General features: G+C 62.6%; 180 protein-coding genes and 1 pseudogene (2 of these 181 only partly in view). 94 read left to right on the forward strand and 87 right to left on the reverse strand.

The window, feature by feature from the left end; genetic code table 11:
• Positions 1 to 480 carry the 5' portion of an APC family permease gene (locus KYT97_RS12930; RefSeq protein WP_095886962.1) on the reverse strand. 1,020 nt of this gene lie to the left of the window's left edge, so 480 of the gene's 1,500 nt are visible here — the first part of the coding sequence; it begins with the start codon at positions 478 to 480; the stop codon falls past the left edge of the window.
• Positions 481 to 638: 158 nt separating this feature from the next.
• Here KYT97_RS12930 and KYT97_RS12935 point away from each other — a divergent pair, with 158 nt between their 5' ends.
• Complete coding sequence (locus KYT97_RS12935; protein WP_095886963.1) at positions 639 to 1,286, forward strand: TetR/AcrR family transcriptional regulator; 648 nt, start codon at positions 639 to 641, stop codon at positions 1,284 to 1,286.
• Between the two features lie 42 nt (positions 1,287 to 1,328).
• Here KYT97_RS12935 and KYT97_RS12940 read toward each other — a convergent pair whose 3' ends face one another.
• Positions 1,329 to 2,942, reverse strand: coding sequence for an amidohydrolase (locus KYT97_RS12940; RefSeq protein WP_095886964.1), 1,614 nt, complete (start codon positions 2,940 to 2,942; stop codon positions 1,329 to 1,331).
• A gap of 119 nt (positions 2,943 to 3,061) precedes the next feature.
• Between KYT97_RS12940 and KYT97_RS12945 the strand changes: the two genes are divergently transcribed.
• Entirely contained in the window at positions 3,062 to 3,388 is a 327-nt protein-coding gene (locus KYT97_RS12945) for a gas vesicle protein K (protein WP_219112461.1), read from the forward strand.
• A 4-nt stretch (positions 3,389 to 3,392) separates the two neighbouring features.
• Here KYT97_RS12945 and KYT97_RS12950 read toward each other — a convergent pair whose 3' ends face one another.
• Together KYT97_RS12950 and KYT97_RS12955 are read right to left on the reverse strand one after the other, a co-directional pair.
• A complete protein-coding gene (locus KYT97_RS12950) occupies positions 3,393 to 4,166 on the reverse strand; it encodes a class I SAM-dependent methyltransferase (protein ID WP_219112463.1) in 774 nt (257 codons plus the stop codon).
• A gap of 278 nt (positions 4,167 to 4,444) precedes the next feature.
• Entirely contained in the window at positions 4,445 to 5,119 is a 675-nt protein-coding gene (locus KYT97_RS12955) for a TetR/AcrR family transcriptional regulator (RefSeq protein WP_219112465.1), read from the reverse strand.
• Between the two features lie 160 nt (positions 5,120 to 5,279).
• On the opposite strand from KYT97_RS12955, the gene KYT97_RS12960 reads away from it, so the two are divergent.
• The 8 genes from KYT97_RS12960 (at position 5,280) to KYT97_RS12995 (ending at position 15,833) form a co-directional block, all read left to right on the forward strand.
• A complete protein-coding gene (locus tag KYT97_RS12960) occupies positions 5,280 to 6,740 on the forward strand; it encodes an MFS transporter (protein WP_172936538.1) in 1,461 nt (486 codons plus the stop codon).
• A 321-nt stretch (positions 6,741 to 7,061) separates the two neighbouring features.
• Positions 7,062 to 7,958, forward strand: coding sequence for a glycoside hydrolase family 16 protein (locus KYT97_RS12965; protein ID WP_219112467.1), 897 nt, complete (start codon positions 7,062 to 7,064; stop codon positions 7,956 to 7,958).
• A 126-nt stretch (positions 7,959 to 8,084) separates the two neighbouring features.
• The gene (locus KYT97_RS12970) at positions 8,085 to 9,095 is read left to right on the forward strand and encodes an NAD-dependent epimerase/dehydratase family protein (RefSeq protein WP_172936539.1); all 1,011 of its coding nucleotides are present in this window, start codon (positions 8,085 to 8,087) and stop codon (positions 9,093 to 9,095) included.
• A 48-nt stretch (positions 9,096 to 9,143) separates the two neighbouring features.
• Positions 9,144 to 10,340: a hypothetical protein gene (locus tag KYT97_RS12975; RefSeq protein WP_219112469.1), complete on the forward strand. Its 1,197-nt coding sequence runs from the start codon at positions 9,144 to 9,146 to the stop codon at positions 10,338 to 10,340.
• A 99-nt stretch (positions 10,341 to 10,439) separates the two neighbouring features.
• Positions 10,440 to 12,455 carry a glycosyltransferase family 2 protein gene (locus KYT97_RS12980; protein WP_245006105.1) on the forward strand — a complete coding sequence of 672 codons (2,016 nt, stop codon included), beginning with the start codon at positions 10,440 to 10,442 and terminating at the stop codon, positions 12,453 to 12,455.
• Positions 12,452 to 14,737 (forward strand): hypothetical protein, encoded by a 2,286-nt coding sequence (locus KYT97_RS12985; RefSeq protein ID WP_245006106.1) that lies wholly within the window; start codon positions 12,452 to 12,454, stop codon positions 14,735 to 14,737. Before KYT97_RS12980 ends, KYT97_RS12985 begins: the two co-directional genes overlap by 4 nt.
• On the forward strand, positions 14,734 to 14,931 hold the full coding sequence (locus KYT97_RS12990) for a hypothetical protein (protein ID WP_033231638.1): 198 nt from the start codon (positions 14,734 to 14,736) through the stop codon (positions 14,929 to 14,931). The genes KYT97_RS12985 and KYT97_RS12990 overlap by 4 nt, the downstream gene beginning before the upstream one ends.
• A complete protein-coding gene (locus tag KYT97_RS12995; RefSeq protein ID WP_219112471.1) occupies positions 14,928 to 15,833 on the forward strand; it encodes a glycoside hydrolase family 16 protein in 906 nt (301 codons plus the stop codon). Before KYT97_RS12990 ends, KYT97_RS12995 begins: the two co-directional genes overlap by 4 nt.
• On the opposite strand, the gene KYT97_RS13000 is transcribed toward KYT97_RS12995, so the two are convergent.
• Positions 15,818 to 17,161, reverse strand: a complete 1,344-nt coding sequence (locus KYT97_RS13000) for a lipopolysaccharide biosynthesis protein (protein WP_245006107.1) — start codon at positions 17,159 to 17,161, stop codon at positions 15,818 to 15,820. The two genes, KYT97_RS12995 and KYT97_RS13000, sit on opposite strands and share 16 nt — an antisense overlap.
• Positions 17,158 to 17,964, reverse strand: coding sequence for a glycosyltransferase family 2 protein (locus KYT97_RS13005; protein WP_230590013.1), 807 nt, complete (start codon positions 17,962 to 17,964; stop codon positions 17,158 to 17,160). The genes KYT97_RS13000 and KYT97_RS13005 overlap by 4 nt, the downstream gene beginning before the upstream one ends.
• 309 nt (positions 17,965 to 18,273) lie before the next feature.
• Here KYT97_RS13005 and KYT97_RS13010 point away from each other — a divergent pair, with 309 nt between their 5' ends.
• The gene (locus KYT97_RS13010) at positions 18,274 to 19,461 is read left to right on the forward strand and encodes a 4-hydroxybenzoate 3-monooxygenase (protein WP_033231640.1); all 1,188 of its coding nucleotides are present in this window, start codon (positions 18,274 to 18,276) and stop codon (positions 19,459 to 19,461) included.
• A 41-nt stretch (positions 19,462 to 19,502) separates the two neighbouring features.
• On the opposite strand, the gene KYT97_RS13015 is transcribed toward KYT97_RS13010, so the two are convergent.
• Positions 19,503 to 20,345 (reverse strand): arylamine N-acetyltransferase family protein, encoded by an 843-nt coding sequence (locus KYT97_RS13015; protein ID WP_141485015.1) that lies wholly within the window; start codon positions 20,343 to 20,345, stop codon positions 19,503 to 19,505.
• A 77-nt stretch (positions 20,346 to 20,422) separates the two neighbouring features.
• Here KYT97_RS13015 and KYT97_RS13020 point away from each other — a divergent pair, with 77 nt between their 5' ends.
• The 6 genes from KYT97_RS13020 (at position 20,423) to KYT97_RS13045 (ending at position 28,403) form a co-directional block, all read left to right on the forward strand.
• The gene (locus KYT97_RS13020; RefSeq protein ID WP_033231827.1) at positions 20,423 to 21,259 is read left to right on the forward strand and encodes a 2-amino-3,7-dideoxy-D-threo-hept-6-ulosonate synthase; all 837 of its coding nucleotides are present in this window, start codon (positions 20,423 to 20,425) and stop codon (positions 21,257 to 21,259) included.
• A gap of 66 nt (positions 21,260 to 21,325) precedes the next feature.
• Entirely contained in the window at positions 21,326 to 22,510 is a 1,185-nt protein-coding gene (locus KYT97_RS13025) for a 3-dehydroquinate synthase II family protein (RefSeq protein ID WP_219112472.1), read from the forward strand.
• A 5-nt stretch (positions 22,511 to 22,515) separates the two neighbouring features.
• Complete coding sequence (locus KYT97_RS13030; protein WP_092803006.1) at positions 22,516 to 23,658, forward strand: LLM class flavin-dependent oxidoreductase; 1,143 nt, start codon at positions 22,516 to 22,518, stop codon at positions 23,656 to 23,658.
• The gene (locus KYT97_RS13035; protein ID WP_219112474.1) at positions 23,651 to 26,179 is read left to right on the forward strand and encodes a non-ribosomal peptide synthetase; all 2,529 of its coding nucleotides are present in this window, start codon (positions 23,651 to 23,653) and stop codon (positions 26,177 to 26,179) included. The genes KYT97_RS13030 and KYT97_RS13035 overlap by 8 nt, the downstream gene beginning before the upstream one ends.
• The gene (locus KYT97_RS13040) at positions 26,176 to 27,066 is read left to right on the forward strand and encodes a beta-1,6-N-acetylglucosaminyltransferase (RefSeq protein ID WP_219112476.1); all 891 of its coding nucleotides are present in this window, start codon (positions 26,176 to 26,178) and stop codon (positions 27,064 to 27,066) included. The genes KYT97_RS13035 and KYT97_RS13040 overlap by 4 nt, the downstream gene beginning before the upstream one ends.
• Positions 27,063 to 28,403 carry a lipopolysaccharide biosynthesis protein gene (locus KYT97_RS13045; protein WP_045064520.1) on the forward strand — a complete coding sequence of 447 codons (1,341 nt, stop codon included), beginning with the start codon at positions 27,063 to 27,065 and terminating at the stop codon, positions 28,401 to 28,403. Before KYT97_RS13040 ends, KYT97_RS13045 begins: the two co-directional genes overlap by 4 nt.
• On the opposite strand, the gene KYT97_RS13050 is transcribed toward KYT97_RS13045, so the two are convergent.
• The 8 genes from KYT97_RS13050 to KYT97_RS13085 all read right to left on the reverse strand — a co-directional run bounded on the left by KYT97_RS13050 (position 28,400) and on the right by KYT97_RS13085 (position 56,753).
• Positions 28,400 to 29,296, reverse strand: coding sequence for a glycosyltransferase family 2 protein (locus tag KYT97_RS13050; protein WP_219112478.1), 897 nt, complete (start codon positions 29,294 to 29,296; stop codon positions 28,400 to 28,402). The genes KYT97_RS13045 and KYT97_RS13050 overlap by 4 nt on opposite strands.
• 8 nt (positions 29,297 to 29,304) lie before the next feature.
• The gene (locus KYT97_RS13055) at positions 29,305 to 30,279 is read right to left on the reverse strand and encodes a glycosyltransferase family 2 protein (RefSeq protein ID WP_245006108.1); all 975 of its coding nucleotides are present in this window, start codon (positions 30,277 to 30,279) and stop codon (positions 29,305 to 29,307) included.
• A gap of 71 nt (positions 30,280 to 30,350) precedes the next feature.
• The gene (locus tag KYT97_RS13060) at positions 30,351 to 31,373 is read right to left on the reverse strand and encodes an endonuclease/exonuclease/phosphatase family protein (RefSeq protein ID WP_245006109.1); all 1,023 of its coding nucleotides are present in this window, start codon (positions 31,371 to 31,373) and stop codon (positions 30,351 to 30,353) included.
• A complete protein-coding gene (locus tag KYT97_RS13065) occupies positions 31,363 to 31,593 on the reverse strand; it encodes a phosphopantetheine-binding protein (protein WP_095886977.1) in 231 nt (76 codons plus the stop codon). Before KYT97_RS13065 ends, KYT97_RS13060 begins: the two co-directional genes overlap by 11 nt.
• Positions 31,590 to 32,873: an enterobactin transporter EntS gene (gene entS, locus KYT97_RS13070; RefSeq protein ID WP_219112482.1), complete on the reverse strand. Its 1,284-nt coding sequence runs from the start codon at positions 32,871 to 32,873 to the stop codon at positions 31,590 to 31,592. Before entS ends, KYT97_RS13065 begins: the two co-directional genes overlap by 4 nt.
• A gap of 2 nt (positions 32,874 to 32,875) precedes the next feature.
• Positions 32,876 to 33,928 carry an ABC transporter substrate-binding protein gene (locus KYT97_RS13075; protein ID WP_045064530.1) on the reverse strand — a complete coding sequence of 351 codons (1,053 nt, stop codon included), beginning with the start codon at positions 33,926 to 33,928 and terminating at the stop codon, positions 32,876 to 32,878.
• Complete coding sequence (locus tag KYT97_RS13080; RefSeq protein ID WP_219112484.1) at positions 33,925 to 46,014, reverse strand: non-ribosomal peptide synthetase; 12,090 nt, start codon at positions 46,012 to 46,014, stop codon at positions 33,925 to 33,927. The genes KYT97_RS13075 and KYT97_RS13080 overlap by 4 nt, the downstream gene beginning before the upstream one ends.
• Before the next feature lie 74 nt (positions 46,015 to 46,088).
• Positions 46,089 to 56,753, reverse strand: coding sequence for a non-ribosomal peptide synthetase (locus KYT97_RS13085; protein ID WP_219112486.1), 10,665 nt, complete (start codon positions 56,751 to 56,753; stop codon positions 46,089 to 46,091).
• 144 nt (positions 56,754 to 56,897) lie between these two features.
• Between KYT97_RS13085 and KYT97_RS13090 the strand changes: the two genes are divergently transcribed.
• On the forward strand, positions 56,898 to 57,773 hold the full coding sequence (locus tag KYT97_RS13090) for a siderophore-interacting protein (protein ID WP_045064534.1): 876 nt from the start codon (positions 56,898 to 56,900) through the stop codon (positions 57,771 to 57,773).
• 13 nt (positions 57,774 to 57,786) lie between these two features.
• On the opposite strand, the gene panD is transcribed toward KYT97_RS13090, so the two are convergent.
• From panD to KYT97_RS13105, 3 genes are read right to left on the reverse strand one after another with little or no spacing between them, the layout of a single operon-like run.
• Positions 57,787 to 58,194, reverse strand: a complete 408-nt coding sequence (gene panD, locus KYT97_RS13095; protein ID WP_033231649.1) for an aspartate 1-decarboxylase — start codon at positions 58,192 to 58,194, stop codon at positions 57,787 to 57,789.
• A 4-nt stretch (positions 58,195 to 58,198) separates the two neighbouring features.
• Positions 58,199 to 58,864, reverse strand: coding sequence for an isochorismatase family protein (locus KYT97_RS13100; RefSeq protein WP_092803024.1), 666 nt, complete (start codon positions 58,862 to 58,864; stop codon positions 58,199 to 58,201).
• Between the two features lie 41 nt (positions 58,865 to 58,905).
• Positions 58,906 to 59,661 carry an SDR family oxidoreductase gene (locus KYT97_RS13105; protein WP_095886982.1) on the reverse strand — a complete coding sequence of 252 codons (756 nt, stop codon included), beginning with the start codon at positions 59,659 to 59,661 and terminating at the stop codon, positions 58,906 to 58,908.
• A gap of 62 nt (positions 59,662 to 59,723) precedes the next feature.
• Here KYT97_RS13105 and KYT97_RS13110 point away from each other — a divergent pair, with 62 nt between their 5' ends.
• On the forward strand, positions 59,724 to 61,367 hold the full coding sequence (locus tag KYT97_RS13110) for a (2,3-dihydroxybenzoyl)adenylate synthase (protein ID WP_219112488.1): 1,644 nt from the start codon (positions 59,724 to 59,726) through the stop codon (positions 61,365 to 61,367).
• Positions 61,368 to 61,373: 6 nt separating this feature from the next.
• On the opposite strand, the gene KYT97_RS13115 is transcribed toward KYT97_RS13110, so the two are convergent.
• Positions 61,374 to 61,844 (reverse strand): sigma factor-like helix-turn-helix DNA-binding protein, encoded by a 471-nt coding sequence (locus tag KYT97_RS13115; RefSeq protein ID WP_219112490.1) that lies wholly within the window; start codon positions 61,842 to 61,844, stop codon positions 61,374 to 61,376.
• A gap of 202 nt (positions 61,845 to 62,046) precedes the next feature.
• Here KYT97_RS13115 and KYT97_RS13120 point away from each other — a divergent pair, with 202 nt between their 5' ends.
• Complete coding sequence (locus KYT97_RS13120) at positions 62,047 to 62,943, forward strand: class I SAM-dependent methyltransferase (RefSeq protein ID WP_033231652.1); 897 nt, start codon at positions 62,047 to 62,049, stop codon at positions 62,941 to 62,943.
• A gap of 7 nt (positions 62,944 to 62,950) precedes the next feature.
• On the opposite strand, the gene KYT97_RS13125 is transcribed toward KYT97_RS13120, so the two are convergent.
• Positions 62,951 to 63,733: an SDR family NAD(P)-dependent oxidoreductase gene (locus tag KYT97_RS13125; RefSeq protein WP_033231653.1), complete on the reverse strand. Its 783-nt coding sequence runs from the start codon at positions 63,731 to 63,733 to the stop codon at positions 62,951 to 62,953.
• Between the two features lie 350 nt (positions 63,734 to 64,083).
• On the reverse strand, positions 64,084 to 64,239 hold the full coding sequence (locus tag KYT97_RS13130; protein ID WP_092803415.1) for a DUF6131 family protein: 156 nt from the start codon (positions 64,237 to 64,239) through the stop codon (positions 64,084 to 64,086).
• Positions 64,240 to 64,388: 149 nt separating this feature from the next.
• Here KYT97_RS13130 and KYT97_RS13135 point away from each other — a divergent pair, with 149 nt between their 5' ends.
• Positions 64,389 to 64,592 (forward strand): hypothetical protein, encoded by a 204-nt coding sequence (locus tag KYT97_RS13135; RefSeq protein ID WP_033231655.1) that lies wholly within the window; start codon positions 64,389 to 64,391, stop codon positions 64,590 to 64,592.
• Positions 64,593 to 64,766: 174 nt separating this feature from the next.
• Here the strand turns inward: KYT97_RS13135 and KYT97_RS13140 are convergent, their stop codons facing one another.
• Positions 64,767 to 65,108, reverse strand: a complete 342-nt coding sequence (locus KYT97_RS13140) for a hypothetical protein (RefSeq protein ID WP_052683353.1) — start codon at positions 65,106 to 65,108, stop codon at positions 64,767 to 64,769.
• 147 nt (positions 65,109 to 65,255) lie between these two features.
• Between KYT97_RS13140 and KYT97_RS13145 the strand changes: the two genes are divergently transcribed.
• A complete protein-coding gene (locus KYT97_RS13145; protein WP_033231657.1) occupies positions 65,256 to 66,290 on the forward strand; it encodes a baeRF2 domain-containing protein in 1,035 nt (344 codons plus the stop codon).
• Positions 66,291 to 66,299: 9 nt separating this feature from the next.
• On the opposite strand, the gene KYT97_RS13150 is transcribed toward KYT97_RS13145, so the two are convergent.
• The gene (locus KYT97_RS13150; protein ID WP_033231658.1) at positions 66,300 to 67,481 is read right to left on the reverse strand and encodes a MinD/ParA family ATP-binding protein; all 1,182 of its coding nucleotides are present in this window, start codon (positions 67,479 to 67,481) and stop codon (positions 66,300 to 66,302) included.
• Positions 67,482 to 67,803: 322 nt separating this feature from the next.
• Here KYT97_RS13150 and KYT97_RS13155 point away from each other — a divergent pair, with 322 nt between their 5' ends.
• From KYT97_RS13155 to KYT97_RS13170, 4 genes are all read left to right on the forward strand, one after another.
• Positions 67,804 to 68,334, forward strand: coding sequence for a hypothetical protein (locus tag KYT97_RS13155; protein ID WP_033231659.1), 531 nt, complete (start codon positions 67,804 to 67,806; stop codon positions 68,332 to 68,334).
• A gap of 115 nt (positions 68,335 to 68,449) precedes the next feature.
• Positions 68,450 to 69,880, forward strand: coding sequence for a PepSY-associated TM helix domain-containing protein (locus KYT97_RS13160; RefSeq protein ID WP_219112492.1), 1,431 nt, complete (start codon positions 68,450 to 68,452; stop codon positions 69,878 to 69,880).
• Between the two features lie 22 nt (positions 69,881 to 69,902).
• A complete protein-coding gene (locus KYT97_RS13165) occupies positions 69,903 to 70,403 on the forward strand; it encodes a copper chaperone PCu(A)C (protein WP_033231661.1) in 501 nt (166 codons plus the stop codon).
• A complete protein-coding gene (locus KYT97_RS13170) occupies positions 70,396 to 71,598 on the forward strand; it encodes a Dyp-type peroxidase (protein WP_045064553.1) in 1,203 nt (400 codons plus the stop codon). Before KYT97_RS13165 ends, KYT97_RS13170 begins: the two co-directional genes overlap by 8 nt.
• Positions 71,599 to 71,656: 58 nt before the next feature.
• On the opposite strand, the gene KYT97_RS13175 is transcribed toward KYT97_RS13170, so the two are convergent.
• The gene (locus tag KYT97_RS13175) at positions 71,657 to 72,784 is read right to left on the reverse strand and encodes a GIY-YIG nuclease family protein (protein WP_095886984.1); all 1,128 of its coding nucleotides are present in this window, start codon (positions 72,782 to 72,784) and stop codon (positions 71,657 to 71,659) included.
• A 115-nt stretch (positions 72,785 to 72,899) separates the two neighbouring features.
• Between KYT97_RS13175 and KYT97_RS13180 the strand changes: the two genes are divergently transcribed.
• Both KYT97_RS13180 and KYT97_RS13185 read left to right on the forward strand, forming a co-directional pair.
• On the forward strand, positions 72,900 to 73,664 hold the full coding sequence (locus tag KYT97_RS13180) for an SDR family NAD(P)-dependent oxidoreductase (protein ID WP_219112494.1): 765 nt from the start codon (positions 72,900 to 72,902) through the stop codon (positions 73,662 to 73,664).
• Positions 73,665 to 73,735: 71 nt separating this feature from the next.
• Positions 73,736 to 74,659 (forward strand): DUF2797 domain-containing protein, encoded by a 924-nt coding sequence (locus KYT97_RS13185; protein ID WP_092803060.1) that lies wholly within the window; start codon positions 73,736 to 73,738, stop codon positions 74,657 to 74,659.
• Positions 74,660 to 74,679: 20 nt separating this feature from the next.
• Here the strand turns inward: KYT97_RS13185 and KYT97_RS13190 are convergent, their stop codons facing one another.
• Entirely contained in the window at positions 74,680 to 75,069 is a 390-nt protein-coding gene (locus KYT97_RS13190) for a hypothetical protein (RefSeq protein ID WP_141485027.1), read from the reverse strand.
• A gap of 636 nt (positions 75,070 to 75,705) precedes the next feature.
• On the opposite strand from KYT97_RS13190, the gene KYT97_RS30905 reads away from it, so the two are divergent.
• Positions 75,706 to 76,074, forward strand: a complete 369-nt coding sequence (locus KYT97_RS30905) for a hypothetical protein (protein WP_204368951.1) — start codon at positions 75,706 to 75,708, stop codon at positions 76,072 to 76,074.
• 229 nt (positions 76,075 to 76,303) lie between these two features.
• Entirely contained in the window at positions 76,304 to 77,254 is a 951-nt protein-coding gene (locus tag KYT97_RS13200) for a GmrSD restriction endonuclease domain-containing protein (RefSeq protein ID WP_033231668.1), read from the forward strand.
• Positions 77,255 to 77,274: 20 nt separating this feature from the next.
• Here KYT97_RS13200 and KYT97_RS13205 read toward each other — a convergent pair whose 3' ends face one another.
• Positions 77,275 to 77,571, reverse strand: coding sequence for a hypothetical protein (locus KYT97_RS13205; protein ID WP_045064566.1), 297 nt, complete (start codon positions 77,569 to 77,571; stop codon positions 77,275 to 77,277).
• A gap of 100 nt (positions 77,572 to 77,671) precedes the next feature.
• Here KYT97_RS13205 and KYT97_RS13210 point away from each other — a divergent pair, with 100 nt between their 5' ends.
• From KYT97_RS13210 to KYT97_RS13225, 4 genes are read left to right on the forward strand one after another with little or no spacing between them, the layout of a single operon-like run.
• The gene (locus KYT97_RS13210) at positions 77,672 to 79,174 is read left to right on the forward strand and encodes a SulP family inorganic anion transporter (protein WP_219112496.1); all 1,503 of its coding nucleotides are present in this window, start codon (positions 77,672 to 77,674) and stop codon (positions 79,172 to 79,174) included.
• Between the two features lie 16 nt (positions 79,175 to 79,190).
• Entirely contained in the window at positions 79,191 to 79,589 is a 399-nt protein-coding gene (locus tag KYT97_RS13215) for a MerR family transcriptional regulator (RefSeq protein ID WP_033231837.1), read from the forward strand.
• A gap of 14 nt (positions 79,590 to 79,603) precedes the next feature.
• Entirely contained in the window at positions 79,604 to 80,224 is a 621-nt protein-coding gene (locus tag KYT97_RS13220) for an L-threonylcarbamoyladenylate synthase (protein ID WP_033231670.1), read from the forward strand.
• Positions 80,225 to 80,237: 13 nt separating this feature from the next.
• Positions 80,238 to 80,618, forward strand: coding sequence for an SdpI family protein (locus KYT97_RS13225; RefSeq protein WP_033231671.1), 381 nt, complete (start codon positions 80,238 to 80,240; stop codon positions 80,616 to 80,618).
• A 10-nt stretch (positions 80,619 to 80,628) separates the two neighbouring features.
• Here KYT97_RS13225 and KYT97_RS13230 read toward each other — a convergent pair whose 3' ends face one another.
• Entirely contained in the window at positions 80,629 to 81,177 is a 549-nt protein-coding gene (locus KYT97_RS13230; protein ID WP_219112497.1) for a TetR/AcrR family transcriptional regulator, read from the reverse strand.
• Positions 81,174 to 82,406: a cytochrome P450 gene (locus KYT97_RS13235; protein ID WP_219112499.1), complete on the reverse strand. Its 1,233-nt coding sequence runs from the start codon at positions 82,404 to 82,406 to the stop codon at positions 81,174 to 81,176. Before KYT97_RS13235 ends, KYT97_RS13230 begins: the two co-directional genes overlap by 4 nt.
• 93 nt (positions 82,407 to 82,499) lie before the next feature.
• On the opposite strand from KYT97_RS13235, the gene KYT97_RS13240 reads away from it, so the two are divergent.
• Complete coding sequence (locus KYT97_RS13240) at positions 82,500 to 83,321, forward strand: glycosyltransferase family 92 protein (RefSeq protein ID WP_219112500.1); 822 nt, start codon at positions 82,500 to 82,502, stop codon at positions 83,319 to 83,321.
• A 95-nt stretch (positions 83,322 to 83,416) separates the two neighbouring features.
• Here the strand turns inward: KYT97_RS13240 and KYT97_RS13245 are convergent, their stop codons facing one another.
• The gene (locus tag KYT97_RS13245) at positions 83,417 to 83,563 is read right to left on the reverse strand and encodes a hypothetical protein (protein WP_181933067.1); all 147 of its coding nucleotides are present in this window, start codon (positions 83,561 to 83,563) and stop codon (positions 83,417 to 83,419) included.
• Between the two features lie 205 nt (positions 83,564 to 83,768).
• On the opposite strand from KYT97_RS13245, the gene KYT97_RS13250 reads away from it, so the two are divergent.
• Both KYT97_RS13250 and KYT97_RS13255 read left to right on the forward strand, forming a co-directional pair.
• Entirely contained in the window at positions 83,769 to 84,530 is a 762-nt protein-coding gene (locus KYT97_RS13250) for an SDR family NAD(P)-dependent oxidoreductase (protein WP_033231674.1), read from the forward strand.
• Positions 84,531 to 84,895: 365 nt separating this feature from the next.
• On the forward strand, positions 84,896 to 85,840 hold the full coding sequence (locus tag KYT97_RS13255; RefSeq protein ID WP_219112501.1) for an alpha/beta fold hydrolase: 945 nt from the start codon (positions 84,896 to 84,898) through the stop codon (positions 85,838 to 85,840).
• Here the strand turns inward: KYT97_RS13255 and KYT97_RS13260 are convergent.
• The gene (locus tag KYT97_RS13260; protein ID WP_219112503.1) at positions 85,830 to 86,840 is read right to left on the reverse strand and encodes an Lrp/AsnC family transcriptional regulator; all 1,011 of its coding nucleotides are present in this window, start codon (positions 86,838 to 86,840) and stop codon (positions 85,830 to 85,832) included. The two genes, KYT97_RS13255 and KYT97_RS13260, sit on opposite strands and share 11 nt — an antisense overlap.
• A gap of 70 nt (positions 86,841 to 86,910) precedes the next feature.
• Between KYT97_RS13260 and KYT97_RS13265 the strand changes: the two genes are divergently transcribed.
• From KYT97_RS13265 to KYT97_RS13275, 3 genes are all read left to right on the forward strand, one after another.
• Complete coding sequence (locus KYT97_RS13265) at positions 86,911 to 88,065, forward strand: M20 family metallopeptidase (protein WP_219112505.1); 1,155 nt, start codon at positions 86,911 to 86,913, stop codon at positions 88,063 to 88,065.
• Between the two features lie 47 nt (positions 88,066 to 88,112).
• Entirely contained in the window at positions 88,113 to 88,871 is a 759-nt protein-coding gene (locus KYT97_RS13270; protein WP_219112938.1) for a VOC family protein, read from the forward strand.
• 129 nt (positions 88,872 to 89,000) lie between these two features.
• On the forward strand, positions 89,001 to 90,155 hold the full coding sequence (locus KYT97_RS13275; protein ID WP_141485033.1) for an alkaline phosphatase family protein: 1,155 nt from the start codon (positions 89,001 to 89,003) through the stop codon (positions 90,153 to 90,155).
• A 66-nt stretch (positions 90,156 to 90,221) separates the two neighbouring features.
• On the opposite strand, the gene KYT97_RS13280 is transcribed toward KYT97_RS13275, so the two are convergent.
• The 3 genes from KYT97_RS13280 to KYT97_RS13290 all read right to left on the reverse strand — a co-directional run bounded on the left by KYT97_RS13280 (position 90,222) and on the right by KYT97_RS13290 (position 93,267).
• Positions 90,222 to 91,250, reverse strand: coding sequence for a beta-ketoacyl-ACP synthase III (locus KYT97_RS13280; RefSeq protein ID WP_033231678.1), 1,029 nt, complete (start codon positions 91,248 to 91,250; stop codon positions 90,222 to 90,224).
• Between the two features lie 161 nt (positions 91,251 to 91,411).
• Entirely contained in the window at positions 91,412 to 92,053 is a 642-nt protein-coding gene (locus KYT97_RS13285; RefSeq protein ID WP_141485034.1) for a response regulator transcription factor, read from the reverse strand.
• Complete coding sequence (locus KYT97_RS13290) at positions 92,041 to 93,267, reverse strand: sensor histidine kinase (protein ID WP_219112507.1); 1,227 nt, start codon at positions 93,265 to 93,267, stop codon at positions 92,041 to 92,043. The genes KYT97_RS13285 and KYT97_RS13290 overlap by 13 nt, the downstream gene beginning before the upstream one ends.
• A gap of 109 nt (positions 93,268 to 93,376) precedes the next feature.
• On the opposite strand from KYT97_RS13290, the gene KYT97_RS13295 reads away from it, so the two are divergent.
• The 9 genes from KYT97_RS13295 (at position 93,377) to KYT97_RS13335 (ending at position 103,879) form a co-directional block, all read left to right on the forward strand.
• Positions 93,377 to 94,147 (forward strand): ABC transporter ATP-binding protein, encoded by a 771-nt coding sequence (locus KYT97_RS13295; RefSeq protein WP_219112509.1) that lies wholly within the window; start codon positions 93,377 to 93,379, stop codon positions 94,145 to 94,147.
• 2 nt (positions 94,148 to 94,149) lie between these two features.
• A complete protein-coding gene (locus KYT97_RS13300; RefSeq protein WP_245006111.1) occupies positions 94,150 to 96,606 on the forward strand; it encodes an FtsX-like permease family protein in 2,457 nt (818 codons plus the stop codon).
• A 21-nt stretch (positions 96,607 to 96,627) separates the two neighbouring features.
• Positions 96,628 to 97,236, forward strand: a complete 609-nt coding sequence (locus KYT97_RS13305) for a class I SAM-dependent methyltransferase (RefSeq protein WP_033231683.1) — start codon at positions 96,628 to 96,630, stop codon at positions 97,234 to 97,236.
• 98 nt (positions 97,237 to 97,334) lie between these two features.
• Positions 97,335 to 99,170: an acyl-CoA dehydrogenase gene (locus KYT97_RS13310; RefSeq protein WP_219112513.1), complete on the forward strand. Its 1,836-nt coding sequence runs from the start codon at positions 97,335 to 97,337 to the stop codon at positions 99,168 to 99,170.
• Between the two features lie 187 nt (positions 99,171 to 99,357).
• Positions 99,358 to 100,089, forward strand: a complete 732-nt coding sequence (locus KYT97_RS13315; RefSeq protein ID WP_033231685.1) for an ATP-binding cassette domain-containing protein — start codon at positions 99,358 to 99,360, stop codon at positions 100,087 to 100,089.
• 5 nt (positions 100,090 to 100,094) lie between these two features.
• On the forward strand, positions 100,095 to 102,107 hold the full coding sequence (locus KYT97_RS13320) for a YhgE/Pip domain-containing protein (RefSeq protein WP_219112515.1): 2,013 nt from the start codon (positions 100,095 to 100,097) through the stop codon (positions 102,105 to 102,107).
• A 52-nt stretch (positions 102,108 to 102,159) separates the two neighbouring features.
• Positions 102,160 to 102,387: a helix-turn-helix transcriptional regulator gene (locus KYT97_RS13325; RefSeq protein ID WP_045064590.1), complete on the forward strand. Its 228-nt coding sequence runs from the start codon at positions 102,160 to 102,162 to the stop codon at positions 102,385 to 102,387.
• A complete protein-coding gene (locus KYT97_RS13330) occupies positions 102,384 to 102,872 on the forward strand; it encodes a hypothetical protein (RefSeq protein ID WP_219112517.1) in 489 nt (162 codons plus the stop codon). Before KYT97_RS13325 ends, KYT97_RS13330 begins: the two co-directional genes overlap by 4 nt.
• Before the next feature lie 116 nt (positions 102,873 to 102,988).
• Positions 102,989 to 103,879, forward strand: a complete 891-nt coding sequence (locus KYT97_RS13335) for a glycosyltransferase family 2 protein (RefSeq protein ID WP_219112519.1) — start codon at positions 102,989 to 102,991, stop codon at positions 103,877 to 103,879.
• Between the two features lie 3 nt (positions 103,880 to 103,882).
• On the opposite strand, the gene KYT97_RS13340 is transcribed toward KYT97_RS13335, so the two are convergent.
• A complete protein-coding gene (locus tag KYT97_RS13340) occupies positions 103,883 to 104,794 on the reverse strand; it encodes a glycosyltransferase family 2 protein (protein WP_172936567.1) in 912 nt (303 codons plus the stop codon).
• A complete protein-coding gene (locus KYT97_RS13345) occupies positions 104,791 to 122,058 on the reverse strand; it encodes a non-ribosomal peptide synthetase (protein ID WP_219112521.1) in 17,268 nt (5,755 codons plus the stop codon). The genes KYT97_RS13340 and KYT97_RS13345 overlap by 4 nt, the downstream gene beginning before the upstream one ends.
• A 259-nt stretch (positions 122,059 to 122,317) precedes the next feature.
• Here KYT97_RS13345 and KYT97_RS13350 point away from each other — a divergent pair, with 259 nt between their 5' ends.
• Genes KYT97_RS13350 through KYT97_RS13360 form a run of 3 tightly spaced genes read left to right on the forward strand, consistent with a single transcriptional unit; the run spans position 122,318 to position 124,963 of the window.
• Positions 122,318 to 123,283, forward strand: a complete 966-nt coding sequence (locus tag KYT97_RS13350; RefSeq protein WP_033231690.1) for a daunorubicin resistance protein DrrA family ABC transporter ATP-binding protein — start codon at positions 122,318 to 122,320, stop codon at positions 123,281 to 123,283.
• The gene (locus KYT97_RS13355; protein ID WP_425332403.1) at positions 123,276 to 124,091 is read left to right on the forward strand and encodes an ABC transporter permease; all 816 of its coding nucleotides are present in this window, start codon (positions 123,276 to 123,278) and stop codon (positions 124,089 to 124,091) included. The genes KYT97_RS13350 and KYT97_RS13355 overlap by 8 nt, the downstream gene beginning before the upstream one ends.
• The gene (locus KYT97_RS13360; RefSeq protein ID WP_141485039.1) at positions 124,088 to 124,963 is read left to right on the forward strand and encodes an ABC transporter permease; all 876 of its coding nucleotides are present in this window, start codon (positions 124,088 to 124,090) and stop codon (positions 124,961 to 124,963) included. The genes KYT97_RS13355 and KYT97_RS13360 overlap by 4 nt, the downstream gene beginning before the upstream one ends.
• A gap of 1 nt (position 124,964) precedes the next feature.
• Here KYT97_RS13360 and KYT97_RS30910 read toward each other — a convergent pair whose 3' ends face one another.
• The 3 genes from KYT97_RS30910 to KYT97_RS13370 are packed head-to-tail and all read right to left on the reverse strand — an operon-like array spanning position 124,965 to position 129,357.
• Positions 124,965 to 125,858: a glycosyltransferase family 2 protein gene (locus KYT97_RS30910; RefSeq protein WP_245006112.1), complete on the reverse strand. Its 894-nt coding sequence runs from the start codon at positions 125,856 to 125,858 to the stop codon at positions 124,965 to 124,967.
• Positions 125,855 to 126,787 (reverse strand): glycosyltransferase, encoded by a 933-nt coding sequence (locus tag KYT97_RS30915; RefSeq protein ID WP_245006113.1) that lies wholly within the window; start codon positions 126,785 to 126,787, stop codon positions 125,855 to 125,857. Before KYT97_RS30915 ends, KYT97_RS30910 begins: the two co-directional genes overlap by 4 nt.
• A complete protein-coding gene (locus KYT97_RS13370; protein WP_219112523.1) occupies positions 126,784 to 129,357 on the reverse strand; it encodes an AMP-binding protein in 2,574 nt (857 codons plus the stop codon). Before KYT97_RS13370 ends, KYT97_RS30915 begins: the two co-directional genes overlap by 4 nt.
• Before the next feature lie 78 nt (positions 129,358 to 129,435).
• On the opposite strand from KYT97_RS13370, the gene KYT97_RS13375 reads away from it, so the two are divergent.
• Positions 129,436 to 130,419 (forward strand): LLM class F420-dependent oxidoreductase, encoded by a 984-nt coding sequence (locus KYT97_RS13375; RefSeq protein ID WP_033231695.1) that lies wholly within the window; start codon positions 129,436 to 129,438, stop codon positions 130,417 to 130,419.
• A 7-nt stretch (positions 130,420 to 130,426) separates the two neighbouring features.
• On the opposite strand, the gene KYT97_RS13380 is transcribed toward KYT97_RS13375, so the two are convergent.
• Together KYT97_RS13380 and KYT97_RS13385 are read right to left on the reverse strand one after the other, a co-directional pair.
• Positions 130,427 to 132,502, reverse strand: a complete 2,076-nt coding sequence (locus KYT97_RS13380; protein ID WP_245006114.1) for a VanW family protein — start codon at positions 132,500 to 132,502, stop codon at positions 130,427 to 130,429.
• Between the two features lie 284 nt (positions 132,503 to 132,786).
• The gene (locus KYT97_RS13385) at positions 132,787 to 134,130 is read right to left on the reverse strand and encodes an acetyl-CoA C-acetyltransferase (protein WP_219112526.1); all 1,344 of its coding nucleotides are present in this window, start codon (positions 134,128 to 134,130) and stop codon (positions 132,787 to 132,789) included.
• 131 nt (positions 134,131 to 134,261) lie between these two features.
• Between KYT97_RS13385 and KYT97_RS13390 the strand changes: the two genes are divergently transcribed.
• Together KYT97_RS13390 and KYT97_RS13395 are read left to right on the forward strand one after the other, a co-directional pair.
• A complete protein-coding gene (locus KYT97_RS13390) occupies positions 134,262 to 135,608 on the forward strand; it encodes a 3-oxoacyl-ACP reductase (RefSeq protein ID WP_033231697.1) in 1,347 nt (448 codons plus the stop codon).
• Entirely contained in the window at positions 135,608 to 136,471 is an 864-nt protein-coding gene (locus KYT97_RS13395; protein WP_219112528.1) for a MaoC/PaaZ C-terminal domain-containing protein, read from the forward strand. The genes KYT97_RS13390 and KYT97_RS13395 overlap by 1 nt, the downstream gene beginning before the upstream one ends.
• A gap of 89 nt (positions 136,472 to 136,560) precedes the next feature.
• Here KYT97_RS13395 and KYT97_RS13400 read toward each other — a convergent pair whose 3' ends face one another.
• Positions 136,561 to 137,160 (reverse strand): TetR/AcrR family transcriptional regulator, encoded by a 600-nt coding sequence (locus tag KYT97_RS13400; protein WP_033231699.1) that lies wholly within the window; start codon positions 137,158 to 137,160, stop codon positions 136,561 to 136,563.
• 71 nt (positions 137,161 to 137,231) lie between these two features.
• Entirely contained in the window at positions 137,232 to 138,413 is a 1,182-nt protein-coding gene (locus tag KYT97_RS13405) for a glycoside hydrolase family 3 N-terminal domain-containing protein (RefSeq protein WP_219112530.1), read from the reverse strand.
• 102 nt (positions 138,414 to 138,515) lie between these two features.
• Between KYT97_RS13405 and KYT97_RS13410 the strand changes: the two genes are divergently transcribed.
• From KYT97_RS13410 to KYT97_RS31175, 4 genes are all read left to right on the forward strand, one after another.
• Positions 138,516 to 138,983: a universal stress protein gene (locus KYT97_RS13410; protein ID WP_033231847.1), complete on the forward strand. Its 468-nt coding sequence runs from the start codon at positions 138,516 to 138,518 to the stop codon at positions 138,981 to 138,983.
• 34 nt (positions 138,984 to 139,017) lie between these two features.
• Positions 139,018 to 140,106 carry an isochorismate synthase gene (locus KYT97_RS13415; RefSeq protein WP_219112532.1) on the forward strand — a complete coding sequence of 363 codons (1,089 nt, stop codon included), beginning with the start codon at positions 139,018 to 139,020 and terminating at the stop codon, positions 140,104 to 140,106.
• A 118-nt stretch (positions 140,107 to 140,224) separates the two neighbouring features.
• The gene (locus KYT97_RS13420) at positions 140,225 to 140,398 is read left to right on the forward strand and encodes a DUF2613 domain-containing protein (protein ID WP_072782243.1); all 174 of its coding nucleotides are present in this window, start codon (positions 140,225 to 140,227) and stop codon (positions 140,396 to 140,398) included.
• Between the two features lie 46 nt (positions 140,399 to 140,444).
• Positions 140,445 to 144,743, forward strand: coding sequence for an alpha-(1->3)-arabinofuranosyltransferase (locus KYT97_RS31175; RefSeq protein WP_342393913.1), 4,299 nt, complete (start codon positions 140,445 to 140,447; stop codon positions 144,741 to 144,743).
• A gap of 23 nt (positions 144,744 to 144,766) precedes the next feature.
• On the opposite strand, the pseudogene KYT97_RS13430 reads toward KYT97_RS31175, so the two are convergent.
• Positions 144,767 to 145,816 (reverse strand): annotated as a pseudogene (locus tag KYT97_RS13430) (acyltransferase family protein); the annotation flags it as partial.
• A 216-nt stretch (positions 145,817 to 146,032) separates the two neighbouring features.
• On the opposite strand from KYT97_RS13430, the gene pgfA reads away from it, so the two are divergent.
• The gene (pgfA, locus tag KYT97_RS13435) at positions 146,033 to 147,157 is read left to right on the forward strand and encodes a cell envelope lipid trafficking protein PgfA (RefSeq protein WP_095887008.1); all 1,125 of its coding nucleotides are present in this window, start codon (positions 146,033 to 146,035) and stop codon (positions 147,155 to 147,157) included.
• A gap of 88 nt (positions 147,158 to 147,245) precedes the next feature.
• On the opposite strand, the gene KYT97_RS13440 is transcribed toward pgfA, so the two are convergent.
• Positions 147,246 to 148,442 (reverse strand): polysaccharide biosynthesis protein, encoded by a 1,197-nt coding sequence (locus KYT97_RS13440; protein WP_219112536.1) that lies wholly within the window; start codon positions 148,440 to 148,442, stop codon positions 147,246 to 147,248.
• 33 nt (positions 148,443 to 148,475) lie between these two features.
• Between KYT97_RS13440 and KYT97_RS13445 the strand changes: the two genes are divergently transcribed.
• On the forward strand, positions 148,476 to 150,209 hold the full coding sequence (locus KYT97_RS13445; RefSeq protein WP_219112537.1) for an MmpA family trehalose lipid delivery protein: 1,734 nt from the start codon (positions 148,476 to 148,478) through the stop codon (positions 150,207 to 150,209).
• On the opposite strand, the gene KYT97_RS13450 is transcribed toward KYT97_RS13445, so the two are convergent.
• A complete protein-coding gene (locus tag KYT97_RS13450) occupies positions 150,150 to 151,370 on the reverse strand; it encodes a glycosyltransferase family 4 protein (protein WP_219112539.1) in 1,221 nt (406 codons plus the stop codon). The two genes, KYT97_RS13445 and KYT97_RS13450, sit on opposite strands and share 60 nt — an antisense overlap.
• Positions 151,371 to 151,523: 153 nt before the next feature.
• Between KYT97_RS13450 and KYT97_RS13455 the strand changes: the two genes are divergently transcribed.
• The 7 genes from KYT97_RS13455 to KYT97_RS13485 all read left to right on the forward strand — a co-directional run bounded on the left by KYT97_RS13455 (position 151,524) and on the right by KYT97_RS13485 (position 158,519).
• The gene (locus KYT97_RS13455; protein ID WP_219112942.1) at positions 151,524 to 152,330 is read left to right on the forward strand and encodes a class I SAM-dependent methyltransferase; all 807 of its coding nucleotides are present in this window, start codon (positions 151,524 to 151,526) and stop codon (positions 152,328 to 152,330) included.
• A 1-nt stretch (position 152,331) separates the two neighbouring features.
• The gene (locus KYT97_RS13460; protein WP_219112541.1) at positions 152,332 to 153,222 is read left to right on the forward strand and encodes an ROK family protein; all 891 of its coding nucleotides are present in this window, start codon (positions 152,332 to 152,334) and stop codon (positions 153,220 to 153,222) included.
• 133 nt (positions 153,223 to 153,355) lie between these two features.
• Positions 153,356 to 154,519, forward strand: a complete 1,164-nt coding sequence (locus KYT97_RS13465) for a phosphotransferase family protein (RefSeq protein ID WP_219112543.1) — start codon at positions 153,356 to 153,358, stop codon at positions 154,517 to 154,519.
• A 2-nt stretch (positions 154,520 to 154,521) separates the two neighbouring features.
• Complete coding sequence (locus tag KYT97_RS13470) at positions 154,522 to 155,679, forward strand: Rv3169 family protein (RefSeq protein ID WP_092803163.1); 1,158 nt, start codon at positions 154,522 to 154,524, stop codon at positions 155,677 to 155,679.
• The gene (locus KYT97_RS13475) at positions 155,679 to 157,127 is read left to right on the forward strand and encodes an aldehyde dehydrogenase (RefSeq protein WP_219112544.1); all 1,449 of its coding nucleotides are present in this window, start codon (positions 155,679 to 155,681) and stop codon (positions 157,125 to 157,127) included. The genes KYT97_RS13470 and KYT97_RS13475 overlap by 1 nt, the downstream gene beginning before the upstream one ends.
• 119 nt (positions 157,128 to 157,246) lie before the next feature.
• Entirely contained in the window at positions 157,247 to 158,194 is a 948-nt protein-coding gene (locus KYT97_RS13480; RefSeq protein ID WP_219112546.1) for a cation diffusion facilitator family transporter, read from the forward strand.
• Positions 158,195 to 158,210: 16 nt separating this feature from the next.
• On the forward strand, positions 158,211 to 158,519 hold the full coding sequence (locus tag KYT97_RS13485; protein WP_219112548.1) for a hypothetical protein: 309 nt from the start codon (positions 158,211 to 158,213) through the stop codon (positions 158,517 to 158,519).
• 58 nt (positions 158,520 to 158,577) lie between these two features.
• On the opposite strand, the gene epsC is transcribed toward KYT97_RS13485, so the two are convergent.
• The 6 genes from epsC to KYT97_RS13515 form a co-directional block, all read right to left on the reverse strand.
• Positions 158,578 to 159,156, reverse strand: a complete 579-nt coding sequence (epsC, locus tag KYT97_RS13490) for a serine O-acetyltransferase EpsC (protein WP_095887015.1) — start codon at positions 159,154 to 159,156, stop codon at positions 158,578 to 158,580.
• A 5-nt stretch (positions 159,157 to 159,161) separates the two neighbouring features.
• On the reverse strand, positions 159,162 to 160,097 hold the full coding sequence (cysK, locus tag KYT97_RS13495) for a cysteine synthase A (RefSeq protein ID WP_033231713.1): 936 nt from the start codon (positions 160,095 to 160,097) through the stop codon (positions 159,162 to 159,164).
• Positions 160,098 to 160,295: 198 nt separating this feature from the next.
• A complete protein-coding gene (locus KYT97_RS13500; RefSeq protein WP_033231714.1) occupies positions 160,296 to 162,125 on the reverse strand; it encodes a phosphoenolpyruvate carboxykinase (GTP) in 1,830 nt (609 codons plus the stop codon).
• A 352-nt stretch (positions 162,126 to 162,477) separates the two neighbouring features.
• A complete protein-coding gene (locus tag KYT97_RS13505) occupies positions 162,478 to 162,843 on the reverse strand; it encodes a DUF6802 family protein (RefSeq protein ID WP_051730283.1) in 366 nt (121 codons plus the stop codon).
• 122 nt (positions 162,844 to 162,965) lie between these two features.
• Positions 162,966 to 164,153 carry a GTPase Era family protein gene (locus KYT97_RS13510; protein WP_219112550.1) on the reverse strand — a complete coding sequence of 396 codons (1,188 nt, stop codon included), beginning with the start codon at positions 164,151 to 164,153 and terminating at the stop codon, positions 162,966 to 162,968.
• A gap of 164 nt (positions 164,154 to 164,317) precedes the next feature.
• Positions 164,318 to 165,262, reverse strand: a complete 945-nt coding sequence (locus tag KYT97_RS13515; protein WP_245006115.1) for a hypothetical protein — start codon at positions 165,260 to 165,262, stop codon at positions 164,318 to 164,320.
• A gap of 172 nt (positions 165,263 to 165,434) precedes the next feature.
• Between KYT97_RS13515 and trmB the strand changes: the two genes are divergently transcribed.
• From trmB to KYT97_RS13530, 3 genes are read left to right on the forward strand one after another with little or no spacing between them, the layout of a single operon-like run.
• Positions 165,435 to 166,193: a tRNA (guanosine(46)-N7)-methyltransferase TrmB gene (trmB, locus tag KYT97_RS13520; RefSeq protein ID WP_033231716.1), complete on the forward strand. Its 759-nt coding sequence runs from the start codon at positions 165,435 to 165,437 to the stop codon at positions 166,191 to 166,193.
• Positions 166,190 to 166,897 carry an NYN domain-containing protein gene (locus tag KYT97_RS13525; RefSeq protein WP_033231717.1) on the forward strand — a complete coding sequence of 236 codons (708 nt, stop codon included), beginning with the start codon at positions 166,190 to 166,192 and terminating at the stop codon, positions 166,895 to 166,897. Before trmB ends, KYT97_RS13525 begins: the two co-directional genes overlap by 4 nt.
• 10 nt (positions 166,898 to 166,907) lie before the next feature.
• Complete coding sequence (locus KYT97_RS13530) at positions 166,908 to 169,829, forward strand: MMPL family transporter (RefSeq protein ID WP_219112552.1); 2,922 nt, start codon at positions 166,908 to 166,910, stop codon at positions 169,827 to 169,829.
• Here KYT97_RS13530 and KYT97_RS13535 read toward each other — a convergent pair.
• The 5 genes from KYT97_RS13535 to KYT97_RS13555 form a co-directional block, all read right to left on the reverse strand.
• Positions 169,804 to 171,666 carry a DUF2339 domain-containing protein gene (locus tag KYT97_RS13535; RefSeq protein WP_219112554.1) on the reverse strand — a complete coding sequence of 621 codons (1,863 nt, stop codon included), beginning with the start codon at positions 171,664 to 171,666 and terminating at the stop codon, positions 169,804 to 169,806. The genes KYT97_RS13530 and KYT97_RS13535 overlap by 26 nt on opposite strands.
• A gap of 87 nt (positions 171,667 to 171,753) precedes the next feature.
• Complete coding sequence (locus KYT97_RS13540; RefSeq protein ID WP_045064658.1) at positions 171,754 to 172,479, reverse strand: DUF1707 SHOCT-like domain-containing protein; 726 nt, start codon at positions 172,477 to 172,479, stop codon at positions 171,754 to 171,756.
• A gap of 39 nt (positions 172,480 to 172,518) precedes the next feature.
• Positions 172,519 to 173,151: a response regulator gene (locus KYT97_RS13545; protein ID WP_045066679.1), complete on the reverse strand. Its 633-nt coding sequence runs from the start codon at positions 173,149 to 173,151 to the stop codon at positions 172,519 to 172,521.
• Positions 173,152 to 173,179: 28 nt separating this feature from the next.
• The gene (gene macS / locus KYT97_RS13550; RefSeq protein ID WP_045064659.1) at positions 173,180 to 174,385 is read right to left on the reverse strand and encodes a MacS family sensor histidine kinase; all 1,206 of its coding nucleotides are present in this window, start codon (positions 174,383 to 174,385) and stop codon (positions 173,180 to 173,182) included.
• The gene (locus KYT97_RS13555) at positions 174,378 to 175,571 is read right to left on the reverse strand and encodes an AI-2E family transporter (RefSeq protein ID WP_033231723.1); all 1,194 of its coding nucleotides are present in this window, start codon (positions 175,569 to 175,571) and stop codon (positions 174,378 to 174,380) included. Before KYT97_RS13555 ends, macS begins: the two co-directional genes overlap by 8 nt.
• A gap of 224 nt (positions 175,572 to 175,795) precedes the next feature.
• Between KYT97_RS13555 and KYT97_RS13560 the strand changes: the two genes are divergently transcribed.
• Positions 175,796 to 177,274 carry an adenylate/guanylate cyclase domain-containing protein gene (locus KYT97_RS13560; protein WP_033231724.1) on the forward strand — a complete coding sequence of 493 codons (1,479 nt, stop codon included), beginning with the start codon at positions 175,796 to 175,798 and terminating at the stop codon, positions 177,272 to 177,274.
• A gap of 9 nt (positions 177,275 to 177,283) precedes the next feature.
• Complete coding sequence (locus KYT97_RS13565; protein ID WP_051730285.1) at positions 177,284 to 178,390, forward strand: lysylphosphatidylglycerol synthase transmembrane domain-containing protein; 1,107 nt, start codon at positions 177,284 to 177,286, stop codon at positions 178,388 to 178,390.
• Here the strand turns inward: KYT97_RS13565 and KYT97_RS13570 are convergent.
• Positions 178,387 to 179,067, reverse strand: a complete 681-nt coding sequence (locus KYT97_RS13570) for a FadR/GntR family transcriptional regulator (RefSeq protein ID WP_172936586.1) — start codon at positions 179,065 to 179,067, stop codon at positions 178,387 to 178,389. The two genes, KYT97_RS13565 and KYT97_RS13570, sit on opposite strands and share 4 nt — an antisense overlap.
• A 165-nt stretch (positions 179,068 to 179,232) precedes the next feature.
• Between KYT97_RS13570 and KYT97_RS13575 the strand changes: the two genes are divergently transcribed.
• The 4 genes from KYT97_RS13575 to KYT97_RS13590 all read left to right on the forward strand — a co-directional run bounded on the left by KYT97_RS13575 (position 179,233) and on the right by KYT97_RS13590 (position 183,570).
• A complete protein-coding gene (locus tag KYT97_RS13575) occupies positions 179,233 to 181,008 on the forward strand; it encodes a 2-isopropylmalate synthase (RefSeq protein WP_219112556.1) in 1,776 nt (591 codons plus the stop codon).
• Positions 181,009 to 181,036: 28 nt separating this feature from the next.
• Positions 181,037 to 181,591, forward strand: a complete 555-nt coding sequence (locus tag KYT97_RS13580; RefSeq protein ID WP_033231726.1) for a YceI family protein — start codon at positions 181,037 to 181,039, stop codon at positions 181,589 to 181,591.
• A 71-nt stretch (positions 181,592 to 181,662) separates the two neighbouring features.
• On the forward strand, positions 181,663 to 182,040 hold the full coding sequence (locus tag KYT97_RS13585; RefSeq protein WP_033231727.1) for a DUF3054 domain-containing protein: 378 nt from the start codon (positions 181,663 to 181,665) through the stop codon (positions 182,038 to 182,040).
• Between the two features lie 57 nt (positions 182,041 to 182,097).
• Positions 182,098 to 183,570 carry a peptide MFS transporter gene (locus KYT97_RS13590; RefSeq protein WP_033231728.1) on the forward strand — a complete coding sequence of 491 codons (1,473 nt, stop codon included), beginning with the start codon at positions 182,098 to 182,100 and terminating at the stop codon, positions 183,568 to 183,570.
• 20 nt (positions 183,571 to 183,590) lie between these two features.
• Here the strand turns inward: KYT97_RS13590 and KYT97_RS13595 are convergent, their stop codons facing one another.
• The 5 genes from KYT97_RS13595 to KYT97_RS13615 form a co-directional block, all read right to left on the reverse strand.
• Positions 183,591 to 184,328, reverse strand: a complete 738-nt coding sequence (locus KYT97_RS13595) for a sulfite exporter TauE/SafE family protein (protein WP_033231729.1) — start codon at positions 184,326 to 184,328, stop codon at positions 183,591 to 183,593.
• A 45-nt stretch (positions 184,329 to 184,373) separates the two neighbouring features.
• Positions 184,374 to 185,234, reverse strand: coding sequence for an SDR family NAD(P)-dependent oxidoreductase (locus KYT97_RS13600; RefSeq protein WP_092803202.1), 861 nt, complete (start codon positions 185,232 to 185,234; stop codon positions 184,374 to 184,376).
• Positions 185,231 to 186,133, reverse strand: a complete 903-nt coding sequence (locus tag KYT97_RS13605; protein ID WP_116103609.1) for an LLM class F420-dependent oxidoreductase — start codon at positions 186,131 to 186,133, stop codon at positions 185,231 to 185,233. The genes KYT97_RS13600 and KYT97_RS13605 overlap by 4 nt, the downstream gene beginning before the upstream one ends.
• 81 nt (positions 186,134 to 186,214) lie before the next feature.
• Entirely contained in the window at positions 186,215 to 187,894 is a 1,680-nt protein-coding gene (locus tag KYT97_RS13610; protein WP_095887022.1) for an NTF2-like N-terminal transpeptidase domain-containing protein, read from the reverse strand.
• A gap of 107 nt (positions 187,895 to 188,001) precedes the next feature.
• Positions 188,002 to 189,807: a penicillin-binding transpeptidase domain-containing protein gene (locus KYT97_RS13615; protein WP_219112558.1), complete on the reverse strand. Its 1,806-nt coding sequence runs from the start codon at positions 189,805 to 189,807 to the stop codon at positions 188,002 to 188,004.
• An 86-nt stretch (positions 189,808 to 189,893) separates the two neighbouring features.
• Here KYT97_RS13615 and KYT97_RS13620 point away from each other — a divergent pair, with 86 nt between their 5' ends.
• The 3 genes from KYT97_RS13620 (at position 189,894) to KYT97_RS13630 (ending at position 193,059) form a co-directional block, all read left to right on the forward strand.
• On the forward strand, positions 189,894 to 190,448 hold the full coding sequence (locus tag KYT97_RS13620) for a hypothetical protein (protein ID WP_033231734.1): 555 nt from the start codon (positions 189,894 to 189,896) through the stop codon (positions 190,446 to 190,448).
• Positions 190,449 to 190,629: 181 nt separating this feature from the next.
• Positions 190,630 to 192,237 (forward strand): ABC-F family ATP-binding cassette domain-containing protein, encoded by a 1,608-nt coding sequence (locus KYT97_RS13625; RefSeq protein WP_219112560.1) that lies wholly within the window; start codon positions 190,630 to 190,632, stop codon positions 192,235 to 192,237.
• A gap of 30 nt (positions 192,238 to 192,267) precedes the next feature.
• Complete coding sequence (locus KYT97_RS13630) at positions 192,268 to 193,059, forward strand: alpha/beta fold hydrolase (RefSeq protein WP_172936591.1); 792 nt, start codon at positions 192,268 to 192,270, stop codon at positions 193,057 to 193,059.
• Here KYT97_RS13630 and KYT97_RS13635 read toward each other — a convergent pair.
• Positions 193,056 to 194,285 carry an acyl-CoA dehydrogenase family protein gene (locus KYT97_RS13635; protein WP_219112562.1) on the reverse strand — a complete coding sequence of 410 codons (1,230 nt, stop codon included), beginning with the start codon at positions 194,283 to 194,285 and terminating at the stop codon, positions 193,056 to 193,058. The two genes, KYT97_RS13630 and KYT97_RS13635, sit on opposite strands and share 4 nt — an antisense overlap.
• A gap of 103 nt (positions 194,286 to 194,388) precedes the next feature.
• Positions 194,389 to 195,690, reverse strand: coding sequence for an alpha/beta hydrolase (locus KYT97_RS13640; RefSeq protein WP_116103614.1), 1,302 nt, complete (start codon positions 195,688 to 195,690; stop codon positions 194,389 to 194,391).
• Between the two features lie 109 nt (positions 195,691 to 195,799).
• Between KYT97_RS13640 and KYT97_RS13645 the strand changes: the two genes are divergently transcribed.
• Complete coding sequence (locus tag KYT97_RS13645; protein WP_219112564.1) at positions 195,800 to 196,396, forward strand: phosphoribosylanthranilate isomerase; 597 nt, start codon at positions 195,800 to 195,802, stop codon at positions 196,394 to 196,396.
• Here the strand turns inward: KYT97_RS13645 and KYT97_RS13650 are convergent.
• Positions 196,393 to 197,295, reverse strand: a complete 903-nt coding sequence (locus KYT97_RS13650) for an alpha/beta hydrolase (protein ID WP_219112566.1) — start codon at positions 197,293 to 197,295, stop codon at positions 196,393 to 196,395. The two genes, KYT97_RS13645 and KYT97_RS13650, sit on opposite strands and share 4 nt — an antisense overlap.
• Positions 197,296 to 197,407: 112 nt before the next feature.
• Here KYT97_RS13650 and KYT97_RS13655 point away from each other — a divergent pair, with 112 nt between their 5' ends.
• A complete protein-coding gene (locus tag KYT97_RS13655; RefSeq protein WP_095887028.1) occupies positions 197,408 to 198,406 on the forward strand; it encodes an NADP-dependent oxidoreductase in 999 nt (332 codons plus the stop codon).
• On the opposite strand, the gene KYT97_RS13660 is transcribed toward KYT97_RS13655, so the two are convergent.
• Positions 198,375 to 199,523: a CaiB/BaiF CoA transferase family protein gene (locus tag KYT97_RS13660; RefSeq protein WP_219112568.1), complete on the reverse strand. Its 1,149-nt coding sequence runs from the start codon at positions 199,521 to 199,523 to the stop codon at positions 198,375 to 198,377. The two genes, KYT97_RS13655 and KYT97_RS13660, sit on opposite strands and share 32 nt — an antisense overlap.
• On the reverse strand, positions 199,520 to 200,692 hold the full coding sequence (locus KYT97_RS13665) for an acyl-CoA dehydrogenase family protein (protein ID WP_219112570.1): 1,173 nt from the start codon (positions 200,690 to 200,692) through the stop codon (positions 199,520 to 199,522). The genes KYT97_RS13660 and KYT97_RS13665 overlap by 4 nt, the downstream gene beginning before the upstream one ends.
• Positions 200,693 to 200,827: 135 nt before the next feature.
• Between KYT97_RS13665 and KYT97_RS13670 the strand changes: the two genes are divergently transcribed.
• Entirely contained in the window at positions 200,828 to 201,925 is a 1,098-nt protein-coding gene (locus tag KYT97_RS13670) for a LacI family DNA-binding transcriptional regulator (RefSeq protein ID WP_219112572.1), read from the forward strand.
• Here the strand turns inward: KYT97_RS13670 and KYT97_RS13675 are convergent.
• From KYT97_RS13675 to KYT97_RS13730, 12 genes are all read right to left on the reverse strand, one after another.
• Positions 201,855 to 202,586: an aspartate/glutamate racemase family protein gene (locus KYT97_RS13675; RefSeq protein ID WP_219112574.1), complete on the reverse strand. Its 732-nt coding sequence runs from the start codon at positions 202,584 to 202,586 to the stop codon at positions 201,855 to 201,857. The two genes, KYT97_RS13670 and KYT97_RS13675, sit on opposite strands and share 71 nt — an antisense overlap.
• Positions 202,574 to 203,035: a 2-oxo-4-hydroxy-4-carboxy-5-ureidoimidazoline decarboxylase gene (locus KYT97_RS13680; protein ID WP_219112576.1), complete on the reverse strand. Its 462-nt coding sequence runs from the start codon at positions 203,033 to 203,035 to the stop codon at positions 202,574 to 202,576. Before KYT97_RS13680 ends, KYT97_RS13675 begins: the two co-directional genes overlap by 13 nt.
• Before the next feature lie 31 nt (positions 203,036 to 203,066).
• Positions 203,067 to 204,311 (reverse strand): 2-isopropylmalate synthase, encoded by a 1,245-nt coding sequence (locus tag KYT97_RS13685; RefSeq protein WP_245006116.1) that lies wholly within the window; start codon positions 204,309 to 204,311, stop codon positions 203,067 to 203,069.
• Positions 204,312 to 204,382: 71 nt separating this feature from the next.
• Positions 204,383 to 205,858: a chlorohydrolase family protein gene (locus KYT97_RS13690; protein ID WP_245006117.1), complete on the reverse strand. Its 1,476-nt coding sequence runs from the start codon at positions 205,856 to 205,858 to the stop codon at positions 204,383 to 204,385.
• Entirely contained in the window at positions 205,855 to 207,285 is a 1,431-nt protein-coding gene (locus KYT97_RS13695) for an amidohydrolase family protein (protein ID WP_245006118.1), read from the reverse strand. The genes KYT97_RS13690 and KYT97_RS13695 overlap by 4 nt, the downstream gene beginning before the upstream one ends.
• A gap of 29 nt (positions 207,286 to 207,314) precedes the next feature.
• Positions 207,315 to 208,259, reverse strand: a complete 945-nt coding sequence (locus tag KYT97_RS13700; RefSeq protein ID WP_219112582.1) for a sugar phosphate isomerase/epimerase family protein — start codon at positions 208,257 to 208,259, stop codon at positions 207,315 to 207,317.
• 11 nt (positions 208,260 to 208,270) lie between these two features.
• A complete protein-coding gene (locus tag KYT97_RS13705; RefSeq protein WP_219112584.1) occupies positions 208,271 to 209,368 on the reverse strand; it encodes a sugar phosphate isomerase/epimerase family protein in 1,098 nt (365 codons plus the stop codon).
• Positions 209,369 to 209,421: 53 nt separating this feature from the next.
• Positions 209,422 to 210,249, reverse strand: coding sequence for an ATP-binding cassette domain-containing protein (locus tag KYT97_RS13710; protein WP_219112586.1), 828 nt, complete (start codon positions 210,247 to 210,249; stop codon positions 209,422 to 209,424).
• Positions 210,246 to 211,250 (reverse strand): ABC transporter ATP-binding protein, encoded by a 1,005-nt coding sequence (locus KYT97_RS13715; protein ID WP_219112588.1) that lies wholly within the window; start codon positions 211,248 to 211,250, stop codon positions 210,246 to 210,248. The genes KYT97_RS13710 and KYT97_RS13715 overlap by 4 nt, the downstream gene beginning before the upstream one ends.
• A gap of 5 nt (positions 211,251 to 211,255) precedes the next feature.
• Positions 211,256 to 212,149, reverse strand: a complete 894-nt coding sequence (locus KYT97_RS13720) for an ABC transporter permease (RefSeq protein ID WP_219112590.1) — start codon at positions 212,147 to 212,149, stop codon at positions 211,256 to 211,258.
• 6 nt (positions 212,150 to 212,155) lie between these two features.
• On the reverse strand, positions 212,156 to 213,217 hold the full coding sequence (locus tag KYT97_RS13725) for an ABC transporter permease (RefSeq protein ID WP_219112591.1): 1,062 nt from the start codon (positions 213,215 to 213,217) through the stop codon (positions 212,156 to 212,158).
• Between the two features lie 11 nt (positions 213,218 to 213,228).
• Entirely contained in the window at positions 213,229 to 214,593 is a 1,365-nt protein-coding gene (locus KYT97_RS13730; RefSeq protein WP_245006119.1) for an ABC transporter substrate-binding protein, read from the reverse strand.
• A 429-nt stretch (positions 214,594 to 215,022) separates the two neighbouring features.
• Between KYT97_RS13730 and KYT97_RS13735 the strand changes: the two genes are divergently transcribed.
• A complete protein-coding gene (locus KYT97_RS13735; RefSeq protein WP_219112595.1) occupies positions 215,023 to 215,742 on the forward strand; it encodes a GntR family transcriptional regulator in 720 nt (239 codons plus the stop codon).
• Positions 215,743 to 215,850: 108 nt separating this feature from the next.
• Here the strand turns inward: KYT97_RS13735 and KYT97_RS13740 are convergent, their stop codons facing one another.
• The 4 genes from KYT97_RS13740 to KYT97_RS13755 are packed head-to-tail and all read right to left on the reverse strand — an operon-like array spanning position 215,851 to position 218,815.
• Entirely contained in the window at positions 215,851 to 216,402 is a 552-nt protein-coding gene (locus KYT97_RS13740) for an SRPBCC family protein (RefSeq protein WP_033231745.1), read from the reverse strand.
• A 41-nt stretch (positions 216,403 to 216,443) separates the two neighbouring features.
• Positions 216,444 to 217,100: an alpha/beta hydrolase family protein gene (locus KYT97_RS13745; protein WP_172936598.1), complete on the reverse strand. Its 657-nt coding sequence runs from the start codon at positions 217,098 to 217,100 to the stop codon at positions 216,444 to 216,446.
• On the reverse strand, positions 217,097 to 217,861 hold the full coding sequence (locus KYT97_RS13750; RefSeq protein WP_219112597.1) for an MBL fold metallo-hydrolase: 765 nt from the start codon (positions 217,859 to 217,861) through the stop codon (positions 217,097 to 217,099). Before KYT97_RS13750 ends, KYT97_RS13745 begins: the two co-directional genes overlap by 4 nt.
• Before the next feature lie 33 nt (positions 217,862 to 217,894).
• A complete protein-coding gene (locus tag KYT97_RS13755; RefSeq protein ID WP_051730286.1) occupies positions 217,895 to 218,815 on the reverse strand; it encodes a tyrosine-protein phosphatase in 921 nt (306 codons plus the stop codon).
• A gap of 127 nt (positions 218,816 to 218,942) precedes the next feature.
• Between KYT97_RS13755 and KYT97_RS13760 the strand changes: the two genes are divergently transcribed.
• Complete coding sequence (locus KYT97_RS13760) at positions 218,943 to 220,010, forward strand: alpha/beta hydrolase (protein WP_245006120.1); 1,068 nt, start codon at positions 218,943 to 218,945, stop codon at positions 220,008 to 220,010.
• Positions 220,011 to 220,015: 5 nt separating this feature from the next.
• Here KYT97_RS13760 and KYT97_RS13765 read toward each other — a convergent pair whose 3' ends face one another.
• Positions 220,016 to 220,396, reverse strand: a complete 381-nt coding sequence (locus KYT97_RS13765; protein ID WP_033231749.1) for a DUF1801 domain-containing protein — start codon at positions 220,394 to 220,396, stop codon at positions 220,016 to 220,018.
• A 110-nt stretch (positions 220,397 to 220,506) separates the two neighbouring features.
• Between KYT97_RS13765 and KYT97_RS13770 the strand changes: the two genes are divergently transcribed.
• The 3 genes from KYT97_RS13770 to KYT97_RS13780 all read left to right on the forward strand — a co-directional run bounded on the left by KYT97_RS13770 (position 220,507) and on the right by KYT97_RS13780 (position 222,718).
• Positions 220,507 to 221,118, forward strand: a complete 612-nt coding sequence (locus KYT97_RS13770; RefSeq protein ID WP_143547521.1) for a hypothetical protein — start codon at positions 220,507 to 220,509, stop codon at positions 221,116 to 221,118.
• Between the two features lie 2 nt (positions 221,119 to 221,120).
• A complete protein-coding gene (locus KYT97_RS13775) occupies positions 221,121 to 222,092 on the forward strand; it encodes a hypothetical protein (RefSeq protein ID WP_219112601.1) in 972 nt (323 codons plus the stop codon).
• 107 nt (positions 222,093 to 222,199) lie between these two features.
• The gene (locus tag KYT97_RS13780) at positions 222,200 to 222,718 is read left to right on the forward strand and encodes a GNAT family N-acetyltransferase (RefSeq protein ID WP_219112603.1); all 519 of its coding nucleotides are present in this window, start codon (positions 222,200 to 222,202) and stop codon (positions 222,716 to 222,718) included.
• Positions 222,719 to 222,721: 3 nt separating this feature from the next.
• On the opposite strand, the gene KYT97_RS13785 is transcribed toward KYT97_RS13780, so the two are convergent.
• A complete protein-coding gene (locus KYT97_RS13785) occupies positions 222,722 to 222,949 on the reverse strand; it encodes a hypothetical protein (protein WP_033231855.1) in 228 nt (75 codons plus the stop codon).
• A gap of 212 nt (positions 222,950 to 223,161) precedes the next feature.
• On the opposite strand from KYT97_RS13785, the gene KYT97_RS13790 reads away from it, so the two are divergent.
• The 3 genes from KYT97_RS13790 to KYT97_RS13800 all read left to right on the forward strand — a co-directional run bounded on the left by KYT97_RS13790 (position 223,162) and on the right by KYT97_RS13800 (position 225,291).
• Positions 223,162 to 224,007: an LLM class F420-dependent oxidoreductase gene (locus KYT97_RS13790; RefSeq protein WP_219112605.1), complete on the forward strand. Its 846-nt coding sequence runs from the start codon at positions 223,162 to 223,164 to the stop codon at positions 224,005 to 224,007.
• A 109-nt stretch (positions 224,008 to 224,116) separates the two neighbouring features.
• On the forward strand, positions 224,117 to 224,674 hold the full coding sequence (locus tag KYT97_RS13795) for a flavin reductase family protein (protein WP_219112607.1): 558 nt from the start codon (positions 224,117 to 224,119) through the stop codon (positions 224,672 to 224,674).
• On the forward strand, positions 224,671 to 225,291 hold the full coding sequence (locus KYT97_RS13800) for a superoxide dismutase (protein ID WP_033231754.1): 621 nt from the start codon (positions 224,671 to 224,673) through the stop codon (positions 225,289 to 225,291). The genes KYT97_RS13795 and KYT97_RS13800 overlap by 4 nt, the downstream gene beginning before the upstream one ends.
• 7 nt (positions 225,292 to 225,298) lie before the next feature.
• Here the strand turns inward: KYT97_RS13800 and KYT97_RS13805 are convergent, their stop codons facing one another.
• Both KYT97_RS13805 and KYT97_RS13810 read right to left on the reverse strand, forming a co-directional pair.
• A complete protein-coding gene (locus KYT97_RS13805) occupies positions 225,299 to 226,933 on the reverse strand; it encodes an FAD-dependent oxidoreductase (protein ID WP_219112609.1) in 1,635 nt (544 codons plus the stop codon).
• 62 nt (positions 226,934 to 226,995) lie between these two features.
• Entirely contained in the window at positions 226,996 to 227,760 is a 765-nt protein-coding gene (locus KYT97_RS13810) for an enoyl-CoA hydratase/isomerase family protein (protein WP_045064706.1), read from the reverse strand.
• A 90-nt stretch (positions 227,761 to 227,850) separates the two neighbouring features.
• On the opposite strand from KYT97_RS13810, the gene KYT97_RS13815 reads away from it, so the two are divergent.
• The 3 genes in view from KYT97_RS13815 to KYT97_RS13825 are tightly spaced (at most 41 nt apart) and all read left to right on the forward strand, a layout consistent with a single transcriptional unit that may run on beyond the window.
• Positions 227,851 to 229,383, forward strand: a complete 1,533-nt coding sequence (locus KYT97_RS13815; RefSeq protein WP_219112611.1) for an AMP-binding protein — start codon at positions 227,851 to 227,853, stop codon at positions 229,381 to 229,383.
• 41 nt (positions 229,384 to 229,424) lie between these two features.
• Positions 229,425 to 230,606 (forward strand): amidohydrolase family protein, encoded by a 1,182-nt coding sequence (locus KYT97_RS13820; RefSeq protein WP_033231757.1) that lies wholly within the window; start codon positions 229,425 to 229,427, stop codon positions 230,604 to 230,606.
• Positions 230,603 to 230,686 carry the 5' end (the start) of a FadD3 family acyl-CoA ligase gene (locus KYT97_RS13825; protein WP_280639078.1) on the forward strand. The gene runs 1,344 nt beyond the window's last position, so only the first 84 of its 1,428 coding nucleotides appear in the window; it begins with the start codon at positions 230,603 to 230,605; its stop codon lies off the right edge, out of view. Before KYT97_RS13820 ends, KYT97_RS13825 begins: the two co-directional genes overlap by 4 nt.

Here is a 230,686-nt window from a genome sequence, read left to right on the forward strand (position 1 = left end):
GAACCGAGCGCCGAGATGTACCGATCGAGATCCGAGGAACCAGACCAAGGCAACCCCGAGTAACGACCACACTCCCCACGGCAGATCCAGCCCAACCAAGTCCGCCATGGTTGACTGCGCGAAATAGCCTAGGGCCCCGAAGATTCCGATCTCGAGCGCGTTGTAGGACACCAGCGCAAGCACCGCTGCGGCCAGGCCCCACCGAGGGCCGAGCCCGACTGAGATATAGGCGTAGAAGGCGCCCGCATTGTGGATGTACTTGCTCATCGCAGTGAAGCCGATTGCGAACACTCCTAGCGCGAGCCCGGCCAAAATGTATCCGCCGGGGGCCCCGATGCCGGCAATGTTCAAGGCCAGAGGCGCAACCCCTGCCATCACCAGTAATGGCGCCGCCGCCGCCACGACAAAGAAGACGATGCCGGCGGTGCCGAGGACGCCTCCTTCCAGCTTCAGAGCGGGTTCGGGTGCAGTTTTCTTCATGAGCAACTTCTCCAGTCGGGGCAAGAGGGCGACTATCCGGAACAGGCAGATATAGGTGCAGCCAGAATTAATCGAATCAGTTTCGATTATGGTAGATCGTTGTGACCGGCGCCACAAGGGCATAATCGAATGAACTTCGATTTGAGAGGTGGGGGACGATGGGAAGACCGCGTATCGCACGTCTGGACCGCGACCGAATTGCGGAGGCGGCGCTCGCGCTCGTCGATCGTGACGGCGACTTCAAAATGCCTGATCTTGCAAAACACCTGAATGTGCAGGTGTCATCCATCTATCACCATGCAAAGGGTCGCGCGGCCGTGGTGGAACTCGTTCGAAACCGCGTCGTACGGGAAATCGACGGGTCGGCGTTCGAGCGCCTAACCTGGGACGACGCGTTTACTGCATGGGCTCGATCGTATCGATCCGCGTTCAGTAGACACCCCACCTCGATCCGCCTCCTCGCTACGGAGACGGTGCGTGATCCCACGTCGCTATCGGTCTACTACGCTCCCGCAGAAGGCCTCAGGAAAGCCGGATTCCCGGACGACCACATCTTGGCGGTCATCACCGCTGCCGAGAACTTTCTCCTCGGCGCCGCACTGGATGCAGCGGCACCGGAAGTCATGATCGAAGCGGACTCGACAACACCCGACGACGCTCTGACTCTGGCGCTTGCTGCGGCGCCGCGGGGTCCAGCCAGAGCCGAGCAAGCCTTCGAACTCGGTTGGATGGCTCTGCTGTCAGGCTTTCGACGTCTCCTCGAGGAAGTGCACGAGACATCGGCGCGCCCAGCGTCCTACTCGTGAGCAGCTGTGGCAGATCCAGGCATGCGCCATGACAAGCAGCGCTCAGTGAACTTGCCTACCTCCCAACCACGTTCGGGAGACAACCAAGTCGCTGAGCTCCTTGGCGGAGCCAAGTTGGCCGGGATCGACGGGAAGCTGGATCATGTCGGCTCGCATTCCCGGCCGAAGGCAACCCCACATGTCCTCTTCGAATCCCTGATAGGCGACGCCCGCCGAGTATGTTGCCAGGGCCCAATCGAGGCCGACGCGTTCGCGAGGTAGCCATCCTTCACTCGGGATACCAGCCGGCGTCTGGCGGTGAATCGCAGTGGCAATTCCCTTGATCGGTTCGAAGGCGGTGATGGGCCAATCGCTGCCGAATGCCACCCGCGCGCCGCGCTCAGCGAGGGTTCCGATGCGATATTGGCGGTCACCACGGTCGGCGCCGATCCGCGGAATGGTCAGCTCCGTCATCAGCGGGTCGAGCTGGGCCCATAGCGGCTGAAAGTTGGCGATCACTCCCAATGACGTGAATCGGTCCAGGTCGTTGCCATCAACCAATTGGAGATGCGCGATAGTGGCGCGTCGATCACGCGGGCCATTACATCGATCGACGTATTCGATTGCATCGAGGGCCATGCGTACACCTGCATCGCCGATGGCATGGATATGAATCTGAAAACCCAACCGGTCCACTTCAGCGGCAGCTCGACCGAGTTCATCGGTTGTCCAATTGCTGATTCCGTGGGAATGCGGGCAATCCGTGTACGGCGCGAGGAGCGCTGCCGTTCCGGCCTCGATGACACCGTCGGCAAAGAACTTCACCGTTCCTGCCTTGACTGCGTCGCCACCCCGTTCTGCGACCTTCTGCCGGGCTTCGACAAACGCCGGCAGGTCGCCCTGCCAACTCTCAGGTGTCGCTCGGAATGCAAGATTTACCCGGGTGGACAGGCGCCCACTTTCAGCGGTGGCCAGCCAGATCTCGACATCGCCTGGTTCGGTCCACGCGTCCTGCACCCAGGTGATACCTGCTGCGGCAAGCATTTTCGATGCTGCCGCAAGCGAATCAACTCCCGCATCGAGGGTTACGGCGGGCAATAATGCCAGTACCGGGTTGATCGCTCCCCATTCACGTAGGGTCCCGAGCAACTCACCGTCCGACGTTCGCACGATCTCTCCGCCGACCGGATCCGGCGTATCGCGCGTCAACCCGGCGCTTCGCAGTGCAGCGCTGTTGACCCACGCGGTGTGATAGTCCATCGTGCGCAGGACGACGGGTCTGTCCTCGACCACGCTGTCGAGCCAGCGAGCATCGAACCGACCGCCCGGAGCGAGGGTAGGCGACACGCCCTCACCGAAGATGCACTCGGCGTCGGGGTTCTCATCCGCCCAGCGACGCACCTCCTGCAAGACCTCATCGATGCTGTTGCAGTCGCGAATCTTGGCACCACGCATTTCCAGGCCACCCATCAACGGGTGAACATGGCCGTCGCCGAACGAGGGCAGTAGTGCCCCACCCTCCAAATCGATGACTTCGGTTCGCGTCGACTTCAATGCACGAGCCTGCTCCCCCAGTCCAACCACGCGACCGCCGACCACAGCGAGCGCGTCGCTGACCGTCTGGGCCGAATCACCCGTGCGTATCGTGCCTCCGACAAAAAGTAGTTCGGCCTCCACCTACCGCACCTCCATGCATTAATCGAATTTGATTCGATTAATTTAGACGGCAGATTCATCGACGTCAATAGCAGTTTCCACGTTGCGATTTGAGTGCTTTACGGCGATTTCTTCTGTAGATGGGTGTGGGTCAAACGCGAGGCAATGCGTCAACGCCACTCAGACAACCGTCCGGTACGGCCTTCCTTGCCGTGATCTACCGGCGCCGCAAATTCACACCACACCCCGACCGCCCCTACGACGCGGTGCGGTCGGATTTGCTTGCAACACAAGCAGTGTCACCGGAAGATGTCGGCGGCCTGTCCGACGCGCAGGTCGAACGCATCGGTACCACACTGATGTTGCTCGAGGAGAAGATGGGAGAGTTGCGCGAGCATTTTGATCCGACGCCCGAAGACCTCAACATCGATCTCGGCCCCCTCGGACCATTTCTTGCCGACGAATAAGTTTTCAGGGATGTTCTGCTGTCGCCAGCCACGCCGGAGCCAGAAGCCGGTCGCGGGAATCGAAGCCCAGCCCTTCGACGATAGCAGCCAAGGGCGAGTTAGCTTGGCGCGCAAACTCTCCGCGGGTGAACGCCGTGGTGTAAGTGGTACGTTCGAGGTGCCGGACGATCCAACCAGCGTCGGCCAGCGTTCGACGCAGATTGTCCTCACTGATTCGATAAGGACCAGGAAATTCCTCTGGAACCTCGTCCGAGAAGCACACCAGGTGAAGCCGGGCTTGGGGTCGGCAGGCTCGTAGTACTGCCTCGACATACGGTTGGCGCTGATCTTCCGGGAAGCAGTGGTACAGCGCGCTGTCGAGAACAGTGGTGAACCGATTCTCGTACCCATCAAGCGTCATGGCGTCGGCAACATCAAAATCCACTGCCTTCTCGAGTCCCCGCAGACCGGCGCGTTCGCGTGCGATCCCAATCGCCGTAGGTGAGGCGTCGAGTGCACACACCTGGTAGCCACGGTCGGCAAGAAACAGAGCGTTTTCACCCAGACCACAACCAATATCAAGGACTTCACTCGCTAACTGGCCGTCGGCTTCGAGTTTCCGAACCACCGGTTGTGCTTCACCGATATCCCATGGCACTCGGTCGAAGTCGAGTTCGTTGCGCTGTGCAGCGTCAGGCAACTCCGTATTGCGCGCAAAGGCATCGAAGTCGCCGCGATACAGCGCATCAAAATCGGCTGAACTCGGTTGGCGAGGCGGTTGGGATCCGTCGGCGGTCACAAACTCCTCCTACGCGTAGGGCATCCTGAGCTTTAGGGGTAGCCATGCTCATACAGCCCTAAACTCGTGAGTGGATTCTTGGCACATACGTGGGGGCTTCGCATCGTCTTGACTGGTGATGCGAAGCTTAGGCGCGGTATTTAGTTCCGGCGCAGCCGGATTCAGTCTCGGCGGACTGCCGCCCCACGCGCAGACAGGAACGATCACAACGTTCCCCCTCTGACGAAAGAGATTGCCAACCAGGGACATTGATCAATCAGATCCAGGAGAAACACATTTCAGCGCGACACCGGCGCACTCCAGAGCCCGACGAGCGCGTCGACGATATCTGTCGTGAAGTCATCCCAGTTCGAGACCTCTACCGATTCGTCGCCGGCAAGGAGCCTTTCGCGTTCGGCACACATGTGCAGCATCACATACCGCGCCATTTCACCGCGGGCGCGCCGAACGTCGTCCGGCATGTCGGGCAGACAAGCGGCGAGCGCGCCGAGCATCTTTTGCAAGAGCTCCGATGACGAAACATCTTCGTAGACAACGGCCCGCAGCGTGGGATCGGCCATCAGCTGAACACTGAACCGCGCATACCACGCGGGTCCGGTCAATTCGTTGTAATGATCAGTGGACGCTCGAACCAGACATGTGATCCAGTCACGGAGATCTGTCGAACCTTTGACGTCGGCCAGCAACTCCTTGCGCTTCTGCTCGATCGGCGCGGCATGTTTGTTCACGATTGCACGGAGTAGATCGATTTTTGTACCGAAGTGATATCCGACGGCGGCGTTGTTGCCCTGCCCAGCGGCCTCGCTCACCTGACGATTCGAGACGGCAAAGATCCCGTGCTCGGCAAACAACCGCTCCGCGACTTCGAGTATCCGCTCACGGGTTGCAACGGAACGAAGAGAGCCCGCCGAGGTACCCGAATCGCTGATCGCATCTTCAGTTCTTGCTGCCACATCTACCGCCACAGTCAGGTGCTCGGCACTATGTGCGCACCGAGACGTTGATCACCATCGACCTCGCAGCGCTTGCGCGAAGTCAGTCAGCTGCTTTAACTTTATTCAATCAGTTGACTTAATTCAAGACTTCTTTACTTTTCTCTGATGGAGCTTTCCAATGTCGATATCCACTTCTGAACCCAGTAAAGCCGCACCGCCGTCAACTACTGCCGTAGTAGCAATTCTGGCGTTTGCCGGCATCGTGGTCTCGCTGATGCAAACGCTGGTCATCCCGATCATTCCGCACCTTCCGGAATACCTGAACGCGTCCGCCTCGGACACAGCCTGGGTAGTGACCGCCACCCTCCTCGCTTCAGCCGTTGCCGTCCCGACGATGGGCCGGTTGGGCGACATGTTCGGCAAACGCCGCCTACTCCTGATCAGCTTGGCACTTCTGGTGGTCGGCTCGATTGTGGGTGCCATGAGTTCGAGCGTTGTCCCACTCGTCTTTGGGCGCGTCCTCCAGGGACTCGCCGCCGGTGTCATCCCTCTAGGTATCAGCATCATGCGTGACGTGCTTCCGCCCAAGAAACTGGCCGGCGCCGTCGCGATGATGAGCGCAGCCATGGGAGTCGGTGGCGCACTGGGACTTCCGATCGCAGCTATGATCGCCGAATACGCCAACTGGCACGTTCTGTTCTGGGCATCGGCAGTCCTCGGCGCCATCGTGACGGGTCTGATCCTGGTCATCGTGCCTGAATCGACGGTCCGCACCGGCGGCAAATTCGACTTCGTCGGAGCCCTCACACTCTCGGTCGCACTCATCACCCTGCTTCTGGCGATTTCCAAGGGCAATTCCTGGGGATGGGCGAGCGGACTCACAGTCTCGATGCTCGCTGCCGCCGTCATCGCATTCGCCATCTTCGCCTGGTGGGAACTGCGCAACCCGAAGCCACTGGTCAACCTTCGCGTGTCAGCGCGTCGCCAAGTACTACTGACCAATCTCGCTTCCGTCGTCTTCGGATTCGCGATGTTCGCCTCCAGCATGGTGTTCCCCCAGGTTGTCCAACTGCCGGAAGCCACCGGCTTCGGACTCGGCGGGTCGATGCTCATCGCCGGTCTGGTCATGGCCCCATCCGGCATCATCATGATGCTCATCGCGCCGGTCTCCTCCAAGATCACCAACACCCACGGCCCCAAGATCACACTCATGATCGGTGCAGTCGTCGTTGCGATCGGATATCTCATCGGCATCTTCGCGCTGCACTCCATCTGGCAACTCGTCATGATCGCCCTCATCATCGGCGCAGGAACGGGCATGGCTTACGGCGCGATGCCAGCCCTCATCATGGGTGCGGTTCCCGCCTCGGAAACCGGAGCGGCCAACAGCTTGAACACCCTGATGCGCGCACTCGGCACATCGTTTGCCAGCGCAATCGCCGGCGTCGTCCTGGCTCAGATGACAATGACTCTCGGCGACACCACGCTGCCGACCGAGAACGCGTTCCGCGTCATCATGGCCCTGGCCGCGGGATCGGCCCTCATCGCGCTTTTCCTGGCAGCATTCCTGCCGAAGTTCCGTAACCCGGCCCGCGACGTTCCCGACTACGTACCCGCGGAACCCGCAGCGGCTCACTGAACCGACACCGGCACAGTGCGAAAGCCGCCGCTACCCATGAGGTAGCGGCGGCTTTCGTATTCTTTCGCTGCGAGATATCCGCAGCATCCGTCACGTCAACATCCCAGAGGCGTCAACGAGCCGAAACCCAACCTACGCAACGTTTCTGAGAGTCTTCTGAGTGCAGCCGGGGCTGTCTCGGTATTTCCCAGAACATGCAGGCGCTCGAGGTAGGTGCCCATTCCTGACCAAGAGTAAGTAAAGTACCCACGGTCTGCGATCGGCAAACTGGTCGTTCGACCCGTGCGTCGTGCCGCTCATTCAACCCTTTGGAGAAGTCAGATGCGTTTGCCCACCCAGCGGTCTCGCCGCCGCAGCACTGCCGCAGCGGCGCTCGTCGCCGCGACTGTGCTCGGGATCTTCTTGCCCTCGACCGCTCAAGCGCAACTCACCGGATCGGCCGGCTCGTCCGGTGGTGGCGTCAGCGGGACGCAGGCAGCGCCCCGAGCAGCGTTGCCCGGTTGGCGTGAGATCTTTGTCGACGACTTCACTACCGATGCTCCGATCGGCACCTTCGCAAACGACGAGTGCAACAACCCCGGCAAGATCGTCTACACCGGAACCGAGAACACGCGCTGGCGGACGTACCCCGAGTGCTACCTCGATACGTACAACAAGAACCCTTACCGCGCAGACGAAGTAGTGAGCGCACACGACGGCGTACTCGACTACTACCTCCACGACGTCGACGGCCGCCGTGCCGGAGCCAACATGTCCCCCGTCATCAACGGCAGCAGCCAGGCCCAGGTGTACGGGCGCTACTCGGCGCGCATCAAGGTCAGTCATCCGGCGATCACCGGTTACCGGTTGGCGATGCTGCTGTGGCCGGACTCCGAAGGATGGCCGGAAGAAGGCGAGATCAACTTCCCGGAGGGCCCACTGACGGGACCCATCTACGGCTTCCACCACTACGCCGAGGACGGCGCGGACGCGAACTCCCAGGCGCTCTCCGATGTCGACACTTCCACCTACGCGGATTGGCGTGTTGTCACGATCGAATGGACTCCGTCTGTTGTTCGATTCATGCTCGACGACAAGGTCTTGCTCGAGTCCACGCGGGGAATCCCCGATACCGCGATGCGTTGGCAGCTCCAGCTCGAGTCCAGCCTCTACCCGGCTCTTGGCGGCGGCAATTTCCTCGTCGACTGGGTGACAGTGCACGCGTGGGACGGCGCGTAACAATTTCCTGACAGCTGGTCGAGGCACAAAGCTGTGCCTCGACCAGCCCAATGGGCGTAGATTCCCGTTTTCGGACCCGATTGCCTAGACTCCCAAAAGTCATCGAAAGTAAGGGAAGGCAAACCTGTGCGCACCGCGGTTACCGGAGGAGCCGGATTCATCGGCTCGACGCTTGTGGATCGCCTGCGCAAGGACGGTCACCAAGTGCTCGTCATAGACGACTTGAGCCGCGGTCGGGTAGACAACCTCGACGCGGCGCTCGCGACCGCAGATGTCGACCTCGAAGTTCTCGACATTCGGGACGACAAGATCGGTCCGCTGTTCGAGACGTTCGCTCCCGAAGTGGTTTTCCATCTCGCAGCGCAAATCGACGTGCGGCACAGCGTCGCCGACCCGATCAACGACGCCGACGCCAATATCCTCGGCACTGTGAAAATCGGATCTGCGGCGATCGCGGCACAAGCTCGCAAGATCGTGTTCATGTCTTCCGGCGGTTCCATCTACGGATCACCGGAACACCTGCCCGTCTCCGAGCACGCTCCGGTCAACCCGCTCTCGCCCTACGCATGCAGCAAGATCAGCGCCGAGAACTACCTCAACTGCTTCCGGCAACTCCACGGTCTGGATTGCTCACACATCGCCCCGGCCAACGTGTACGGACCCCGCCAGGATCCACACGGCGAGGCTGGCGTCGTCGCAATCTTCGCGCGCGAAATGCTTTCCGGCGGAAACACTTTCCTGTTCGGCGACGGTGGAAATACGCGGGACTACGTCTTCGTCGAGGACGTGGTGACGGCGCTGATCGCAGCATCGGGCACCGCGGGCTCGGGACAACGCTTCAATATCGGAACCGGAGTCGAGACGTCCGACCGCGAACTACACGCATTGCTTGCGCACGCCACCGGCGTCGCGGCAGAACCCACGTGGATGCCGGCGCGACTCGGGGATGTTCGCCGGTCCGCGCTCGACGCCGCACTGGCACGCACGGAATTGGGATGGACCCCGTTGACGTCACTGTCGGAGGGGATCGCCCGCACCGTCGACTTCTTCCGGAAACTTGATACAGCGTCGTCCGATACAGCACCGTCGTCCGATACAGCACCGTCTTCCGATACAGCACCGTCGACGCTCGTCTGAAAAATGCCGCCATCCCCCAAAGCATCTCTTCGCGTCAGCCATCTGGACGTGATGCACAGCCGTACGCGGATCACGTCCGTCATCGGCCCCGTACATCTCCCTGACGACGCCACCATTGCCGCTCGACTTCGCACGATGGCCGAAGCAGGGCCACACACACGCCTCGGACTCAGACCGTCAGCGCACGGCAATCGGTGGACATTCGATCCCGAATCGTGTGCCCCCGAAGTAGTTCGGCTCGATCCGCCGACCTCCCCGATGGACCTGCTCGATACGGCGTCGAACGTCTCACGAGAGGATCACCCCACAACCGTCACAGTGGCCGGGAACTATCTCCGCACCGACCACAACCACGGTCTCGGCGAAGTCGCTCTGACGCTCATGATGAACGAAGTCATCCTCGGCATGATCGACCCCGCCGATCCTCAGGTGTGGCAACCGTCGCGTGCCTCGCGCTCGGGGATCACCACTGCCGCGCTACGCACCTACGGTTCGGATCCACGGCGCGGCTGGGCGCTGCGTCGGTCACTCGATCGGACGCCGCGTCCCACACAGTCCGGGCCGGTGGAACCGTGGACGCCCGCCCGCACTGCTGCCGTGGTCACCACTGATCCCGACACCGTTCGGTCGTTGCGCATGTGGCGGGACCAGAATCTTCCGTCGGTGTCGATGTACGCCCTGACCGCCTCGGTGCTGCACCGCGCGCTGGCCGACGCCGGACTCGCCATCAATCCCGTTGCAACGGTAACCCTCGATGCGCGTCGTTACCTTCCGGCTGGTCGAGTACCGTTGGGAAACTTCGTCTCCGGACTCGAATTCGATCTGGGGGCGAACCCGACGCCCGACCGCATCCACGAGGCCACGTCCGAGGCGGTGGCAACGGGCCGGCCCGTTGCGAACCTCGCCCTGAACATGATGCGGACCCGAATCGGCTTGCGAATCAACAATTCCGGCGCATATCCGATCAGTCGCCCTCGAGATCCCCAGGCCCAGCTGCTGTTTTCGAGCATCGGCCCGGTGCCGCGACAAGGTCAGGTTCCGTGGCTCACCGACGCGTCACCGTTCTACTCGGCGCACAACGACCCTGTCGGCCCAGAGGGCATAACGCTCACGTGGGCAATCGTGGAAGGTGCGCTCGCGACGACGGCGTCGTTCCACGGAAACGTGTTTGCGCAGGCGGTGGTGACGTCGGCCCTGGAATGCGCTGCCACCGATCCGATTGCCTATTTGTCTTCTGTTAACTGACCCGATGTGCCCCGATACCATGGGCGTCCGATAACATAGGTAAGGCTGCCCTTCCAGGGGTGGTGTTGCCACCCCGCCTAGACCCCGTCGGAGTACGTCTTGACAGCGCAGACCCACCTGGTCCCCGGGATCACCGTATTGATCTGCTGCTACACCCACGACCGTCTGGATCAGCTGTCCACCGGCATCCGCAGCGCCCAGACGCAGCTTCGCCCGGACTCGGACGAACTGATTGTGATCGTGGACCACAACGACGCACTCCGCGCAGATCTGATTTCCGCCTTCCCGAGCGGCATCACCGTGATTCCGAACGCGGCGACCCGCGGCCTGTCCGGCGCCCGCAACACCGGTGTCGCGGCAGCGCGGACTGAGTTGGTCGCGTTCGTCGACGACGACGCGGTGCTCCGACCTGGAGCCCTGGACAGCGTTCGCAGCGCCTTCGCGGACGCTTCGGTTATCGCTGTCGGCGGTGCGGTACACGCCAAGTGGGAAGCAGGAGCCCCGCCATCGTGGTTCCCGGACGAGTTCGGCTGGGTCGTGGGCTGCGACTACCGCGGGCTTGCCGCCGACGGCGCCGAGATCCGCAACCCGATCGGCGCCGCCATGGCTGTCCGCCGTGCCGAATTGCAGAAGATCGGCGGTTTCTCCGACCGCCTGGGCCGCGTCGGAACAGTGCCGGCCGGCTGCGAGGAAACCCTCATGGGAATTGAACTACGACAGCAATTCCCGGGATCCAAGGTTGTGCGGATCGAGGAGTTTGCCGTCGACCACTTTGTTCCCCGCACCCGTAGTACCCTGCGCTACTTCATCAGTCGCTGCCGCCACGAGGGCCGCTCCAAGGCTGTGCTGTCCGACATGGTGGGCGGCAAGGCCGGGCTCGCAGCCGAACGAAGTTTTGTCATTCGCACTCTGACCACCGGGGTGCTGCGCTATCTCCGCGGCGCGGTAACGGGCAACGGCATCAGCGCGGTGTCCCGGATTCTTGTCATGATCCTCGGATTGTTTGTCACCGCATCAGCCACTGCGGCCGCGGCCATTCGCCAAGGCCGTCGCACCACTAGTTCGGAAGTACAAGCGCCAGTGGAAAAACCGGCCGAAGCACCCGTCGCCGCCGACGAGTTGATCACCGTTGTGATTCCCACTGTCGGTCGCGATTCGTTGCTCAACACCGTGCGCACAGTGCTGGCGCAGGACCACCGCAATATCGAACTGCTGGTAGTCGACAACCGTCCCCACCGAAGTGAGGCCGCGCGGATTCTGGCCGACATCGACGACCCCCGCCTGTCGATACTGGAACAGCCCATACCCGGTGTCTCGGCGGCCCGAAACAAAGGACATCAGAGCGCCAGGGGCCGCATCGTCGCCTTCACCGACGACGACGCAGTCCCAGATCCCGGGTGGATCTCGGGCATTGTCACCAGCTTCCACGCCGACAACACCAGTTCAGTCGGAGTCGTGACCGGCCGGGTGCTCGGTACAGAATCCAACACCAGGGAGCAAGCCTGGTTCGAGGAAGCAAAGGTCTTCGACAAGGGTGAGGTAGCAACGCTCTGGGCGATGAACTCTCGCGAAGAGACTGCGCTCGGCACAGACGACACCCTCGGCGAGTACGGTCCGCACGGTCCGTTCTTCCCCTACACCGCGGGCGAGTGCGGATCGGGCAACAATATGGCCTTCCGCTCGACTGCCCTGCACTCGATCGGCGGATTCGACGAGCGTCTCGGCACCGGCACCCCCACCCACGGCGGTGAGGACCTCGACGCTTTCCGCGCCGCACTCCTCGACGGTTGGTCTATTGCCTACAATCCGAACGCCGTTGTGCGGCACTACCACCGTGACAACATGCCGGAACTTCGGGTGCAAAGTTACGGCTACGGCACCGGTATGGCCGCGTCGTTGACCAAGTTCGTCCTGTCCGGATCACCGCGGCCGATCCTCACGCGTATCCCACGGGGTATCCACATGCTGATCTCGCCGACGTCGACGAAGAACATCGACTTCCCGTCCGACTGGCCGCTGCACCTGCGAATCCTCGAAGCCCTGGGTTACCTTGCAGGACCGGTCCTCTTCGTTCGTAGCCACCTGAACGCGCGCCGGGTCGGTGCCGGGCGGTGAGCACCGAAATAGACACCGACACAGACATCATCGATCTCCGGCCGGGTAAGTCCGTGGCATCGCTCCCCCACTACGGGTGGAATCCCCGTATCTGCCTGAGAATCGGCGTGGCAGTTGCGGTTGCCATTTTCGTGCTCAACCTCGCCGTGGCAACCGACATCGCCGACTTCGTGCCCGCGCCGATCCGCCTGCTGATCGCGCTTGCCGGTATGACCCTGGTTCCCGGACTGCCCGTCGTTGTTGCGCTGCGCATTCCAGGCCGCGCGCTCTCGGCTGCCCTGATCGTGTCGGTGTCGTTGGCCGTCACCATCCTGGCCAGTCAGCTGACGATGGTGGCGTCGTGGTGGAGTCCGCTGCGCACTCAGTTCATCTTGGCGCTCCTCGCACTCGCACTCTGCGCCGGCGCCTCGCGCACTGTGCCGTCCGACTTCCGACTGCCGAACGGCGAACGCCAGCGCCTGCGCTATGTCGACCGGAGCCGAGCCTACGGTTTCGGTGCGCTGCTGATCGCCCTGATCCTGTTCGTGGTCGCGGCCGCAAGGTTGGATGTCGCGGCGGCGGGCCACTTCGGCATCGTCACCGAAATCGGGCCGATCTACGTGCTCGGACTGGTAACGCTCTGCGGCACAATCGCGTACACGCTGCGTCGACGCGTGATCGACCACGTGTTGATGGCCGCAAACACCGTCATGCTGATCCTCTACACCACGATGCTCGTTCCGGTAGCCACCGGCGAGACCACCGTGCCGGTCGCGTTTGTGCATCGCGGATTCATCAACATTCTTGCCCAGAGCGGCACCCTTCCCAACTCGATCGACGCGCGATTCAGTTGGGCCGGATTCTTCTCCGCCGGGGCACATCTGATCACGGTCGCCGATGTTCCCGACGCGACCGTGCTACTTCTGTGGGCGCCGCTGTACATGGGCGCGCTACTGGCGTTTCCGCTGTACGCCATCGCGATTGCCATCACCGGCCGCGTTCGGCTCGCCTGGCTGGCTGTGGTCATCTACCAACTCTTCAACTGGTACCAGCAGGATTACTTCGCCCCGCAGGCCGTCGCGACGATCTTCTACACCACCATCCTCGCGACGCTGTTGTGGCAGCTTCGACGCTCACCGCTTCCGGTAATCGGTTCCGGGATCGGTCGATTCATCGTCTCGGCGCCTCGGCGCACCCCCGGGTTCGTTCCCGGTTTCGATTCACTCCGCACACTCGCGGTGGGCGCGGTTCTGCTACTCCTCATCGTCGCCACCACCGTCAGCCACCAGATCACCCCGATCCTCGTCATCGTGGTCCTCGCATCATTCTCGCTGTTCGGCGCAACGCGCTACCGGACCATGTGGCTGGCAGCAGGTCTGGTGTTCGCGGCGTGGTTCAGCTACGGCGCCACCGACTTCTGGATCGGCCACCTCCAGTCGATCTTCAGCGAGATCGGGCAGGTCGGCAATTCGGTGGGCCGCGGTGTGGGCGAGCGCATTACCGGAGATCCGACGTACCAGCAGATGCAGTACTTGCGTATGGGTGCGTCGGGGATACTCGCCGTGGTTGGCTTTGCAGGTTGGGTGCTCTCACGCCACCGACGAACCTGGCTCGTGGCAGGAGCCGTTGCCGCAGCGCCGTTCTCGCTTATCCTGCTGCAAAGCTACGGCGGCGAGATGATCATCCGTTGCTTCGTTCTCGCCTCCCCGGTCCTGGCTCCCTTTGCCGCCGTCGCCCTCGCACATGCGGGCAACCAGATCCGCAAGGCACTCAACCCGGTCTCGTCGGCAAATCACACGCGGCCGCGCAAGACACGACCGTCCCGCTGGGTTCGGGCCGCCGCCGTAACCTTGGCGTTGGTCTCGCTGGGATTGCTCTTGACCACAAACCGCGGACTGAACACCGCATTCGAAGCGTCGACAACCGATCAGGTCACGGTATCGGATCAGTTTATCGCCGCGGTTCCGCCGTCGACCACGATCATGACGTGGAGCCATGCGTCTCACACGAACGGTGTGCGACGGACGCTGGACCCGCTCGGGCCGCGAATGATGTTCGTCGACAGCTACGACTGCGCCAACGACCTCAGCGGTTGCGCTCTGGCACGTAACCCCATGTACGTGTACGTCACGAGCCAGGGCATCGGAATGGCGTTGCTGCAGCAGGGAATGACACAGGAGTACCTCGACGCCGAACTGGCCGCTATCATCGACAGCGGCCTCTACGTCCCGATGATCGAAAAGCCGAGCATCACGATCCTGCGCCGTGTCGACGCACCCGCTATCGAATTCGAGTCCCCATGAGTGTTGCGATCTTCTTCTTCCTGGCCGCCGGCGTTCTCCTGGTCGCCGGCGTGATCCTGCGTGAACGTGAGGTTCCTGCCACCGGCAGCATCGGCCGCGGACACGCGGCCCAACTGATCAGCCTTGCGCTTGCCGTCTGTGTGATCACCGCTGCGACTCTGACTTTCGTGCGACTGATCGCAATGGCTGTATGAGCCGTCGACGGCGGCGCGCTGCCGGAACTATCGCGGCGCTCGCCCTCATCGCATCGTGTACCTCGTGCACGATCGCGACCGATTCGCCGGCCGAAAACCCGTGCGCGCCGGAATCCTCACCTGGTGGCGTGTCACTTCCTCGCGGTGACCTGCAGGGTTGGAAGCAGATCTTCAGCGATGATTTCGACGATTGTGATCTCGGTTCCGACTGGGGTACCTACAGCGGCCAGCCAGGCGGCAATCCGAACAGCACGTGGGATGCGTCGATGGTTCAGGTCGACGGCGGTCTGCTCAACCTGAATTCGCATCGAACCGATTCGGGATGGATCACCGGAGGGGTGTCGAATTATCCGGTCACCCAGCAGTACGGGCGCTGGGAGATCCGCATGCGCGCCGACAACAGCGACGACATCTCGTACCACATGCTGCTCTGGCCACAGAACGAGAAGTGGCCACCGGAGATCGATTTCGCAGAAAGCGTCAGCGGCACGCGCGACGAGATGTCCGCCTTCCTGCACTGGGTCGACGACAAAGGCACCAACGACAAAAAGGGTGTATCCACGGGGGGAGATTTCTCCGAGTGGCACACCGTCGGGGTCGAGTGGGGACCTGGCATCGTCCGCTACCTGCTCGACGGCAAAGTCTGGGCCGAAGCACATTCGGAGACAATGGTTCCGGACGTCCCCATGTGGCTCGGCCTGCAAGCCGAGGCCGGAGCGTGTGAACGTCGTGAGGACTGGGGCATGACACCGTGCTCCGACTTCTCGGAGCAGCGCCCGGACAACGTTGCCGTACAGGTGGACTGGGTCACTGTGTATGCGGCAGACTTCGACGAGTTGGAGAAGATGCAGAAATCCGGTTACTACGATCCGTCACCGGATGCCATTCAGTTCACAGACTGAGATTCACTCCGCATAACAAGAACAGCACGGGTAAGTGGCACAACAAGGATCACGGCAGACACAGACTCAGCCACGATGTACGCCCAGCCCAACGCGACAAGTCCGTGCTCGTCGATCAATGCCAGACTGAGTCCGAGAATCAGTGCCGCATTGCAGATCTGCACTACCACCGCCAGGCGTAAGCGGCGACGCACACGGGCAACCGCGGTGTACGCGGCCACTATTGTCGCGGGAACCAGCGCAATCGCAGCCAGGCGGAGCAGCGGAGTTCCCTGCTCCGCGTACGGCTTACCGACGATGTCCAACATCACGGGCGCGATCACTGCAAACAGCAGCACACCACTCAACGCGACAGCACCGAGTATCGCAAAGAATCGAAGGGTCAGACCGTACAGGCGCGTCGGATCACTACTTGCCGACGCGGCAACGTACGGCCCCAGCAGCATGGTCATCAAGACCAGTACGGCGGTGACCAGGGACCAGGAGATTGCAAAGTACGCGTTGGCGTCGGCACCCATTCGCGATACGACGATCAGCGGGAGCAGCAGTGGCGCAAGCGCACTGACCACGTAGATGCCGTAGGAACCGGCCAGGTAGTTACCGATCTCCCGCCGAGGCGGCAACTGCGACGCCGCGCTCTGGTAGTCGGGCGTGCGTAGCCGCCGGGCAACCATCACGCCCAGAACAAGTGCGGCGATCAGCGCCGGGACCGTCCACGTCCAGATGATGGCGAGGTGTGAAGCGGTAAACGCCAATGCTGCGGCAAGCACCAGCTTCACAATCGCGTGCGCGACGTTCTTCCCTGCGGCCCAACCGGCTTCGCGGAACGCCACCGCGGTGTGGTCGAGCATGGCAAACGTGGAGAACACAACCACAACCACTGGGAAAAGCCAGTACTCGAACGGATGGAGGAACATCTCCGACGTCGGGCCAAGCAGCAGGAATCCGCCGCCCAGGAGAAGACCGCCCACCGCACCGACGGCAAATCCCGCCCCGACAAGCGACTTGGAGCGCTGCCCGGCAAGCGGAAGAAAACGTTCGAAGAGTCCACCGATACCGAAGTTGCCAAAAGCGGAGAGCATGGTTGCCGTGGTGATCACCGCCGCGGCAGCACCGACCTCACGCGCCGGGTAGAGGCGTCCGAGAATCGCCCAGTAGACAAGACCCACAACACCGGTCAAGAGCGCTGAAACGGTGAGCGCCAGACTGTTTCGTTCGAGGCTGTGGCCTTCAGCACTGGGACCTTCCGTGCTGAGACCCTCCGTGCTGGGGTCACCTGCGATTGCCGCCTCCGGCGATACGACGGTGTCGCCGGAGGGGGCGGTCACAGCGTCAGTTCGCGGACGTCAGCCTGTGCGGTCTTCTTCTGGATGGTCTTGGTCTCGCGCCAGTGCTGCCATTCCTGACCGATGGTGCGCAGCACTCGCATGCCGTCGCTGTAGGCGTTGAGGTTGCTGCGTCCGTGGATCCGGGGACCCTCGAAGCTGCCGACCTCGACGATGTTGAGGCCGCTCGTCGCAAGACGGACGTTGATGACGGTTTCGATCTCGAAACCGTCGCCCCACTGCGCGCGCTGGTACTCGACCGGTGCCAGTTCGAGCAGCGGGATGTGCTTGCGCCAGAAGGCGTTGTAGCCGTAGCAGAGATCGGAGAACTTTGTTCGGAAGATGAGGTTGACCAAGCCGTTGAGGCCCTTGTTACCGACGTTGCGCAATCCGGTGATGTCGGAACTTCCACCGCGGCCGACAAATCGGCTTCCCTTGGCGAGGTCGGCCCCGCCGACCAGTGCCTCGACGAAGAAGGGAATCTCAGCGGGGTCGGTCGAACCGTCGGCGTCGATGGTGACGATGATATCGCCGGTCGATGCCTCGAATCCACAGGCCAGGGCGTTGCCCTTACCAGAACGGGTCTGCACGACAAATGTTGCATCCGGCCACAATTCACGGGCCACAGCTACGGTGTCGTCAGTGGAATGTCCGTCGACGAAGACGATCTGATCGATATCCGTAGGCATCCGCGACGCAACGAAGGGCAAATTTTTTGCCTCGTTCATGGCCGGGACGATGACGGAGACGGTCGGACGGTTCCCGCCCTTACCGGATGCCGGTTCGGACGGTGTCGCTCCGGTGATGTCAGCAGCCGGGCCACCTGTCGGTATCGAAGTACTCACGACGATCGTCTCCACTCATATTGACAGTCCGATGCCTGGAGAATGTGTTGGCCACTGGCTCACACCCAGACAATGTCCCTCTCCAAGAACTGGATTCGGGAGGTCATGCAGTTCGTCGAACTGCATGCCTTAGAGTAGAAGATAGGCAAGCCTTAGCAAAGCCCTAGAGGGCTTGTGTGTCGACAGTCACATAATATCCAGTGGCCGAGGTGCGGGTGATCCGGTATTGCAACAACGAATACGCTCGAAGACAAACAAAGGAACTTACACGTGCACACTCAGGTTGCGATCATCGGTGCCGGACCCGCCGGACTGACTCTCGCCGCTCTGCTTCACCGACAGGGTATTTCCTCCATCGTCCTCGAACGTCACGACCGCACATACATCGAGACACGAACCCGAGCGGGAATCCTCGAGCAACCCACCGTCGATCTCATGCACGAAATCGGCGTGGGTGACGGAATCACTCGCGAAGGCATGGTGCACAACGGGTTCTATGTTCGGTTCGACCGAACCACACATCATCTCGACTTCACCAGGCTCGTCGGCGGCCACGCCACCGTCTATCCGCAGCAGAAGCTGGTTGCCGACCTCGTTGCGGACCGGGTCGGGGGCGGCGAGCCTCTACTCTTCGAGGCCTCGGTACGTTCGATCGACACCACCACCGACGGCGCCCGCCTGCAGGTCCAGACACCAGAGGGACTGCTCGAGATCACCGCGGACTTCGTCGCCGGCTGCGACGGATTCCACGGGGTGAGCCGCGCACACCTTCCCGCAGACTCGGTCCGAGAGTTCGAGAGGACCTATCCCGTTGCGTGGCTGGGCATCCTGGCGCACACCACCCCCACCACCCCCGAGGGCATGTACTGCGCGCATGAGAACGGCATCTCGGTGCACAGCATGCGCGGGCCGAACATCACCCGCCAGTACCTGCAGGTTCCCGCGGACACCGACCTGGGCGACTGGTCTGACGAACGCATCTGGGACGAGCTGACACTCCGCAGCGCCAGTGACGATTTCCCGGTACTCGAGCGCGGCGAGATCTTCGACAAATCACTGGCCCCGTTGCGCTCGTACGTGTGCGAAACCATGCAACACGGAAGGCTTTTCCTACTCGGCGACGCCGCCCACATTGTTCCTCCCACCGGCGCAAAGGGTCTCAATCTTGCAGTGTCCGACGCAGTCACGCTGTCCTATGCACTCGGTGCGTTTTACCTGACCGGCGGCAGTGAGCACCTCGACGCATACTCGAGCACCTGCCTTCCACGTATCTGGAAGGCACAGCACTTCTCCGCAATGCTTACCGAAACACTGCACTCGCTGTCCGCAGATCCATTGGATTGGCAGCTGCGACGCGCTCGCCTGACCAGGTGGGTGGAGTCGGAGCACGAGCAGTCCGCACTGGGCGAGGTCTACCTGGGCCTGCCATTCCCCAGTCCCTGGCAGTATCCGGCATAACAGCAGTATCCGGCATAACGGCAGTTACCGGATCAGGTATTTCAGAATCGAGCCGGTCGCGGAAGTTCGGGCAACCGGATGCCGAACTCCGCGGCCAGTACGGCAAGTGCTTCGTCGCCGTCCAGGTCGCGGGCGCTGCGTAGCGCCCCGTCCGTAACGGCTAGCTGGTACTGCTCGTCAGGCCTGCAGGAGAGTGTCTTTCGCACACTGCCCTCGGTCAGGGAGCACACGATTCCGCTGGTGAAGCGGGCCAGCGGGGAGGTGCTGTGCCACCACGCCATTGCCGCGAAATCTGCGAGTGGCCTCGTGGTCGCGTCCGTCAGGTACGACGCGCCGGAAGGAAAGCGCACGTCCCATCCGGCGACTGCGCCGGCGTCGACCTGGTGCACTATCGCGTCGCCGCCGAACCCGACGTCGACTAGCCACGTCTCGCCTGCGAAGCCGACAACGATTGCGACGTGGCCTAGTGGAAGCCCCGGCCCGTTCGGAGTGACGACGGCTGCGCCGACCAACTGTGCGTCGAATCCGACGGTGCGGAGAGCGCGGGCGAGCAGGCCGTTGAGTTCGTAGCAGATTCCACCTCGCTCACGCCGGAGCAGCTTCTCCTCGATCGCAGCTACCGAGACCTCGACCGGGCGTTTGCGGTGAATGTCGAGATTCTCGAACGGGATTCGGGACAACTGAGCGTCGGCGATGCGTCGCAACAAGGACGCGTCGACGGGACTCGTCAGGCTATCGTCGGGCAATGCGACCCTGCGGAGATACGAGTGCATTTCCGCACTCGACATCACGTCGGCGTCGCGGCGCATATGACGCATTTGCGGTGCTACCGACGGTGTTTGTGGTGTAGATCGCAGTACTGCCTCTACCCCGATGAAATCCATTTGTGTAGCCTACCCTAATATTGCGGAGGCACTCGAGAACGTCAGCCGCACGTTCGATGCCCGATTGGAGAACCTCGGTGTTCACATCACCCAACTATGCGAAGTCGCAGTCCTCGGGCGGTAAGTCCATCCGACTCTCCCGGATCAGCGACTACGCTACCGGGCGCACTCTCGTCGTCCCGCTGGATCATTCGGTCACCGTCGGTCCACTCGGCATGGCCGACCACGCGAACTCGTTGGTCCACACTCTTGCGCAGGCCGGAACCAATGCCGTAGTTCTCCATCGCGGCCGCGCCAAACACGTCGACCCTGCCCACTTCGCGCGCATGGGATTGATAGTCCATCTCTCAGCGGGAACGACCCGAAGCATGGACCTCGACTCGAAGGTTCTTGTCGGCGGCGTCGAGGACGCGCTACGCATCGGTGCCGACGCGGTCAGCGTGCACGTCAATATCGGATCGTCCACCGAACGCGAGCAACTCCAGGATTTCGGCAAGGTCTCCCACGAATGCGAAACACTCGGAGTTCCCTTGCTGGCCATGATGTATGCGCGCGGTCCCCTACGTGGTGATCTCCCGTCGGACGCGGCGGAACTGAAGCACCTGGCGGCTATCGCTACCGATCTCGGTGCAGACCTGGTCAAGCTCGACTACAGCGGCACCCCCGAATCCATGCGTGAGGTTGCCGAGTCCTGCCCGCTGCCCATCTGCGTCGCGGGCGGCCCGCCCCTCGAAGACGTCGACGCGCACGCACTCGCGCTCGGCGCCGAAATACTGAGCTCAGGTGTTGCCGGGTTGAGCTTCGGCCGTAATGTATTCGAGGCACGCAATCCGTACGCGGTGGCCTCTGCACTGGCCCGGATGATGCACTCCCCACAGGAATCGGCATCCCGGTCCGAACTCGAGATTGCCTGATCTTCAGTTTTCACCACCTCGCACGCACGCGCGCTTGTTCAACCAACGAAGGGAACGTGTCCAACTATGGACAGCACTATCGTCACCGACCAGATCCTCCCGGCGACGGGGGCCGGCACGGACAGTCGACGGACACCGATCAGCCGCGAAGGCCACTTCGCCTGGCTCGACGTCCGTTCGGTCGAGCAGAGCTTGCTGCCGGCAATTGTGCAAGCCGCATTGCACCATCGCATCGACGGCATCCTCTCGGACAAGATCGAGACCTTCGACGGCCTTCCCCCCACCGTGCGCCGCATCCTGAGCGTCGACGCTCCACTGGCAGAGGACTTCCCGTACGACGGAGTTGACCTCGTCGTGGTCGCCGACCGCGCGGACGCGTTGTCCCCCAACATCGGCCACACCCCTGACTGCGGCGTCCACGTTGTCGTTTCCGACGCACCGACCCTGCAGCTGGCGTGCGAGGTTGTCCGTGAGGTGCCGTGGACGCTCCTCACGTTCACCGACCCGACCAAGATCCCCCTCGAGATCGTCATCGCCGCAGCCGAGAACTCCGGCGGACGCACGGTCACCACGGTTACCGACGTCGAAGACGCCGAAATCGTGAAGCTGGTCCTCGAACACGGCTCCGACGGACTCCTGCTCGCACCTCGTAGCGCCGACGACGTCGTCCGCATCGCGCGCATCGTCGATCACCAGATCGAGTCGATGGAGCTCTCCGAGCTTGTCGTCACGAAGGTCGAGCACATCGGCATGGGCGATCGTGCCTGCATCGACACCTGCTCGTTGCTCGAGAAGGACGAGGGCTGCCTGATCGGTTCGTTCTCCACCGGAATGTTCCTCTCCTGCAGCGAGACCCACCCGCTGCCGTACATGCCGACGCGTCCCTTCCGCTGGAACGCCGGCGCGGTGCACTCCTACGTCCTCGCTCCGGACAACCGCACGCGCTACGTGAGCGAACTTCAGGCCGGCCAGCCGATCCTCGCAGTCCGCTCCGACGGCAGTGTTCGCGAAGTACGCATCGGCCGCGTCAAGATCGAGAAGCGCCCGCTGATCTCGATCACCGCAGTTGCCCCGAACGGCAAGAACGTCAACGTCATTGCGCAGGACGATTGGCACGTGCGCCTGCTCGGACCCGGTGGCAGCGTCAACAACGTCACCGAACTGGAACCGGGCGACAAGCTGCTCGGCTACGTTCCCACCGAGGCGCGCCACGTCGGCCTGCCGATCACCGAATTCTGCGACGAGCGCTAGGAAAGATGTCCGTTCCCGAGATCCTCTGGTACATCGGAGCTAACGACGGAGAGGTCCCGTGGGATCCGCGGCACCGGTTCGAGCCGTCGTTTTCCGCTCTGCGTGAGCAGGCGCGCACTCTCGACCGACTCGGCTACTACGGCGCGTTGACAACGGCCCGCGAGCCGATTTCGCTTGTCGCAGATACCGAACGGCTGCGCTTTGTCGTACCCGAGTATCCCGGAGTCAAACCGCCGGCGCTGCTTGCCGAGGAGGCACAGGTCTTCGATCAGTACTCCGGCGGCCGGTTGATCTACAACCAGGTCAACGGAGCCGATCCGGTGTTGGCGCGGTACGGACGATTTCACTCCAAGGACGAACGCTACGGCGTGTCCGAGGAGTACTGGCCGCTGTTCAAGCGGCTCTATCTCGATGAGGCGCAGGCGTTCTCGGGTGAGCACTTCGAGCTCGGTCCGCGATACAAGCCGGCCATCGCCGGACCCCGTCAGCCTGACGGGGTTCCGGTCTGGGGTACCGGGGCCTCCCCTGCCGGAATCTCGCACGCGGCAGAGGTTCTCGACGCCTACCTCATGTTCATGAGCCCGGCTGAAGCGATGTCGACGCTGTTCACGAAGGTCAGGGCAGCAGCATCCGACAAGGGCCGCGAACTGAAGTTCGGAGTATTGGCCAGCGTCATCGTCCGGGAAACGGAAGAGGAGGCCTGGGAGCGGTTCGAATGGCAGCTGTCCCAGACCTCACCGGAATCGGTGCTCAGCACCGCAGACCGCAATCTGACCAGCTTCGGGTTCCCGCCGTTGGCGGAACTCACCTCCGACAACGCACAGGTGCAGGCCCGGATCGACGCTCTGCGAGCCGGCCGCCTGCCCACCCGATCGGAACTTGAGTTTGCCCCGAACATGGCTGCCGGACTGACCACGTGGTCCGGCGCCGAACCACCATTCGACGTCGCGGGTAAGGGAACCGGCAATTACCTCGTGGGCAGTGCCGACAACGTGGCCGCGCGCATGCTCGAGATGAGCGAGAGTGTGGGCATCGACATCTGGATCCTGTCCGGGTGGCCACTGATCCGCGAGGCCGAAATCACGGCCGAACTGCTTTTCCCCAGGCTCGGCGTGACAGCTGCGTTCGGAGCAACTGCCGGTGTCTGAGATTTCGACATTCGAGTCTTTCCGCGCTCCTCGTGGACACGAACCGTTCCCGGTGCCGTGGTCCTCGGTGCGGGAACGGTTCGAATCCGTTGCGACTGCACTGCCCGACAACATCGCGGTGGTCTGCCGCGGTAGCAGTCTGAGCTATCGGGAGCTCAACTCGCTCGCAGATGCCCACGCTCGGGCCTTGGTGGGTCATCTCGGTAGCGATCGACGCCCCGTTGCGCTCGACACCACCTGCAGCCTCGACTGCGTCGTCGCGCTTGTCTCCGTGCTTCTCTCGGGACATCCGCTGGTGCTGCTCGACTCGCAACTGCCCGAGGATCGGCGCCACAACATTCTCACGCGCTCGGGTGCTGCTCGCATTTCCCCGGCCGAGTTGGCTGCATTGCCCCGACATCCCGAAGAGCCACTGCCCGCTGTCAGCGAGAGCGACTGCGCAGTACTACTTTTCACATCCGGTTCCACCGGTACACCGAAGGCAGTCCGCCAGGGCCACCGACTGTGGCTCAACCAGGCGGCGGATTTTCACGCCACGCTCGGCATCGGTTCGGGCGATCGGCTGGGAATGGCGTTGCCGATCAGCTTCGGCGGCGGACTCGACGTCGTGTTCAGCGCACTACTCAACGGTGGCGAACTGCATTTTCTCGATCCCCGCGAAGTAGGTATCGAGGAAGTCCCGCAGTGGATTTCGAGCCACATGCTGACCACGCTGCACGCCACCCCCTCACTGCTGCGCGCAGTCATGAAGGTGTGCGCCGGCACCGCCACACTGACCGGTCTCCGCTTGGTCACCACGTGCGGTGAGGCAGTGCACGGCGACGACGTGACCAGGCTCCGCACCTTGCTCAGTCCGACTGCGTCGTACTGCAATCTGTCGGGTTCCTCCGAGACCGGCAATCTCGCGTTCAACGAATTCCCCCCTGGCCGCGACGTTCCCGACCGGGTACTTCCTGTCGGCGTAGTGGCCGCCAACAAAGTGGTGCGGCTGCTCGGCCCAGACGGCGCCGATGTGGCGCCGGGTGAGGTCGGCGAAATCGTCGTCGAATCGCCCTATCTTTCCGAAGGTTATTTTGTCGAGCAAGACGGCACCGCTACGGCAGAGATCACGAAGTTCGGCCGGGCAGCAGATGGCACACGATCATTCCGGATGGGCGATCTGGGCCGATTCGACCAGCACGGACTGCTGCACTTGGTCGGCCGGAGCGACGACGCTGTCAAGGTGCGCGGCTACCTGGTTGAGCCGTCGGAAGTGGAGTCGGCGCTGCGACGCCTACCTTCTGTCGAAGATGCCGTTGTGCTGGCTCGGCAAACAGCCTCAGGCGCCGTGCTGGTCGGATACGTTGCCGTAGATCCCGCTACACGCGCGCCGTCTGCGGCAGACTTGCGACGAGATCTTCGAAAGACTCTGCCTGACTGGATGATTCCTGCCAATCTGATGCTGCTTCCGGCGCTACCGCGCAACGAACGCGGCAAGGTGGACCGCGGCGCTCTTCCAGCGCCCTCCCCCAGGCCCGCCGTAATTCCCCCCGCCGTGGGTGTCGAGTCCGAACTGGCAGCACTGTGGTCCGAGATCCTCGGGATCGAGCAGATCGGCCGTGACGACGACTTCGTCTCTCTCGGGGGCGATTCCCTGCAGACTCAGCAGATGCTCACCCGTGCCGGCCAGAAGTTCGGCGCCGAACTGTCGTCGGCAACGTTGGCCAACTTCCCCACCCTGCACCAGTTTTCCGCACATCTCGAGCAGGCCGCTACAGGTACGACGCTGCGCACCCGTGTGCTGGTGCCGTTGCAGACCGGCGGCACCGGGGACCCGTTATTCGCCTTTGCCGGAGCAGGTTCCACCGCGCTGGCGTTGCTGCCACTGGCAAGGGAACTCGGACCTCAATGGACGGTGCACGGTCTCCAGGCCCACGGACTCGAAGGCCGCGGATTCCCCGATTGGACGGTGCGCTCAGCAGCGAAGCGCTACCTGCGCGAGATCCGCCAGGTACAACCGCACGGCCCGTACACCTTTGTCGGTCACTCACTCGGTGGTGTGATCGCAATGGATGTCGCGCGTCTACTCGAAGCCGAGGGCGAAACCGTCAACGCGGTGATCTGCCTCGACACGATCCTGAGTGGACCACTGGGTTCGGGAATTCTCGATCTGTCTCGCAGTGAGCCGGATTCGGGTGAACAGTCGATCCCTTTGTCCGAACCTGCTCCCACCGATCGTCGCACGCTGTGGAAGACTCGCGCCATGTTACTCACGGCGGGACTGTGGCAGTACCCGGCGCAGACGCAGTGGGATCTATTCCACGATCTGGGTCGACGCGTCGCGCTCATGCACCGATTGCAGCCGTGGGAAGGCGCAGTATCGGTTGTCATGGCAGAAGACAACCCGGATGACCCCGCGTGGTGGACTCGAGTTGCACCCCACGTTGTTTCGGTGGAGCGTGTGTCCGGCGATCATGTCGGCATGCTCCGGCCGCCGTATGTCGCGCACACTGCCGCACTCGTGCGCGAGGCGCTGAAGTGAGCTTCCGGGCCGCAGTTCTGGTCATCGCGCATCACCAGCCAGAAGTCTTTGCCGCACTCGTTGATTCACTGCGCCACCCGTCTATCGACGTCTATGTCCACATCGACGCCAAAGCCGATCTCGCATCGTTCGAGGCCGTGGTGCCGGAAAGTGACGGGGTGACCTATCTGCGCGACCGTCGCTCCGTGAACTGGGGCGGGCTGAGCGTCGTGCACGTGATTCTTCGATTGATCGAGCACGCGCGATCCTCCCGCAACGAGTATCAGCGGTACGCCTTGCTATCGGGTTCCGATCTGATGATCGCGCCGATCGAGGAAGTGCTGGCGGCCTGGCAGAGTTCCACCGAGTTCATCCGAGTTGACTGGCGACTGACCGGCCCCGGTGCGCAGCGCGCCCATCTGGTGGACCGTCGACACTTTCCGGACGACAGGTCCCCGCTTCGCGCGCGACTGTCCGGGCGCATTCCGCGGAAGGTGGATCCGACTATCGAGCTGTACCAGGGATCAACGTGGTGGGCACTGACCGCCGGCGCAGTGGATCAGGTCACCGGATTCATCGCGGAACATCCGCGATGGCTCGACTTCCATCGGCACACACTGTGTTCCGACGAGATAGTTTTCCATTCGATCCTCAAAGCCGCGCCGCACGCGCGTCGGATCGTTCAGGACGTGGAGCAGTGCGCCGACGTCGACAAGTTCATCGCCGACCCGGTTCATGCGCTTCATCACATCGACTGGTCTGATCGAACTGCGCTGAGCCCGCGGGTACTCGGAATCGACGACGAACCGACACTGCGTGCGTCACGGGCACTGTTCGCCCGCAAGGTCGACACGACCTCGATGGCACTGATCGACGCTTTTGCCGTGAACTCGGATTATCTCCCATGAGCCGCTTGCCGACCCGTCGCCTGAGCGCTGGACTCGAGTCCAATGCCGCGGCGCTGATGCTCTCGTCCGTGGCAACAGGTGCACTCGGCCTCGTGTATTGGGCAGTGGCAGAACGCTTCTTCAGCACGGCAGAAGTCGGTCGCGCGTCGGCGGTCATCAGCACGGCAACCATGCTCGCATCGGTGTCCTGCCTGTCGCTCGGCGGTGCATACCAACGTTTCCTTCCCGTCGCCGGACGCGCCTCGACGCGTCTGGTCCTGGGCGGGCTGGCACTGACAGCCACCGTGGCCGTTCTTCTCGGTTGCGGTTTCCTGCTGGTCAATCCGACCAACGAACGCCTCTTCACCAACACGACCGAGCGCGTCGCCTTCCCGATGTTGGTGATGACACTGGCGATCTACGCTCTGACCGACCCGATCCTGACGGGTCTGCGGCTGGCGAAGAGTGTTGCGGCCAAGAACATTGCACTGTCGGTACTCAAGATCGTTCCGATCGTTGCACTGGCGGGCACGGGATCTACTCTGGCCCTCACCGGGTCTTGGGGTGTGCTGGCGTTTGGCGTCACCGCGGTTGCGCTGGTTCACATTCTGCGTACCGGTGTGCGTGGCCGGAAGGCAATCGCGCCAGACCTGCCACCGGTGCGAGAACTGTGGGCATTCCAGGGCGTCTTCTTCACGATGACGCTTGTGCTCACGGTGACGCCCCTTGTGCTGCCACTGATCGTGGTGTCGCAGTTGGGCGCCGAACAGAACGCCTATTTCAACGTGGCCTGGACCATGTGCTCGGCAGTGGGATTACTCCGTAGCGGAGTCGGTTCGTCGTTCATCGTCGAAGCCTCGTCGCCCGATGCCGACCGTAAAGCCCTGCTGAGGCGGTTGTTGCGAATGCTCGCGGTGGTGACCGCGGTATCTGCTGCGGGGCTGGCGATCGGTGGACCACTGGTTTTGTACGTGATCAGTCCCGACTACTTCCACGCGGCAACAACACTCGTCCTCGTGATGGCGCTCGATTCGATAGCCGGAGCTGTTGTCGTGGTCTATTTCCTTCTCTCCCAGATCTTGCGACGACTCCGGCTCATGTTGGCGGTCCAGTGCGTCATCGTCGTCACCACGGTGTCGCTGGCACTGGTCTTGATTCCCCGGCTGGGCCTGATCGGGGCCGGACTGGCAACGCTGAGTGCTCAGTTGGTCGCCATAGCAGTGATCGCGGTGCCACTGCGCCGTGCGGTCGTCGACTTCTCGGCCACCCCGGTGGTCGCGAAATCCGACCCCCGTCACCTCAACATTCAGGACCTCGATATTCCGGAACCTGACGTGCTGGATTCTGCAAGAACCTAGTGCGCTGCTCGCACTTTCGCGAGCGTCTCGACTATTTTTCGTCCGGTGAACCGGATGGTCTCGACGCCCGGGCGTCGTATCACCACAGAGGCAGCCGGGCGCGCGATGTCCGCCAACGCCCGCACCGCCGCCACGGGCAACGGCCCCGCCGGTACCTGCGGCCACAGCAGCGCAGTCAGCGCCTCGTCCGAAAGCGGCCGGACGCCAATCGACTCCGCGTACTCGCGAGCGATCCGCTGGTGCGCAATCCGCTGCTGCGACCCGTGCACGGCACTGACCTGGTGGGGGTAGATCCGGTACTCGTATCCGATCATCGCCACGTTAGCGAGACGACCGAACTCCGAGAGTTCCGCGAACATCCGGTAGTCCTCCGCGTGAGCGAACTCCGTCCGGAACTCGAGACCACTGCGGTCCAGGATGGGCTTGCGGATCATGACCGATGCGCCGCAGTGACAACTGCCGAGCAACAACCTCTGCCGGCAGGCCGCATCCGAACGCGGCATCCGAACCCTGCCCGACATTGCCCCGAACAGTTCGTAATCGGTACCGCACGACACTATCGACGGATCAGCCGTCAACACTGCCAATTGGGCGGACAACCGGCCGACACCCATCCTGTCGTCGGCGTCCATCCGCGCCAGGAACTGCCCCCGCGCTTCCGCGAGACCTCGGTTCAGAGCACCGACCAGTCCGGTGTTGTCTTGGCGCACCACTCGCAGTCGCGGATCGGACACCGACGCGAGCACCGCGCCAGTGTTGTCGGTGGACCCGTCGTCGATCACGAGTAGTTCGAAGTCACGGAAATCCTGTGTAAGAACCGAATCCAGCGCCTCGCGCAGGTAGGGCCCGGCATTGTAGGCGGGGATCAGGACGGTGACCAGCGGTGCGCTCATCGGTGCCCTCATCGGTGCCTCAGAATCGCGGAGTACAGGCCTGGGGTGTACTTCACCATCACCGCGAACACAGCCTCGCGGCGGTGACCGGTGCGTACCAACGGAATCACGTCGTCCGTCGAAATCGACCGACGCACACGGGTAATCGCTTCGTCGTAGAGTTCGGGCCGCGTCGGCGACGCGTGGCGGGCGCGCATGGCCACGTGAGCCACGGACGTCAGCACCTCGCGGTAGCGGAAGGCACGTATTTCGTTGCCCCACTGTGTGCTCAGAGAATGGTCGCCCAGTGCACTGTCGATGTCGCGTTCGACTTTGAACAAGTCAAGCGTACGCGGGGTGAGTGAGGTACTGATCGAGCCCTCACGGTAGAGATACCGGTACAACGGCTCCTCAACCAGGGCAACTCGCTCGGCAGCCAACGACATTCGCAACACGGGCGCCATGTCCTCGTACCCCTGCCCCTCGTCCCATGGGCGCTCCCCCAGTAACTCGCGGCGGAAGAGTTTGGTGCATGCGTAGGCTTTTGCGTCCCCGAGAATGAGGCGTCGCGCAAACTCTCTGCCAGACACCACCATCGCGTCGAACGGCGCCTCGTCGATCTGGATTGCCGTACCGGATTCGTCGACGCGAGTTGTTCTGGTGCAGGCGAAGTCGGCCGATGCAGTGATCAATGCCGACTCGAGTCGTTCGACAAAATCGGGTGCCGCCTCGTCGTCGCTGTCGAGAAACCAGACGAGATCTTCGGTCACAGCACCCAGTCCGGAATTGCGAGCGCGCCCCAATCCCTCGTTGCGCTCGTGAACCACGGAGGTGAAATCGACTCCGCGCGAACGTAGATAGGACTCCGCGCGTGCCATGGACTCGTCCCCACCGCGATCGTCCACCAGAACGATCTGCGTAATCGGACGAGTCTGCTCGAGCACCGAACGAAGGCAATTCTCCACGTACGGCAAGCACCGATACACCGGCACAACCACACTCACACCGGCAGGGTTACGGTTCACCGATCACTCAGGTCTCTCGATAGAAAACACCAACAGAAAGTTAGGATAACCTAGGTTCCGTCAAAATGGGGTGTCACCGTCGCCACCAGACCATGGTGATCCGAACCCTCGATCTCGATCCGCTCGAAGTGCGTCACTGTCGCCCTGTTCGTCACGATGTGGTCGATCCCGATCAACGCCGGATACCACGTGTCGGCGGGGAAAGTCATCACAAACCCCGCGCCCGTCTGCTCTGCGGCATCGGTAAAACCGTCCGTCAGGATCGCACGAAAACGGCTGTGCGAGTATGTCGAATTGAAGTCGCCGCCAACAATCATCGGCTTGCCGTCGGCCGCCTGCTCGTGCAGCAATCCGTTCAACTTGCCCATCTCCGACGCCCACATCCAGGCAGGGGACGGATAAGGCGGCATCGGGTGCACCGAGGCCACCGTCACGCTGCGGCCGTCACCGATATCCGCTGTTGCCACGAGATTGGACATCGCGAAGCGGCCCAACGACTCCTGCTCCGTGAGCGGGAACCGACTGTAGATTCCGGTACCACCGCCGCCGTCCTTCGGCTCGACGAACCGGTACGGCAGCAATGCAGCCAGACCATGCGTGTCCAACTGCTGCACCGCTGAGTCCGTCAGTTCCTGAATGGTGAGTACGTCGATCGAGTGCGAGCGAACCTGATCCACCAACGCATCCGGATCGGCCTCGCCCAGGCGGATATTTGCCTGCATCACCCGGATTCCCTCTCCGGCAACCGTGTCCGGCGTGTTCGAGACAAACAGCGGCGCCTGGGTGAACGCCCCCGCCAACACAACTGCAACCCCAACGGCGAGAGTCCGCCAGGATCGTGTTGCTGCCAGTACGAACAGACCCAACAGACCGACACCGAGCATCAGCGGAACAAACGACGACGCGATGATCAGCGTGTTGGACTCAGGCCCGACATAGAACACAATCACGCCCAGCGCTGCCACACCGACGGCGGCCGCTCCGGCGAGATATACCGCCCGCCGAACTATCCGGCGGCCGCCGGTCACGGAACTCGTGGTGGACGCTGGGTCGACCTCGCCGCTATTCGGCACCCATTACCTCGAGCCAGGCACCCACCTGCGGGTCCGATGCCAGATCCACGAAATCGATTGCCGCTCCCTCGAATCGCCAGCGCTCGACCAACGACATCAACCGCACCGAATCCAGGCCAAGGTCGATCAGGCTCACGTCTTCGGTCAGCTCGTCAACGGGGAGATCGAGGACCTCGGCAAGATCGGAGATGATGCGATCGCGGGTGAATGCAGTGGTCATCGGTGTTCCTTTTCGAGTTCTGTTTCAAGGTCTGGTGTTTGCAGATCTGGGGTCCCGCCGGTTACTCGCCGTAGTGACCCGAGCACCACCGTCGACAGTAAAGCGACGCCGCCGAGGGTCAGGCTGTAAACGACAACAGCCGTCGACGGCAGGAAGGCTGCTCCGAATGCGCCGGCAATCAATGCACCGACCGAGAGTCCGGCAACTTCCTGTGCCGCCCACAATCCGTTGACTCGCCCCAGCAGTGCTGTCGGCGTGTGGGTCTGGATGATCGAATACCGGAGCACTTCCTGAACGGAGGTGACGGCACCCACCACGACCAGCAGGAGAACAGCCACTACCAGTCCTGTGGCCAAGCCGACCAGGGCTTGCACGGCAAAGGCCGCAACCAGTGCCGTCATCAGCACTCGGCCCGGATGTGCAAGGCGGCCAAGCCAACCGCTGGTGACGGTGGCCAGCACCGCACCGATGGCGCCGGCCGCGTACAACATGCCCACCGCGCGCGAGTCACCCGTGAATCGTTCGTCGACGAACCCGGGAACCAGAACCAGGACACCGCTGCCGAGCATCGCGATCACACCAACTGCCATGACACCGCCTACCACGCGGTGCCCGAAGATGAAGCCCGTCACGGACATCGGCGGTTCGCCGTGCTCGGACCCGTGCTCGTGCTCGGGTGGCATCATGGACGGCAATCCCGAGAGCAGCACGATCGTGATCACGGTTCCGGCGGCCGCAACCCAGTAGTTCCAGGCCACCGACGTTGCCGCGATCAACAATCCGCCGAGTGCGGGGGAAATCACGGCGCCCGCCCGCGCACTGAGCACGTTGAGCGCGCCGACACCCACCAATTGGTCCTTGGGGATAAGACTGGGGATGACGGCAAAGAGCGCTGCGATACTGATCGAACCGATCAGCCCGTTGACAACGGCAAGCACAAAGATTGCCACCGTCGACGGATTCTCGAGCATCGCGTTGAGAGCCAACCCGACAAACGTCAATCCGGATACTGTGCGCGCAAACAGAATCAGGGTCTTCCGGTCGTATTTGTCGGCAAGTATTCCGCCGACCACCATGCCGCCGATGGACGCACCGCCTTCGACGGCTGCCACGAGACCGACCATGAAGGACGATTCCGTGAGCGCATACATCTGGATCGGCACACCGACCATCAGCATCCCGATACCGAAGATCGAGATGGTACGTGCAATGAAAACTCTCCGGAACGGCGCGCTTTCGCGCAACGGCCGTAGGTCGAGTAGCACTCCGCGTTCGCTCATCGCTAGCCCGCTGCGCCCTTCGCGACCGCGTCGGAGATGAGCGGCATGACCTGGTCGGTAGCCCAGCCGAGCGAGAGCGCTGACGGGAATCCGACGGCGTTGGGTAGACCGGTGTTGCGGGCCAGCGACACCACGGCGCCGTCCTGCACGGCAGGCAACGCGTTCCAGCCCTCGAACTTGGTGAGGTAACCCAGGTCTCCGGTGGGTGAGACGACAAACAGCACGTCCGCGTTCATGTCTCCGACATTCTCGTAGGACAGGATGCCGCGACCGTCCGCGTCGACGGGCAGCGTCGTGGCATACGGGCTCAGGACCAATCCGAGCGAGGTGAGGAACTGGCCGATACCGCGTTCGTCGGAGGCCAGCACCGACAACTGGCCGCCGGTGTCGCCGATGATCGCGTTGTACGTCTTGCCCGCGATCGTCGGGTTATCTGCGCGTGCCTTGGCCAGATCCGCTTCGGCAGCCGCGATCACCTCTTCAGCCTTGGCCGGGATACCGAGTGCGGCAGCAACTTTACGAGTCGAGTCCTGCCACGGCTCGCCGTTGGCCTTGGTGTCGAAGTGGACCACCGGGAACTGCTTGCTCAGCTGGTCGTACGCAGCCTGGTCGAGTCCCCAGAAACCGGTGGAGACAATGATGTCGGGCTCGAGCACAGCCAGCCGCTCGGTGATCGATCCGGCACCCGTTTCCATGTCGAGGGTTTCGGGTGTCTTTCCGCCGAATGCCTCTACCTGCCACGGCCACACTCCGGAGCCGCCGGTCGCGGCACGGTTCTGTGCATCCACCGGAATCGCGATCGGCGTGACGCCGAGCGAGAGCAGAATGTCTGCGTCCTGAGGGGAAAGCGGCATCGCGCGGGTCGGGGCGGACTCGATGGTCGCCTCACCGAACTTGCCGGACACCGTCACCGGGTACTGGCCGGCGTCGGCGCTCGCCGAGGTGGGCTTGTCGGCGTCGGTGGTACCTGAATCGGACCCGCACGCCGTAACACCGAGCAGAACGGTTGCCGCGGCCAGCGCTGCACCGATCCTGCGATTCCATCGAGAATTCATACCGCTTCCTTCGTAGTTGGGGCTAGTACTTCTGCCAGTTCGCCCAACGAACCGGCGGCAAAGACCTGGGCGGCCTCCACCTCGCAGCCCGCCTCACGCAGCCTGCTCATCACAGCCATCACGCCGATGCTGTCACAGCCGAGCGCAAAAATGTCGTCGCCGAGTCCCACCTGATCGAGCCCGACATGCTCCGCCACCACCCGGCACAGGATCTTCTCGATCTCAGTCACCGGTTCGCGATACTCCCCGATGGGCGCGATCTCCGGACGCGGCAGGGCCGCTCGATCGATCTTGCCGTTCGGCAACGTCGGTATCTCGTCGAGAACCACAAATGCAGACGGGATCATGTAGTCCGGCAACACCGCGCTCAAGGACCGCCGCAAGCCCGCGTTGTCGGGTTCGATCCCGTCCGCCACGACGTATGCCACGAGTGCCCGGGCACCGATATCATCGCGGACCAATACCAGTGCGGCACCGATTCCTTCGGTAGCGAGCAGCGAGGCCTCGATCTCCGCGGGTTCGATGCGGTAACCACGAACCTTCACCTGGTCGTCGGTGCGACCGCGATACTGGATGTGCCCCGACGCCGTCCACTTGGCTCGGTCGCCCGTGCGATACATCCGGGTTCCGTCGGCGGCAAATGGGTCTGCCACAAACCTTTCCGCGGTTCGTGCGCGTGCGCCGAGGTACCCGCGCACCACACCGTCGCCCGACAGGTACAACTCGCCTTCGACTCCCACCGGTACGGGGCGCAACCACTCGTCGAGAATACGAGCATGCGTGTTGCCGACGGGCCGACCCGCGACGGGCGACGTGCTGTCCGACACCCGCGCAACCAGCGCGTCGACGGTACTCTCACTCGGTCCGTACAGGTTGTACGCCTCAACTCCGTCTTTCTCGCGCAACAGATTCCACAGCGGCTGCGAGACGGCCTCGCCGCCGAAGCCCAGTGATGCGGGCACGCGGGTCCCGTCCAGCAGACCGTTGTCGATCAGCTGAGCCAGGTGCGACGGCGTCACTTCGACGAAGTCCCACTCCTGCTCTCGCGCTTGCAGGGCCATGCGACGCGGATCCCGCTGTGTCGTCTCGTCGACAACGCACAGGGCGTGGCCGTCGAGCAGCCACAGCTGAGGCTGCCACGACGCGTCGAACGCAAACGACCACGCGTGTCCTACTCGCAGTCGATCTCGCTGCGCCCGTTCCTGCGTCGGAACATACAGGTCCGCGCGATGACTGTGGAACAGCGTCACCAGGCCACGATGCGGCGCGACAACGGCTTTCGGTACACCGGTCGATCCGGAGGTGAACACGATGTATGCCGGATGATCCGCGTGCAGTGGTGCGAGTCGATCCGCGTTGGTGACCGGCGTTGAGGGCAGCTCATCGAACTCCAGGCTGTCCATCGCCAGCACCAGCGAGGCAGGAATCCGGTCGACAAAGGCTCCCACCGTCAGAGTCACTGCAGGCGAGACGGTTTCGAAGATCGTGTCCAACCGCCCTGCCGGAGCGTCGGGATCACACGCGACATAGGCGCCACCGGCCGCGAGTACCGCAAGGATCGCTACGACGCTCTCCGCCGAGCGCGGCAGCATCAGCGCCACCACCGTCTCGGGGCCGACGCCATGCCCGATCAGCACGCGCGCCAACCGGTTGACCCGCGCACCGAGTTCTCCGAAGGTCCAGGACACGTCACCGACAAGCAATGCGGTCTCGTCGGTGTAGCGAGCCACCGCCGTGTCGAACAGATCCGCCGCCGTAAGAGTCGGCACCACAATCGGATTGACACCCCACGCAGCCTCGATCAGTTCCTGATCCGCAGCCGGAACAGCTACGATCTCGGACAACCTGCGCTCGGCGGACAGCGCCGTGAACTCCTTCAGCACCTGCGCCAGCCCGTCAGCCAACCGCTGGACTGTGCTGCGGTCGAAGAGTTCCGAGCTGTACTCGATCATGCCGACCACGGTGTCGGTACCCGCGTACTCGACAAAGTCGAACGACAGGTCGAACTTGGCTGTCGCTACCTCGATCGGCTCCGGCGTCATTGCCGCGCCCAGGCTTTCGGCCGGGTTGGGCTCCGTCAGGTAGACGATCATGGTCTGGAACAGCGGATGCATCGATCGAGACCGTTCGCCGCCGCCCAGCACTGAGTCGACTACCTGCTCGAACGGCAAGTCCTGATGCTCGAAAGCACCAAGATCGCTGTCGCGGATTCGATTCAACAGTTCTGCGAGCGTCGGATTGCCCGACAGGTCGGTGCGCAGCACCACCGTGTTGAGGAAGAACCCGACCAGATCCTCGAGTTGCGCATCCCCGCGGCCGGAAACCGGGGTTCCCAGCGGAATATCCACGCCCGCACCGGACTTGTGCAGAAGTACGGCCACTGCTGCCTGCGCCAGCATGAACATGCTCACGTTGTGCTCACGGGCCAACGCTCGCAGTCCCACAACCACTTCAGGTTCCCAGGCCAGGTACACAGCGCCGCCGGTGTAGCTCGTCCGGGCAGGCCGCGTCCGGTCGAAGGGCAGCGACAATTCTTCCGGCAAGCCCGCAAGGTTCTTCCGCCAGTAGATCTCCTGTGCTGCGGCAAGACTCTCCGGATCTTCGCGATCTCCGAGAATCTCCCGCTGCCACAGTGTGTAGTCGGCGTACTGAACCGGTAACGGCGCCCAGTCCGGGCTCTGGCCGAGCTGGCGCAACGCGTAGGCCGACATCAGGTCACCCAGCAACGCGCGGGTCGACCATTCGTCCGTCGCGATGTGATGGATCAGCAAGAGAACGACGGTGTGTGTCTCCCCCGCGTTGTCGAACTCGAACACCGACACTCGCACGGGAATCTCATGTTCGAGGCCGAAGGTGTACCGCGAGGCGTGCGCAACTTCTTCGGTGACGTCGTCGGCCGACACCATGTGCCGGTGCACCTGCACGTCAACGGCATTCTCCGGCACAACCACCTGGTACGGCTCGCCGTGCTCAGAGTGGAACACCGTGCGGAGCGCTTCGTGTCGAAGAACGACGTCCTGGACTGCCGCCGCCAGCGCGGCAACATCCACCGATGCCGGCACCCGCCACGAGATCGGCACGTTGTACGCGCCGCCGTCGACGCCCAACTGGTCGAGGATCCACATCCGCCGCTGGGCAAACGAGACCGGCACACGTTCCGGACGCTCCCGCCGTCCCAGTGTCGATCGAATGCCGCTTGCGGCGTCAGCAGCCAGCACGGCCAACTGCGCGACCGTCGGTGCTTCGAAGACACTGCGCACGGCAAGCTCGACACCCAGTTCACTGCGCAACGCATTGACCAGGCGAATGGCCGTCAACGAGTGGCCGCCGAGCGAGAAGAAATCGTCGTCGATTCCCACCGTTTCCAGGCCGAGCGCCGACGCGAACACCTCGCACACCTGGCGTTCGAAGTCCGTGCGCGGTTCCCGCACGGACACAGCGCTCTCGAAACTGGGGCGCGGCAGTGCCTTTCGATCCAGCTTTCCGTTGAAGCTGACCGGAAATTCGTCGACCGGAATCACGATTGCCGGGATCAGGTAATCGGGAACCGAGCCGCTCAGAGCATTACGCAACGTCGTCGCGTCAACCACCGCACCGGCCGCCGTCATGACGTAGCCGACCAGTACGGCTTCGCCCTCGGGGTTTCGGTGCACCACGGCGACCGCCCGAGTCACGTCGGGATGTCCCTCGAGGATCGTCTCGACCTCACCGAGTTCGATGCGCAAACCGCGGATCTTGACCTGATCGTCCAAGCGGCCGAGGAATTCGATGGTTCCGTTCTCGGTCCAACGAACCAAGTCACCGGTCCGGTACAGCCGTGAACCAGCATCGCCGTACGGATCGGCCACAAAACGATCCGCGGTGAGCGCGGACCGGCCCAGGTAGCCGTACGCCACCTGCACTCCGCCGATGTACAGCTCGCCTGCCACACCGGCAGGAGTCGGCTGCAGGCTCGAATCCAGAACGTAGAGTTCCACGTTCGATCCCGGGCCACCGATCGAGGAGGATCCGGCAGGGTCGACTTCCAAATCACGAGCAAGGTCTGCTGCCAGGGTGACCTCGACGGCGGCCTCTGTCGGCCCGTACAGATTGTCGAGTCGCACGCCCGGTAGCGCCGCAGCAAATCGTGCGACGGTTCGATTCTGCAGCGCCTCACCGCTGCACACGACACGTCGCAACGACCTCACGGCGGATATCTGCTCGGTGAGTGCCTCTTCGAGCATGGCCGGAACGAAGTGCGCGATGGTCACGTCATTCTCGCGCAGCAACTGCACCAGCGCCACCGGATCCCGGTGGGTATCCGGTCCCGCGATCACGGTGGTTGCACCGTTCACACTGGGCCAGAACAACTCCCAGACGGAGACGTCGAAGGTGGTCGGCGTCTTGAGGACCACGCGGTCCGTTTGCAGCACCGGCGACTCCGCCTGCACCCAGGCCAAGCGGTTGACCACGGACTGGTGGGACACCAACACGCCCTTGGGGTTTCCGGTGGAGCCGGACGTGTAGATGAGATACACCGGGTGAGCCGCGGTCAGGGCGCTACGACGCTCGGTCACCGCGTCACCACTGAGCGCCTGCAACCGGGCCTGCACTGCCGGTGCGTCGACATCGGTCCGGGCAACACCACCTGGCAGGGTTACGGCACTGGTTGCGAGGACGCGCACCGGCCGAGCGTCACCGAGCATGTACTCGATCCGCGACGGCGGCAACCCCGTGTCGATCGGCAGGTACGCCGCACCGGATTTCACAACCGCGTGGATTGCCACGATCAGATCTGCCGAACGCGGTACCGCAACGGCCACCACGTCACCGGGACCGGCACCATCTTCGATCAGTAGGCGGGCCAAGCGGTTCGAGCGTGCCTCGAGCTGGGCGTAGTCGATCTGATCGCCGAAGGCCGACAGAGCCGTGGCTGTCGGCGACAGCGCCGCCTGCCGCGAGAGAAGGTCACCGATCGTCACGGATTCGACCGCGGCGCGTGGTCCGACGCCCACCGCGAGTCGGTGCGCCCGCTCACCGGCGTCCACCAATTCGACAGCCCCGACTCGTGCGGACGGCGCGGCCGCAACCTGATCGACAAATCGCGACAGGACGGCCAGGATCATCGCCACCCGCTCACGATCGAAAAGGTCTTCGGCATACTCGGCGATGACGGTCACTTCACCGGTATCCGGCGCGTCGACAAAGGTGACGTTGAGATCGAACTTCGCACGCACGTTGGTCAATTGCTCCCAACGAGTGGGCACACCGAGGAAGTCCGGAAGGACTCCGGCGCGTTGGAGATAGCTCACCATCACCTGGAACAGCGGATTACGGCCTTCGACGCGTGGCGGTGCCAACTCCTCGACCACCCGCTGGAACGGGATGTCCTGGTGGTCCATCGCGCTGAGGTCGGCGTCGCGCGTGCGGTCCACCAGCTCGCCGAACGTCGGATCTCCCGACAGGTCGGTGCGCAGCACAACGGTGTTGACAAAGAACCCGACCAGGTTGTCGAGCGCGCTGTCGGAGCGACCGGATACCGGGCTACCAACCGCAATATCGTTGCCACCGCCCAGTCGCGAGAGCACCGCTGCTGTAGCCGCGTGCAGGACCATGAACATCGTGCCGCGGTGGTCATCGGCAATGCCGCGCAGTTTCTGCACTACGTCCAAGCCCAGGGTGATCTGGACGTTGCCTGCGGTGCCGGTGGGCTGAGCGGGGCGCAGACGGTTGGTCGGCAGGACTATCTCGTCCGGCAGTCCGGCAAGGCTCTCACGCCAGAATCCGAGCTGGCGATCCGACAGATCGCCCGACAGTAGATCGTGTTGCCACAGTGAGTAATCCGCGTACTGCACCGGCAGCGGCTCCCACTCCGGAGCCTGCCCCTGTGTCCGGGACAGGTAGGCGCGGGTGAGGTCACCGAGCAACGGCGCGTCCGACCATTCGTCGGTCGCGATATGATGGAGCACCAACACGATGATGTATTCGGTGGGCCTGATCCGGACCAGCGTGACACGCAGCGGTACGTCGGTGCGGAGATCGAAGTTGGCCGTCAGCCGCTCGATCACCAAGCCCTGCGCCGTCTCCGCATCGGCGCCGACAATCTCGAGACGGGTCGCATCCGAGACATCCACGATCTGCTGGAACGGATTTCCGTCGACGATTCCGATGACGGTGCGCAAACTTTCGTGACGCCCCACCACGTCCTGCAGAGCCGCTGCCAACGCGGCCTCGTCCAGCGCGCCGTCCAACCGGGCCACGTGCGCGTAGTGGTAACTGAGGCTGTCGTCCTGAAGCTGCGCGAGCATCCAGAGTCGTTCCTGCGCTGCAGACAGCGGCACGAACTCGGGCCGGTTGCCCACGACGATCGACGGTTGTGCACTTGCCGCGCTCGGCAGCAGTTCGGCAATCAGCGCCGGCGTGCGGGCCTCGAATAGATCCCGAATCGTCAACTGCACGTCGAACTCCGCACGCACCCGCGAAACCACCCGCATCGCGATCATCGAATGCCCACCAAGTTCGAAGAAGTCGTCCTCGGCACCAACCGAATCGAGTTCCAACAGGTCTGCGAAGACGTCGCACAGCGCCTGCTCTGTTGCGTTCTTCGGCGGCCGCGACGACGCCCCGGTGCGAATCTCCGGCATCGGGAGCGCCTTGGCGTCGAGTTTGCCGTTCACCGTCATGGGGATTGCGTCGATGATCTGCAGAGTGCTTGGCACCATGTAGTCGGGCAGCTTTGCTCGCAGGTACGCGAGCACGGTGGCGGCGATGTCCGGGTCCGAATCATCCGTCACAACCATGTATCCGGCAAGACGTTTCATACCGGGGACCAACGGGTCTTCCACCGCAACAACCGCTACGGACGCCGCCAGAGGATGTGATTCGACGGCCGATTCGATCTCGTGCAGTTCGACGCGGTAACCACGAATCTTGACCTGGTCGTCGATGCGACCGAGGTAGTCGAGGTTTCCGTCGCGCCGCAACCGGACGAAGTCGCCGGTGCGGTACATGCGGTCGCCGCCGAACGGATCGGCAACGAAGCGGTCGGCGGTGAGATCGGTGCGCCCCAGGTAGCCGCGCGCCAATCCGACACCGGCGATGTACAACTCGCCGGCAACTCCGTCGACGACGGGACGCAGCCACGCGTCGAGAATGTAGCCCCTGGTCGCACGAATCGGAGTTCCGACGGTGGGTGTGACGCTGTCGTCAGTGCCGGCGCCGAGGGTGTTGATCGTGTACTCGGTCGGCCCGTACAGGTTGTACCCGAGCGTTCCCTCGCTCTCGCGCAAGCGGTTCCAGACCGAGTCCGGGACCGCTTCGCCGCCGAGCAGCACCAGCGGCGGACGATGCCCGGTGCGGTTGCCGTCGATGGGTTCGCGGTCGAGCAGGCCCTCTGCCAGCAGAGCCGTTGCGTAGGTTGGTGTCACGTTGACGACGTCGATCTGCTGCCGGTCGCAGTAGTCGACCAGCGCATTGGCATCGCGGCGCAGGTCCTCGTCGCAGATGTGCACCTCGTGGCCCTCAACGAGCCAGAGCAGCTCCTCCCACGACATGTCGAAGGCGAAGGAGACGGTGTGCGCCACCCGAAGTCGACGCCCACCCTCGGCAGCCACAACCGGCTCGAAGATCTTTTCCTGATGGTTGCGCTGCATGTTGGTCAGGCCGCGGTACGGTGTGAGAACGCCCTTGGGCTTACCGGTCGAACCGGAGGTGTAGATGACGTAGGCGGGGTGATCGAGACGCCCGACGCGACCCGGCGCAAACGCACCGAGCTCCGCCGCAGTCAGCGGGCTGGTATCCCAATCATTGCTTCCACCAAGGAGAATCGACCGATCAGCGGGGAGGTCCAATCGCGCCGCCGCAGCTGCATTGGTCACGAACAGGACCGGCTCGGCGTCTTCGATCACCGTCGCGAGGCGGTCGTCCGGCTGGTCGAGTTCGAGCGGCAGGTACGCCGCACCGGCGCGGAGCACCGCAAACAGTGCAACCACCATGTCGACGGTGCGCGGGAGGCCAAGCGCTACTACCGATTCCGGACCGCCGCCGCGAATGATCAGTTGGCGGGCAAGCGCTTCGACTCGGCCGGCCAGTTCCTGATAAGTGACCCGCTCGTCACCGAATACCAGTGCAACCTCGTCCGGAATGGTTGCGGCCCGCTCGATGAGCATCTCGGCGATCGTGACGTCTTCGACAGCGGGTAGCGGCGCGTCCCAGGACAACGCCGCACGCCCCAATTCGGTCGGGGTGAGGGCAGGAACGGCTGCGACCAACCGATCACCATCGTGTGCAACAGTTTCCAGCAGTGTAATGAACCGATCGTGCAAGGCGTGAGCGCGCACGGCATCCACAATGTCGTGACGGTAGTCGATCTTGACGTGCAGTTGCTCACCGGGCGAGACCACCACGGCCAGCGGGTAGTGCGTGTGGTCGAGGCTGTCCTCGGCAACGATGTCGTGCCGTGCCGACTGCGCCGCCATCTCGGTCGCGTTCTTGAAGTTCTGCAACACGAACAAGGTGTCGAACAGTTCGGTATGCCCGGTGGCACGCTGAATTTCGCCGAGCCCGAGGTACTCGCATTCCATCCGCTCGACGTACTCGTCCTGCATCCGCCGCAGCAGCTGCGACACGGTTTCCCCTGGAACCAACGTCACTCGCACGGGCACCGTGTTGAGGAACATGCCGAGCACACTCTCGAGGCCGGCAATCTCGGTCGGCCTACCCGCCACCGTCGAACCGAACACCACGTCGGTGCGGCCCGATTCCGCAGACAGAAGTAGTCCCATGACCGCATTCATCAACGCGTTCAGCGTCACTCCGCTGCGCCTGGCCTGCTCACGCAGTGCCGCAGTCAGTTCCGCGTCCACGTAGGACTCGATACGGGTGGGCACCACCGGGGCGCCGCCCTTGGCGCCGGCTGCGATCAGCGTCGGATTCTCGAAACCCTCGAAGTTCCGTCGCCACGCCTGCGCTGCAACGCCTGGGTCACGGGAGTCGAGCCACGTCAGATAGTCGGTGAACTGAGCGCCGGCGGCTGGTACGGCATCACCGGCGTAACGGGCCAGCAATTGGTCGACAAACAGTGCGCCCGACCAGCCATCCCACAAGATGAACTCACGGTTGATCACCAGACGGTCGATGCCGTCGCCGAGGTGGATAAGCAACATGCGCCACAACGGTGGTGCGGTGAGGTCGAACGGGCGTGCGCGGTCGGCGGCTGCCAACTCCTCGGCACCGGTCTTCTGCTCGGCGGGCGAGAGCATCGACAGGTCGGCTTCGACAAAAGGAACTTCGAGTCCGGTTCCGATGAACTGGACCGGGTCTCCCAGACCGTCGTTAATGAATCCAGCTCGGACCGTGGGGTTCTCGTCCAGAAGCGCGGCTGCAGCGCCGCGCATCCTGGCCACGTCGATGCGATGGCCGAAGTCCAGTGAGAACTGTGCCGTGTAGATGTCCTGGCCGGAATCGAACACCGACTGGAAGAACAATCCCCGCTGCAACGGCGAGAGCGGCCAGATGTCCTCGATCACCACGTCGCTGACGGATTCGACGAGTTCGATCTCGCTCTGGGTGAGTGCTATGTGACGCAGATCGGACGGGGTGAGCCCGGACGTCGCACCACCTTCCGCCAGCGCCACCAACTCGCGCAGCGCATCTCGCCACAAGCCCACCAGGGTTGCCAATTCCGCGTCGTCGACACCGAAGTCGGATGCAAACTCAACCGTGGCACCACCGGACTTGTCGGCATGCACAGCGATGTCGAGGGCGTATCGACCGATACGGTCGCCGCCCGTACGCACCAGTACCTGAGGCGTCGGCAAGGCCGCCAATGCAGGGCCGGCCTGAACGTTGGCGTAGCGCAGTAGCGGCCAACCGGAACCTCCTGCGGCCCTTGCTCGTTCCTTGGCCGACCGTAGAGCGCTGTGCGCATCGTCGGTCAGCACCAACCGAATCGGAGACGTGTAACCGAGCGGCCCGACAGTACGGCTCAGGTCGACATCGTCGCCGGGTCCCCACGGTTGACGACCGTCGCGCCACACGTCGACGGTGAGTTCGCCGGCACCGGCGACGCGCTTCGTCCAACGGGACACTGCGAGCGCTGTGGCCGCAGCCCATACATCAGCCGGTTCGCCCTTGACCAGGCTCGGCACTCGCGTTGTTGCAGTGTCATATTCAGCCGGCGTCAGCAGCTCCGTCCGGGCTGCCGGTGCACCCGCAGTGTCGGTTGCCATCACAAGATTTGCACCCGGCGCCAGCACCGACGTCCAGGTGACCAACTCGGCCAGACGGCTCGGCGATGTCGCTTCCTCGGCAAACCGTCGGGCGTGCGCCTTCAGTGACGTGGGCACGGGCGGCAGCACAACCTTGCGCCCCCTGGACACCGCCCGGAGCGCGGTGGCAAAGTCCTCCGTGACGACCTTCCAGGACACGTCGTCGATCAAACCTGCTGCGGCAGTGAGGATCAGGTCGCCATCGGCCGAGCAGGAGACACACAGCCCTCGACCGGTTGCGGGGTCCGGAACAACATCATCACCAATCAGCGAATCCGCCTTCACCGCATCGGGTTCGGCTATCGCAAGCATCCACAACACCGGCACGGGCGCAGTAAGAGTCGCTCGCAACCCGTGGTGATGAGTGACAATCGCCTCGACCGTGTCGACCAACTGCTCCCGGGTCAGATTCGCAGGAGCGGTAATACGGTGCTCACGCAAGGTGCTGGCAACCGGCTCTCCGTTGTCACGGCGGGCAGCGAGGCTCGGCAGCAACGTCAGTGGTCCTGCGCCGTCCTCGTCGTGAGGACGATCCGCAGCCGCGACGTCCAGCCCGTCGACGTCGTACGACCACACGGACTCGTCGACTGCCTCGAGGAACGAGTCGATGAAATCTCCGAGACTGTCGGCAATCTCGTTGCAGCGCTGCGCATTGTCCGGGTGACTGCGAAGCCCGATCTCGATCGGTTGGCCCGACTTGTGCAGCAACACGATGAACTCGAGTTCACCGACCGGCCCGGACGCAAGCATCTCCACGTTGGACTCTCGACCGATGGTGAAACGGGAGGTCGAGTTGGGCATGATGTTGATGCCGATGCCCGGCGGCCGCCAATCCGGGTTCCTGGCAGCCAACTCGCGGCCGATCGCCTCACCCCGGTAACGACCGTGCTTGAGCAGTTTCCACATCTTCTGCTCGGCGCTCGTTGCGATATCCGCGAGTCGGGCCTGCTCTCCGACGTCGATGCGCATCGGAAGCACGCTGGCCACCATGCCGGGCACAGAACGCAATTCGCGCGTTCCGCGAGCCGTGGTCGGCAGGCTCAACACAACGTCGGTCGTTCCGGTTGCTCGCGCGACATAACCGCCGAGCAGCGCAATCACCAACCAGGACAAGCGCAGTCCGTGTGCTTTGCCGTACTCCTCGAGCCTCTGACGGCGGTCGAGGTCGAGCGTGAGAGTCACACTCGTGACGCCGGGCGCCGGCGGATGGTCGACGGTGATCAACCGTGGCGACGTCGGAAGATCGCCCAACTCGGCAATCCAGTAGTCGCGATCGTCGTCGATCGTGGTGCCGGAGGTGTACTCGACATCGGTCTCGACGAACCTGGCCAGAGCCCATTCGGCGCTCAAATCCGGTGCGGTGCCCTCGACGTATGCACGCATGATCTTGTTCAGAACCAGCGCGATGCCGTAGCCGTCGTTGATGATGTGGTGGTACTGCTGGTACAGCCGCATCGTGTCACCGTCGATGAGGTGCACGGCAAAGGTGAACAGCAGGTCGGTCGCCAGGTCCACCGGCGATTCCATCCGCTCGCGCATCCACCGCAGTGATGCCTCTCGCGGGTCGGCCTCGGCGCGGAAGTCGATGACGGGCAAGTCCCAGTCGCGGCTCTCGCGCGCAATCTGCACCAGAGCGCCGCGAGCATCCACGTCGAAGTTCACATGCAGTGTCTCGGCTTGATCCAGCACAGAGCGGCAGGCCTCGACCACTCGATCGATATCGACCTCACCAAGTGTCTCGGTGTAGATACCGGTGTTGTAGAGGTGACCCACCGAGTCCAACTGGTGCCCGAAATAGATGCTGCGTTGGGCCGCTGTCACCGGGAATTCCGACTGCACTGTATTTTTCTCCAAGACTTCAAGATCCACTGTTGGCTCACCAGCGTGGACAACTGCTGGTTAGCCTATCCAAACTATGGAACGGCACTCAATTCGACCTGCCCGAACGCTGCGGCAACCGCTAGCGCATCGTCTTCACCGAAGAGAGTCGCGTCGAAGTCGAACCGGATTTCCACGAGTCGCCCGTCGCCGGTGACGTAAGCCGTCACATCGAGAACGCGCGGGTCGACGCGGCGCTCGTCGCCGAAATTTCCCACACCCGGACTTTCGACATCTCGGATCACCCTGACACTCACTTCCGGCCGTCCCCACATCGCAAAGACGGGCGCGGTTTGCGCATTGAGATACCGCAACTTGCCGTAGCCCGTGCCTATACCGCCTGGTACGACGCTCAGAGCGGCCGCCGCTGCCGCCAACGCATCTTCTGAGGTGACCGAGACGGGCAATGCCGGTAGCCGAACCGGCACCCCGACAGCAAAGGGACCCACCGTCGCCAACGGGTCTGGTTCGTCCGAACCGGCAATGCGGACGTCACGCTCGAGTTCGACGGTCAACTCGGCCGGCGCGGCTCGCCACCTCGCCAACCCGTAGGTGAGGGCGGCCAGCGCAGCCGTTTCCATATCGCCTTCGAGTCGCGCCTCCAGCGTCGCCCGATATGTCCCCCTCGGGCCACCCGTGAGAATCGCGGGCGCTCCCGGGCGCAACTCGGCTCCCGGTGCCAGAACCTGCGACCAGTGCGTCAGTTCACCCATCAACGCCGGATCCTGCGCCAACTCGTTGAATCGCTCCGCGAACCCGTGCGCGGTCGCGGCGGGACGACGAAGCGACATCACGCCGCCGCCCTCACGCCATATCGTTTCGAGATCCGCTCGCAGCTTCGCCACCGACGCCGGATCTGCCGCCAACGCATGCACGGCAACAACCAGGGTTCCACTGCGGGATTCGCCGGCATCGAGCCAGCGCGCCGTCACGGTCCGGCCGTTTTCCAGGTCGAGTTCGGCAATCAACGCCGTGGCCTCCGCCGCGGCACGCACGGCAAGATCGGCATCGCCGAGGTCACTGCAATCGACATGCTGCACGACTGCATCCACATCAGCGCCCGTCTCGAGGGACCACAAAACCGACGCAACCCGCGTCAGTCGTAACCGCAACGCATCGTGCGCTTGCAGTAGTGCCGACATGGCTTGCTCGACGTCGCCGACGGTAGTTCCTGCGGGAGTCGAGACAGACAGCGCGATACCAAGACCTGCGGGCGAGATTCCGGATTCGCGGGCGCGATGCACCAACGGTGTCAATGCCAACGAACCCGTCACGTCGCTCGGGTCCACCGGCCCGCTGTGGGCGGTCTCAGCGTCGCCTGGCGCGCCGAAATCCACGACCTTGGCCAGCGCCGCGGGCGTGCGCCATTGGAATATCTCCTTGGGCCCGAACGTAATTCCGCGCCGACCGGCAGCGTTCACGACCTGAATCGAGATGATGCTGTCGCCGCCGAGCATGAAGAAATCGTCATCGGCACCCACTGCGTCGACGCGCAGAGCCTCGGCGAACAATTCGCACATCGCGGTCTCTTCAGGACCCTCCGGCGCTCGCCGCTGCGACTCGTCGGGAGCAACCGGCTCCGGGAGAGCCCGACGATCCAGCTTCCCGTTCGGCGTCAGCGGCAGCGTGTCGAGCACAACCATGGCCGTCGGAACCATGTAGTCCGGCAGCAGCGTCGACGCAAAAGCGGCAAGTTCGGCCGGGACAATCGTCGCATCCGGAACCGGGACGACATACGCGTGGATCTGACCGCCTCGCGCAACAACAGCGCATTGAGCCAGCGTCGGATGCGACGTGAGCACGTTCTCGATTTCGCCCAGTTCGACACGAAGTCCACGCAGCTTGACCTGACCGTCCGTACGGCCGAGGTATTCGAGGGCGAGGCCCGCGTCGCCGTACTCGCGCCACCGCACCAGATCGCCGGTGCGGTACAGCCTTTCGCCGAACTCTCCGAACGGATCGGCAACAAATCGCTCCGACGTCAATGACGCCCGGTCGTGGTAGCCACGCGCCAACTGCGCACCGCCGAGGTACAACTCCCCCGCAACTCCCGGTGCAACGCGCCGCAACCGGGCGTCCAGAACAAGTACGCGGGTATTCCACAGTGGGCGCCCGATTGTCACCCAGTTCGTGTAGACAGCGGGAACGATGTGCGACGCCGTCACGTCCACCGCTGCCTCGGTGGGTCCGTACAAGTTGTGCAATTCCGCATCGACCAACGCGTGGAACCGATCCCGATGATCAGGCGTGAGCGCTTCGCCGCTGCACAGCACCCGAGACAACTTCGGGCGAGGATCCGTTTCCGCAGCCACGTGATCGAGGAAAGCAGCCAGCATCGACGGCACGAAGTGTGCTGTGGTGACAGAACGTCGCTTGACGACGTCGCGCAGGTAGCGCGGATCGCGATGCCCGTCCGGCGCAGCCACCACCAATGTTGCTCCGGTGATCAAGGGCCAGAAGAACTCCCACACGGACACGTCGAACCCGGCCGGCGTCTTCTGCAACACACGGTCGTCGCTGCCGAGGTGGTACTCGTCTTGCATCCACGACAGCCGGTTGACCACGGCACGATGGCTGACCAGAACACCCTTCGGCCGCCCGGTTGATCCGGACGTGTAGAGCAGGTACGCGGCGCTGTCGGGATGTACAACCGTGTCCACGGCCGTAGCCGTGTCCGATTGTGTTGTTGCAGTGCCGCCCTCGTCTACCTCCAGCATCGGAGCGGGGCAGTCCAGCGGTTCGCTACCCGGGCCCACCACCAACAACGACGGCCGTGCGTCCGCGAGCATGTACTCGAGTCGATCCACGGGGTAGCTGTCGTCGAGCGGAAGATAGGCGGCACCGGCGCGGTGGATGGCCAGCAGCGTGACTACCAGTGCGGCACTGCGTCGTACCGCCACGGCGACAACGCCACCGACCGGCACCACACCACGAAGCGTCGCGGCGAGACGCTCGGTTCGCCGATCCAATTCGGTGTAGGTCAGCGACTCCCCGCTCTCGTCGACGATCATGGCGACGGCGCCCGGTGTGAGCGCGACCTGGCGAGCGAACATGCCCGGCAAGGTCAGCGAACTGTCAAGCGGCACAATACGGCCTGACTCGGCAGAATCGATCGCCGCCCGGTCTGTCCGAGTCATCGAATCGAGCTGGGACAACCGCAGTTCCGGGTTTGCCGCACACTGCCGCAGCACCTGGACCAATCGCCCGGCAAATGCGTCAACCGTGCCCCGATCGAAGAGATCAGTGGCGTACTCGATACGACCACGGATCCCGCCGTCGGCGGTTTCCGCGAGGTCGAACGTCAAGTCGAATTTGGCCGTTCCGGTTTCGAGGAATACCGGACTCGCGTCGAGGCCCGCCATCTCGATCCGGTCCACGGCATCGCGGTACTGCACCAGGATCTGGAACAGCGGCTGGCGGGACAGGGAACGGGCCGGGGCCATCGCCTCGACCAACTGCTCGAACGGAACATCCTGATGCGCATAGGCATCGAGGTCCGTAGCGCGAACACGCTCCAGGAACTGCACGAAGGTCGGGTCTCCCGACAGATCGGTGCGCAGCACCAGGGTGTTGACAAAAAAGCCCACCACCCGTTCGAGCGCGGCATCGGAGCGCCCGGCAACCGGTGAACCGACGACGATGTCGTCCCCGGCACCGAGTTCGGCCAACAGGACTGCAACTGCGGCGTGGGTGAGCATGAACATCGTTGCCCCACCGGCAGCGGCGATTGCCGCCAAAGAAGCCCGCACTTGCGGCTCGAGATCGAACGCAACCGCTGATCCCCGGTACGTCGACACCGCGGGGCGCGCCCGATCACGGGGTAGCGCAAGCTCTTCGGGTTGCCCGGCAAGCGCACCCGTCCAATACTCGAGCTGACCGGCCAGCACGGATTCGGGATCGCTTGCCTCACCGAGGACTTCGGGTTGCCACGCGCTGAAGTCGCGGTACTGCACCGGTAGTGGTTCGGGCATCGCCGCTGTGCCGGACACGAGGTGTGAGTACGCCCGGGTCAGATCGGACACCAATGGACGCGCAGACCATTCGTCGGCCGCGATGTGATGCACCAGCACCATCAGGTGCGCGTCGTCGGTGCCGGTGCGCAACAGAACAGCGCGCACAGGCAGTTCGTGCGCGATGTCGAAGGTGTAGGCGGCTTCCCGCGCGAGTGTCGACTCCAGTTGGGCTGGAAGCACGTCGAGAACGTCCAACGGCAGTTCGCACTCGCTGATCGGACGAACCACCTGGTAGCCGATGTGCCCAGCCTCGCCGTCACCGGACTCGGCGGTGAATACCGTGCGCAGTGTTTCGTGTTGGCTCAGAACGTGCGCCAGCGCACCGCGCAACGCATCCAGATCCACTGAACCCTGCAGATGCATGGTGTACGGGATGTTGTAGGTGGAGCTGGGGCCCTCGAGCTGGAACAGGAACCACAGGCGTCCCTGCGCGGCAGACATCGGCACGATTGCCCCGTGATCCCGGCGAACCAGTTCAGGCCGCCTGACCTTCCCGATCTGTGCTGCCCGAGCCAGTTCGGCGGGGGTACGGAGGTCGAACACCTCGCGGATCGTCACGTCGTGACCGGTGCGGGCGCGGATCGCCGACGCCAATCGGGTGGCGAGCAACGAGTTGCCGCCCAGAGCAAAGAAGTCCTCGTCGGGGCCGACGGTGGTGATGCCGAGGAGTTCGGCAAGGAGCTCGCAGTAGATCCGCTCCAGTTCGGTTGCCGCCTCACGCCGTCCCTCGCTGCGTACCGGCGCGGGGAGCGCGTCGCGGTCTACCTTGCCGTTGGGTAGCACGGGAAGGCCGTCGAGAACGACGAATACCGCGGGAATCATGTAGTCGGGCAGCAGGTCCCGAAGATGCGCCCGCAACTGGGAATCGTCCGGCACGGCGGCGCCTGGTGCCCGAACCGCGTACCCGACAAGCTGATCCGACCCAGCTGCGCTCGCGCGCACCACAACCAGTGCTCGTTCGACGGATGGATGGGAAGCCAACGCCGCCTCCACCTCGCCGGGTTCGATCCGGAATCCGTGCAGACTCATCTGAGCGTCGGCGCGAGAAACGAAGTCGAGTTCGCCGGACCGAGTGCGACGCACCAGATCTCCGGTGCGGAACAACCGTCCACCGCTGCCCATCGGATCCGCGACAAACCGAGTTGCGGTCAACTCCGGTCGGCCGAGGTAACCGCGGGCAACCTGGATGCCCTCGACATACAGTTCACCCGTCACCCCGTCCGGCACCGGGCGCAGGTATGCGTCGAGTATCCGCGCACCCACTCCGGGAACGGGAGCGCCGATCAGCACTCGGTTGGCGGAAGATGTTGCCGTCCAGAAGGTCACATCACCGGCAACCTCCGAGGATCCGTACGAGTTGATCACCCGTGTGTTCTTCTCGTCGAACAAGTCGATCACTGCGCGAGTGAGCGGTTCACCACTGAGGAACCAACTCGAGACCCGGTGTGCCGATTCTTCTCGGAACTGTGCCAGCGCCGCAGCCAGGCTCGGCACCGCGGTGAGCTGACGCACGCCGTGCCGGTCGATGAGATCTGCGAGTGCGCCGGCATCACGAGACTCCGCGTCATCTGCGAGAACCAACCGGGCACCGGCCAGGAGCCCCGCCAGCAGTTCGGTGGAGCCGTCGATGAAGCTCATCGAACTCTTTGCCAACCGAACGTCCGCCCACCCGTCGGCGCGCACGAGATCACGCTGCCAGACCAGACGATTAGCCAGTGCGCCTGCAGTTCCCATCACACCCTTGGGCTGACCGGTGGAGCCGGAGGTGTAGACGACGTACGCCGCGGCGGCGGGCGACACGACTCTGCCCACCCGGTCGCCGCGCAGCGCAGCAGCGGCGGTCTCGAGTTCTGCGACGGTCGCATCCTCCGAGTCCGGCCGAATCCACTGCGCGGTATCGGCGTCGACGATCACGAGCGCCGGATCGGCGTCGGCGAGCATGTACTCGATGCGCGCACGCGGATACGACGGATCGATCGGCAGGTACGCCGCGCCGGCGGCAATCACGGCGCGGAGCGCAACTACACACTCGATGCTCCGCCCGACGGCGATGCCCACCACCACGTCGGTGCCGATACCACGCTGGATCAGTAACCGCGCCAACCTGTTCGAGCGATCAGCCAGCTCCCGGTACGTGTACTCGTCCGGTCCACAGATCAAGGCCACGCGATCGGCGAACTCATGTTCAGCGTCGTCCAGCAGTTCGGGCAACAGACGGGTTGTGTGACCTTCGACCGACTGTGCATTTCGTTCGGCCGGCAACAACACGTCCACGCTCTGCAGGCCGGCGCCCGTATCCGTGGCAAAATGCTCGAGGACCGTGCGCAAGCGAACCGCAATGGTCTCTGCCGTCGCCCGATCGAAAAGATCCTCCGCGTACTCGATCCGCACGTCGAGTCCGTCGGCAAGTTCCACGAACTCGAAGGTCAGGTCGAACTTCGCGGTGCCCGTGGAAACGTACGACGGGCTGACCGACAGCCCGGTGAAGCTGGGTACGGAGTGCGGTGTGCGATGCTGAACCATCGTCTGGAACAGGGGATGCCGGGCGAGAGATCGCGTCACGCCCACCGCGTCGACGACCTGCTCGAACGCGACGTCCTGGTGCGCAAACCCGTCCAGGGCGCCGCGTCGCACGCGTGAGAGCACCTCGGCCAGCGAAGGGCGCCCGGTCAGATCGACCCGCTGCGCCACCGTAGTGACAAAAAATCCGACGGTATCTTCGAGGCTGCCGTCCACCCGGCCTGCAATCGGGGCACCGAGCGTGATGTCCTCACCGGCACCGAGTTTCGACAGCAGAACTGCGACCGCCGCTTGCGCCAGCATGAACATCGTGGAGCCCGACTTCTCGGTCACCGATCGCAGTCCGTGCACCACGCCTGCGCCGGTGTGGGTCCAGACCTCGCCGCCGCGCCACGTCGGAACTGCTGGGCGAGCACGGTCGTACGGCAGTTGCAATTCTTCGGGGGCACCGGAGAAAAGGTCTCGCCAGTACCCGAGTTGCCGGTCGGTGGACGCGCTCAGGTTAGGATCTGCGGCGCACTCGCCCTGCCAGATCGCGAAGTCCGAGTATTGAATTCGAGGCTGCTCGGCCGGCAGCTGCTCCCCGTTGTAGACCGCTGCAAGATCGGTGAGCATCGGTCCGGCCGACCACTCGTCACCCGCGATGTGGTGAATGACCAACAGCAGGACTGCGGTGTCGGTGCCGGACCGCACCAGGTGAGCCCGTACCGGAATGTCGTGTTCGAGATCGAACGGCACACAGGCCGCGGTCAGCAGCGCGGACTGCACGTCCGCCTCGGAGACCTCTCTGTCGGTGAACTCCGGCTCCGCATCGAGTACCCGACCGAACCCCACACCGTCGATGTCGACGACAACCGTGCGCAGTACCCGATGCCGGGCGACAACTGCCGCAACCGCATTTTTCAGCGCTGTCGCGTCCACTGCGCCGTTCAGGTGCAGCGCAAACGGAATGTTGTAGGTAGAGGATGGACCCTGGGTCTGGTGAACGAACCACAACGACTGCTGCGCCGACGACAGCGGCACAATGTCGGTCCGCTCGTGCGCCACAATGGCGGGACGAGCCGGCGCAGCGGATTCCACCCGTAGCGCCAGTCCGGCCACCGTCGGCGTATCGAAGACGTCACGCAGCGACAGTTCCACTCCGAGTGCGGATTTGAGACGGGCCACGAGTCTTGTCGCGGAGAGCGACGTGCCGCCGAGTGTGAAGAAGTCTGCATCGACGCCCACCACGGTGAGCCCCAGCAGGTCGGCAAACATGCCGGACAGTGCGATCTCCGCAGCCGTCTCGGCTGAACGCCCCGTGTCCGCATCCCCGAAGTCCGGCGCCGGCAATGCCTTCCGGTCGATCTTGAGGTTGGGGGTAAGCGGGAACTCGTCCATGACGACAATCGCCGACGGCACCATGTACGCGGGTAGACGATCGGCTATGAATGCTCGCAGTGCCGGAAGATCGACGTGAGCGCTCTCCACGGCCGTGACGTAGGCGACCAGATGAACGGTGCCACTGCCGTCGCTTCGAGCGACCGCGACGCAGGCACCGACTGTGTCGAACTCCCCTGCCACGGTCTCGATCTCGCCGAGTTCGATACGGTGCCCACGCACCTTCACCTGATCGTCGCCTCGGCCGAGGTATTCGAGCTGACCGGATTCGGTCCACCGCACCAGGTCGCCGGTTCGGTACATCCGGCCGCGTCCGAACGGGTCGGCCACAAATCGGGTTGCCGTCAGGTCAGGTCGACCGCGGTAGCCGCGCGCGAGTTGTGTTCCCGCAACGTACAGTTCGCCGATCGCGCCAACATTGACTGGTTGCAGGTAGCGATCCAGCACCACTGCGGCGGTGCCCGCGAACGGCCGGCCGATCGAGCCTGTCCATTCGATGTTCGGCAAAACCGGGGTACTGGTGCACCACACCGTGGCCTCGGTGGGTCCGTACATGTTCTGCACCGAACGCGCCAGCTCACTCAACTGCTGCGCCGTCCGGGTGGGCAAGGCTTCACCGCCCACCAGGACGTCGACTCCAGCCAGATCGGTTACGCCGTGTTCGAGCACCGTCCCCCACTGCGAGGGAGTCGCCTGCACCGCCGTGACGGACTCCGAACTCACCAGTGCCGCAATGGCTGCCGGTTCCTTGGCCTGATTCTCGTCGGCGAGGATCACCGATCCGCCCGCGGTGAGCGGGACAAACAGTTCGAGGACCGCAATGTCGAAGGACAGAGTAGTCAGGGCGAGCAACCGCGTGTGCGCGCCGATACTCGTGAGATCCGTGGCCGAGCGGACAAACCGTGCCAGGGCGCGGCGGTCCAGCATCACTCCCTTGGGGTTTCCCGTGGAACCGGAGGTGTAGATGACGTAGGCGGTGTTGGCCGGCGCGACACGGGCCCCGCTCGCCCCGCTGGATGCTGCTGCCGACCAACTGATCTCGCCACCGGCGATTGTTGCGACGGCAGTACCTTGTGGGACCGAAATCCGATCGGTGAAGCCCGCGGTGGTCAGCAGGATCGCCGGCTGAGCGTCGTCAAGCATGTACTCGAGTCGCGACGAGGGGAACTGCGGGTCGAGCGGAATGTACGCACCGCCGCAGCGCAGCACCGCGAGGAGCGCAACCACGGCCGACGCGGATCGTGGCAGAGCCAGCGCGACCAGCGACTCCGGGCCGGCGCCGCGAGAGGACAGTTCGGCTGCCAAAGCGTCAACGCGCGCAGCCAATTCGGCATAGCTCAGCCGTTCAGCGCCGGCAACCAGAGCAAGATCGTCACCGCGCTCGTCTACCTGGGCATCGAACAGGTCCAGGACGTCAGGGCAATAGTCATCGAAAGCCGCTGCCCTCCCACCCCATTCGGCGAGGACCTTCAGGGCTTCCGGTTCGAGGAGCGACACCTGAGCAATCGCGGCGCCAGTCCCCTCGGCGGTGACGGATTCGAGCAATCTGGTGAGAGCCGAAGCATGGCGCGCGAGCTCCGCACCCGTGTAGCGGTCAGCGTCGGCGTCGATCTGGATTTCGAGCTCGCCGCTCTCGTCGAGACGACGCACGATGAAGGCGATGTCATGGACAGGACCACGGGCCAATGAGTGGACTGTCGCGCCGGCCCCGTCGAAACGCAGGGTGTCGCCGAACGGCTTGATGTTGACCGTCGGGCCGACGGGGCCAGCGCTGCTCGCGGGCAGTCGCAGGTCCCGGTGGATTGCCTCGGAGCGATACGCGGCATGCGGGGCCGTGCGCTTGACCGCAGCGCGGACACCCGCAGCGAGGTCGATGAGACTCGAATTCGGGTCGACCGCAACGCGCAGCGGCAGGACGTTGACCGCGGTGGTCAGAACTTTGGCGGCAACGGTGCCCATACGATTCATCGACGGGAATCCGAGCGTCACGTCGAGGCTGCCATTCGAGCGTGCCAGGTACGCCGCCACTGCGGCCGTGACGACGTCGGCCCAACTGCCCTCGACAACGCGTCCGGCCGCAGTGATGCGCTCTGCCGATGCTGCGGAGATCAGTGTGGTGTGGGACAGAAGCGTCTGTGCGACCGACGACGCGGGCGGGCCCCCGATCCGGGACAGGCTTACCGATTCCTTGGCTCCGAGCAGCTCGGAAGACCAGAATTCCCGATCGAGGCTCTGAACATCGGAATCGGCGCGAGCGGCGTCCTGGTCGAGGATCAACTCGAGTGGGTCGAAGCGACTGGTCGGCGGTTCCTTGCCCCGAACCACGGCATTGTGAACGGCGGCGATCCTGCGGCCGAGCAAGCTGTACCCGTAGACGTCGATCAACGTGTGGTGGACGCGGAAGAACAACGCGTGGTGCGACGGTCCGAGCGTAAAAATAGTGACCGCGCATCCCGGACCGGCGCTCGGATCGAGGGGTATCCGGAGCTGTTCACGCATCTCTGTGAGCGCGACCTCAAAGCTCTCACGTGCGACAACATCCGTCCCGGGGTACTCCCAGGCGCCGAGTTCCTGATACACCTCGCCGGAGTCCACGGCGAACCTCGCCATGAGCGACGGGGTTTCCGCGACCACACGATCCACTGCGCGCGCGAGGACGGACGGGTCGAGCGGGCCGACGATCTCGATGCATTGACCGGTGACAAAAGTGGGGTTCTGCGGGTCTAGTTGTTGCGCGAACCACATCCCTGCCTGCGCAGCCGTCAACGCCAGACGCTTCCTCGACACCACTGGATCTCCTCGCAGTCCTGCAAGCCCTGATCGCTCTCTCGAACGCACCAGGGGTTAGGGTTACCTACCCTACTGGAGAGCGAGTTGGCGCCGTCTGACACCCTGGGTATAGATAGGTCCATTCGCGAGAGGAATTCGCTCATGCCGGTTACCACCCCGTCCCGACGGCTCGACCTGCCGATCGTCCTGCGAGAGCTGACGGTCCTCCGAACTGTCGAGGTCACACCGCGCATGCGCCGAATCACGGTCGGAGGCGAGCAACTGGGAACCTTCCAGTCCGGTGAATTCTCCGTCGCCGAGTTCCGCACCGAGGGTGCCGACGACTACGTGAAGATCTTCCTCCCTGAAGAGGGATCCGCAGCTCCGGTGCTGCCCGAGCAGCATGACGGTCATCTGCACTGGCCGAAGCGCCCGGCACCGGTTGCCCGCTCCTACACGGTGCGCCGCTTCGACGCCGAGGCCGGCGAACTGGATCTCGACTTCGTGCTGCACGGCCACGGAATTGCCGGCAACTGGGCGCGCAACGCACAGCCCGGCGACACCCTGCACCTGGCCGGCCCGAAGGTGTCGACCATTCCGCCCGTCGGCGCCGACTGGTGGCTGCTTGCCGGTGACGAGACTGCGCTACCGGCGATCGCACGTTACGTCGAGGAACACGACGGTTCGGTGCCGCTGTACGTTGCCGTGCTCGTCGACGGTCCCGCCGAGGAACAACGCGAACTCCCCGGCGTCACGTGGGTGCACCGCCGCGAGGGTGTCTCGGACGCCCGCCTGTTGGCGGATGCTGCCCGCACTCTCGGTCCGAGCACGGGCGCCGGCTGGATGTGGATCGCGGGTGAGGCATCCATCGTGCGCGAATTGCGCGCGACGGCAAAACAACTCGGCGTGACGAAGGATCTCCTCGACGCATCGGGCTACTGGCGGGTGCAGGTCGGCGACGGTCCCCTCGCCCGAGTTCGGACGCTGCGCGACAAAGCTGTGGAGTCGCTCGAAAACCGCAGGCGCGAGCACGCCTGACCCGCTACCGGGGTCAGCGTGAGGCGAGCTGGTCCCGGGCTCCGGGCACCGGCTGCGCCGGGTCCGAGCCCAGTTCCACAATCATGTTCTTCGTATCGACATGGACGACCCGCGGTACCAGCGACTTCGCCTCACGGTCGTCGACGTGGCGGTACGACATGATGATCACCAAGTGCCCGGGCGAGATCAGATGTGCCGCAGCGCCGTTGATGCCGATCACCCCGGAACCTCGTTCGCCGGTGATGGCGTAGGTCTCGAGCCGTGCCCCGTTGTCGATGTCGACGATGTGCACCTGCTCACCTTCGAGCAGATCGGCAGCTTCCATCAGGTCCTGGTCGATGGTCACGGATCCGACGTAGTGCAGGTCCGCCTGAGTGACGGTGGCACGGTGAATCTTCCCGGAGAGCATGATGCGGTTCACGGTCTTACACTCCGCTGAGCTCTGCGACGGATTCGTCCACGCTGATCGCGCCCAGTACGTCGGCCGCGGTGAACACCCGGCCACAACGCTTGGCGACGTATTCCAATCCCATCAGGTGCTCGTCGCGCGAGAAGTCTGCTGTGGCATCCGAGACCATGAACGGCTCGACGTCACTCATGAACGCCTCGGCCGCGCTGAGCATGCAGCCCATGTGCGCGTACACGCCGGTCACGATCAACTGATCGCGGCCGACACGGGCGAGGAGCTGACGCAAATCCGTGCGCTGGAATGCCGAGTATCGCCACTTCGTCACCTCGATGTCGGACTCTCCGGGCGTGAGCGCGTCGATCACCTCCGTATCGCGGCCGGTTGTCATACCTTCGCCCCAGAAATCGGCCAGGATGCCTCGCCTGGACGGATGCTGATCACCCGGCTGCATCGTGTAGACAACCGGAATCCCGGCCCGAACACACGCGTCACGAATCGCCACCATGTTTGCGGTCGCGGTGGAGATGGGCTCCTCACCGGCGTTGTAGGCGTCGATGAAGTAACGCTGCATGTCGTGGATCAAGAGCGCGCAGCGCGACGGGTCGAGTTGCCAGTCGACGCGGTCCGCGGATACCTCGTCGCGACGGGGCAGAACGTAGCCGGCAATGGGGGGGATGGCCATCGGGCGCTCCTATTCGGTTCGATCGGTTGTGTATGAGGACTTCACATGTCGAGCGTGGCGCCGCCGTCGACGCGGAGGTCGTGCATCGTGATGTGCCTGGCCGCGTCCGAGCTGAGGAACAACGCCGTGGCGGCGATGTCACCCGGTTGCGCGAGTCGGCCGAGCGGAATCCCGAGGCGATAGGCGTCGGCGTCACCGGCGATCACCCCGGCGGATTGGTCTGTACCGTCCCACATTCCGCGAAGCATGGGAGTGTCCGTCGATCCCGGAGAAATAATGTTGCAGCGGATTCCGTGCGGAGCGATCTCGAGACCCAGGCTCCGCATGTAGGCGGTTGCCGCAGCCTTCGACGCACCGTAGGCAGCCATGTTCGTGCGCGGTGTCGATGCCGCGTTCGACCCCACTGCCGTGATCACGCCGGCACCGGCAGCGACAAAGCGGCGAGCCGCTTCGCGGGCGACGTTCATGGTTCCCGTCGCGTTGACGGCCATGCACGCATCCCAGTCGTTGTTGTCCTCGGTCAGCGCAGAACCCGCCCGCAACACGCCCGCAGTGTGCACCAGCACCGACACCGTTCCGATTGCATCGGTTGTCGCGGCAAACGCCTGCTCGACGGACTGACGATCCGTCACGTCGACCGCGAGCGCGAATCCGCCAACGGGTACCGTCGGAGCTGCAAGGTCCCACCGAGCGACCGTGGCTCCGGCCTCTTCGAACAGTGCCGCCGTTGCCGCGCCGATACCGCCGCCGGCACCGGTAATCACGACAGATCGCCCAGTCACACCCTTCACGTCCATGAGCCTAGGCTATCCTTATCGAAATTGTTCACGCCGACGGGCCACCACCAGTGAAGGAAGACATGCTTTCCGAAGTGTCACCACCTCAGCTCTCCTTCACCCCGTGGCCTGCAGACGACGCCGCCCGATACCGCAGTGAAGGAATCTGGGCCGGAAAGACTTTCGACCAGATTCTGCGCGAGAGCGTGGCCGCCCATGCCCACTCCGTCGCAGTCGTCGACGCCGAGCAGACATGGACGTACGCCGAGCTCGACGCCCGCGTGGACGCCCTCGCTGCCGGACTCGCCGATCTCGGCATCACTGCCCAGCATCCGGTGATGGTCCAACTGCCCAACCAGGCCGAGTTCGTCGCCGTGGTCTTCGCGCTTTTCCGGATCGGCGCAGTACCCGTGTTCTGCCTCCCCGCGCATCGTTCCTCGGAATTGACTGCACTGGCCGCCGCCTCACGCGCCGTCGCCGTCATCACCTCGCACCACATCGACGGGTTCGACCACGGCGCTCTGGCACTCGAGGTCGCTTCATCGACCCCGAGCTTGAATACCGTTGTGTGCCTGCCAGATCCCGGATCGGACGCCCCGGCCGGCACCGTGAACTTCGACGCGGTGAGCGCCGTACCGCGCGAATTTGCCGCCGCAGACCCGGGATCCGTGGCGTTTCTGCAGCTGTCCGGCGGCAGCACCGGCATCCCCAAACTGATCCCCCGCACCCACGACGACTACCTCTACAGCGTGCTGCGCAGCAATGAAATCTGTGGTGTCACAACATCGACGGTCTATCTGGCGACATTGCCGGTAGCCCATAACTTCCCGATGAGCTCGCCGGGAATCCTGGGAGCTCTCGCCGCCGGTGGAACAGTGGCGTTGACCCCGTCCCCAAGTCCCACCACGGCCTTCGCGATGATCGAGCGCGCCGGAGTGACCATGACGGGACTCGTTCCGCCGCTCGCCCGGTTGTGGACCGAAACAGCCGAACGTGGCCACTCACACGACCTCTCGACACTGACATCCGTACTGGTCGGCGGCGCTCGCTGCCCCGACGAGTTGGCAGCCCGCATCGGCCCCGCATTGGGCGCACGACTCCAGCAAGTGTTCGGGATGGCCGAGGGTCTGGTGTGTTACACCCGCGACGAAGATCCTCTCGACGTAGTCCTCACCACGCAGGGCCGCCCCATGTCCCCCTTCGACCAGATCCGGGTGGTCGACGACAACGACAACGACGTACCCGCGGGCACCGAAGGTCAGCTGCTCACCAAGGGCCCGTACACAATTCGCGGCTACTTCGACAATCCCGCAGCCAATGCCCGTTCCTTCACCGACGACGGGTGGTACCGCACCGGCGACGTGGTTCGAGTTGATGCGAACGGCAACATCACCGTCTGCGGGCGTGCGGTCGACCGAATCAACCGCGGCGGCGAGAAGGTATCTGCCGAAGAACTGGAAGAACACCTCCTGGCGCATCCCGCGGTACGCGACGCGATCGTTGTTGCCATTCCCGACGAATACCTCGGCGAACGCACGTGTGCCTTCCTCCTTGCCGCCGACCCGTCGAGTCCGCCGAAAACAGCCCAGATACGAGCCTTTGTTCGCGAGCGCGGCCTGGCGAGTTGGAAGATCCCCGACCGGGTGCAGGTACTTGAAGAATTCCCGGAGACCGGCGTCGGCAAAACCAGCCGTAAGGATCTGCGTCGAATGCTCGCGGCTCGCTGATCCAACTCAACTCGCTGCGGCCGCGGCAACGGCGCTCAGCGTCGCCAGCGCCCGATGTTGTTCCACCAGAACCTGAGCGTGTGTTCGCCCGAGCACAACTGCGGTGTCGTCGACATCGAGGCCAACGATCAACCTCATGATCAACACCTCCCGCAGCCGCTCTGGGAGAGCCTCGATATCGGCGGGCAGTCCTATCCTGGATTTCGAGTCCGTTCGGTCGATCAATCGACGAGTTGTCGAGTACACCAGACGCAAGAGCGAACCATCTGACGCTGCCCGGCCCGGCACCGAATTCACGACGGAACGGCACACGGCGTCGGCTACTAATTCTGCTGCGTGAGGCTCGAGTTCGACGCGAGCACGTCGCACCGCCAACGGCCGGACAGCGCAATACAGCCTCGCCTTCGACGCGGCGCCACCGTGTCGTGCGGCAACCTCCAGACCATCGAGTGCATCAGGGCGTTGCAACTTCGTCATCGCCTTCCTTGCTGATTGTTGTGCGCTAGGCCTACGTCTACTGCGCCCGGACCACACTCCCTAGTCAAAGCGCGAACCCTGACGGCCGCCTCCACTGAGTCTGCCAATCACCTGGCAATCTCAAAGCAGACCGAACCCCTTGAACTGCAACAGAAATACCGACACTCGAATTGGGAACCACCACGAGCGTAGGATCAAAAACGTGCGCAGCGACGGCGATACCTGGGACATTGTCAGCAGTGTCGGCCTGACTGCGCTGGGAGTGGCCGCATTTCGCGCCATAGAATCACGTCGCCCCCACGCCCTGATCGAAGATTCCTACGCGCCGTGGTTTGTCGCGGCCGCGGGCGAACCACACTTCACCGCGCTACTGGACAACCCGTCATCGCTGGAAGACCTCCCACTGTCCGGATTCATGGGCATTGGCATGGGCATCAGAAGTAAATTCTTCGACGAATTCTTTCTCGACGCCGCCAGATCAGGAGTCGCCCAATCAGTCATCCTGGCAGCAGGATTGGATGCACGGGCCTATCGACTGAACTGGCCCACCGGCACTGCGGTTTTCGAAGTCGATCAGCCGCGGGTACTGGAATTCAAAGATCAGGTGCTCACCGAACACAGAGCGGAACCGAAAGCGGACCGTCACACGGTGGCTGTCGATCTGCGAGAAAACTGGCCCGCCGCTCTCGAAGCGTCAGGATTCGATCGCGCCAAGCCATCGGCATGGTCGGCAGAGGGACTTTTGGCCTATCTTCCCGGCAGCGCACATGACGCACTGTTCGAAAGAATCGACGAACTCTCCTCGCCCGGAAGTCGACTTGCCTTGAACTACTTCCCATCCGGAATGGACGGCAAACGATTCGCCGACATCAGAGCAAAGTACTTCAAGAAAGACCCATTCGGCGGCTTGGACTTGTCCGCATTGTTCTACGACGACCAGCGTGCCGACCCCAAACAGTGGTTGACCGACCGCGGTTGGTCGGTTCAGTGCCGCGACACCCTTGAATTGGCAAACGAGTACGGCCAACCGATCCCGGAACTTCCACCGGAACTTGCCGATTTGTCGAAACGCTCAGGCTATCTGACGGCCACGAAGTAGCGCCGACTCAGAGCGTCTTGATCAAGCCGCCGTCTATGACAAAATCCGCGCCTGTGATGTTTGCGGCGCGGCCTCCGGCAAGAAACACCACCAGGTCCGCGACTTCCTCCGGGTACGTGAATCTGCCCGTCTCCGAGCCTGCGGCTGCACTGTCCACAATGTCTTGGGCGCTGAGTCCGGAGACCCCGGCGAGCGTCGACGCTACCCCGCCCGACCCGAGCCACAACGCCGTCCGCACAGGTCCTGGGCTCACGGTGTTCACCCGAATACCTTGTGGAGCCAACTCTTTCGACAACGATTTGCACAGGTTACTCAAAGCGGCTTTTGCCGCGCTGTAGTCGATCACCGCTGGGTCCGGAAGGAACGCATTCACCGAACTGACCGTCACGATGCTCCCACCGCCGACCGCCATCGACGGCAGGGCAGCCCGGATCATCCTCACCGCGGACATGAACGTCACGCGCAGCGACGCATCCCAGTCGCCGTCCGTGACGCTGAGAAATCCCTCTGTCCGCGGCGTCACGGCGCCCACGTTGTTGATCAGGATGTCGATACTGCCGCGCTCTGCGGCTGCGGCAGCCAATGCCGGCGGACCGTCCGCACTCGCCAAGTCGACGGCAAGGAACGTGACACCGTCGCCGGTCTCGAGTTTCTCGATTTCTGCCGTGCGAGTTCGTGAACCCGCGATCACATGGGCTCCTTCTTCGACCAATGCCTGGGTGATCGCGAGACCGATGCCCTTGCCGGCACCGGTGACAATCGCGGTCTTCCCTTTGAGCAGTAGATCCATCGAACCGGCTCCCGTCCGACCGGTCGAAATCCGGCTTCGGCCGTAGAGTCTCCACTGCGATCGGGGGATAAACCTTGCGCCCGTAAGGTGCAATCCTCACTTTAGGGACCAAAATCCCAAAGTATGAACTCAGAAATATTTTCTCCGTAAATCGTTGGCAAACACGTCCGATGCGCCGTATTGTTTTCGACGCATGCTCCGGCGTGCTGGGACTCGTTGACGCTCATGGAGATGTTGGCAAGACCAATCGGAGGCAGGTCCTGCACTCCCACAGGGTGTGGGGCCTGTCCTCGATCTGGCGAATATCCCAGCTAAGATCGATCAGGTCGCGCAAATCAGATCAAATCAGCTCAGTACCAGTGCCGTCGGCCACCGACCGCGCGCCCCGTCGAGCCCAGCACGAACAAGATCAGCCCGATCACCAAGAGGACAACACCGATCGTCCACAAGATCGGAATATTCAAGAGAAATCCGATCAGCAGCAGGATAATTCCGAGAATAATCATGGCAGTCTCTTTCGACGACAAGCCCGCCACATACACGCGAAGTGACGGCACTCTACCTTCGAATACCCCGCTCACTTGCGTTTCATACCCCTCCTGACCGGGTATTTCGATAGTCCCCGCGCCACACAGCTGAGGAATCGAGCGGTTCCATGCGACGGATCGTGACTTTGATCGTGTTGATCTGGCTTGTTGTCGGTGCCATCGCGGCCGGCCAGCGAGGCTACTACAGCAACTCTCCATCCAACTGCGCCGGCGTGGGCACCATCGCCGTGACCGTAGTGGCGGGGCCCCTGAACTACTTCGGCGTCAACCCCAAGGTTACGGATTGCACTCTGCCGCAACCTAGTTCCTGACGAGTGCCGCACCCGCCCAAAGCCAGCCAACCCAAAGGCGGTGCCTGACACTGAAGGCAGTCAGCGCCAGGCACCGGGTTCTGGCGTGGGGGTGATGCAGGCTTCCCACTGCACCATCCCCACGGGGAGCAACACTAGCAAGAATCGAACAAATGTGCGAGTCCAATGGGGCGTTTATTGCGGCGGGCCATAAGCACCCGCACCGAAACCGGAACTGATCAGCATCAACACCATCAGGCCCCACCCTGCCCCCTGCCAAATGGGCCACACTCCACCCCGTTTCCACACCCGATACGTCTGGACAAAGGCAATCAGCCCACCGATCAGGAAGACAGCGGCCGGCGCGAAGGCCAGGGTGCCGAGCCCTGACGACCGGTCGAACAGCAGCAGCGAACACAGGACCGCAAGCGCGAGCCCGATCACCACACCTGTGAAGGTCGCCGCCCTGCGGAACTCCTCCGGATCCGACCACCGTTTCTCGGTATCCATCGCTGCGTTACGGCGCCGGGCCGACATGACCTGCTCCCTTCACTGGAATCTCTCGTGTGAATCTGCGGCCAATCGCATTGGATACCCAGCTCTCGTGTCGAATCAACCTGGAGCGGGTACGCGTGCGAAGAGACGAGCAACAAGATTCGACGACTACTACAGAGAGGAGTCGCCATGCATGCTGCGCGACTGAAGAAGGTCGGTTCGAGCGAAGGACCGTTTGCCTCGGTGTACTTCGAGGACGTACGCAATCGTGAAAACTCACGTGAGCGCTTCGAGTTGGAGTGGCGTTCGATGCACAATCAATTGTCGAAACAGGGAGCACCAGATGCATTGATCGAACAGTTCGACAGCGTGAAGGACAATCATCACGGAATTTCCGGCCGGGCCGGACGCGCACTGGTGATCACGCCCGATGCCGTTCTGGTCGACGACATCATGCTCGAACCCACGGCGTCGACCGTCGTGACGGTTGGTTCATTGCCCTACCTGATTCCGCTCGTTGCACACGGACACGACACCGAGCCGTTTGTCCTCGCCAAGGTCGATCACACCGGCGCGGATCTGTGTGTGCGCGATGCGCGCGGGCGAGATGTCTACGGCGAATCCGTGGACGGAGACGGGTTCCCGGTACACAAAGCTCGAGTGGGTGGCCCCGACCGCTATATCGACACTCAATCCCTGGCACAAGAGAACGTGCGAAAGAACTTGACCCAAGCCGCAACTCGCACCGCCGAACTGGCCCGCGAACACAAGGTGCAATTGGTGCTGATCATCGGCGAAGTTCAGTCGCGCACAGCATTCGCGCAGTATCTTCCGGCGTCACTGCGCACTGTCGAGATCGAACGCGGATCACGTGCAGCAGGTTCTTCTCCGACCGAAGTAGCCAAGGCGATACGCGAGCTCATCGATACCGAGCGGTTGAGGCGTATGGACACCGAAACCGAGCGCTTCATGGCCGGTCAGGGCCGCGACACCGAACTGTCGGTCGACGGCACTGCCCGTGTGCTCGATGCGCTGGAACAGGGCAAGGTCGAGACTCTGCTCTTCACCGATCCCGATGACAAGGAAGTATCCAGTAATTCACACTTTGCACCCGCGAATCGACTACTACCCTATCTAGCGATCCGAACCGGGGCCGAACTGATTCAGGTAGACGAACGCCTTACTCTCGCAGACGGATACGGAGCGATATTGAGGCATCCGTGAAGTTCTCCGTCACCGTGACGCGTGGCGCCCCTGCGAATCCGGGAAGCCGTCGGCGATAGCGGCGACCAACTCGAGATAGGCACGCGCAGTGCGTTTGTTCAACAACTTCAGATCTATGGGCCCGCCCTCCCCGAGATGGTCGTCGTACGGGAGGGTGCAGACCGCCCGAACTCCGCGCTGGGAAAACACTTCCTCGAGCTGGTCCAGATCGAGCGACGACGATCCAGGCCGCGTTGCGTTGATCGCAACCACCGACCGGCTCACGAGGTCGCCGTAACCGTGTTTGGTCAGCCAGCTCAACGTGGCGGCTGCGCTGCGCGCTCCGTCCTGAGCCGTCGGACTGACTACCACCAAGGCGTCAGCCTCGTCGAGGATTCCGTACATCGCCGAGTGCATGATACCGGTGCCACAGTCGGTGATGAGAATGTTGTAGTGCACTTCGAGGATGCGTAGCGTGTCGAGGTAGTCCTGCTCGTTGAACGACTCCGATGTTTCCGGATCCGCTTCGCTGGCAAGGATTTCCAACCGGCTGTCACCTTGCGACGTGTAGTACCGCACATCACTGTACGTACGAATATTACTGTCTGCCAACAGATCACGAACCGTCAAGTGATGCTCGCGATGTTCTCGATCGGCGAGGGTACCGAGATCAGGATTGGCGTCGATCGCAACAATCCGATCACCACGGATCGACGCAAACGTGGAGCCGACGGTCTTTGCCGCCGTCGTCTTCCCAACCCCACCCTTGAGCGAGATGAAGGCGATCTTGTACACGCCGCGCACCGTCCGATTAGCACGACGGACCAGCGCCTGATGTTCGAGTTCCACCGCCGACTGCCCGGTGTTGATCCGCCCACCCGAAAGCTTGAACAGCAGAGCACCGAAACCGTGTTCGGGCGGACGTTTGGCGCGCTTGATGATGTCCAGGTCGTCGACGGAGGTCATCGCTTGTGGCGTCGAGGTTCGGAAATCGGCCGGCTCGTCGCGTCGCACTTGCCGCATCCGTTGACTCGGAAGCGGTTTGACCGGAACCTCGTCGCTCTGCGGTAGATCGAACTGCGGCGTAAAGGTAACGGTTCGAACCGAATTCGCGTAGGTATCGTCAGAGCCGCTCAGCAGATCATCCGTGTCGGCTGTTCCGGAACCGTTCTGTTTGAATCCACCATTCGAACCGTTGTTATCGCTGTGCACCGTTTTCCTAGGTCAAGGTCGAATCAATTCGGACATCACATGTCGGGACGCTATCACTGCGGGGCCGCATCGGCCCGTCGGTGATACCGCAAATGCGGGCCGATTTGTTACACAACACAGTTCGATGACTTTGGTCCTCGAAACTCCCGATCCGCCAGCAAATCAACCGGCATACCAGTTGTCCGGTACGTATTGCGCCAGAACGCATCCGAAATCGCCTGCCGCAATGTGTGGGCAAAGAAAACGGGCACTCAACCGAACAAATGTCCAACTTCGGCGCACCTACTAACCGTGGTAGTAGGTGCCTGTATCCTTTGCACCTATGACCTCCCGCCTCGCTGATGTCGCGCAGTTGCGCGGCGGATTTGTCGGCGGCACGTCCGGAGCGGTATCCCTCGCCGCCCACGCACTCGGCGGCGGAGGCATGGCGCCGTCGCAAAGTGCGGTGGTCTTGTTGCTCCTCGCCTGCGCGAGCGTCGGCGCCGTCGTTGCGTCCATCGATACTCGTCGCTCGCCCACCGCGGCCTTGGCTCTCATGCTTGCTGCCGGGCAGGCAATCGGCCACACAACACTGACCATTGCCTCAGACCACCAGCACGGCGTTGTTCCGTCGCTCCCGATGCTCGCGGCTCATATCGCTGCGGTCGGAGTCTGCGCGGCGGCGATCCGCGGCGCCGAACGCGGCTACGTCGTTGCGGCGTCCACGGTGGCAACAATCGTTGCAGTCCTGCTGCGGCCCTGGGCGCCGCAGCACTCACCCCTCACCGTCCGCACTCGCTACCGCGCCAAAGTTGTTCTCCGGCAACTTCTCACCTCCGGTCTGGGCACGCGCGGCCCGCCGGCATTCGTGTAACTCCCTTTCCCTTTCCCTTTCCTTTCTGCGCACGAAATCCCGTGCGCCCCATTGCTGTGCGCCTTTACCAACCGCCGACGGTTAAGAAAGGCGCACAGCGGGATCGAGTACACGCATGTCCGCACCCGAAATGGAGCGCGCGCAGCCGCACGCTTCCAACGACAGTTCCCCTCCGAAGAAGAAGGCCGGCGGCGCCAGACCCCTGATCCTGCGCCTGCATTTCTACGCCGGAATTCTCATCGGACCGTTCATCCTCATCGCGGCGTTGAGCGGTGGCCTCTACGCGGTGGCACCCACCATCGAGAAATTTGTCTACAGCGACTACCTACAAACCGACAGCACCGGACAGCTCGCATCACTGAACGATCAGATCCGCTCCGCTCAGCAGTACCGCCCGGACTTGACGGTCTCAGCGGTCCGCCCGTCTCCTGCCGCCGGAGAAACCACCCGAGTTCTGTTCACCGATCCGTCTCTCGGCGAGTCCGAGAGACTCGCGGTATTCGTCGACCCGGTGCTCGCTCAACCGGTCGGCGAGTTGACCGTGTACGGCAGTAGCGGCTCGCTGCCGGTCCGAACCTGGATTTCCCAGCTCCACCGCAACCTTCATCTCGGCGAACCGGGACGCCTGTACAGCGAGCTGGCCGCGTCGTGGATGTGGGTGGTTGCCCTCGGCGGTGTCTACCTGTGGTTCCGCCGGTACCGAACCTCTCGCAACGCCCGTCTGCTCACCCTGGATCGAACGTCCGCCGGGCGTAACCGAACCCTGAACTGGCACGGAGTTGTCGGCATCTGGATCGCAGTAGCACTGGTGTTTCTCTCGGCAACCGGGCTCACGTGGTCGACATACGCCGGTGAGAACGTCAGCAACATGAGAACCGCACTGAGTTGGACCACCCCTTCGGTGGTCAAGACACTTGGCGGCGCTCCCGCGCAGCCGTCCGGCGGACACGACGGTCACGACATGGCCCCGATCGCCACCGGCACTCTGACGGACACGAACGCCGGACGGGTCGACGCGGTCCTCGGCATCGCCAGGTATCGCGGCATCACCGGCCCCGTCGAGGTGTCGATCCCAGCTGATGCACACACCGCTTTCACCGTCGCCCAGACGCGTCAGCCCTGGGTTATGAGCAACAACACCATTGCAATCGACGGAGCAACACAGAAGGTCACCGACGAGCTGTGGTTCGCGGATTGGCCTATCGCGGCAAAACTCTCGGCCTGGGGAATCCAGCTGCACATGGGACTTCTCTTCGGTCTCGCCAATCAGATCGCGCTCGCCGCACTCGCCGTTGCGTTGGCGAGCATCGTCATTCGCGGCTACATCATGTGGTGGCGTCGACGACCCATCCGAGGATCCGAGTGGGCTGTAGGCCGAGCACCCACACGCGGTGGCATCCGAAAACTCGCTCCGATCAGCGTTGTTGCACTGATCGCCTGCACCGCCCTGATCGGCTGGTTAGTTCCGCTGCTCGGCCTCAGCCTGATCGCATTCCTCCTGATCGACCTTTCTGTCGCGGCACTCCGACGCCGCGCAACCACCTGATACTCGAACTACGGAGATACACATGTCTGTTCGCACCACACTGTTCACCGCCGCCGCGTTGGCAGCAGCCCTGACGCTGACCGGTTGTTCATCGGAGTCCGGCAAGGAAACCGAAGCGGCACAATCCATCACGATCGAGGATCAATGGGTCAAGGCCGCGCCGGGCGGCATGAGCGCGGCCTTTGCCGAGCTCGTTAATTCCAGCGACAAAGACGTACGCGTCGTCTCGGCCACCAGTCCGGCGTCCGCTCGCGTCGAGCTGCACGAAGTTGTGACCGGAGACGCCGGGACAATGACCATGCGCCCCAAGGACGGTGGTTTTCGGGTTCCCGCGAACAGTTCCGCCAGCCTTGCGCCAGGCGGCGATCATCTGATGTTCATGGAACTCGCCGGCCCGCTCCTCCCCGGCGCCGAAACCGACGTCACCCTGATCTACGACGACGGTTCCAGTTCCACCTTCACAGCCCAGATCCGCGACTTCTCCGGTAACCAGGAGAACTACGACCCCAATCACGGTGGCTGAGAACAGCAACCTGCGACTGAGCCGGCGGCGTCTCCTCGGAGGTGGCGCCGCCGCGCTTGCGGTCGCGGGAACAACGTGGGGTGCGGCGACTCTGGCGCAGGCCGATGAACCGTCTCCGGGTAAAGCCGTCGTTCCGTTCCATGGCGTTCATCAGGGAGGCGTCAGCACCCCGCCGCAAGCACACGCCACCTTTGTCGGCTTCGATCTGCGACCAGGAGTCGACCGGGCCGCCGTCATCGGAATCATGAAGATGTGGACAGCCGACGCTGCTCGCCTCACTGCGGGAATGCCCGCTCTGGCCGATACCGAGAAGGAACTGGCGGTTGATCCGTCGAGGCTGACGATCACCGTCGGCTACGGGCCCGGACTGTTCACCGCTCTGGGGTTACAGGATCGGGCACCAGCGTGGTGCGCTCCGCTACCGAGCTACCCGATCGACCGACTCGAAGATCGCTGGGGCGCAACGGATCTTCTCCTTCAGATCTGCAGCGACGATCCCGTCACCGTCGCGCATGCGGTACGGGTACTGACCAAGAACGCTCGCTCACTGACCTCAATTCGGTGGACGCAGAAAGGGTTTCGCAGCGCACGGGGAACCGCGCCCGAGGGAACAACTATGCGTAACCTCATGGGCCAGGTCGACGGTACCGTCAACCCGGCGCCGGGAACCACGGATTTCGACTCCCTCGTATGGAGCGACGGCGCCGATCAGCCGTGGTTAGCCGGGGGAACGTCGTTGGTGCTTCGGAGAATTCGCATGGAAATGGATACGTGGGACGAACTGGATCGACCGGCGCGTGAACTCACGATGGGTCGCACGTTGTCGAACGGCGCTCCGTTGACCGGCACCGACGAGTTCGACGAGGCTGATTTCACCGCTACCGACAGGTTCGGTATCCCGGTCATTCCGCCGGGATCACACATCGCACGCTCGCATCGAATGCACGAGGGAGAGCAGTTCTTCCGTCGTGCCTACAACTACGACGACCCACCGGAAGGCGAGGAAACGTCCAACTCCGGGCTGATCTTCGCGGCGTTCCAGCGGGACATCGCGGCGCAGTATCTGCCCGTTCAGCAGCGACTGAGTGACTTCGACGCACTCAACGAGTGGACAACGCCGATCGGTTCGGCCGTCTATCTCATTCCGCCCGGATGCGAGGAAAACGACTACCTCGGCAGTGGACTACTGAAATAGACGAAGTTGGGCTCCGAAAACTCCGGAGCCCAACCTCGTCTTACTTCTTACGCGGACCTTACTTCTTACGCGGACCCGGCATCGCCGCACCGGGGCGAGCGGTGGTCAGTCGGGTAACCCAACCGCTGACCGGCCACTTCTTGAGTCCGACGTTGTGCGGTGTGATTTCGGTGCCGACGTACTTGGCCGCCAGCTCCTCGTCGACGTCGCCGGTGAAGCGCCACAGCATGCTGCCGTCGGCGTTACGAGTGGACACCTCCCACGACTGCGCGCGGAAAGCGCCACGAATGATGCTGTCCGCGAAGACGAGTACAGGAATCCCGGCTTCGGCACGCACTGCGGCGCCGGCCGCCCATTCCTGGCGGGCGAGTTCGTAGATCTCTTCTGCGGTGGCGCCGGCGCGAGCAGAACCCGGAACATGCAGCACCACACTGGGTGTCGGCAATTCCGGTGCCGGATCTGCGGAATAGCGGAGGGCGATTTCCTCGACGCGGGTTGCCCGCAGATCCTTGTCAGTGACCTCACCCGCAAGGTTGGTCAGGTTCTCACCCGCCTCACTGATCCGCAGCGTCTCCACGATGCCGCTGACCACGGCGTCTGCCGTGCCGCTTGCATCCGCACCGGATACGCTGCGGATGAGAACGTAGTGCTCGACTGCCGAACCGGCGTCGTAGATCTCACGAATGCGTGAGATTTTTGCAGCGGTCACTCCGGGTGTATCCGCTGCCCCGGAGGCTCCTTCGAGGTTGTCGAGTTCACCGAGTGCCTCGAAAACCGAAGCGAATACCTGGTTTCCGGTGCCGTGGCCGACATGGAACACCTGGTTGTTACGCGGGTCACGCAACGCGAACACATACTCTCCCAAGCGCTTTCCGACCTTCTCGGAGAACGGTTGCGGAGCCGGCTTACGGACGAGCACCTCGGTGGACAGCGTCCGCATCACCGCGAGCCTGAGCGCATCGGGCACACTCGACGATGCTGCGGCGCCCGAGAAGATGGCTGCCGACGCCGAACTGATCGACGTGAACGTGCGACCGACCTGCTTCTCGAGCGAGGCACACACAATGCCGACCGCGCTCAGCCTCGAGTCGAGGGTGCCTTCGCCCTCGGCGAGAAACTCCTTGATCAACGGTGCTACGAGCAGGGTGGGGCTGATACCACGCGGAACTGTCCAGACAATAGCCATGCCACGAGCCTAGGCGATCACAAGCAGGCCCGAGGTCAGTCGCACGTCATCGGGACATTTCCGGCCAGCGGGACTGCCCGATACGGACCCGGCGCTACCGCCACAGAATCGGTGCATGAACAGATTTGCAGGCAAGGTAGCCATCGTCACCGGCGGTTCTCAGGGAATGGGAGAAGCAACCGCCCGACTCCTCGCAGCGGAAGGCGCGACGGTTGTCATCGGCGACGTGCTCGACGAGAAAGGCGCCGCGGTCGCTGCCGATATCGGCGGCGTCTTCCACCATCTTGATGTCAGCAGCGAATCCGATTGGGTGAGCCTCGTCGAAGACACGACTTCCCAGTTCGGCACTGTGGACGTCCTGATCAACAATGCGGGCATGCTTGCCTTTGCCGCTGTCGAGGACATCGACGTCGCTGCCGTCGAAAAGTTGTTCTCCGTCAACGTCATCGGCGCAATGCTGGGCGCGAAGACTGTTGTTCCCGTGATGAAGAAAGCCGCGCGTGGCGTGATCGTCAACATTTCGTCCGTCGACGGCTTGCGCGGAGTGAACGGCCTGAGCGCCTACACCGCCAGCAAATGGGCGGTCCGTGGACTCACCAAAACTCAGGCACTCGAACTCGGACCGTCGGGCATCCGCGTCTGCTCGGTACATCCCGGTGGCGTCGATACCCAGCTGGGCAACCCGATGGGCCGCACGGGCGACGACCTGCAGAAGCCGTACGGTCAGGTTCCGCTGCGGCGAATCGGGCTCCCCGACGAGGTGGCCCGGGTAACGGCCTTCGCTGCCAGCGACGACGCAAGTTACATGTCAGGAGCCGAGCTGGCCGTAGACGGCGGTTGGTCGGCAGGCACCTACTACCCTGGGTTGCCCGGCAGCTGACGCACTGATATCCGACGCACTAACATCAGTGGTTCCTCGTACATCCGAAAAAAGGAACCGGCACTTCCATCATGACCTTGCTCGTGCGCGGTATCGAATGGTCGGATCCGGCAGCTCCTCGTATCCGCCTCGTCGACGACACAACCGGCGACACCACGTTCTTCACGCACACGTCGGTATTCCGGTTTTCTGTGGACGAGCGCCGGGGACGGCGGTGCCTCGGGTGGCGCGACATGACGGCCGACGGACCCGGTTACCTCCCGTGCGATCGAGGCGCGAAGGTGACCAGCGGACGCCAATGTGACCGGTGCAGAAATCGCGAAGGATTCACAAGCGTTCACCAGGCTCACGTGAACGGTGCGCACATTCACCCGAATGTGCGCACCTATCTCACCCAGCCGCAATGGCTGTACATCGACATCTTCGCCGGTGGCCGGATGAAGGTGGGGACGGCGTCGCAGTTCCGCAAGTACCCGCGCGTCGCGGAGCAAGGCGCCGCAGCCGCCCTGTACGTCGCCGGTTCGACGGACGGTTACAACATTCGAACTCTCGAAGCTGACGTGTCGAGGCAGTTTCACCTGAGCCAGGCGATCCGCACATCCCGCAAACTCGAGGCACTGACAAACAGAATCGACACCGCTGCGTTGCGCAACGAGTTGCAACAGTTCATTGTCTCGAACCGAGAAGAGTTGTCCTACATCGGATCCGGGATCGAGGGCATCGAGATTTTCGAACAGCCCGAGGTCTGGACACCACCGGCCTGCTCGCAGATCGTTTTCGACGCCACCCCGGCGCTGATGTATCCCCATTCCTTCGAATCGGGTGAGCACTCTCTATACCTCGAAGGCCTGACCGGGCCGGTGGCACTGTTCCGTACCGATACCGACCCGGAATCCCCTCACTTTGTCGCAGACATCTCGGCACTGGTCGGACGTACCGTCACGGTGGGCAACTTCGACTCTCCGGGCGTCGCAATTCAGGAATCACTGTTCTGACGGTCGGGTGAAGGTTGCCTTCAGCAGCTTCCGGCGACCGCTGCGTCGAATCCGCGCGTTACCTCGGCCTGCTCGTCGGCGGACAGAGTCGACCATTCCGGGTAAGCCTGGATCGACGTCAGCATGTCGTTCGCCAGCGACTCACGGGTCAGTCCGATGTCGTCGCCTGATTCGTCGATCGCCTGCTGATATCCGTCGAGAAACTTGAGGACGTCGTTGCAGGCTTGCTCGTACGTGCGCGGAAGCCCCGCTACCGCGGTGCCCTCGGTAGCGGTAACGCCATCTGTATCGGTCGCCGGCGCAGTGGACGTCAGAGTCCCCACTTCGGTCGGCGTCCCGCCGTCGGAACCGCAGGCCACCAGCGCTATCAATGAACAGGCTCCGATGAACCCGACAATCGTTTTCTTCATCTCTTCAGAATGCCAGAGCTGACTGGGCAGCCGAGCCGCAGAGCCCCGGCCCCGATCGCGACACCGTGATAGTCTTACGTAGCTGCAAGGTAACTAGGGGCGGGTTTCCGCAGTCTCCTACTCGATTCGAGCGGGATGTACCGTAGAAGAGATTCGTCTCAAAAGGGGTAGAGGCTTGTGGGACTCTTTCGTAAGCGCGGATCCCGAGAAGAAGACGACGATCGTGAGGCGAGCCTCGATCGCGAAGACCCAGGGTATGCCGTGTGGTTCTCGAACGTATCCGATTCGGAGGGCCAACCTATCCCGTACAAACGGCCACTGACGTCCCCGGTTTATCCGCAACTTCAGCCGCCCCCGCTCGACCCACCGACAGTGGTTCCGCCACCCCTTTCCGGTTCCGCCGGCGAGTGGCTGACCGCCGATCGTATCGGTGAGGACGAAACAATAAATGTGTCTCTATCTGCGCATTACGGACCTATTTCGCAAAACTCACAAGCAGGACAAACCCCTCGCGCGCTGGATCCCACCCGCCCTCAATCCCCGCCGAAGAATGTACCGATGACTTCGCCGCCGAAGCATCAACTCGAGTCGCAGCGCTCGCCTGCGCCCTACCCCGCACCCCACAAAGGAGAAGCAATGAGCAACATCGACAAGGTCCTCGGCGAACTGATGCGTATCGACGGCGCCACAGGTGCAGCCGTCGTCGACGCCGACAGCGGCATGGTTCTCGGCATGGCCGGAAACCCGTCCTTCAGCCTCGAATACGCCGGTGCCGGAAACTCCGAAGTTGTGCGCGCAAAGCTCCGCACGATGAGTAACCTGGGAATTACCGACACCCTCGAAGACATCCTGATCACCCTGACCACCCAGTACCATCTCATCCGCGTGATCGAGACGCCCGGAATGTCCACACTCTTCGTGTACCTCGTCCTCGAACGCACGCGCGCGAACCTGGCACTGGCTCGCCACAAGCTGGGTGAGCAGACTCCCAAGATCGAGATCTGAACAAACTCGTTCCACAGGCCCGGAAGTCGATACCGACTTCCGGGCCTTTGTGTTGCTTCGACGCTCCGCCCGACTCCCTGTTTCAGAGCGAACGTACCTCTCGGCGCATCCAAGGCGACGAAAGGTGCGTTCGCTCGGTCTGTTTCGGTCCACTTCGTCCGCTTCAGACCGAAATGTCGCGAATGACATACTTGTAGTTCGTCTCTAAACAGAAATGAGCTCTCGACACATGTCACGCACGGCAATCAGCAGGCGCAGCGCAGCTGCTGTTTCGATCGGCTTTGTTGCCGCACTGATCCTCGGCGGGTGCTCCAGCTCGTCAGCCGCCGAAACCGGCAGTCTCGGTTCAGGTATCGGATCCGGTGTCACCACCAGCTCGTCGGCGCTCACGAGCGACAATGCTGCTGTATCCGCCGCTTCCACACTGTTGGCGCAAATTCCGATCAAGGGACGCGCCCCCAAAACCGGATACGACCGCGCGTTGTTCGGCACGGCCTGGACCGACGATGTCGACGTCGAGTTCGGCCACAACGGCTGCGACACCCGTAACGACATCCTGGCCCGCGACCTGACTGCCCTCACGTACAAGGACGGCAACCGGTGCACGGTGCAGACCGGAACGCTCGAGGATCAGTACACCAACACCACGATTGCCTTCACCCGTGGTCAGGACACGTCGTCAGCAGTCCAGATCGACCACGTCGTAGCGCTGTCCGACGCCTGGCAGAAGGGCGCTCAACAACTCGACACGCAGACGCGCACCAACCTCGCCAACGACCCACGCAACCTGCGAGCCGTCGACGGTCCCGCCAACCAACAAAAATCCGATTCCGACGCCTCGTCGTGGCTGCCGCCCAACCGGGGATACCGCTGCCAGTACGTCGCTGCGCAGGTCGAGGTAAAAGCCGCGTACAGATTGTGGGTGACCCAGGCCGAACACGACACCATCGCCGGAATCCTCCAGGACTGCACGGGAACTGCTCCGGTGCAGCCCGCCACATCCCCGCCACTTGTCACGTCCAAGCCGATTGTCACCTCGGCTCCGGCAGCGGCGGTGACCGCGCCGTTCAAGAACTGCGCGGCGGCCAAAGCTGCGGGCGCAGCTCCCGTACGTATCGGTGACCCCGGATACGGTGCCCACCTCGACGGAGACGGCGACGGCGTGGCCTGCGAGAAGTAACCGCCTGCGGGAAGTAACGCTCAGCCAGGTGTGTCCTCGATCGTCCACTGAGGATGCTCCCGCTGCGGCGTGACGCTGATCGCGCGGTAGGAGTAGCCGTCCTGCTGCGTGATCTCCCAGGTGAAGTCGACGGTTTCACCGACAAACAGTTCCCTGTATCCGCCACGGATCATCCGCGAATGGCCGGGCTTCAGTTCAGGCAACGCGTCGGCCCAGATATGGGAGTAGAAGGCCCAGCAGCCGCCGGGCGTATCAGCGGATTCGATCACGCCCCAACCTTGCTCGCCGTTCCAGATCGAGACGGTTCCCTTGCTCATCGTTCGATACTCGCACGGCAGCCTGGCCCCTGACGAGCAGATTTACACTCTCCCCTCCCGGGAGGGTAGGGTCTGACGATCTCGTAAGGACGGAACCCTGATGGCTGCAACCACACTCGACACCACCGCCGACGACGGCACCGTACGGTCTGCGCTGCGCTCGCCCCGGCGCCTCAAAACCGAAGTGCTCGGCGGCCTCGTTGTTGCCCTGGCACTTATCCCCGAGGCGATTTCGTTCTCGATCATCGCCGGTGTGGATCCGCGGGTGGGTCTGTTCGCGTCGTTCACCATGGCCGTCACCATCGCGATTGTCGGTGGCCGTCCGGCGATGATCTCGGCAGCCACGGGCGCAGTTGCACTGGTTGTAGCGCCCCTGACGCGGGATTACGGCATCGACTACCTCATTGCCACTGTTCTGCTGGCCGGAGTCCTGCAAATCGTGCTGAGTCTGCTCGGGGTGGCAAAACTGATGCGGTTCATTCCGCGCAGTGTGATGGTGGGATTTGTCAACGCACTCGCGATCCTGATCTTCATCACCCAGATTCCCCACCTGATCGGTGTGCCGTGGCTGGTCTATCCACTTCTTGTGTGCGCCATGCTGATTCTGATATTCCTCCCCAAACTGACCACCGCTGTCCCGGCGCCGCTGGTGGCCATCGTCGTGCTGACCGCGGTAACAGCCGTCTTCTCGTTCGACGTGCCCAATGTCGGTGACGAGGGCGAACTTCCGTCGAGCTTGCCGACTTTGATGTTCCCCGACGTCCCACTGACGATGCACACGCTCTCGGTCATCGCGCCGTTTGCGCTGGCCATGGCATTGGTCGGACTTCTCGAATCATTGATGACTGCAAAGCTTGTCGACGACATCACCGACACTCACTCGAACAAGACTCGCGAGGGCTGGGGGCAGGGAGTTGCCAACATCGTCACCGGAATCTTCGGCGGCATGGGCGGTTGCGCGATGATCGGACAGACGATGATCAACGTCAAGGTCTCAGGAGCGCGAACCCGGATTTCCACCTTTCTGGCCGGAGTGTTCCTGCTGATCCTGGTGGTCGGCCTCGGCGATGTGGTGGCCTTGATCCCCATGGCTGTTCTGGTCGCAGTGATGATCATGGTGTCCGTCGGCACCCTCGATTGGCACAGCATCAATCCTAAAACTCTGCGGCGCATGCCCCTTGGCGAGACCGTCGTCATGCTCGTGACCGTCGCCGTCACGGTAGCGACGGAAAACCTCGCGTACGGCGTCATCGTCGGAGTCATCACAGCCATGGTGATATTTGCCCGTCGCGTCGCTCATCTGACCGAGGTGGTCGACATTGCGCATCCCGACGAGAACACGCGGGTCTACGCGGTGCGCGGCGAACTGTTCTTCGCGTCGAGCAATGACCTGATCTACCAGTTCGACTACGCCGGCGACCCGCAGAACGTGATCATCGATCTCTCCGGCGCCCATATCTGGGATGCGTCCACCGTCGCTACGCTGGACGCGATCACCACAAAATATGCAGCTCGTGGCAAGAACGTCGAGATCGTCGGCCTGGACGCCGCATCCGCGGAACGTCACGTCCACTTGTCCGGCCGGATGGGAGCAGGTCACTGACATGGAAAACAAGCCCATGAGGATCGGCCAGGTTGCCGAGCGCACCGAATTGTCGATCAAAACCATTCGCCACTACGACGATGTCGGGTTGGTGACGCCATCCGAGCGCAGCGGCGGGGGTTTCCGGCTCTACACCGAATCCGACGTCGAACGCCTGCTCGTGATTCGGCGGATGAAGCCACTCGGATTCACCCTGGACGAGATGAAACAGCTGCTCGAATCCTTGTCGATCCTGGCCGACGACGCCGCTGATCCCCTATCGCGGACCACGGCAACCGAATTCATCTCGGCCTGCCATACGCGCGCCGAGGACAGCTGCAACCACCTGCGCAAACAGCTTGCCTACGCCGAGGAGTTGACGGCAGTGCTCGCAGCACCGATTTCGGCAGAGTTCCCGGCACAACTGCGTCCCTGAACTAGGCTGGACACATGGCCAGATACTTCGATGTCCACCCGCACGACCCGCAGCCGCGTGCGATCAGCCAGATCGTCGCAATGCTTCGGGACGATGCCCTCATCGCGTACCCGACAGATTCCTGCTACGCCTTGGGCAGCCGGATGGACAACCACGGTGGCGTTGATCGGATTCGCGACATCAGGGCGCTGCGCTCCGATCACCATTTCACCTTGGTGTGCGCGGACTTCTCACAGCTCGGCCACTTCGTGCATGTGAACAACGCCGCGTTTCGCGCTGTAAAAGCTGCCACGCCAGGGCAATACACGTTCATCCTGCCCGCAACCAAGGAAGTGCCGCGGCGCCTTGCACATCCGAAGAAGAAAACCGTCGGCGTGCGAATCCCGAACCATCCGGTAGTGCGTGCCCTTTTGCACGAACTCGGCGAACCGCTGCTCTCGAGCACCCTGATATTGCCCGGTGCAGAAGAACCCATGACGGATGGTTGGCTGATCAAGGAAGAACTCGACAACCAGCTCGACGCCGTTATCGACTCGGGCGATTGTGGCACCGAACCGACAACTGTCGTCGACTTCTCGTCCGGTGCACCGGAGGTTGTCCGCGTCGGCGGCGGCGACCCGTCACGTTTCGAGTAAGCGCTTCGATTTCATGTCGCAATCTCAGGATCTGGTCGGCGCTGTACTCGGATTGTCGATCGGCACCATAACCCTGGTGGCCGTTGCATCGCTGATCGCGAAGTTTCCCGGCGACGAGCCGAACTCCGTGATGGGAATACGCACCAAAGCAACCATGTCGAGCCCCGAAGCTTGGCAGCAGGCCCATCAAGCCGCCCGCCCAGGGCTGCGGCGGGCAACATGGATTGCGCTGGCCGGCTTTGCTGTTCAGCTTGGCATCGCCATCACGATCGGCGTCGGGACTGCTGCTTCTGCGACGGCGGCCGCAGTCGTGTTTGCCGCGGTGACGGTCGCGATCCTGGCTGCCGCACTGACCGGCAACAGGGTCGCGCGAGAAATTCAGTGCCGCAACTGAATCCGCTCTCCTAGGTGTGAATCAGGACACCGGCAACAAACGCCTTCACCAGAGCCCGCTCGTCACGCGCGTCGACGCCAGGCACCATGAGGAGCGAGAGAATGACTCGCACCGTCCACTTCGCCTGAGCCGCGGCGGCACTGCTGCCGAGAAACGCGGCACCCAATCCGTTGACGACCTCGGACGAATTCGCAAGCTCACCGGCCAGACTCGCGTCGCCCGGCAAAAACCACACCGCCAGGATCGGGGTACTGCGCACCGCGGACACCGCCGCGAGGATCGCCGTTTCGAGTCGCTCCTGCGGATCGGCGATCGGCGCAACAGTCGCGGCAATGGCAGCACCCAGTGTGCGAGCCTCACGGTGAACAAACGCAACGTGCAGTGCCTGCCGATTCTCGAAATAGCGGTACAGAGTGGCACGGGAACAACCTGCAGCAGAGGCTATCTCAGCCATTCCCACCGCGCCTACGCCCTTCTCGACAAACAATAATGCCGCGCTGTCGAGGATCTTCTCGGCAGCAGCAAGGGCCCGGCCGTCCCCCAGCCAGTCGTTACTCACGACGCGTTCACCGACAGCGGAGCCGTCAGCGGACGGCGGACGTAGTTTCCCGGTGCGTACGTCATCGCGTCGATGTCGACGTGAAAGTCGGGAATGCGAGCCAGCAACTCTTCCAACGCAACTCGCGCTTGCATACGAGCAGCCGACGCACCCAGACAGTGATGTGCTCCGTGACTGAACGTCAAGATCTTCTGCGGTTTGCGCAGCACATCGAGTTCACCGGCATCGGGGCCGTACTTCGATGGGTCACGATTAGCTGCTCCGTACATCAACAGCACCTTGCGCCCGGCCGGAATAGTCTTGCCACCCAAGCTCACATCGCGGGTGACGGTTCGAGCAAGACCCTGCACCGGCGACGTGAGTCGCAACAGTTCCTCGACCGCGTCGGTGATCAGTTCCGGATCGTCGATCAGAAGCTGACGCTGGTCGACTCGCTCGGTCAGCATCGCCACCGAACCGCCCAACATCCCTGTTGTGGTGTCGTTTCCGCCTGCCACCATGGTGAACGCAAATCCCAGGATCGACAGCAAACCACTGATGTCCCCCTCCTCGCCGAGTCCTGCCGCCAGAAGGTGTGAAATCGTATCGTCGCCCGGTTCCACCTTGCGTCGCTCGACCAACGACGCGAAGTACATCATCAACTCACCGGTCGCGGCCTGCGCCGTTGTTGCTGCGGCGAGCGCACCCCCGGCAGAATTGGCCGCCACGATCGCCTCCGTCCACCCGTCGAACTGGTCGCGATCGGATTCCGGAACCCCCAGGTAGTGCGCAACAACCATCGACGGCAGTGGCTTGAAAAGTTCGACGACGATGTCACCGCCGCCGCGAGCTTTCAGTGCCTCGATGCGCTCGACGACAAACTCCCGAACCATCGGTTCGACGGCAGACACCTGGCGGGGCGTGAATCCCTTGGAGACCATGCGGCGGAACTCCGACTGAGCCGGCGGATCCTGCATCACAAAAGGTGGATTGTCCTGCATACCTATCTGTTCCAGCTCGCCGTAGACGGTGGTCAGACCCTTGGCGGACGAGTACGTCTGGTAATCCCGCGCTGCGTTGTAGACGTCCTCATGGCGCGTGAAAACCCAATAGTCATCGCCGGGCGCCTCGGGGACCACATGATGAACGGGGTCGTACTCACGCAAGGCGTCGTACATCGCCCAGGGCGATCGCCAGGATTCCCCGGTCGACGGAACAAACCGTGGCAAGTGTGACACAGATGACGTCATGCCTCGACTATGAGGCAGAATCATGATTATGTCAATGCTTGGTGTTCAATGGTTGGTGCTCATGGGATGCGCCCGCCGCATTATCGTGTTGCCATGAGCACGGAGCACAGTTCCAGCAGCAAGACCCGCACCGTTGTCGCAGTCCTCCTCCCGCGCGAACACCTGCCCTTCATCCGCGATTGGTGCGTGCACCACATCGAACAGGGATGGGACATCGTGTTGTACGACAACACCGGCTCCGTTGGATCGTCGCGGCGCAGCAGCGCCTTCAGCCTGAACCGGTGGCACGGAGGAAGCGTCGACAAGCGCGGAAACTCATACGGCGCGTACACCGAAACACTGTCCGACAGTGACGTTCAAGCAGCATTTCGCCGCGAACTGCAGGGCCTCCCGGTCACGGTCGTCGAATGGCAACCCCGGAATACGGAAGGCCGGATAGTGCACGGCCAGGTCGAGGCATACGTCGACTACATCACGAGATTTCGCACAACTGTCGCCTGGAGCGCCTTCATCGACGCCGACGAATACCTCCAGCACGCACCGGGATTGAACTGGGACGACCTACTGCACGCTGCATCGGAACAGGACTGCCACCGCATCCAACTCGACGCACTGGTCTACGAATCACGCTGGACCAGCCGCGGAGAACCACGCGAACTGCGAAGCCTCACATGCCAAGGGCTGCAAGAGTACGGCTGCAAGAACATCGTTCGCCTGTCGGAAGTTCTCGAGGCCGACATTCACTGGTACTGGCAAACCACGGGGGAAGACACCCGCATCACACCGGACCGCTCGCTCTTCTGGTTCCGTCACTACCGCGGCAGCGAGGCAGTCCTCGACCTCACGCCGAAGAAGAACTACACCCGGCCGGACACTGCCGAAAGTCTGGAAGTTCCGCAGGCTCGCTTCCGATGAATGTGTCTGCAAGACACAGATATTGGAACGGTAGATAGACCTCCGGCCCGCGACCTGTTGCCAGTTCGCGGGCCGGAGATTAGATCAGAGACAGATCAGGAGCCGGTGCCGGCGTTGATCAGTCCGGCGATTCCGAGAATCGCGCCAACGCCGCCGATAAGGCCCGCGATCGGCGAAGCGTACTTCGCCAGGTCGGCGAGCAACTTAGCGGTATCGGGATCAATGCTGCCTGTGGTTGCCATGTCTAGCTCCTCATCATGGAATGTGTGCGCGGGCCCCGCGCCGGGTATGTAACCGCGCTCACATTAGCTGTAAGACGGCCTAATTTAAAAGTGGTTCCACTGAGTGGGATATAGATCACATCCCGACCAGTAAGAAGCCAGGAGAAATACTGCGCGGAGGAGGCAACCATTCGGGGACCGCTAAATGACGAGCAGGAGAACAACAGTGGGCAAATTGGACGGAAAAGTGGCGCTCATCACAGGCGCCGGCCAAGGCGTTGGGCAGGGAGTCGCATTTGCCCTGGCCAAGGAAGGTGCGTCCATTGCAGTTGTCGGTCGCACCGAATCGAAGCTCGTGGACACATGCAAGGAAATCGCCGACCGTGGTGGCCGCGCCGAGCCCGTGCTGGCCGATGTCAGCGACGGAGACTCCATCACCGCTGCTGTTGACCGAACCGTCGAACTGTTCGGCGGCGTCGACATCCTCGTCAACAACGCGAGCCTGAACCCCCTGGGCAACATTCTGGATCTGACGCCCGAGAAGCTGGCTGCCGGACTCGAGTCCGGGCCCGTGGCAACACTGCGCACGATGCAGGCGTGCTACCCGTCGATGAAGGCCCGTGGCGGCGGCGCGATCATCAACATGGTCAGCTCGGTGGCCGTTCGGTGGGACGCCAGCGGCTACGGCGGGTACGCGGCCGTCAAGGAGTCCGTGCGTGCGCTCACGCGTGCAGCAGCCTGCGAGTGGGGTGTGGACGGGATCCGTGTTCTTGCTGTCGCGCCACACGCGTCGTCGCCCGGTTTGCAGCGGTGGGCCGAGGCTCGCCCCGAGGAAGCAGCGGCCTTCGTTGCCAGCATTCCGATGCGCCGCATCGGTGACTGCGAAAACGACATCGGCACTGCCGTCGCGTTCCTCGTCGGACCCGATGCCGGTTACCTGACCGGTGCCACAATCCCACTCGACGGTGGACAGTCCCGCTGGGGATGACAGAACTGTGAGCGGCCCTGGATCGATTACCGATTCAGGGCCGTTCGACTGTGCTTTTACTACGATCACCCAGCAATGTCCTGTCCTCAGCCGTTGATCGGTGAAATACAAATGCCACCAAAGCGGACGACAGGCTCAGAACAGTCAGAATGATTAACCCGACCATCCACCACATGGCTGCCAGTATGCCGGACGGTGCGTCTGCGGTGACAAGCACCCGAACGAGATCGTACAAACCGGACAACTGCGAAACCGTTTCTGCCACAGTCCAATAGACCAGTGGCGTTCGGCGCCGCTACAACACACTGCGTGATCGACGGCACAGGGCACTCACACGATCAACAAATACAGGGCATTCTGGAGGGATGACTTTGCCCCGTTCCGCCGTGGAAGCCGTCGACACTGCGCTCAGTGCCCCGTGGGGCGGAATCAGCAACATCGCCGACCTCGACGGGGACATGCACTGGGTAGATTTCGGCGGACCGGAAGACTCGACACCGATCGTCCTGGTCCACGGACTTGGCGGCTCGCATTTGAACTGGGTCCGGGTGGCGCCGACCCTGGCGAAGCACACACGTGTCTACGCGGTGGATCTGCCTGGCTTCGGCCTCACCCAGGCTCACGGTCGCACTACACACATTCAGGCAAATGCCGCACTCCTGAACCGGTTTATCGACACGGTTGTCGGGAAACCGGTCATTCTGTTCGGCAACTCGATGGGCGGAATGGTATCTGCCCTCGCTACCGCCGCCCGCCCTGATTCGGTGGCCGGCCTGGTATTGGTCGACCCGGCACTGCCGCTACCGATTCGGATCCCCGACCCCGTTATCGCTGCCCAATTCCTCGTGTACGCGCTGCCCTATGTGGGGGAACAGGCAATGAGCCTTGGCCGACGGACGATGACGGACGAGCAGTTGGCCACGCAGATGACCAACCTCTGCTTCGTGGACCCCACCCGCGCCGACTCCGAGGTGGTTGCAGCAGGCGCGGCCCTGTCGAAGATCCGGCGTGGCTTTGCCACTCAGGACGCAGAGTTCCTACAAGCCGCACGATCACTGCTCACCGTGTTGGCCCGTCCACAGAAGTATCGAAAAGCATTGCGCGACATCAGTGCTCCCACCCTCCTGCTGCACGGCGAGCGCGATCGCCTCGTCTCGGTAGCGGCGGCACGATCTGCCGCCGCAGCACATCCTCACTGGACCACGATCATCCTCGGCGACACCGGGCACACTCCCCAACTTGAACTGCCCGACGAGTTCAACCGTCATGTCCTGGCATGGCTCTCGCACACGAGCCTGATCACGACCTGACACTCACCGGAACCACACCGATGGATCGGCCGTCCCGATCGAGCAAGTGCCCCATCAGTTTTGGCGTGTCCAGAACAACTCGCCGGTCCACCACTTCGAGCGTCGGCACCCGGGCAGCCAAGTCCGCTTCAAGTGCCGCGAGGTCAGGCAGTGCGCGAAACCACCCGGCAAAGAAGAGGTTGTTCGAGCCGGCGACGGAGGCAACAAGACGAATCTCCGTCCGGGCCCGCAGGATTCGCGCCGCACGCTCCGCATCGAGCACTGGAATCCGAGCCGTGAACAGTACCCGGATCGGCCGCCCCGTCGCGAATCTCGCCAATTCACAACGCAACAGGGTGTGTTGCGACAGAGCGCGGCCAAGCCGTCGACGAGCCGTCGAGGTGCTGATCTCGAGTTCATGAGCCAGTTCGGTCACCGACACGCGCGGTCTGCGTCCGAGAACGTCGATCACGGCGACCGTTGCCCGGTCCAACGGATGTCGGCGGCCGAGTGGCGGTGGTGCCACCCCTGATTCACGCAGCGTCCGAACACCGGACGGTTCGAGAGTGCCCAGCCGCCAACGGCTTCCCTCGGTGAATACCCTGGTGACAGGATGCACCACGACGTCGGTCACCCCGTCCTGAAGTTGCAGATCGTCGAGTATGTATCGAGCCAGCGCATCTGTGCCGACAAACAACGCTTCCGCCATGACTGCGCAACCACCCGAGTGAACGTTCACGCTCATCACATGCGCGTGCGCCACGAGTTCGTCGACGATCCGTTTGCGTGATCGAGGTTCGCACCGGATGTCGAGGAATGCCAACACCGATCCCGCGTCGGCGGCCGGGTACGCCGCTATCCAGGCAGTGCCCGAGTCGGTGAGAGATCTCCACCGACGCGCAGCGGTCACCGGATCAACCCCGACAACGCTGCCGATCAACGCCCACGGTGCGCGCGGCTGTACCTGCATCGCGTGGACGATTCGCAGATCGATCTCGTCCAAAACTATCGAATCCTGCATGAAGAAATAAATTAGTACACAAATACTGCATTTTGGTCCGCAGATCCCAGCGCGAACGCAGTCTCAGACGATGACGACAAAAGATCGCGCGGCCAAGCACCTCGACACCATCTCCGATGCCGCACTGGCACTGAGTCACCAGATCCATGAAGATCCCGAACTCGCGTTTGCCGAATACAACGCGTCGGCCGCCGTCGCGGACATGCTCGAGGGTGCCGGTTTTGCGGTCGAGCGCGGTGTTGCCGGACTCCCGACCGCACTCGCCGCTACGTACGGCAACGGCGAACTCGTGATCGGACTGTTTGCCGAGTACGACGCGCTCCCGGACATCGGACATGCCTGCGGGCACAACATCATCGCCTCGTCCGCTGTGACTGCGGGATTGCTCCTCGCACCGTTGGCCGACGAATTGGGAATCACCGTGGCCGTCTTCGGTACTCCCGCCGAAGAGGGCGGCGGCGGAAAGGTCGTGATGCTCGAGGAGGGCATCTTCGATTCACTGCACTGCGCCATGATGGTGCACCCCGGCGCGGGAGACCTGCGCGCCCCCAACATGCTTGCCATCTCGCACCTCGACGTCGAGTACACCGGGGTGTCCTCACACGCGTCGTTTGCCGTCGGCGCCGTCAACGCGGCCGACGCGTTCACCGTCGCCCAGGTGAGCATCGGTCTACTGCGACAGCATCTTCCGAAGGACGTTCAAGTTCACGGCTACGTCAGCGACGCCGGAGTCGCACCCAATGTCATTCCCGGTAGTTCCCACGGAACGTACGCCGTCCGAGCCGAAACGCTGGGCGGCGTCGAAGCAGCCCAGCCCAAGGTAGAGCAGTGCTTCACCGCCGGTGCCATCGCGACGGGTTGCGACATCGCGATGACGTCACCGTCGCCCGCATACGCGGAGTCACGGTGGGATCAGCAGTTGAGCGTTCTGTACCAGGAGAATCTCGAGGCTCTCGGTCGCACGTTCTTCGATTACAACGGTCCGGCAGCCGGATCGACGGACATGGGCAATGTCTCGCACCGCATCCCGACCATCCATCCCATCATCGGAATCGAATGCAACGGCTCCGGCAATCACCAGCCCGAGTTCACTGCGTACTGCCGCTCCGAGACCGGCGACAAAGCCGTCCTGGACGGCGCGCTGGGACTGGCGTGGACGGCGATCGACTGTGCAACTGATGCGGAGGTGCGTGCCCGACTCCTTGAAGGGCCTGCGGCCCCGTGAGCCTTTTCGGTAGCGTCGACTACCACAACGACGCACAGGAGGAACTCATGCTCGACGGAACTCCCTGTTGGATCGACCTCACCAGTTCGGACACCGAGGTCGCGAAGAACTTCTACACCAACGTGTTCGGCTGGCAGGTCGACGGCAACGACGATCCGCAGTACGGCGGATACGCCATCTTCAGCAAGGACGGGCAGCCCATTGCCGGTCTCGGCCCCCAGCAGGAGGGCAATCCGTACGGCAACATCTGGACCACCTATATCTCGTCCTCCGACGCGGCTGCCTCGGCCGCCAAAGCGGAGGCGGCCGGCGGCACGATCATGATGCCGTCCATGCAGGTCGGCGAGCAGGGGAGCATGGCGATTGTCGGCGATCCGGCCGGTGCGGTGATCGGAATCTGGCAGCCCGATCAGCATGAGGGATTCGGTGTGGTCGGAGTTCCCGGCGCTCCGGTATGGCACGAGACGATGTCGAAGAATTACACGGCGGCTCTGCCGTTCTACGCGGATGTGTTCGGCTGGCAGTTCGAGTCGATGGGTGACACGGACGAGTTCCGCTATTCACAGGCCAAGCTGGGCGGCCCCGCGATTGCCGGCGTCATGGATGCCAGTTCGTTCCTGCCGACGGAGGTGCCGTCCTTCTGGCAGGTGTACTTCGGCGCCGACGACACCGATGCCGCGGTCGCAAAGGTCGTCGAGTTCGGTGGCAGCGTCATCGCGGCCCCTGAGGACACCCCGTTCGGACGCCTGGCGGGTGTCGCAGATCCACTAGGGGCGGCGTTCCGTATTTCGACCATCGTGGGCTGAGGGCCTGCGGCCCTGTGCGCCTTTCCGGTAGCGCCGACTACCAAAAAGGCGCACGGGGGCTTCGCCCCCAATTTGAACGCATGCCCAGAAGGTATGCAGTTTTCGGCGTTCACCGCCTAATCTCATGGGATGCCCGCCCCCGCACCTCTCCTCGATGTGTACTCACAACCGACACTGTCGACCCTTGCGCCGTCAATTCTCGCCTCGCTGGGAGTTGCCGGCGAGGCCAATCGACTGAATCTGCCACCCAGCAAGAGAACGGTGATCTTGCTGGTCGACGGTATGGGAGCCAATCTCCTGGCGCGCAATGCCGAGCATGCCCCGTACTTGAACTCTTGGGTGGGCTCCCCCATCCGCGCCGGATTTCCCACGACGACGGCCACCAGCATCGTGTCCCTGGGAACCGGCCTCCCGTCGGGCGCGCACGGCATTACCGGCTACCAGTCGTACGTCGAGGAAGCCGATGCGGTGTTCAACTGGCTCGGATGGCATCCCACCGGGAAAAAAGAGTCGTACGCCGATTCGATCGTCCCCGAGGTTCTTCAACCGGAAGCCACGACGTTCAACCGGGCGCAGGCCGCAGGCATCACTGTGACGACGGTTGTCCCGTCCAAGTTCGACGGCAGCGGACTTACTCGCGCGGGCATGCGCGGGGCAGCTTTTGCCGGCATTCAGGCGTACGGCGATCTGGTGGCTCGCACGGTTGCCGTCGCAAAATCCGCGGAGCGCACGTTCACGTATTGCTATATCAGCGAGATCGACGCCCTCGGGCATGTGTACGGACCTGAATCGGAGCCGTGGCTCCAGCAACTGTCACTGGTCGATCGTGTCGTCGAACAACTCGCCGCTGCTCTCGGTCCGGACGTGACTCTGATCGTGACCGCCGACCACGGAATGGTCGAGATCACCGACGCAAACAAAATCGACTACGACAACTCGCCGGTCCTGTCCAAAGACGTCCTCGCGCTCGCCGGCGAACCACGCTGCCGGCACATCCACACCCGCGAAGGTGCGGCAGCCGACGTGGCTGCGCGGTGGCGAGCCGAACTCGGCGACCGGATGTGGATCGGCACACGGGCCGAGGGCATTGTCGCCGGATTATTCGGCCCCTCAGTACATTCCGCGTTTCACGGGCGAATCGGCGACGTCATCGCCATCGCCACCGACGATGTTGCTGTGGTGCGCCGCTCGGTGGAATCAGGCCTGGCCGGGCTGCCCGGTCAGCACGGCGCCCTCACACCGGACGAACTACTGATCCCACTACTGTCGTCGCCGACCCGCTGAGCCGAACCAAACATAACGAGAGCCCGCGAACCTGTTCGGTTCGCGGGCTCTCGTCTGTGAGGAAGATCAGGCGTTCGGATCAGTTCCGAGCGGCGGCAGGATGACGACCTGGCCGGCGTAGGACAGTCCGGCACCGAAGCCGACCAACAGGGCCTTGTCGCCCGGCTTGACCTGGCCGTCGCGGAGCATCTGCTCCATGGCCAGCGGCACCGAAGCTGCGGACGTGTTGCCCGTCTCGGCAATGTCGTTGGAGACCGGGAATCCCTCGGGCAGCTTCATGCTGCGCGCGATGACCTCGTTGATGCGCTGGTTGGCCTGGTGCGGCACAAACGCGTCGATGTCATCGATGGTCAGACCCGACTTCTCGAGCGTGCGCGTGGCAACCTTGCCCATTTCGAAAGCAGCCCAACGGAATACGGCCGTGCCGGCCATCTTGATCCACGGCCGAGCGCCTTCGGGCTTCTCGATGAACTCGAGCCAGCTCGGCTCCTGCTTGATGGCGTCGGACTGACTTCCGTCCGAACCCCACTCGACGGGGCCGATTCCCACGGTGTCACTGACACCGACGATGACGGCGCCGGCGCCGTCGCCGAAGATGAAGCGCACACTGCGGTCGGTCGGCTCGGTGGTGTCACTCATGCGGTCGACGCCGACGACAAGTGCGTAGTCGGCAGTTCCGCCGCGGATCAGGTCGTTGGCGACACCGAGTGCGGTGCTGAATCCGGCACAGCCGGCAGCCAGGTCGAATGCGGCCGGACCGTTCATACCGAGTTCGTGAGCGATCACCGATGCGGCCTGCGGCGTCTGCAGGTCGTAGGTGGAGGTGGCGATGATGACAGCGCCGATCTGCTCGGGAGCGATGCCACTGGCAGCCAGGGCGCCACGTGCGGCACCGAGAGACATCGCGACGACGCCTTCGCCGTCGCCGGCAAAGCGGCGCGACTTGATGCCTGTGCGGGTCTGAATCCACTCGTCCGTGGAATCGATCGTCTCGCAGATCTCGTCGTTGGTCACAACCCGCTCAGGGCGGTGAACGCCGAGCCCGAGAAGGACGGACTGCCGACCTCCGGCCACACTGGCAATCGGCTTACCCATTGATCGATCTCCTCGTTGCTTCAGGTGCTTGACTCGTTTCCGAGATCACACGTTACGTAGCGGACATACGCCCACGCCTCTCAGGTCACCGTTAGGTTACGACAACAACATGAGGCTGGCTCACATTACGCTTGCGGCGCGTCCGCCGTCCAGATGTTCGGTCAAGCCCGCAAATGGGCTAGAACAGCTAGAACCCGACGATGTCCGCTTTGGGAAGTCGACAGGCCGAGCTTCGCGAAGATATTTCCTATGTGCTTGCTCACAGCAGTGTCGCTGACAACCAGTTTGTGCGCGATTTCCTGATTTCCCAACCCTTCTGCCATTAAACCGAGCACTTCCGATTCCCTCGGAGTGAGTGCGCGAATGGGATCGTCGGCGCGACGACGGCTCATCAGTTGGGATACCACCTCGGGATCCATGACGGTTCCGCCGCCGATCACCCGCTCGAGAGCGTCGACAAATTCGGCGACCTTGCCGACACGTTCCTTCAGGAGGTATCCCACACCGCCTGCGCCACCCGCGAGCAGCTCACCGGCGTAGCGGTCCTCCACGTACGCCGAGAGGACCAGAACGGGGAAGCCTGGCCGTGCCTTGCGAACCTCTATCGCGGCCCGCAGACCCTCGTTGGTGAACGTGGGCGGCATCCGCACGTCCAGGACACCGGCGTCTGGGGCCGTTTCCTCGAACACCGACAGGAACTGGTCCGCGTCCGGCACCGCCACGACCTCGTAGCCCTCCCCGCGCAACAGCAGCGCCAGTCCCTCACGCAGCAAAGCATCGTCCTCGGCAATCAGTATCCGCACGGCAGTTCCACCCTCATCGTTGTCGGCCCACCGGCCGGACTGTCCAGGACCACAGTTCCCTCGAATGCTTCGACCCGACGCCTGATGCCGGCGAGACCGCCCCCGAGGCGCTCGCTCGCGCCGCCGTGTCCGTTGTCGAGAACATCGATTGTCATGGTCTCAGGATCGGATTTCGTGGCCGCTCGCACAGTGACGGCGTGTGCTCCACTGTGTTTGGCGACGTTGGTCAGCGCCTCGGCCACCACGAAGTAGGCAGCGGCCTCCACCGCGGCGGGAGCGCGTCGTAGGTTCTCGATCTCGAGCACACAGGGCACGGTTGAACGTCCAGCAAGAGCGGACACCGCACCGTCCAGCCCGAGTTCGTCGAGAATCGGCGGGTAGATGTCGTGAACAAGCGCCCGTAGCTCGCTCAGTGCTTCCGTGGCTGCCGCCTGCGCCCGGTGCACCTGCGGAAGCGCCTGATCCGGATTGTTCGACAGGGCCCGCTCGGCCATTCCCAGCATCATCACCACCGCCACCAGACGATTCTGGGCACCGTCGTGCAGATCCCGCTCGATGCGTTTGAGTTCTGCCGAGTGTGCGTCCAACGCCGCCGCACGACTTGCGGTCAATTCGCTCACCCGCCGCGACAGATCTGCCCGGGCATCCTTCGCCAGCAGAGACGACGCCAACAGAGACAACCACCGCGCCATCGCCGGAATCAGCCACCACGCCAACAACAAATACAGAGCGCCCACGACGGGCATGCCGGCCGCTCCCAACCACGACGTCACGGGATAGGGATTGGACACCGGCTCGTCGGCGGGCATTGCCTGCCAATAGAACGGAACCGCAAAGGTATTGAGCGCGCCCAGTGGCAACGCGACGGTGAGAAGTCCGGCGACGGGCGCTCCCATCGCGTGGAGAACCAACCAGCCGCCGTCGCGTCGCGTCGACCGTTCGGTGAGCAGTCGACGCAGATCCCCTATCCCCGGATTGGCCGGCATGGGCGGATAGCGATGGGGAACAGCAGAACCCGAGTAGCGAGCCGAACGAGCACGGGCAAGATCCGCCCACCACCGCAACACACGCACGTACGACGGAACCAGCGCCCACCCCACGATCAGCACCGACAACGAGAGCAGGACCATGCCCGCTATCACCAAAGCCAGGGACACCACGCCGGCGCAACCCTCGACAAGCACGTAGCGCACTGCCCGAAACCTCTGCTTCACCGTCCCAGCATGCCGCACTCACCGCGCAGATCCACTACAGCTGGCTACACCATTGATTCGGGACTCTGCAGGATGTCGGGATGCGCCGAATCTCCATAGCGTTGAATTCATGAAGAATCGACACGCGGTCCTCAATCCCCCCGCGCCGACGGCGACCACTGCGGCTGTTCGTCTCGAGGGAGTCAGCAAGGTCTACGGCAAGGGCGGCGGCGTCACTGCTCTCGACAATGTCAGCCTCACCCTGCCCCGCAGCACGTTCACCGCGGTCATGGGCCCGTCCGGTTCGGGCAAGAGCACCTTCCTGCACTGCGCTGCCGGTCTCGACAGCCCGACCAGCGGATCGACCTGGCTGGGCGGCACCGACGTATCTCGACTGAAGCCGAAGGCCCGCAGCATCTTCCGGCGCGATCATGTCGGTTTTGTCTTCCAGGCGTACAACCTGCTCGGCGCGCTGACCGTGCAACAGAACGTCACACTCCCCCTACTCCTCGCCGGACGCACTGCCGACAAAAACTATCTGACCTTCGTTCTGGAGTCCGTCGGACTCGGTGCGTTGCGCAATCGCGCACCCGCCGAACTGTCCGGCGGACAACAACAACGAGTTGCCATCGCCCGAGCACTCATCACTCGACCCGACGCGCTTTTTGCCGACGAACCCACCGGCGCGCTCGACTCACGCAGCGCGAAGCAGGTTTTGGAACTTCTGCGCCACACCGCTGCCGAGTTCGATCAGACCGTTGTCATGGTCACCCACGATCCCGTTGCCGCGTCGTATGCCGACCGCGTGCTGTTTCTGGCCGACGGAAAACTGGTCGGGCACATCGACCGGCCCACTCCGGCGCAGGTCGCCGAGCGCATGACGCACCTCGGGGACTGGTGACCGTGAAAGCTCATACCGTTGCCCACCTGAAGGCACACCGCTCCGGCTTCGTCGCCGTATTCGTATCCGTGTTCTGCGCCGCCCTCCTCACCTGCGCGTTGGGCATTCTGCTGGAATCGGGAGTGCGAGGTGGAGTCTCGCCGCATCTCTACGCCGGAGCCGACGCCGTCGTCAGTGCGCCGCAGGCATTGGCGGTCAAGGAAGACGCCGATCAGCCCTTTGCCGAGCGGGTTCTGCTCGATAGCGATGTGGTTCACAAGCTCGATGCACTCGATGCCACCGTCGTTCCCGATATCTCCGTCCCCGTCAGCACCGCCGACGGCGTCGTACTCGACGCACATCCTTGGCGTACAGCGCAATTGGCACCATATTCACTGACCGAAGGACGCGCACCGCAGAACAGCAAAGAAGTTGTCTCCACCACCGGCGCTGCCGTCGGTGAGCGAATCACGCTGGCGCACGGCGGGATAGTGGACGAGTACACCGTTGTCGGCACAGCCGATTCGGATTCCGAAGCATCACCGGACCGTCCGGCACTCGTCTTCCTCGAAGACCAGGAGGCCGAACGGTTGTGGCCGCATCACGGCTCGGTCACCGCCGTCGGTGTGATCGCACCCGAAGGCGTGAACGCGGCCGCTCTCGCCCGCGAGGCCCTGTCCGGCACCGACGCTGAGATCTCGGCCGGCACCGCGCGTGGCGGCATCGAATTCCTCGACGCCGGTGCTGCGCGGACCCAGTTGATCGCGCTCTGCGCGTCGTTTGCGGGTCTCGCTTTGATGGTCGCCATGTTTGTCGTGTCCAGCACGCTGTCACTCTCGATCAACGCACACCGTCGAGAATTTGCTCTGCTGCGCGCAATCGGCGCGACCACGCGCCAGATTCACACGATGATCGGACGCGAGGTGCTCCTCGTCGCTACCGCCGCAGCCGCCCTCGGGCTGATCCCCGGCTTCCTGCTCGCGAAAGTTCTGGGCGCACAGTTCGCGAGCGCCGGCGTCATCCCTCCCGATTTTGCCTTGGTATACAGCCCGATTCCCGCTTTGGGCGCGTTTGTCATCTGCGTTCTGACCGCGCGGGGCGCAGCGGCGGTGGCTGCCCGCCGCCCGGCAAAACTCGAACCTACCGAGGCGCTGCGCGAATCCGAGCGCGGCCCAGCCGAATTGAGTAGGCCCAGGATTGTCACCGGAGCCGTGCTCGGCGTCCTCGGTCTGAGTATGTCCGCACTCCCGGCGTTCCTGCCCGGCGAGGCTGCAGCTGCCGGAGCGGGCAGCAGCGCGCTGTTTCTGATCTTCTCCGTCGCCTTGCTTGGCCCACTGCTCGTGCGCGCCATCATCCGGGCCGTCGGCGGGCCACTGCGCCGTAGCACCCGAGCGCCGCGAGTTCTGGCCGCCGCAAATGCCGAATCTCATTCGCGTCGGCTCTCCTCCGCCATCGTGCCGCTCGCTCTGGCCATCGCCCTGGGCTCCGTGCAGTTCTTCAGCCAGTCAACCGTCGCCGCCGAGGCAACCGATCAGTCGATCAAGGGAGTGACCGCAGATCTGATCGTGGGCGCTCCGGCCGGCATCGCACCCGCGCTCGTCGATTCCGTCAGGGCAATTCCGGGAGTGAGCGGCGCCAACCCCGTCGTCCGCAGTCAGGTCCTGCCGGTGACGAGTGGTGACGAGGCAGGCGCAGCGGTCACCCCGATCTCCGCGCAAGGAATCGACGCCGCTCACGCCGCGTCCACTCTCGACCTCGATGTCGTCGAGGGAGATTTGGCCGATCTGACCGACGACACCGTTGCCGTGAGCAGCGACGGTGCCTTCGCCCTCGGTGCCCGCGTCGGTGGTCGCATCGATCTCCATCTCGGCGACGGCACGGTGATACATCCGTTGGTTGTCGCGAAGTACGGTCGTGGACTCGGTTTCGGCGACGTCACTCTGCCAGTCGATACGCTGCGGACACACTCCACCGACGCGCTGATCGACACGGTTCTGGTGCGCGCCGAACCTGGACGCATCAATGAGGTGCAGCAGTCACTGCAGTCCTTCTCCTCTATCTCGGCAATGAACCAGGACCAGTTCGGGGCCGCCGGCGCCGACGAGCGTCGGATGCAGTCCTGGGTGAGCATCCTCGCGGTCCTGGTTCTGCTGGGTTATCTGGCTGTCGCTGTTGTGAACACCTTGGTCGCGGCCACGGCGGAACGCGCGCGAGAGTTTGCCCTACTGCAACTCGTGGGCGCCAGAACCAGTCAGGTTCGCGCAATGATGCGGATCGAATCCGTCATGGTGGTCGGTATCGCCATTGTGGTCGGGACGCTGATCGCCATACCTCCGCTGGTGGGGATCGCGATAGCCGTCTCCGGCGCGCCGGTACCCACCGTCTCGCCGGCGGTCTACGGATCGATCGTTGCCGTCACTGCCGCCTTGGGATTCCTGTCGATCGCCGTCCCGACGCGGGCGGCACTGCACAAGCACTGAGTACCACTACCGTCGTCACTTATGGACGCGGCCGACTGGGACAAGAAGTACGAACGATCGGAACTCGTCTGGGGCGCTCCCCCGAACGAGCTTCTGGTGGAATACGCGACGGCCCTCCCCCACGGCAAGGCATTGGACCTGGCCTGCGGAGAGGGCCGCAACGCGTTGTGGCTGGCAACACGAGGCTGGGAAGTGACCGGCATCGACTACTCGGCCGTCGCGATCGACAAGGCCCGCACGATCGCCTCCCGATCCCCACGCTCCGTGGTCGATCGACTGGACTACCGCTGCGGTGACGTCACCACGGTCGAGTACGGCCACAATTACGATCTTGCGCTCGTTCTGTACCTCCATCTGCCGGCACCACAGCGCACGTTGGTTGTGAACCGTGCCATAAATTCTCTGAAACCTGACGGAATCCTCATGATTTTGGGTCACGACCGAAGCAACGTCGATTACGGCGTCGGCGGACCACAGGATCCCGAAATCCTCTACACGCCAGAGGATTTGATGGAAGAATTCGGAAACCGGCTCAGTTTCGAGATCGCCGGAAATCCGCACAGACACACCGAAACGGGAATCGCGATCGACGCACTTGTCATCGGACGGAAATTCGATGTTGGCAGTTGAAAGAACGACTAGTAACATGTATTAAGTTACCGACGAGTAATAAACTTCGGGCGGTACTAGGAGTGCTGGACCGCACCACCTCACTGGGAGAAGCAGACATGGGCCATTACAAGAGCAACGTCAGGGACCTCGAGTTCAACCTCTTCGAGGTACTCGGACTGGAAAAGCCACTGAGCGAAGGCGCTTGGGGCGATCTCGATGCCGACACCGTCCGCAGCATGCTGGCCGAGGTCGCACGACTGGCTGAGGGACCTCTCGCCGAGTCCTTCGCCGACGCCGACCGTAACCCGCCTGTCTTCGACCCGGAGACCCACGAGGCAACGCTTCCCGAATCCTTCAAGAAGTCCTTCCGCACCATGTGGGACGCCGAGTGGTTCCGCATGGGCCTGAGCGAAGAGGTCGGCGGCGTACCCGTCCCCCGCACGGTCGTGTGGGCGATCGCCGAAATGCTCCTCGGCGCGCAGCCGGCCGCATTCATGTACCAGGCCGGCCCCTCCTTCGCCGACGTGCTGTTCAACAACGGCACCGAAGAGCAGAAGAGCTGGGCAGCCACTGCTGTCGAACGCGGATGGGGCGCCACCATGGTCCTCACCGAGCCCGACGCAGGCTCCGACGTCGGCGCCGGCCGCACCAAGGCGATCAAGCAGGACGACGGCTCCTGGCACATCGAAGGCGTCAAGCGCTTCATCACGTCCGCAACCTCGGATGATCTGTTCGAGAACATCTTCCACCTCGTCCTCGCTCGCCCCGAAGGCGCCGGCCCCGGCACCAAGGGTCTGAGCCTGTTCTTCGTCCCGAAGACGCACTTCAACTTCGAGACCAACGAACTCGGCGAGCGCAACGGCGTCTTCGTCACCAACGTCGAGCACAAGATGGGCCTCAAGGCATCCACCACGTGTGAGCTCACCTTCGGTGGCCACGGCGTCCCCGCCCAGGGCTGGCTGGTCGGCGAGGTTCACAACGGCATCGCGCAGATGTTCGACGTCATCGAGCACGCTCGAATGATGGTGGGCACCAAGGCTATCTCCACCCTTTCCACCGGCTACCTCAACGCTCTCGACTACGCAAAGCAGCGCGTCCAGGGTGCCGATCTCACCCAGATGACCAACAAGGCCGCACCGCGCGTCACCATCACGCACCACCCCGACGTGCGTCGTAGCCTCGCGATGCAGAAGGCATACGCCGAAGGCCTGCGTGCGGTGTACCTCTACACCGCGGCGCACCAGGACGAGATCGTCGCCAAGCATGTCTCGGGCGCCGACAAGGACACCGCGTTCCGCGTCAACGACCTCATGCTCCCCATCGTCAAGGGCGTCGGCTCCGAGCGCGCATACCAGTACCTGACCGACAGCCTCCAGACCCTCGGCGGCTCGGGATTCCTGCAGGACTACCCGATCGAGCAGTACATCCGCGACTCCAAGATCGACTCGCTGTACGAAGGAACCACCGCCATCCAGGCGCAGGACTTCTTCTTCCGCAAGATCGCTCGTGACCGCGGTGTCGCCCTCGCTCACATTGCCGGACAGATCAAGACGTTCATCGACAGTGAAGCAGGCAACGGTCGCCTCAAGGCGGAACGCGCACTGCTCGCTTCCGCCCTCGAAGACGTCCAGACCATGGCGGCAACCCTCACCGGGTTCCTCATGGGCGCTCAGGAGCAGCCTTCCGAGCTGTACAAGGTCGGACTCGGCTCGGTGCGCTTCCTGATGGCTGTCGGCGACCTGATCATCGGCTGGCAGCTGCTGCGCCAGTCGGAGATCGCTATCGCAGCGCTGGACAACGGCGCTTCCGACAAGGACAAGGCGTTCTACGAGGGCAAGGTCGCCATCGCGTCCTTCTTCGCCAAGAACGTACTGCCGGAGCTCACCGCGTCGCGCGAGATCATCGCCAACACGGAGAACGACATCATGGAGATCGACGAAGCTGCATTCTGATCGACTGAACCGGGTCCGGCCGCTGAGGGGTTTTCCCTCGGCGGCCGGACCCGTTTCAGTTCGCTGATCGTGAAGGTTTTTACTCGCGCAGCGAGCAAAAACCTTCACGATCGGCCGCCCACTCGGGGCACCAGTTCGGGTTGTCTGTGGTTGGCTGAACCAGCACTGCCGACTCCAACCCGAAAAGGTGATCGCCGTGGCCGCTCCGCACGAGGCGTACGAATCCCAGCCCGAGTACACGCGCGAGACAGCAGTAACAGCGCGGGGACTACGCCTCGACGGACCGTGGGGCCCGGTATTCGGCCCGGTAGACCTCGACATCGGAGCCGGCGGCGTCACCGTCATCGAAGGCTCGGCCGGATCCGGACGCACCTCACTGCTCCTGGCACTGAGCGGGCGATTGAAGCCCAGTTCCGGGTCACTGAGCGTATTCGGACGTACCCGCCCGCGCGACATCTTCGACATCTGCTCCATCGCCGGTTTCGAGGACATCGACGAACTGGCACAGTCGGTCACCGTTCGCGACCTCGTCACGGAGCAGATCCGTTGGGATGCACCATGGTACAAATTGATCGGCCGCGCCGGTGACGAGCAACTCGCCGCCGTCTGCGGGCCGGTGTTCGGCGATCACCCACTACCGCGTCTGGGTCAATACGTCAGCGATCTCGGTGAACTCGAAGCCACCTTGCTGCGGATCGCCGTCGCAAACACCAAGAAGACCGCGGTGCTTGTCATCGACGACCTCGAGCAGGTACGACGCGATTACGAGCGCGCCTACCTGGTGGAGCGACTCGCCGACCTTGGGCGATATCAGACCGTCATCTGCTCCACGGTGAATCCGCTGCCCGAAGGGTCACCGGTCGACGTGCTCACTCTGCGCGACGATGTCACCTATCCCGATCAAGAAGGCGCGAGGTAGCGGCGATGCTTGCAGGAATGTCACTCGGAACCGAACTCAAGCGGTTCTCCCGGGGAGTCATGCCCCGAATCGCACTCGTCACCATCATCCTCATGCCACTGTTGTACGGCGCAATGTACTTGTGGGCGTTCTGGAATCCGTTCGGCGAGGTCAACAAGGTTCCGGTCGCGCTGGTCAACATCGATCGCGGCGCCATGGTTCAAGGGAAAGAACTCAACGCGGGTGATCAGGTGAGCCAAGCCCTCCTCGACTCCGGCGAACTGGACCTACACCTCGTCTCCCCTGACGAAGCAGCGCAGGGCGTTTCGGACGGCACGTACTACTTCTCGTTGACACTGCCCGAGAATTTCAGTGAAGCGGTCGCCTCGCCCACGTCCGACAACCCACGTAAAGCCCAGTTGCAGTTCGCCTTCAACGACGTGAACAACTACCTGGCCACGATCATCGGCCAAAATGCCGCCCAGCAGATTCTCAACCAGGTGGGCGCCACGATCGGCGCACAATCCGTCGAGACCGTGTTGCTGGGACTCACCGACGCGGGCGCCGGGCTGAAACAGGCCGCTGACGGAGCACAACAACTCTCCGCAGGCATGACAACCGCAAACGACGGCGCAGCCCAACTTGCCAGTGGCTCGAAGACTTTGGCGGACAACATGGTGACCGCCCGCGACGGCGCCGCCACCCTTGCCGGCGGTACCGCGCAACTATCTGCGGGAATCGACACCGCAACCGGTGGAATCCTGGCGCTCACCGACGGATTGGGACAACTCGATGTGGGTGCCGGTCAACTGGGCAACGGCGCAACAGAACTCAGCGGCGGCGTCACCCAGGTTGTCGACACCCTGAATGTTCTGGGCGACACGCAAGCTCAGGCAACACAGTTGGTGGGCCAAGCCGTGGCAGCACTGCGCCTGAATCCCGATCCCGTTTCGCAGCAGATCGCCAACGCGTTGGCACCCGCCCAAGACATCCTGCGCACCCAAGGGTTCGGCGAATCCACCATGGGGCAACTGGCCGAGCTCAAAAGCGGCGCACAGCAACTCGCGTATCAACTCGGAGATCCGTCGAGCACCTTCCGTGCCGGCCTGAGCGCGGCAGTCGGCGGCGGCGGCGAACTGCGCAGCGGACTCGTCCAGCTCCGCGACGGAGGCCAACAGGTCAATGCCGGCGCCCAAACGCTGAGCAGTGGTCTCGTTCAGCTCACCGACGGCAGTATCGAACTCTCCGACGGCGCTGCTCAGCTCGCCGAGGGAACCCCGAAATTGCAGGCCGGCGCGTCCGAACTTGCCACCAAGCTCACCGAAGGCTCCGGACAGGTGCCGAGTTGGACTGACGAGCAGCGCACCGCGGCAGCGCAAACGCTCTCCAGTCCGGTCGAACTGCAGGAAACCTACAAGAACCGAGCCGCCACCTTCGGCACCGGTTTCGCTCCGTTCTTCCTGCCTCTCGCATTGTTCGTGGGCGGCATCATCACGTGGATGTTGCTCAAGCCACTACAGAACCGCCCGATCGCCAACGGACTGGGAGCGCTGCGCGTTGTGTTGGCGTCGTACTGGCCGGCACTGCTGATCGGCATCTGCCAGGTGATCGTCATGTACGTGGTGGTGCACTTCGGAGTGGGACTGCATGCCACGCATGTCGCGGGCACCGTCGGATTCCTCATTCTCATCACCGCCACCTACATGGCACTCATCCAAGCCTTCAACGCGATATTCGGTGTGTCCGTCGGACGCGTTGTCACCCTGGCGTTCCTGATGTTGCAGCTGGTTTCGGCCGGCGGAATCTATCCCGTCGAAACCACAGCCAAACCCTTCCAGATCATTCATCCGTTCGATCCGATGACGTACGCCGTCAACGGTCTGCGCCAGCTCACGGTAGGCGGAATCGACTCTAGGCTCTGGGTGTCCATCGCGGTGCTCAGCGGGGTTCTGATCGCATCACTGACCGCCAGTTCGCTTGCCGCCCGGCGCAATCGGCAGTGGACGATGGATAGATTGCATCCGCCGATCGAGGTGTAGCGCTGTGACAAGTCTACTTGACATTGAATGACAAGTGTCCTTTACTTTTTCCATGGTCGAAAGAGCCGGAGACAACCGAGTGCGTGAGCACCGACGCCTCGTTGGGCTCACCCAGGCGCAGCTGGCCTCAGCTGGCCAGGTGAGTCGGCAGAGCATCGTCTCCATCGAACGCGGTGACTACGCACCCAGTGTCTACCTGGCAATACGGCTGGCAGGAGCGCTGGGAACCACCGTCGAAACACTCTTCCCGCTACCGGAACATGCCGAGGAGACAGTATGAGCACGATGATGAAGGCACTGCGGTTCGTCGGCGATCTGGACGACGACTTCTACAAGGACGAGCGCCAACGCGACGTGTGGAACGAAGCCTCAGCGGTCGGGTTCCAACTGGCGTACTGGATCGCTTTGATCGCCGCCGCGATTCTGCCGTGGGTTGCCGGACGAACCGGCGCGTGGATTTCATTCGGACTGATCATCGGGTGGTTTGTCTATTCGATGGTGGTGCTGCGCTACGCACAGGCTCACGATGTCGATGTCTACGCGAGCATGAGGGGTCTCGAGCCCCGAGTACTCGTGGCCGGGTCCGTCTACGTGATCGCACTGATCGGCGTCGTCGCACAACTGATGGCTCGGCCGGGCGAGGGAATCGCGACCTGGGCCGGCGGTGGAGTCGGTGCGCTCATCGGACTCACGGCTGCCGTCCTGGGTGTAAAACGCCACCAGAGGCGCGCCGCCCTACGCGACGAGGCGGACGAGCTTCTCTGAACGCCCATCTTTCTGACAGCCCATCTTTTCTGACGGCCCAGAAGTTCGCGGCAACCGAATAGAGTGGAGGCGCGCTCGGGTTCTACCTGCTCGGGTCCCCACTATTCGGAGGTCAGATGCCCAGCCCACTCCCGGACTTGGTGTCGGTTGTCATACCCGCGTACAACGCCACCGAACTGATCGACGAACAGCTGGACGCGCTGGCCGCACAGGATTACGTAGGCCGCTTCGAGGTGATCGTCAGCGACAACGGTTCTACCGACGGTCTTCGGCGGCACCTGGAGAACTATCCCCACGCGACCACGCTCGCGCTACGGCTGATCGACAGCAGCGACAAGCCCGGTGCGGCGCACGCCCGCAATGCCGGTGTGGCACAGTCCAAAGGCGAGCTGATCGCATTCGCCGACGCCGACGACCGCGTCCACTCCGGGTGGCTCAGCGCGATGGTGGAAGCATGCACGCGCTACGACGCAGTGGGCGGCACTCTCGAAACGGCGTCGATCAACTCTGCCGACGTTGCCTCCTGGCGGCCACTTCCGGCAAGCGGTACTCTACCGATCATCCACGGATACCTCCCGGTCACGCCGAGCTGCAGTTTTGCCGCACCCCGATCGCTCATCGACGAACTTGGTGGATGGAACGAGGAATTCACCGGTTCCGGCGAAGACTTCGAGTTCTGCGTGCGACTTCAATTGCGAGGCTTTACTCTCGGACAGGCCACCGACGCCGTGACCGCTTACCGCCTGCGTGACTCGTACTTAGAACACTGGCGGCAGAACGTGGCGGGCGGACGTGCCGATGCCAAGCTCTACGCGAGTTTCCGCGACCACGGTATGCCTCGTCGGTCGCCCATTGCCCTGGCTGACACGATTGCCTACATTGTCTTCCGAAATCCCTTGATTCCGAGGAAGGTCCGGAGAAACACCACGGGAATGTGGCTCTTCCACCTCGCCAATCTCTACGGACGCATCCGTGGCAGCATCGAAAACCGTGTCTACTACCTCTGAAAGTCAGAGATAGACGATGCGGTACTTGATACTGCCTTTGATCCGGCCCACCAGATTACCGGTGGTCCATACCCATTCGCCCCGACGACTACGTGACCATGCCCAAGGCCACACCGGCAGCAATGCCACCACGACACCGGCATGCACGAGCGGCCAGTACCAGGCGCGGCCAGGAGCGTCGTACTGCCGCGCCACTCTGGCTTCTTCCTCGGCGTAACTCACCACCTGACGCCACGACTCGCGCATACCCGTCCGAAAGCGGTAGGCGACAATCGCTTCGGGGCTGTTACCCAAGGTGTAGCCCTTTATCTGCGCGCGCCAACAGAACTCGACATCGCTTCCGGCTGCCGGATAGCTCTCGTCCCAGCCCCCGATATCGTCGAATACCTCGCGCCAGATGCCGAGGTTGCAGCCGAAGGTGATCGGTAGGAAACGACCGAGCACTTGAAGTTCGTCAGGTTCCGGTAACGCACGCCAACGTGCCACAACCGGGTCGTTCAGGGTGTGTTTCTCCAGTGGGCCACCAACAAGATCGAAGGACGCCGACGCCGACGCCATAGCGGTGAGCCACCCGGGATGAACGCGATCGTCCTGATCGCAGTACGCCACAAACGGATACCGGCTCGCCCGCGTACCGACGTTACGCGCGGACGACGTTCCCGGCACCGACGAGGAATCGACCCAGCGAAGTGCCAGTTGATCGCGAAGCGGATGCTCCTCCACATGCGTACGCAGCGCAGACTCGCCCGCGTTGTCACTGATCACCACTTCGAAACGGCCGTCGAAGTCCTGACCTGCCAGTGCGTGCAACTGCTCGTCGAGGAGAGGCAACGCGTGGAAGGCTGCAATCACCACCGAGATGGATTCTGCTGAGCCTGCCGACCTTGCCGAATTTCTCCCCACATGGCTACTCATGTGAGTTGTCTCCCCAATTCCTCGACAGTACGACCTTCGGCCGAGAGTACCGACTCCACTATCCGGATGTAGTCCCGCACTATCTGTTCGGCACTACTGCGACGCAGTAACGCCACCGGATAGATCAGGGCTCCAGTCAGTCCACTCGGCACGTTATCCGAGAAGTGTTCGGTGATCGCGTATTCCAATTCATGCTTCGCCACACAGTTCGAGAAGGGCTCGGATCGAACCGACAGGCCATGGGCGTCGATGTCGATTCCGGCTTCGGCACGTTGGAGGATCAGCGTCGCAGGGAAGAGCACATTCATCGACTCCGACTCCGGCAAGCCCAGCGCCTCGATCAACCGCGGGCCCGAGATGTCGGGATGAGCCAAACCGTCGAGCAACGACGAACGAACCTGCTCGACAACATCATCGAACGCGATCCCCTTGTCGACGTGTATCCGCATGAGTACGTCTTCGGCGAAGTTACCCACCATGTCGTCGAGAAGCCGATCGCCACGACCGGCGTTTGCCGTCGCTACCCGAACGTCGGGATTCTCGGCGAGGGCGCTCAGTTGAACGGCAAACGCCGCTTGGAGAATCATGAACAGACTGACGCCCCGGTCGTGCGCATACGCCGTCAAATCAGCATGCAACTGCGAATCGATGTCGAACTCGACGGTCTCGCCTGCCGTCTGCCACACCGCCGGCCTGGGATGATCGAGTCGAAGCATCGGACGCGGTTCCCGGCCGATAACGTTCTGCCAGTGACGAACCTGTCGATTCAGTTCACTGTCCGGATCGAGCGCCGAACCCAGAATCTTGTGCTTCCAGACCGAGTAGTCACCGAATTGAACCGGCAATTCCTGCCACGAGGGTTCGAGGCCGGCGCTACGTGAGGCATACGCGATCAGAACATCACGCGTCAGCGGCCCCATTGAATACCCGTCCGCGGAAATGTGGTGCACAACGATGGCGAGAACAAACTCCTCGGTTCCCAACTGCAGCACTTGCATTCGGAACGGAAGGTCGGTGGTCACGTCGAAGTCGGACCAGAGGAACCCGTGCAGCACCGCAGCCAACTCCGCCTCCGACACCTGCTTCGGCTGCAGATCCAGGGGGACGTCGGCCACCGGCACGACAACCTGAACGGGTCCGTCCGGCGTCGGCGGATAGATCGTGCGGAGCGATTCGTGGCGGGTCAAGAGATCGGTAGCGGCAGCAGCCAGCACCGTGTGGTCGATCTTGCCCCGTAGACGCAACGCAATCGGCACATTCCAATCACTGCCCTGCTGGGCGCGATTTGCCGCCCAGATCCGCTCCTGCGCAGGCGCCAGGGGTACTACCGCGCCCGCCGGACGCCTCACCAAATCGGGTCCACGGTCGGCACTGCTCGCCGCGGCGCCGACGAGAACCGCCAGTTCGGCGACGGTCTGCGCGTCGAAGACAGACCGGACCGCGATCTCTGCCGAACCGGACTCTCGCAGCCGTGCAACCACTCGTGTTGCCAGCAAAGAGTTTCCGCCGACCTGGAAGAAGTTGTCATTCATGCTGACGCTCTCGAGTTCGAGCACGTCGGCAACCGTGGCGGCAACCAATCGTTCCGTTGCATTCGTGGGCGCAACAAACTCCCGCTGCGGGATTCGAGGCTCGGGCAGACGGCCGCGGTCGATTTTGCCGTTTGCATTGTGCGGCAACTGCTCGAGCACCTCGACGACGGAAGGCACCATGTATCCCGGCAGCCGGGACCGAAGGTGTTTGTCCAGCTCCTCGAGATCGAACAGATCCGAACTCGGTGCGCTCACGTAGGCGACGAGTCGCGCGTCGGCACCGTTCGGCGAGTAGACGCTCACCACTGCTTCTCCCACACCGGGATAGCCGGCCAGGGCCGACTCGATCTCTCCCAACTCGATGCGGAATCCACGGAGCTTGAGCTGCAGGTCGATCCGGCCCAGATAAGTCAGCGAGCCGTCGCGGCGACGACTGACAAGGTCGCCTGTGCGGTAGAGCCGACCGCCCGGGGCACCGAACGGATCCGCCACGAAGCGCTCGGCAGTGAGCGCCGAACGACCCAGGTATCCACGTGCCAACTGAATTCCCGACAAGTAGAGCTCGCCCGCTACTCCGTCCGGAACGTGGTGCAAACGAGAGTCCAGAACGTACGCAGACACACCCGGTTCGGGCAGGCCGATAGGTATCGCGCGGGTGTCGGCGCCGGACACCCGATGCCGAGTGGCGCTGACCGCTACCTCGGTGGGACCGTAGAGATTATGCAGGCTCGCAGGGGATATAGCGCCGAACCTCGCTGCAAGTGATACCGGCAATTCCTCACCGATGCACAGCACATTCCGCACGCATTCGGGGAATCCGGCGGCGGCCGCTGCGGTAAGCATCAGCAACATCGAAGGAACAACATGTACGTCGGTGATCGACTCCCTCTCGATGACCGACAGCAACACCTCGGGTTCGAATTGCGAGTCCTGCGGTGCCAGCACGAGTCTGGCACCCACGTGCAGCGCCCACCAGTACTCCCAGATCGACAGATCGAAGCCTGCCGACGTCTTGAGGAGCACAGCACTCGACGCGTCCATCGGGTATTCCTGCTGCATCCCGCGCAACTGATTGACCACCGCGGCATGAGGTACCACGACGCCCTTGGGTACACCCGTCGACCCTGACGTGAAAATCACGTATGCCGGGTGATCACCACGCAGCGGCGCGCGGCGCTCGACATCGGTCATCGCACCTGTGGAATGACCGCTCAGATCGAGTGTATGAAGGTCGACCTCCACCCAACTTCCACTGCCCACTCCGTCCGCACCACCTGCGGTCACCACCACGCTGGGTGCAGCCGTGTCCAACACGAGCGCAATTCGCTCTGTGGGCTGCGTGAGTTCCACCGGCACGTAGGCGCCGCCCGCCTCGACCACCGCGTACATCGCGATCACCTGGTCGATCGAACGCCGAACAGCAACTGCCACCTGAGTTTCCGGCCCAACTCCGAGCTCGACGAGATACCGCGCCAGCGCGCACACCCGCTGCTGCATCTGCGCGTAACTCAACGTCTCATCGCCAGAGGTGATCGCGGGTGCGTCCGGACTGATCCCGACCTGAGCGTGAAACTCGGAAGCAAGTGTCACAGCTCCGTGCACCAACCCGGTTCCCCCACTGGCAATCCCGTCGATGCGGCGATGATCCGCACTCGACAGCAGCGGGATATCTCCACAAGGGAGGTCCACAGAATCGATTGCGGAATCGATGATCCGGAGGTAGCGATCGGCAAAGTCGGCGATGGTACCGGAATCGAAAAGGTCGGTGGCGTAGACAATTTGCGCCGCCATGGGTCCCGATTCGCCGTCTGCGCCGGGAACCAGGGTCAGATGGAGATCGAATTCCGCCAGTTCGATATCCGGATCGACGACGGACACCTCCAGCCCCGGCAAGGCAAAGGTCATATCGCCAAGGTTCTGGAACGAGAGTGCGACCTGGAACAGGGGATGATGAGCCTGTGTCCTTGTCGGCTCCAGTACCTCCACCAGCCGTTCGAAGGGGATATCCGCGTTGGCAAATGCACCGAGATCCACTTCTCGCACCATGTCGACCGCATCGGAAAAACTCGTTGACGGCGGCAAAACCGTCCGCAGCGCAAGGGTATTGACGAACATACCGACCACCGGATCAAGAGCCTGCTCGCCGCGGCCGGCGACGGGAGTTCCGATCGTGACGTCATCGGTGCCGGCAAGTCGCCCCAGGAGCACCGCCAAAGCGGTGTGCATGAGCATGAACACCGTAACGCCTCGAGCAGCGGCAAGATCGCGCAGCGAAGTGTGCAGTTCTGCGTTCACCTCGAACTGATATCTGGCACCCACAAACGACTGTCGTGCAGGCCGAGGACGATCACAGGGAAGATCGAGCACTTCCGGGGCACCGCTCAGTTGCCCGCGCCAATAGCCGAGTTGTTGCGCAGCAACCGAACCCGATTCCTTCTCGTCACCGAGCACCGTTCGCTGCCAGATCGCGAAGTCGGCGTACTGGATCTCGAGTGGCTCCCACGTAGGTGCGAAGCCGCTGATGCGAGCCGCGTACGCAGTCATCGTGTCTGCCGCCAGCTGCGCCATCGAATAGCCGTCGGCACTGATGTGGTGAACCACCAGCACCAGTACATGGACGGGAACTGCATCCGCATCTCGGCCACCCACCCGGAGCAGGTCGACATGGATCGGAACCCTCGCGGTGACGTCGAAGGGTGTTCTCGCCGACGCCAGAATACGCTCGTGCAGAGAAGTTTCCGGAGTCCACTCGGCTTGCAACTCCGCGTCGAGCGATGACGGCGGCAGCACGTCCTGATACGGACCGGCCACTGAATCCGGGTACACCGTCCGCAGCACCTCGTGCCGTGTTACGACATCTGTGATCGCCGACCCGAGCGCTACCACGTCAAGGTCACCCGTCACACGCAGCACAATCGGAATGTTCTCCGTAGCCGACGTCGGATCGAAACGATTGAGGAACCACATCCTCTGCTGCGCAAGCGACAACGGGACTCGTTCGGGACGTGCAAGCGCGCGCAGCGGTGGACGCGTCGAAGCACCCCGAGTGATTCGTGGCGCCAACTCCGCCACTGTGGGTGCGTCGAAAAGATCACGCACACTCAACCCTGCGTCGAATGCCTCGTTTGCACGTGCTACCAATCGAGTGGCAAGCAAGGAATTGCCGCCGATCTCGAAGAATCCGTCGTGAATACCCACAGTTGCCGAGCCGGTCACTGTTTCGAAGATGCCGGCCAGTGCCATTTCGTCATCGGTTCGCGGCGCCACGTACACACGTTGCTCGAAAACAGGTTCAGGCAGGGCTTTTCGATCCAGTTTTCCGGCCGGCGTCACAGGCAGCGAATCGATGAACGTAATCGATGCCGGACGCATGTACGTCGGCAGATGTGCCGCGAGGTGTGCGCGCAATCCTGCACGTTCAATCTCGACACCTCGGTGAGCGAGCACATACGCCACCAGCACCGGTTCGGACGATTGCGGACCACGGTAGGCGATCGCCACCGCAGCAGCGACATTCGGATAAGTCGCTACGGCCGACTCCACCTCACCCAATTCGATCCGGTAACCCCGGAGCTTCACCTGATCGTCGCCGCGCCCGCAATACCGGAGCTCTCGAGTAGCGGCGTTCGAACCCGTCACACGTACCCGGTCGCCCGTTCGATAGGTGCGAGAACCCGGCGCGCCGTCCGGGTCCGCGACGAAGCGCGACGCCGTCAAGCCTGGTCTTCCGTGATAACCCCTGGCCAACGCAGCGCCGGACAGATACAGCTCACCCTCGATACCCGGGGGAACCGGCACAAGCCCGTCCCCACGCACCACGGCCGTTGTACCCACTACGGGAGCGCCGATCGACACCGGCACTGACGGATCCATCGGACCGCATTGTGTTGCCATCACCGTGGATTCGGTAGGTCCGTACGCGTTGTACATCCGTCGACCGTCGCCCCACGTCCGAACCAGAGCCTCGGAGCATTGGTCACCGCCGACGATGACCACCGACAGTTCTGGTAGGTGTTGCGCATCCATCGACTCCAACGCAGACGGGGTCACAAAAGCGTGAGTGACGTGCTGTTCGCGAAGGAGCTGCGTCAGCTCTGTGCCGCCGTACACGTCGTCGGGGACGACAACCATCGCCGCACCCACACCGAACGCCAAGAGCAACTCGAGTACCGAGGCATCGAAGCTCGTCGACGCGAATTGCATAGTGCGCGAACGGGCATCGACTCCGTAGTGCTTCTGCGCCTCCACAAATGCGGACAGGCCACCGTGAGTGACCGCTACTGCTTTCGGCGTGCCGGTCGAGCCTGACGTGTAGATCAGATATGCGACGTTGGACAAACGGATCGGGGAGCGTCGGTCGCTGTCCACGATCGGGGCACCATCCGGCTCACTCCGGCTCCGCAGATCACCGAGGTCCAACACCTCGATCCGAGCAGAAAGATTCGCCGGCAGAACCCGTTCCACGTCAGACCCTATAACTAGCGTCGTACCCGAATCCTCGAGCATGTGCACGATGCGATCGGCCGGGTAATTCGGATCGACGGGAAGGAACGCGGCCCCGGACTTTGCTACTGCCCACACCGCAATCACGTAGTCGAACGAGCGGGGTAGAAAAATCGCGACAACGGATTCCGGACCGAAACCGCGTCGAATCAATGTGCGCGCCAGAATATTCGACGCTCGGTCCAACTCGACGTAGGACAACTGGTCGCCGCGGTCAGGATCGATCAGTGCCGTCGTGCCGAGCGAAACCCCACCCTCCAGGATCTCGGGCAACGTCAGCCGCGTTCCGTCGAACGGCACGGCCTCCGGAAATTGATCCGTGGCAAGTCGCAGATCGATCGAACGCACGGCAATCGTTGCGTCGGCCGCAACCACGTTCAACACGCGTGCGAGCCGATCTACCAGGCTCTGAGCCGTCGACTCGTCGAACAGGTCTGTGGCATAGGCCAATTCCAGATCCAGCCCGGAAGGTTCACCCGAGACACCCAGCGTTGACGTTGCGCTCCACTCGAGGTCGAAGCGCACCGAACCGGTGTCGATTGGTTCCACCTCGACGCCGCCGAGATCGCCGGTCGCAATCTGCACCAGGTCTGCAGCCGATTCGGCGACCGTGACCGTGCTCTGGAACACCGGGTGGTGGCTTCGTGTCGGCAACACTCCGACGGCCTCCACGACGTGCTCGAACGCGACGTCTGCATTTGCCAGCGCCGCGAGATCTTGTGCGCGCACCACGGCAAGAAGCTCGCCGAACGAGGCAACGGGATCAACTGCCGTGCGCAACGCCACCGTTCCCACGAACATGCCGATCGTATCGGCCAAACGCGGGTCGTTTCGGCCCGAAACCGGTGTCCCCACAACGATGTCCGACCCCGCGCCCAGTTGGGACAGCAAGGCCACCACACCGGCGTGCACGACCATGAACATCGAAACCTGCTGCGCTCGGGCGAGATCTGCCAAGCCTTCGCGGACAGCCGGCGTCAGAGGGCAACTGACCCGCGCTCCGCGCTGAGTGGGCTGATCGGTTCGTGGCCTGTCCCACGGAAGTTCGAGCAGGGCCGGAGCGTCGGCAAGCGCTTCTCGCCAGTATGCAAGCTGCTGCCCCGCAACAGACTGCGGATCGCGTGAGTCACCGATCGCCGCACGATTCCACAACACGTAATCGGCATACTGATGCACCAGCGGAGCCCACTGCGGGCTGCCGCCCGAAACTCGAGCAACGTACGCCTGCACCAGTTCCCGCAACAGGATCGGTATCGATGCGCCGTCTCCGGCAATATGATGCAGTACCAGAACGAGTGTGTGGCGGTCTGTACCGACACGGAGGCAGTGCACCCGCAATGGCCCACGAGCAGTGATATCGAAGCTGCCCGAGATCAACTCACGAATCCGCGCGGTGCGCTGTTCGGAACCGGTATCGCTCAAGTCCTCGAAAGTGACTGCCGCACTGTCGGTACCTGGTGCGTCCGCTTCCTGGACGACCTGTGCGACGCCGTCGCCGCTCTCGACATACACCGTGCGCAGAACCTCGTGCCGGATCACCAGATCGCCCACCGCCGCAACAAGTGCCGCGGCATTCACGTCGTTGTTCACCGTTACTGCCCCGGCGATGTTGTAGGCCGCCGACGAGGGATCGAGTCGGTTCAGAACCCACATTCTCTGCTGAGCCGGCGAGAGCGGCAACCGCTCCGGCCGAGCCAGCTCCCCCAGACGCGCGGACTCCTCGATGCGGCGAGGCAACTGCGCGAGTGCATCTGCCAGCCCGGCCACTGTCGGATTGTCGAAAATATCGCGCAATCGGAGGTCAGCGCCCACCCGTGCGTTGACCTCACCGATTATGCGATTGGCCACCAGCGAATTTCCGCCGAGATCGAAGAAGTCCCGGTCGACGCTCACCTCGTCGTGGCCCAGCACCGCGCGGAACACCTCGGCGATCTCGGCTTCGGCCGCGTTTCGCGGTGCGAGAACCACTCGGTCGATCGGCCGTTCCGGCGTCGGCAGGGCTCGGCGATCGAGCTTGCCGGTAGAACCGAGTGGGAGTTCGCTCAGCACTGTGACCGAGCTGGGCACCATGTACGCAGGCAAAGTCTGCCGCACATCCGCCAGGAGCTGTGCCGTGTCGGGAACGATGTCACCCGTAAGCATCACGTAGGCAGCGATTTCGGCACCGGTCGCCGGATTTTCGTACACCGTTGCCACCGCACCGGCAACACCCAGCAGTCCGACGAAGGCTGCCTCGATGTCCCCCAGCTCCAGTCGCTGACCTCGCAGCTTCACCTGGAAGTCACTGCGCCCCAGATATTCGAGTGTCCCGTCAGCACGCCACGCGACCACGTCGCCTGTTCGGTACATCCGTGTGCCCGGGGCGAACGGGTTCGCGAGGAAGCGACCGGCCGACAGATCGCTCCGCCCGACATAGCCCCGCGCCAACTGAACGCCCGCCAGATACAACTCTCCACGCACGCCGACAGGGACGGGATTCAATCGCGAATCCAGGACGTAAACAGCGGTGCCGCTTACCGGGGAGCCTATCGAGATCTCCCGCCCGTCCAGAGCCACCGAGCGAGGCACCTCGACTGCGGTGACGTCCACAGCGGCCTCGGTGGGACCGTAGAGGTTGTGCATCTCGACCTGCGCCAAACGGTGAAGCGCGGCAGCACTCGTCAGTGACAGTGCCTCGCCACTGGTGAATACGATGCGCAGGCTCCGGAACATGGGTGCGCTCTCGACATGAGAGCCGACAAATGCATCCAGCATGGAAGGAACGAAGTGAACCACCGTCACCTGTGACCGGTCGATCAACTCCCCCAGATATCGCGGATCGCGGTGGCCGTCCGGCGAGGCGATCACCAGCGTTGCCCCGATCACCGCAGGCAGTAACAGCTCCCACACCGAGACGTCGAACGTCGCCGGTGTCTTGAGCAGGAACACGTCTTCTCGGTCGAGGGAGTAATCATCTCTCATCCACGTCAGACGGTTGACCAGACTCTCATGCGACACCACAACGCCCTTCGGCTCACCGGTGGAACCAGACGTGAAGATCACGTATGCCGGATGTCCACCGAGCAGCGGGCGCATGCGGTCGCAATCCTCGATCGGATCGGACGAGTAATGCGCAGTGTCGAATTCAGCCAGTACCGCCTCGGTGATCGTCAGCGTCGCACCGGCAGCTGACATCATCGCGTCGATCCTCGGGCGAGGCAGGCCGGGATCCACCGGTAGATAGGCTCCACCAGCGGCCAGCACGGCGTGCACTGACACGACAAGGTCGATTCCGCGCGGAAGTTCCAGTGCCACTATCTTTTCCGGACCAATTCCGCGATCGATCAGCAGCCTGGCCAAGCTGTTCACCCGAGATCGGAATTCGTCTTCGGTCAGTACCTCATCCGCCGACTTCAACGCCACGGCGTCGCTGCTCGGTGCAGCTCGCTCGGCGAGCAACTCGGAGTACGTGCAGGGCACTCCGACAACAGTTTTGGGACCACTGCCCCAATTGTCGAGGATCAACTCTCGCTCGGTGCGCCCGAGAATATCCGCCGAGCCGATCCCGGCGGCGGGATCGGCGACCAACGTCGCAAGCAACCCGGCGAATCGCTGCGCAATGGACACTGCCGTCGCCCGGTCGAAGATATCAACGGCGTAGGTCAGCAGGACGTCGAGCGCCTGCTCCGGATCCGGATCTGTCGCAACAGTCAGATGCAGATCGAAACGCGACACCGGTAGATCGATCGGGATGGGACGCGCTCTCACTCCGGCCAATTCGATCTCTGTGGGAACCGCATCCTGAAAAGCCAGCATCACCTGGAAAAGCGGGTGAAATGAACCCGAGCGCGGTGGATCGAGTGCGGCCACAACCTGTTCGAACGGAACATCGCTGTTACTCATCGCCTCGATGTCCGAGCGACTCACCTGCGCCACGAGGTCGTCGAACGAGAGGTCCGGATCGACGGCAGTACGCAGAACCACTGTGCCGACAAACATTCCGACGAGGTTGTCCACCGACTCATGGGTACGTCCGGCAACGGGCGTACCGACCGCGACGTCGCCCTGACCGGACAACCGTGCCAACAGAACCGCGACGACAGAGTGGACTACGGCAAACAGAGTTGTGCGGCGCGAACGAGCAAACCCTCGCAACAGTTGGTGCACGTCGCCGCTCACCTGGAACCGCACTGTGTCGCCCTCGGCAGAGCGCACCTGACCGCGGGGCCTATCTGTTGGCAGATCAAGCACCGCTGGTAGGTCGGCCAACGTCGACTGCCAGTATTCGAGTTGTCCGTCGAAGCGCCCGGTAGCGGTCGCGGTATCGGATACAAGACTCCGCTGCCATAGTGCAAAATCTGCATACTGCAACGGAAGCGGCGACCAAGCCGGCGCGTTGCCGTTGGCCCGTGCCGAGTACGCGATCATCAGATCACGGATCAAGGGGCCCATCGACAGACCGTCCGCCGCAATATGATGCACCACAAGCACCAGAACGTGCGCATGGTCACCGATCCGGAGCAGGACCCCGCGGAGCGGTACCTCGCGGGTCAGATCGAAGCCCCGACCGGCGAGTTTCGCGATCAGCTCGCCCACGTTCTCCGGTTCGACGTCGGCTGCCGGCTGCAAAATCCACGACGGCGCATCGAGAACATACTGGCGGGCAACACCATCGAACTCCGGGTAGTAGGTCCGCAGTACCTCGTGCCGGTCGATGATGTCCGACATCGCCGTCGCCAAGGCCGAGGGGTCGAGATCGCCGTCCAGACCGAGGGCAACCGGGAGGTTGTACACCGGCGACTGCGGATCGAGCCGGCCGAGAAACCACATACGTTCCTGCGCTACGGACAGCGGCACAAGGTCCGGACGCGGCGGTGGCGGCAACGGCGGCACACCGAAGGCGGCCGAGCTGCGGGGCGCACTCTCGATCCACTGGGCCAACTCGGCAACGGTCGGAGCCTCGAAAAGCGCCCGGATCGGAACCTCCCGGGAGAACACTCCCGTCAGCTTGTGTGTCACCCTCGTTGCGACCAGTGAGTTTCCACCGATCTCGAAGAAATTGTCGGCTCGTCCGACGTTCTCGATCCCGAGGATCTCCTCGATGACTTCGGCAACCCGCTGTTCGACGTGCCCTTGCGGCGAGCGGTATTCACGAAGCACCGGAGTCGGTTCCGGCAAAGTCCGCCGATCGATTTTGCCGTTCACATTCAGTGGGATCGAGTCGAGAACCTCGAGAACAGTGGGCACCATGTAGCCCGGCAGCACACCCTTGAGATCGGCAAGAACGGCTGATCCGTCGAAGGTGGCGCCCTCTGCGGGAACTATGTACGCCACCAAGGACGCCGATTCCGGAGCCGACCGCCACTCGTGGACGATGACCGCGCACGCACGCACACGCCGATCTCGGCCGAGCGCCGCTTCGATCTCCCCCAGTTCGATGCGCTGGCCCCGCAGTTTGATCTGGGTATCATTACGACCCAGGTACTCCAGCACGCCGTTCTTGCGATGGCGAACCAGGTCACCGGTGCGGTACATCCGTCGTCCTTCTCCGGACCACGGTCCCGCCACAAATCGTTCGGCGGTCAGATCCGCCCGCCCCTCGTACCACGACGCCAACTGTGCACCGCCGAGATACAACTCGCCGGGAACGCCGAGCGGGACCTGCTTCAGACGCGAATCCAGCACCAGCAGCTGTGTATTCCACACCGGTGTGCCGATCGGGACGGTGGCGTCCTGCACGTCGTCGCAGTCGAACGCAGTGACGCTCACCGCTGCCTCGGTCGGTCCGTAGAGGTTGTGAATCTCGACGTCGAGATTGCGTCGAAGTTCTACAACAGTGTGCGGACGCAACGCTTCACCGATGCACAGAACACGGCGCAGCGACGGCTGATCCACTCCGCCACCGGATTCGAGAAACGCGTCGAGGAGCGAGGGAACAAAATGTGCTGTCGTGACCTCGAAGTCACGCATCGCCGTGGCGACATACTCCGGATCACGATGTCCGTCCGGCCGGGCGAGCGCCAACCGCGCGCCGCTGATCAACGGCCAGAACAGTTCCCACACCGACAGGTCGAACGTGATCGGCGTCTTCTGAAGCACGGTGTCTGTGCCGCCGAGCGGGTACCGATCCTGCTTCCAGAGCAGTTGATTCACTACCGCCGAATGCGAAACCGCGACGCCCTTCGGCATTCCCGTCGATCCCGACGTGTAGATCACGTACGCCGTGTTGTCCGGTCGCAGGGGGCGAATCCTGACTCGGTCCGTGATCGGACCAGACCTCTCGGCGGGCACGCCTTGGCTATCCACCACCAAGACGTCGACCGGGCTGACTCGGGCCGCAGCCTCACACTGGGTACGGACCGCTTCTACGGTCAGCATCAAGACGGGCGACGCGGAGGACAGAATCCGCGCAATCCGTTCGGTGGGAGCACTCGGGTCGACGGGTACGTACGCGGCACCCGCTTGCAGTACCGCGCACAGTGCCACCATCATGGCCGGCGAACGCTCGATGGCGACGGCAACACGATCCTCGGTTCCGATCCCCTTCGAGATCAGCGTCCTGGCCAGATCTTCGACCTGGCAAGCGAACTCGCCGTAGGACATCGACATCGTGTCCGTGACAAGAGCAATCGCGTCGGGGGTGGCGCCTGCCTGAGCGGACAGCAGGTCGGCAAGGGTCGTGGGCGGCAGAGCATGGCGCGTGTTGTTGAGCGCACCGATCACGGTCGTCGATCGATCGGTGGTCAGATCGATATCGCCGATCACCCGATCCGACTGCGCGACTACGGCTTCCAGGATGTGCACGAACTTGTGAGCGAACCGGGCGACAGTTTCTTCGTCGAAGAGTGCGTCGGCATAGTCCCACTGCATGTGCACCTCGGTCGGCGCAGTCGGGCTGGCCTTCTCGGACAACGTCAAGTGCAGGTCGAACTTCGAAATACCCAGCTGCAGATCGATGATCTCGGCGTCGAGACCGTCGAGCACCAACGATCCGGAATTGAGATTCTGATAGGAGAATCCAACTTGGAAAAGTGGATGATGTGCGGCCGAACGCTCCGGGTTGAGTAGTTCCACCAAACGCTCGAACGGTATGTCGGCATTCGCGAACGCCCCGAGGTCTACGTCTCGAACCTGGTCGAGGAGTGCCGAGAACGTCTCGTGCGCATGCACCTTGGTACGTAAGACCACCGTGCCGACGAACATGCCGACAAGATCGTCGAGAGCTGGATCGCCGCGTCCTGCAACGGGAGTGCCCACCGAGATGTCGGACGTGGCACTGAGTCTGGCCAGCAGCACGGCCAACGCCGCGTGCATGACCATGAAAGCCGTTGCACCGGAGCGTACTGCCAGCGCCGAGACCCGTGCGAACAGATCGGCGTCGATCGAGCCGGAGAACGCCTGCCCGCTGGTCGACACAAGCGCTGGGCGAGCACGGTCGCTTGGCAGATCCAACCGAACCGGAAGGCCGCCCAGTTGCCGTGACCAGTACTCGGTCTGCGTCCGCGACAACGAATGCGGATCGAGTTCGCTGCCCATCAATTCTCGATGCCAGAGAGTGTAATCCGCGTACTGAACCGGCAAGGGCTCGAAGCCTGGATCTCGGTTCTCGAGCCGAGCCAGGTACGCCTGAGCGATATCGCGCGCCAGGGGCGCCGTCGAGGACCCGTCGGCACTGATGTGGTGGATGACGAGCATCAGCACATGTTCGCTCGGCCCGACCTTGAACAAGGCGGCGCGAAAGGGAATCTCGGAAGAAACGTCAAACCCTCGACGCGCGAAGCGTTCGAGTTCGCCGGCCAGATCTTCCCGTGAGACCTCCCGCAACGGTAGCCCCGTCGCCTGGTCGCTGATCGGCGCGATGCGCTGAATCGGTCCGTCCGGTGAATCCGGATAGCTCGTGCGCAGCACCTCGTGTCGATCGACCACGTCGCCGAATGCACCGGCAAGAGCCACATGATCGAGTTCACCCGACAGTCGAACTGCCACCGGAATGTTGTATGCAGCCGAACCGGTGTCGAATTGATTGAGAAACCACATGCGGTGTTGTGCGGGCGAAACACCGATCGGGCTGGTTCGAGGCATGGGCCGTAGTGCGGGTCGGCCGACCTCCGGCGTGAGACCGGCGAGCTTGTCGGCAAGCGCACGCACCGACGGCGCTTCGAAAATCGATCGCACAGCCACTGTGGTGCCGAGCGCTCGCCCGAGCACACTCGCCACCCGAGTAGCTGTCAGTGAGTTTCCACCCAACGCAAAAAATTCGTCGTGCGCTCCGACGGTGTCTGCTCCGGTTGACTCGGAATAGGTTGCAGCAACCAGTGATTCCAAACCAGGTGCGGGTTCGACATACGGGGCCCGGTTCCACACCGGCGCCGGCAGAGCCGTCCGATCCAGCTTGCCGGCGGAGGTGAGCGGTATCCGATCGATCACCATGAGCGCAGAGGGAATCATGTGCGACGCCAGGAGCGGTTGCACGTGTGCGAGGACACCGGCAGTGTCGATCTCCCGACCGGAGACGGGAAGCAGATACGAGACCAGCGACGCGGAATCACCGGACGGCCCACCTTCGTAGGTGATCGTGATTGCCGACTCCACGTCGCGGTGGCTGGTGAGCGCCGCGTCGACCTCACCCAACTCGATGCGAAAACCACGGATTTTCACCTGGAAGTCGGCGCGCCCGAGATAGCGCAACGTACCCTCGGGCGTCCACTGCACCAGATCTCCGGTCCGATAGATCCGGGACCCGTTGGCGGCCAGTGGGTTTGCTACAAAAGTTGCGGCAGTCAGGGATAGTCTTCGATGGTAACCACGGGCGAGTCCCCTGCCACTGACATACAGCTCGCCGGTGACGCCTCGAGGAACCGGCTGCAGGAACTTGTCAAGCACCACCACTGACGTACCGGTGATCGGATAACCGATATCTACGGGTGCACCAGGATCCAACGGTCCCGCAACCGTCGCCATGATTGTCGACTCGGTCGGTCCGTACGCGTTGAACATCGCGCGCCCGCGCGCCCATTTTGCTGCCAGTTCCGGCGGACACGCTTCACCACCGACAATGACCACAGCAAGGTCCGGGAGTTGTTCGGGCTCCACCGAGGCCAGCGCTGAAGGCGTCAAGAACGCGTGCGTGATTCGCTCGGCACGCAGGAAATCGGTGAGCTGTTCACCTCCGTAGAGATACGGGGGTGCAATCACCATTGCCGCCCCGGCCCCAAATGCGAGAATCAGCTCGAGGATGGACGCGTCGAATCCGGGAGACGCGAATTGCAATGTGCGAGAGTGCGGTTTCACACCGTAGCGATGCTGTTGCTCGGCCGCGAACGACGCGATCCCGGAATGGGTAATCGCCACACCTTTGGGCCTCCCTGTCGAACCGGAGGTGTAGATCAGGTATGCCACATCGCTGATCCGAATGCGAGGACGCTCAGCGTCGGTGATCGGAGCCGCAGAGGTGGAAGCGAATTCGGATCGCGCGAGCTCGTCGTCGAAATCCACAGTGATCGGGTGATACGGCCAGTTCCGACCGGCTGCGATCACCACGGCAGCGCCACAATCGGCGATCGTCGCTTCGATCCTGGCCGCCGGAAGTTCCGGATCGATGGGGACGAATGCGCTTCCGGACTGGAGCACTGCCAGTTCTGCGACAACCAGTCGCGGCCCTCTCGGCAGCACCACTGGCACAAAACTTCCCGGTCCGGCACCGCGGGCCAGCAACATCCGGGTGAGCTTGTTCGCGCGGGCGCCGACTTCGCGGTAGGTCAGAACCTCGTCCCCGTGAACTATCGCGGGGCTGTCCGGATGACGGCTGACGGCGCCCGTGAGGACGTTCTGCATCAGAGTGGGCTCCGGGGCGGGTCGACCGTACGCAGGTACCAGGTCACGCCGATCGTCTTCTCCGACAAGCGAAATCTCGGCGACGCGCCGATCACTGGGCGCGTTGACAAATCGATCCAGTAACTGCAGGAAGCGACTGTGGTGATTCGCGAGCTCAGCTCGGCTGTACAACGATGGGTTGGCCTCGAGGTCCACGCGCGATTCCTGGTCCGCGACGCTGGGATAAACGTTGATCGACAGGTCCTCGACCGGACCGGTCGACAGAATGTGCAATCGTCCGGTCATCGATCCGAACGTGAGTTCGTTGCCGAACATCATGATGTTGACGACCGGTCCGAAAAGCCCACGCCGGCCGGAGGATTGAACCTCCCCGCGATCGGCTGCGTCCCGCCTCATATCTTCGAATCGATACCGCTGATGACGGAGCGCACCCGTCAGCTCCAACGACGCATCCGCCACCAGATCGGCAACCGTTGTTGTTGCGGTGACCGACAATCGGATCGGAACGACGTTGGAGACCATCCCACCCGAGTTGCGCAACAGAGCATTCACTCGCGACGAGACCGGCAAGCTCAGTACGACCTCGGAGCTGCCGGTCATCTTTGCGAAGTAGAGCGCTGTGGATGCGACGGCTATCGATGAAAACGTGGCCCTCAGACGCACTGCTGCGCTGTCGATCGCGGTGGCCGTCTCCGCGGGCAATGCTCCACTGACCACCAGCGAGTGGGTGTCGAGCGTCCCGGTTCGATCGGCCAGACTGATCGGATCGGGTAAGTCGCGTAGCCGCTGTGCCCAGTGCTTCGCGTCCAGCTGGAATCTGCTCGACTGTCGGTACCGCTGTTCATCGGAGACGATTTCCGGCAACGGCACCGCCTTGCTCGGCTTGGGTTCACGACCGGCCACCGCCGCTGTGTAGCGCTCGGCAACTCTGTCGACAAGTGTCTTCGCGCCGAAACCGTCGAGCGCGATGTGATGGATGCGGGCGTACAGGAAGTGCCTGCGATCGGCGACACGAATCAGCGCCACCTCGATCGATCGATCCCCAACGATGTCGATCGGCGTGCTGTACTCGTCCTGCATCCACTCCTGAGCTGCGGCCTCTGGATCGGATTCGGAACGCAAGTCGAGTCTGATCAGTTCGTCACGCTGAGTGTCGTCGACGACTTGATACGGCACCGGCTCAGCCGCGACAAAACGAATCATCGCCGTTCCGAGTTCACGGGCGGTGTGTCTGGCTGCCTCGGTGAGCAGATCAGCGTCGAGATCCCCGTCGATCGCGACGTACTGAGCAATCGTGATCGGAACGGAGCCGGCCGCATGTTGTGCGAACCAGATACTCTTCTGCGCTGCGGACAGCTCGAACGCCCCGGCCGGCAGATTCGAGAAATCCCGAGCGCCACCAACAACTACCGACATCGCTCGTCATCCCCAATTCAGACATCCACGAAACCACGCTGTACACGTAAGCAGAAAAGCTTAGGCTAACCTATAGCTTCGTTCGCGAATCGACGCGGTGGCGATCGGCACAGATCAGGTGACATCCTCTCAACTCGATGGATCCCGCGCGAAACCTGGTCTGTACGCTCGTTCACGGCGAGCCGGCACGCCACCGGACTTACCCGATATCGACAAAGTGCTAGGTCGGTTCGATCCACCGACAGCGCATGGAGAGCAAATGCCCGAAGAGCCCAAAGCCGTCGTCGTCGAGGGCATCACCAAGTCATTCGGCGACGTCGAAGCACTCCGTGGAATCTCCTTCGAAGTCGAACGAGGCAGCATCCTCGGGATACTGGGCCCCAACGGCGCAGGCAAGACCACAACCGTCGACGTCCTGTCCACACTGCTCACTCCGGATTCCGGACGCGCCACTGTCGCCGGCTTCGACGTCGTGGCAGATGCCGCTCAGGTGCGCGGGCTGATCATGATGACCGGCCAATACGCAGCCATCGACCCCACTCTCACCGGCCGCGAGAACCTGATGTTCTTCGGCAGGATGATGGGGCTCGGTCGCCGCACCGCAAAACTACGTGCGGACGATCTACTCGAGCGATTCGAACTGACCGAAGCCGGCGTGCGCACGGTCGACGGCTACTCGGGTGGCATGCGCCGACGACTCGACATCGCCTGCGGACTTGTCGTAGAACCCTTGGTGGTCTTTCTCGACGAGCCCACCACAGGCCTCGATCCGCGCAGCCGACAAGGTCTGTGGTCGCTCATCGGCTCACTCAAAGATCTTGGGATCACCACTCTCCTCACCACCCAATATCTCGAAGAAGCCGACGTTCTCAGCGACAACATCATCGTGATCGACAAGGGACGCGTCATCGCCGAAGGCACTTCGGACAGCCTCAAAGCCGAGATCGGTGATCGCTATTGCGAAATCGTTCCGGTCGATCCGGGCGCGATACCCGCCATCATCGAACTGCTGGGAGATCTACTTCCCCCGTCTTACGAGTTCGATCCGTCGACGGCTGCCGGCACGCTGTCCATTCCTGCCGAGTCCGGAGTCGACCTGATGGCCGAAGTCATCGCTCGCACTCGTCATGCCGGTATACGACTCACCGATATCGGATTGCGAAAGCCGTCACTCGACGATGTGTTCATGACGCTCACCGATCACGAAAACAGCAGCCGTGGTTGACCGCTCCGAACTGCGAGTTCCCGAAACCGAATTCGTCGCCCGCACACCCATCCGGCCGGCGTTTCTCCCCCAATGGCTCACCCTGACCGAGCGATCACTGCGATCGATGGTGGCGGAAGGCGAATTCGTCTCGGCTGTCGTCGCGCCTTTGGTGTTCGCACTGGGTTTCTACCTGCCCCTGCGGATCGTGATGGAGGACCGCGGTCTCGACTACGCACAGTTCCTCATGCCGATCATCGTTCTGCAGGCAATGACGTTCACCGCGCTCTCAGCGGCACAACGCTCGGCGATGGACTCAGTTCGAGGTATGAGTAAGCGACTGCAGACCATGCCGGTCGGACCTCTTACCCCCCTGGCGGCACGAATGAGCGTCGCTCTGGTGCGCTCGGCAGTCTCGCTGTTCGCCTCGATCGTCTACGGCTACGTACTCGGCTTCCGATTTGTCGGTCCAAGCGCAAATATCCTGTACTTCTGCGCGTTTGCCTTGGTGTTCAGCCTCGTTCTCTCGCTCGGCGCCGACGCCATCGGATTGCTCTCGAAAAGTCCGGAGGCATCCGGGCAGGCGTTGGTTCTGCCACAGATGATCCTCGGCATGCTGTCCACCGGCTTTGTCCCCGAATCCGGTTTTCCCGAATGGGCCCGACCATTCGCTCGCAACCAGCCGATCTCGCACTTCTCTGCTGCCATGCGTGACATGGCAACCGGAACACTCACCTGGCCGACTCTGGTGCCCGCGTTGCTGTGGGCAGCGGGGTTGGCTGCCGTATTCGTTCCGTTGGCACTATGGGCAGGGGCACGTCGATCATGACCGATTCCACAGCGACGGAAGCTTCCATCCCACCGGCACCGCCGTCGAACACCGCGGCGACGCCCTTCGGTTTTCGCCCGCGTGATCAAGCCCATCACGAGACCTCACTGCGCGCGTTGTCGGTCCAGAGCGGACAACAGTGCAAGCGGATCCTGATCAAGTGGTCACGCGATCCGGTCACCTTGGCGCAGTCGCTGTTGTATCCCGCGCTCATGGTGTTGATGTTCCGACTCGTACTGGGCGAATCGATCTCCGAACGAACCGGAGTGAGCAGCTCGTACGGAATGGTCCCGATGGTTGCGTTGGTGGGAGCCATGGCCGGCGCCTCCGTCAGCGGAATCGGCCTGCGCCGCGAGCTGGCAGGCGGAATGCTCCACAAGTTCTGGACGATGCCGGTACATCGGTCGTCGGCACTGCTCGGGCGTCTGTGCGCCGAGGTCGTGCGGATCCTCGTCACCACGGTGCTGATCTTCGTCGTCGGAACGTTCATCGGCTTCCGCATCGAGACCGGGATACCCGGTCTGCTCGGAATGCTGGGCGTCGCGGTGCTCTTCGGTATCTCGTTCTCGATCATGGTCACCGCGATCACGCTGCTGACGAACAAGTCGACCATCACCGAATGGATCGCGATCACGACCAATCTGCTGATGTTCTTCAACTCGGGATTCGTTCCGGTGGACGCCTACCCGACGTGGCTCCAGCCCGTCGTCGAGTACCAACCACTCAGCTGCGCAGTCGATGCCATCCGTGGCCTCGCGCTGAACGGCGAGATCGCCCGCCCGATGTTCCTGACCTGTGCGTGGTCTGTCGGCATCCTCGCGGTGTTTCTGCGTCCTGCCGTCATCGGTTACCGCAAAGCGTCCCGCAAGTAGTTCAGAGGTAGTACACGCGGTGGCGCACACTTCCGACAATCCGCCCCCACAGATTCCCGGCATGGAAGAGCCAACGGCCGGTGGGTACCCGCGAGATGAACTGTGGCAGTAACGGGTTACGCAGGATCAGATAGGCAACGGTGTCTGCCAGCGCGAGCTGACTGCGCCTGGGCATCCCGTAACCGCGGTACTCGGCGTACAACCGAACATCGCCCTCACCGCACATCACCGATTGCTGCCAGATCCCGGCCAACGTGTCGCGCTGCCGATAGGCAATCTGCGCGTCGGGGGAATGACCGAAGGACATGCCCGCCAACTGGATCCGCAGGCACATGTCGCTGTCTTCGCCGCCTCTGGTGAAGGTTTCATCCCAGCCGCCGACCTGTTCGAAGGCTTCTCGCCAGATCCCGAAGCTTCCGCTGAGGCCAACCGGCAGGAATCGGTACAACGAATAACCCTCGTGACGATCCGGCATCTGCCGCCAGGACTGCACCAATTCGCTGTTGATGGACTCGATCTCGGCAGTGCCGGTTACCGCGTCATGTTCGGCCGCTACCCTGACCAACTCCGACAGCCAGTTCGAATGCACCCGGTCGTCGCCGTCGCAGAACGCCAGAAACTGTGCAGAGGTGCTACGCGCGCCGACATTGCGAGCGTGCGCGGCGCCAGGACGATCCGAGGCATCCACCCGACGCAGCGCCAACTCGTGGGTTCTCGGATGGCCGGCGAGATACTCGGCAAGCCCGTCGGTGGAGCCGTTGTCGGCAACGATCACCTCGAAGGAACCCGAGTAATCCTGTGCCTCCAACGCATCGAGTTGAACGTCGATCGTCGCGCGTCCGTTGCGGACAGGAATGATCACGGCCACCGACTCGGGTTTCTTCGGTGCACTCACGAGCGAGATCTCGATAGAACTGCCGCACGGCGCAATACAGCGCCGGGGACCTTTCCTCGTTCACCGCGAGCGGCGCCCCAGAATCCGCGAACAGTCAGATACGTACGGGCCATTCTCTCGGTACCGAACAGCATTGCCCGTCCACGGCTGAGAACGTCCTTGGCTACAGAAACCATGCACCACAGCGGTTCCGTTCGCCAGTACCGCGCGTACATGATCGCGCGGTTTCGCGCGATGTAGTAGTGCCGGAACGGCGCATCCTCCGTGAACGTAAACCCGCCACGTCCCGAACCGAGTACAAAGCGCAGTGGTCTCGGTGGGACCCATGCGGTCGGTGATCCGAAGCCGTGCTCGATGTCGGTACCCGGCGTGATCAAGGAATGGACGCCCTTGGCGCGCGCCCGCAGATAGAACTCGGTCTCGACACAATCGATGAACAGTTCTTCTTCGAACAGTCCGACTTGCTCGAGCACTTCCCGGGGCAACAGCATGCCGGACTGGATGGGCTCGAAGGCCAGCGTCAGTCCCCGTTCCGCATGCCAGAACGGAGCCACCTCGCCGTTGATCGTGCTGGTAGCCAGTATCGTTCGATCCAGACCGAGAGACCGAGCCAACTCGAGATGCTCGGACATGCGACGCAGATATCCAGCCGAAAGAACCGTGTCCTGATCCAGCGTCAACACGTGGTCGGCGCCACCGGCCAAAGCACGCTCGATGCCACGATTGAGGGCGTGCGCAATCCCACGATTGGTGCCCAACTCGATCACTTCGTAGCCCGCTGCGCGGCACTGCCCGAGAACACCGGACACGTCCTTTGTAGACCCGTCGTCCACGACGACAACAACATCGACTTGCTCACGCACAGCCCTGCACGTATCGAGCAAACCTTCCGCCGGATTGAAACTGCTGACCACAGCCGCTGTTGTCATGACCTCTCGTTCCCCAGATTGCTCGCGCCTTGCCGGCCGGACACAGCTGCGTCCACCACTGCCGCCGTGCGAATGACAAACGGCTGCCGCAGAATTGACTGATGATCACCGGGAACACTCTCGATGTGCAGGTCGTCCGGCGCGAGGACTGCCCATAGCTTCGACTCGGCGGCCACGTCTCTGTCCCCGATGTCACCCGGTTCGGATGCGGTGATCACCTGAACGCGGCCCACGTGCCGACTCGGCTCGTATTTCGCCAGCATGCGCCGGCTCAGCTCGTAGTAGACGATCCATTGCGCCGACGCTCGCAGTCGGAACAAGCCTGCAGTCGCGACCAACGAATTCATCAACACCTTGCTCCACAGTCGAACAAACACGTTCTGCGGCACGTACTCCTGCGGTGTCTCACGCTGCGGCAGTTCGGCCGCAGTGCGGGACTTCGCTCTCTTGCTGATCGGCAGGCGCGCGCTACCGAGTGCTCCCACCTTCGCTGCCACGTCGCCGTCGAGCACCGCATCCAGCAGCACCACTATTTCGACGTGCTCGCCCGCGCGCTCGAGTAACGACGCAATTTCGAGAGCGACAAATCCACCGAATGAGTATCCCCCCAGCCGATACGGACCGTGTGGTTGAACCGTCCGAATCGAACGCAGGGCTCGGGCGGCAGCGGCAGCAATCGTCCGATCCGCGCGACCGCGGTGCTCGAGTCCGTGAGATTGGATTCCGTATACCGGTACGCCACTGCGCATTTCCCGCACGAGGTGAGCAAAGACCGCAGCGGGTGCTCCACCACCGGCAATGAGGAAGAGAGCCGGCTCGCTGCCGTCGGTTCGCAGCGGCACCAACGAGGAATCCGAAACCGGCGAACGGCGACGGCCCGCGGAATCGACCAGTTTTGCCAAACCCTCGATGGTCGGCGCCTGCGAGAACTCAGCCGACGAGATCTGAATGTAGAACTGTTCAGCCACTTCGCGGAGCATCTTTGCCGCAGCAAGCGAATCACCACCGAGCGCCGTGAAATCCTCGTCTCGTCCAACCGCTTCGATACCGAGAATCGGTTGCCAGATGAATGAGAGGAGCGTCTCGGTCGGGCCGCGCAACGGGACCGGTTCGCCGCGCATCGGAACGGGAGGAAGGCCGGCGCGATCCACCTTTCCCCGTTCGTTGCGAGGCAAAGCCGCCAGAATAACGATATCGCGTGGCACCATCCACGTCGGGATTCGCTGCCCAAGCGCGCTGCGCACCTCGGCGGCAGACGGCGTCCACTCCGATCCGCCGACTGCCACATAGCCGATCAGAATCGGTTGTCGCACAGTCTTGTCCGCGACAACGACCGCGTCGGACACCCATTCGAGGGAGCGCAACGCCGCTTCCACTTCGGCAGGTTCGACGAGGTAGCCACGGATCTTCACCGCGTCGTCGCTGCGACCGGACAGATGCAGATCACCGTGTTCGTCGAAGCGTCCGAGATCTCCCATCCGGTAGCGCGTCGAACCGTCCGCCTGCACCGCAAACTTCGACGCCCCAGACTGGCCTTCGCCGTAGTATCCGTTCGCCAAATACCTTGATACAACGTAAATTTCGCCAATACACCCGACCTCGACGGGGTTCTGATCCGCATCGAGAATCAAAACGTCCTTGTTGGCCGCAGGACGGCCGACCGGGACCACACCGCCTGGAAGCTCTCGATCACTCGGGTACGGATTGAACGCGAGGTGCCCGGTCTCGGAAGATCCGGACCAGCTGCAGTACAACGCATCCGGTCGTAAGTGTGGCCGCAGAGCTGCCACGTCAGAGCTGTGGATAGACTCGCCGCACGTTGTCAGAACGCGTAGCGAGGACAGCGCCGGAGCGTCTACGGAGGTGAGCTCCGGTAGCCAGGATCTCAGGAACGACGGAGTGCAATGTGCGGTGCTGACACCGCACTCGGACAACCACTCGGCCAACCCGGTTGTCGACTCGGTGCGCGGATCCCAGTAGTACAAGCCGGCGCCGTTGAGTAGCGACATCACGATCACGTCCAGTCCGGCACCGAAACTCATCGGCAACAGCATTCCGACGCGATCACCCGGTCCGATCTCGAGTGCTTCCTTCGCTTCGAAGGCCTGGTTTATCCAATTCTCGTGACTGTGCAGAACGCCCTTCGGCTGCCCCGTCGAACCGGACGTGAACACGATAATCGCCGTGTCCTGCACATTCGGCTCGGGCAGCGTGACGTGCGAAGCCTGCGGGAGTTCGGTCAGCATCGGCACGTCAACGCGCAGTGCGCCGGTCAGCGAGAGGATATGTGTGCGTCGTTGCTCGGGCAGTAGAGGATCGAGCATGATCAGCGGGTGTCCGGAAGCGATGACCGCTAGCGCAGCGACAACAGATTCCGCGCCGGTGCCGGGCTCGAGCGCTATCGCACGCGATGTGTCCGGTTCACAATCGACCAACGCGCGTGCCCATGCTGTCGAGAGCGCGTGCGCCTGCGCAAACGTGAACTCACGATCACGGGTACGCACAGCAACCGCCTCGGGGGTATCGCCACAGACGGCGTTCCATCTGGCAGTCATCGTCTCGGCATGCACCAGGCAAGGCTAACCTACTGAAATTTTCACAGCATTTTCGCAGTTCATGTCGGCGGCCCAGCGAGTAGCGTCGAACGAGTGAGTACTCGCCTCGGATACCAAATGCCCAATTTCAGCTACGGTGGCCCGGTCAAGGACCTCTTCCCCACCGTCATCGCGCAAGCTCGTGAAGCCGAAGCCGCCGGCTTCGACACCGCGTTCGTGATGGATCACTTCTACCAACTGCCCGGCATCGGAGACCCCGATGCGCCCATGCTCGAGGCGTATTCAGCGCTCTCCGGGCTGGCGACAGCCACCGACACCATTCAGCTGTCCGCCCTCGTTACCGGCAATACGTACCGAAACCCGCCGATGCTCGCCAAGACCGTCACCACACTCGATGTAGTGAGTGGTGGTCGCGCCATCCTCGGTATCGGAGCGGGTTGGTTCGAACTCGAACACGATTCCTTCGGCTACGAGTTCGGCACCTTCACCGAACGGTTCCAGAAACTCGACGAGGCTCTGCAGATCATCGAACCGATGCTCCGCGGCAAACGCCCCACTTTCGACGGCACCTGGTACCACGTCAAGGAAGCCATCAACGAACCCCGCGTCCGCGACGACCTGCCGATTCTGCTCGGTGGCGGCGGCGAGAAAAAGACGTTTGCCCTCGCCGCGCGCTTCGCCGACCACCTCAACATCATCTGTGACCCGTCCGAACTGCCGCGCAAGATGGACGCCATTGCGGCCCGATGCGATGAAGAAGGACGCGACCGCACCACACTCGAAACCAGCTTCCTCACGTTCATGATGATCGACGAGGACGGCGACAAGGCTCGCGCGCATCAGCGAACATTCCTTGCCGAGCGCGGGCTCGACATCACCACGGCGCCGGACGACGTGGTCGCCAAGGCCACCGAGCGTCACTTCGTCGGCAATCCAGACGACGTCGCCGAGCAGGTTCAGACGCGCATCCTCGACCACGGGATCGACGGAGTTGTCATCAACCTCATCACCAACGGCAACGAGCCAGGAATCGTCGACCTGGCCGGGCGGACACTCGGCCCGCTGGTCGGTAAGTAGTAGTTTCCTACTCGCACTTCACGATCGGAACCGGATCGTATTTCACGGTGCGAGTATTCGAGGAAACCTGCGCGCCGGTGGCGTGATCGGTGATCACGCGGGTATCACTCGCCGTGAAGCCGGGCGCGCCACTGGACGCGATACATCCGTCGCCCTTGGGGAGGACCACGGTATTAGGCGATGTAGGAGACGTACGCGGACCGGTGATCGACTCCACGTCGACGGTCTTCGTTCCCCAGATCTTCACTGTCACATTCGATGACGTCGTGATCGTCTGGATCATCACACCGGTCTTCGACGGGTTGCGGAACTGCAGGTCGATCGCGCCGTCGAAGATCGTGGCCTCACGGGCCTCCGGGTACCGCGAGATGTAATAACTGTGCTCGGTGTGCGCGACGTCTTCCATCCCCGCGAAGTACGTTGCGTTGTAGAGCGTCGTCGCCAGCTGGCTGATGCCGCCGCCGACGGCTTTGTCCGGTCGACCGTTGTTGATGATTCCCGATTCCACATACCCCTGGGCAGCGCCCCGAGGTCCGGTGTACTCGTTGAACGAGAACGTTTCTCCCGGTTTGACTATCGCACCATCGAGCACCGACGCCGCCAACGCGATGTTCACACCGGACGCGTACTCGAAGCCGCCGGTGGTGAACTCACCGATCACTTCCTTGATGCCGAGAGCCTCGGCTCCCTCGGTGGTGAGTGCCGGTGGAACCGGCGCATACACCGCCGGAGTTGCCCGAGAACCCGTGCTGGTGAGCAGAACCGGCAGATCCTTCACGGTTTCCGGCCAGTTGATCAGGTCGCCGACCACACCCGGAACCACAGTCGGTGCGCCGCCGGCCAACGTGATCGACGCGTCCTTGGGCTGAACCTCCGTCGACACCAATTGCGGTGCCAAGATCTTCACTGCAGCTTCTGTGTTGTACTGCGGCGCCAATCCGCCCGAACCGTCGGGAGCAAACGTCAGAATCTCACCGATCTGGTCGACGCCGATGGTTGCTTCCTTGCCGTCGCGGCCGTTGACTACAACCTCACCGGACACAGCGGGCTGCGCAACGTCCTGCAACGCACGATCGACACCGGCCTGCGTCACCGTCACGGGGGTGTCTTCCACAGGCAGGTCGACAACGTCGCCCGAGGACCACTCGTCACTGAATGTTGCTGCCGCACCGGGCAGATCGAGGGCGCGGCCAACCACCGGCGACACACCAGACGCTTCACCACCGGAAATGACAACAGCACCTTCGACCGGCGCGCGATCACTGGTGGCCGCGACAACCGTCATCGACGCGTCCAATGCCGCCTGATCTACCGTCGACACCACCGGCACCTCACGCGAGCTGAAGAACGAGGTGATCCGGGTGATCGGATTGAGCGGTTGCTCATTCACGCCCGCCAACGTCGCCGACCAGTCCACATCGATACCGGCTGACGCGGGAATGATCGTGGATTCCACATCGTCCGCCCTCACCGTGACGGGTTCGACGAGCTTCGGAGCCAACTCCGCGCGCAGGACTGTCTCCGCGTCGGCCGGCGAGCGGTTACCGATGTCGATCCCGGCGACCTGAGTTCCCCGAGGCGTGTTTCCGGACGACGTGAACACGTCCACTCCGTATGCAAGAACTGCGACCGCAAAAATGCCGCCGACAATCAGAGCGGGCTTGACCCACTTCTTCGACGCGGGCGACTGATCAACTGCCACAGGCTCGGGCGCGACTGCCGGAAGAACCGGTTCGAACTGTTGGGTCGGCTCCGCTGCGCCGGCCGGAACCCCTGTATTGGTTGGAACAGCCGGGCCAGTCGGAATCTCGGAGTTAGCTGGAACTACCGGAATGACGGTCGTGATCTCGTTGGCCGATTCATCCGGAACCGGCTCGTCGAGGGCTTGCTCCTCTGGAACCGACTGATCCTGAGGTGCTTGATCCGAAGCTGGTTGATCCGGCGCTGTTTGGTCGGGCGCTGATCCTTCCGAATCCGACGCGGAGCGCTCGGGAGTGTCGGAATCCGACGCGGAGCGCTCGGGAGTGTCGGAGCCGTCCACACCGTTGTTTTTCTCCGGGGGTGAACCGTCTGCGTCACTCACTCGTTTGACTCCTCGCTGCATCGACCGGGGCTGCGGCGCGTACCCAGCACTACTCAACAGGGTATCTGGACATACAAGAGCCCCGCGTTGCTGCCAGGTCGGGGGTCAGGCAGCAGCACGGGGCTGTCTTGAATATCGGTAGCTATCCGTCAGCGTTACAAGGCCACAGAAATTTGTCCGAAAAAGAAAAGAAGATCCGGTCACCCCTCGCGACCGGATCTCCTTCTTCACCACCCCAGACCGGCTGTTACCGCAGGTGAGCGCAGCAATTGCCAGTCACGGGACTACCGCTCGATGATTGCGGTGACGCCCTGTCCGCCCGCTGCACAAATCGAGATAAGACCGCGCCCTGAACCCTTCTCCGCAAGCATTTTTGCGAGAGTCGCCACAATGCGTCCGCCAGTCGCAGCAAACGGGTGTCCGGCGGCCAAAGACGAACCGTTGACGTTGAGTTTGCTGCGATCGATCGAGCCCAATGCGCCGTCGAGGCCCAGGCGTTCCTTGCAGTACTCGTCGGACTCGAAAGCCTGCAGGGTCGCGAGAACAACAGAGGCAAATGCCTCGTGGATTTCGTAGTAGTCGAAGTCCTGCAATGTGAGTCCGTTGCGGGCCAACAGTCGCGGGATCGCGTACGTCGGCGCCATCAGCAGGCCGTCCTTGCCGTGGACGTAATCGACGGCTGCTGTCTCCGAGTCGACGAGATGCGCGAGGACGGGGAGGTTGCGCTCGGCTGCCCACTCGTCGGTCGAGAGGAGCACAGCCGACGCGCCGTCGGTGAGCGGCGTGGAGTTGCCTGCCGTCATGGTGGCGTCGCCGAGCTTGGTGCCGAATACGGGCTTGAGCGTCGACAGCTTCTCGACGGTCGAACCGGGACGGAGGTTGTCGTCGCGGGTCAGGCCAAGGAACGGGGTGACAAGGTCGTCGAAGAATCCGCGGTCGTATGCGGCTGCCATGTTCTTGTGGCTGGCGGCGGCCAGTTCGTCCTGGTCCTCGCGCTTTACGCCGAATTCCTTGGCGGTGATGGCAGCGTGGTCGCCCATCGACTTTCCGGTGCGCGGCTCGCCGTTACGCGGGATCTCGAGACCGAGCATGCCGGCGCGTACGTTGCCGAGAAGCTTGATGCGGTCGCCCGTCGACTTCGCGCGGTTGAGGGACAGCAGGAACTCACGAGCCTGATCGTTGACGCCGATCGGAGCGTCGGACGTGGTGTCGGTACCGCCGCCGATGCCGGAGTCGATACGCCCGGCCGAGATGGCGTCGCCGACTGCGACGATCGACTGCAGGCCGGTGCCACAGGCCTGCTGAAGGTCGTACGCGGGTGTGTACGGGCTCAGCGCACTCCCGAGAACCGACTCACGGATGAGATTGAAATCACGGCTGTGCTTGAGGACCGCGCCGCCGACGACCATGCCGAGTTGCTCACCCTGCAGGCTGAAACGGCTCACCAGTCCGTCGAGCGTGGCGGTGAACATGTCCTGATTGGACGCCTGCGCGTAGGCCTTGTCCGAACGGGCGAAAGGAATGCGATTGCCACCGACGATGGCAACGCGGCGGCGCTGACCTGCAGGCTTTGCGGCCGGCGTCGTTTTGGCTGCGGATTGTGCGTTCGAACGGGCTTTGCTGGTCACTTGCGTCTCCAAGGATGGTGCGATTACCTGTTGAAGACTATTCTTACTCAGTAGTAAGTTACTTGTCTATCGCCACATCCGATTCGGATACACGGCGCAAGGCACACCGAAACACGACAGAAGGTAGGACCGTGGCAGCCAGCAAGGGAGCTCCCGACCTCTATTCACAGTTCCTCTCGTCCGGCCCCGGCGCGTTCATCGCGTCGAAGGCAGGCCTGCCAAGGCCCGAGAACCTGCGCCGCTACAAAGCCGGGGAACCGCCGTTGGCCGGACCGGTACTCATCGGCGGTAAAGGCCGACTCGTAGAACCTCTGCGCGTCTTGCTCTCCGATTACCCCGCCGCGCAGGCCCACGACACCACCTTCGGCGCGCTGGTATTCGACGCCACCGGCATCACGCAGGTCACCGAACTCGAGCAGCTGTTCGAGTTCTTCCAGCCAGTGATCCGCAATCTCGCATCATGCGCTCGCGTTGTTGTACTGGGCACGACGCCCGAAGAGACGTCGAGCGTCGACGAGCATGTCGCGCAGCGAGCTCTCGAAGGCTTCACCCGCAGCGTCGGCAAGGAGATCAAGCGCGGCTCCACCGCACAGTTGGTGTACGTCTCCCCCAAGGCATCCACCGGCCTTTCGGGCGTCGAATCGACTCTGCGCTTTCTGCTTTCGGCCAAGTCCGCATTTGTCGACGGCCAGGTCATCGTCGTCGGAGATGAAGATTCCGTTGCGCCGGCCAACTGGGACAAGCCGCTCGACGGCAAGGTAGCCGTTGTCACCGGCGCGGCCCGCGGCATCGGCGCCACCATCGCCGAGGTCCTCGCCCGCGACGGCGCGCACGTGATCTGCGCCGACATCCCCGCTGCGGGAGAAGCACTTTCGGCCACCGCCAACAAGGTCGGCGGAACCTCCCTCGCACTCGACGTCACGGCAGACGACGCAGCCGAGGTCCTCGCGGCGCATCTGCTGGAGCGTCACGGCGGCGCCGACATCATCGTCCACAACGCCGGAATCACCCGCGACAAAACCCTCGCCAACATGGACGAAGGCCGCTGGAACATGGTTATCGGCGTCAATCTTCTTGCACCGCAGAAGATCACCGAGCACCTTGTCGCGAAGGGCGCACTCAAGGAAGGCGGACGCGTCGTCGACGTGTCCTCCATCGCCGGTATCGCCGGCAACCGCGGCCAGACCAACTACGGAACCTCCAAGGCCGGCGTCATCGGCCTCGTCCACGCCGAAGCTCCGGTCCTGGCACAGAAGAACATCACCATCAACGCGGTGGCACCCGGCTTCATCGAAACTGCCATGACCGCAGCTATCCCCTTCGCGACCCGCGAAGCCGGCCGCCGCATGAGCTCCCTGCTGCAAGGCGGCGAAACCGTCGACGTCGCCGAGACGGTCGCCTACTTCGCCAGCCCGGCATCCAATGCCGTTACGGGACAGGTTGTTCGCGTGTGCGGCCAGAGCCTCCTGGGAGCATGATGGCAGCCAAGACCGTCGCACTCACCGAGCAACCCAAAACCCTCGACATCTACTCCCGCGCAGTGCTCGGGTTGATGCCGTGGAACAAGTCGGACTCGCGCTCGGTGCCGCAGCAGAGAATCACCCTCACCGGGCTGAAGGTCGACACCGACAATCTGGCCGCGTACTGCCGAGTCACGGGTCTGAGATTCGGCGATTCACTGCCGATCACCTACCCATTCACCTTGGCATTCCCGACGGTGATGAAACTGATGGTGTCGAAGGAATTTCCTTTCCCCGCAGTCGGTTCCGTGCACGCCGAGAACGTCATCGAGTCACTGCGCCCCATCTCCGTGAGCGAACCGCTTGATCTCTCGGTGCACGCCGAGAACCTGCGCGAGCATCGCAAGGGTCTGCTGATCGACGTGATCACCGAAATCCGGGTGGGGCGGGAACTGGTGTGGCGTCAGACGTCGTCGTTCCTCAACCAGCAGAAGACCTCACTGTCCGGCGAAGCCCGACCGGAACCGAAAGCCGACGAGGTTCCGCCGATGCCGATGAGCACCATCCGCGTCGACCAGACCACGATCAGCAAGTACGCATCCATTTCCGGGGACCGCAACCCCATCCACGTCTCGTCCCTGGGCGCCAAGGCTTTCGGATTCCCGAAGACCATCGCTCACGGAATGTGGAGCGCCGCGGCACTGCTGCGGACCGTCGAAGGCGATGTGGCCGACACGGTCACGTACAGCGTGCGATTCGGTAAGCCGATTCTGCTGCCTGCAACCCTGAACGCGTACGCCGATCGCGTCGGCGACGGTTGGGATCTGGCGCTACTGCACCCGAAGAAGGGCTACCCGCACGTTACAGCGACGCTGCGCTGAGCCTGGTTTTCACCCGCCCCATTTGAGCGAACGTACCTTTCGGCGCATCCAAGGCGCTGAAAGGTACGTTCGCTCGATGTGGCTGGGGACTATTCCGACTTCTTCTTGCCCGACAATCCGCGCCACGCCAAGGACTCGAGAAGATCGGCTGCCTCGTCCACTTCGATTTCTCCACCGGCCACGCGATCGGCCACGGCCTCACCGGCACCGACCAAGGCGATTGCGATGATCCCGAAGTCGTGAGACGCATCCGGATCCTTGGTGCTGGACTCGAGCAGATGCGCTGTCAGTTCGATCAACCGGTCGCGACTTGTCTGCACGGTGCCCGCAAAAGCCTGCTGCCCGACGGCCTGACGGTAGAGCACCATCCACGACTTTCGGTTGGCCCCCACAAATCCGAGAAAACCTTCCAGAGCAGCACGCAATTGCTCACGAGGCGACAGATCAGGTGCGCCTGCAGGAGCCAAGGCTTCGACAAAACGCAGACCTTCACGATGAATGCACGCGGCAAACAGTTCTTCCTTGGAGCCGTAGTACAGGTACAGCATCGGCTTGGAAATCTCTGCTTTTGCCGCAATGGCGTCCATCGAGGTTTCGTGAAAACCTCTGTCGGAGAACACGTCCACGGCCGCGTCGAGCATCTGCTGCTCGCGTACCGCGCGTGGCAGTCTCTTCGTGCCACCGGCCATGTATCCTCCAACCACAGGGTAAGTATCTATCTTACTCTACGGTAAGATCCGGCGTCGAATCGCACTTCGACTCAGCAGGTGAGAGCACCCTTCGCCTGTGCGACCGTCACTACAGCCTGGTCCACGCGGGTCTGGGGCAAAGCACCGGACGCAACGGCACCTTCGAGCTGATCGAGCACCCGCGGTACGTCGTCGGTCGTGAGCCACAAAGCCTGGTCCACGCCTGCCACCAGTGCAGCCTGCACCGCGTCGGCAATATCGTAGCGGTCGGTAATCGCCTGCATACCGCTGAGGTCGTCGGTGAAGATCGGCCCCGTGAACGGCGCTGCGCCGTAACCTACTCCGTCGCGAAGCAGCGACACCGCGGCCGGACTGATACTTGCCGGGACACCCGGTTCTGTCAGGCCAGGAACCTCGAGGTGACCGATCATGACGCCGACACCGGTGTTCACCAACTCCCGGAACGGAACAAGATCCGAGTTCATCAGGTCTTCCAGAGGAGGCGTCGTCACCGCCCCGGTGTGCGAGTCTCCGGACGCGCTCCCGTGTCCGGGGAAATGTTTGATCACCGGGAAGATTCCGGCGTCGCGCATTCCCTGGGCATAGGCGCCGGCATAGGCGATCACTGTTGCAGGATCATCCGAGTACGAGCGGTCACCGATTACCGAATTATCAGGCTGCGAGCTGACATCGACGTCCGGTGCGTAATTGACCGTGATGCCGAGGTCCTTCAGACCCCGGCCCCGCTCGAGCGCCATCTGGTACGTCTGTTCCACTGTCATCGTCTCGGCAGTCTCACGCGCCGACGGATCGGGCCCGAGAATGTCCTCGACGCGGGACACCCGGCCGCCCTCCTCGTCGATTGTCACCATCAACGGAATCTTCGACACCGAAGCCACTTGCGGCACTTCACGATTGGTCAGCATCGACTGATCGGTCCAGCTGCCGACAAAGATGCCACCGATCTGCTCGCTCGCAACAATCGCCAACGCGTCGTCGGTACCGGTCACGCCGACGTTGAGGAGCTGGGCAAGTTTCTGCCTGGTGGACAACGACGCCAGGAGATCGCTGCCGCAGACGGTAGGTGCGGGGAGGGCGGTGGACGTCTCCGATGTTGTCGTGATGTCGGACGTGACGCTCGCCGCAGCTGACGTCGATGGCGCTGCCACGTCCCCTCCGTCGCCCGAGCATCCCGCCACCAATCCGCCACACAGGGCAAGAGTGGTTGCCGTTTTCACAAACTTGATCCGCATTCCTACGACGGTATCGGACTCCGTACCCATACACTCCCCTCACCGGCACGGCAGGAAGGTAACCTGGACGTGAACCGATTCCCCGCTGACGAGGAGGTCGTGATGCCACAAGGACTGATGCTCATCGCGTACGACGGTTCCGAGAACGCCCGGCGTGCCGTCGAGTACGCAGGACGTTTCCTGTCCGCCAATCGCGCGATTCTTGTCACCGCCTGGGAGCCGATGGTTCGCCAAGCCGCCCGGATGTCCGGGCTCTCCGGTGTCATGCAGCCCGAGTGGATTCCCGACGACGATGTCGAGGACATCGCGTACACCGATGCCAAGGCAACTCTCGCGGAAGGCGTCGCATTGGCCGAGGCCGCCGGTTTGACCGTCGAAGGCCGTAGTGCCGAATGCCGGTCGGCCATCTGGTCCGCGATCGTGGAGACTGCTGACGAATTGGACGTCGACATCATCGTCACCGGCACTCGCGGCACAACCGGTTTGCGTTCGTTGTTGCAGAGCAGCGTGGCGGATCATGTTCTGCGTCACAGTCATCGGCCGGTGTTGATCGTCCCTCCTGGCAAGTGAGCGTCGGTCTCAGGCGACTAGTGTTCTAGTCACCATGGACGGTTTTGTTCTCTCTCGGCCTGATCACAGCGTGCTCACCCGCGGCGTACGACGCAGTTTCGGCGACGCGGGCGCGGCGACGCATGCATTGTCGGAAGGTTCGGCGACTCTGATCGTCGGTGCTCTCCCCTTCGACCCGTCTGGAGCGACGGCGTTGTACGAACCGGCCGAAGTAGCCGTTACCGGCAGCGCGTGGCGTTCGGACACTTCCGTGGACTTGCCGCACACGCATGCAGTGCGAGAAATTCCGTCACCGGCAGATCATCTTCGACGAGTAGAAAAACTGGTCACCCGTCTGCGTGACGGCGACCTCGGCAAGGTGGTCTCGGCTCGGACCGTCGAACTTCGCGCCGAATCTCCCATCTCACCAACAGCACTCGCGGCTCGGATGGCTACGCTCAATCCCGCGGCAAATACATTTGCCGTCGACCTCAGCGCTGCCGGAACCGATTTCGTCGGCCACTCCCTTGTCGGCGCGACACCCGAGGTTCTGGTGAGCCGACGCGGAAATGTCGTGACCTGCCGTCCGCTCGCGGGATCCGCGCGTCGGACAGCTGAAACCGAGGCGGATCGGGTTGCCGGCGACAGCCTTCTGAGTTCGACGAAGAATCTTGCCGAGCATGCCTTTGTCACCGACTGGATTCGGGACGTCCTCGGCCCGCTGTGCAGCGAGTTGTCGATCCCGTCGACGCCAGAATTGACCGGTACCCATGAGGTCTGGCACCTGGCCAGCCCGATCCGCGGCATTCTGCGTGACCCCACCACTGCCCTCGCGTTGGCAATCGCGCTCCACCCGACACCCGCGCTGTGCGGAACACCCACTACCGCGGCTTTGAACGTCATCCGCGACACCGAGGAGCCGCGGCGCTTCTACGGCGGCGCAGTGGGGTGGTGCAACAACGTCGGCGACGGCGACTGGGTGGTCGCGATCCGCTGCGCCGAAATCAGCGCCGACGGCCGAACTGCCTGGGCAAGCGCAGGGGGCGGGATCGTCGCAGATTCGGACCCACAGGATGAATTGGACGAGACAACCACCAAATTACGGACATTGCTCACAGCACTGGGTGTCTCTGACACAAACTAATCAGTCCGCTGCGGGGCCAATCGTCCGAATTCTCGGCAGCGAGTGATACCTTGACGCGAACAGTTCGTACGGACCGGTAAGTCCCGGCCGACCGACACGACCTATTGGGAGATCCACGATGACGAAGTTCCTTGTCCCCGGTGTGGCCAGCGCTGTCGTCGGCGTCGTTCTGGGCGCTGCTGCAATCTTCGGTGCCACGGCTGTAGCTGCGGACAACACTCGTCCCGACATCGACCGCAGCGGAAATGCCGATTCTTCCGTCCTGAACCAGGTTGAGTACGGCAGCCGCTGAGAGCGCAGGCCTCGCGAGTTCCCGTTCTTCCGCCGAAGGCACCATTGTGCCTTCGGCAGAGCCTCTGTCGAAGCGGTGGCTGTTCGGCGCCTCCGTTGTAGCGTTTCTTCTCACCTTTTTCCAGTCGCCAGGGCTGATCACCGCCGACACCAAGTACGACCTGACGCAGAATCCGTTCGGCTTCCTCGAACGTGCTTCGCATCAGTGGAGTAGTCAGGCCCCGCTTGGCCAGGTGCAAAATCAGGCCTACGGTTACTTTTTCCCGCACGGGCCGTTTTTTGCGTTGGGCGAACTCGCCCACATCCCGCCGTGGATCACGCAGCGCATCTGGTGGGCGCTGCTGCTGATTGCCGGGTTCTGGGGCATCGTCCGCGTCGCCGAGGCGCTGGGTGTCGGTAGCCGCAGTTCTCGTGTCATCGCCGCAGTTGCGTTTGCGCTCTCTCCGCGCGTTCTGACAACTCTCGGCTCGATTTCCTCGGAAACCCTGCCGATGATGTTGGCGCCGTGGGTGCTGTTGCCGGTGATTTGGGCGTTCCACCCTGTGCGCCTTTCCGGTAGCCCGGACTACCAAAAAGGCGCACAGTGGAAATTGGCCGCCCAGTCCGGCCTCGCCGTTGCGCTCATGGGTTCGATCAATGCCATCGCTACCGCAGCGGCCTGCCTCGTAGCCGTCATCTGGTGGCTCTCGCACAAACCCAACCGGGCGTGGCTGACCTTCACCGCGTGGTGGGCCCTGTTTGTTGCGCTGGGCACCCTGTGGTGGATCGTCCCGCTCCTGCTGCTCGGCAAGGTCAGCCCACCGTTCCTCGACTACATCGAATCGGCCGGCGTCACGACGCAATGGGCGTCACTCGCGGAGATCCTGCGCGGCACGGACAGTTGGACGCCGTTCGTCTCACCCGAACGCATCGCAGGCGCGGTCCTCGTAACCCAACCGGCGGCCGTTGTCGCCACCGGACTGGTTGCCGCCGCCGGACTCGCCGGACTCTGCATGCGGTCGATGCCCGCCCGCGGACGCCTGACGCTCATCTTGTTTGTCGGCATCACCGGTTTGGCTGCGGGATACGTGGGCGAACTCAGCTCCCCGATCTCCGATCAAGTGCGCCTGTTCCTGGACTCCGCGGGCGCACCGCTGCGCAACGTCCACAAACTCGAACCACTCGTGCGTCTGCCGTTGGTTCTCGGCCTCGCGCATCTCCTGGCCAAAGTTCCCTTGCCGGGTTCGGTTCCGATGCCGCGGTGGCGACGCGCCTTCGCTCATCCCGAGCGCGAACCGATGGTGGCGCTGACGTCCCTGATCCTGGTTGCTCTCACCCTCTCGACCGCCTTGGCGTGGACCGGAAAACTCGCACCGCGCGGCGCGTACCCCGAGGTGCCGTCGTACTGGACCGAAGCCGCGCAGTGGCTCGAGGACAACACCGCACCCGGCTCCGAAGCCGAGCGCGCCCTTGTCATCCCGGGAGCACCGTTCGGCAGCCAGGTGTGGGGACTGACTCGAGACGAGCCGCTGCAAGCACTGGCCACCACACCGTGGGCCGTGCGCGACTCAGTCCCGCTGACGCCGCCCGGCGCCATCCGCGCCCTCGATTCGGTACAGCGCCTGATCGCCGACGGTCGCCCCTCCGACGGTCTCGCGCAGACTCTGCTCGGCCAGGGCATCCACTACCTCGTGATGCGCAACGACCTCGACGGCGACACCTCACGCTCAGCCCGCCCGCTCCTCGTTCACCAAGCCGTCGACGGTTCCCCCGGCATCACGAAGGTCGCCGAGTTCGGTGAGAACGTCCACCCCGAGCCCATCGACGGGCTGGTGGCCGACAGCGACCTGCGACCCGACTACTCACCGATCGAGATCTTCGCGGTCACGCCGCCTGACGGAAGCACTGCGCTCAGCGGCCCGTACTCGGTGGATCTCGATCAGGTTCCCGTGGTTCAGGGCGGACCGGAAGCCGTTCTCCGCCTTCATGAAAGTGGAACACTCCCCGGCACCGGTCCCGTCGTTTTTGCCGCCGACGCCGCGGCGGCCGGACTGCCGATCGACGCGCTCACCGTCACCGACACACCTCGCGACCGCGAAACCGATTTCGGCCAGGTCGACAATCACAGTTCTGCTCTGCGGACACCGGACAGCGAGCGACGCACGTACAACCTGGTTCCCGACTACCCCGTCACCGATACGCCGCTGGTGCAAGGCCGTTGGAACGGCGCCGAGATCACAGTCTCCAGTAGTGCCTCCGACGCCACCCAGCTTGGCGGGACCTCGCCGTCGAGTAGCCCTGCCGCAACGGTGGACGGCGATCCGGGCACCGGATGGTTCAGCAACGGAATCGAGCGCGCGTTGGGGCAGTGGCTGCAGATCGACTTCGACACTCCCATCTCGAGCGGTCTACTGCATCTGACCACCAGTGCAGCTGCGATCGGCGCTCCGGTCAAGTGGCTCGAGATATCCACTCCCAACGGAACCAAGGCTGTCAAGGTCGACCGGCCGGGTGAACCCGTCGCGGTATCGATTCCGGGCGGCACCACACCTTGGGTGCGAGTAACAGCGACGCACACCGAAAATGGCTCGGCGGGAACACAGTTCGGTATCAGCGAACTGTCCGTGGAGGACTTCTCCGACCGCAGTGCACCGACATTCGTACCCATCACGTTCGACACCGTGCTGCCTGCGGTTCCGAACGACGCGTCGGTGACGTCCTGGAATCTGACGCAGGAGTTCCCGGGCCGAGGTTCCTGCGCCGACAGCGCCGATCGCGTGCGCTGCAGCAACGCCTTCATGGCGATTGCCGAGGAGCCGAGTCGATTCCAGCGCACCCTGAGTGTCCCGGAAAATACTTCTGTCACAGCCGAACTGACGGTTCGGGCCCGACAGGGCAGCGAGCTGGACTCACTTCTCACCGTCCCCGGCCGCATCACCGCATCAGGCTCGAGCGACATCGGCGACACCCGTGGTTCAGCCTTTGCCGCCACCGACGGCGACGCTCGGACAACGTGGTCGGCGCCGCAGAGCACCACCGAGCCGGGTGGCCCGAAACCGACTCTCACGCTGACTCTTCCGGAACCGACACTGGTGACAGCACTGGATATCACCCCCAGCGTCGGAATCCTGCCGTCACCGCCCACCAGTGTTGCCGTCAACCTCGGGAACGGGCCTCAGGTTCGCGAGTTGCCGGAGGGCGACACGCGAGTGCCCCTGTCCCCCTTTGTCACCGACACGATCGTCCTGAGCATCACCGATTGGGATCCCGTTCTCGATCAGAACGCGCTCGGCTTCGCTCAGGTACAGCCCACCGGGTTTGCGGAAGTCGGCGTGATCGGTGCGGACGGCACAGCCGTCGCCGATTCCGGTGTGCAGACCGACAACAGGCTCGACAACCGTCAGATCACGGTCCCGTGCGGTATCGGTCCCACGATCACCATTGCCGGGCAACAGTTCCCGACGTCGATCGAGACCACGGCGCATGAGCTCCGTACCGGCGCTCCCATCGTGGTGAGCGTGTGCGGCCCCACCGGAACGGCACTGTTACCAGCGGGTCAGCCAGAGGTCTCGGTCGAGCCGGGAGCGGCGTTCTCCGTCGACAACCTGGATCTCACGACAGTTGGCTCCGGTCCGCTCCCACTACAGAGCCAGAGCGCTCTCACCTCGACAGCATGGACGGAAAACCATCGCGAACTTGCCGTCACCGCGTCGGCGACCGATCAGTTGATCGTGAACCCCGAAAGCACCAGCATCGGCTGGATCGCTACCGCGCCCGACGGTTCCGAGCTGACTCCGGTAGTGGTGAACGGTTGGCAGCAAGGCTGGATAGTGCCCGCAGGCACGTCCGGAACGATCAGCCTCGATTTCCCCAGCGACCGCTGGTACCGCCTGGGCATCTTCGGCGGCCTGGTGCTGCTGATCCCTCTGTTCCTCGCTGCCCTGATTCCGGTGCGGCGTGTACCGAAGCCCACCGAGCCGCCGCGCCCGTGGCACAGCGTCGTAGCGGGGTGGCTGGGTGTGGCTGTGGCTGCCACCGTGATCGGCGGCGTCGTGGGAACCGGGATCTTCGTGGCGTGCTCACTCGTCGCGCTTGCGCTCGTGCGAGCAGTCGGCCCGGATCGCACAGCCCGAATTCTGGTCGGCACCGCCGGCGTGGCAGCAATTGCCGGAATCACGCTTCTTTCCACAGGACCATGGCGAGCACCCGGCGGATACGTGGGCGATTCGTTCCTGATTCAGTTCGTGATGTTGCTGGCGTTGGTGGTCACGGGGTTGGCGGCGTTGCCATTTGCGGGTTCACCGATGTGGCGACGGTTCTCCCAGCGCTTGACTGCCAAACGAGCAGGTTCCTCCACCAAGGCGTAGCTGGCCGACGCGACAGCCACACTCAGAACAAGCGTCAAGGCAAGCACGTAGAAGAAGCTGCCGGAGAACGGCGCGATGCCGAACACCGGGAACACCGCATTGAGCACCGCCAGATGCCAGATGAAGATTCCGTACGACCAGCGACCGATCGCCAAGGCAAACGGACTTGCCAGGAATCGGTGCTGCGCCTCGTCCCGCAGAACCAACGGTGCGATCAACGAAAAGCTGATGATTGCTCCGAGCGCGATCTTGACGGCGAACTGCCAAGGTTCGGGACGTACCAGACCTTCCGGGCCGGCGAGGTCGGTGCACGAGAGAACAAACGCCACCAACGCCACACCGGTCAGCAGAAGCCGGCGGTGCGCCAGACGGTGAACCCACGTCGAATCTCCGACGGCGAGTTCGGCCAACACCATGCCGACCCCGAACCACGGCAGGTATCCCGGCAACCAATTGTCGTGGTGGATGAAATCCGGCGCGGGAATCGGCAGGAACGCCCAACTGAGAGCAATCAGCGAGACAACGGTGAGAAGTGGGATCCGGAACCGGGCACTGCTCCCGCGCAGGCGTACCAGGAGAACCGCGAACAACGGCAGCAACAGATAGAACATCACCTCGACCGACAGGCTCCACATCTGAGTGAGCCCCTCGGTGAGGGTGAGCGGAACAAAGACCTGCACCAGGCCGAGGTTCGCCAGCCACACCTGATAACCACCGCCTGCACCTGGCAGGAACAGGAGAATCAGCGTCACTGCCACCCAGTACGCGGGAAGAATGCGCGTCGCTCGGGATATCCAGTACCGCACGGTGGCCTGTGGCCGACCGATTCCGCGGGCAGCGGCCGCATGCGGACGCCACAACAGAAACCCGGACAGCGCAAAGAACACTGCAACGGCCAGGTCGAGCCGGCCGAAAGCCCGACCGATCGCGCCCGACTGAGCCTCGCCCGTCTGGAACGCGACGTGGGTCACCAGAACCCCGAGCGCTGCCAAACCTCGCATACCGTCCAAGGCCGGAACGAAGCCACGGGCCTGCGGCGGGACGGCTGCGGAAGAATTCACGGGACTCATCATCACGGATAAGTGTGCACCGGGGCACGTTCGCCTTAAACCATCCGGACGCCCTGTAAAAAAATGCGAGGCCAAATCGCCACCTCATGCGACAAACCGGGCCGCTGGACTGTTAGTGTTCTGCCACACATGGGTTCTACTGTGACCCCATACGGCCAGCACAACTCATATTGTGCAGGTTGCACCACGTCTAAACTACTAACGGGTAGGAGTCCCAGCATGGCGGAACGCTCAGGGTCGAGCCGGATACTTCCTTGCATTCTGGTAGGTCTCGGCGCCTTCCTCTTGGCCATCGCTGTTCTCATTCCCACCTACATGGTCGGCAAGTTGGAGAAGACGCCGCTCGACCTCGAGGTCACCACGATCGCCACGGGCAACGGCAGCGTCCTCAACTCTGCCGCGCTACTTGCCGGCAAAGCTCAGGTCGACAAGAACGTCCCGATCGTTGCTCAGCGCTACGTCACGACGCAGGAACCGTCCAACGCCGACGACATCACCGTCCAGGCCGGCCAGACTGTCATCCGCACCGACAAGCAGGGCGAGAGCGGCCTGCTGACGGCAACCGTCGACACCGTCACCCTGGACCGCGTCAGCTCGATGCCGACCAACGATCCGGTCGGAACGATCCAGACGTCAGCTGATCAGCCGGCGGAAGAAGTTTCCCGCGAGGGTCTGCAGTACAAGTTCCCGTTCAACACGGAGCAGCAGACCTACCCCTACTTCGATCTCAACGCTCGCGCGAACTACGACATCAACTTCGTCGAAGAGACCGAGATCAACGGCATGAAGGTCTACCACTTCAACCAGACCATCGAGCCCGTCGACCTGTCCAAGGTCGTCAACTCCCCCACGAACAAGCTCACCTTGCCTGCCGACACCTGGGGCGTTCCCGGCGGCACCACCCCCGTCACGATGACACGCTGGTACACCAACGTCCGTGACCTGTGGGTCGAGCCCAAGACCGGTGTTGTCATCAAGGGCCAGGAGCAGCTGCACCAGTACTACGGCCGCAACAAGAACTCCGTCGACGTCGACGTCCTCAACGTCACGCTGCCGTTCGACGAAGAGACGATCGAGTACCAGATCCAACAGGCGCAGGACGGCATGGACACGCTCAACCTTGTCGGCCGCACCGTTCCGATCGTCGCCGGCGTCCTCGGCGTGATCGCTCTGATCGCCGGCATCTTCCTCGGTGTACGCGGCGGCAAGGGCGGAACCCCGGCGCCTGCACACGGCGGCGGTGGCCAGACTCCGAGCGGAGCAGGTACCCCCGCTCCCGGCGAACACGACTGGACCAACGACGACACCCAGGTGATCCCGCGCCCGGATCTGCGCAAGGAATAACACGTCGCCAGTGAACCTGGCACAGGTTGTATGAAGCGAGCACCCCTTCCAGCTAGTCGGAAGGGGTGCTCGCTTCATACAGGGGTTGCTAGCTCGCGCTTGCCCGGTCCGCACTGCGCACTGCAGCAACAGAGACCGCCACAGCCGTCACCGACGCCACGACAACCGCTGTCCCGATCAACTGCCCCGGCGTCGTTGCCCACAGGAGCATCACAACGGCCTCGACGGCCAATCCGATCCAGGCCAGCACGGCGACTCTCGTGCGTTCCGACGCGATTGCGGACAGCAGGGCGCACTGCAGCACTGCAAGGACGGCACCGTGCAATGCAAAGGCCCACAGCATCGGTGCCACGGCAGCGTAGGCGTCGCCCACCAGGATCGGTACCAACGGACCGGCGAGGGCCGCGCCGAGCACCAGCACAGCCCCGATTCCCACCAACACAGCCAAAGCTGTGCGAACGGCCTGCGCCGATTGGGCTGGATTGGCCATCTTCGGGTACAGGACAACACCAACCGCTTGTGGCAGCCAGAACGCGGCTTTGGTCGCGACGGCGCCCAGTGCGTACACACCCGCGTCGTATTCGCTCAGAACCACGCGCACGACAAGCAGGTCCAGCGACGACAACGCAATCAGAGCGAGCTGAACCTGGGAGGCGGCGAGCACGGATACAACACCGATCCGCACTGCTTTGTTCTCGCTCACCGGCGCCGTGCGGTCCAGCACCCGGACAACCGCGACCAGAACCGCCGTTCCGGCCGCGCTCGCCACCAACGCTGCGGCCGCACCTCCGCCCAGCGCCAGGACTGCCACTGCGGGAAGAACTTTCATCACACCCGCACCGGCCAGGACTGCGCTGAGCACGCCAAACCGGCCGTGCCCCTGCAACAATCCCTGCTCCGTCGCCAGCAGCACCAGCATCGGCGCCGTCACAAGAGCCGAGAACGCTGCGACTATTCCGGTGTCGAGTAGCCACGCCATCGCCGGGGTCAGCACCACCGCCAGAACAGCCACGATCGCTGCGCATCTGTACCCGAGCGATCGCAATGTGTCAGCGCTCTTGCCGCGCACAGCCTCTCGGGCGACCACTGTTTGCAGCGCCAACGCCGGCACGGCCAGCACCAACTGCGCGGCGAGAAGACTGGCGAATTCTCCGTAGCCCGCCGGACCCAACCAGCGACTTGCCAACCAGGCCAGCAGATACGACGCAACATTTGCCGTCATCGAACCGGCCAACACCATACTGACCCCGGCCGCAGCGGAACGATCAAGAGGTTGGCGGGCCATGCGACCAATGATGCACCACGTATCGTGCCCGTCATGACAGTGCGGCCGAAACACCACAGCGTCGTGGCCGCGGTGTACAGCCTGGCGTTGACATTGTTGATCCTCGGACCACTGCTCGGTCCCGGTTATCTACTGCTGCGCGACGCTGTCAGCACTCCCCGGTCGTACCTCACCGACTCCGCCCTCGGACTCACCGACGCCGCCGCCCGGGCCGTGCCGCAGGATGCGCTGATCGCGGCATTTAGCACGGTTGTCGACGGTGGGTTGGTGGTGAAGGCGCTACTCCTCGCCGCACTGTGGCTGGCGGGGTGGGGCGCTGCCCGCTTGGTCCGAGCCCTGCTGCCGACAGCCGGGCTCGGGCCGCAGTTGGTGGCGTCAACGGTCATGCTGTGGAACCCGTACGTGGCCGAGCGTCTGCTGCAAGGACATTGGAGCCTGTTGGCCGGGTACGGCGCTTTGCCGTGGATCGTGATCGCGGGCATCGGGGTTCGACGCGCTCAGCCCGGCGCCTGGTGGGCATTGGCCGCATCGCTGGCATTCGCGGGCCTGACACCTACCGGCGCGCTCCTGGGATTGACCATCGCGTTGGTGGCCGTAGCCTCCCCAGGCGGGCGAACGTCGGTTCTACGACGCGTCAGCGGCGTCTTCGCACTCTTCCTGATCACTGCCTCGCCGTGGCTCGCGGCAACACTTCTGTCGAGCGGCTCCGCCGACGGTTCCGATCCCGCTGGTGTGGCGGCCTTTGCCGCCCGCGCGGAACCGGGCCTCGGAACGCTCGGCAGCCTCGCCGGGCTGGGCGGCGTCTGGAACTCCGCTGCCGTCCCGGACTCTCGCACAACACTCTTCGCGGCGGCAGGGACGCTACTTCTGCTGATCGTGGTGCTCAGCGGTATCCCCGCGCTGTGGCGACGGCGTCGCAATCCTGTGATCACCGCCCTGGGAGTGCTGGCACTCGTCGCGGTCCTCGCCCCGGCACTCGGCGCGACACCGTGGGGCCTGGGTGTTGGTCGCTGGTCGGTCGAATACTTCTCCGGCGCAGGCCTGCTCCGCGATTCCCAGAAATGGGTGGCGCTGGCGGCGCCGTTCTACGCACTGTCCGCGGCAGCGGGCGTGATGTGGGCACAGCGACGCTTCACGCTTCCGCGCCCTACGTGGTCGATCGCCGCTGTTGTCGTGACGATCATGGCTCTGCCCGACCTCGCGTGGGGCGTCGGCGGGGCTCTGAAACCGGTGCAGTATCCGCAGTCCTGGACCGTTGTCGCCGAGCAGTTGCGAGGCGAAACCGGTGATGTGGCAGTGCTTCCCACCGGAATGTTTCGAGCCTTCTCCTACACCGGTGACGCTCCGGTTCTCGATCCGGCTCCGCGATTTCTCCCGCTCGATGTACTGCAGACCGGCGAACTGATCGTGGCCGGTGGCTCTGTCGGCGGCGAGGGAACACGCGCCGCCCATGTCGAGGAACTCCTCCTCACGGGCGGAAGCAGCACCGAACTCGCGGCCCTTGGCGTCGGCTGGGTGCTGGTGGAACTCGACACTCCTGGCCGATCCGACGACGCGGCGCTGCGCAACCTCGAGAGAGTGTTCGCAGACAACTATCTCGAGCTATACCGGGTGCCCGGAGATGTTGCACTGCACCAGGCTTCGGCATCTGCCCGGATCATCGTCGCGCTCGCCCACATCGCCTGGGTGATGACGGGCGTTGCGGCTCTACTCGTGCTCGGACTGAACCAGAACCGGATTCGACTCGCGCGACGTGACAAGACCTGAAACGCGCTGTCCGACCGTCGTCGCCGACAAAACCTCGAAAACACCGGTTCCCGTTTGTTCCCACGAGAATTCGCTCGACCACACCCGAGCTTTCTCACCGAGCACCGTCCGCAGTTCGTGATCCTGCAACAGGGTGCCTGCAGCCTGCGTCAATTCCGCCACATCGCCGTCGCCGACACTTTCGCCGCCTACCAGAAGACCCGTCACGCCGTCGACGATGGAATCGGTCAATCCCTTGGAACTGCGGTAACCAACAGTCGGAACTCCGTGTTGCGCGGCCTCGATGACGGCGAGGCCCCACCCTTCCTTGCGGGACGGCATGAGGTGAATCCAGGACTGCGCCAACAGTTCGTGTTTGCGGGACTCGTCGACGTGCCCGTGGAATGTCACCGCGTCGCCGATCCCGAGTTCCGCAGCGCGATCACGCAGGTTCTGCTCCCACCAACCGCCGCCGATGACGTCGAGGTGAAGCTCGGGCTGCGTCGGGCGAAGTGTCGCAACCGCTTCGAGCGCGTCTTCGATCTGCTTGTGCGGCACCAACCGCGAGAGCACCGACATGGTAGGCCGGATCGCCCGGGTGATCGAACCACCCGCGTCGACGCCCATCGGAAGACGATCAGCTCCGTTGCGCACCACGGCAATTCGATCGCGGTCGACGCCCAGATCCACCAGTTCCTCTGCCGAGGGTAGTGACACCGTCAAGTACTGGTTGTCGCTGTGACGCTTCGGCGACAGGCGCGATTCCACCCACCACCCGATCCGTCCGACGAGTGTGCCTGCCACCGGCCACTGTTCGCGGTGGCAATGGTGCACGAGCAGCGTGACCGGCGCACCGGCCACCATCTTCGAGAAGAAGGGAATCCCGTTCTGCGTGTCGACCACGGCGTCGGGGTGAAGGCCTTTCAGGGAACCGAACCCGAGGCGTCCGGCCGCAATCGCGGCCAGTGCCCGCGGGTAAACGCTGAAACGTCCGCCGGAACGACTGATGGTGATGCCGTCTCGATACTCGATGGCGGGCGCACCCGGGTACGACGCCGTCCGCAGAGTCACCTTGATGCCGCGCGCCGCCAACTGGGTTCCGACCTGCTCGAGGTACCGCTCACTTCCGCCGCCCTGCGGATGCCCGGTGTCACGCCAACAGAGCAACAGAACCTCGTGCACGTGCGTTACTCCCTAGAGCTCGTCGGTGACCGGCGCGGATGCGAGTGGTCCTGCGGGGGATGCCCACCCTGACCGGTCGGTAACCCTGCGGAACACCCTAACTGTTTCCGCGTCCGTATTGCCGCGCTCCTCACAGTGAAATTGACGGTGTTCATGGAGCAGAAGTCGCAGTCGCTAAAGTTGATTCTCGTGACCAAGCCCGCAGTGACCCGCATTTTCGGCCGACGGGCAACCCTCAAACGATCCGTCGGCTTGCTCAGCGACTTCCGCCACGAGCAGACCGCGCCTGACATCTTCTACGGCGCGCTCGCTCGCGATTCCGTCGAATTGATCTCCGACCTGCATGAAGGTCACACCGGTCAGACGCTCGACGGCCTCACCGTCCTCGACGTCGGCGGCGGACCGGGCTACTTCGCGGAAGTGTTCCAAGCTGCCGGTGCCCGCTACATCCCGGTCGAACCCGATCCGTCGGAGATGCATGCCGCGGGCCTGACCGTCGGCGGCGCGGTGCGCGGATCAGGCCTGGCGTTGCCCTTTCGGGATTCGTCGGTCGATATCTGCTTCTCCTCGAACGTGGCGGAACACGTCAGCGAGCCGTGGCTCATGGCGGAGGAAATGCTGCGCGTCACCAAACCCGGCGGACTGATGGTCCTCTCGTACACCCTGTGGTGGGGTCCGTTCGGAGGGCACGAGACCGGTCCGTGGCACGCTTTCGGTGGTGAATACGCAGCCAAGCGGTACCGCCGCACAACCGGCCGCGAACCGAAGAACAAGTACGGAGAGTCCCTGTTCAAAGTGGGTGCCACCGACGGTTTGCGCTGGGCCCGCGGAACAGACCACGGTGAACTACTCGCCGCGATCCCCCGATATCACCCGTCTTGGGCGTGGTGGATGGTTCGTGTTCCCGGCCTTCGCGAATTCCTCGTGAGCAACCTCGTTGTGGTCCTCGAGAAGCGTTGACGTGATTCGCCTCGCCCTCGACATCGGCGGCACCAAGATGGCTGCCGGTTTGGCTTCCGAGGACGGGCGCGTTCCCGAATTCCGCACGGTTCCCACACCGAAAACGGATACGTGGGCAGCCTGCGCGGCATTACTTCAGAGCGTTGCCGACGGACGCGCGGTTGACGCCGTCGGAATCGCCTGCGCCGGCCCGGTCGATACCGTCGGCGGTGTTGTGGCACCCATCAACATCTCCGAATGGACTGGCGGCTTCCCCCTGCAGGACGCGGTACGCAGTGTTTTCCCGGGCGCAGCGGCCACTCTGGCCATGGACGGGGCTGCCGCTGCACTGGCCGAACATCACCACGGCGCCGGACGCGGAACCCTGGACCTGTTGAGTCTGGTCGTTTCCACCGGCGTGGGCGGCGGAGTTGTCCTTGGCGGTCGCATCGCACCTGGCCGTACGGGAAATGCCGGCCACATCGGGCACCTTGTTGTCCCTGGAGCCGACGAACCCTGCTCGTGCGGTGGCGTCGGCTGCCTCGAGACGGTCGCGAGTGGTCCGGCAGCAGTTCGTTGGGCTCGCAGTCAGGGGTGGACCGGCACCACGGGCCTCGAGCTTGCCGACGACGCCCACCGCGGCGACGCCCTCGCCCGGGCAGCGCTTCACCGTGCCGGAACCGCGCTGGGTGTTGCCATCGCGTCGGCTGTGGCACTTCTGGATGTAAATCTTGCGGTGGTGGGCGGCGGATTTTCCCAGTCCGGCTCAGCCCTGTGGGAACCTCTCCGCGAATCGGCTGCCCGACATGCCCGTTTGTCGTTCATCAAGGACCTACGAATCGTCTCCGCCGAGTTGGGTGAGCGTGGAACTCTGACCGGCGCGGGGCTCCTGTCGCTCGTCGCCGCCATCTGACACGCGTTCTTCTCCGAGAAATCCGCAGGGAGTCCCACTAAACGGGTGCCACCTGTTCCCAATTTCTGTAACGTGTTTTAGTGTTCTGACTCACACCGTTACGGGCATTGCGCGTGACACAAGCGGGAAGGAGGTGACCGTGAGCCCCGATGTTTCCTCGACAGAAGCCGAGCATCACGCACAGGTCGCCCGACCAAGTGATTCCCTCCGCGACACCGAAGACCTCCGCGAACGCCTGGAACGCTGGATGGCCGGGAAGGTGCCGGCCGGATCCACCGTGACCGTCGCCGATGTCACCCTGCCCGCAGCCAACGGCATGTCCAGCGAAACCATCCTCTTCGACGCGACCTGGGACGGCGATCATCATCCGCTGGTCGCCCGTGTCGCCCCGGCAGAGACCACCATGCCGGTGTTTCCGACCTACGACCTCGAATCCCAGTTCCGCACCATGGCGCAGGTGCACGAGCACTCCGCGGTGCCCGTACCGACGGTGTACTGGTCCGAATCCGACCCGGATGCGTTGGGTGCGCCATTCTTCGTCATGGAGCGCATCTCCGGTGACGTACCTCCCGACGTCATGCCGTACAACTTCGGATCGTGGGTCACCGAAGCGTCCCCGGCACAGCGAAAGACCCTCCAGCAGAACTCGGTCGACGTCCTGGCGCAATTGCACGCCATCGACAATCCGATCGAGCGCTTCGATTTCCTCCAACTGCCTGGTTCGGGACCGACTGCGCGAGAGGCATTCTCGGCGCACATCGCCGAGCAGCGCGCATACTACGAGTGGGTCGTCAAGGATGGCGTCCGATCGCCACTCATCGAGCGGGCACTCGGCTGGGTCGAAGCACACAATCCCGCCGACGATTCACCGGCCGTGCTCTGTTGGGGCGACTCACGCATCGGCAACGTCATGTACCAGGACTTTGCACCAGTTGCCGTACTCGACTGGGAAATGGCAACTCTCGGCCCGCGTGAGATGGACCTGGGCTGGATGGCCTTCCTGCACAGGTTCTTCGAGGACATTGCCGGGTTGGCAAACCTGCCCGGTCTTCCCGACTTCCTGCGACTGCCGGACATCGCTGCAACCTACGCTGACATCACCGGTCACACACCACACGATCTGGAGTTCTACGTTACATACGCAGCGCTGCGCCAGGCCGTCATCATGTGGCGAATTCAGGCCCGTGCCATAGCTTTCGGTCAAGCCGAGCAACCCGCAGACCCCGACGACATGATCATGCACCGCGCATCGCTCACCGCGATGCTCGACGGCACTTACTGGGAGAGGTTGAACTGACCATGTTGTCGCCGATGGACGATTACCCCATTCACCAGATCGCGGAACCGGTCCGCCACGTCGCCACCTCGGACCGAAACTTCTACGACCGCTACTACTTCAACTGCTACCCCACCGACAACAACGACACCTTCCTCATCGTCGGCCTGGGCCAGTACCCCAACCTCGGGGTCATGGACGGTTTTGCCGTCCTACGCCACGGGGATCACCACATCGTGGCCCGCATGTCGAAAGCCCTGGGCGCCGATCGCACCGACACCACGGTCGGACCACTGCGCATCGAAGTGCTGGAGGGCCTGCAGAAACTTCGTGTCGTCCTCGAACCCAGCAGCGAATACGATCTCTCCTTCGACATCACCTTCGACGCCACCATCCCGGCAGCGCTCGAGCCCAAGCACTTTCGACGCCAACTCGAACGCGTCACCTTCGACACGTCCCGCTTCCTGCAGACCGGAACGTGGACCGGCAACCTCACCGTCGACGGGGAAAAAATCTCGATCGACCCCGATACCTGGCGCGGAAATCGTGACCGCTCTTGGGGCGTACGGCCGGTCGGTGAAGCCGAGCCACCCGGCCGACGCGCCGTCGACGGTATCCAGAACTTCTTCTGGATCTACTCCGTCATGCAATTCGACGAGTTCACCATCTCGGTCATCATGCAGGAAGACGAGCAAGGCCGTCGCATCGTCGAGGAAGCGATGCGAATCTGGCCGGAAGAAGGACGCGATCCGGAATGGCTCGGCCGGCCCGAGCACGACCTGATCTTCTGCCCCGCCACCCGCGACGTCACCGGAGCTACCCTCACCTTCCACCGGCCCAGCGGCGAGGTTCTGACCGTCGACTGTGAACTGTTGCTGGCCAACCACATCGGCATCGGCACCGGGTACGGGCTCGAACAGGACTGGCGCCACGGCATGTGGCAAGGCGAGCTGGTTGTCCAAGGCCTGCGGCACAAGGTCCACGAATTCGAACCCATGCAGCGCATGTTCTCCCCCGTGGACAATCTCAGCAAATTCCATCTCACCGAGGGTGATCAGACCTTCGACGGCACCGGCCTTTTCGAAGTCGCTGCCATCGGACCCCACGAGCGTTACGGCTTCACCAGTTTCATCGATATGGCACCAGAGCGCGAGACCGACAACACCGAGGAAAGATTGTGATGACGAACTACGACAAGCTCTACATCGGCGGCGAGTGGGTAACCCCCGCCACCGACCAGGTACTCGAGGTGTTCTCACCGGCAACGGAGGAGCGCGTCGGAAGCTGTCCCGTCGCCGCTCCGGCAGACATCGACGCCGCAGTCTCCGCTGCGCGCAACGCTTTCGACAACGGACCGTGGGCCAAGACGACCCCTTCCGAGCGCGGTGCGATCCTCGCGAAGGCAGCCAAGCTCCTCGAAGAGCGCAGCGCAGATCTCAACCAGCTCATCTCAAACGAGATGGGCCAGCCACCCGCCATGGTCGGCATGATGCAGCAGACCCCGTCGATGGCGACGCTCGGTTTCTACTCCGAACTCGCCGACAAGTTCGCGTGGGAAGAGAAGCGCACCGGCGCCTTCGGGCAGACCAAGGTCACCCGCGAGCCCGTCGGCGTTGTCGCTGCCGTTCTCGCGTGGAATGTTCCGCTGTTCCTCGCGATCAACAAGCTGGCCCCCGCACTGCTCGCCGGCTGCACCGTCCTGCTCAAGCCGGCCCCCGAGTCACCGCTCTCGGTCCATGTGATCGCGGAGATCTTCGCTGAGGCAGGCGTTCCCGCCGGCGTCATCTCCGTGCTCCCCGGCGGCGCCGAGACCGGCGAATACCTCGTCTCGCATCCTGACATCGACAAGATCACCTTCACCGGCTCCAGCGCGGTCGGGCGCAAGATCGGCGCCATCGCCGCCCAGAACCTCAAGCGCTGCTCCCTCGAACTCGGTGGCAAGTCCGCCGCCATCATCCTCGAGGACGCCGATCTCGCTGCCGGAATGCCGATGCTTGTCATGTCCGGCCTGATGAACACCGGTCAGGCGTGCGTCGCGCAGACCCGAATCCTCGCTCCCCGTTCACGTTACGACGAGGTCATCGAGGGACTCAAGACCGCGGCCGGTTACATGACCGTCGGCGATCCGTCCGATCCGGCCGCGCAGCTGGGCCCGCTGATCTCCGAAAAGCAGCGCGATCGCGTCGAGGGCTACATCGCCAAGGGGCAGGAAGAGGGCGCTCGACTGGTCCTCGGCGGCGGTCGTCCCGCCGGACTCGACAAGGGCTGGTACGTCGAGCCGACCATCTTCGCCGACGTCGACAACTCCATGACCATTGCCCGCGAAGAGATCTTCGGACCCGTGCTGTCGGTGATTCCGTACGACTCCGAGGACGAGGCGGTCAAGATCGCCAACGATTCCGACTACGGCCTCGCCGGATCCGTCTGGACCACCGATATCGATCACGGCCTCGAGATCGCGGCGCAGATCCGTACGGGCACCTACGCGATCAACTGGTACGCCTTCGACGCCGGTTCACCGTTCGGCGGTTACAAGAACTCCGGAATCGGCCGCGAGAACGGACCTGAGGGCCTCGAAGCCTTCTGCGAAACCAAGTCCGTGCTCATGCCGCCCGGATACACGAGCTGAGTTAGCACCCGTTGCACACAGTGAGCACCCCTTCCAGCACGACGGAAGGGGTGCTCACTTCATAGAAGCTGTGCTCACTCCCCAGACATAACCGTCCGAGCGGGCTTAGCCTTAGCTCCGTGACCACCGAAACGGAAGCATCGGCTGACGAGAGCACCACCACCGTTGTGCTGGCCTTTGCCGCAAACGCGCTGATCGCCGGAGCAAAAACAGCGGCCGCGATCGTCACCGGATCGGCGTCGATGGTTGCCGAAGCCACCCACTCGTGGGCCGACACCGGCAACGAAATCCTGCTCCTCATCGCAAACCGACGATCCAAGCGCGTTCCCGATCGCGATCAACCCCTCGGCTACGGCCGCGAAGCCTACATCTGGTCGATGTTCGCGGCCCTCGGACTCTTTGCGCTTGGTGCCGGAGTGTCGATCACCCACGGAGTCCAGGAACTGTTCCATTCGGAACCGGCCACCGATTTCGGAGTTGCCTACGCAGTCCTCGGCGTCTCCTTCATCCTCGAAGGCATCTCGTTCCGCCAGGCCTACAAACAATTACGGGCAGAAGCTTCGGCCGTCAACAGCGATGTTCTCACGCAAGCTCTCAATACTTCCGACCCCACCACGCGGGCTGTGTTCGCCGAAGATGCTGCGGCACTTATCGGTTTGATCATCGCGTTCGCGGGCGTCCTGCTTCACCAGATCACTGGTTCACCGATCCCCGACGCCCTCGGATCCATCTGCGTGGGCATCCTGCTCGGTGTCATCGCGGTGATTCTGATCGACCGCAACCGACGATTTCTGGTCGGCGAGGAAGCGTCCCCGACCCTGCGCGCCGCCGGCATCGAAGCACTGACACAGCTACCCGACGTCAACCGAATCACGTTCCTGCGCATGGAATACCTCGGGCCACGGCAGGTCTACCTGGTTGCCAGCATCGATGTCGTCGGGGACTACGCCGAATCTCGAGTAGCCCACACACTGCGCGACCTCGAGCGCACAATCGAGCAGAGCCCACGCGTCGTACGGGCGATTCTGACGCTCTCGACACCGGAAGAACCGTCGATCACCGCCTGAGCGATACGCTCATTTGATGCGCGCTCTGGTCGTTGTACTGATGGTCCTCGGATTTGTCGTCGGAGGAATTCCCTTGTTGGGCGTCCTGATCGACGTGATGACCAGTTCGGACCGGGAGATCGTGTACCAGGGAGGGTACGCACCGCTAACGGGCGTGCAGATGAGCCGGGATTACGAATCGTCGCTGAACCTCTACTTCGATTCTCGATCCAATGCGTCGAGGAATTGGTTCCTGCTTGCCAGTTTCCCGTTCCTCGGAGCAGCTGTGGGCGCTCTGACCGCCGCGGTACTGAGACGTCGCGGCTGGCGCCTGACGCGAGTCTGATCAGACGCCGGTGGCCGCCGCACCGTCGAAACGAGGGGCGGCCACCGTCAGAACAGAGTCAGATGTACATCGCAGGATCGATGTAGCTGTTCGGATCCACCAACTTCTCCTTGGCGGTCCGCGGCCGAGCCACTGCCGGAATACCCGTTGCAATGGAATCGGCCGGAACATCACGCGTCACAACAGCATTGGCGCCGATAGCACTACCTTCGCCGATGAGAACAGGTCCCAGGATCTTGGCACCCGCACCCACGGTGACCCGATCGCCGAGCGTCGGATGGCGCTTGACCTGCTCGAGTGAACGGCCGCCGAGCGTGACACCGTGATAAAGCATGACGTCGTTGCCGATTTCAGCCGTCTCACCGATTACGACACCCATGCCGTGGTCGATGAAAAACCGTCGACCGATGGTCGCGCCGGGATGAATCTCGATGCCCGTGGCAAAACGTGTCAGCTGCGACAACACCCGGGCCGGACCGCGCAGAGCGGGCACAGCCCACAACTTGTGTGCGATCCGATGCGACCAGATGGCATGCAGCCCTGAGTAAACGAGGGCATTCTCCACATTGCTGCGCGCGGCAGGATCCTGACCGCGCGCAGCCTGTAGGTCCTCGCGAATGACGCCGAGGATACTCACGTATCTCAGTCCCGGATGTGTTCGAACAGTGGGGTGGAGATGTAACGCTCACCGAAGTCGCAAACAACAGCCACGATCAGCTTGCCCGCATTCTCGGGGCGCTTTGCCAACTCGAGGGCGGCCCACACGATGGCGCCGGACGAGATGCCACCCAGGATGCCTTCCTGAGTTCCGAGAGCGCGAGCGACCTCGATGGAATCGGGGAACGAGACGTCGATGATCTCGTCGTAGATTTCACGATCGAGGATCTCGGGTACGAAGTTCGCACCGATTCCCTGGATCTTGTGGGGGCCGGGCTGGCCACCGTTGAGGATCGGCGAATCGATGGGCTCGACGCCGACGATCTTGACCTCGGGCTTGTACTTCTTGAGAGTGCGTCCGACGCCGGTGATGGTGCCGCCGGTGCCGATACCGGAAACGAAGATGTCGACGGCGCCGTCAGTGTCGGCCCAGACCTCTTCACCGGTCGTCACCTCGTGGATGGCCGGGTTGGCGGGGTTTGCGAACTGGCTGGCCGAGACAGCGTTTTCAGTCTGCTCGACGATTTCCTTGGCCTTGGCGACTGCGCCGGCCATGCCCTCGGAGCCCGGGGTCAGCACGATCTCGGCGCCGTACGCACGCAGCATGACGCGACGCTCGGTGGACATCGTCTCCGGCATGGTCAGGATGACCTTGTAGCCACGAGCAGCACCGACCATGGCAAGTGCGATACCGGTGTTACCACTGGTGCCCTCGACGATGGTTCCGCCGGGCTTGAGTGCTCCGGACTTCTCGGCAGCGTCGATGATCGCAACACCGATCCGGTCCTTGACGCTGTTGGCCGGATTGTAGAACTCGAGCTTCACTACAACCTGCGCGTCCAGACCCTCGGTCAGGCGGTTGAGTCGCACCAGCGGGGTGCGCCCGACCAATTCGGTGACGTTGTTGTAAATACCGGTCATTTCCGTACCTCCATGTGGCCGCAGTGTCGACCGGGTCGTTTCGTTAATGACGTTATTGCATCATTCGGTGTGTCCTATAGCTCAACCGGGCCGGTAAAAACCCGAGAACTACCAAAAATAATCTCCTCGAATGCCGAATGCCGCATCTGTTCGATCAGATGCGGCATTCGGGCTACGCAGAACAGAATCGCGAGGGACTCAGCCCAGACGCTGCTTCAGAGCTTCGAACTCGTCACGGATACCGGTGGGCAGCTTCTCGCCGACGAAGTCGAACCACTCCTCGATCAGCGGGATCTCGGCCTTCCACTCGTCGATGTTCACGGCGAGGGCCTCGGTGATGTCGGCGTCCGACACGTCCAAGCCGTCGATGTCGAGAGCCGATCCCGTGGGAACGACGCCGATCGGGGTGTCGATACCGGCAGCCTTGTGCTCGATACGCTCGACGATCCACTTCAGGACGCGAGAGTTCTCGCCGAAGCCTGGCCACAGGAAGCGTCCGTCGTCGCCGCGGCGGAACCAGTTCACGTAGAAGACCTTGGGCAGCTTGGACTCGTCGGCAGACTTGCCGAGGTCGATCCAGTGCTGGAAGTAGTCGCCCACGTTGTAGCCGAGGAACGGAAGCATTGCCATCGGGTCGCGGCGAACCGTACCGACCTGGCCTTCGGCTGCTGCGGTCTGCTCAGAGCCGACCGTGGCACCCATGAAGACACCGTGCTGCCAGTCGCGGGCCTCGGTGACCAGCGGAACCGTCGTCTTACGACGTCCACCGAACAGGATTGCCGAGATCGGCACGCCCTTCGGGTCGTCCCACTCGGGAGCCATGATCGGGCACTGCGACATCGGGGTGCAGTAACGCGAGTTGGGGTGAGCGGCCTGCGTACCGGATTCAGGCGTCCACTCGTTGCCCTTCCAGTCGATCAGGTGCTGCGGGTCGCCTTCGAGGCCTTCCCACCAGACGTCGCCGTCGTCGGTCAGTGCAACGTTGGTGAACACCGTGTTGCCCTGGTCGATGGTGCGCATCGCGTTGGGGTTCGAGGACCAGTTGGTGCCCGGTGCCACGCCGAAGAAACCGAATTCGGGGTTGACGGCGTACAGCTGTCCGTCGTCACCGAAACGCATCCACGCGATGTCGTCACCGAGAGTCTCGGCACGCCATCCGGGGATGGTCGGCTGGATCATCGCGAGGTTGGTCTTGCCACATGCGGACGGGAATGCCGCCGCGATGTAGTAGGCCTTGTCCTCGGGGGAGATCAGCTTGAGGATGAGCATGTGCTCGGCCAGCCAACCCTCGTCGTGCGCCATTGCCGAAGCGATACGCAGCGAGTAGCACTTCTTGCCGAGGAGAGCGTTTCCGCCGTAGCCGGAACCGAAGCTCCAGATCTCACGATCCTCGGGGAAGTGAGTGATGTACTTGGTGTCGTTGCACGGCCACGCGACATCGGCTTCGCCATCGGCGAGCGGAGCGCCCAACGAGTGCAGCGCCTTGACGAAGAATCCGTCGGTGCCGAGCTTGTCGAGAACCTTGCTGCCCATGCGGGTCATGACGCGCATGGAGACGACGACGTACTCGGAGTCCGTGAGCTCGACACCCAGCTTCGGATCCTCGGCGTCGAGAGGACCCATGCAGAACGGCACGACGTACATGGTGCGTCCACGCATGGAACCGCGGTACAGGTCACCCATGAGGGTGCGCATCTCCGACGGGTCCATCCAGTTGTTGGTGGGGCCTGCGTCGATTTCTTCCTTCGAGCAGATGTAGGTGCGCGATTCGACGCGAGCCACATCGGAAGGATCGGAATTACCGAGGAACGAGTTCGGCTTCTTCTCGTCGTTGAGGCGCGTGAACGTGCCTGCCTCGACCAGCTTGTCGGTCAGCCGGTCCCACTCTTCGTCCGAGCCGTCCGCAAAGACGACGCGAGCGGGCTGGGTGAGTTCGGCAACCTCTTGCACCCATGCAAGCAGTTCCTTGTGCTGCGTGGGGGGCGTGCCGTCAGTTCCGTTGAGACCGGGAATGGTCGCTGAGGTCATCAAACTCTCCTGGGGTGAGCCGGAACCGGGTTCTCGTGACACCGGATGCAAACTGCAGCTCCCCGATACCAGTTGATCCCGGTGTCCCCCTCTCGACGGGGTCCAGCCGCGTCATCCACTCACGTGGATTTCACGGACGCCGGGTGTCCTATGTACTGAGGTTAACGCTGGCTGTTCACCTGCAGGTAATCGGGTGCGGTCAGAAATGTCACAGAAACGATTCAGATGGTGTATCCACACCGCGTACCCGGCTTCGAATAGAGGCAAACGGTCCCGGATCGCAAGGCGAACAGTCCTCCAGGTACGTCACTCAGTGCCTATTTTGCGTGTCACGCAGTGCCTCTTTTCGGTGTCACACAGTGCCAGAATCGATGCGATCCCAGACCAACGCACCGTGCGTGTCTCGGTGGCATTCCCACGCCGCGAAGTCTCCGTCCGACTCCACCATCGTCACGCGGTCGGCAGCGCCGTCACGATCGAAATCCGACACCACGACGATGGCAGCTGCATCGTTGTCCGGCGACACGACGCGACTGTCGACGATCCCGTCGCCATCGAGATCGAATGCGTCGAATGTCGTCGTCAGATCACCGACGTCGACAGTCCCCGTACCCGGTCCGAACGTTGCCGGGTCGATGCCCTCTGCCGGTAGATGATCTGCCGGCACGTCGAACCGTCCCATGTCGACGACGTCGGCGGTGATCAGAAATCCGTCCATTACTTCCCCCTGTGCTTGATCTTGCTGGTGTCTTCTCCCGGCAACCCCTACCGAGATGCATCAGTACTACCAGATTTCCGTCGACAGTCACCGACAAAAATCCGGGCCTGTGGACAACTCGTTCAGGCCCCGGCACCGTTCAGAATTGCCAGGTCACGTTCACAGGCGGCCAATTGTCCGGAACGTGCCTGTCCCAGTGCTCGGAGCTCGACATCGATCTCCGCAATTCGCGCTTGCGCCGACGCAACCAGCTCTCGGCTCTCCGCCAGGATCGCGCTGCCGAGATCCACTTCCGCGTCAAGGAGTCGGTTCAGCACGCGCTGCTCCCATTGCGCTCTGACGGTGGCCATCGTTTCCGCCAGCCACGCACGAGCGTGCGCCCGATCTGCCGCAACTCCTCTCGTGCGGCTCAACCACCACGCCGCAATTGCGCCAAGCACCAGAGTTACCGGAATGCTCGCGATGTCCAGGGCCGGCACCATCTCCAGCGGAATGACCGCGATCCGCCCCAAACCGAGCCCCGCCGAGGCACCGACCAACACGGTGATGCGCTCTTCGTTACCACGCGGCCGTGTCGCGGGGTGGTCGGGAAAATGTGGGAGTGCGACGCTTACACCCGTTTCGCCGATTCCGACTGCTGTGGCGATCGCAGCGTCGAAAGCCACTGTGTTGCTCTCGACTTCGTGTTGCAGACGTGCCGGCAAACTGTCGAGTTCGCTTCGGGTGGACTCGTCGATCCACAGGCGCGCCGACGCCACTGTCGTTCGAGTGGTGTCCGCGATTTGCTGCGAAAGTTCGGCTCGCGCGCGCTGGAGCCTGGTCCTCATCTGAGCAAGTCGTTCACTACGTCGACCGTCACGGTCGGTGAGTAATTCGCTGCGCTCCGCACGCAGTTCGCCGCCGGGATCGCTCTCGCGCAGGTTTCGAACCTCGAGGTCGATCATCCGTCGGGTTTCCGCGATCACACCGCCGCCAGGCTGAGATACGGCGCGTCGACGAACTGCGTCGACGGCGTGGAACAACGGTGCGACACCGCCATGCTCGGACAGGACGATGATTGCCGCCCCACCGTAAACATCACTGTGATCTGCAAGAATGCGCTGATCGCGGTCGCGAACCGATTCCCAGTCCGGGTTCACATCCGTCTTGGTCATCACAACCACAAACGGCAAGCCTCCCACTCCGGACTCGTCGAGCAGTTCCAACTCTTCCCGCCCGATCACACTTGCCGCGTCGACCACCAGCAGCACGATGATGGCGTCGCTTGCGTGATCGACGCTCGTGTATCGGCCCGCCACGCTCAGGAGCATTTCGACCTCTTCGCGACCACATCGCGGCAGGCCGATAACGAAAACACTTGCATTACTTGATGATTCATCGGCCCAAGCGACATCGACATCACCAGAGAGCCCAGCTGGGTTCCATCTCCGAACCACAGGATGGACCGCCGCCGGCAGAACCGAAGCTACATCGCTCACGCGCTCATCTCCGACCGCTCTCGCTCACCGCCGAGAAGCACCCACCGCCTGACGTACGCCCGGTGGACCAGCGATATCGCGTCGGCCCATGCGCGATGTTCACGTTGCGTCGGCCCGCCCCACCACTGAGCGCATCTGCGCGCTTCCTCGACCGTTGTCGGCGCAGGCGGTGCGCTTGCCACAAACCCACGCAGTTCCGGACGCACCAGCGCACCCGTCGCGGCAAAGATCAGACCGGAATCGGTCCGTAGATACTGTTCGATCTCATCTCGGGCACCGGCGACCTCCGCCGCCTCGGCGCCGGCAGCAACGCGCTCCAGTATCGATCGAATTCCGTCGACTCTGCGCCACCACCACATCTCGAGTAGCGGCGACAACTCACCGAAGAACGCCTCTCGACCTTGTCCGGTCAACGCGACCAGAGGAACGGTGACGGCGGAGAGCTCACCGGAAATCTCGGCTGCACGCGTGAGCGCATCCTCCCACCCGTCACCGATGTGGTCGGCTTTGTTCAGAACGGCAAGGCAGTGATCGGACGCCCGGCCGGCCGCACGTCGATCTGCGTCTCGGAGTGCGTCGACCACGACGACCACAACGCAGTGACTACTCAGATCCGGATCTATCGCACCGGGCACGTCGAACGCCCTCGTCTCCGTCGGAATAACCGGCGCGCCTCCCACTCGATGGCTCGCGAAGACATCACTCTCGAGCAACGTGGTCACCGCGGACCGGCCGACTCCGCTACGACCGGCAACCAGTACCTGCAACGGTGCTGTCAACGATCCGACTATCGAATGCACCGCCTCCGCGGCGTGCTGATCGATCGACATCAACCGGTAGGCAAGCCGTCGCAACTCGTCCATCGGCGGCGCGCAAGCGTCGTCGAGTGAGACTGCGGGCACAATTCGAGCCCACACCTTCACATTTTCCCCTGTGTTCATCCCCACCCCACGTTCCCCTTCGTGATGGGCAGATTCTGTCAGGTTTACGACGACACGGCTGTTCCCGGCAGGTCATCTCACGTTCAGCTGTCCGATTTCGCGGGCTGTTCTCCGGAATTTTCCCAGAAAGTCTCAACTCGAACTTCAGACCCGTCTGCGCTATACGGCAGTCATGCGTGACAATGGACGCGTGAACGAAGCCGATCAGCACGCACTGCCAACCCCGAACGCGGGCGAGACGGAAGACTCCAAGGGTTCCCGTCTCCATCCGCGCGTGACAAGTTTCCGTTCGCGCAGGGGTGCGCTGACCGACGCACAGCAGAAGTCCTGGGACCGCCAGTGGCCCCTTATCGGCGCCGATGTGTCCGACACTCCCCTCGACTCGACCGCCTGGTTCGGACGCGATGCCCCGCTGATCATCGAGATCGGATCGGGCACCGGAACCGCGACCGCTGCGATGGCCAAAGCCGAACCGCACGTCAATCTCATTGCCATCGAGGTCTACCGCCCCGGGCTCGCGCAACTCCTTCAGCAGGTCGAACGCGAAGAGATCCCGAACGTCCGCGTCCTGCGCGGTGACGCGATGGACGTACTGGAAAACATGATTGCCCCGGAGTCGCTGACGGGTGTTCGGGTGTTCTTCCCGGATCCGTGGCCCAAGGCTCGCCATCACAAGCGTCGCCTGTTGCAGGCCCCGACGTTCTCGTTGATCGCCAATCGCCTCAAGCCAGGCGGAGTCCTCCACGTTGCCACCGACCACGCCGAATACGCGGAGTGGATCGAGGAAACCGGAAACGCCGAACCGCTCTTGAGCGCTCTCGACTGGGAATCACCGATGACCCACGAGCGCCCAGTCACGAAGTTCGAAGACAAGGCCCATAAGGTCGGAAGCGCAATTACCGAGCTTATATGGGGGAAGATCAGAGCATGAGCGTCAGCGAACAGTTATCCGACGACCTCGAGTCGTCAGGATCTCCCCTCGACCTCGGTCGTGACTCCCGCCACCCCAAGCGGGTTCTCCTGGTGTGGGACGCCCCCAACCTGGACATGGGCCTCGGCGCCATCCTCGGCGGCCGACCTACCGCTGCCTACCGGCCACGATTCGACGCACTCGGACGTTGGTTGCTGTCACGGACCGCTGAACTGTCCGCGCGTGAGTCCGGCAACCTCGAACCCGAAGCAACGGTCTTCACCAACATCGCCACGGGCAGCGCCGACGTTGTGCGCCCATGGGTCGAAGCGTTGCGTAACGTGGGTTTTGCGGTGTTCGCCAAGCCGAAGGTCGATGAGGACAGCGATGTCGATTCAGACATGCTCGAGCACATCGCTCTGCGGTACGGCGAGGGACTGGCCGGAATCATGGTCGCGTCCGCCGACGGTCAAGCATTCCGCGAACCGTTGGAAGACATCGCAGCGACCGGCATTCCGGTTCAGGTACTCGGATTCCGCGAGCACGCCAGCTGGGCTGTGTCGTCCGACATCCTGGACTTCGTCGATCTCGAGGACATTCCCGGTGTCTTCCGCGAGCCTCTGCCGCGGGTAAGCCTGGATACTTTGCCCGACGAGGGCGCCTGGTTGCAGCCGTTCCGACCGCTTTCCGCCCTGCTCATCGGGCGAAAAAGTGTTGCCGAGTAGGAGTTGATCAGTGTTCGCCAGCTGGGGAAGCATCGTCTATCGTGCCCGCTTCACCGTCATCGCTGTCATGGTGGCGGGACTCCTCGGGCTTGCCGCGTACGGCATGAGCCTGCAGGACCATCTCAGCCAGAGCGGCTGGGACGATCCGGGGTCACAATCGGTCGAGGCTGCAAAGCTCGCCGACGGCACGTTCGGACGTAGCACCGCCGGCGACGTTCTGGCGCTGTACACAGCGCCCGAAGGAAAAACCGTCGACGACCCGGAGTTCCAAGCGAAGGTCATCGACAGCCTGCAACGACTGGTCTCGGACCATCCGGATCAGATCATGAAGATCAACGGTTCGTACTTCAAGGTCGGTGACGGACTTTCCGTCGCCGCCTTGGCAGACCCGACGAAGCAACATGCCGTTGCCAGCGTGGCCATTGCCGGCGACAACGACACCGCGGTGTCCAACAACTTCCGCGATGTCGAGAGCGAGTTCTACATCGACGGTGTCAACGTGCAGTTGGCCGGTCTGCAACCGGTCGCGAACTCGTTGAACGACACGATGGCCAACGACATCAAGCGCATGGAAATGCTCGCAATTCCTGCTGTCGGTGTGCTGCTCTTCTTCGTGTTCGGTGGCGTCGTCGCTGCTGCCCTGCCCCTGATCGTGGGCGGCCTGACCGTCATCGGTGCCAACGGCATCATCCGTCTGATCACCAATTTCACCGAGGTCAACGCGTTTGTCGCGCCCGTGGTGTCCTTGGTCGGGCTGGGTCTGGCCATCGACTACGGGCTGTTCATCGTCAGTCGTTTCCGTGAAGAAATCGCCGAAGGGCACGAGACGCCGACGGCGGTCCGCAGAACGGTCATGACCGCAGGCCGCACTGTCATGTTCTCGGCGACCATGGTTGCCGTCAGCCTCGGCGGCCTTCTGCTGTTCCCCCAGGGCTTCCTGAAATCCGTTGCGTACGGCGCAATCGCGGCCGTCATGCTTGCGGCCATTTCGTCCGTCACGATCCTGCCTGCCATCCTCGGAATCCTGGGCAAACGGATCGATGCGTTGACGTTCAAGAGGCTTCGCCAGACCAAGACCAACGAGGAAATCGAAAACGGCTTCTGGGGCAACCTCACCAGGTTCGTGATGCGGCATCCGCTCAAGGTTGCCGTTCCGATCGTGGCCGCACTGCTCCTGATGATCATTCCGCTCACCGGCATCAAGTTCGGTGGCATCAACGAGACGTACCTGCCGCCCGACAGCCCCACGCGCGTAGCTCAAGCCGAGTTCGACGAACTCTTCCCGGGTAACCGCACCGAACCTGTCCGTCTGGTCATCCAGGGCGCAGACAACACCGCTCTCGGCCAGATCGCGAAGACCGCCAACAACGCACCGGGGCTGGTCGAGAAGTTCACCCCCGAAGTGGCCACCAAGGACGGCGTCAACGTCCTCAAAGCCGGCCTGACCGAGCGCAACGAAGCTCGCCCCACCATCGACTACCTCCGCGCCGCGGACTGGCCGGAAGGCACGACGGTCCTTGTCGGCGGCACCCCCGCCATCGAGCAGGACAGCGTCGACGCTCTACTCGACCGTCTACCGCTGATGGTCGTCACGGTCATTTTGCTGACCACACTGCTCATGTTCCTGACCTTCGGATCGTTGGTCCTGCCGATCAAGGCAGCTCTGATGAGCGCTCTCGGACTGGGTTCGACGCTGGGCATTTTGACGTGGATCTTCATCGACGGCCACGGCAGCGAACTGCTCAACTTCACACCCGGCCCGATCATGTCGCCAGTTCTGGTGTTGATCATCGCGATCGTCTACGGGCTTTCCACCGACTACGAAGTCTTCCTGCTCTCACGAATGGTGGAAGCGCGCGCGCAGGGTGCGAGCACCACCGAATCCATCCGCATCGGAACAGCGCACACCGGCCGCATCATCACCGCGGCGGCGTTGATCCTCATCGTGGTGACCGGCGCGTTCGGCCTGTCCGAACTGGTGATGATGAAGTACATCTCGTACGGCATGATCGCGGCCCTGGTCATCGACGCCACGCTCATCCGCATGTTCCTCGTGCCCGCCACGATGAAACTGCTCGGCGACGACTGCTGGTGGGCCCCGGCCTGGATGAAACGAATCCAGGAGAAGATCGGACTGGGCGAGCCGATCCTCGACAACGAACTTGCGCTCGTCGATGTCCCCCAGCTCACGCCCGTCGGCGCGATCGCCGGACCCGGCCAGGCAAAAATCACCGAGTCAGCGCAGGCAAAAGCTGCGACGCCGTCGCGGGTACTCCCGCCCCCAGCACCGGTCGGGGGCAAGCGCGAACCCGATCCCCTCACCGAGCCCATCCCCCTCAGCGAGATGTCGGTCAAGGCGCCAACGCCCAAGACATACGCGCCCGGCGAGACACCCCGCCGCCGCAGTACCGACCGACCGGCCGGTGCGCCGCAGGACCTGATCGAAGCACCAATCCCCAACCCGACGTACAAGGCGGCCAAGCCGGAACAAACGGCAACACCGACACCGGCTCCGACCGCCCGCCGCACCTCCCCCGCTACACCGGCTTCCACTGAACGACCGATCGAAAGCTGGTTGTCGGACCTGCGCACCCCGGGTGAGGCGCAACCTGCATCGAGGCCATTGCCGGCCGTCCGCACTTCGGCACCGACCAACGGTGCAGCAACAAACGGTGCAGCAACAAACGGTGCCGGCACCAATGGTGCTTCAACCAACGGGGCTGGAACCAACGGGGCTGGAACCAACGGCGCAGCGACCAACGGCGCAGCGACCAACGGCGCAGGCAGTAACGGAGCGGCCACCACCGGCGCGGCGTCTGAATCCACGCCCAACGGTCCGTCGTCCGGCAACGCAGTCAGCGGACGCCACCGCCCCGACGACGGTAATGCCGTGAGCGTCAGCGAGCTCATCGCGCGGCAGAAGCGGAGTTGATCTGGTCCGCCTTGCCGAAGGCGCGTGCATAGCGCGTCCCGACAAGCAGGAGCAGTAGCCCGACCACCAGGAACGCGACACCGCGAACCAGTCCGCTCAAGGTGGCGAGATCGAACAGGAAGAGTTTTGCCAGCGCTGCGCAGGTCAGCGTCAGGCCGGTTCCCAGCATCGTGTGTGCGTGCTCGCGATTGTTCAGCCCGAATACGAGTGCGGATGTGGCGGCCAGCATCCATACGACCGTTGCTGCACTGTGGCCGAACACAAACCCTGTTGTGCCGCCCCATATCTCGATGCCCGACGCAACCAGTGCGCAGGTAGCGGCGTAGAGGATACCCATTCCGCTGATGGCCCAGGCGACGGCGATGTTGTTCTCCGAGACCAATGCCAACCGACTCATGACCCACACGAATGCCACGAGCACGCCGATCGCAGTCAGGCTCGTGAGTGCCGTCAGCGCATCGAGATGGGCAGACGCGGCACGGGACGTCATCAACATGGACGGCGACGCGGATTCCAGGAATCCGATCAATCCGATTGCGGCAAAAACGGATCCGAGCGCACAGACGAAACGTGATCCGGTCGAACCTGCGATCACGATGAAGACGGTGGCGACGGCAAGCAGAACTGCAGCAGTCAACGACTGCGGCGACCCGGCAACACAGCACAGCAGCAGAGCCACTGCACCGGTACCGGCGATACCCATGCGCAGGTGAGTCGACAATGCCGCGCCTGCTGCAGCACCGACCAGGAGCACCAGTGCCATGACGCCGTAGAGCAGGGAGGCCATCTGATCACCGAGGAGTACGTCGACTCCCAGCAGTGGGAGCGTTGCGACAATGAACGTCGCACTCGACCAGGCGCCGGCAACACCGTCACGCGACGGGGATCCCTTCCACTGCAAGGCAACTGCGGCGCTCAGTCCGATCAGGGAGACAACAACCGCACTGATCGTCAATGCCGATGAATCAACCTGCATTCCATCGAAGAGGGACACTCCGATGATTGCTGCGATCAATACGATCGCAACCGGCACCGTCCGGGCCATGCCAAGATATTTCCAGTCGCGACCGAGTTGAGCGGAGAACCCTGCCACTTGGAGAGCAACAAGAAAACCGATGAGCGACAACGTCAGTGCGCCGGCCAAGGCGGGGGCTGCCAATGCCGCGCCGAGCACGATCAGCAGCGCAAGAGGTTCGGAGTTCCACCTGACCGCCACCGAGACTCCGGCAGCAGCGATACCGAAGGCAATCACCATCGACAGCGGCGAGACGATCCAGCCGTACAGGACCGACGCTGCCATCACATCGAGGTAGAGACCGGCAAATCCGGTGGCCGCCAGCGCGATTGCTCCCACCCGGCCGCCCGGGCGTCCGTACACCCGGAACCCTGCGAAGATCAGGGCACCGGACAGGGCTGCTCCGCCGATCACTCGAAGAGGCGGTCCGAAGAAACCGGCCTGGGCTGCCAGAACCAACAGCATGACAACACCGATCAAGGTGACTGCCACCCCGGCAATCGCGAGGAGTCGGCTGATCACGCCGTCACGTTGCCACCACGGCACACTGGGCTGCTTCGGTGGACTCGGTTGCATTGGCGGACTTGGCGGGCGCAGGTACTGCGGTTGCGGGGCAACGTGCTGCGGGGCCGGCTGTGGAACGTACGCGGGAATCTGAACGGGCGCCGCAGCCGGCGCTGCAGGCCGCATCGTGGTCAGCTGCGTCTGCAGAATCGACAGGTTCTGCCCCATGTGGCGCAACTGCCGTCCGATGCTTTCGCATTCGTCCGACAGAGCGGTCACCAGTCGCGGATCGACGGCAGGAGAACTTGGTGTGGTCATACACCGAGCTTGCTTCAGTCAATCCTCGATTGAATGAGTAGTACTACTCGACCGACATAGGGGCTTTCGGTGAGCACACCTTTCGATCTAGGACCCAAGGAACTTGCGAAAGGTGGTTCCGAAGGGATGCTTTGCAGTGACGCTACCGAAGCGCACCTTGCCGTGCACCACTACGTGAAGCGGGCCCATCTGAGGCCCGGACCGCACCTTGTTGGAAGCGCTGCCACCGATGGCTTCGACATCGTTCATGTCCACCGTGGCTTCTTCGGGGACGATCAGCGAGATCGAGCTTGCATAGTCGTTGATCGAGACATGCACGATCTGTGTTTGCATGACCGCACGCGTGAAATCTACCGTGACACTGGACATTCGAGTGTCGATCACAACGGCCGGCGGGACGATCCACGCGCCGTTGCGCGTCACTGTCGACATCCGTCCGCGGATGATCGCGGCATTGGCTGCGCCGTAGGCACCGGCCGCCGGAGGCCCACTCTGTCCGGCATAGGGCTGCGGCTGCGGATACTGAACCTGCTGATGAACCGGCGGCTGCTGGTAACCCGGGGCCGGATACTGATAACCGGACTGGCCGGCCGACGCGGGATACGCGGGAGGCTCGTAATCCGAGATCAAGGTGATACCCGGGAGATCGGCAAGTACGACGTTGAGTTCGCCCCTGGTCTTTGCAGCCAGCGCGGTGTCCATACGTTCGGTGAACTCACCGAGTGAGAGCATCCCCTGACCGACGGCTTTCTGCAGCAATTCGCCGACGTGCTCTCGTTCTGCATCCGATACGCGTAGATTCCTGGCCTCCATGGTTTCCAGGATAAGCGTTAATCGAGACTTTCCCGGATATCAGTCAAGACCCTGCTCGATTGCGTAACGCGTCAACTCGACGCGGTTGGCCAATTGAAGTTTGCGTAGCGTGGCTTGTACGTGGTTTTCGACGGTTCGGTGGCTCAGCGAGAGCCTGGTCGCAATCTGCTTGGCGCTGAGCCCTTTCGCGACCAGTCGCAGCACTTCGGTCTCCCGTTCGGTGAGTTTCGGGACCTCGGGTGCACGGTCGTCGGCAGGGGCGGTGGACATGCGTCGGTATTCACCGAGTACCAGTCCGGCAAGGCCAGGGGTGAAGACAGCTTGCCCGTCGTAGGTTGCGCGTACGGCTCCCAGGAGTTCGTCGACGGAAGCACTCTTTACCAGGTAACCGGACGCTCCCGCCTTGATCGCGTCCAGTACGTCGTCGCGTTCCGACGACGCCGACAGCACAAGGATCTTGCTGTGGGGCGAAACTTCGAGCACGGCTGCGGTTGCGTCTGCGCCATTTCCGTCGGGGAGGTGCATGTCCATGAGAACAACGTCCGGTGTCACTGCAGCGGCGCGGTTTCGGGCACGCTCGACGCCGTCTGCGGTGGCTGCGACGATGAATCCGGCTGCTTCGAGGTCGCGGGACACTCCGTCTCGCCACATCGGGTGATCGTCGACCACCATGACGGACACCCCTGCTACACCCTGCTGCTCAGTCACTTCCACTACTTTCCTTCGGCACCGTGATTTCCCATTCTGTGCCCTCCCCGGGTCCGGTGTGCAGACTCGCGGTACCGCCGAGCACCGCGACGCGTCCGAGAATGGACTTCGATACTCCCATGCGACCTTCGGCTTCGGCTTCGGCCAACCGGCCGTCGGGGATACCGACTCCGTCGTCGCGGATGCTGACAATGACCTCGCCCGGTAGATCTTCGAGCAGTACGAAAACCTTGGCGCCCGAGCCGGCGTGGAGTGCTGCGTTGGACAGGGCGTTGTCGACGATGGCGGCCAGTTCGATGGCGCGGTCGCGGTCGAGGATGACAGGGTCGGCTGGTGTCGAGACGGATACCGTCGCACTCGCCCCTGTGGTGAGCAGTGGGCACAGGTCGACGCTCTGACCTCCCGTGTCGGCTGTTGCGCCTGAGCCCTGTTCGGAGATGAGCATGCGAAGTGCCACTTCCTGCTCTCCGGCCAGTTCTGCGAGTTCTGCGGCTTCACCGCCGAGCGCTGCGCCTCGTCTTCGGACCATCGCAAGGACTTGGAGTACTCCGTCGTGGACTTCACGGGCGAGTCTTTCGCGTTCTTCGGTGGCTGCGGCGAGGCGCACGGCTTGTTCGAGTTGGCGATGTGCGCGCCGTGCGGTGGTGGTGGCGAGGCCCAGCGCCAAGCCGACTGATACGAGGACGGGGGCTGTGGCGTCGCGCCAGAGATCAAGATTGATCTGGTCCCGAATGATCGCGCTGGCCGAGGAGATGACAACGCCTGATGCGATTCCGAGCCACGGCCCGCCGAGGATCGCCGCCGAGATCACGGCGTTGGTGGCCCACAGCGTCGTCGGTAGGGTCTGGTGATTTTGGTACCACTCGTGATCTGACACAAGCCGGGTCGACGCCATGAGCGCGATGACGATCAGCTGATCTGCCAGTACGACATATTTTCGTGGGACCGTTTCAGCGGCCAACATGACTGCGGAGGCACCGGACCACACCGCCATGAGCGCGACGAAGAACCAACTCAGACGTGCGTTGGTGTAGTCCGACGCCGAAGCGAACTGGTAGCTGATCGCGTAGACCAGAGTGACCAAGCGAAAGGCCTGCGCGGCCCGCCACAGCGGTGCGTCAGGGTCGGTGTCTATTCCGGATGCTTCGCGGACGGTGGGCCGGTAGTGCAATCGGCGTCGGCGGGTCGGGTCAGTCATCGTGGGTGGCCTGGTCGGGTGGGATCGGATTTTCGATGCGCGGTTCGGTTCGTGGTTCGTCGGGTTCCGCCGGATAGAGCGGTGTCTCCGGATCTTCGACGTGCAGTTGGGCGTACACGGCGTCGGGATCGTCGGCGAGCAGTGAGCGGATAGCCGTGTTGAGGACCGCGACGATCGGTACGGCGAGGAGCCCGCCGACTATTCCGGCCAGGACGATGCCCGCGGTGATCGCGAGAACCACGGCCAGCGGGTGGAGCCTGACTGCGCGGCCGAGCAGCAGGGGCTGCATGACGTGCGCTTCGAGCTGCATGACGCCGATGATGATGCCGAGCACGATCAGGGCGGTCAGGAATCCCTTGGTGACCAGGGCGACGAGGACTGCAAGAAAACCCGTGAGAAAAGCACCGACGATCGGGATGAACGCGCCGATGAACACCAGCGATGCCAGGGGCAACGCCAGCGGGACTCCCAGAATCGCGAGGCCAGCGCCGATACCGATGGCGTCCGCTGCGGCGACGGCAACCGTTGCACGTACGTATCCGATGAGTGAACCGAAGCCGGCGGCGCCCGCGATCCGGATACGACGCCTCGAATCGCGCGGAACGATCCGGGTGACGAACTCCCAGATCTGGTCTCCGCCGTACAAGAAGAAGATCAGGGTGAAGAAGGTCAACAGCGCGCCGGTGAAGATCTCGGTGACAACCGCCGCGGTGGTCAGCGCGCCACTGGTCAGTTCTTCGCGATTGGACTGCACCGATTTGACGACGGAATCGCCCGCTTGGCGAATCTGGTCCTCACTGAAATGGAACGGGCCGCTGGTCAACCAGTTCTGGATCTGTGTGACGCTGGCAGCAAATTGATCGGTGAGCTCTGGAAGACCGTCGATGAACTGCTCGACCACAAACGTCATGATTCCGGCAACGATGCCGAGGGCACCGAGCAACACCACTACAACGGCAGCTGATCGCGGCACGCCCCACGTTTGCATCCGGTCTACGAACGGAATGAGCAGCGCCGAAGCCAGGAGCGCCAAGCCGACGGGAATCAGCACCGTCTCGAGCCGCAGCACGACGTATCCGAGGACCGCCAAGCCGGCAAAGATCACGATCAGGCGCCACGACCACTCGGCTGCGATCCGCACGCCGGGATGAACCGACTTCGCGTCGGACGTGATGGGCTTGTTCATTCCCGCTCGAACTCATTCTCGAACTCATTCATGGGCCGAATCCCCTCCGCATTCCCCTTATCCTGCGTTCCCTTCGGGAGCCTAACCGCCGGAGCCGACAACCGTGGGCAGACGCAAATGGGACGCGCATACCAGTACTTCGACCCTGGCCAGCTAAATTGAACGCTGTGCGGGCTTCATACAGAGCGATAGCGGTGACGATCCGCAGTCGATGGCCCATCTATATGGTTTCGATGCTCGCAGCCAACCTGATCGGCGCGGTGCTGGTATTTGCCTTTGTGCGGTATGGCGTCCCCATCGAGGAATCCGACGCGATCGTTGCCGATCATGTCCGGAACTTCGCGGTGTTCGGCATCTACCTCGCGTTTGCCGGTGTTGTCAGTCTGACGGCGGCAGCCATGATGCTCCGCAAGGTCATCCGGTGGAGATTGCGCGGCGGTCCCCCGACGCGCAGTGAGCAGATGGCAGCGCTGCATGCGCCGCTGCGCCAAGCGATCGTCCACCTTGTTCTCTGGTTCCTCGGCGGCATCATCTTCGTCATTCTGACGATCAACGAGATGCCCGGGTTGGCTATCGCGGTGATTGTCACCGTCTGCATGGCCGCGACCACGACGTTCGGGTTCACGTACATGCTCGGCGAGCGAATCCTGCGTCCCGTCGCTGCACTCGCATTGAGCGAGGGCGAGTTCGATCGGACCATGGCCCCAGGCGTCGGCACCCGTTTGGCAATGACGTGGGGATTGGGCACGCTCATGCCCGTCGCCGGCATCATCTTGCTGTGCGCCACCCAACTCACCACTGATCTCGAGTTCTCACCCAATTCGTTGGCGTGGGCGATCTTGTTGATCTCGATCATGGCGATCGTGCAGGCATTTGCGCTGTCGATGCTGACGGCCAGCCAGATCTCCGACCCCATCCGCCAACTTCGACGCGCCATCGAGCGGGTCCAGCGCGGTGCGACGGACGTTCGTGTCGAGGTGTTCGACGGCAGTGAGATCGGGCGTCTGCAGGTCGGGTTCAACCGCATGATGAAGGAGTCGGACGAGCGTCGTCTGCTGCGCCAGTTGTTCGGCCAACATGTCGGCGAGGACGTCGCTCGACGCGCTTTGCAGTTCGGTACGGAACTGGGCGGTGAAACACGCTTTGTCGCGGTTCTGTTCGTGGACATGGTCGGGTCGACGGGCGCTGCGGCTGAACGTCCGCCCGGCGAGGTCGTCGAATTGCTCAACGAATTCTTCCGCATCGTCGTGGACGTGATCGACCGTCACCACGGCTTTGTCAACAAGTTCATGGGCGATGCGGCGCTCGCGATCTTTGGCGCTCCCCTCGATCGACCCGACGCACCGACGGCTGCGCTGGCTGCTGCGCGCGAGTTGCGGTTCAAGCTCGACGCGATCACCGGCCTCGACATCGGTATCGGTGTGAGCGCAGGTTTGGCGGTCGCGGGAAATATCGGTGCGGCGGAACGTTTCGAGTACACCGTGATCGGCGACCCGGTCAACGAGGCCTCGCGTTTGACGGAGCTCGCGAAGTTCCGTCCCAGCAGAGTCCTGGCGTCGACGAGTGCGCTGTATTTTGCGGACGAGGAGGAGCAGGCCGAGTGGGAACTGGGCGAGCAGGTTCAACTTCGTGGGCGCAGACGGCTCACTCATCTAGCCTGGCCACAGAAATATCCCGAGGTAGATCCAGAACAGATTGGTTAGTCTGAATCGATGGCACTACCTGGAAAGACCCCGTGGCGACTGAGACGGCCCCCGCCGTCCGTCGCCGAGCCCGGTCGGGTTCGTGGGCGATTCTGGTGGCTGAAGTATGTTCTCGGGCTGGCGCTGATCACTCTGCTGGTTGTCGAAGGGACACTGCTGTGGCCAAAGCTCAATGAGTCATGGCAGGCACTGACGGAAATCCACTGGGGTTGGGTTGCGGCCTGCATCGCCGCCCAGGCCGTCTCACTCAGCGGATACGCGTCGGTTCAGCAGCGGCTTCTCAATGCTGCCGGTGTGGTGGCCGGCCACCTGAAAAATCTCTCCGTGATCTACGCAAGTACCGCGATGGCGCTCACATTGCCTGCGGGGCAGGTTTTCTCCACCGCGTTCACATACAAGCAGACCCGCAAGTGGGGTGCGACGCCCATTGTCGCGTCGTGGCAATTGGCTATGTGCGGTGTGATCGCCGCAGCAACGCTGGCACTTCTCGGCGCAACCGGCGCTTTGGCTTTCGGCACCAAGGTCAGTCCAGTTACGCTGACCATCTCGATTATCTGCGTGGCGCTTCTATTCGTCGGCCTGCGATATATCGCCCAGAACCCCGGTAGCCTCGAACGCCTAGGACACTGGGTCCTGGCTCGGTACAACAGCTTTCGCGGTAATCATCCAGACCGTGGAGTGTCACGCTGGTCCGAGATTCTCACTCAACTCGATTCCGTGGAACTCGGGCGCACCGATACCGTCATCGCTTTCGGCTGGTCGGCGATCCATCGTGTTGCCGACGTCGCCTGTCTCGGGTTTGCCTGTTGGGCTGTGGGTGCGCACCCCTCGTTTGCCGGTTTGCTGATCGCGTTCACCGCAGCCAAGGCCGTCGGGAGTATTCCTCTGATGCCCGGCGGTTTGGGATACGTGGACACAGCACTGATCACTGCGCTCACCATCGCCGGAGCGACCGGCGCACAAGCTCTCGCGGCGGTCTTCGTCTACCGCATGGTGAGTCTTGTACTCGTGGCGCTCGTGGGGTGGGTCGTCTTCCTGATTTCGTTCCGAGCGACGCATCGCGACGACGCCGACATGACCATCGACTTCGAACGCGGCGAACAACCCGGCGTTTAGCGTCGCAACGCTGCTGCCATGTCATCCAGATGGGCACGGCTGATTCGCACGGCAGCCTCCGAGTCACCGGCTTCGATGGCGTCCACCAACATTCGATGTTCGTCGGCATCGGGTTGGCTGTGCGGATTGAGATCGAGGACGCCGATCAGCTCGATCAACGCAGTCCGAAGTCGTGGGACAAACGTTTCGAACAACTCAGACAGAACCGGATTGTGCGCCGCCTCGACCACCGCGCGATGCACCGCGATGTCGGCGTCGACAAAGGCGGCATCACCGGAATTCGCGGCCGCGGCCCTACCGTCGAGCGCACGCCTGAGTTCGGCGATATCGGTGTCGTCGCGTCGTTTGGCTGCCAATCCAGCTGCCTCCACCTCGACGGCGTTGCGCACTTCGACTACATGCAGGATGGCCTCGGATTCGAGGACCCGAGGCCACTGGTCGGGCGGGGTTGTACTGCGCAAGAACACTCCGGCGCCCTGACGCGATTCCAGCATGCCGAGTCCGGCGAGGGTGCGAACGGCTTCGCGGATCGTGGAACGACCGATACCCAATTCCGCGGCCAGAGTGGTTTCACCTGGAAGTTTGTCACCGACTGCCCATTCGCCACCGATGATACGAGCACGAAGAAGCTCAGCGGCTTGATCGGTGAGTAGACGGCGTTCGACCATCGGCGGCACGGAAACTCCTCAGGTTGTCTGATAAGTGATTTCGTTCTAGTGTAGCCCTCATGGCTTACCGAGGACTCCTTCTCGACTGCCGCGGCGGGGCCTGAAAAGACCGGCACCCCTCCGCGGGGTTCCGCCATGGCCGGTCTCTCACCAAGACCCGCAGGAGAACCCCCGATGAGCACCACCTGGAACACCCAGAAACCGTCCCCCATGCCGTCCGCGCGTTATCGCGCCGCGTGGGATCGAGTCGACATTCCGGCATTCGATCGAACCTGGCCGGCCAATCGCACCACCGAAGCACCCCTGTGGGTTCCCGTGGATCTGCGCGACGGCAACCAGGCCCTCGCCGAACCGATGGACCCGGCCCGCAAACGCCGAATGTTCGAACTGATGGTGGCGATCGGCTACAAGGAAATCGAGGTCGGCTACCCTTCCGCCAGTGCGACGGACTTCGACTTCGTTCGCGACCTCGTCCACCTCGACCTGGTTCCCGACGATGTCACGATCGTTGTATTCACCGCAGCCCGAACAGATTTGATCGAGCGAACCTACCAATCCATCGCCGGACTGCCGAACGCGGTAGTTCACATGTACACCGCTACCGCACCGACATGGCGCGATGTGGTCCTGGGGAAGGAACGAGACGAACTGCACGGCATGATCTTTCGCGCCGCCGAGGATGTCGCTCGCGGCGGTGACGCTCACGACGGGTGGCGGTTCGAGTTCTCACCCGAGGTCTTCAACCTGACGGAACCGGACTACGTGCTGCAGATCTGCAACAGCCTCAGCGAACTCTGGGATGCGAGCCCAGATCGCCCGGTCATCCACAATCTGCCTGCCACAGTGGAAATCGCCACTCCTAACATCTACGCGGACCAGATCGAATACATGCACCACAATCTCGCTCGACGCGATTCGGTAATCCTGTCCGTACATCCACACAACGATCGTGGCACCGGAGTGGCGTGCGCCGAACTGGCAGTACTCGCCGGCGCTCAGCGGGTCGAAGGCTGCCTGTTCGGTAACGGTGAGCGCACCGGCAATGTCGATCTGGTGACGCTCGGACTGAACCTCCACGCGCAGGGCGTCGACCCGAGAATCGACTTCACCGACATCGACGAAATTCGTCGAACAGTGGAGCACTGCAACAGAATTCCGGTGCACGAGCGCCACCCGTACGGCGGCGATCTGGTGTACACCGCGTTCTCGGGAACCCACCAGGACGCAATCAAGAAGGGCTTTGCCCATCATTACGAGCGCGCCGAAATCCTTGGCATCGATCCGTCGCAGGCGCCGTGGGAGGTGCCGTACCTGCCGATCGATCCCGCTGACGTCGGTCGTGACTACCAGGCAGTGATCCGGGTAAACAGCCAGTCCGGCAAGGGAGGCATCGCCTACTTGCTGGCATCGGAATACGGCGTCGAACTCCCCCGACGCCTGCAAATCGATTTTGCGGCACGAGTTCAACGTGAAACCGATGGCTCCGGACTCGAGATAACCGCCGACCAGCTGTGGAACCTCCTGCTGCGCGAGTACGGGTACAACGGAGGAATGCGCCGATATTCGGTGGAACACAGCTCAGATGGTGATCGTCTGTTTGTCGTCCTGGATCGCGACGGCAAGGAAATTACCGCCGAGGCCAGTGCGTCCGGGCCCGTCGAGGCGCTGGCCAGGATCCTGACCGAGAACGGCACCGGCGTCGAAGTTCTGTCACTCACGCAGCATTCACTTCCCGGCCACTCGGATTCTCCGGCCAGTGCAACTTCGGCCGTCACCATCACAGAAGCCCTGGTCGACGGAGTCCAACACTGGGGAGTGGCTGTTCATCAGTCCGTCACGGCGTCGGCGCTTCATGCCGTCTACGCGGCTGCATCCCGCACATGTGATGACAGTCACACGAACTTGCGGAAGGATTCTCGAGGGTTCATAGTTGAACCTACAAGCAATTGAACATTCAACTACTTATCAAGGAGCTTCGATGACCGCCGCTACCACCACATTGCCCGCATTGACCGCCGGAACCTGGGTTATCGACACGGTCCACTCGACCGTCGGCTTCTCGGTTCGCCACCTCATGGTGTCCAAGGTTCGCGGCACGTTCGACGAGTTCTCGGGCGCCATCACGGTTGCCGAGGACGGCACCCCGGCCGTCGAAGCCGAAATTTCGGTCGCCTCCATCAACACCAAGAACGAGCAGCGTGACGGCCACATCAAGTCCGCTGACTTCTTCGACGTCGAGAAGTACCCGACGGCTACCTTCAAGTCCACCGCAGTGCGCGCCAAGGGCAGCGACTTCGTACTCGCAGGCGACTTCACCCTCCACGGTGTCACCCGCGAGGTCGAGCTGAACCTCGAGTTCAACGGCGTCAACCCCGGTATGGGCAACGGCCCGGTTGCCGGATTCGAAGCCACCACAGTCATCAACCGCAAGGACTTCGACATCTCCATCGAGATGCCCCTCGAAGGCGGCGGAGCAGTTGTCGGCGACAAGATCACCATCACCCTCGAGATCGAGGCTGGTCTGCAGGCATAAGGGCCTTCGGCCACGTGCGCCTTTCCGGTAGTGCCAACTACCGGAAAGGCGCACAGTCGTATGGTGACCAGGTGAAGAAGTACGCACCATTCCTGCTGATCGACGCCGTTCTTGTCATTATCTTTTGCGCGATAGGGCGCCGTACACACGAAGAAGCCAATGCGCTCGCCGGACTGGCGAAGACATCCTGGCCGTTCCTGACCGGCCTGGTAATCGGATGGTCTGCCACGTTCGCGCTGTACCGCGACAAGTTCAACGCCGTTCTCCTACTCCCCACCGGCATAGTCGTATGGCTCTCCACCGTCGTCATCGGCATGGTCCTGCGAGTGCTCAGCGGTCAAGGTACGCAGTTCAGTTTCATCGTGGTCGCCACGCTTGTCCTCGGCGCTTTCCTACTCGGGTGGCGCGCACTGGTTCCGGTCATCGCAAAAATCCGTGCCAGGTCGTAACCGTGTCGAGCGGTCCGGAACTACCCGAATTGCGCTACGAAGTAGGACACTTTTCGGATGAGTAACACTACGGAGCCTGCCGAACGGACCGAGAAGGAAGACAAGGGCTTCTTCGGCCAACCGTTTGCATTGGCCAATCTGTTCGGCGTGGAGATGTGGGAGAGGTTCTCCTTCTACGGGATGCAAGGCATCCTGATCTATTACTTGTATTACACCGTCGCCGACGGTGGTCTCGGTATCAGCCAGGCCGCCGCGACAAGCATTGTCGGTGCGTACGGCGGCACCGTGTACCTGTCCACGATCCTCGGTGCGTGGGTGGCCGACCGCCTTCTCGGGTCGGAGCGGACGCTCTTCTACAGTGCTTCGCTGGTCATGGCCGGCCACATCGCGTTGGCGGTGTTCCCCGGTCTGTGGGGCGTTGGCATCGGTCTTGTCATGGTGGCCTTCGGCAGTGGTGGCCTCAAGGCCAACGCCACCTCGTTGGTCGGCGATCTGTATTCGCCGACGGACGAGCGCCGCGACGCCGGTTTCTCGATCTTCTACATGGGCATCAACATCGGCGGTTTGGTCGGTCCGCTGCTGACCGGCGCAGTGCAGGATGCCTGGGGATTCCATGCCGGATTTGCTCTGGCGGCCGTCGGCATGGCGCTCGGCCTTATCCAGTACACGTTGGGCCGCAAGCACCTTCACGGAATCGGCGCCGCACCGGGCAACCCGCTTCCCGCGGATAAGCGCACCCTCTACATCGGAATCGGTGTTGCTGCGATCGTTGTGGTCGCCATCGCATCGATTACCGGTTTGATCACCGCGGACAACATGTCCGACGTTGTGGTCGGTCTGACTGTCATTGCATCGGTCGGATATTTCCTTCTGATGCTGACCAGCAAGCAGATCACGAAGGTCGAACGCAGCCGTGTGTTTGCGTTCATCCCGATGTTCATTGCCAGCGCTGCCTTCTGGTCGCTGTTCCAGCAGCAATTCACGACGGTTCCGCTGATCTCGGACAAGCTTCTGGACCGCAACCTCTTCGGCTGGGACTTCCCGCCGAGCTGGGTTCAGTCCATCAACCCCGTGTTCATCATCGTCTTCGCAGGCGTGTTCGCGGCGATGTGGACCAAACTCGGCCCACGGCAGCCGTCGTCGCCCATCAAGTTCGCAATCGGCACCGGGATCATGGGCCTGGCTTTCCTCGCCTTCATTCCGATCACCGGCGGCGGTCCGAACAGTGCACCGCTCCTCGGGCTGGCCGGAGTCCTTCTGCTGTTCACGTTTGCGGAGCTGTTCCTCTCCCCCGTCGGATTGTCGCTCGCAACCAAACTGGCGCCGGAGCGTTTCCACACGCAGATGGTCGCGTTGTTCTTCCTGTCCGTCGCATTGGGATCCTCGATGGCCGGAACGCTTGCCGGTCATTTCGACATAGACGACAGCAAGCCGTTCTTCCTGATCATCGGATTCTCGTCGATCGGAATCGGCGTTGTGCTTGCTGCCGCGTCGCCGTGGATCAAGAAGCTGATGCAAGGCGTGCAGTAAACGCTATTTGACCCTGCCCGCTATTTGACCCACAGCCACAGCGCCAAAGCGAATCCCGCTATCGCTACTGCCACCCGCAGTACCGATGGCGGGATTTTCTTCACGACGGGTGGCCCGCACCAGCCACCCACCAATGCGCCGAGAGCCATGGCCAGCGCGGCCACCCAGTGCACTTGCCCGGAAAAAGCGAAGATGAGGGCGGCAACCAGATTCGCAATGCCGAGGAAGAAGCTCTTCAGAATTGTGGCCCGCCACACCGTTTCGGATGTGAGGATGAGGGTTGCCGCCAGAAAGATGACGCCGGCACCCGCGCCGAAATACCCGCCGTACACGGCTACGGCAAACAGGGCGGCCGAGTAGATTCCCGGACGGTCGCCGCCGCCGGAGAGTTCACGAATCTTCGGTTGAAGGAGCAGTGCCAGCGCCGCAAACGCAACCATCGCCGGCACAACCGATTCGAACGAACCCTCCGGTGCGAGCCACAGAATCAACGCACCGATGATGCCGCCCGCGGCTGAATACAGAGACCAGCGAACAAGTTTGGGTCCCGTATCGGCAACTTCGCGCGATGAGTTCGCCAATGCGCCGACTCCGACGGCCACCAGTGCCACGGTGTTGGTCATATTGGCGCTGACAGGCGACAACCCGACACTGAGCAGCGCCGGGTACGACACGATGGACGCCAGTCCGGTGACAAAGCCGACTAGACCGCTGAAGAATCCCGCTACGACAAGAAAGAGGAAATCGAGCAGGTTCACAGCTCATGAACCTACCGGGCGCGGATTCTCACCCGCGCCACGCGCCTACGCGTGCCCCTCCAGAAACCGCGTCGGTGCGTAGTTCGCCCAACCCGTGTCCGGCCAGTTGAACCACCCGGACGACGCCAATGTTCCGCCGTCAGGATGGAGTGTTGTCCCGGTGATGAAGGTGGATAATCCGGAAGCAAGAAACACGACGCTGTTCGAGACATCGGAGACATGCCCGACTCGTCCCATCGGTATGGCCACCCGAGCCCCCACCGGGGTTGCCATCGAATGGTCCCCACTGCCGAATCGGGCAAGATTTGGCGTCGGGACGAAGTCCGGTGCAACGTTGTTCACGCGAATCCGGTCCGGGGCCAGTTCGACGGCCAGTGTCCGCGAAAACTGCTCGACGGCAGCCTTTGCCGCAGAGTAGACGGCAAAACCGGGCGCCGCGCGGTGCGCTTCGATGGTTGTCACGTTGATGATGCTGCCGCCTCGCCCACCGCTTTTCATCATCGGCACCGCGAGGGAGCACGCGTGTAGGACGTGATGGAAGTTCGTGCGCAAAAGCGCGTCCCACCCTTTCGGTGTCGATTCCGCAAATGGTGTTCGGAAGGTGCCACCGACAACGTTGACCAGGATGTCGAGCCTGCCCCACCGCTCGTGAGCAGCCTCGAACAACACGTTCAACTCGTCCGGATCACGCGCGTCACCGTGATGTACGACGGCGTCGCATCCGCCCTCCGCCAACTCACGACGCAGACGCTCGACGGCCTCTGCATCGATGTCGACGACGGCAAGCCGCACACCGTTTTCGGCAAGATCAGCGGCAATCGCACTGCCGAGCCCACCGGCGCCGCCGGTGATGACGGCTACGCATCCGTCGAACCCGGCCCGATCTTCGAACCATCGTGTGCTCATGACAGGTACGTGGACCCGAACGCTTCGAGGAATTCGACGGTGGCGGCCAAACCGTCGATGGGACCGGAAACCACCACTGCGGTGACGCCTGATTTTTCGAGGTCTTCGAACACTTCGCGGTGCCGGTCAGATTCGACTGTCGGGGTGTGTATCCCGTCGCCGTGATAGGAGTACACAACGTCGATGGGCTCGGCGCGTCCGGCGGCGAGCGCCGCATTTCGCAGTTCGGTGATGTGGCCGCCGATCTGATCAACCGATCCGAGCGTGGGTGTTCGCGCGGTAGCGCTCAACTCTGCCCCACCGGACATCGGCATCCATCCCTGTGCGCGCTCGGCTACTCGGCGACGAGTCAGCTTGGAGTTGCCGCCAATCCAGATGGGGATCGGATTCTGGATCGGCCTCGGCCGGGCGATGACGTCGAGGGCACTGAAGTGCTTGCCTCGATACGTGAATGGTTCACCGCTCCAATGCAGCGGAAGCACATCGAGCGCCTCGTCGAAGAGTTCGTTGCGCTCGTCGAAATCGATTCCGAGAGCATGGAACTCGCTCTTCTGATATCCCGTTCCGAGCCCGAGCGTGAGGCGGCCACCCGACAGTTTGTCGAGGGTCGACGCGGATTTTGCCAGCAGGAAGGGGTTTCGGTACGGCGCCACCGCCAGATACGTGAGCAACCGCAACCGTTCGGTTGCGGCGGCGACGTAGCCGAGGGCAACAAATGGATCGAGCGTCTGGTGCCCGCCGGAGGCCAGCCATTTTGCGCCGGGTATCGGGTGTTCGCTGAGAGACAGCGTGTCGAATCCTGCCCGCTCGGCGGCGACGGCCACGTCCCGCAACGGCCCTGGATCGAGAACGTCTCCGTCCAGACCACTTATTTCCGGGTAGTGGTAGATGAATCGCATTGTCACCGAGTGCGCCCTCTCTGGCAGATACTCTTCCAGAGATGAGAATAGCGATTACGTATTTGAAAGTCACGCTCTCATTTATTTGTCGGCAGGCTTTGCCAGCTCCTGGAACAACTTCTCCGTCATCTGCTGTGCCCGATCATTGCCGTCGGCATCAGCGACGAAGACCGCAAAGGCCAGGTCACCACGTGATCCGAAGAACCAGCGATCGTCACCACTTGCCGCACCGGCAGCGATCAGATCCGGGTATCCGACCAAGCCGCCCGCGCCGCGCATGGAATCACGGAGTCGGTTGGTCACGTCCTCCGGCAGCGCTGACGCCGCGGTATCGGCGGTCGCGGGCTGACCGAACACCATCATCGGCGTCGGCGCACTGCCGCGGGCAATGGACGCCGCGAGCATTGCCATACCGAACGGCGTGACCTGAGGTTCACCGGCACCGGAGGACGTCCGATTAGCCACGATATTGTTCACCGACTCGTTCCCGCCGGAACCATCCGATGCAAACGTGGCCGTCTGCTGCTCGAGGCTGGGAATGTGGAATCCGTTGCCCAGACCGAGTTGCCGCGCCGTGTCGGCCAACTGTTCGCCGGACACGGCGCGCGGCTCGACGCCGTTCTGCATCGACGACGCCAACCGCACGAGGTCCAGCGCGCCGCCTGCCGGACGAAGCCCGGTGAAGGCGATCGGCCCCTGCTCGATGGCCTGATTGTTCTGTGCAGCAGCAAGAATCGCGCCGTCCGAGGGTCGGATCGCGACTATCGCCGCGGGCGTTCCGGCACTCACCACAGCTTCGATTGCCGCGAGTTGTGTGTGCGAGTCCATGGTCGCGGCAACGTCGGGTCCTGAAGGTCCCTGGAAACCGGCTTGTTTGACTGCTGCTCCGTTTTGGTCGACAAGATTGACCGCCCAACCTGCGGTGGCGTCGCGGTTTGCCTGCCACGCGGTACGCAACGGGTCCAGGAGCGGCGAATTGATCCGGCGATCCGACGCAATGAGCTTGGGCGTCTTCACGACAACAACTCCGGGGATGGCGAAGTCGCTTTCGAGGTACAGATAGTCGGGGTCGCGCAGGAGAACTGCTGTAATCGACTGCCCCGGGTGCGCCGCGAGATCAGCGAGCATCGATTCGCTGGTCACCAGCGGAGCGACGGGTTCGATGACTTTCGCGAGCCGGCGCGTCGAGTCGACTGGATCGGGCATGGATGCCGGGTCGAGAGTGATGGCATTGATGGTCTGCTCGTTCATGAGCAGAGTCCCGCCTGCATCGACCACCTTGGGCGGAGCGGCGTCGGTCCGGGTGTAGTCGACGGTGCGTCCGCTGCCGAGGCCGGGGACGATGACCGACGGATCCCAGGACACTCGCCAACCGACGGAGAGGTCTCGGACCTCACCTTGTGACTGGTATGTCCAGTCCTTGCCTTCGCCGAAGTTCCAGGCCGCGTCGAGAGTGAAGAATCCGGAGTCACTACCGAGGTCGATGACCTGGGCGACGTCGAAGTCGGTGGAACGTGCTTCCAATCCGTCGAACATCTGCGAGATGGATGCGCGTGCGGCATTGGGGTACGACGTGAGGTTTGCGGCCGCGTCCACGTCGTGATTGTTGAGTGCGGTGACAAAGTCTTCGACGACCGTCGCGGCGTCAGTTTCCTCTTCTCCCCCGACGACGCACGACGCGAGTGCCACTGTCATGACAACAGCAGCTATCGAAGCAATGACGTATTTTCCACGGCTGCTTTTCTGTGCTCCGGGCCCCATTGGTGCAACTCTTCACTTCTGTCACAGCCGTAACAAGCACGGGATGCCTACGAACGTGTCACGGTTGAGCCACGGCGGTGTCATCGAACTGCAATCGAAATCAGGTTTCACCGCAGAAAAGTGCCCGCGACCTGCACTGCAGGAGCGGAGCTGTCTGCCCCAGCGATAAAAACCGCAAACGCCAGATCTCCCTTGATTCCGACAAACCATCCATGCGCTGGACCGCCGTCAACTTCGGCTGTTCCGGTCTTGCCCAGCAGTCCGTCGATATCTGCGAGAGTCGTCGCAGTACCACCGGTGACGGTCTCACGCATCATGGTCCGCAACTGTTCGGTCACCACCGCGGGAGTGGGCGCCGCGGTCTGATCGGCAACCCCGGGCTGCCCTTTCACGAGCATCGGGGTCGGCGTTTCACCGTGTGCGATCGACGCCGCGACCAACGCCATCCCGAACGGCGTGGCAGTGACAGTTCCCTGCCCGATCGCCGATTCGACGCGTTCGGCCGGAGTGTTCGCGTCCGGTACGTTTCCGGTCACCGTCGTCAGGCCGGGAGTGACGTAGTCGACGCCCAATCCGAATTGCAGTCCCGCATTGTGCAGTGCGTCCGCAGGCAGACCGACGGCTAGGCGCGCCATCGTCGTGTTGCACGAATGCGCGAATGCGGTGTGCAGGGGCACCGAGCCGAGATCGAATTCGTCGTCGTTGGGGATCTGTCGTCCCTCGACGTTCTCGGTGCCAGGACACGGCAGAATTGTGTCGGGGGTCGCCACCCCGGCTTGCAGCGCCGCCGACGTTGTCACGGTTTTGAATGTCGAACCGGGCGGATACAGACCTGTGAGCGCGATCGGCCCCTGAGCATCGGCGGCCGAGTTCTGGGCCACGGCAAGAACAGCGCCGGACGACGGTTGCAGCGCCACGATCACCGCAGGCTGTGTCACCCCGGCGAGTGCGTTCTCTGCGCCCAGTTGAAGGTTGCGGTCGATTGTTGTCGCGATATTCGGCGCAACCGGGCCGTCCTGTCCGGCGATAGTGGTCGCCGACCCGTTCTCCTTCACCATCTGCACCGCCCACCCGGCGGATTTGTCCTGCCCTTCCTGCCACAGTTCGCTCAGTCCGGTGAAGGTCGGCGACGTCAAAGCCTTGTCGACGGACAGCAACCGGGCCTGTGGCGCAAGCGTCACTCCGGGCAGGGAAGCCAACCGATCTTCAATGGGCGCAAGGTCTTCCGCACGAAGCGTGATGGCAGTGATCGGCTTTCCGGCAGCCGCGGCGAGATCACTGCGCAACGAATCTGCCGTAATTGTCGGGGCAACCGGGGAGATGAGCGCCGCCACGGCAGCGGCATCAGCTGTGGGCTCGAGATTGACCAGTGCCACCACCTGCTGCTCCATGACGGGCTGCCCGGCCGTATCGAGAACCGCAGGCGGCGCACCGGTAGTGGGTGTGTACCGCAGGGTGGTCGACGCCCTCAGATCCGGTGCGAGCAATGCCGGATCCCACTCGATCAACCACTGATCACCACTGGCCGATGCGTTCCCGTGTGTCGAGTACGTCCAGTCCTGGCCTTCTCCGAAGTTCCAGGCCGCATCGAGAGTGAAGGTGCCGGCGTCATCGCCGGATTGTTCGGCTTCGGAAACCGTGAACGTTCCCTCGTCCTTCCCCAGTCCGTCGATCATGGCGGTGATCGCGGTGGAAGCCGCCGCGGGATCGGTAGTGAGGTTTGCCGCCGCCGACACATCGTCGTCGGTGAGGGCAGTTGCGAACTGCTCAGCCACTGATCGCGGCTGGTCAGGGCCACTACTGCACGCGACGATACTGCTCGCGGCGGCTACTCCGATCACCGTGAACACGGTGATTTTTCGGATCAACGGGTGGCGAATATCAACTCTCGATGGGCGCACCTTCTCGATCATGCCCGAAATTGTGGCGAACGCCGGAATATCGGTGTAATCATGTAATCAGAGCAATAAATGCTCCCGACGACTTTCAGGAGAACGTCATGAAGAACTCACACGGCCCCGGCGAGCGCGGATTCGGACGCCCCGGAGGTTGGCAACAAGCATCGGTTCCCGACGCGGGTGATGCAGGCGACTGGTTTGCCGGCAGGCTCCCCGACACCTGGTTCACCGGCCCGGCCGACGTCCAGGTGGACCGCGAGGAGATCGTTGTCATCGGGGAACTACCACCCGTCGAGGGCGGGTCTGCGGCAGCGGAAGGTCGTATCTCACGCTTTCGTGAAACCACGCGCGCCGATCGCATGCGCATCGCCGACGAGGCCGAGGCCAGATACGGCCGGAAGGTGGCATGGGGTGTGAAACTGGACGAAAAGACGGTCCTGTTCACACATCTCGCGGTGCCGGTGATGACGCGATTGCGTCAACCCGAGCGCAAGGTACTCGACACGTTGGTGGATGCGGGTGTTGCCAGGTCGCGGGCCGACGCACTCAAGTGGACTGTCCGCCTGGCCGGTCAGCACAGCGAACAGTGGCTCGCGGAACTGCGGGACGCGATGAAGAAGGTCGACGATCTGCGGACGGAGGGACCGAAGATCTGACGATGCACATCACACGTTAATTCGATTGCCTACGTCAACGGTCATCGAGTAGCGTCGACGTCGAATCATCCCCGACGAACAGGAAACGGGCCGTTGCTCATCTAGAGGTTCATTACGCGAAGGCATCCACACCCATCAGTTGCGGCTGAGCCGGGTGGTCCCCGCACCCTCTGGAGTTCACATGACCCACTCTCATTCCTCTCTGTCTCTGTCCGACCTCACGTTCACCTGGCCCGACGGCGAGCCTGTCTTCTCCGGTCTGAGCTTTGTGTTCCCCAGCGGCCGAATCGGTCTGGTGGGATTGAACGGATCCGGGAAGTCCACGCTGTTGCGCCTGATCGCCGGTCGATTGACACCCGATGCCGGTTCAGTCCACGCTTCCGGCGAGATCGGCTATCTGCGCCAGGACATCACCCTCGACCCGAATGTTCGAGTCGACGATATCCTGGATATCGGTGATCTGCGTATTGCCTTGCACCGCATAGAATCCGGCGAGGGCGCAGAGAAAGACTTCGCTGTGGCCGAAGGCAACTGGGACATCGAGGAACGTGCGATTTCGACGCTGCACCGCCTTGGGCTCGAACGCGTTGTACCCGACATCGAAGCCTTGGGACGCACCGTCGGCACGCTGTCCGGTGGCGAGACGGTGCTACTCGGCCTCACCGCGACCCTGTTGAAAAATCCGCAGGTACTGCTACTGGACGAGCCGACCAACAATCTGGACCGGATGGCACGCGCCCGGGTTCATGCCGCTGTCCAACAATTCCCCGGCACCGTCGTGGTGGTGAGCCACGACCGGGAGTTGTTGAACAGCATGGAATCCACCGTGGAACTGCGTCGCGGCAATCTTCGGACATTCGGCGGCAACTACTCGCTGTACCAGGAGGCGACAACGGCGGAACAGGAAAACGCCTTGGCCGCGGTTCGCGACGCCAAAACCGATCTGGCAAAGCAGAACCGCGAATTGATCGAGGCGCGAACCAAACTGGATCGGCGCAAGCGATACGGCCAGAAGATTCAAGACGGGAAGCGGCTACCGCCGATCCTGGCGCAGACCCGCAAGCGAAAAGCCGAAGTTTCAGCGGGAAAACTGTCGGTCAACCATATCGGCAAGGTCGACGACGCGAAGTCCGCTCTTGCCGATGCGGAGAAGCTGCTTCGCGACGATCGCGAAATACGATTGGATCTTCCTGATACACAGGTACATCCGGGCCAGCAGGTAGTGACGCTCGAGGATGTCGTGCTGCGCAGCGGCCAGATTGTGTCGCTGCATGTCACCGGTCCCGAACGGATCGCGATTGTGGGGCCCAACGGAATTGGGAAGACAACCCTTCTCGACGCCCTGGTGGAGAAAAAGCCATTCGTCCCCTGCCGCGCACTGCGTCAGCGGTTGGACGTGTTCGACGAAAATCTGTCGGTGGCGGACAACGTTGCAGCGGCGGCGCCACACGCAACCAGCGAGGAAATTCGTGGCCAACTGGCTCGATTCCTTTTTCGTGGAACGGATTCCGACGTGACAGCCTCCGCACTGTCCGGCGGCGAACGTCTCCGGGCAGCGCTGGCGACCATCCTCCTCGCGCAGCCCGCACCCAAACTCCTGATCCTGGACGAGCCGACCAACAATCTGGATCTCCCCAGCCTTGCCCATCTCACGCAAGCGCTTCACGATTTCCGGGGTGCACTCGTTGTTGTCAGTCACGATCTGCCGTTTCTGCGGGAAATCAACATCACCCGGTGGATCAGGATGGACGAGAACGGAATTCAGGAAATCGATCCCGAATGGCAATGACGCCATTCACACGTCCATAATGGATCGGTGATGCAGGACGCGAGAAACCCCGTTGACGGAACCCGGATCGCGTACCAGGTTGTGGGGACGGGCATCCCCCTGCTGATGGTTCACGGCAGTGCTCTGTCACATTCGATCTGGCGCGGCTTCGGTTATGTCAAAGCCCTGCAGGATCGGTACCGGATGATCCTGGTCGACATGCGCGGGCACGGTCGCAGCGAGAAGCCGCACACGCCCGATTCGTACGCGATGGATCTGGTGGTCGGCGATCTCCTCGAGATCCTCGACACCGAGTCGCCGTTCGAACCCGCCCACGTCCTGGGGTATTCGTTCGGCGGGCGCGCGACACTGTCGTTGGCAATCGAGCACTCCGAACGAGTGCGGTCGTTGACCGTCGGCGGTGGGAGCAGCCGGCCCATGACCGGCGCGTTCGACGCACTGTTCTTCCCAGGCTGCGTCGACGCCCTCGAGCAGGGTGGGATCGAGGGCTTTCTCGACGGCTGGGGCGCTAGGCGCGGCAAGCCGGTTGATCCGCAGACCGCGGCAGCATTTCGTCGGAACGATCCGCTCGCCTTGGCCGCGTACATGCGACGGTCCGACGTCGAACCGGGTATCGACGACAGCGTGCTTCGCGAGATGATCACTCCGACATTGATGTTCGTCGGGTCCAAAGACCGGGAGCGGCGGCCCGATACCGAGCACGCCGCGTCCCTGATTCCGGATTGTTCGTTGTCTGTCATCGACGGCACAGACCACGCCAGCGCCGTCGTGGCCTCTGACGCCGTTCTAGCGTCGTTGATTCCGTTTCTGCGCCGACACTAGCCGAGCAGTCCCTTTGCGATGTGCGTGACCTGGATTTCGTTGCTGCCGGCGTAGATCATGAGCGACTTCGCGTCGCGGGCCAACTGCTCGACGCGATACTCGGCCATGTAGCCGTTTCCGCCGAACAACTGGACGGCCTCCATGGCAACTTCGGTTGCCGCGCGCGAGGAGTACAGCTTCATCGCCGACGCCTCCGCCAGGGTCACCTTGTCGCCTGCTGCGGTTCGCTCGATCGCGTTGAAGACCATGTTCTGCACATTGATTCGAGCCACTTCCATCTCGGCGAGCTTGAGTTGGATGAGCTGGAACTGTCCGATTTCGCGGCCCCACAGTTTGCGGGACTTTGCGTAGTCGATGCAGAGCCGGTGGCATTCGTTGATGATTCCGAGGGACAGGGATGCGATGCCGATGCGTTCGGCGGCAAAGCTTTCCTTGGCACTGGACTTTCCGTCGGATTTTCCGCTGTCTTCCGTTTCGCCGAGCAGGCGGTCCTTGGTGATGCGGACGTTGTCGAAGAACAGCTCGCCGGTGGGTGAGGAGTTCATGCCCATCTTCTTGAAGGGCGGGCTCTGGGTGAACCCTTCCATGCCCTTGTCGAGGATGAACGCGAGCACCTTGCGGTCACGACGGTCGACGGAGGCGTCACCTTCGTCGAGTTTGGCGTAGACGATGGTGACGTCGGCGTACGGTCCGTTGGTGATGAACGTCTTGTTGCCGTTGAGGATGTAGTCGTCGCCATCGCGGCGAACGTAGGATTTCATGCCGCCGAAAGCGTCGGATCCCGAGTCGGGTTCGGTGATCGCCCAGGCGCCGACGGTCTCGAAGGTGACCAGTCCGGGCAGCCAACGTTCCTTCTGAGCGAGGGTGCCGCGGCTGCGGATCGTTCCGGCTGCGAGCCCGAGGCTGACGCCAAGCGACGCGACCAGGCCGAGGCTCACCCCGGCCAGTTCACTGTTGAGCACGACGCCCATGCTCCCGGCCCCGCTGAAGGCGCTGCCCTTCTCACCGTCACCGGCTGGTGCGTCGCCGCGCTCGCGGGCAAGTGATTTCTCGAGGCCCTCGCGTGCCATGTCGGCCAAACCGAATGTCGAGTACAGCTTGCGGATGATGTCGAAGGGCGGGAGCGCTCCGCTTTCGAGTTCGTCGACGTGAGGCCGCACCTCCTTGTCGATAAAGCCCCGCAAGGCGTCGCGGAACATCAGGTCGGTGTCGGACCACTCGTACATGTGCGTGCACTCCACTCGCTGAACGGTTGGCTGCCGGAAAAGCAGCCTCACTCCGAATATAGAACACGTTCCAATTGGTGGGGTAGAACTGAGTGGATGAAACTCAGCCGATCAGTCCCATCCGCTGCGATAGCCACTCCAATTCCTGCTTCATAGCGGCCGACCACACGACAAAACTGTGGGCTCCGGGCAGTTCCAGATACTTGACGTTCATTCCCGCTGCCTTGGCCGCGTCGTAGATCTTCTGCTGCCCGGACTTGAAGTCGTTGTCGTCGGTTCCGACCACCACGATCCCGGCAGAATCGGGGAACTTCCGGTTCGCCATGATGTCCATCGGATTGACCTTCTCGAACGCGGCCTCGTTGCCGCCGAAGATCTGATCGACTGTCCTTTGCCGATCACCGAGCGATGGCTCGACCTGCCCGGAGAAGTCCAGGAACGTCGGGTAGATTTCCGGGAAATTGGTCGCCATCTGGAGCGAGCATGTCCCGCCGTACGAGAGTCCGCCGATGGCCCAGGCTTTGGGATCGGTATCGACCTGGAATGCCGAGGTCACTGCCGCGGGCAGATCCTTGGCGAGATACGTCGCCACATTTCCTGCCGGCGAGTCGGTGCACAAAGGATTGGCGAACTGTGTCCCGGTGGCGTCCGCCATCACGACGATCGGCGACAGCCCGGAATGCTCGCGGGCAAAGGAATCCATTGTGGCGGTGATCTTCCCGCCTTGCAGCCAGTCCTGCGGGCTTCCGGGTTGCCCGGCCATCAGAACCAGAACGGGGAGCAGCGGACGAGGATTCGTGAAGTACGACGGTGGCAGATACACCTCGGCATCGCGCGCGGTGAATCCCGAAATCGCGCCGGGGACAGGCAGAGTCGTCACCCGGCCACGATTCGGCATGTCTTCCGGGGCTTTCCAGACCGAATCCGTGGGATCACCGCTGATAACAGGATCGGTCGGACCGGGTACGTCCGCGAGCTCGATCCGGTCGAAATCGTCGTGGCCCAACACAATTCCCACGGTCGGATATGCGGAGAATTCGAGGTTGATCTGTACCGCGGCCGTAAGCACCATCAGCAGCGCTGCCACCACGGACAGCACTGCGCTAGCGATACTGCCCCCGGCTTTGATGCGCGGGCCGAGAAGCAACAGCCCGTACACGGCAAAACCGATCCACACGTAGATCGACATCGCAATCGGATCGGGGAAAGGCACGATCACCTTCTCCACCAGAATCCACGCCGCCACCATGATCACCAGCGCCGCAACACCGCACACCGGGATCGCGTAGCGGTAGAACCACCGAGGCTTCCCGCTGAGCAACCACACTCCGCCGAGTACGCCCAGAATCGTCAGGACCACAGGCACGGGTCCAGAGATCACACTCGTCCGGTAGAGCCAGTCCACGTGTCGCCTCTCGTAATGCCGCTACGCCTGTCCGCCGAAAGCCTAGAGCCGTAATCGAGGGTTCGCCACGATCGAGGGGTTCTCGGGCACGGCTAGTACCCTGAAGCAGGTGACTTTCATCAAGATCTGTGGCCTCCGCGACGCCGATACCGTCGATCTCGCCGTCCGGCTCGGCGTCGACGCCATTGGTTTTGTCTTTGCCGAGAGCGTCCGCAAAGTCGACACCGAGCTTGCCGCCGACCTCATTGCCCGAGTTCCCGACACCATCAGAGCTGTCGGCGTGTTTCTCGGCAACCCGCTCGACCAGATCCTCGAGATCGCCAGGTCCACGCGGCTGACGTTTGTCCAGGTCCATGATCTCGAGTCACCCGAGCAGGTGAAGCAACTACACGACGCGGGGCTCACCGTGATTCGTGCCGTCGTCTCCGGCCGGGTTCGCGACGGCTACAGCCTCGACCTGGGCGAGGACGAACTCCTCATCGACGGAGCCGATGCCGGTTCCGGAGTGGCCTGGGATTGGGCGCAGCAGCAGTCCAGGCCCGCCGGCCAGTGGATTCTGGCCGGCGGTCTCGGCCCCGACAACGTCCGTGCCGCGCTGGACGCCACTGGAGCCTGGGGTGTCGACGTGTCCAGTGGCGTCGAGTCCTCGCGCGGGGTCAAAGACCACGCGTTGATCGAGAGATTCGTAGCAGCCGCGCGGGCCTAGATCGGAGCTGTCGATCTGTCGGCCGCAGCCCACGCACCGAGCACGGTCCGCACTCCGGTTACCAACGGAAGTGGCTGATCGATCATCACATGGTGGCCGGCCTCGGGAATCTCCGCGACGATGGATTCCGGTCCCAACAGGATTCGGATGTCGGCCATCAGTTCCTCGGAGACAATTCCGTTCTGCGCTCGGAAATATGCTGTGCGACAACGTGGACGGTGATCGGTGACGTTGCCCGTACCCTCGCGCACAAACACTCTCGGATCGAACTTCCACGACCAACCACCGTCGACGGCTTCCATCGAGGTCTCGGCAACGTGGTCTCGAATGCATGGCAATCCGGTGTCCTGTGCCGGAACAAAGCGGAAGCGCGCCTTCGCGTCCTCACGAGTCGGATAAACCTTCTTCGGACCGAAGGCGTTTTCTTTCCGGCTGGCTTCTTCTTCCGGGGTCAATGCCCGTACCGGCGAATCGATGATGACGACACCACCGAGTTCGTCGCCGTGGAGGTCCGCGGCCACGAACGAGATGATCCCGCCCATGCTGTGCCCCACCAGGATCGGCTTTCCCTCGATCCCGCCGGCTCGCGCAGCCTCGACGATCTCGCGCGCCCACATCGCCAGTCCGTAACTCTCCCGGGTGCCGCTGTCTCCGTGCCCGGTCAGGTCGAGTGCGACAACTCGGCGATCGGCAGCCAGCTGCGGGCCGATGTGATCCCACCACCGACTGTGGGCGGCGCCGCCGTGAACCAGCACGATTCCCGGCCCGACGGGCCCCCAGGCGCGGAATCGTACGGGTACACCCTCGACATCAACCGAGCCTGTTTCCGCGGGCGTCGACAACGCCTTCGTGAACCACTCCGGCGCCTGCTGCGCCTCTTCGACGCTCGTGTTGCTCATTTCCTGAACATAACCCACCCGTCTCGATCCCTTCGGAGCCCTTCCCCTGTAACCACAACATCGCCTATATTGAATCCGGTCTCAAGTTCAATTGTTCAACCGAGAGGGACACATGCCGAACCGCCAAGTACGCCTCGCCGCCCGACCGACGGGACTCCCCGACGCTTCCACCTGGGAATACGTCGATTCCGACATCCCCGTTGCCGGGCCGGGCGAGTTTGTCGTCAAGGTCGAATACCTCTCGCTCGACCCCGCTATGCGTGGTTGGCTCAACGACGTCAAGTCGTATGTTCCGCCGGTGAAACTCGGTTCCGTCATGCGCGCTCACGGCGTCGGCCACGTCACGCAAACTCAGCATCCCGAGTTCAAGGTCGGAGATGTTGTCGCCGGAGCTTTCGGCGCAGCCGAGTACGGGCTCTCCGACGGTACCGACGTCACGCGGGTCGACGAATCGATCGCACCCATGCCCACTTGGCTCGGCGCACTCGGATTCCCCGGTGTGACAGCCTATTTCGGCCTCCTCGAGGTCGGAAAGCTGAAAGACGGCGACACCGTGGTCGTTTCCGGCGCCGCTGGTGCCGTTGGCAGTCTCGTCGGCCAGATAGCAAAGATCCACGGCTGCAAGGTGATCGGCATCGCCGGTGGCCCCGAGAAGTGCGCCTGGCTCACCGACGAACTCGGATTCGACGTCTCGATCGACTACAAGAACGAATCCGTCTACAAGGCCCTACGCGCTGCGGCGCCCGACGGAATCGACGTGTACTTCGACAACGTCGGCGGTGAAATCCTCGACGCCGCACTCTCCCGCTTGCGTCTGGGCGCTCGCGTTGTCATCTGCGGCGCTATTGCCGGCTACAACGCCACCGAGCCGCAGCCGGGCCCGTCGCACTATCTGTCGCTTCTCGTAAACCGGGCAACCATGGCCGGATTCGTGGTTTTCGATTATCTCGATCGGTACTCCGAAGCGCAGGAACAGATCGGGAAGTGGATCAAGAGCGGTCAGTTGACGGCTCGCGAACACATCGTCGACGGCGGCATCGATGCGTTTGGTGACAGCCTCAACCTCCTCTTCGCAGGGGCTAACACGGGAAAGCTGGTTCTGCGGGTGTAGCCGAATCCTCCCCCAGGCGCGGCGGCGCGGTGCGGTAGGTGGCCGGAGTGGCGCTGAGCCGAATCGGATTGGCCACCTGCCGGATCGGTGCCGCACGGCGCGGATCATCGATAGTGGCAACCGGATCGAGGTTCAGGCGTTCGGCCAGCGCCATCGCGTCGGCGATGTTGTTGAGCGGACCGCACGGAACACCGCGCGCCGTCAATTTCTCGAACCAGTAGTCGGCGGTGTGAGACGCCAACGTGAGTGTCAACGCGTCGAACAGTTCCTCGCGATGCGCAACCCGCTCACGGTTGGTCATAAAACGTGCGTCGGTCGCCAGTGAAGGCATTCCCAGAACGTCTACCAGAGAAGCGAATTGACGATCGTTTCCCACCGCCAAGACGAGCTGCCGATCAGCCGTGTCGAACAGTTCGTAGGGCGCGATACTGGGGTGTCGGTTACCCATCGCCTGCGGAACCACCCCGGCAGCGACGTAGCCGGACGACTGATTGACCAGTGCCGACAGCAAGGAGGACAACAGATTCACCTCGACGTGTTGACCTTCGCCGGTTCGATCCCGATGACGCAGCGCGGCAAGGATTCCGACACTCGCATGCAGTCCGGTGATGACGTCCACCACCGCAACACCGACCTTGGTAGGCGAGCGCGGGTCCGGCCCGGTGATGCTCATCAGCCCACCGACCGCCTGAATCAACAAATCGTATCCCGGTAGTGAGTTGTTTCCACCGAATCCGCTGATCGAGCAGTACACGATCGACGGATTCATCTCTCGCGCAGCGTCGTAACCCAATCCGAGCCGGTCCATGGTCCCGGGAAGGAAGTTCTGCACCACAACATCCGCCGTGCGCACCAGGTCCTGTGCAACTTCCAGGTCTTGAGCGTCGCGCAAGTCCAACGTTACCGACTTCTTGTTGCGGTTTACGGAGAGAAAGTAACTCGACTCCTCACCCACCCACGGTGGACCCCAACTGCGGGTGTCGTCACCAACACCCGGACGCTCGATCTTGATCACCTCGGCGCCGAGATCCGCCAGGATCATCGTGGCGTACGGTCCGGCGAGTACCCGGCCGAAGTCGGCGATCACCAGTCCGTCCAGTGCGCCAGGCGTTGTCACCGGAACGCTTCCTCACCCGTCAGTGCCCGGCCGATCACCAACTGGTGAACCTCGGAGGTGCCTTCGTACGTGAGCACGGATTCGAGATTGTTGGCGTGACGGATGACCGGATACTCCAAGGTGATGCCGTTGGCGCCCAGGATCGTTCGGCACTGTCGGGCAATCTTGATGGCTTCACGCACGTTGTTCAGTTTGCCGGTACTGACCTGCTCGGGACGTACTGTGCCGGCATCCTTGAGGCGTCCGAGATGAATCGCGAGCAACTGCCCCTTACCCAATTCGACTGCCATGTCGGCGATCTTGGCCTGCGTGAGCTGGTAAGCCGCCAGTGACTTGTCGAAAACCTGTCGATCACGGGCGTAGGCAATGGCAGTTTCGAGGCAGTCGCGGGCAGCGCCCATCGAGCCGAAGATGATGCCGAACCTGGCCTCGTTGAGGCAACCGAGCGGCCCGGACAGTCCGCGGGCCTTGGGTAGCATCGCAGACGCGGGCAGTCGTACATCCTCGAGCACGAGTTCGGAGGTAACGGACGCACGCAGCGACATCTTGTTCTTGATTTCGGGGGCCGAGAACCCGGGAGTGTTTGTCGGAACTACAAATCCGCGCACACCGTCCTCGGTTCGCGCCCAGACCACGGCTACGTCAGCGACGGATCCGTTGGTAATCCACATCTTGGTGCCGTTCAGAATCCAGTCGTCACCGTCGCGCTTGGCGTTGGTGCGCATACCGCCGGGATTGGAACCGAAGTCGGGTTCCGTGAGACCGAAGCAGCCGAGGGCCGTGCCCGCCGCCATCCGCGGAAGCCACTCTTCCTTTTGCTCTTCGCTACCATTGTGGTGAATCGCGAACATCGCCAGCGAACCCTGAACGGAAACCAGACTGCGGATACCTGAATCGACGGCTTCGAGTTCTTGGCACGCCAGACCGTAGGCGGTTGCACTCGTTCCGGCGCAGCCATATCCCTCGAGGTGCATTCCCAGCACACCCAACGATCCGAGTTCCTGAGCCAACTCGCGCACCGGCAGTGCCGCGTCCTCGAACCACTGACCGATGTTCGGGCGGATACGGCTGTCGACCATCGCGCGCACCGTGTCGCGGATCGCGATTTCCTCGGCGTCGAGCAGCGTGTCGATGGAAAACAGTTCGGACAGGGACTGCGGCGTGTTCACGTTGCCTCCAAGGATGTACGTACGGGATTCATCAGGTATGCGAGAACGATTGTGCAATCGTTTGCATCACCTAGAGTAGGGACCGACCTAGCATCACGTCAATCCCCGAAATGAGTCTCAGGAGCCCCCGAGTTGATGTCGCCGGACCCGTCGACCCGCAGCAGCGGACGCCCACCGACGCTGCGTGAGATCGCAGACAAGGCGGGCGTCCACATCTCGACGGCATCGCGCGTCCTGCGCCAACCCGAACCCGTCGACGGCTGGTCGGACTCGGCTCAGCGTGTGCGCCAGGTCGCCGAAGAACTCGGCTACCAGCCAAATCTGTGGGCAGCAAGTCTACGAACGCGCAAGACCACAACGATCGGTGTGGTCATGCCGAGACTCACCGATGGCGTCGTCGCCACCATGTTCGGGGGCATCGAGGAAGCCGCGACGGCAGCCGGTTATTCGGTTCTGCTGTCCAGCCCGCCCGACGATCTCGATGCCCAGCGCAAAGCCGTCGAATTCCTGATCAGCCGTCAGGTCGACGGCCTCATGCTCAGCAGCATCCACCTGCCCGGCACCGATTTTGTCAGTTCGCTCCCCATCCGTTCGCTCCCCGTTCTGCTCCTCAACCGTCACATCGACGTCGGGCTCCCTTATGTCAGCGGCGACGACCGCCGCGGTGGGTACCTCGCGGGCAGACACCTGCTGGACTGCGGCTATCGCGACCTCGGCGTGATCGCGGGGCCGGATCACGCCAGCACCTCGCGCGAACGCGTCGCCGGATTCCGCGACGCACTCGCCGAAGCAGGCCTGGAATTACCGCCGCACCGGATCGTTGCCTCCGATTTCGAAGTGGAGGGCGGCGTTCGAGCAGCAACACAACTGCTGAGCACCCCGACGCGCCCCGACGCCATCTTCACCGTCAGCGACACCATTGCCATCGGCGTTCTCGGCGTTGCCCGCGATCTGGGCCTGAGTATTCCGGACGACCTTGCGCTGGTGGGCTACAACGACATTCCCGTGGTCTCGCAACTACCGGTTCCACTGACTACGGTTCGCTCACCCGCCCGCAAGATCGGCGCAACCGGGGTGCAGAATCTACTCGCCCTCATGGCAGGACGGAGCGTCGAATCTGTAAAGCTGCCGGTCGAACTGATCGTGCGGGCATCTACGAGAACTACCTCGTGGCCACAGCCCGCGGAGGCCATCCCGGACGATCCTTCAGCAACGGCGCCGCATAAGAATTGACCTTGCTGGTAGCTAGGCCCAGATTCACAAGATCCTCAGCCATTGCAACGGCAGCCCCTACTCCGTCAACGACCGGGACATGCAATGTTCGAGTGATACTTTCCTCAATTCCACTCATACCCGCGCAACCCAGCACAATAGCTTCGGCCCCTACTGAAATTGCTTGTCTCGCAGCGCTGATGAACGCATCGGCGGTCGCCCCTGGGTCACCTTCCAACTCCAGAACACCAAGATTGGTAGCCACAACGGCCGCGCACCGCCCGAGCAGGCCGGCAGATCGCAGACTGTCCTCGATCTGCCCAACTGACCGCGGCAGGGTCGTCACCACGGCGTAGCGATGCCCCAACAGCATTGCCAGATGGGCGGCTGCTTCCGTTATGTCGACTACCGGCACGTCGAGCAACTCCCGAACACCTTCGCGTCCATGCTCGCCGAACCCCGCCATCACTGCAGCATCGAACGGCGTCGCCAACGATCCGAAGCGGTCCAGGACCGCAGCGGCGGTGATGAAGCTGTCGTACCAGCCTTCAGCGGACACCGGGCCCCAATCAGGCTGTTCTGCAATAATTTCGGTTCCGATTCGCGCTGCCTTCCGTGCGCCGGCAGCAATCGTCGCAGTCATCGACGACGAGGTGTTGCAGTTCATCACTACAATTCGCACAAGTACCCCTCACCAAACAGTTTGACCAGCCTGCGTCGCCCGACATTGATGATGTTCTCTTTGGCCACCTCGATCTCGTGGGCCCGTTCGTTGAGTAGCCGATCTGCGACCAGCGACTCGATTGTGTCCAAAGTCAACCCTTCGGCGGCGATGACAACACCGAATCCGAAGCGTTCCCGGTACGCCGCTTCCAGCAACCGCAGGCGTTCCATTCCTGTTGCTGCAGAACCGATCATCGCGGCATGCTCAGCTGCTGTGGATTCAGAGTCGGGCGTAGCCGAGAGTGGGAGATACAGCGGCAGGATCTCCTCGATCTCCAGAGCCGAGAGAGCTGACCATTCTCGCTCGGCTACGTCGAGAAGGGCCGAGCTGTCAGCAAACGAGCCTGCTGCAACAACACGCTCAACCCATACGTGCGAAGGTGTACAAGCGTAGAGTCCTCGGCGCAATGACCGATGATCCTTCACACCAATCGAACCACTATCCATGGCCGGCAACCATTCTCAGCTCTTCGATACGGTTGCGAGTCAGTGCAATTGCGTCCTCGGCGACTATCCAACGCGGGTAGGTGTCGATCTGTGCGACGGCACAGTCCAGAGTATTGCGAATGTCCGATACCTCAGCGGCGGTCGCGTCGATATCGAGTGATTCGAGCAGCGCGCCCGCAACCCGCTCAGTACTCAGACTGTCCCACACCCACTCGGCCGTCCCACCGACGACCGAAGGACTGACGCAGGACGACACCGGCGGAAACACGTCCGGTCCTCCCGTGATTACTCCCAGAACGTCGCCCGGCATGTGCTTGAGATGCGCATATTCGCCGACGACTGGCTTCATCGGTGGGATGGCGATCGAACTCTCGCGTGCCACCAGGTGCGCAAGTTCTGTAAGGCTACTCAACTCGATCCCGGTGTCGACCCCGTAGAGAACCTCGAGACTGAGCACCACTTCTTCGAGCGCCGCGAATCCGGCACGGTACGACATCCCCGATACCGACACATCCGGGCTGGCACCCGCTGTTGCCGCGGCAATCGCTGTCGCGGTTCCGAGTCCGAAGTCATCGTGGACGTGCATTGTAATCGGAACGTCGCGAACGAGGCGTTCGCGGAATGTCCGAACGAAGAGCTTCATCGCCTCCGGCCCCAAACTGCTGGTGGAATCCATCAGATCGAGGCGCCTGGCGCCCAATTCGACGGCAATGTTGCACGCCTCCACCAGTTCGTCGAAATCCCGACGACCGACATTGGCCAGAGTTATCGTGGCGTCGGACTCCAATGCCTGGATGTATGCGAAGAATTCTTCCAGGTCCTGGTACTGCCGCGCCTTTGCGGCGGCATTCGGAGGTGGCACGATCCCGGGAGCAAATGTTCGAACGCCCCACCCATGCAGCAGATCTACAGTCTGTTGCATTCCGACCTGCTGATAGTTCTCCCCGTCGGAAAGCAACGTATCTGCATAGACATTGAGACGGAAGCCGAACTCGGTTGACGCCAACGCCTGCACGAGCGCCGCTTCATTCGGGATCGGAGACACTCCTCCACCCCAGTTGATGTTGATGCTCTCTTCTCGAACACCGGCAGCTCCGAGTGCAGCCGCGATCCGCACGAAGCCATCCATGGTCGTGGTCGCGCCCGCAGTAAACAGCGTCTTTCGTAAAGTGCTGTCTATCAGAGAGAATGGCGTCGGCCAGTCGTAGGTGGAATGCAATCGATCGTCGAAGTTCACCGGACTCACCCAGTGACTGCCTTCTACACGGTGCTCTCGTTGTGGATTGATCATCGTAAGCCTTTCAATGCTCATGCAGGTGTAACTTCGGGAAAAGTAGGCGGGAACAGTTCGTCCGCGCTGCGACCTTGAAAATCTCTCTCGCTGTATCCCTCTCGCATCTTCTCGAAAAGTTGTTGTGCTCGCCGCGCCAAGGCCGTCTCGTCGACGCCGAGCACAACACCTTCACTCATCACGGTTCTACCTGCGATGACGCTGCGGAGAATGTCACGTCCGCTTCCGTTCATCGTCAGAGTCCGGAGTGGATCGTCACGGACGCCCATCGCAAACTCGCCCAGATCCGCGACAATGAAATCCGCACTGGCACCGGCCTCCAGACGGCCCAGGTCGCGGCGTCCCAGCGCGTCGGCACCGGCTATGGTTGCGGCACGCACATAGTCCGCGGTCGAACCGGCCGACAACTTCCCATCGGCCCATTTGGCAAGGTTTGTCCCGTAGTCGATTCCACGAATCAGGTCCGGCGGGAACGAATCAGTGCCCAGTGCAATCGAAATGCCCTGCGCTCGATACGAATCGAAGGATTCCAACATAGCACCGTATCGAATCGACGTCATCGGGCAGTGGACGACGGTGACTCCGCTGCGGGCGAGCAGCCCGATATCTTCCACGTCACCGGCAACGCCCCGCGAGTAGGAACCGAGATGGATGCCGTGAGGGATGAGCAACTTCGTTTGGAGCAGCCCGGACTCCGCGAGCAGTTCGACTGGCCGCTTGCCGTATCGATCGGAGAGAAACTGCACTTCCGTCTCGGACTGTAGACAGTGTAGCCGTACCGGAACAGATTCTTGCACAGCAACTTCCGCGGTCAATTTCATCAATTCGATCGACAGCGTCTCGATCCGGCACGGCAGCAGCGCCCCGTGAACAAGATCATTCCCGAGTTCCCGCGCGTAGGCGAGGAATCGTGTTGCATCCTCGAATCCTCGAAGTCCGCAACTCTCCTCGAACCGCACTGCCCGCTTACCGTCGGCAACGACGTTCACCCCCGACCGGTACGCCGGCCCAAGATATCCTCGAATGCCAAGCCTGGCAGCGATCTCCGCCATCTCGACCATATCCTCGTACGACTCTGCCCAGCTACTGTGCGTCTCGGCCGCGATCGGCATGAAGGTCGTGACACCGTGCCGGATCAACTGCGCCAGTGCGTACTCACGAATCGAAGCGCGCTCATCAGCATCGAATACGTCGCGCCGCGTGGAATCGAAATACTCAGCTGACCACTGATGCCCTAATCCCAATTCCGGGGTCGACCACGAATCGAGAATTGCGTGGTCGATGTCGGAAAGCGCATCGAGGTCGACGAAGCCCGGCATGACGAGTGCGTTGCCGCACTCGATCGTTTCGTCGACATGGCCGCGCCATCCTCGGCCGACAAACAGGATACGACCGCCCTGATAGATCACTTCCCCGCCGGGGATCAACACATGATCGCCATTGGTGTAGCCGAGGACGTAGTCCGCCGTCGTTCTGATCACCGGCGCGTTCACAGCGCAGACACTTCGATCGGAGAGTCGAAATCTCTTCTGTTGCTGGACCATCCAGGATCGGTCAGATGATTCTCCAGTCCGGCTCGAGCGACCAGAAGTCGTGCTTGTTCGTCTCCCGCATCCAGTGCCGCTTCCTCGTCGACCCCGAGGACCACACGATCTCGCATGACAATGCTTCCGCCGACGATCACCGTCTCGATATCCGAGCCGGTTGCTTCGAACATCAACCGGTGCACGGGCATCCAATTGGGGACCAGGTGCGGTTTGCGCATGTCGAGAATGGCGATATCGGCACTTTTTCCCACCTCCAGCGATCCGATGACGTCGTCCATCCCCATCGCCGTGGCGGCATCGATCGTGATCATCTCGAGGAGCTTTCCCGGCGGAAGCAGATAGTTGTCGTCGAACCGAATATGCAAGGCCGACTGAGCTGATCGCGCGGCCTGAAGTAAGTCGAAGGGACGTCGAGGGGACGATCCGTCGGTGGTGATCGCAACTGTCACGCCGGCCGCCATCATGTGCGGAATCGGAGCACGACCCCCAGGGGCATGCGTTACGTGTGTCCCGGTTGCCGCCAATATCTCCACTTCCTCGGCCGACAATCCGGTGCAGTGCTGCAGATGCACGTCGGGGCCGAGCAGGGCGTGTTCCCTATCTTTGCTTGCCAGGCGCACCATCCCGCCGAACGCGTCAGAGTGGATCCGCACCTTCCACCGCGCTGCAGCCTCTCGAATGCAGCGTGCTTGATATCGGTCGTCGGCCGTCAGGTGGGTAGCGACATCAGGGCGCGAAGGATTGGACGGATCAACAGAACCGACGATGGTGAAGGGAGTCAGAAGCACTCGAATCCGATCGTCCGCCCAGCCTTCGACAGTTTCAGCGACGGCTTCAGCGCCTGCCAGCATTTCCTCGAATCTCACGGCCCGACGGTGACGAACACCGTCGACCCACACGCTCGTGGGGTGCGGGTAAGGCAAACCCGCCGGTCCGACACAGACTATGTCGCGAATACCCACCTCTCGGTACGCCCGTGCATGGGCGAGCGCGATCTCGGGGTCGTCGCTGCGTGGACGCGAGCCCATCACACTCACACCAGTCGTGACACCCGCCCGTACACGTTCGAGGGCCGAGACCAAGCCGTCGTGATACCAGTAGTCGAGCGTGGTGAAGTGGAAATATGCCGGGGTAATCGTGTTCATCCAGAACGTCGGACTGTCGCAACCGAGTGTCTTGACCAGTGAATGCCCCGCATGACCATGCGCATCGACAAGCCCCGGAATGATCATCTTCCCGCGGCAATCGATTCGTTCCCAACTCGCATCCGCGTCGCGAAGTACGTCCTCGCTTGTGCCGACCGCAACGATTTTGCTGTCGAATACTGCGACTGCGCCATCCTCGATGATCCGCCGATCAGCATCGACAGTCACCACAACCCCTCCGTGGAGTACGAGGCCGGTCATACGCGTAGCCCAGTCGCGTTCTGCCCGACGATCAGTGGTGAGAGTTCGGCCAGTGCTGCGGCGAGCCTGATTCCGTCGTCCATTTGGGCAGGAAGATCAGGTCGGGCGAGCGCTGCGAGCGATGCGAGTTCGTTCTGGGAGACGTCGCCCAGGTCTCGTAGCCACCCACCGTCGTGAATCGGCATGTCGAATTCACCACGGTGTATATCGATCAGTACTGGCGCCACCGGATCAGAGTTGTCTGCAAGAACATCCCAGATCGCCGGCCAATCGATGTCACCGAACCCTGCCGGGCAAAGCCTGCGAGCCAGACCGACATCAGTGCGCGTTACCCAGGCATCATCGTAGTGAATCTGCAGAACATGGTGTGCGAGTCGACGCGTTGCGAGAACCGGATCTTCGAGTCGCACAGGAAAATTTACCGGGTCCAATGCGATACCCACTACGTCGGCACCAACGGAATTCACGAGGTCCAGGAGCTCAGTCGAGGTGATCTCCTCATGGGTTTTGACCGCCAGTTTTATCCCGCACTCCTCCAACGATGGCCTCAAATCCGTGAATAATGCTGCGGCAGAATCGAGTTTGGGTGACCAGTTTTCGTCACGGTCCTCGAGAGTTCCGACCACCACCTGACTCACCCGTACGCCGATGCGTGCCAGTGCACTCAAGGCGACTCCGATGCCGGCGACAGCATCGCCGGAGCCGAAGTGTTCGAACGGCGCCATCCGCTCCGGATTCCAGGGCGACAAGATGCCGAGCGCGCAGGTGATCTCGACTCCCCTGCTTCCCGCGAAAGCTGTCAGTTCATCGAGTTCCTCGTACGCGAGCGTCGGCGACAGAGCAAACGGCGACGCAAATTCCACCACAGCCAAGCCGAAACTCTGTGCCCGCGAAATAGCCTCGACGGGTGAACCCCCGAGGATTCGTGCATGCGCCCCCACCGGACGTGACCTCACGACGTCGATGCCAGGACGGTAGCGGAGTCCAACGGCAGGTTGTGACGATGACAGATTTCGCGCAGGTGCTGTGCACTGTCCTGAATGTAGGCCACCGTCTCTGCGTAACCGTAAGGCCGCGAGGCATATTCCGTTGCGTTCGGCCGATCGCCTGAACGAATGGCGTCGTCGTACGTCTTGACCATCTCGAGGTAAGCAGCCAACTCCTCGACGGTGAGGTCCGGGTGAGCCCTCAGGAATTCCGGGTCGTAAGCCTCGATGAGCATCGTCCGACGTTCTCGAGGAACATCCGCGAGCGATTCGTCGTTCTCGATGGTCAGCGTGAGATCGGGGTTGGCCGCAGCCAGGATCGGGAGAATGCTCTCGAAGTCGACGACGCCCGTCCCACACGGCCGCATTTGATAGCCGAGACCACCTGATGTGTAGGTGATTGCCGCGTCTTTGATGTGAGTCTGACGCACATAGGGGGCGAGCCGTTTGGCTGACCACACCGGATGCTCCAGTCTCTGAAGAACATTGGCTGTGTCGAAGACGATGCCAGTGGTGTCGGCCCCGACTGTCTCCACGATGCGCACCAATTCGAACGACGTAATCTCCTCGTGTGTCTCGAGATTGAGATGAATTCCGAGGTCGCGGGCTATCGGTGCAAGAATTGTCAGAAGTCGCGAGGTTGCGGCCAACTGTTCCGGCCATGTCACGTCGGTTCGGAAGCGATCGTATGCCCATCGCCCGGTGAATGCAGGCTTGTAGTTTGCAGTTGCCACCCACAACTCGACGCATCCGATTGCTGCACAGGCCTCCATCATCCGCCGAAATCCCAAGACGATGTCACCATTTCCGATGGCTCGAAGTTCAGGTGCTTCCGGATTGGCGTAAGGATTGACCTTGCCCAAACCGGTCTGCAAGTACATTCCCAGATCGTCCGCCCTACTTCGAATATCCTGAAGTACAGCTGCATCCAGTGTCGGACTCATGTCGAGAACAGTCCGGAAAAACACACCGGACATTCCGAGTTGGTGGGCATGTTCGACACTTCCCACCGGGCCGCGCGTACGACTCTCCGGGATCTTGCGTCCGTCTACGCCTATGCGCATAGCTGTTCCTACTCTCGTAATCGAAAAAATACAGTGGCGGGTTAAGTGATCTATCAAGGCAAGGTGAGCAAACCGCTTGGTAATGAACGCGACTGGCGAGCAAGCACAGGATCTGGAATCGGCACGGCGTCGAGCAGTTCACGGGTGTACTCGTGTCGCGGATTGCCAAAGACCTGGCGAGTCGGACCGTCTTCGACGACTACGCCGGATCTGAGTACGGCAACGGTCTCGCACAACTGCTGCACGATCGCAAGATCGTGCGCGACAAAAAATATGGTCAGGCCCGTGTCTGCATGCATCGCGGCAAGGAGGTTGATGACCTGCGCCTGCACCGAGACATCGAGCGCCGATACCGGTTCGTCGCAGATCAGCAGTCTCGGACCGACTACGAGTGCCCGTGCAATGGCAATGCGCTGGCGCTGCCCTCCGGAGAACGATGCGGGCAGGCGTGTCATGGTCTCCGGATCCAGTCCGACGTCCGTGAGGATCTGCGAGACTTTCTCGCGTCGGTCCGCGCGGTTGCCCGCGAGGCCGTGTACGAGCAATCCCTCGGACACGATCTGCTCCACGGTCATTCGAGGATTGAGACTGGCGTAGGGATCCTGCGCGACAAGCTGGACTTCTCGGCGGAACTGTCGAAGACGCTGCCCGCGCAACGCATGTACGTCGACGCCGTCGAACAGCACACTTCCGCTGTCCGGTTTCTCCAATCGAACGAGGCATCGGATAAGCGTCGACTTGCCAGATCCTGATTCACCGACAAGACCGAATGCGCTTCCTTCCGGTACTGACAAGTACACATCGTCCAATGCTCGCGGTCCGCGGATAGAACCGAAAGTCTTGGTCAAAGCCGATACTTCAAGCAAAGGTCCGGTTCTCATCGAACACTCACTCTCTGTGCGGACAGATGACAATCGACCGTGCCGCCGGGTATCGCCGTTGTTTCCGGCGCATCGTCGGCACATTGTGGCAACGCAACGGGACAGCGAGGGTGAAACGTGCAACCTGCGGGCCGTGCGGAAAGCGAGGGGGGTGTGCCCGCGATCGTTGTCATCACACGACGACGAACGTCGAGTCTGGGAACTGCCGCCAGCAGGCCTCGACTATAAGGATGTTCGGGACTGGCGAACATCGGCGTCACGTCGCGCACTTCTACGACTCGCCCGGAGTACATGACAGCAACACGGTCGGCGATTCCCGCGACGACGCCCAGATCGTGGGTAATCAGTAGCAGGCCGAGTCCTCGTTCAGTCGTGACGCGATCGAGCAACCGAAGGACTTGTTGCTGAACACGCACGTCAAGTGCGGTTGTCGGTTCATCCGCGATCAGCAGATTCGGCTCACCCACGAGTGCCATCGCAAGCACTACCCGTTGGCGCATTCCACCGGAGAATTCGTGTGGGTACGCCCGCAGTCGCGTCGTTGCCTGGGCAACTCCGAGTTCGTCGAGCACTGCCGCCGCTCTGCGCAGTGCGTCCTTCTTACGGACACCTCGTAACCGAAGCGGTTCGCTGACCTGAGCTCCGATTGTCTGCAACGGGTCGAGCGCACTCATCGGGTCCTGAAAGACCATTCCGATTCGGCTACCACGTATTTCGTTCAGTTCTTTCTCGGTTCTGTCCAGAATCTCGGTCCCGCCGAGGCGAACCGAACCCGAAATCGTCAAATTGGGATCGAGGCGCATCAACGCTCTGGCAGTCACTGACTTGCCGGAGCCTGATTCGCCGACCAGTGCAACTCGTTCTCCCGCCGAGACGGCCAGATCCACCCCGTCGACGAGTCTCGTCGTCCCACCCGCTGACGGCGCGTCGATGGTGAGGCCACGAACTTCCAACAGCGGTGCGTCCGACTCGATCGGACGTTCTCGATCTGTAGTGTTCATCCGAATCACATCCCTCTCGATGCCGGATCACGACGCGCAGCAAGAGTGTCGCCGAGCAGTCCGAATGCCGCCGCTGTCAGTGCAATTGCTATGCCGGGCACAAGCGCCGCCCACCAGGCAGTGGTCAGGTAGTCACGAGCACCCGCGACCGAGGCGCCCCATTCGGCGCTCGGAGGTTGGGCACCGACGCCGATGAAGGACAAGCCCGCTAGAACCAGGACGGTATTGCCGATGTCGCCGGCCCACTTCACCGTCATCACGTCAAGCGAGTTGGGTAGGACGTGTCTGGTCATCAATCGCCAACGACTTACACCCAGAACAATCGCGCCGTCGACGAATGGAGACGCCATCGTCTCCTTCATGATTCCGCGAAGCAATCTTGCGGTGTACGGCCAACCCGTCGCGATCATTGCCACCAAAGCACTTTCCAGGCTAGGACCCAGTGCCGCAGCGATTCCCAGCGCAACCACCAGCCCCGGCAACGCGAATCCGATATCCGTGATGCGCATCAGCACCTCGTCCACCCATCGGCCTCCGACAGTCGCGACGGTAGCCACAATCGTGCCGATCAACGAGTAGCAGGCAACAACCAAGACAGCGGAAAGTACTGATGATCGAGCCCCGGCCAGCGTGCGCCACAACACATCCCGCCCCTGATCGTCAGTGCCGAGCCAATGCATCGCGTCGGGTGCGGCCAGTGCATTCGAGATATCGGATCGATAGACCGAATCAGGCACGATCAGTGGACCGAACAGCGCCGACAATGCGATCAATGCAATGAGGCCGAGCACCACCTTGTCCAGCAGTTCGAAACTCGCCGTTGCTTGCTTCTCACGCCTCGAAGCCCGTAAACGATTGAAGAATCCCATCGCCCCGGTCATATCCACTGCGATGGCCATGTTGATTCACTGAGCCTTTCTGTTAGTACGGAGCCGTGGATCGTGAGCCAACTGCAACAGATCTACGACGAAGTTCGTCGCTACGACGATCACTCCGATGACCGTCACACTTCCGATCACGGCGGTGATGTCCTTGCGGCTCACCGCATTGGACAAGTAGTCACCGACCCCCGACAAGCCGAACACTGATTCCACGAGCACCGCCGCACCCACCAACATTCCGATCTCGATGCCGACGATGTTCAGCAACGGCCCCGTCGCGTTGGGCAGGGCGTGTCGCGTCCACAACCGGAACGGCGGAACACCTTTCGCCTTCGCAACGGTCATGTGGTCACGGTTCCTTACCCTGAGTAGGTCAGCCCTGAGCACTCTGAAAATTTGTGCAAGCACGGATACCGCCAACACGGTGGCGGGCAGTATCAAGTGCTGGAAAGCATTGCTGAATGCAGCAAAGTTTCCCGCGAGCACGCTGTCCACTAACGTCATTCCGGTTCTTCGCGGAACCTCGATACCCACCGAAATTCGTCCCGAGATGGGAAGCAGCTGCAATTTCGCGCCGAGAATCCACTGCAGTATCAGCGCCAGCCAAAACCCGGGCAGACCGAAGGCGACGATCGCACCGACCCTACTGACCTTGTCGAAGCCGCCACCCGCTCGTGCAGCGGCAAACGTAGCGAGCGGAACGGCAACTGACAGGGCGATCACCATGGCCAGAACAACAAGCTCCAGCGTCCCTGGCAGCCTGCTCATCACGTCGCTCAGCACCGGTTGCATAGTCGAGGACGAAGTCCCGAGATCGCCATGCAGCAGTTTGGAAAGGTAATCGATGTACTGCGCCGGCGCCGACCGATCGAGTCCGAGTTGACGGCGGACTTCCTCCACTTGCTCTGGCGTAGCGCTCTCACCCGCCACTACTTGCGCTTCGTCACCCGGGATTATCTTTGTCATCAGAAAGACGACCGTGGCAAGCCCGATCAAGGTGAGGAGGGCAGCCGCCAGTTTTCGTCCCAGGAACGACGCCGAACCGGCAGCGCTGTTCACGGTACTGCGGATCGTCAAGGTACTCATGAGCCCTCGCCTCACGCCATGCGGATCGCGGGAACCCAGATGCCGCTACCCACGATCGCCGGTTCAACACCTCGGACCCGATCGGTGTGAGCAGTGGTCTGCGACAGCGTGTACATGTTGACTGCTACAGCGTCAGCGCGAATATCTTGTTGCGCTTGGATATAGAGATCACAGCGGGCGCCCGGATCGGACGTTGCACTGGCCGACTTCAGTATTCGGTCAACCTCGGGGTTCGAATATCCTGACTTGTTGGTACCGACCTGATCCGACTGGTAAGTCTTGACCAGCATCACTCCAGGATCCGGATACTGTGCAAAATCGGTCGCCAGCATCATCTGCGGAATCGTGTCAGCGGACTTCAATGAGGCCAGATAGTCCGGGTACGCAATCGGTTCCAGGTTGAGCGTCACACCGATTTGCGCGAGGTTTGATTGCAGCAGCGTTGCCTCACGTTCCTGCTCCTTGAATACCGGCTGGAACTTCATCGTCAACGTCAGGTTTGACATTCCGGCCTCATCAAGCATCGACCGTGCCGCCTCGAGATTCTGCGAAAAAGCGGGAGCGTCAGGACGACAACTGAATTCACTCGGTAGCGGCCCATTGGCGATGGTCCCGTCACCGCCTCGAATCGTCTCGAGTCCGCCGGAATAGTCATAGGCAAGCTGAACCGCCTGCCGAACCGCCTTGTTCGCAGTGGGACCGTTCACAACGTTGAAGAAGATGTTCGCCTGTAGATTCACTGGCCTGTTCTCCACCGTTATGCCGTCGGCACCCGCCACCGCCTTGGCGTCGATGCTGCTCAACCCGAACGAAACATCGATGTTCCCCGCCCTCAGTTCGGCACTCTGTGTGGCGCTTTCGTCGATTCTTCGATAAACCAACGAACTCGGACGCGAGTCGTCCATGCCCCAGTAATCATCGAATCGAGTAAGTGCGAAGGTATCGGCGATACCTCCATTGCCGAGGACGTACGGTCCCGAACCTGCGTCGTGACCGGCCAGATATGCCTGTCCGTTGTCTGTACCCTCATTGCGGGCCATGACGGTCGAATTCAGGATGTAGATCTTCGACAGTGCACCGAGAAACAGTGAATTCGGCTCCGACAGATCAATTCTCAGATTCTTGTCGTCAACTATCGTTGTTCCGGAATAACCGACGATCTGGCCTGCGATGCCCTGACCCAGTGCCACGGTTCTGTCCAACGTGTACTTCACGTCCGCAGCGGTCAGCGCCGTGCCGTCATGAAAAGTGGCATCCCGCAATGTGATGCTCACAGAGGACGCATCCGGAGACAAAGCGAACTCCTGTGCCAGCTGCGGCACCACATTATTGTCTGCGTCGTACGTGACCAAGGTGTCGTAGAGTGCCTGAGCCACGAAGTTCGTCTGTGCGTAGTCCGCACGAACGGGATCTAGGGTTGCGATCTGATTTTGGTAGGCCAGAACTACCGGGCGGTCCGAGTTCGCCGGTCCGGAGTCGCTCCTGGCCGCACTCGTACACGCCGTCAATGTAGAAACAACCGCAAGACCCACAATTACAGCTCTAAATCGCTGCTGTGCACTGCATTTCGATCTGAATAACACGACCGTTCCTTCCGGATGCCTATCGGGAGCGTGGCTTCACATGTTCTGGATCGACGAACATTTGCACGACATTGGGCTGAACGTTCGGATGTATATGGTCTACCAAGTAGAGTGACCGACCACCAAGCCGAAAAGCGTTACATTCCTGTTAACCCGCCTTACCTGCACATTTACAGAACGGCACTCTTGGACTATTTCAATTTGGTATGCCAAAATATCCACATGACATCAGGTACCAACGCAGTACCGCTCAGCGACACCAACCTGCTGACAGGCGCCCCTGGCGGTCTCCTCGATACTCCGCTACCGAAGCAGATCTATTCGATAATCAGGGAACGCATAATCGCCGGAACCTACCCGCCGGGCAGTCGGCTGCGTGAGCGCGAACTGGCCGAGGAATTCAGAGTTTCCCGCGTTCCATTGCGCGAAGCACTGCCACAGCTCGAATCGGACGGATTCATCCAAATTCTGCCTCGGCGCGGTGCCGTCGTCACTCAGCTGTCGCTGGTCGATATCAACGAGTTGTTCGATCTGAGGCTTGCACTCGAACCGTATGCATCGCGGTGCGCGGCAGAAAATGTTGCAGCTGGTGCGTCAACAGCGGCGCTGGATGCCACGATGCGCCGGACAGAGGAATTGATGGGTACGGACGAACCATTGCTCATTCCGGCCATCAACGCACAGTTTCACATGGATATTGTGAAGCTGTCGCAAAACAGACTTCTCGAATCGGTCATGACTTCACTGATGGGTAGAGTTCACTGGCTGTTCCGGCTGACGTGGCACCACAACCCGGTCGCATCATGTACTGCGCACCGCGAGCTGTGTGAAGCTATCCGTAGCGGAAACGGAAGACTGGCTGAGGCAACGGCTTTTGCACACATCGAGCACGGACGCGAACCTACGATGAACAGCCTCAGACACATACAACCCGATGTCTAGGCCATCCGCAGTGCCAGGCGCGCCCACATTGCCGTGCTGTCAGGGCACACCTGGAACTACAAATACATCGAATCGGCGACTACCGGTCGAGCTGATCGTGCCGACGCGTTACCAGACTTCGGATTCCTCGATCCCCAACTGACGGGCGTAGCGCGAGTTGAGATCGTCCCAGCCGTACTCGCGTGCCTTCGCTCCCACGATCGGACCGAACGGCGAACCAGCAAGCAGCCCGTCGAGAACGTCGAAACACAGGTGCCACCCCGCCGCCAACGCGGACGCCATTCCTTCGGCGCGCGAACGCTGCGTCAGAACCACCCTGGTTCCGCCCTCGACCGGAGTGAGCTCCCAGATCAATTCGTCCGGGCCCCATTCGTGTTCGAGTCGACGAGCTTCGTCGACCACGCGGACGGACGCCGGAAACGACATCTCCGGATCGCCTTCCTCCGACAGCATGGCGATGACCACTTCGCCGACGCTGCCCAAGTTGCGATCAGCCGTGTACGGAGTCCACTGGGCCAACATTTCCGGATCGGTCACCGCCGCCCACACCTGATCCACGGGATAAGGCAACGTTCTCGGGAAGGTGACAACCGTGTCGTCGCCGTCGACGGTGACCGTCACGTCGGACAGGGCACTGGGTTGATATTGCTGGGCACTCATAGTTCGATCTCACCAGGTGCCACCGACAGGAGCAACCGGCGTCAGCGTGGCCTGATTCCGAAGAGCCCGAATGCCGCCGCGACAGTCTGTTCGACCACGGGAAACTTGGTTACCCCGAGGTCGTGTTTGGCGCCGTCGAACTCCACCAACGTCGTTGCTGCGGGGATCAAGTCAAGTGCCGACTGCATCTCGTCCGTCGTCGCGAATTCGTCCTTCGAACCGTGGACCACCACCGTGGGGGTGGTCAGTGCCGGAAGGTGCTCGGTGCGCAGTTTCTCCGGCTTCTTCGGCGGATGCAATGGGTAGGACAGCAAGATCAGCCCATCCACCAAACCAGGGTTCTCGGCCGCCGCCATCGAGGACTGGCGTCCACCGTACGAATGTCCACCGAGAAGTAGAGGTCCATCGCTCGGGTAGTCCTTACGCAGTGTCGCAACAACATCAGCGATTCCCGATCGGTCTTCGGCGGCACGGGACGGGTGCGGTGGCCCCTTCGGCCGACGAACACGGTAGGCAAGATCAAATCGTAGAACCTGTACTCCGGCTTCGGCAAAACCCTCGGCAACAGCGCGAAGCAGCACGGTGTCGCAGTTGCTTCCGGCACCGTGTGTCAGAGCCACGGTCGCGATCGGGTCCGTATCCGGCCGATGCAGGAATCCTTGCAGCTCACCGCGGTCGACGGTCTCGAAGGTGGTCATGGTCGCATCCTTGTCCGGCCCGCGCGGGCCTGCTCGACTGCCTCCGTCATCGTCCCCTCGTACGCGGGCCCGTGCCCCGGGAAAATGACACCGGCCGGGGTTTCCGCAATGGCGTCCAACGCCTCGTCCGTTGCTTCCCGGTGGTGATTGAACGGGCACACCAGGAACTGCGGCCCCGTCTGCCGGGACGTGGCATGGCCAGTCACCAGAGCGTCACCCGAAGCAACGACGCCGGCACCGGGAATCAGGTACGCACTGTGTCCATCGGTATGCCCATGCGTGGGAATCGGCACGATACGGCCGGGAACATCCAAAGCACCACCCTCCGCAAAAGCCTGCGCCTGAGGCAGTTTCGCTCCCTTCAGCGCGCCGGCGCCGATCACGTCGAACAGCCACTTCGGCGCGCCCCGGCGCCACAGCAGTAACGGAACTTTGACCGGCCCGAGTTGCTGCAGGTATTCGCGTCGCGCATGCGGTACTTCCAACGGGTCCATCAATACCGGTAGGTCGTGGCGGGTCAGTATGTCCGCGATCCCGCCGATGTGATCGATATGGGCGTGAGTGACAAGCACGGCGCGCACATCGCCGATGCTGTGACCGATCTGCTCGATCGACCGTTCAACGTCACCGCCGTTGGCGGGATACCCACCGTCGATCAGAGTGAGATCGGAGCCTTCCTCGACGAGAACCCAATTTGCGTGCCCACATTGAACGAGGTGTGTGTTGTCGACCCGCGTGATCGACAATGCCTTGGTACTCATGATTGACAGTCTGCGGCATTGAGCCCCGGAAACTCAGCCGACGAGCTTGTTCACCAGTACAGCGATTGTCTGCGGAGACAGGTTCAGGCCCGTGAGCAGATAGTTGTACACAGTGCCGTAATCAGCTTCGAGTTGCGCAAATCCAGCCTCGAGATAGCTCGCATCGACGTGCAGAATCGGAGAGTAGATCGCTGCCATTTCCGGCCCACTCGCCGCCGCAGCACCCGCAAGTTGACGATCAATCGATAGGCGCGAGTACTCGTTGGTCAGTAGGTAGTCCGCCATGATCGTGTCCCACGGCACTCCTACCATGGACTGCAAAAGTGCCGAAGTCCATCCGGTGCGGTCCTTTCCGGAGGTGCAATGAACGATCTGGGCACCGGACGTATCTGCGAGAGAATTGAATAGCGTCGCGAAACTCGCTCGCACCGCCGCGTCCGTTACAAAAGATCGGTTGAGATCTTGCATGAAGGCCACCGCGTCCGCTGGGCTCTTCAGTTTGCCCGATATACCGCCCAAATTGCCGGACAACGTGGGCAACCAGGTGTAAGTCGCCTTGGCGGGCAGACGATCTTCCTTGCCAACAATCTCCGGTTCGGTCCGAAGGTCGTACACCGCCGTGATTCCGAGCCCGTCGAGAGCAGCGAGGTCGGCATCGTTTGGCAGCAAGGCATTCGAACGGTAGAACACGCCGCGATTCATCTGGACTCCACCGACGCCCCGATATCCGGCACCGTCCCCCGCGACATCCCGAAAATTGTCGACGGACGCCAATCGGGGTGTCGGCGCCACAAGCTCCTGACTCGACCCCAGAGCGGACGACCCGAATCCCAGCGCCCCCGTCGGATCAGCAACAGCGACAGTTGATCCCGCAAAAACCAGGGCTCCAGCAACTGCGAGCGTGACTGCCAAACGATTTTTGCGAACTGTGGTGCTTACTGACAAGCCTGTCATCAAAGTTTCCCTTCGAGCATCGTCATTGCACGGACATCAGTGACGGTATCTCAATTCTTGAATTCGTAAATCTAATATCAATTAAGAAGAACGCTATTCTTAAAAATTGGTTGGTAGTGTGCGCCACGTGCCGGAATCGTGGAACAGCGCCAGTGATCTCACAGTTCGGGGCCTCGCCGAGGCAGGCCTGGTTGCAGCAGCATTCGCGCTGCCTGCAGCGGTCAAACGCCGTATCACCGGCCCGCCGGTACACCGGGACGGACACATTCTCGACCCCGACGCGCACATGTTGTTGACTCTCGCCAAAGCACGCCCGCGGCCCGCACTGTCGTCGGAGCCACATGTACTTTCCGCCGCGCGCGCCGAATTGACGCGAACGGCGATGTTGATGGCCGGCCGACCGGCGTCGGCGCACACGGAAGACATCTCCGTACAAGGCGCCGACGGCCCACTTCGCGCTCGCCTCTACGTGCCCACCCACGAGTCCGGGGCACTGCTGGTGTTCTTCCACGGCGGCGGCTGGGTTCAGGGTGATCTCGAATCACATGACGCACCGTGCCGACTGTTGGCTGAAACCTCAGGGGCCAGAATCGTCGCTGTCGAATATCGACTTGCACCCGAATTCCCTTTCCCCACACCGGTACACGATGCCTATGCGTCGTACCTCGACATTGTTTCTCGGGCAACCGAGTTCGCCGTCGACCCTGCTCGCATTGCGGTGGGTGGCGACAGCGCGGGTGGGCACCTGTCGGCTGTTGTTTCACTCCGCGCCCGCGATGACGGATATCCGTCACCGGCAGCCCAGTTGCTGATCTATCCGGCCACCGACTTTCACGAGAGAAGGCCGTCCCGAACGACGTTCGGCGAAGGATTCTTTCTGACCGAGGCAAATATGAACTTCTACGAGCGCAGTTTCCTCGGCGAGAACTCGGATCGGCTGGACCCGTGGGTGTCTCCATTGCGTGCCCAAAGCCACAACGATCTTCCACCGGCAATTGTGGTGACAGCTGGATTCGATCCACTGCGCGACGAAGGTGAAGCATACGCACAGCTGCTGCGCGACAACGGAGTTCGCGTTGTCGCGCGGCGCTATCCCGGATTCATCCACGGGTTCGTGAATGTTCTCGGCCCCAGTGCCCGATCGCGTGCGGCGGTTGTCGAAATAGGCGGAATGCTCCGAGCACTGTTGAGCTAGAGCACCTATGCCGTATTGAGCGCAATCGCGGCGTGAATGAGGGCCGTGAAGGCTTTCTCGTCGATGGTGTCGCCTTCGTTGAAGTCGATAGCGCGCCTGGTGTTGCCTTCGAGGCTGGAGTTGAACATTCCCGTCGGGTCATCCAATGCGGCCCCCTTGAAGAACGTCACCTTCACAGCCTTCTTGTACGTCTCACCGGTGCAGAGAATGCCGTCGTGTTCCCACACCGGAACTCCACGCCATTTCCACTCCTCGACCACATCGGGGTCGGCTTCCTTGACCAAAGTCCGGATCCGAGCGAGCATCTCCCCTCGCCAGTCACCGAGTTCCTCGATCCTCGCGTCGATCAATTCAGAGGGGGTACCCCCTGCTGCGTCCTTCTTCATGGTCGGTCACCCTCTCCACGATCGACTCGCTCCAAGTCACTCGAGTATGCCCGATCGTCTTTGCACCGTGCGGCAAATATGTTGCGTGTGCCCGCATCCAGAATTTCGTGATGAATAATGCAGCGATGGCACCACTCGGAACGCGAGTAGCAACTACCCTGTCGGCGAAAACGCGAAGCGGGTTGTTGGTCCGGTCCGCACTCATGGGAGTCGCCACCGTCGGCGTAGTCATCTCCGCGGTCCTCTCACTCGGCGGTGACAACCGTGAAGCCGGCACCGCATCAGGATCACTCACCGCTACGAATGGTGGAACCCACAACAGCGCCGAAGCCATCGTCGGGACGTTCCCGCCGGCCCTTGCCGAGGCGAGCATCTGCTCGCCGGGCTCGCTCAACTCGACCGGCGACTTGTACCTACTCTGCACGGTCGACTCCGGGTCAGCTCTCGCCCAGAGCGTCTCAACCGACTACAACATCGTCTTCATCACCTGGGTGAACCAGACCGAAGCTGGTAAAACACTCATCGACTGGCGCGAGAACGAGCGGCCCGAACTCATCACTGAGAACCGCTCGCGTACCGCAGCCGCCCGCATCGAGTATCGAGACGCCGTCAGCACCACGGAGTACGCCAACTCCGACAGCGGGCTCCACATCACCTCGAGCGCCGTTTTTCCGAATGCCGTAACCGCCAAGGCATTCCTCGAACGCGCCGGCCTGGTCTGAGAATGCGCAAATTCCTGGCTGTCACGTTCATCATCGCGCTGAGCGTGTTCGCAGTGGCAGCGATGTACCTTTCCGTGCGCGGCGATAGCGTCTCGTTCACTCCTGCGGTGGCGTCCGTAGTCGACCATGCGGAATGCACTACGCCCGATATCTCCGGACCACTCAGCGGGCTCGCTCAGATGGATTCACAATTCCCGCCAACAACCGAACCCGACTATCCGCCATCGGATTTCGAACCGGTAGCGCTCATCCGGTGCGAACGCGGGGAAAACGCCGCCGGCGGGTTGACTATCGACGCGGTTCACCTTGAAGGCGACGTATCTGCAGTAGTCGAAGCATTCCGAACCGACTCGCACCGGTTCCGCGACAACATCTCTGCTGACTGCGCGATACGGGAAATCGTCCCCGTCGGCCTGTGGTTCGTCGACGCGTCGGGTAACGCATTTCGTCCAGCTTGGCCGTCAGCGCCGTGCGGATTCCAGGACGCACCTCTCGAAACGCTGGACACCTTGCATGAGGTCAGCCGTCAGCAGCACCCGATCGACGCCATATCGGCGGACGAACCGGGAATCTGCACAACGTCGATCGGATCGTTGTTCGATCTCACCACCCCCGACGACGTCGAGCGATCAGTGCGTTCCGAGAACACCGGATACTCACCTCTCGACAGTCCGTTGGCCACACCCGTCGACGACGTCGGCCGACTGCAGGTATGCCGCTACAACCTGGGCCGGGAATCCCCGCATATCCGCCTGACCTTGACAGACAGTGCCGAGCTGATGCATGCCGCGGCCGCAGCACCCATCGCCCCACCGTGCGATCTGATCGCGCAACAGGTGGCGTCGATCGATCTCCGTCGAGCTGACGGCTCCGGGGGAACCCAAGTTCTTGCCGAACTCGACGGTTGCCAACGCATCAGATTCGGCGGATACCGCCAGATACCCACATCGATCACCGAACTGCTGTCGCGATGATGCCATTGAGAAAGCCATTGCATCACTGAGTATTTCGAGCCAAAGAGTTGGTGAACGCGGAATATAGAGTCGCACGACGGCAGCTACCTCGGGTAGCTTCGTACTCCATGTACATCCGCCGCGAATGCCCGTCCGACCGTGACGCCGTCTACTCACTTCTCGACGCTGCATTTGCGGATCAGGCACCGCCGGGCGAAACGCCGTACGAAATGGAACTGACGCGCCAACTCTTTGCGTCCGACGAGTACCTGCCGAAGTTGTCCCTGGTGGCCGAGGCAGACGGCGAGATTCTCGGCTTCGTCATCGGAACCCGGGGATGGGTCGGCGAGGTGGAGGCTGTGGGCCTAGGCCCGCTGGCAGTGACACCCGAAAACCAACGGTCCGGCGTCGGCTCTGCGTTGATGCACGCGGTCATCGGCGCAGCGGACGCTCTGGACGTGCCGTTGCTCGCACTACTGGGCAGCACTGAGTACTACCCACGGTTCGGGTTTGTGACCAGCACGAAGGTGGGCGTCGAATCACCGGAAGCCGAATGGGGTGCCCATTTCCAGATTCGCACCCTGTCTGCGCACACCTCAGATCAGGTGGGCACGTTCAAATACGCGGCACCGTTCGATATGCCCTGACCGTCAGTCGAACAGTGTCGGTGACACGCCCTCGTCGGAAGCACCTTCGGCGGGGGCGATCTTCTTGCCGCCACCCTTACGCACGACAGTCAGACTGGTCGTCCGTAGCGACAGCCTGTGCCCGTCACCGTGTTCGAGCAACGCCATACCCTGCCGGACTTCGACTACCGTCCACGGACCCGCATGGTCGGCCGCCTGTACGAGGTCACCGGACTCCACCTCAGTTGCCATGACCACTCCTTAGTTCCTCGTGTCCTGCACGTTCTCCTTCACATTATCGACGTGACCATGTAGCGGCAGACGCGCAGGGTAGGGCTTCGCCCCGTGCGCCTTTTCGGTAGCGCCGACTGCCAGAAAGGCGCACAGGGCCGAAGGCCCAAAACCACCCCGAACGAACCTGCAACAAGTTACAGTTTTTCGACGGACCATCGAAGGAGAAGCCTGTGCGCTACGGAGTCAGCTTGTTCACCAGCGACCGCGGCATTCGCCCTGCTGATGCGGCCGTTGCCGCCGAAGCTGCCGGGTTCGACGCCTTCTACGTTCCCGAGCACACTCACATCCCGGCATCACGGGCGTCGGATCATCCGGGCACCAAATCCGCGGAACTTCCGGACGACCGCTACATGCGCACCCTCGACCCCTGGGTTGCGCTCGGCACTGCAGCATCGGTCACCAGCACCATTCGCCTGGGCACGTCGGTGGCACTCCCCCTCGAACATGATCCGATTACTCTGGCAAAAACCATCGCCTCACTGGATCACCTGTCCGATGGACGTGTTGTCTTCGGTGTCGGATTCGGCTGGAATGCAGAGGAACTCGCCGATCACGGAGTACCCCCGAACAAACGTCGTACGGCTCTTCGTGAATACCTCGAAGCAATGGGTGAACTCTGGTCGAAGGACGAGGCATCCTACGAGGGCCAGTTCGTGAAGTACGGGGCCAGTTGGGCATGGCCCAAGCCCGTACAGAAACCGCGTCCACCCATCCTCCTCGGCGCCGGTGCGAGCGAAAAGACCTTCAAGTGGATCGCACAGTCCGCCGACGGCTGGATCACGACGCCGATCCAGCAAGAGATCGAGGAAAACGTAGAGCTGTTTCGCAAGATCTGGTCCGAAGCCGGTCGAGTCGGCGAACCTGAAATCACCGTCCTCGCCGGAAAGCCCGAGGCGGACAAGCTCGCTCACTGGGAGAGCATCGGAGTTACCGAGGCAATGTTCGGCACGCCGGACGCCGCTCCCACCGACGTTGTGGAATACATCAAGAGATTGGCCACCAAGCTAGGACGGTGAACCCCGTCACATCACCTTGATCTCAAGCGCGCTCGAGGTTTTACCGTCAATACAGCACAGGCCACGTGCATCGGCGGAATTACCCGAGTAGCGGAAGGTGAACTCTCACGTGACGACGGAACTAGTTGGACCGCATACCGATTCGATACCAAAACCGTCGATCCGTGAATCTTTTGTCGATGCCTTCCGTCGACATCCTGCGGGCGTCGCCATTATCACTGCCGCCGGCGAAGACGGCCCGGTCGGGATAACGTCGTCGTCGGTGATGTCGATCAGTGCCGACCCCGCTGTACTCGCGTTCTCACTACAATCCCTGCGAGGATCTGCTGCAGCGATCGCGGCCGCGTCCAGTTTCCTTGTTCACCTTGCGCATTCCGACAATGTAGAGCTGGCAGAAACATTTGCCACGCGTGGCGCCGTCCGATTCGGCGCGGACATGGACTGGTCGTTTCTGTCGACCGGTGAACCGTTCCTCCACGGAACGGCGCATGCTCTCCGCGCGGTCCCACTCGGCGCCACCGCTTGTGGTTCGGCGCTCATCGTCACGGCAGAAGTTGTCGAGGTCATCGCGCCGACGCGTGTTCTCTCCCCACTCGTCTACCACAACCGGGCGTACCACCATCTCACCCCAGCGACTCATCACCGATCGAAAGGCACACCACAATGACCGAATACGTCTTGCCCCAGCTCGATTACGATTACGCAGCCCTCGAACCTCACATCTCAGGCGAGATCATGGAGCTGCACCACAGCAAGCATCACGCGACCTACGTCGCCGGCGCAAACAGTGCAATCGAGCAGTTGGCCGCCGCACGAGAAGACGGCACGATCGCAGCCAAGGCTCCGCAACTCAGTAAGAACCTCGCCTTCCACCTCGGCGGCCACACCAATCACTCGATCTTCTGGAAGAACCTCTCCCCCAACGGTGGTGAGCGACCTGAAGGAGAACTGGCCGCTGCCATCGACGAACACTTCGGCTCGTTCGACGCGTTCGTGACGCACTTCTCCGCGGTCGCAACCACTTTGCAGGGCTCCGGCTGGGCTGTACTGGCCTACGACACGATCGGTCAGCGTCTGATCATCGAGCAGCTCACAGATCAGCAGGGAAACATCAGCATCGGCATTGTTCCGCTCCTGATGCTCGACATGTGGGAGCACGCCTTCTATCTTCAGTACAAGAACGTCAAGGCCGACTACGTGAAGGCATACTGGAATGTCATCAACTGGGACGACGTGGCGCAGCGCTACGCCGACGCCACGTCGGTCCTGGGTTCCGGAAAGTAACCCCCCCTTAACGACTTACAGTCCGTGCAGTGATCTTGATGCGAGGGCGGCCGGCAGCTTTACCGGCCGCCTTCTCTTGTGCGTCCCGGGCCGCCCACCCCGCCTTGTCGATCATGTCGGGTTGACGTTCCGTCACCAGTTCGACCAAGGATGTCCGGTCGAGTTCAGGCGCGGTCAGCAATCCGGCGTCGAAGTCTGCCAGTAGTTGCGCGACGGTTTCCTTCGCGTCGACTCGGTTGGTGCCGATCACACCGCGCGGGCCCCGCTTGATCCAGCCGCTGGTGTAGACGCCGACTGCGCCGTCCACCCGGCCCTGATGGTTGGGAATGATTCCCCGTCCTTCGTCGAACGGAACGTCAGCGACTGGTTCGCCGCGATATCCCACCGATCGCAGAACAAGCGACGCTTCCAGCCTTTCGACCTTCTCGGTCGCCGATGCCGCAAGATCGTCGTCAAGTGTGTTGTGCACCAACGTCACCGATTCGACGCGGTCGGTGCCCTGCAGTTCGCTGGGCGCGACGAGATACCGGAAGACGATTCGCTTGTTGCCTCCGTCCGCCGGCTTCTGTGCGTACTCACGTGCAAGGTCAACTTTGAGTTTGTCGGACAGCAGCGCATCGGGATCATCCAGGGCTGCTGCGCTTGCCGCGTCCAGCACGACGTCCTGTTGGTCGATCACGACGTCGACACCGTTCAGGTGACCCAGCGCGAGAAACTCCGGGGCGGAGTACGCGGCCTGGAGTGGGCCCCGTCGTCCGAGAACAACAACCTCACGGATATTGCTGTTGCGCAGGGCGTCCAACGTGTGGTCAGCAATGTCGGTTCTTGCGAGTTCGTCGACATCGCACGTGAGAACACGCGCGACATCGAGTGCCACGTTGCCGTTTCCGACGATAACCGCGCGCTCCCCCGAAAGGTCGAATTCACGATCCGAAAAGTCCGGATGCCCGTTGTACCAGGACACGAATTCCGTCGCGGAATGACTGCCGGGCAATGATTCTCCGGGGATGCCCAGCTTGCGATCGGTTGCGGCGCCAACGGCATAGATCACGGCGTCATGGTGCCGCAGTAGCTCGTCGTGCGAAATATGCTTGCCCACTTCGACGTCGAGGTAGAACTGAAACGACTCCGATTTGAACGAAGACCCGAAGACACTCACGACGCCTTTGGTTTCCTGATGATCCGGCGCAACTCCACTGCGCACCAACCCCCAAGGCGAGGGCAAGCGGTCGAACATCTCGACCTCCACTGATCCCCGCGCCAGCAGTTCGGCAGCGCAGTAGCAGGCTGCAGGACCGGATCCGACTATCGCGACACGTATTCGAGGCAGATCCGCTGACGGGCGTTTCGGCGGAGTGGGGAATGCAACGTCATCGGTGTCCAATGGATTCTGCTCGAAGTACGCCGCATTGATCTCCGTGTACCGACTCATCGACTCACTGAGATCGTATTCGGAGTAGATCGCATCCACCGGACACGCGTCGACGCATGCCCCGCAGTCGATGCAGGTGTCCGGATCGATGTACAGCATCTCAGCGGTGGTGTATCCGGGGTCTCCGGGCCGCGGACGGATGCAGTCGACCGGGCACACCGCTACGCAACTGGTGTCGTTGCAGCATCGTTGAGTGATCACAAAAGTCATGTGGAGTCCGTAACTGGTCGGAAAGTGCGGCACCGATTCGCACGCACTCGTAGGAGTTCAGTTCACTTGTTGCGGTTCATAACCCGGTCTGCTGCTGCCCAGTGTTCGTCGGTAATCCACAAGCGCGCAAAAGCGTCGATAGCTTCGGGAGGAGCAACCCCGGACATCACCCGTTTGATGCTCTCGGCTGGAGCATTGGCAAGCGACTTCGCCAGCGAGCGCCAGCCCTCGTCGAAGGATTCTCGGGGCAGGACGCGATCGACGAGTCCGAGCGATTCCGCGTCAGCAGCACCCATGATCGTTCCGGAACCGGCAAGCATCAATGCCCGACCGCGCCCGACAAGTGCGGCAAGCCGCTCGGCTCCACCCCACGCGGGCATGATTCCGAGACTCACCTGATTGAAGCCGATCTTGATGTCGTGCGCGGCAATTCGAATATCTGCCGCCACGGCAACTTCGGCGCCGCCGCCGAGCGCATGCCCGTTCAATGCAGCGATGACGGGTCCGGGGAATTGTGCGATGCGGTCACAGATCGACCGCATCCGCCGGGCCATGTCCGCCGCCTGTTCCAGCGTCCGAAGTTTGGCCAGTTCCTTGAGATCGCCACCGGAGACAAACGCACGATCACCAGCGCCGGTGATCACCAGGGCGCGGGCCCCGCGAACCGAGTCGAGTGCCTCGTCCAATTGGTCCATCGTTTCCGGCGCGATGGCATTGCGTGCTTGTGGACGGTCGATGGTGATGATCGCCAACTCGCCGTCCATTTCAACGATAACCAAGATGTTCTCCGTTACGATATTAGCATTCTTGTTTTGTGAGAATAACATATTCACGACTGGCAGAAGCCAGTTCGACCGCTCCCGTCTCGTGCCGCAGTTCGGCCTAGGAGCGGCCCGGTTACCTGCATTGGAGCTCATATGCGGCACATTCCCGCCACGCTTGCCACCCGGTACCTCGAGGAGGGTTGGTGGACTCAGGACACGATCGGCACGATGCTCACCCGAGGCCTCGCTGCCGCCCCCGACACCGAATTTCGCATCCACTCGAAGATCCGTCCGTGGACCGGAACATTTGCCGACGTGGATCTGGTGGCACGCAAGTTGGCCGGCGGCCTGCGCGAACGCGGCGTCGGCGCGGGTGATGTCGTCGCGTTCCAGCTTCCGAACTGGATGGAAGCAGCAGCGGTCTTCTGGGCGTCGACCTTCCTCGGCGCAACGGTTGTTCCCATCGTTCACTTCTACGGCCGCAAGGAAGTTGCCTACATCCTCGACGAGACGAAGCCGAAGGTCTTCATCACGGCCGAGAAGTTCGGACGCACCGAGTACCAGCCGGATCTGTGCGCGAACATCCCCATCGTCGGAGTTGTCGGTCGCGATTTCGAAGATCTGCTCAGCGACGTACCACTGGCGGAGAACATCGACACAGACCCCACTTCCGCCGTGCTCATCGCTTTCACCTCCGGCACGACGCGCGCTCCCAAGGGCGTCATCCACAGTCATCAGACACTCGGGCACGAAACCCGCCAACTCTTGGGTCTGTACCCGAAAGACCGTGGCAAGCAACTCACGTCAGCCCCGGTCGGTCACTTCATCGGCATGGTCAATGCCTTCCTCATTCCAGTCGTCGACGGCTCCCCGATAAACCTCACCGATGCGTGGGATCCGGAACAGGCACTGGAGTTGATGACCAGCGATCAACTCACCGTCGGCGGCGGCGCAACCTACTTCCTCACCAGCCTGCTCGATCATCCGAAGTTCACGCCGGAACATCTCGCGTGCATGAAATATGCGGGACTTGGCGGCTCGTCCGTCCCCGCGGCGGTCACGAGAAGACTGGCCGACTTCGGCATCACCGTCTTCCGCTCGTACGGGAGCACCGAACATCCGTCGATCACGGGATCGAGCCACCTTGCCCCGGAAGACAAGCGGTTGTTCACCGACGGAAATGTCATGGAGGGCGCGGAGATCCGGCTTGCCGATGACGGAGAAATCCTCAGCCGTGGACCCGATCTCTGCATCGGATACACCGACCAGGCGCTCACCGACGCGACATTCGACGCCGACGGTTGGTACCACACCGGGGACATCGGCGAAATCGACGAGGACGGCTACCTGACAATCACGGACCGCAAGTCCGACATCATCATTCGCGGCGGCGAGAACGTGAGCGCACTCGAGGTCGAGGAAATCCTTCTCTCCATGCCGGGAGTCGCCGAAGCCGCAGCGGTATCCGCCCCGGACGAGCGCCTCGGCGAACACGTTGCCGCTGTGCTGCGCCTGCTGCCCGGCCACAGCTTGCCGACGATGGACGAACTCCGCGCTCACTTCGACCGAGCCGGCGTCGCAAAACAGAAGTGGCCGGAGGAATTGCACCAGGTGGACGACTTCCACCGGACGGCCAGCGGCAAGATTCAGAAGTTTTTGGTCCGTCAGGATATTGCGACCGTTTAAAAAAGAGAATAGTGTTCTCATCAAACGCAAAGGAGAATCTCATGCCCCCGAAGGACCTGCCTTACCCGCTGTTCGACGCAGACAACCATCTGTACGAGACTGCCGAGGCCCTCACCAAGTACCTCCCGGCGAAGTACAAGGACGCCATCAAGTACGTCGAGGTCGACGGACGCACCAAGATCGCCATTCGCGGACAGATCAGTGAGTACATCCCCAACCCCACGTTCAGCGTCGTTGCACGCCCGGGTTCCATGGAGGAGTACTTCAAGAACGGAAACCCCGAAGGCAAGAGCCGTCGCGAGATCTTCGGTAAGTCCATGAAGGCAATCCCCGCCTTCAGCGAGCCGGGCCCGCGCCTGGAACTCATGGACGAGTTGGGCGTCGACCGCACGTTGATGTTCCCGACCCTCGCCAGCCTGGTCGAAGAGCGGATGCGTGACGATCCGGACCTGATTCACGCTGTTGTGCACGCACTCAACGAGTGGCTGTACGAGACATGGCAGTTCAACTACAAGGACCGCATCTTCACCACCCCGGTGATCAGCCTGCCGATCCTCGACAAGGCACTCGAAGAACTCGAGTGGGTTGCCGAGCGCGGCGCAAGGGCTATTCTCGTGCGCCCAGCACCCGTCCCCGGATTCAAGGGCCCTCGTTCGTTTGCCATGCCGGAGTTCGACCCCTTCTGGAAGCGCGTCGTGGAGCTCGACCTCCTCGTGGCGATGCACTCGTCGGACAGCGGATACGCGCGCTTCGACGCCGAGTGGGAAGGCACGGACGGCGAGATGCTGCCGTTCCAGACCAACACGTTCCGCATGGTCAACGAGTGGCGTCCCGTACAGGACACCGTGGCATCGTGGGTCTGCCACGGCGCACTGTTCCGCTTCCCTGACCTCAAGCTTGCTGTCATCGAAAGTGGATCTGCCTGGCTGCGACCACTTCTGGACAGCCTCGCCGACACCTTCAAGAAGGCACCTGAAGGCTTCGGTATGCAGGATCCCGTCGCTGCGATCAAGCGCCAGGTCCACGTCAGCCCGTTCTACGAGGAGGGCGTGACCGATCTGATCGATCTCGTCGGAGTCGACCGAGTGCTCTTCGGCTCGGACTACCCGCATCCGGAGGGCTTGGCAGAGCCGCGGCACTTCGCGGACATGCTCGGGCACCTGGACGAGAAGGATCAGGCAAAGATCATGGGCGGCAACCTTGCAGGGCTCCTTTCGCTGTGAAGTGGCAGACCATCCCTGAGATGGTCCTGAGTGCGGCCGACCGCTTCGGCACTGCCGAAGCGGTCGTCGACGGGCCCGTC

It is taken from the genome of Rhodococcus globerulus, assembly GCF_019334125.1.
Taxonomy (GTDB): domain Bacteria; phylum Actinomycetota; class Actinomycetes; order Mycobacteriales; family Mycobacteriaceae; genus Rhodococcus_F; species Rhodococcus_F globerula.

Coding starts and splice junctions, on each gene's coding strand:
- KYT97_RS12935 (WP_095886963.1), top strand. CDS start 639: ATGGGAAGACCGCGTATCGCACGTCTGGACCGCGACCGAATTGCGGAG.
- KYT97_RS12945 (WP_219112461.1), top strand. CDS start 3,062: ATGGGTGTGGGTCAAACGCGAGGCAATGCGTCAACGCCACTCAGACAA.
- KYT97_RS12960 (WP_172936538.1), top strand. CDS start 5,280: ATGTCGATATCCACTTCTGAACCCAGTAAAGCCGCACCGCCGTCAACT.
- KYT97_RS12965 (WP_219112467.1), top strand. CDS start 7,062: ATGCGTTTGCCCACCCAGCGGTCTCGCCGCCGCAGCACTGCCGCAGCG.
- KYT97_RS12990 (WP_033231638.1), top strand. CDS start 14,734: ATGAGTGTTGCGATCTTCTTCTTCCTGGCCGCCGGCGTTCTCCTGGTC.
- KYT97_RS12995 (WP_219112471.1), top strand. CDS start 14,928: ATGAGCCGTCGACGGCGGCGCGCTGCCGGAACTATCGCGGCGCTCGCC.
- KYT97_RS13015 (WP_141485015.1), bottom strand. CDS start 20,345: ATGGATTTCATCGGGGTAGAGGCAGTACTGCGATCTACACCACAAACA.
- KYT97_RS13025 (WP_219112472.1), top strand. CDS start 21,326: ATGGACAGCACTATCGTCACCGACCAGATCCTCCCGGCGACGGGGGCC.
- KYT97_RS13030 (WP_092803006.1), top strand. CDS start 22,516: ATGTCCGTTCCCGAGATCCTCTGGTACATCGGAGCTAACGACGGAGAG.
- KYT97_RS13045 (WP_045064520.1), top strand. CDS start 27,063: ATGAGCCGCTTGCCGACCCGTCGCCTGAGCGCTGGACTCGAGTCCAAT.
- KYT97_RS13050 (WP_219112478.1), bottom strand. CDS start 29,296: ATGAGCGCACCGCTGGTCACCGTCCTGATCCCCGCCTACAATGCCGGG.
- KYT97_RS13065 (WP_095886977.1), bottom strand. CDS start 31,593: ATGACCACTGCATTCACCCGCGATCGCATCATCTCCGATCTTGCCGAG.
- entS (WP_219112482.1), bottom strand. CDS start 32,873: ATGAGCGAACGCGGAGTGCTACTCGACCTACGGCCGTTGCGCGAAAGC.
- KYT97_RS13075 (WP_045064530.1), bottom strand. CDS start 33,928: ATGAATTCTCGATGGAATCGCAGGATCGGTGCAGCGCTGGCCGCGGCA.
- KYT97_RS13090 (WP_045064534.1), top strand. CDS start 56,898: ATGCCGGTTACCACCCCGTCCCGACGGCTCGACCTGCCGATCGTCCTG.
- KYT97_RS13100 (WP_092803024.1), bottom strand. CDS start 58,864: ATGGCCATCCCCCCCATTGCCGGCTACGTTCTGCCCCGTCGCGACGAG.
- KYT97_RS13105 (WP_095886982.1), bottom strand. CDS start 59,661: ATGGACGTGAAGGGTGTGACTGGGCGATCTGTCGTGATTACCGGTGCC.
- KYT97_RS13110 (WP_219112488.1), top strand. CDS start 59,724: ATGCTTTCCGAAGTGTCACCACCTCAGCTCTCCTTCACCCCGTGGCCT.
- KYT97_RS13115 (WP_219112490.1), bottom strand. CDS start 61,844: ATGACGAAGTTGCAACGCCCTGATGCACTCGATGGTCTGGAGGTTGCC.
- KYT97_RS13125 (WP_033231653.1), bottom strand. CDS start 63,733: ATGGATCTACTGCTCAAAGGGAAGACCGCGATTGTCACCGGTGCCGGC.
- KYT97_RS13130 (WP_092803415.1), bottom strand. CDS start 64,239: ATGATTATTCTCGGAATTATCCTGCTGCTGATCGGATTTCTCTTGAAT.
- KYT97_RS13135 (WP_033231655.1), top strand. CDS start 64,389: ATGCGACGGATCGTGACTTTGATCGTGTTGATCTGGCTTGTTGTCGGT.
- KYT97_RS13140 (WP_052683353.1), bottom strand. CDS start 65,108: ATGTCGGCCCGGCGCCGTAACGCAGCGATGGATACCGAGAAACGGTGG.
- KYT97_RS13145 (WP_033231657.1), top strand. CDS start 65,256: ATGCATGCTGCGCGACTGAAGAAGGTCGGTTCGAGCGAAGGACCGTTT.
- KYT97_RS13155 (WP_033231659.1), top strand. CDS start 67,804: ATGACCTCCCGCCTCGCTGATGTCGCGCAGTTGCGCGGCGGATTTGTC.
- KYT97_RS13160 (WP_219112492.1), top strand. CDS start 68,450: ATGTCCGCACCCGAAATGGAGCGCGCGCAGCCGCACGCTTCCAACGAC.
- KYT97_RS13165 (WP_033231661.1), top strand. CDS start 69,903: ATGTCTGTTCGCACCACACTGTTCACCGCCGCCGCGTTGGCAGCAGCC.
- KYT97_RS13175 (WP_095886984.1), bottom strand. CDS start 72,784: ATGGCTATTGTCTGGACAGTTCCGCGTGGTATCAGCCCCACCCTGCTC.
- KYT97_RS13180 (WP_219112494.1), top strand. CDS start 72,900: ATGAACAGATTTGCAGGCAAGGTAGCCATCGTCACCGGCGGTTCTCAG.
- KYT97_RS13185 (WP_092803060.1), top strand. CDS start 73,736: ATGACCTTGCTCGTGCGCGGTATCGAATGGTCGGATCCGGCAGCTCCT.
- KYT97_RS13190 (WP_141485027.1), bottom strand. CDS start 75,069: ATGAAGAAAACGATTGTCGGGTTCATCGGAGCCTGTTCATTGATAGCG.
- KYT97_RS30905 (WP_204368951.1), top strand. CDS start 75,706: ATGAGCAACATCGACAAGGTCCTCGGCGAACTGATGCGTATCGACGGC.
- KYT97_RS13200 (WP_033231668.1), top strand. CDS start 76,304: ATGTCACGCACGGCAATCAGCAGGCGCAGCGCAGCTGCTGTTTCGATC.
- KYT97_RS13205 (WP_045064566.1), bottom strand. CDS start 77,571: ATGAGCAAGGGAACCGTCTCGATCTGGAACGGCGAGCAAGGTTGGGGC.
- KYT97_RS13210 (WP_219112496.1), top strand. CDS start 77,672: ATGGCTGCAACCACACTCGACACCACCGCCGACGACGGCACCGTACGG.
- KYT97_RS13215 (WP_033231837.1), top strand. CDS start 79,191: ATGAGGATCGGCCAGGTTGCCGAGCGCACCGAATTGTCGATCAAAACC.
- KYT97_RS13220 (WP_033231670.1), top strand. CDS start 79,604: ATGGCCAGATACTTCGATGTCCACCCGCACGACCCGCAGCCGCGTGCG.
- KYT97_RS13225 (WP_033231671.1), top strand. CDS start 80,238: ATGTCGCAATCTCAGGATCTGGTCGGCGCTGTACTCGGATTGTCGATC.
- KYT97_RS13235 (WP_219112499.1), bottom strand. CDS start 82,406: ATGACGTCATCTGTGTCACACTTGCCACGGTTTGTTCCGTCGACCGGG.
- KYT97_RS13240 (WP_219112500.1), top strand. CDS start 82,500: ATGAGCACGGAGCACAGTTCCAGCAGCAAGACCCGCACCGTTGTCGCA.
- KYT97_RS13245 (WP_181933067.1), bottom strand. CDS start 83,563: ATGGCAACCACAGGCAGCATTGATCCCGATACCGCTAAGTTGCTCGCC.
- KYT97_RS13255 (WP_219112501.1), top strand. CDS start 84,896: ATGACTTTGCCCCGTTCCGCCGTGGAAGCCGTCGACACTGCGCTCAGT.
- KYT97_RS13260 (WP_219112503.1), bottom strand. CDS start 86,840: ATGCAGGATTCGATAGTTTTGGACGAGATCGATCTGCGAATCGTCCAC.
- KYT97_RS13265 (WP_219112505.1), top strand. CDS start 86,911: ATGACGACAAAAGATCGCGCGGCCAAGCACCTCGACACCATCTCCGAT.
- KYT97_RS13270 (WP_219112938.1), top strand. CDS start 88,113: ATGCTCGACGGAACTCCCTGTTGGATCGACCTCACCAGTTCGGACACC.
- KYT97_RS13275 (WP_141485033.1), top strand. CDS start 89,001: ATGCCCGCCCCCGCACCTCTCCTCGATGTGTACTCACAACCGACACTG.
- KYT97_RS13280 (WP_033231678.1), bottom strand. CDS start 91,250: ATGGGTAAGCCGATTGCCAGTGTGGCCGGAGGTCGGCAGTCCGTCCTT.
- KYT97_RS13295 (WP_219112509.1), top strand. CDS start 93,377: ATGAAGAATCGACACGCGGTCCTCAATCCCCCCGCGCCGACGGCGACC.
- KYT97_RS13305 (WP_033231683.1), top strand. CDS start 96,628: ATGGACGCGGCCGACTGGGACAAGAAGTACGAACGATCGGAACTCGTC.
- KYT97_RS13310 (WP_219112513.1), top strand. CDS start 97,335: ATGGGCCATTACAAGAGCAACGTCAGGGACCTCGAGTTCAACCTCTTC.
- KYT97_RS13320 (WP_219112515.1), top strand. CDS start 100,095: ATGCTTGCAGGAATGTCACTCGGAACCGAACTCAAGCGGTTCTCCCGG.
- KYT97_RS13325 (WP_045064590.1), top strand. CDS start 102,160: ATGGTCGAAAGAGCCGGAGACAACCGAGTGCGTGAGCACCGACGCCTC.
- KYT97_RS13330 (WP_219112517.1), top strand. CDS start 102,384: ATGAGCACGATGATGAAGGCACTGCGGTTCGTCGGCGATCTGGACGAC.
- KYT97_RS13335 (WP_219112519.1), top strand. CDS start 102,989: ATGCCCAGCCCACTCCCGGACTTGGTGTCGGTTGTCATACCCGCGTAC.
- KYT97_RS13340 (WP_172936567.1), bottom strand. CDS start 104,794: ATGAGTAGCCATGTGGGGAGAAATTCGGCAAGGTCGGCAGGCTCAGCA.
- KYT97_RS13345 (WP_219112521.1), bottom strand. CDS start 122,058: ATGTCGGTAGTTGTTGGTGGCGCTCGGGATTTCTCGAATCTGCCGGCC.
- KYT97_RS13350 (WP_033231690.1), top strand. CDS start 122,318: ATGCCCGAAGAGCCCAAAGCCGTCGTCGTCGAGGGCATCACCAAGTCA.
- KYT97_RS13360 (WP_141485039.1), top strand. CDS start 124,088: ATGACCGATTCCACAGCGACGGAAGCTTCCATCCCACCGGCACCGCCG.
- KYT97_RS30915 (WP_245006113.1), bottom strand. CDS start 126,787: ATGACAACAGCGGCTGTGGTCAGCAGTTTCAATCCGGCGGAAGGTTTG.
- KYT97_RS13395 (WP_219112528.1), top strand. CDS start 135,608: ATGGCAGCCAAGACCGTCGCACTCACCGAGCAACCCAAAACCCTCGAC.
- KYT97_RS13400 (WP_033231699.1), bottom strand. CDS start 137,160: ATGGCCGGTGGCACGAAGAGACTGCCACGCGCGGTACGCGAGCAGCAG.
- KYT97_RS13405 (WP_219112530.1), bottom strand. CDS start 138,413: ATGCGGATCAAGTTTGTGAAAACGGCAACCACTCTTGCCCTGTGTGGC.
- KYT97_RS13410 (WP_033231847.1), top strand. CDS start 138,516: ATGCCACAAGGACTGATGCTCATCGCGTACGACGGTTCCGAGAACGCC.
- KYT97_RS13415 (WP_219112532.1), top strand. CDS start 139,018: ATGGACGGTTTTGTTCTCTCTCGGCCTGATCACAGCGTGCTCACCCGC.
- KYT97_RS13420 (WP_072782243.1), top strand. CDS start 140,225: ATGACGAAGTTCCTTGTCCCCGGTGTGGCCAGCGCTGTCGTCGGCGTC.
- pgfA (WP_095887008.1), top strand. CDS start 146,033: ATGGCGGAACGCTCAGGGTCGAGCCGGATACTTCCTTGCATTCTGGTA.
- KYT97_RS13440 (WP_219112536.1), bottom strand. CDS start 148,442: ATGGCCCGCCAACCTCTTGATCGTTCCGCTGCGGCCGGGGTCAGTATG.
- KYT97_RS13445 (WP_219112537.1), top strand. CDS start 148,476: ATGACAGTGCGGCCGAAACACCACAGCGTCGTGGCCGCGGTGTACAGC.
- KYT97_RS13455 (WP_219112942.1), top strand. CDS start 151,524: ATGGAGCAGAAGTCGCAGTCGCTAAAGTTGATTCTCGTGACCAAGCCC.
- KYT97_RS13470 (WP_092803163.1), top strand. CDS start 154,522: ATGTTGTCGCCGATGGACGATTACCCCATTCACCAGATCGCGGAACCG.
- KYT97_RS13475 (WP_219112544.1), top strand. CDS start 155,679: ATGACGAACTACGACAAGCTCTACATCGGCGGCGAGTGGGTAACCCCC.
- KYT97_RS13485 (WP_219112548.1), top strand. CDS start 158,211: ATGCGCGCTCTGGTCGTTGTACTGATGGTCCTCGGATTTGTCGTCGGA.
- cysK (WP_033231713.1), bottom strand. CDS start 160,097: ATGACCGGTATTTACAACAACGTCACCGAATTGGTCGGGCGCACCCCG.
- KYT97_RS13500 (WP_033231714.1), bottom strand. CDS start 162,125: ATGACCTCAGCGACCATTCCCGGTCTCAACGGAACTGACGGCACGCCC.
- KYT97_RS13505 (WP_051730283.1), bottom strand. CDS start 162,843: ATGGACGGATTTCTGATCACCGCCGACGTCGTCGACATGGGACGGTTC.
- KYT97_RS13510 (WP_219112550.1), bottom strand. CDS start 164,153: ATGCTCCTGAGCGTGGCGGGCCGATACACGAGCGTCGATCACGCAAGC.
- KYT97_RS13515 (WP_245006115.1), bottom strand. CDS start 165,262: ATGAACACAGGGGAAAATGTGAAGGTGTGGGCTCGAATTGTGCCCGCA.
- trmB (WP_033231716.1), top strand. CDS start 165,435: ATGCGTGACAATGGACGCGTGAACGAAGCCGATCAGCACGCACTGCCA.
- KYT97_RS13525 (WP_033231717.1), top strand. CDS start 166,190: ATGAGCGTCAGCGAACAGTTATCCGACGACCTCGAGTCGTCAGGATCT.
- KYT97_RS13535 (WP_219112554.1), bottom strand. CDS start 171,666: ATGACCACACCAAGTTCTCCTGCCGTCGATCCGCGACTGGTGACCGCT.
- KYT97_RS13540 (WP_045064658.1), bottom strand. CDS start 172,479: ATGGAGGCCAGGAATCTACGCGTATCGGATGCAGAACGAGAGCACGTC.
- KYT97_RS13545 (WP_045066679.1), bottom strand. CDS start 173,151: ATGGTGGTCGACGATCACCCGATGTGGCGAGACGGAGTGTCCCGCGAC.
- macS (WP_045064659.1), bottom strand. CDS start 174,385: ATGACTGACCCGACCCGCCGACGCCGATTGCACTACCGGCCCACCGTC.
- KYT97_RS13555 (WP_033231723.1), bottom strand. CDS start 175,571: ATGAACAAGCCCATCACGTCCGACGCGAAGTCGGTTCATCCCGGCGTG.
- KYT97_RS13560 (WP_033231724.1), top strand. CDS start 175,796: ATGGTTTCGATGCTCGCAGCCAACCTGATCGGCGCGGTGCTGGTATTT.
- KYT97_RS13565 (WP_051730285.1), top strand. CDS start 177,284: ATGGCACTACCTGGAAAGACCCCGTGGCGACTGAGACGGCCCCCGCCG.
- KYT97_RS13575 (WP_219112556.1), top strand. CDS start 179,233: ATGAGCACCACCTGGAACACCCAGAAACCGTCCCCCATGCCGTCCGCG.
- KYT97_RS13580 (WP_033231726.1), top strand. CDS start 181,037: ATGACCGCCGCTACCACCACATTGCCCGCATTGACCGCCGGAACCTGG.
- KYT97_RS13590 (WP_033231728.1), top strand. CDS start 182,098: ATGAGTAACACTACGGAGCCTGCCGAACGGACCGAGAAGGAAGACAAG.
- KYT97_RS13600 (WP_092803202.1), bottom strand. CDS start 185,234: ATGAGCACACGATGGTTCGAAGATCGGGCCGGGTTCGACGGATGCGTA.
- KYT97_RS13605 (WP_116103609.1), bottom strand. CDS start 186,133: ATGCGATTCATCTACCACTACCCGGAAATAAGTGGTCTGGACGGAGAC.
- KYT97_RS13610 (WP_095887022.1), bottom strand. CDS start 187,894: ATGGGGCCCGGAGCACAGAAAAGCAGCCGTGGAAAATACGTCATTGCT.
- KYT97_RS13615 (WP_219112558.1), bottom strand. CDS start 189,807: ATGATCGAGAAGGTGCGCCCATCGAGAGTTGATATTCGCCACCCGTTG.
- KYT97_RS13620 (WP_033231734.1), top strand. CDS start 189,894: ATGAAGAACTCACACGGCCCCGGCGAGCGCGGATTCGGACGCCCCGGA.
- KYT97_RS13625 (WP_219112560.1), top strand. CDS start 190,630: ATGACCCACTCTCATTCCTCTCTGTCTCTGTCCGACCTCACGTTCACC.
- KYT97_RS13630 (WP_172936591.1), top strand. CDS start 192,268: ATGCAGGACGCGAGAAACCCCGTTGACGGAACCCGGATCGCGTACCAG.
- KYT97_RS13635 (WP_219112562.1), bottom strand. CDS start 194,285: ATGTACGAGTGGTCCGACACCGACCTGATGTTCCGCGACGCCTTGCGG.
- KYT97_RS13650 (WP_219112566.1), bottom strand. CDS start 197,295: ATGAGCAACACGAGCGTCGAAGAGGCGCAGCAGGCGCCGGAGTGGTTC.
- KYT97_RS13655 (WP_095887028.1), top strand. CDS start 197,408: ATGCCGAACCGCCAAGTACGCCTCGCCGCCCGACCGACGGGACTCCCC.
- KYT97_RS13670 (WP_219112572.1), top strand. CDS start 200,828: ATGTCGCCGGACCCGTCGACCCGCAGCAGCGGACGCCCACCGACGCTG.
- KYT97_RS13705 (WP_219112584.1), bottom strand. CDS start 209,368: ATGCGCATAGGCGTAGACGGACGCAAGATCCCGGAGAGTCGTACGCGC.
- KYT97_RS13710 (WP_219112586.1), bottom strand. CDS start 210,249: ATGAGAACCGGACCTTTGCTTGAAGTATCGGCTTTGACCAAGACTTTC.
- KYT97_RS13715 (WP_219112588.1), bottom strand. CDS start 211,250: ATGAACACTACAGATCGAGAACGTCCGATCGAGTCGGACGCACCGCTG.
- KYT97_RS13720 (WP_219112590.1), bottom strand. CDS start 212,149: ATGGCCATCGCAGTGGATATGACCGGGGCGATGGGATTCTTCAATCGT.
- KYT97_RS13725 (WP_219112591.1), bottom strand. CDS start 213,217: ATGAGTACCTTGACGATCCGCAGTACCGTGAACAGCGCTGCCGGTTCG.
- KYT97_RS13735 (WP_219112595.1), top strand. CDS start 215,023: ATGACATCAGGTACCAACGCAGTACCGCTCAGCGACACCAACCTGCTG.
- KYT97_RS13740 (WP_033231745.1), bottom strand. CDS start 216,402: ATGAGTGCCCAGCAATATCAACCCAGTGCCCTGTCCGACGTGACGGTC.
- KYT97_RS13745 (WP_172936598.1), bottom strand. CDS start 217,100: ATGACCACCTTCGAGACCGTCGACCGCGGTGAGCTGCAAGGATTCCTG.
- KYT97_RS13750 (WP_219112597.1), bottom strand. CDS start 217,861: ATGAGTACCAAGGCATTGTCGATCACGCGGGTCGACAACACACACCTC.
- KYT97_RS13755 (WP_051730286.1), bottom strand. CDS start 218,815: ATGACAGGCTTGTCAGTAAGCACCACAGTTCGCAAAAATCGTTTGGCA.
- KYT97_RS13765 (WP_033231749.1), bottom strand. CDS start 220,396: ATGAAGAAGGACGCAGCAGGGGGTACCCCCTCTGAATTGATCGACGCG.
- KYT97_RS13770 (WP_143547521.1), top strand. CDS start 220,507: ATGAATAATGCAGCGATGGCACCACTCGGAACGCGAGTAGCAACTACC.
- KYT97_RS13775 (WP_219112601.1), top strand. CDS start 221,121: ATGCGCAAATTCCTGGCTGTCACGTTCATCATCGCGCTGAGCGTGTTC.
- KYT97_RS13780 (WP_219112603.1), top strand. CDS start 222,200: ATGTACATCCGCCGCGAATGCCCGTCCGACCGTGACGCCGTCTACTCA.
- KYT97_RS13785 (WP_033231855.1), bottom strand. CDS start 222,949: ATGGCAACTGAGGTGGAGTCCGGTGACCTCGTACAGGCGGCCGACCAT.
- KYT97_RS13800 (WP_033231754.1), top strand. CDS start 224,671: ATGACCGAATACGTCTTGCCCCAGCTCGATTACGATTACGCAGCCCTC.
- KYT97_RS13805 (WP_219112609.1), bottom strand. CDS start 226,933: ATGACTTTTGTGATCACTCAACGATGCTGCAACGACACCAGTTGCGTA.
- KYT97_RS13810 (WP_045064706.1), bottom strand. CDS start 227,760: ATGTTATTCTCACAAAACAAGAATGCTAATATCGTAACGGAGAACATC.
- KYT97_RS13815 (WP_219112611.1), top strand. CDS start 227,851: ATGCGGCACATTCCCGCCACGCTTGCCACCCGGTACCTCGAGGAGGGT.
- KYT97_RS13820 (WP_033231757.1), top strand. CDS start 229,425: ATGCCCCCGAAGGACCTGCCTTACCCGCTGTTCGACGCAGACAACCAT.